The organism is Pseudothermotoga elfii DSM 9442 = NBRC 107921 (genome assembly GCF_000504085.1).
Classification (GTDB): domain Bacteria; phylum Thermotogota; class Thermotogae; order Thermotogales; family DSM-5069; genus Pseudothermotoga_B; species Pseudothermotoga_B elfii.
The window spans coordinates 115344-346029 of sequence record NC_022792.1 but is presented as its reverse complement, the minus strand read 5'-3'; the positions used below and the strand labels follow the sequence as shown (position 1 = coordinate 346029).

Genomic DNA, 230686 nt, shown 5'->3' with positions numbered 1-230686 from the left:
ATCCACAAATTTTACAGCTAACGCATCCTTCCTGCATAATTAGTGAATTTTTCGATAAGCACGATGGACAATAGGTATTTCCATCTATATCTACGTAATATCCCTGTTTCCACTCAAGTCCATTCGCAATTACAAATTTCTCAACTTCTTCGGGAGTTTTGGCTGTTCCATCTATTCTCATAACTTCTGTTTCCACATTGTTTTTCTCTGTCCATAACTCTGCAAAGTCATCTATAGCTTTCTTTATCTCAATTCCAACGTTTCGCACATAATCTCCTTTCACTTTCACCAACTGTTCAATGATTTCATCCACCGATACACCAGCTCTGAGTGCAGTTGAAGAAAGTCTTCCTATGGCCTCAGCGGTTTCAGTGCCGTTGGAGAGGAATATCTCTATTGCTTCTCCTGTATCATCAAAAGAAACAGTTATATACGTTGTCCCTGAAGAGCTCTTATACTTTCTTGTCACGCTTCTCAAAGTTTCTTTTCTCGGTTTGGCTCTCAACCTGTGCTTTTCGTCAAGTACGAAAAATTGAATTTTTGGTGCATCTTTTGTTTTAAGAGATTTCGTCGATGTTAAAACCTGAGTCTGTAAAGAACCATCCCTGTAAATTGTTAATCCACGTATTTTATGTTTCAAAGCTTCAATATAAACTTCCACTACATCGTCAACAGTAGCGCTATTGGGTAAATTTATGGTCTTGGATATGTTGTTGTCCACGTAACATTGAAACGCTTCCTGCATCAATAAATGGTCGATGGGTTTTATATCATGCGATACTACAAATACTCTTTTGATCTCCTCATCGATTTCCAAATGTTTAAGTGTTCCATCTTCCACAAGTTTGTCTTTGATTGAATTGATAAGGTCTTCAGGAAGTTTTTGCTTAAGAACTTCATTGACATAAAACAGTGGCTCCCGCTCATCGCTATTTTGTTTGTTCACATATCTAACGTATGCGAGCAGAAAATTAGGTTCAAGCCCAGAAGAAGTGTCAGCAATATTTGATATTGACCCGGTAGGAGCAATTGCAAGGACGGCTACATTTCTTTTGAATTTTGGAGCAACATTTCTGAAGTGTTCAAAAATCTCTTCATCATAATCACTTTCATCCATCGAAAAGGGAACAAAATCATCTTCTGTATGATACCTGCTCTGTTCAAACAGGGGGAAATTTCCTTTCTCTTCCCCAAGTTTTGATGATTCTTCATGAGAATGTAATGCCATGAATGCCATTATATTTTTCGCAAGTCTTCTGGCTTCTTCAGAATCATAGGGAATATCCATTTTGTAAAGTAAATCGGCAAAGCCCATGATTCCAAGTCCCAATCTTCTGGACTCCTTGACGGCTTTGGAGATTTTATCGATTGGAAAAACATTTACATCTATAACATTGTCAAGGAACCTGACAGCAATCCTTGTAGCTTTTTCTAATGCATCCCAGTCAACACCATTCTGTGTATACAGTTTTGCCAGATCGATTGAACCAAGATTACAGGCCTCATACGCACCAAGCCCTATTTCTCCACATGGATTTGTGGAAATTATCTCTTTATGTGGATATAATGCATAATATCTGTTCATTTCACCAAGAAACACCATTCCTGGGTCGCCAGTTTCCCATGCGCTTTGAGCCATTTTCTGTATTATTTCACGTACTTTTATTTCTTTTTCCCCATGCCATTTTGAATGATTCAATCTGATTGTTCCATCTCTTTCATAAATTCTCAGAAGTTCCTCCCTTCTCATTGGGATTCCAACAGATATGTTGAAGAACCTCAGAACCTTTTCTCCGTCGTTGCCTTTTTTTGCAGATATGAAGTCCATTATATCTGGATGATCGATATTCAAAATACCCATCAACGCCCCTCTTCTTCTGTAACCCTGCTCAACCACAGAGACAGCTGAATTAAAAACATGCATAAAGCTGATGGGACCAGAGGCTTTTCCGTGAGTTCCCGCCACAAAGCTTCCATTTGGCCTTAAGGAGCTGAAATTGCTTCCAATACCTCCTCCGGCTTTTGTTATCAACGCATATTCTTTCACCGCGGTGAAAATTCCATCAATACTATCTTCAACAGGCACAACAAAACATGCGGATAACATATGAAGATGATTTCTCATTTGTATTATTTTTGAATAATCATCGAGCTCCATCTGCTCCAGAGGTTTATACAAAAGCTCATAATCAACTCCCATACCTGAATTAAACAATGTAGGGCTATTTGGAATGAAAATTCGGCTCGCTAAAAGATCGAAAAACTCTTTCTCCAGCAATTTAATGTAGTCAAGCTTTTCACTTTTTGAAAGGTTTTCCAGGGCGGGATTATTAATCAATTCAGCACTTGCCACAACTCTTGCCACACGATGGGCAACATCGTGCCAGCTTTTTTCGATAAATTCACCCGCTGGCGTTTTGATAAAGTACCTTTCTGTCAATATTCTAACTGCATTCTGCGATGGCTGAATCTTTTTATATTTTTCAATCAGGTCTGAGTACATAAAAACTTTACCCCCTTTCGGGGGTAATTATACTACAAGTTGTATATCAATTCAATACAACACTATATATTGTGTGAAAGTGAAATAACAGAATGGACTAATGTCTTGAAGAAAATAGTGATGTCCACATATTCAACCGGTATATCTGTATTCAATGTCACAGGGGCAAAACATATTATACCCTTGATACCGGAATTTTTCAATCTATCTGCTATGAGCTGGGCTGCTTCGGCTGGCGTGGCAATAACGGCAAGCTCTGATCCTGTTTTTTCAATGAAATTTTCCATTTCATCAACGCTCATAACTATCAGGTCGGAATTTATACGCTTGCCTATCTTTTTTCGATCAACATCGAAAATCCCTGTTATCTTAAAATTATGTTTTTCGATTTGTTTAAACCTCGCTATAGCCTTGCCTATGTTGCCGGCACCCACTATTATCACATTCCATCGTTTGTGTATTCCAAGAATTTTCCTGATTTCATCCAAAAGAACCCTTGTTTTGTAGCCAAAACCACGTCGCCCAAAATTACCAAAATATGATAAATCTTTTCTCACCTGTGTATCTTTTATGTGCAGCATCTCTGCCAGCTGTCTGGAGGATATGTTATCTATACCTTTGTCAACAAGCCTTTCAAGACATCTGTAATAAATTGCCAGCCTTTTCACAGTTGGTTTTGGAATCTTCATCCTATACACCCCCTTAGTTCATATTTTCACAAATAAATTGTATCATTAATCCTGAATCTTAAGAATTACCTTCAATGCCCCACTTGCTTTTTCAAAAGCTTTCTGATAATCGTCAAAATCAAATACATCTTCTATCAGATCAACTACCCTTAAGCCATTTTGAAGAGCGAAAATTGCCTTTGGAAAAGGTCCACATCGTGACCCTACTATGGTTACTTCATTAACAGTTGCTGTGCTCATATCTATGCTTATTTTTCCAGCGACCGTTGTTTTCAAAACAATCGTTCCTTCTGGTTTGACTGCATACAGGGCTTGCTGCAATCCACTTTGTTTTCCTGTTGCATCTATTACAACATCAAAGTGGCGGTCATATTTTTCAATATTGTCTGCAAATTCAACATCAGTCCATTTTTTTGCAAGAGATAATTTTTCTTCGTGCTTGCCAAAAAGTACATGCGCTATATTTGAAAAATTCAAAGCCTTCGATATTACTAAACCAAGCTTCCCATCGCCAAAAACGGCAATTTTCTCATGGCCAGTAAAATTGATTTGTTCGGTTATTCTGAACGCAGCAGCCAGAGGTTCAACAAAAACGGCTTCTTCATCCGCTATCTCGTGTGGCAGGACATGAAGGTTTTCTACAGGAATCAGGGCATACTGCGCAAAAACCCCATTATAACCGTTTATACCCAGCACTCTCATATTTCTGCAGTGCCGCCAGAGTCCTTCCAGGCATAAATCACATTTTTTACACGGTATGTTTATTTCACCAACCACACGTTTTCCAATGAGTGCAGATGGACCTTTTTCTACGATACCCACAAACTCATGACCAAGTATACCCGAAAAATTCATATAACCTTTTAATATTTCAAGATCAGTATTGCAAATTCCCGCCATCAAAATTTTGACAAGTGCAAACCCCTTGTGCATTCGTGGCTTGTCAATCTGAATTAATCGAAGATTTCCATCATAAAATAAAGCTTTCACGCTTTTTCACCAAGATTTTTCATCTTGCTGAAAGCCCCTTTTACAGTTCGTGCCATTTTTTCCGCCTCCTTGACAGCGCGATTGAGTGCCACGCTTATTTTTTCATTATTCAACAAATTTGCCATCAGAACCACATCAAAAACATCTCCACAGCCCGTCCTATAAACATAATCCCTGCCATCTCCAGAAATCTTGATAGAGCCAAAAACTGCCCCTTTTGGCCCAAGTTTGACCACATCACAATTAATTCTGCTGCATTCTTTCTCATTACCAATAACCAAAATGTCCCTTGCTGCTTGCTTAAGGTCAAAATCAAAATTGGCAAGCGGGCCAACATCCACAAAAATCTTTTTCTCTCTGCAAAGTTCAATAATCTTTCTCGCACACGATGATGGAATTTCCCCATTCAAAAACACACAGTCGCAATCATTTAATAGCTCCTGGATCACCGGAACATCTAATTCATTGACTCCCCTGTTGACGGCAATAGGGACATCATTATAAGCAATGTGCAATCCTGTCTTTCCGTGAATTTTTCTTATGTTGTTTTTAAACCCAAGCGCCCTGAGTTCTTCGAGAATCAAATCCGCTCTGTAATCAGAGCCAACGTTTGAAAAAAACTCAATGTCAAAGCCTAATCTCCAGAGGCCAAAAGCTATATTCAATCCAGATCCGCCACACATTTCAATTACCTCTGCTTTATGCACCTGCTGGCCGTATATATACACATCCCAAAATGTTCCACCAAAAACTGCTATTTTCATATCATCACCATGAAAAGTATAATAGATAAAGCGGGGTGAAATCATGAAAATACGTTTTGGAAATATGGTGGATAATCTTGTTGGAATAAAAGAAATAGAGGTATGCGGCAGATCACTCGATGAAATCTTCAAAAACCTCTCAAGCTCTCTCAAAAAGAATGTGAATCTTCTCATAGATGAAAAACGAGAGAGTGTCTATCTCGTTGTCGAAAATGACGGAAAATTTCTGAAAAACTGGGTTATTGCACTTCATAATGGGATAAACCTGCTGGACATTGACCGAGATGCATTGCAAGATGGAGAACTCGTTATTTTCGTTCCAGTAAGCGGTGGTTGAGATGTTTCAACGGCACTCTGAATTATTGAAAGACTGCATGCAAAAGCTTTTTAAATCTACTATTTTTGTCGCCGGCGCTGGTGGCCTTGGCTGTACAGTTTTATCTTTAATAGTTAGAATTGGCGTGAAAAATATCTATTTGATAGATCATGGAATAGTGGATGAGCCGGATTTAAATCGGCAGATCCTCTACGATAGAAACGATCTGGGGAAAAGCAAAGTCAAAGTAGCGGGAGAAAAGCTTAAAATGATAAATCCCGAATGTAATCTGATTACAATTGATAAAACTTTGGATGAAAAATTCATATTACCAGCTGTTGATATTGTTATAGATTGCCTCGAAGGATTTAAAAGCAAATTGATCCTGGATGATCTGTGCCAGAGAAAATCTATTCCACTTGTTCATGCTGGTGTTGGCAAATTCTCCGGGCAAGTGACGACATTGATGTATAATGGTGGACCGACGCTGAAAGAACTTTATCGAGGAGCTGTTGAGGAGGATAAGGAAAGACAGATTTTCCCGCCCACCGTAGTTTTAACAGCAGCTCTTCAAGTAAGTGAAATGACAAAGATTATTTGCAATAAAGGAGATATACTAAACGGGAAGATTTTGCAAATTAATCTGTTGCAAAATCACTTTGATTTTCTGAATCTCTTTTAAAAGGTGGGGTAATCTTATGAAAAAACTTCTGGTAACAATCTATTTTCTTATAATGGCTGTTCTGTATGTATTTGTTTATGGCAGCATTGTTTTGTTTGCCGGATTCTTGATAAAAATCTTCGCTGGCGAAAAAGTTTCAAGAAGGTTTGTCAATGGCCAGATAAAATTATTTGGAAAAAATTCCTTCAGATGGATGTTTTCATCTGTTATTGTACATGGTGAAGAAAATATTCAGCCCAATTGCCTTGTTGTTGCAAATCACCAAAGCTTGATGGATATTCCATTGATACTTGGATACGTTGGTCCAATGCCAATGGTTGCAAAAAAAGAACTTGCCAGAGTTCCTGGCGTGAACTGGTTCGTGAAATATATGGGTGGTTATTTTCTGGACAGAAGCAATCCTGCTGAAGGTGCGCATATTCTCAAAGAATTGATCAAAACTCTGTCCTCTGGAAAGTCGTTGCTGATCTTTCCTGAAGGAACCCGGTCTGTTGACGGATCTGTTGGAAAGTTTAAAACGGCAATATTTAAAATTGCGAAAAAGGTACATGTGAAGATACTACCGATTTCGATTTGGGGTACAATATTTCTTGTACCCAGGCGTAGCCTCTTCCTGAACCCTGGCAGGGTGGCAATGCTCATTCACCCACCAGTTAATCCTGAGGATTTCCCTAATGAGGAAGAACTCGCCAGAACAATAGAAGAGACTGTGCGTGCTGGGGTAGAGAAATTGAAACAGGAGGTGATATGACATGCGAAGAGCCTGGATTAAAGCTCTTGTGCTTGACAAAGCTCATAATTCACCAGTCGTGATTCTTGGAATTGAAGGAACAAACAAGGTGGTGCCAATCTGGATTGGTGCATGTGAAGCAAACGCCCTGGCAATAAATCTCGAAGGATTAGAATTTCCAAGGCCATTGACGCATGACTTGATAGTAAATATACTGGATGCACTTGATGCCCGGCTTGAAAAAGCGATAATACACTCAGTAAAAGATAATGTTTACCACGCAACACTTGTTATAAGAGATCTCACATTTGTTGAGACAGAAGATGAGGAAGGATCTGACGAGCACGCATTAATTGAGATAGATGCGAGGCCTTCTGATTCAATCGTACTTGCCGTTAAAAAAGGCGTGCCAATATATGTGAGCAACGAAATAGTTGAGGAGCATGCCATAGATTTGCAAATACCCGAAGACAGCTCTGATGAAGAATTCAAGAAATTTGTCGAAAGTCTGGATATAGACAAGTTCAGAGAAATGCTCAAGGATGAGCCAGATGAAGAGGGAGAAGAAGATGAATAATGAAGGTTTTGTGAAAAAATTGAATGAAAAGATGACCCGATTGATAAATAAATCAACCATGGTTGAACAGGCTATGGCATACAGCTTGCTGTCAGCTGGAAAGCGAATAAGACCTGTTCTGATAAAACTTATCTGTGAAGATATGGGTGTACAAGAAGATCTAATATGGAACCCCGCTATGGCAGTTGAACTGTTTCATACAGCCTCTTTGATTCACGATGATCTCCCCCAGATAGATGATTCACCTCTCAGGCGAGGCAGGCCATCCTGCCATGTTGTTTTTGGAAATGATATGGCTATACTTGCCGGTGATGGACTCATGTTAATGGCCTTCTGTGTGCTCAACCAAACGCCCGCTGATCCTGTTTCCAAATCGATGCTCTTCGATTTGTTTTCAAAATCAACTTACGATGTTTTGATTGGAGAAGCCATGGATGTTGAATTTACAGGAAAAGAAAAGAATATAAACGACGTTATAGAAATGTACCGGAAAAAAACTGGAGCTCTTTTTTCTTTTTGTTTTGCCATCGGCGCAATCTTAATGAAAAAACTTGAATATCTTGAAAAATTGATAAATGCGGGATCTACGTTTGGGGTATGGTTCCAGATTGTCGATGATTTGAAAGACGTCTCTGGCAAGGACGAAAATGTTGGCAAAACAACTGGAAGGGACAAAGCACTTGGAAAACCCACTGTTGTGAATATCATGGGAATTCAAGAAGCTAAGAATTTTGCCGATAATCTTTATGAGTCAGTTATTGTACAGCTTAAATCTTTGTCTCTTAATAAAGTTGTGGATTTCCTGTGTGCTTTGAGAGAGTGAGGTTGAGTGAAAAAAATTCTGGAAGTTTTAAAAAATCTCCTCAAGAGGAAGCTGTTGTTTATTGTTCTCTCAGGATCGCTGGCAACCATTGTAATTATTTTCCTTGTGCTGAGTCTCATCAACAATGAGTCAGTTATTCATCCAGATAAACAAAAAGATATTACTGCACAGGCATTGACTATTTCCATACCAGAAGGTGCTTTTAATAAGATGAAAGTTCTTCAAATTCGAAAAATATCACCTGAAAATTTGCCCGGTAAACTTTCTTCTTCTTTTGTATCAGATGTTTACGATGTTTCGCCAGGTGACGGTATAGATGAATTTGCAATGAAACCTTTGACGATAAAATACCGAATCCCCAAGAACCTCTATCTCGGTGAAGAATACGCGAATTTGAAAGTGGCGTATGTACCAGATATTGAAGAACCGGTTTATAGAACTCTTGGAGGGGCTTACATAGATATTGACAACAATGGACCATACATCGAAGTTGAAGCTTTCCATGCCTCTAAAATAGGAATAATTGCAAGCGTTCCAGAAAAGCAAAAAACAGGGCTCCAGTTGATAAAAGAAAATTCAAAAAGTCTTGAACCAATCCTGCTTTTGATTCCGGATATCGACAGAGGTTTTCTTGGCTTCATACCAAATTCAGCACGTGCCAATGTGAATATATGGAGTGAGATATTTCCAAACAGAACAGTGATGTATTACGAATATCCTATAGTAAACACGAAATCCAAATCATATATGGATAGCTACAGACAATTTTCCAGGGTCAAAGGCACAAATAGTTTCATACTTTATGAAGCGGAAAAACTTGCCACAGAGCTTCAAAGATTGAAAAACCTTGAATTCGATATCGTTGCTCATGGCATAGGCGGAATTATAGCGCGATTGGCTGTAGAAAAGCATCCGGAAATTAAAAATGTAAGAAAAATCGTTCTGATCAGTACACCAAACAAAGGGACAAATATTGTGAATCCAATCTATTTTGGAACACTGCTTTTTGGAAAACCATCAGAGGTGATTGCGTCTAATTTTTCAATGGACAGGACAATAGTCGATTCCATAAAGTCTCACCTGCTATTTTATCTTGAATCCTTGGGGCCTTTATACAGAGAAATATCTGTCTCATCCACATTGCTCAGCTCACTCTCAGAGACAAGAAAAGATATTGCATATCTTTGTGTCGTGGGAAATTCCCCTCCTATGTCAATCGATGTGAAAAGTACTCCTTTCGAAAGTTTTTATCCAGAGCTTGTCAAAGGCAGTGCAGATGGAGTTGTAACAAAAAGTAGTGCCCTGATAGATGGTGTAGAATCCCTCGTGGTTGAAGGCTCTTTTTTCGATTGTTATATATCAATTCAGTTTCAAGAAAAGTTGAGAGCTTTTCTTGCTTATGAACCTGCAAAAGTACCCGAATACAAAACAGAAACATATCCAGAAAAGATTCCCAACATACAGGGCAGAGAAATTGTGTCAGTAAAAAACGTCGATATAAGTACACCGGATACTTTCTCGATCGCCCCTGTTATGAAAAAAACGAAAAATATGCCCTTTGATGGTGTGATAGATATCCTGAAGGTTGGTTCACAGGTAATATACCTTCGCAGGGATGGAATTTATTCGACAAATGGAAAATTGTATGAAGGTAATGTTATATTCCCGCATGCGACTAACAGTAAAATGAGTTTCTATGCCAACGGTAACGTCATGTCTTACGACGGTAAAACCTTTTCAAAATTAGCTACATTGCAATTACCAGCAAATTGCATTGATCTGATATCGACAGATTTTGGGATCTTCAGTCTGGTAAAAAATGAAAAGTTGATTCTGTACAGATGGGAAGAGAAATGGGCAAAGATGTTAGAGCTTGATGGGGAGTATGGAAAATTCCTGAACAATCAAAATGTTATACTGCTTACGAATAACAACATCTATGAACTCTCATCTAATGGATTGAAAATGCTGTTGAGTTCATCAGAAATTAATAATCAGAAAATAAGTACTGATTTCACTACATTTTTGAGTATAGAAAACAATGCTTTCGTGGGTTTGAGAAGTTATGCTCTGATGGTTTATGACATGGTAAACAGGAAATACGCTCTTGTCGCTCAGGGATGGATAGATCCCGAATTTCTATGTCAAAGTGGGGAATATCTTTTAATTTGTGGCCGATCATCGATAATGTTTCTGAACCCTAAAACAATGACACTCAGAAAAGAAATTCAAAAATTCGATGGAAACATTACGAGAGCACTGACATTGGGAAAGGAGGTCTATGTGCTTGTTGATGGGAGGGTAGAAGTTTATGAATTACCTTAAACAACTACTAATTGTTGCTTTCTTCCTTAGTGGAACTATATTTGCTATGAACGAATATTACGTATCAGCTATGAATGCGTATGCTTCTGGAAATTACAAGCAGGCCCTTGAGTGGTTCGAAACAGCTATCCAGAAAGAGCCATCACTCGAGTCTTATGACCCTTTCATGAAATTAAAAATGGGGATTTGCGCTTTTGCAACGGGAGATTTTCAAAGGGCAAGAACTTACTTGAGATCTTACCAGGGAAACGCCACTGCCGAAAAAATCTTGCAACTGATAGATCAGGAGAATGAGCCAACCGAGGAATGGATGGTGTGGATCAGATCAAAAATTCCGGAAACAACCTCTTTGGCAACACCCGCGGAATTTACCAGGAGTAGCACATCGGTCTTTTTGCTTGTGGGAATATTCGTACTTAGCTTTTCTGCAACGTTTCTTGTTATGCACCTGTTAAAGCACCGCTTCAAAATCATCAAAGAGAAGAAAGAGCACTCTTCGGAGAAATCTCTTGAAGAGGTTATTGAAAGTAATATAAATGAGATAGAAAAACTCGTTCAGGAAATAAATCCTGCTGAAGAAGAAAGATATGAACAGTCAGATGAGGAGCTGAAAAAAATAGAAGCTCAACTCGATTCTATAGTTCAGGAAATCCTTGCCAAAGAAAAGCCAAAAGCCCCCGAACGACAACCTATCAGCGATGAAAATCCTTTCGAAATCCTGAAAAAGCTTGAAGAGAAAAATAACTACGATGAAGAAGATGCAAAGGTACTTTCAGATTTGATGCAAAAAATAGTCAGTAACCAGGAAAAATCACAAGACGAGAAGGAGCTGTAAATTTACTGTCAACGATGTAATATATCCCTTCTCTTCCAGCAATTGTGCCTATGTAACCAAAATTAAGGTTATTAAGTAGTGTTCCGCAGGTGAATACATCCGAAACTCTGACATCGAAGCCTGTTACATCGATACTTTCATAAATCCGAACCCTGTTTCCCGCAAAAAGCTCCCCATCGATTTCAGTGTCAGTTGATGTTAAAGTCACCTGAATGGTCATGTTAGGAGAAAAAATCGACTCCACCCAGCTTATTCCGGCATTCGAACTTTTTACAACTCCAACCAGGCGTTTTGAATCTGGGTCAACGGCAACATCACCCTCTTCAGCATCCGCTGCTGCCAGGATATAATAACCTCGCACTCCAAGCACGGGTGTATACTCAGCAAACAGATGAGAACTGATTTCAACACGCTGAGATGACTCTTTTTTAAGAGAGAGCTCAACTCCTTCAATAACCCGAATTGAAAAAACCCTGCTCTTTTTAAATCCAACAGTTAATAAATTGCTGAACGAGTAAACTGCAGCACTTATGTTTCCTGAAAGGAGGATGTCTATAGCGAAAATCAGTGAAAAAATAAACATTAAGGCAATAAGTCTACTAATCTGCCTTGAGTGCATTTAATCCACCTGCTGAAGTTTTTTGAGTATCTCTATTTTTTCCAAAACCTTTCCTGCGCCTCTCGCAACACAGGTCAGAGGATCTTCAGCTCTAACGACCTTTATACCTGTCTCTTCCTCGATCAATTTGTCGATACCTCTGATCAAAGATCCCCCTCCTGTTGCAACAATTCCACGCTCGACAATATCTGTTGCAAGCTCTGGAGGTGTTTTTTCAAGGGTAGATTTTATACTTTCAACAATAGTTGCCACAGGTATCATCAATGCGTCACGAACCTCTGCTCCTCTGAGAACGATTCTCCTTGGCAAACCTGTTGAAAGATCTATCCCGGTAACAACAGTTTCAAGAGAATCATGTTCTTGGCATGGAAAAACATTACCTATATCTATTTTGATCTTCTCGGCAGTTCTCTCCCCTATTGCTATCCGGTACGTCTCGCGAACATACTGAACAATAATTTCGTCCATTTCATCTCCAGCAATCCTGATTGAATCCCATACAACTATACTTCCAAGGGATATAACAGCAACTTCTGTGGTTCCTCCACCTATATCAACGATCATATTCCCGTTAGGTTCTTCAACATCCAGATCAATTCCTATCGCGCTTGCCATGGGTTCTTCTATTAAAAAAACTCTGGCAGCACCGGCTTCAAGCCCAGCTTCGAGTATAGCTCTTCTTTCAACATCGGTAATGCCAATAGGTACACCTATTACCACTCTCGGCTTAAAAAGCGTTATCGAAGATTTTGCTTTTCCAATAAAATATTTGAGCATAGAGAGAGCTACATCATAATCTGCAATAACTCCATCTCTCAAAGGTCTAAGTGCAATTATAGAAGCGGGTGTCTTACCGAGCATCAATTTCGCTTCCATGCCTACTTTTAAAACCTCTCCAGTATCAGCATTTATTGCAACAACAGAAGGTTCATTCAGAACTATACCTTTTCCTTTAACGTACACAAGGGTATTCGCAGTACCAAGATCTATCCCCAGATCTCTTCTCACATTCACGGTATCATCCTCCATTAAATACAATTCATACTTGATTCTATCATGGTGGTTTCACCATTGACAAAATTTTCTAACAAATTCACGCGTAAATCGTCAAAACAAGCTGTAACATCTGTACAATATAAAACGCAGAAAAGGTGGTGAACGATGAAAACAAAAATCTTTCTTGGAGTGATTCTCAGTCTGGGCGCAAGTGGCCTCATATCTTTTCTGGTATCAGGCAATCAAATCATCTCAGCCTTAGAGAAGATGAACCTCTGGTATTTCCTGCTTGCATGTTTTATATATCTTCTTTTCTTAGTACTTGATTCCCTGAGAACTAAACTTCTCCTCTCACATGCAAAAATAAATATCAGCTACCTGAAATGTTTTCAAAATACATTACTTGGACTTTACACAAGTGCTGTAACACCTTTCTCGGCTGGCGGTCAACCGTTTCAAATTTATCATCTGAATAAAAATGGTGTTCCTGTCGAGGCAGCTTCAATGACGATAGGGGTGAAATTTATCTCTTCTTTCACGTTGATGGTATTCAGTACATTTTTTCTCCTGCTGATCAGAGGAAAGTCATTATTGACAACCGCAGGATCAACTTTACTGGTCTATTCCGGACTGGTTTTAACATCAAGTATATACCTATTCTTTCTTTTGCTCATCTTTTCAAAACCATTTGCGCAGAAAATTATCATGTCCAGATTTTTCACCAGAATTGTCTCCATCCTTACAAAAAAAGACCCAAAAGCCGTCTGGAAAAAAGCTTTCGACTCACTGAGCAATTATTTTGAATTGCTCAGAGGTTTATGGATTTCCTCTAAGTTGATTGTTTTGATCACTGTGATAATAACGTTTTTTAACATAATCATCACTGCAAGTTTACCTTATATTATATCAATAAGCTTTGGGCTCTCAGAAATCGATTATCTACAATTTGTTTGTGCATTTCTTACAATGAGTATGGTTGTCTATTTTGTACCAACCCCTGGCTCCTCGGGAGGTATAGAAGGCGCATTTTATTTAATGTTCAAAAATCTTTCATCCAGTGAATTCAGTGTGGCTACAATGCTTATCTGGAGATTGATAACATATTACGCGATACTCATTATTGGTTCCCTATCGCTCTCAAAGATGATATTCTCATCTAAACAAACAAAGCAATTATAAAAGAAAGAACATACATCAAGCCACAAATAAGCATGGCTTTCCAGCCTCTTCTATTGTGGCCTTTCATCTTCTCTTTCTCGTCATTTTTCATGGCCCTCAGCCCAAGCTCAAAGCTCAGAATCGCAAAGATCAAAACCATTGAACCTGCTATAAAAAACGTATTCGATATCAGTTCCAAGTTCTCACCCTTTCAGAAGGCGTTTCTTATATTTTGAAACCCCTCACCAAAAATATAACGGGCTTCACCAACAATTATAAATGAACCTTTATCGGTTTTCCGTATGAAAGATATGAGCTCCCCAAGCTCCCTTCTTCTCAACACAACGAGAAGTATCTTTCTCCTTTTTCCTGTATAAACTCCTTGACCATCTATAAAAGTTGCTCCTCTTTTAAGATCGTTTACAACAAAATCGGCAATGATGTCATTTTTGTCCGATATGACAACAACCTGCGTGGAAGTTTCTATGCCCTTCATTACGAAATCTATCATCAAGCCGTTGATAACTATGGCAAGTATTGCATACATTCCTGTTCTCAGATCAAAGGTAAAACCCGCAAGAATTCCAACAGCGAAATCTATAAACAACAGCGTTGTCCCCATAGATGCCCCATAATAACGATTGAATATTCTTGCAATAATATCAGTTCCACCCGTCGATGCGTTTTGAGTAAAGGTTATGGCCATACCAATAGCAGTTAACAGATCTCCGAAGAAAACAGCGAGCATCATATCCCCAGCCAAATATTTTGGTAATTTTATAAATCTATCAAGTATATCTACAAGAAATGTCATCAAAAAAGTACAATAAACAGTCTTCAAACTAAAATCAAAGCCGATTGTGATTAAAGCAATAAGAAAAAGCAGCGCATTAACAATATACATCCAAACACCAACAGGTAATTTTATAAATGCATTTAAGATCATCGCAATACCGCTGGCTCCTCCTGCAGCAATATTATTCGGTATCAGAAAAACAACCAGCCCAACAGCCGTTATGAAGACTCCTACCGAGGAAAGAATATATTCTCTTATAAGTAAAGGCTTGTTCACCCAATCACCTCCCGGACAGATTCCTGCGAAATTGTATCATAACTTCTTCAATCTTCTATGTACATAAGTGCAACCAGAATGATAAGAAGAGAAAAAACATTCAAATAGGTATTTTTCTGGCACTAATTTTTCATAACTGGTTATACTTGTCAATAACTGCGAAAATTGGTACTTGATAACTTCCGAAGAGTGGTGTATGCTATAATTAGCACTCAAACAGTTCGAGTGATAATATTCAAAAAAATGAAAGGAGGTTTCGTTTATGAAAGTAACGCCACTTGGCGAAAGACTATTGATCAAACCTTTGAAAGAAGAGAAGAAGACAGAAGGAGGAATAGTTCTTCCAGATTCTGCGAAAGAGAAACCCATGAAAGCAGAGGTAGTTGCCGTGGGTGAGAAAGTCGAGAATATCGATGTCAAGGTTGGAGACAGGGTTATTTTCTCCAAATATGCTGGTACGGAAATTAAGATTGATGATGTGGATTATATCATCATTGATGCGAACGATATATTGGCTAAGATTGAAGAGTGAAAGGAGGAGTGAGTAATGCCGAAACTATTGAGATTCGATGAAGAAGCACGCAGATCGCTCGAAAAAGGTGTAAACAAAGTTGCTGATGCAGTGAGAATCACACTTGGACCAAAAGGAAGAAATGTCGTTATAGAAAAAAGCTGGGGTTCACCAACTATTACCAATGACGGTGTTTCTATTGCCAAAGAAATCGAGTTAGAAGACAAATTTGAAAACCTTGGAGCTCAGCTTGTAAAAGAAGTAGCCTCCAAAACAAACGATGTTGCGGGTGACGGAACGACAACAGCCACCGTTCTTGCACAATCAATGATCAGAGAGGGACTCAAAAACGTAGCAGCAGGATCCAATCCAATACTTTTAAAGCGTGGTATTGACAAGGCTACCGAAAAAGCCGCAAAGTATATAAAAGACAAGGCAAAGAAACTTTCTGGTAGAGAAGATATCGCTCATGTTGCTGCTATAAGCGCAAACAGCTCTGAAATAGGGGATCTCATTGCAGAAGCTATGGACAAAGTTGGGGAAGACGGCGTCATCACAGTTGAGGACTCAAAGACCTTGGAGACCTACGTTGAATTCACGGAAGGTATGCAATTTGACAGAGGATATATTTCTCCATACTTTGTAACAGATGCAGAGAAAATGGAAGTTGAACTGAAAGAACCCTTCATTCTCATCACAGATAAAAAACTGAGTGCTGTCAAACCTTTAATACCCGTCCTTGAAAAAGTTGCCCAGACTGGCAAACCAATCCTTGTTATTGCAGAGGATGTCGAAGGAGAGGCATTAACAACACTCGTTCTCAATAAATTGAAAGGTACACTCTCTGCTTGTGCGGTAAAAGCTCCTGGTTTTGGTGACAGAAGAAAAGCTATGCTTCAAGACATCGCGATTCTCACAGGTGGAACAGTGATAAGCGACGAACTCGGTATAAATCTCGAAGATGTTGCCATCGAAGATCTTGGAAGGGCTGACATCGTGAGAGTCAAAAAAGACGACACAATTATAATAGGCGGAAAAGGAAATCCTGAAGAGATTAAAAAGAGAATAGCTCAGATAAAATCACAGATCGAACAGACTACATCTGAATACGAGAAAGAAACCCTGCAAGAAAGAATGGCAAAGCTTGCCGGTGGAGTTGCAGTTATAAAAGTCGGCGCTGCAACTGAAACAGAGCTCAAAGAGAAGAAACACAGAATAGAAGATGCTCTGAGTGCAACAAGAGCAGCTGTCGAGGAAGGCATTGTACCTGGCGGAGGAGTAACATTGATCAGAAGCAGAAAAGCCGTGGAAGATGTCCTGAAAGAACTTGATGGAGATGAAAAAGTCGGTGCAATGATTGTTTACAAAGCGCTCGAGGCTCCTATCAGACAGATTGCTGAAAATGCCGGTTATGATGGAGCAGTTATTATAGAAAAAATCCTTGCATCGAAAGAAGAATCATATGGATTCGATGCTTTGAAAGGTGAATATACTGACATGTTCAAAGCTGGAATCATCGATCCAGCAAAAGTCACAAGAAGCGCTCTGCAAAATGCCGCCTCTATTGCTGGAATGCTTCTGACAACAGAAGTGCTTGTTGTTGAAAAACCAGAAGAAAAGAAAGAAACACCTCCCGCAATGCCACCTGAATATTAATCCGGCAAAATCAATTAAGGAGGGCGAATGCCCTCCTTTTTTCTTTTAGAAAAGGAGCATTCCCTGGATTTTACCGTAGAATTTGAAAGTTAGTCTCGTATAAGTTCTATATCTGGCTCTTTGACAAGAAAATATTAGTACTTTGTTTACATATTCACTCTACAAAAGCTTTTCATTTAATTGTTAGTTTTATACATTTCGTATAATATATAACGGAAGGCGCCAACCAAGATCTTGGTGAAAGGTCCACACGTACATTGGGATAGGTCTAATCTCTCAGAACTTGTACACCTTAGTTTATTATCTATTGTTTGGTCGCTCGAAGCTTTCGATATCCCCATCTACAACGTAGAAAAGTTGATTGGGTTGAACAGTCTCTACATTGAGTAGTTCAAGATATTTCTGATGATCTCTTTGTCTGAGCTTTGCCAAAAGATGCTGAAACTCGTATTTCAACTGTCCTTTGGTGACTTTGAGTTTGATGGATGTATCTACCTGTGAAAGATCGATCTTGGAGATATCGAAGTTGTAGTTTCTCTTTTGTGCTTGCTGAAATACGTGATACAGATATGTGTTTATGGATTTCAGTGGAGATGGATGGTTTTTGAATCTTTCAAGTTGAGGATGGCTTCTATATCCTTTAGTTTTAAAAGATAAAACAGCCTTTGCAAGGAGTGCTTCTCTCCAGACACCAAGCAGTCCTTTTCTATCCAGGTAACTAAGGTCTATCGACCACAACCTCATCTGATCACCAAGATAATTATTACCACAATGAGTTTCTAAAAAATCCATTCAATAGTTTTCATATTTTCCCGCAGCTATCGGCTGCGGTTTTGTTTTACGCTGTATTTCACTGATGGTTTTGTGTGTAAACAAGAAATTCGACATAGTTTGTTGTATAATTAAATATGGTGCCACGATAGGCGGGGGGCTGGCGGTCCCCTGTACCCGAAACCCGCCATAGCGGGGCCGAAATCCTGCTTGAGGCTACTTAAGTCGGGAAACAGGCTGAACTGAACGTGATGAAGGCTGGGTCCTGTGCAACGATGTACCATGAACCTGGTCAGGTCCGGAAGGAAGCAGCCATAAGTGGTTCACATCGTGTGCCGCAGGGGAGCCTGGCTGGAGCGGGAGGTGCAGTCATGCCCCGGTTCGGGTAAGTCGACAGCAGGTTCGTGGCACCTTTTTGTTTATTAAAATTTTTTGACTCGTACGATCAAAATTATTGACAGTTTAAAATATTAACTATATAATCCATAATGGGTGGTGCAGAATGGACCTCGACAGTGAAAAAATCATGAAATCGGTTTTCGACCTGGTACTCGCCTTCTCAAAAATGCTCAATTTCAACAGCGAAGTTGAAAATCTCCGGGCAATTGAATTATACGTGCTACTGTATGTTGCTCAGAAAGGACCACAAAAAATGAGCGAACTTGCGGAAGTTTTTTCAATGACAAAAAGCAACATTACTTTTTTGGTAGATAATCTCGAAAAAAACGGTTTTGTAGAAAGGGAAAGGTCAAATGAGGATAGACGGGTTATATACATAAGATTAACTGATCGCGGGCGCGATATTTACAGACAAATACTCGACGATTTTGCAAAGCTGATTGATAAAGTTGCATCGCAAATACCAGAACAGGACCTTTTGATAATTTCTGACGGTTTCGAGAGGCTTTCAAGGCTGTTCAGAACGGGGGGAGAAAGATGATACTGGTGACAGGTTCAACGGGTCATCTGGGGAATGTTCTGGTTAGATTTCTTGTCGCCAGAGGATACAGTGTGAAAGCAATGGTTGCACCATTTGAAGATACAAAGCCGATAGAAAATTTACCACTACAGATAGTGCAAGGCGATATAAGAGATCACGATTTTGTGGTAAATTCATCAAAAGATGTCGAAGCTGTATTTCACCTGGCTGCAACAATATCTATACTTGGCAAAAAGAAAACGGTTTACGATGTGAATGTAAATGGTACAAAAAACGTAATCTCAGCTTGCATAAAAAACAAAATTGGCAAACTGGTATATGTCAGCTCTATACATGCTTTTTCAGATCAAAAGCCAGGCTCTTTAATTGATGAGTCTATCCCAATAGACCCCAAAAAAGTTAAAGGCGATTATGCAAAATCAAAAGCAATGGCAACACTGGAAGTTCTCAAAGCAAGTAAAGAAGCAATTGACGCTGTTGTAATATGTCCAACAGGTATCATTGGTCCCTACGACTGGCGAATCAGCGAAATGGGGAAGTTGTTGATTCTCTATTCAAAAGGTTTGTTAAAGGTTGGAGTTGATGGATCTTTTGATTTTGTGGATGTTCGAGACGTTGCAAATGTATTAATATCCGCATATGAAAAAAACGAATGGGGAGAAATATTCATCGCAAGTGGTCACCACACAACTGTTCGAGCATTGATACAAATGCTTGAAAAAATCAGAAAAAAACGATCAGTGAATGTATTTCTTTCAAAATATATAGCCTATCCAATCTCTCTTTTAACTGCCTTATATTATTTTGCAGCGAAAAAAAGACCCCTTTTAACGCCTTACAGCGTTTATACACTGAGCAGAAATTACATCTACTCAAACAAAAAAGCCTCAGAGAAACTTGGCTACAATCCGAGAAATTTACAGGAATCCCTTAAAGATGCCATCCAGTGGTTTGAAGACAACGGTTACCTCAAACCAGCCAACGGGAATTTACGAAAAAATACCAGAATGCACCTGTCCTTGGACAAATGATGAACGACAGAGTTTCTTTAGAAACTCTCAAAATTTATTGTTAATCTGCATAATATTTACAGAGGTTTCCAAGATAACCACAACTTTTGGATAAAGAACAAAAAAAGAAAATCATGAAGAAAACACTATAAAAAAAGTGAGGCTCCACAGAGCCGAACCAATGGGAAAAACCTCTGCAAGGATATTGGAGAACAATCCCCATATTTGTGTGAGTCATGCCTCTGTGAGGCAGGAAGTCACCTAATTTATTAGGTGGATCACTTAAGGTGGATCGGATCACTTAAGGAAACTTCCAGACAACATTCCTATTGATGAACTATCCGCTTGATTCTTTCGATAAGCTCAGCTTCGTAGTCCTGTTCAATTTTCTCGTATTCTTTTTCAAAAAGCGGCGACGATATGAGAAAATCAGCACTCGATCTTGTAATTGCCACCGGTATATTGTAAACTGTGGCAATCCTCAGCAGTGCTTTTATATCAACGTCATGCGCTAAAGGCTCAAGCGGATCCCAGAAGAAGATAAGCATATCTATTTGGCCCTCTGCTATCTTTGCCCCTATTTGCTGGTCACCACCCAATGGCCCGCTTTTGAACCTGTTTACCTTTAATCCTGTTTTTTCCTCTATTAAGGAACCTGTTGTGCCTGTCGCATAAAGTTCATGCTTGGACAAAGTACCTCTGTTGAACTGGACCCATTCTATGAGATCTTTTTTTCTCCGATCATGCGCAACCAGGCATATTCTCTTCTTTTTGCCAAGCCTTATCCGTTTTTCCATAAGCATACCCCCTATTTAAATTCATGCTTCATATTATCATTTGAAAATGATTATACTGTGACACATTGCCGAATAATGCATAACTTTATTTTTCATTATAGAATAGCGAAATGGTACAATTCATTTGTGAAGATTTTTAGGAGGTGATTGCATTGTATGATGCGGTTGTCATAGGAGCTGGTCCTGGTGGATATGTAGCTGCTATAAAGCTTGCGCAGCGTGGAAAGAAAGTAGCCGTGGTCGAAAAGTCATTTGTTGGTGGCACATGTACAAACTGGGGCTGTATTCCGACCAAGGCATTGTTGAGCAGTGTCCACCTTTACAGCGAAATAACAGAAAAAGGAAAGCAACTCGGCATCAACGTTGAAAAAATATCGTACGACTTTTCAGCAATGAAAGCTCATATGAATAAAACCGTCATGATGTCGCGTAAAGGTATAGAGTACCTGTTCAAAAAATACGGCGTAGAACTGATAAATGATACTGCCACAGTCGAGTCAACCAGTGTTGTCAAAACGTCAGATAAAAAACTTGAGACTCATAATATAATTCTTGCAACAGGATCTGTCCCAACTCTTATTCCCCCTTTCGATCAGATTCCAGGTATCTGGACAAGTGATGATGTATTTAAAATGGAAAAACTGCCGGAGAGCATCCTTATAGTGGGAGGAGGGGTCATTGGTATAGAGTTTGCCACATTTTTCTCCACACTCAAGATACCCGTAACTGTGGTGGAATTGATGGATCATATTCTGCCAGGTGAAGATAAAGATGTTGCAGAAACAATTTCAAAATCATTGAAGAAAAAAGGTGTCGAGATTTACGAATCATCCAGAATCACTTCCGTAGAACCTGATTCTGACGCGTTCAAATGTATTATTGAAACCAAGCAAGGAACTGTAGAAAAAATTGTCCAGAAAGTGCTTGTTTCTGTTGGAAGAAAGCCAAATATTCCCAAAGATATTGAAAAAATTGGTGTGAATATTCAAAGAGGAATCAAAACAAACAATAAAATGCAGACTAGTGTACCGAACATCTATGCAATTGGTGATGTCCGGGGCCAAATAATGCTTGCTCATGTTGCTATGTATGAAGCCGTTGTAGCAGCAAAGAATATTTGTGGTGAAGATGTGCATATGGAATACTCGGCTGTCCCAAGCGTGATATTTTCCAATCCCGAGGTAGCAGTTGTGGGAATACGTGAAAAAGAAATTGATCCTTCAAAAATCAAGGTCTTCTCTTTCCCTGTTAGTGCAAACGGAAGAGCAAGAACTATTCTTGAAAGAGATGGATTTGTTAAAGTAATCGCCGATAAAAATTCGCTGAAAGTTCTTGGCATGGCAATAGTAGGTCCATCTTCAACCGACATGATCATGGAAGGCGTTGTGGCTGTCAAATTTGGATTGAAGGCAAATGAACTGGAAGAATTGATTCATCCACATCCAACTTTGACCGAAACAGTTCTCGGTGCACTGGAAGGTATTGTAGAGATGCCCATACATCTCTAAGCTTTCTTTGCCCCTGGAGGTGATGTGCTTTGAGAAGAATAAAAACCCACCCTATCCTTGATGTGGAGCAACCAAGAACAGTCAAGTTTTTCTTTGAAGACAGAGAAATCGAAGCTTATGAAGGAGAAACAATAGCTTCCGCTCTTGTAGCGAACGGAATTGATATCTTCGGATCTACAGAACATGGAAAACCAAGAGGTTTTTACTGTGCCATAGGAAAATGTTCTTCGTGCCTGGTCGTTGTCGATGGTGTATCGAATGTTCGAAGCTGCATCACTCTGGTAAAAAATGGAATGCATGTTGAGCGACAAGCAGGTAGAGGTGAATTAAAATGGTAAAAACCGATTTCTTGATTATAGGAGGAGGCCCTGCAGGCTTAAGTGCTGCCATCGAAGCTGGAAAAAGAGGAGTTAAAACATTAATAATCGATGAGGGAGTTCATCTCGGCGGGCAACTTCTAAAGCAAACACATAAATTCTTTGGTCACGAAGGATTCTATGCCTCTGTCAGAGGGTTTGAAATAGCGAAAAAATTAACCTCCCAGCTTAATGAAAATGTCTCCATTATGGAACAAACAACAATAACAGGGATCTATGAGGATATAATTACTGCTTATAACAGGCTTGAGGATTCTGTTTTTGAGATAAAGGCGGATTTTATACTTATTGCAGTGGGAGCCTCGGAGCGGTTTATACCATTTGAAAACAATCATCTCCCGGGTGTGTACGGCGCAGGAGCAGTGCAGACTTTGATGAATCAATTTAAGGTTCTTCCCGGAAAAAGAGTTTTGATGGTTGGGTCAGGAAATATAGGATTGATCGTTTCTTATCAGCTCCTTCAAGCTGGGGCTAAGGTAAAAGCTATAGTTGAAATATCAAACAGAGTAGGAGGCTATGATGTCCATGCAAGAAAAATAAAGAGATTGGGAGTTCCTATTTTGCTGAATCACACAATAAAGAAAGCCATAGGAGAAGATAGGGTTGAAGGAGCTGTAATTGTTCAGGTAGATAGCAATATGAATCCCCTCGAGGGAACAGAAAGAGAATTTGCTGTAGATGTTATCTGCATTGCCACGGGACTTATTCCATCTATTGAACTTGCTGCAATGGCCCACGTGAAACTGGAGTACATTCCACAGCTTGGCGGTTATGTACCTTACAGAGACAATGAAATGCGAACAAATGTGAAAAATATCTTCGTGGCTGGCGACCTGGCTGGTATAGAAGAAGCAACAACCGCGATGATCGAGGGGAAAATCGCTGGTCTTGCTGTCTCCAGGGAATTAACCGGTGTGGATGTTCAATCTGAAATCGAGAAAATGCAGAGAGAACTTGTTGAATTCAGGTCAGGTCCATTTTCTGAGAAAGTTCGGAATGGCTTGGAGAGGTTTTTCACACAAAAAACCATGAACTATTCAACAAAAATGCAGGAAAATGAAGGACCGATCGGTAAGATAAGGCCCATCATAGAATGTTTTGAAAATATACCATGTAATCCATGTCAAACATCCTGTCCAACTGGTGCGATAACAGTGGCTGAGAACATAAACAGTTTGCCCATCATAGATTACTCAAAATGTATAGGCTGTGGCATATGTGCTATGAAATGCCCGGGCCTTGCTATTTTCATGATACAGGAAAATTACCTTCCTGAAAGAGATCTGGTGGCTATTCCGTATGAATTTCTACCAATTCCAGAAAAAGGTCAAAAGGTCGTAGCATTAGATCAAGAAGGGCATGAGGTGTGCGAAGCAACTGTAGAGAAAGTAACAAAATCCCCTAACAAGACTCATCTGGTTTATATAAGTGTCCCAGAAGGCCTTTCAAAAACCGTCAGGGCTTTTCGCTTGCCGGAGCAATCTGAGTCTGTTGTCTGCAGATGCGAGGAAATCTCTGTTGACCAGATAGAAAAGGCTATAGAAGAAGGTTACACAGACTATGAGGAGCTCAGAAGATATCTGAGACTCGGTATGGGCCCATGCGGTGGAAGAACCTGTAGGGCAATTGCTATAGCAATTTTGGCAAAGAAAACAGGGAGAAAAATAGATCAAATTAGTCTAAATACTTTCAGGCCTCCCATAATGCCTGTGAAATTTGAAGCAATTGTCAGAGGAGAGATGAAACATGAAAAATGAATACAGAGTGGTAGTTATTGGCGGCGGAATAATTGGTTGCTCTGTGGCTTATCACCTTGCAAAATTTGGCGAAACAGATGTGGCTGTTTTTGAAAAAGACTTCATCAGTTCTGGTTCTACTGGCCGATGTGCAGGAGGTATCAGACAGCAGTGGAGTTCTCCACATAATGTAATACTTGCCATGAGAAGTGTCTCTCTTTTTGAAAAGCTTTCTGGAGAAACAGCAACAGATATAGAATACAAACAGGGAGGTTATCTCGTTCTATCTTACAGTGAGGACGAAGCCCGGGAATTTGAGAAAAATGTCCGTATGCAAAGAGAACTTGGCCTGGACGTGGAGATTTTGACCCCTAAGCAAATAAAAGAAAGATATCCTTACTTGAATACCGAAGGTGTAAAACTGGCAACATTTTGTCAGAAAGATGGCCATGCAAACCCACATCTTGCGAATTTCGCATATGCGAGAGCTGCCAGAAAAATGGGCGTTCATTTATTCACTCATACAAAAGTTGTTGGTATAGAATTTCACAGAAGCAGTTTCATAATTCATACAAACAGAGGAACTGTTAAAACACGGTTCGTTGTCAACGCAGCAGGTTCATATTCAAGAGATGTTGGAAAAATGGTAAATATAGATCTTCCAACAGAAAGTTATAGACATCAAATAATGGTAACGGAGGCTGTCAGGAATTTCTTAGATCCAATGGTAATAAGTTTTTCAGGAAATTTTTACATCAGACAATCAAAACACGGCCAGTTCATCATGGGTCAGGGGGACGCAGACGAAAAACCTGGTATAAATTACGATGTTACTTTTAAATTTGAGAAAGATATGGTGAAAAAAATGATGAATGTCTTTCCGCCGTTTGGAAATCTAAGAATAATCCGCCACTGGTCAGGGCACTATAATATGTCGCCTGATGCACAGCCTATAATAGGACAATCTTCAGCTGTCCCGGGCTTCTATTATGCTGTTGGTTTCAGTGGACATGGATTCATGCTTGCTCCTGCTGTTGGAGAAGCAATAGCGCAAATGATGCTTCATGGCAAATCAATCCATGTTGATATAAGCGAACTTGACGTTGACAGATTTAAAAAAGGCGTTCTCAGAGAGAAAAATGTTGTGTAGGAGGTTAGAAGTTGACCAGGAAAATTGTTTACATTCTACTATGGCTATCAATGAGTGTTGCTATTTTATATTTCACACATCTCACTGGCTTTGAGACTCTCGATAGAGTCATTTTACCTGTATACTTTACTGTCATTCTGGCCACATTAATTCACGGGGTCTTTGTCGGGATAATTGTTGGCACTTTGAGTCCTGTTCTCAGTTTTTTTGCAACACGCATTCCATCAGAATCTTTCATTTTTATAAGAGCTATCGAGCTGGTGATACTTGCTATTTTCTGTTTCGTATGGATGAAAAAGGTAAAAAATTTGAGATCAGTGATAATGCTCACATTTTTTTCTACGAGAATTGTGTTGTTCTTAGTTGAATTTACACAGTTTTCCCTGTATACAATATTTAAAGATACTCTTTATGGACTAATTGGTTTGGGATTGCAATTGTTTTTTATCCCAACGATTTATAGAATTCTGGTAAAATCAATTGAGATCGAAAATTAAAAGGGAGGTATTCAAGTGAACATAATCTACAGTGCAGCACCAGGGGCAACAGGCAGTGCACCAAGTGCAACGACAACCGCGACAGGTTCTGGGTGGAGTTTCATAATTCTGCTTGCCATGCTTTTCGCCATGTTTTATTTCTTGATAATTCTTCCACAGCGAAGGCGTGAAAAACAGTTCAAAGAAATGGTTTCAAATATGAAGCGCGGTGATACGGTTATCACAGTTGGTGGAATCGTTGGAAAGGTTATCGACATTAAAAAAGATACTATTAAGATTAAAACATCGATGACAACAGAGCTTGAAGTAACTAAAAGGGCTATAGCAACTGTTTTGAAAGAGAAAGAAGAATCAAAAGAACAGCAGGAGGAGAAAGATAAAGAGTAGAACCAAGGAGGGGACTTAGTAATGAGAACAGATAGAATAAGGCTTGTTATTGTGATTGTAGCAATTTTTGGGGCCTTTCTTGCTTTACTCTGGCCCAGCGAGGAACAGACATACAGAGGATTGGCAGCTATATTTCAACGCATACCACTGGGACTTGATATAAAGGGTGGCGCCCGATTAGAGTATCGCGTTGATATTGATGAGAATGTCGAAAATCCAAGTGAAGTTATTGACGATGTCTGGACTGTTTTGCGAAACCGACTCGACGCCGCAGGTTATACTGAAGCAACGGTAAGAAAGACTTTCAGGGAAAATAATTCTTTCATAGTTGTTGAAATTCCTGCTGCAACAGATACTACCAGAGCTGAAAAATTACTCGGCTCTACAGGGTTAATGTACTTTGGCCAGGTGATAGACGAAAGCCAGATTGATCCCCAAAACGATCCGAGGCTGAAAGACCTGGCAAAACTTAAGAAAGCCGAGTGGCTTCCATCAAGAGATGGTAAAATCTGGTACCTTGTCCGCACAGAAGTAATGCTTGTAAAAGATCTGAAACTTGTTTCACCTCAGATTGTTTCTGCAAGCCCCGTACCAGAGACACGCGTGGGAAGGTTCGGTTACAAAGTTACTTTTGAACTATCGAGCAAAGATTCAGAAATCTTCAAAAAGATCACCCAGCAACTGGTTGTTCCAGAATCAGCTATAGGAAGTAGCTCCTCAAAAGAAAAACGACTTGCTATAGTTCTTGATGACGTGGTTCAATTTGCCGGTTATGTAATTTCCGTTATACCGGATGGAAAAGCAGAGATCACCGGCAATTTCTCATTAGAAGAAGCCAAGCAACTTGCTGCCATATTAAGAAGCGGTGCCTTGCCAGCAAGATTGGAAAAGATATCAGCAGGGTGGGTTGCTCCATTGCTTGGTTCAGATATAGTTAAAACTTCCCTATGGGCAGGAATAATTGGTTTATTTGTTGTCCTGATATATATGATATTCACTTACGGAGTTCAGGGAATCATCGCCGATATAGCACTCGTTTACAACACCTTTTTGTTGCTTGGTGTACTTGCTGCTACCCACTCTATTCTTACATTACCGGGTATTGCAGGTATTATATTTACTATTGGAACAACAGTAGATGGAAATATCATAATCGCGGAAAGAGTCCGCGAAGAACTTAAATCTGGAAAATCTGTAAAAGCGGCAATATCGTCGGCTTTTGGAAGATGTTTCATTACGCTGTTTGATGCCAATTTAACAACTATAATAGCCGGACTGGCCCTGTATTATTTTGGGACAGGCACAGTTAAAGGTTTTGCCATTACACTGATCATAGGTGTACTTGGAAGTTTCTTTGTGAATATTGTTCTTTCAAGACTTCTCACCGACGCTTTGAGCTCTTTCATACGCAAACCAGCTGTGGAAGAAAGGGGAGCTCAGTCATGAAAAAGATGGACTTTGTTGGAAAAAGAAAGTTCTTCATAACTATCTCAACTATTCTGATCGTAGCAAGCGTGATCTCGATGCTGGCAAAGGGATTCAATTTTGGCGTTGAATTCACTGGTGGTTCAGAAATCATATTGCGCGTCGAATCAAACAGTTTTTCAGAATCAGATGTGAGAACAATCTTGCAAAACATTTCTTCAGATTTTGAAGCAGCACGTGTAACAAGAGTCAGATCCGTGGGAGATCCAGAAGGTATAACAAAGTTTTCTATCACTCTATCCAAAACTTTCGAAACAGAAGAAAAAGCAAAGGTTCAAAACAGCATAGAACAGCAAATTTCAACAGTTGGTGTTAAAGGTCAGGTTATTTCTTTCAACGAAACCGGTGGTTCTGCAGCAGAAGAAATAAGGAGACTGACCTGGAGGTCTATTTTGATAACCCTTGCAGCTGTTCTTGTGTACATAACATTGAGATTTAACTTTGTCTTTGGAATAGGTGCAACAATCGCATTGATTCACGATGTCCTGATAACTCTCGGGATTTTCTCGTTCACCGGCTACGAACTGAATGTGCCAGCAGTTGCAGCTTTTCTCACGTTGATTGGTTATTCTCTAAACGATACTATAGTTGTCTATGACAGAATAAGAGAAAACATGAAAAAATTCAAGGGGAAAGAAATTTCCTCTCTGGTCAACGAGAGCATAAACCAGGTTTTCAGAAGAACCTTAAATACATCTCTCACAACATTTTTCGTGGTTTTCATATTGTTTCTTTTTGCTGGAAATGCCATTAAACCTTTTGCCTTCGGCATGACAATTGGTGTGGTAGTTGGTACATATTCTTCCATATACATAGCAAGCCCACTGGTCATCAAATGGGTCAAAAGTAGATAACAAAAAAGCCCCCTTCAATGGGGGCTTTTGCTTACATATTGATTCCAGAAATTCTTTACATATATAAGTGTGGGAAGTGCCACAAATATTCCGCCAAAACCTATCACGTCTCCAAATAGAAGGATTGCAATTAATATAAAAAACCAGTGTATTTTCAACGCATTACTTTGTATCTTAGGTGCCAAAAACCACATTTCTAACTGGTTAGCAGACAGGAGAATTAAAACACCTATTATCAATCCTTTTAACCCATGGGAAGCAAAGCCAAGCATTAAAAGGGGTATTGCAGATATTATGACCCCGAGATAAGGTATAAAATCAGTAATAAAGGCAAGAACACCAAGAAAAATAGCGCTTGGTATTTTGAAAATAAGTGACATCACACCAACGAAGAAACCAACGAAAGCAGCTACTAAAACCTGTCCTGCCACAAATCTTTCAAACTCTCTATAGGTTGTCTTTGCAAAATAGATACCTTTTTCTGGATTTTCGGGAAATAACTTGTCCAATTTTTTTGAGACAACTTTTTTCAAATTCCCCACAATAAGTGTTGTAATAACAACGATAACCAGGGCTGTTATAAGCGAAGGAACATATCCCAACAATTTATTCACAATGGTAAGTGCGATATCGGAGAAACTCTTTCCAAGATTCGTTAAAAAACTCAGGATCCAGTCAGGAATACTGACATCCTCGAAAGTTATTTGTATTTTCTCAATCTCTGAGAAAACCTTTTTGGCTTCGTTTATAATCACGGGGAAAAAATTCCCAATCGAATACGCTATCACACCAAGTACAGTCACATTCGCCAGAATTCTTGAGATTTTTCCGTGCAGGAATCTGGCAAAAAATCTCGCTACGAAATCAACTATTATTGATAAATACACACCAAGCATCAGAGCAGTCATAATAAATGGAGATAATTTTGTAAGAAGTAAAAACAGTATCAGATAAAAAAGTACCAAGATTCCATCCTTCAAAATTTTCACTCCTGACTAAAACTGAATTTGGCCAAGATCGCCAACTATCAAACGCATTGCTTTTGGTATCTTTCCATTCTGGAATACTCTAACTCCTTTACCAAGAATCGAAGAATCTATTCTTCCTGACAAGTTTGTTACGACGCTCTGATCCATCAAAATAGAATTTTCTATCTCGCAGCTTTCCAAAGTTACATTGTCACCAATGGCTGTGTAAGGACCAACATAGCTGTTAATTATCTTGCAATTTTCCCCTATCACAACAGGCCCACGAATAACAGATCCAACTACGATTGTTTTTTGTTTGATACTAACCCTACCTTGAATAACGCTATTTTCGTCGACTTTACCTTTACAACATTCTTCTTTTATATTATCAAGAATCTTTCTGTTGGCTTCAAGCAAATCCTCGGGCTTCCCAGTATCTTTCCACCATCCTTTTATGATATGTGCTTTAACAGAGTGTCCGTTCTGAATTAGGTAACCTATAGCATCTGTTATTTCAAGCTCTCCACGCCAAGATGGTTTGATATTTTCTATTGCTCTGAATACAGCTGGACGAAACATATAAACCCCAACAATTGCAAGATTGCTCGGTGGATTTTGTGGCTTTTCAACGACATATTTGACCTTATTTCCTTCAAGCACTGCTACTCCATAAGCACGGGGATCTGAAACTCGAGCAAGCAAAACAACGGCATCCGATTTCGATGTGTTAAATTCCTCTACAACAGATTTTATGTCTTCAAAAACTAAGTTGTCACCCAGGACCATCAAGAAAGGGTCTTCATCTATGAAATTTCTTGCCTGATAAACAGCATGAGCAATTCCTTTCGGTTGATCTTGAACTATGTATTCTATATTCAATTCAAGATCTTTTCCATCTTTCAATACTTCTTCGAACAGCATTTTATTCTCGGGGCTGACGACTATAGCTATTTCTCTTATGCCTGCATTTTTCATAAAATCCAGCGTGTAATATACTACGGGCCTGTTTGCAACTGGAATCAAATGTTTTGCAGTGGTATAAGTCAGAGGTCTCAACCGTGTTCCTTTACCCGCGCAAAGAACCAAACCCTTCACAATCCCACCTCCTCAATCATTTATATTTAGGACTATAGAGAGATCGAATCCAACGAACGGATTATCCCCGTAGAAACCGGCACTGAACCCTGTCTCGGCTTTTTCAACTCCCGGCAAAAGATTTTTGAATTGATATGCAATCCTCATTCTCAATGAAAACTCCGATTGCACATCTCCAGTAAGCCAGTAAGTGCCATAAGGAACGCTGCTCCATTTACCATGCCATGGTATATCTGGAGTTCTGTCGCCATATATCAATCCTTCGTATTCTGCACTGTAAGACCAGCTATCGCTTTCATATTCAAATTTTATAGTGCACGCAATATTGTTTTCTCCATGTTTGTAGCCGATCATATTTTTTTCTACGGGAAATTGCGAATCTTCAAAGTAAGTATATTCATAAGGATCATCAGTTGTCCTTTGAAAAGTAAATGCAGTGGCTCCGGCAACTTCAAATGTTAGCTTCACCGGACCACTTTTGCCAGTAAATCCAGCCAGAAAAGCTATTTTATCTGGATTCTGGTATGGTGAATCTGGCGCGAGAAATCTGTTCATATTTATATCATCGATTAGAATTTCACTATAAAATGAGTAATTTTCCCTGTAATACTTTATCCAGGCTCCCACCATAGAATTATCGTTTAATTCATAACTTGAGTATCCCCAGGGGGCGCTTAAATGCCAAAACTCTTGTATCCCCGGCACCGGTATTGGAACAAAAAAATAATATGGATCGAAAAATCTATCGAGATACAGGATAGAGTCTTCGTAAGCTATTTCAAATCCGTCAAAGGGTGTATACACGAGAGCCCTGTAATTAAAAGCCTTTACTGGTTTTATGTCTGTTTTTAAAACTCTTATCCCACCCCACAATGTTTCTACTCTGAATTTTCCAATCTCCGCAACGCTGTGAATTGAAGGATAAGAGAATCCATTTTCTGAAACAAACAGCTGGTATACCTGCCCTGGTCCGGCATGATTTTCTTTCACCCCCACTTCAAATGTGAAAACATTATTAGACCAGCTGAAAAAACCTTCATCCCAGTACCAATAATTATTCATAAGAACATCCGCGTACGGCGGTATCACAATATTGTCTCTTCTGAAACCACCACTCGCTGTAAAATACGTTCCCATAAAGGGAATCATAACAGAGTATTTGGTTGAATCTGTCGGCTGGTCAAAATCATACTCAAACCATCCATCAAATTTGAAAGTAAAACTCAAACAAAGACATGCCAATGACAAAAATAGGAAAACAAATTTCTCCCTCAAATACTTCTCCTCCCGCACGATAAATATACACCAAGATTTTATCAGCTTGTTTCATAAAACATACTGAATCACCAAAACAAAAGGGCCCGAAGGCCCTTTATGCTATATTCCCCTATAAATCACTGCATACCTACCAATAAACCTATCAATCCCACAATTGCACCTGCTGCACCGGCAATAACACCTATCATGGCCATGTTATAAACTTCATCGTACTTTTTGGAAAACTGAACAGTTGAAGCTTCTATATCGCCCTGCCACGGCTTGCTATCCACAGTTTTCTTGAGAGAAGCAATGTTCTGCTCGTTCTGTGATACTTTCTGATTCAGAGAAACCACCTGACCAGCCACGGTACCAACATTTCCTTCAAGAACCGAAACCTTTTTAGCAGCCTGTGATGCATCAGCAACGTCCTTCTTCAATTTTTCCACGTCAGTTACAAGAGAGGCAAGTTGTCCTTCAACAAGAGAAAGTCTTGCATCAAGTTGATTTGCAGTTGTTGAAATAGCTTTCTTTAATGAATCAACATCTGTTGCAAGTTTTGTCTCAAGTGACGCTACTCTTGCCTCAAGATCTGTGAAGCTCTTTCTCAAAGTTGACAGAATCTGCAAATTGTTCTCTGCGGCGTCAACGCGTTTTGAAAGAGAAGTAAGGTCGGCTTTGATTGAATCATCAGAGCTCGCAAGCGCTTCAACCTTGCCAGATAGAGAGTTCACTTTACCTTCAATGGAAGCTACATTGGCGTTGATAGAATTAATTGAATCCTTCAGCTGGGCCATTACCTGAGATGAGATCTGGGATTGCAAATCAGAGATGGTTTTTTCGACAGATGAAACCTTGGCGGAAAGCTGATTATACATGGTCATCATCTTGTTCTCTGAAGCGGCAATCATTGTTGGCATATCCTTCTTGACCTGCGCAATTTCAACCACCGTTGTCTTCAAATTCGAAATCTCTGCCAGTACTGTTTGAAGGCTCTGGTCACTCGCCGATATTTGTTCACTGTTTTTCTGTACTTTTGTCAGAGTAGTACTTACAAGATCCTCGATGACAGAAATTCTTTTAATTGCATTTTGAAGATCTGCCGGCGAGACTGCTTTTTCAACCTGCTGTGTCAAATAATCCAGAAGTTTCTTGAGGGCCACGGCAACCTGATAGCGTGTCATAGGGTTATTCCCCTGATATGTGCCATCTGGCATTCCAGAAACGATCCCCAATTTGGAAAGCTCTGTTACAGCCTCATAAGCCCAGTGATTTACTGGAACATCTGAAAATGTCGTTGCATAGAGAAATACTGATAAAAGTAGCAGAATCGCTAAGAAAACTTTTTTCATGAAAATCCACCTCCGTTTGACGTTTTCTTGTACTATCTTACCACAGTCACCATTTCTTAGACGTCCGATGGAACTATAGTGTTTTACCAAAAATCATGATATAATTTAGACAATTATAGTCTAATTTTGGGGGATTAAAGATGGGAATATCTGTCACTCAGGTTGATTTCATAACAGCTCTTACACATGGAATAATTTCTTTCTTCAGTCCGTGCGTGCTACCACTGATTCCCGCCTTTATAGCCCTGATACTTTCTGAAAAAGGTGTTAAAGCATTTGCAAGGATTGCTGGCTTTTTGTTAGGTTTATCTGCAACTTTTTCCCTCTTGGGAGCTTTATCGGGGTTGATTGGGTTTCTAACAAATCGAGAAATTACAAGATATATAGCCGGCAGTCTAATAATTTTGATGGCGATATTTTTTCTGATGCAAATTCAACTTGTGAAAATTAAATCGTTTAATTTTTACCGCTTCAAATCTGGTGGTTTTCTATCAGGTATTATCATAGGCATCGGAATAGGATTGGTGTGGATACCGTGTGCAAGTCCGGTGCTTGCCTCAATGTTAATCATAGCTTCGGCACAGGGAACAATGCTTAAAGGTTCTTTTTTACTGTTTATATACTCCTTAGGAATATCGATACCTTTTTTGACAATTGGTAGTGTGATCTCGAGGGTTTTCTCAAAAATCAGTTTTTCAACACCAAAATGGGAAAGATTTTTTAGATATCTTGCTTCTGCAATACTCGTTACAATCGGCCTTTTGATAGTCACGGGCAAAGCATTTATATAACAAAGAGGTGAGAGTATGCACATAAAAAAGGTTCTGGCAGTAATTTTCTTATTTTTAAGCGCAGTCGTTTTTGCAGACATTTTGATTTCTAATCTGGAGGTTGCTATCAATCTGGCAAAAATTGAACACAAAAAATTAGCTATTATCTTCACAACATCATCATGCCCTTATTGTGCCAAATTGAAAAACGAGACACTTACCGATGAAACTGTCAGAAGATTGATCTCAGCAAATTACGTGTTTGCCGAAGCAATGTTTGATTACAGCAGGAAGACCACTGCTTTTGGCAAAGAAATGACTTATTCAGAGCTGTTCACAAAATTTCAGGTTAACAGCGTGCCAATGATCTGGTTTTTTACTCAGCAAGCAACGCCAATAGCATATTTACCTGGTTATGTCGATGCGCAAATCTTTGCCAAGATACTCAGATATGTTTATCAGGATATAAAAGAGGATTTTCAACAATATATTGCAAAAAACGATGATTTTGCTGGCAATCCAATGATATTGGCTGTTAGTCCTGATGAAGCTGAGTATGTTCTGAAAAATGATCAAAACTCCATCTATATCGAAGATTTTCCAGGCGAAATAGATCTGTATAAGATCTACATTACTCCAGATAAAAATCTGGCTGAGAAGCTTGTTCAAAATGGCGTTTTTAGAGTTCTTCTGGTAAAATAAGCCGCAATTCACTGCGGCTTATTTTCCTGCCTTTTTTTCCCTCGAGAAAAATTGAAATACAATCCCGCAACAAATAAAACAGCTGTAATAACTATAAACACCGCGAGTGCGGCAGGTTTAGAGAACAGCTCTGATACTTTTTGCTTATCCTGTGTTGCAAAAAGATAGCTCCAACCAACAATTTCAACTGAAAGTGCGGCTGAGCCAGCCAGTAAACTCAAAACCGCCACTACCGAAGAACTTCTATTTGTAGCCAACAAGCCACCAATTACACCACATCCGGCTGAAACAGCTAAGAGAATCATAAACCAGTTTTCCTGAACAAATTGATTCATATTTGCAAGCAATTCGAACCTTTTCACAACAAAATCGACAACATAATACACCATCCCCATAGTTGCCAGAAAACCAACTAAGAAAATAAATACTCTGAAAAGAACATACAAAACTATGGCACAAAGTACCGAAATGACAAAAAATGCGATATACTGATTTACCTCACTGGTACTTATCCACTGTCTAAACGCCTCAAACCTGTCAACAAGTACCGGAAAAAGCACAAATCCACCCAGCAAAAAACCAAAAAGGCTTACAGAGACCTTTTCCACATGTTTCGCCGCAAAGATTAAAAAGGCCGAGATTGGAATCACAATATACCATGTTTCGAGCATCAACAAAATGTAATCACTTGAATGAGCAAACAACTGTTCAAAATTTGGCATACAAAACCACCCGGGTAATATAATATCATTTGTGCGTGTATTCAATACAAAATCCAGGAGGTCTTATGATGAATCTGTCAAAAAATGTTTCTGCAATGCCTGTTTCGAAAACTCTCGAGATCAACGCGATAGCAAGCAACCTTAAGAAAAATGGGGTTGACGTGGTAAACCTGACAGCAGGTGAGCCAGATTTTCCTACACCCGAACCTATTGTAGAAGCTGCCATAGAAGCTATGAAAAAAAATCTAACCAAATATACCGATTCATCCGGTATTCCTGAACTCCGTGAAAAAATAGCATACCACATCTCAAAAAAATACTGCTTAAATTGCTCTGCCGATCAAATTGTTGTGAGCAATGGAGGAAAACAGGCCATTTTCAACACCCTCGCCGCGGTTCTGTCTGAAGGTGACGAGGTAATAATAATTGATCCATGCTGGGTAAGCTACGAACCAATGGTTTTGCTGCTTTCAGCCAAGGCTATCCATGTGAAAGCAAAAATTGAGGATGGCTTTTCTCCAAAAATCGACGAAATAGAGAAAGCCATAAGTTCAAAGACAAAGGCTATCATTATAAACACACCAAATAACCCCACGGGGGCTGTATATAGTGAAGAAACCCTGTCAAAAATATACGAGCTCGCAAAAAGACATGATCTGTTGATCATAAGCGACGAAGTTTACGAAACCCTGACTTATGATCAGGAGCATATTTCAATGCTAAAAATATCAAAAGGTGATAGAACGGTCCTCATAAACGGCTTTTCAAAATCTCACTCAATGACTGGATGGAGGATAGGTTATTTGATGGCCCCGGTGCAAATTGCAAAAGCTGCCGGGAAAGTTCAGGCTCATATTACCTCTAATATAAACACCATAACACAATACGCAGCCTTAAAGGCCTTCGATGTGGACGTTTCGTACATGCGAAAACGATTCAAAGAAAGAAGAGAGCTTGTGTGCAGCTTACTTTCAGAGATTGGTGTAAAATACTTCGAGCCAAAAGGAGCTTTTTATGTCATGATCGATGTTTCGGAATTTGGTAAAAACGATATAGATTTCTGTAAGGAGCTTCTGAATGACTATCATGTTGCGCTTGTTCCAGGATCTGCTTTCAATGCACCCGGTTTTGCAAGGCTTTCTTTTGCAACCTCAGAGGAAACTTTGAAAAAAGGCATAGAAAGGATCAAGAAATTCGCAGGAAGGTGAAAAAAATGATAAAACAATTCTTAAGGAAGTACTGGTACAGATATGCACTCGGGATACTTGTGCTCATTTTTGTCGACCTTTTTCAGCTTTTCATTCCAAGAATAGTTGGTCAGGTTGTTGATCATTTGAAAACCCAGCCCAATCTCGATTATGTTTCAACAATGGTTGCCTGGATAGTGGGTATCGCAATCGGAATGGCCATTTTGAGATTTCTATGGAGGTTCTTCATCATAGGCACATCCAGAAGGTTTGAATATATGACGAGAAACTTTTTATTTGAAAAATTGTTATCTCTCTCCACAGGATATTTTGATCAAAATCGGAGTGGAGATTTGATGGCGAAACTTACCAACGATTTACAGGCAGTGCGAATGGCACTTGCACAAGGCGTTGTTCTATCTGTAGACGCCTCATTTATGGCTGTGATGACTATTCTTTTTATGGGGAGAGTTGTGAGCTGGCGTCTGACTTCACTGGCTTCAATCCCCTTACCGGCACTCGCGCTGATAGCTTTGTTTTTTGGAAAATTGATACATAAAAGATTTATGAACGTTCAAAGGCAATACTCCTCATTAAGCGAGTGGACTGAAGAAACAATTTCTGGGGTGAGAATAGTAAAGAGTTTCGCAGCAAACGACAAAATCCACTACCTGTTTAACAAAAGATCATTTCAAAATTACGAAGCAGCGATGTCCCTTGCAAAAGTTGCATCTCTTTTCTTTCCGCTGATGATGTTGTTTGCTTCAATATCGCATGTTCTGGCACTTGGATTTGGCGGTCCAATGGTTATAAAAGGAGATGTAACCCTCGGCGAATTCATAGCGTTTAATTCCTACCTTGGTATGTTAACATGGCCTATGATGGCTCTTGGATGGGTATTAAATGTTATTCAGCGGGGAAGAGCTTCTTACAAAAGACTCATGGAAATAGTACAGGAAAAACCACAGGTGGAAGAACCAGAAGCCCCTGTTGAGATAAAAGAAATCAATACCGTGGAGTATAAAAATCTAACCTATAGATATCCCGGGACTGACAGATGGGTCCTCAAGAATGTGAGTTTTTCCTTCTCCAGAGGAGATATGATCGGTATAGTAGGCACAGTCGGAAGCGGTAAATCCACTATAGTGAAGCTCCTCGCCAAGCTTTACCCGGTTGAGCGTGGAAAGATATTCATAAACAGAGTTGATATAAACGATATATCTTCAGTTAATATAAGACAGTTAATAGCCTTTGTACCCCAGGAATCTTTTCTTTTTTCCGACAGTGTACTTAAAAACATTGCTTTTGCGCAAAAAGATATTGATTTCAAAAAAGCAGTCCATTATGCAGAATTGGCATCTGTTCATGACGAAATAGAGTCTTTCGATCATGGATACGATACAGTTGTTGGCGAGAGAGGAGTCACTTTATCTGGAGGGCAAAAGCAGAGAGTTACTATAGCCAGAGCACTCTATATGGAGAAAGATCTAATAGTTTTTGATGACTGCCTATCAGCAGTTGATCCCGAAACAGAGGAAAAAATTATAACGGCATTGAGGGAAAATTATCGAGAAAAGACGATGATTGTTATTACCCACAGACTGAAAGTACTTAAAGATGCAGACCTTATAATAGTGCTTGATGACGGAAAACTCATCGAAAAAGGAAGGCACGAAGAGCTCATGGCATTAAACGGCATGTATGCAAGAATGTTCAGAAAACAGATGATCGAGGAGGAACTCGAAAGTGAATAAATTCATTCTGATTTTTATCCTATTCTGTTCAGTGTTATTTGCAAAGGTAAATTATTATTTTGAAAACTCGCAGTTAATTATTAAGGGGCTGGAGATGTATGATCAGATAAAGGTAACTGTAAATGAGACGTCGTTCACAGTCAATTCAGGAGAAATCAAAATACCATGGCAAAAATATTTGAATATCCCCATTGAAATTTCACCTCTATCAGACACCACTAAAAAGATAGTGCTCAACATAGATGCCAGTAAAGATTTACCTCCAAAGATCGATTTTATTATATCTGGATACTACGTTACAGCCGATAGACTTTCTTTCCCCATAAAAATCTCTGATGACTGGGACGAACTCGATAAGTTGACCATGAGATTTTTCTTAGATGGCAATCAAACAGAGCTTGTCAAAGTTAAGGATGGTTTTCTTGAGATAGATAACTTTTTCATTCACTCTGGCGAACATGCTCTGAGGATAGTCTGCAAAGACAGCAATTCAAATGTTACCGACAAGACTTACAGATTTTTTGTTGTTCCCCACCTGCCTTCTCCACCAGCGGTGAATGGAAATAATATCATATCTTCTCGAACACATAGGGCGTACTGGATAGAAAACGGTGAGCTGTATTTCGAAGATTCTAAATCAAATTCTCTCAAAAAGGACATGGCATTTATATGCGATGTGGATGGTGCCGGTAATGAAAGTTTTCCATCTTTACTCTATCAGACAAAAATTAACAATCAGATATCTCCAGGAAATATAATCACTTTAAATAGCGGAATACTCGCTAACGGCGAATATACTGTGTTCGGAAAAATAGTGATTCCTTCAGGCGAAACAGTTTTAATAAGATCAGGTGGTGTACTCAGAATTCCTGCAGGCTGTGAGATTGCCATCAAAGGTAACCTAATTGCAGAATCAGGTTCGAAGATCCTCGGACAGGGAAAACTGATAATAACAGATGAAGGTAAATTGATACTCAACAATTCAAAAATAGAAGTTCAAATAGTTATTTCGGGTGCGAGCATGTTCTGGGGATCAAATCTTGATCTTTCCAGGTCTTATCTGGAAGTTAATCGATCGCTGGCTATATCACTGAAAAATGTTAAAGCAAAGCAAATAACTTTCACGAATGTCAGAAAACTTTGGATAAACTCATGCGAAATATCCCAACTTACCTTGAAACATATATCTTCTTTCCTGATCAACGATTCTAAAATAAATCGTATTAACGTTAGTGATTTCTCAAAAGGAAAGATTTACTCAACATCTTTCTACTCTGAGGACACCGCACTTTCTTTGGAAAATTTCTCTTTTGTTCAAATGATAGACAGCTGGTTATCAGCGAAAAAATGCGTTCAGATCCAGGACTATTCTGTAATGCGTGTCAGGAGCACTCAATTCAATGCGGACACTGGAGTTGTTCTGTCAGGATATTCCATATTCGACAGCTTTGCCTGTATGATATCTGCCTCAATTGCTATTCAATTGAGAGATTCCAGAGCAACACTTTTGAAAACAGAGTTGCTTGGAGAGGTAGTTAAAATTGGAAAATCTGAATTTCGAAAATAGATTTGATCCAGATATTTTAAACTCTATCTTTACGCCCAATAGCAGTGATTTTTATAGAATCACACATGCAACAACTCTTTTAGCCTGGTATTCAAAACCAAAAAAAGATCAGCGAAAGGTTATAGAACTTGGCTGTGCCACCGGTGTTGTGTGCGCCTACATAGCCTCAAAGTACAATCGTTATGTGGTAGGCATAGATAAAGACCATGATTTGATTCATCTTGCTCAGCGAACTGTTCAGATGAACAATCTATACGGAAAAGTCGATTTAGTTAATATTTCCTGCAAAGATGTTTCAAAGTTCTTTGCTGCAGAATCTTTTGACATGGTTATATCCAATCCTCCTCACCACATAACAGGTGTACCGAGCCCTAACGAGAAGAGGAGGCAAACAAGAACAACTGATTTTGAAACTGTGAGGGAATTTGTAGAGGCAGCAGCATATCTTTTAAAAAACAGGGGTGAATTTGTGTTCGTGCTGTCACCCACTCACCTGATTTTCTGGATAAATGAGTTTTTGAGAAAAAAAATGCAACCCAAAAAAATTTTGCCTGTCTATGGATCTTCCAGAAGAGATGCTGTACTCATATTGATGCGTGGAACAAAAAACGGGGGTATCGGATTTTCACTCGAACCCCCGATTATTCTCAAAAGAGTTTAAGTTCTTTGATCCCACTTTCAACAATTTGTTTCGTATCTCTTGCTATCACCAATTCTTCGTTTGTTGGAACAATCAGAATTGCGACTCTGGAATCTGGCGCGCTGACAATCCTTTCAACGCCTTTCACGTTATTGAGATTTCTGTCAATCTTGACTCCAAGAAACCCAAGATAATCACATACTTTTTCTCTAACGTATGGGGAATTCTCACCAACACCTGCTGTAAAAACTATCGCATCGACACCATTCATTGCGGCCGTATAAGCACCTATATATTTTGCAATTCTGTATATATATATTTCAAGTGCAAGTTGCGCCATTTCGTTTCCTGATTCTGCAGCATCTTCAATATCTCTCATATCGGAACTCAGTTTGCTTAAACCAAGTACGCCACTTTTTTTGTTCAAAATATTGTAAACTTCCTCCACGGGTATACTTAGATTTTGCTGCATATAAATAACTATCGCCGGATCTATGTCGCCTGATCTGGTCCCCATAACAAGGCCCTCAAGAGGAGTAAAGCCCATAGACGTGTCTATCGATTTACCATGTCTTATAGCGGCAATCGAAGCACCGTTACCCAGATGGCATGTTATAACTTTAAAGTCATAATAATCCCGCCCGAGTATTTCTGCCGCCCTTTTTGAGACGTATCTGTGGCTTGTGCCGTGAAAACCATATCTCCTGATCCTGTATTTTTCATAAAATTCATATGGCAAAGGATAGAGGAAGGCTTTTCTGGGCATTGATTGATGAAAAGCTGTATCGAAAACGCCAACATTTGGAACCTGAGGCAACAATTTTTGAACAGCCTTTATACCCATTATATTTGGAGGATTATGCAAAGGTGCAAGGTGAATATTCTCTTCCAGCACCTTCATAACTTCCTCATCAATTAAAATCGAACTTGCAAATCTCTCTGCACCATGCACTACCCGATGACCAACAGCAGAGATTTCCGATAGATCGCGGATAACACCTATCTCTCGATCAAGTAACGTTTCCAGAATAAGTTTCAAAGCTTCTTCATGATCTTTCATGGGTTTTTCAATCACATGTTTATCTTCGTTGACTTTGTGAACAAGCCTGCTTCCCTCGATACCAACTCTCTCAGCCAGACCTTTGCACAAAACTTTTTCACCTTTCATGTCAATAAACTGATACTTCACAGATGAACTGCCACAATTGACCACAAGTATTTTCACAAGCATTCCCTCCTCAAACTCTATTGTAATGACCCGACTGGGTCTTACTTATCATACCCCGCAGTTCATATTCAGTAAGTTTTGATAATACTTCCGATAAATCCATTTTCAATCTTTCAGCCACCTCCTCGGCAAGCAAAGGACCGCTGTCAAATAAAGATATAAAATTATCTGAAAGCTCTTCTTTCTTAAATTCAACCCCATAATATTCAAAAATTTGATCGACGTGGGTCAATGGTGTTGCACCCATCTTTATCAACCAGTTGCAACCTTCGCTTGTCTTTCTGTTTATGTCACCGGGAACAGAAAAAACATCTCTTCCTATTTCTGCTGCTATTTTTGCAGTAATTAAAGCACCACTGTTGAGCGGTGCTTCCACAACTACTGTGGCTCTGCATAACCCGGCTATTATTCTATTTCTTGCCGGAAAATTTTGCTTCGCCGCTTTAGTACCCAGCGGATACTCGCTTACCAGACATCCATTTTTTAAAATAGCTTCATATATATCTTTATTTGAAACAGGATAACATACATCCACACCTGTACCCAGAACTGCTACAGTTTTCCCGCCGACATTAAGGGCCGTTGAATGTGCCGAGCTGTCTATACCAAAAGCCATTCCACTCACTGTAACGAATCCTGCCCTGCTTAAATCAGTAACCATTTTTTTCGTGACATCGATTCCATAACCTGTCGCTTTCCTTGTGCCAACAACTGCCACAGTTCTGCTATCTTCCAAAAATTGGATATTTCCCAAGCAAAATAATACAGCAGGTGGAGAATGAGTCCATTTCAAAAGCTCCGGATAATCTTCACTCCAGAAATCTACCAATTTAACATTGAAGTTTTCTATCTTTTTTAACTGTTGTTGAATAAACCCTTCGTCATAGTGCGCTTTGAACCTTTCGTTGCCCTGAAAAAAATCTGATTTCAAGATTTCTGACACAGAATTATAAGTTTCTTTGATTTTCTGTATCTCCTCTATCGAAAATTTTCCAAAATATGAAAGTGCAAAAATTTCAATTGGGTGCATTTTTCTCCATTATCTCCCTGATTTTTTCTGAAACCCCGGATGGCCTTCCAGGTATACACATATCAAAAGTGGCTTTACCAGCCACAACAGCTTTCGCGTATGCTTCGCATCCAGCATAGCCACAGGCGCCACAATTGGCTCCTGGCAAAATTTGTTTTATCATCTCCACCCTCGGATCCTCTTTGACCTCAAATTTTTTTGCCGAGTAGGCAAGAAAGGTTCCAAATGCCAATCCAAGGACAGCCATAAGTAATGTTGAATAAACAATAACCATCTTAACCACCTCACATTTTTATCAGGCCCTGAAATCCCATAAATGCCATAGAGATTATGGACGCCAATATCAAAGCTATTGGTAGACCTTCAAACGATTTTGGTAAGTCATACAGATCAAGTCTTTCTCTTATACCGGCGAAAATCACTAAGGCAAGTAAAAATCCAAGCCCAGCCCCGAGCGCATGAAACACAGATTCCAAAAGTGTGTAGTTTGTCTGGGCGTTCAAAATTGCAACACCAAGGATAATACAGTTCGTTGTGATCAAAGGTAGATAAATACCTAAAGCTTCATAAAGAGAGGGGCTATTTTTCTTGAGAAAAAACTCAACAAACTGGACAAATGTCGCTATCACCAGAATGAAGGTCACTGTCTGAAGAAACTGCAATTGCAATGCTATAAGCAGTTTGTTGATAATCCACGTTATAACCGAAGACATAACAAGTACAAATGTAGCAGCAAACCCCATTCCAACAGCTGTGTCCATTTTTTTTGAAACACCAAGAAATGGACAGATACCGAGAAATCTTATAAAAACGTAGTTGTTAACCAAAAGTGCGGAAAACAATATTAGAAAAATTCTCATTTCTTTTCACCTCTCTGTTTCTTTTTTAAACCAATGAAAGCAAAAAGAGCTGCAAGTAATCCAAGAGTCATATAAGCCCCAGGCGGAAGTATCATCACGAAAACGTTGAAAGCCTTCCCCCAGATATTAATTCCGAAAATCGTGCCATTCCCGAAAAGTTCTCGGATACTGCCAAGTAAAACTAAGGAACCTGTGAATCCCAAGCCAACTCCAAGTCCATCAAGAAAGGATGTCCAGACACCGTTTTTGGAAGCAAACGCCTCAGCTCGTCCCATTATTATACAGTTGACTACTATAAGAGGAATAAATAGTCCCAGAGTTTTCCACAGATCATAGGTAAAGGCATGCATCACAAGATCTATCATAGTAACAAAAGTCGCTATCACGGTTATGAAAATTGGTATTCTCAGGTTTTTTGGAACATTTTTCCTTATCAGGGATATAACAATATTAGACATAGTTAAAACACTTGTTGCTGCTATTCCCATCCCCAGACCATTCATCGCGCTTGTCGTAACTGCAAGAGTCGGGCACATTCCAAGTACCTGAACGTATGTGGGATTTTCTTTAAAAAATCCTTTTGTGAATTCTTTAATTGCACTCATTGTTTCACCCCCGATTTCAAATAGGAGAGCATTGCATTGATGGCGTTTGCAACTGCTCTTGGAGTAATTGTGGCTCCTGTCATTACATCACTCACTTTTGCGATGCCTTTCTGCCTGGCTTCTTCAACCGAAAGTCCCGTCATATTCGCATCTTTATCTACGCGAACTGAATTTTCAAGCGCTGAAGGTTCCATTGGATAAAATCGCTTCTGTATTTCTTCCTCTCCTATCCTTGCTCCCAATCCCGGGGTTTCCTGGGAAAAGTCTGTCACCCGTATTGAAAAAAGCATTAATCCCTCCTGTTTCTCAACAAAGCTTGCTACAATTGTTACTGACCCGCCATAACCTATAGCAGAACCGCTCAGAACATAAACAGTGCCTAATTCTGATTCAAATTTATAAACCGGCGAATAGACTTTCCCATTTGAGTCCTCATAGATCACATTAGAAACTGGTCCAGACCTTGAGATTTGCCTTTTAACCTCTTCTATTGGTACTATATATTGACCATTCTCATCTTTCAACACTTTTTCTATCGCGTTTATTTTCTGCTGAAGTTCTGTAAGAGATATCCTGTCTTTTGTCAATGTGTAAACTAAACCGAGCGCCAGACCAGCTACTGCACAATAAATAAGCAGAACCACTCCCATTTTCAAATACTCTTTCATGATTTCACCTCGCCAAAAACTCTTGGTTTGAAAGCTCTGTCTATTAGAGGGGTTACTGCATTCATAAGCAATATTGCAAGAGAAACGCCCTCAGGATAACCGGCAAAATACCTTATCACCATAGTAGTGATACCACAGCCCAAGCCGAATATTGCCTGACCTCTTAAAGTCATAGGGCTTGTTACCATATCGGTGGCCATGAAAAGGGCACCAAGAAAAAGTCCTCCGGTGAGAATATGAAACAGAGGAGAGCCAAATTTTTCTGGATTCACGAAATACATCACACTTGCAAAAAGAAAAACAGTTCCTATATAAGAAGCTGGTATAACAGGATTCACTCTACCACGATACCATAAATAGAGAAACCCTATTATTAAAAGTAACGTACTCGTTTCTCCGATACAGCCTCCAATGTTTCCCAAAAACAAATCTGTATAACTAAAAGCGCTAATTGCCTTTGAGAAACCCTGCTGTTTTAAGATTCCAAGCGGTGTAGCTGAACTTATTGCATCCCACGGTGTTGTTGAAAAAAATTGTACCGGGTTGATCCACCTCGTCATCAGGGTTGGAAAAGAAATCAAAAGAAATACCCTTCCAACCAGTGCCGGATTGAAAATGTTCTGTCCTATTCCACCAAAAGCCTGTTTTGCAACAGATATTGCTACAAGTATTCCAATCAAAAGCAACCACCATGGAGCCGTCGGAGGTAAATTCATCGCCAAGAGAAGCCCTGTAACAGCTGCACTTAAGTCCGGCATAAAGTCTTTCTGCTTTCTCAAAACTCTGACTATAAACCATTCAACAAGCTCAGCGACAACTGCCCCAATAGCACAAAGAAACAGAGCATACCAGCCGAAAAAAATAGCCGCTCCGATAACAGCTGGCAAAAGCGCTATCAGGACGTCTATCATAATTTTTCTGACAGAATCGTTACTTCTTATATGAGGTGCATCTTTGACAAGCAATTTCATTTCCTACCACCTCTCAAAGCCTGATAAACTTTCTTGGCAAGTTTTATTGCACGAACATGATCTATCTTTGAAGGACAAATATATGCACATGCTCCACATTCAATGCAACTCATCAACCCTTCAGAAACAGCTTCATCATATTTCCTCTTATTTGAAAGAAGATACAGCAAATAAGGTTGTAATCCCATCGGGCAAGCAACAACACATTTAGTACATCTGATACAGTTTTTCTGCACAGGCTGCTTTTCTTTTAAAAGCACTGTTATTCCACTTGTACCTTTTAATATCGGAATATCAAGCCTGTTAATGGCTATGCCAGTCATGGGGCCACCAAGAATAACTCGCTCTGCTTCCTCTTTTAAACCACCGGCAAGCTCAATCAGCTGGTTTACTGTTGTACCTATCCTGGCAATTACATTCGCTGGTTTGTTAATACCTTCTCCACTAACCGTTAATCCTCTTTCTACGAGAGGTTTTCTATCAACAACCGCATGTTTTATAGCAATGACGGTTTGAACATTCTGAACAACCACCCCAACATCCATTGGTAAACCACCGACAGGTACCTTTCTTCCAGTTATTGCGTATATGAGCTGTTTTTCTGCTCCTTGAGGGTATTTAGTTTTCAAAAGCTTCACTTCTATTTCCTCAGAACCAACAATGCTTTTCAAATGTTTATATGCGTCCAGCTTGTTTGATTCAACCCCCACGAAGGATTTTTGAACTTGTAATATTTTCATAACAATTCTTATCCCCTCAATGAAATCTTCTGCCTTCTCCAGCATCAATCTATGGTCAATGGTCAGATACGGTTCACATTCAGCTGCGTTGATTATAAGCGTATCTATTTTCTTATCTTTCGGGGGATTCAGCTTCACGTGAGTTGGAAACATTGCGCCACCAAGTCCAACTATGCCCGCTTTTTTAACAACTTCTAAAAGTTCTTCTCTTGACAATTTTTCCCAATCTTTGTGATCCAAATATTCCCAGTCATCCTCTGAAGTTCTCTCTATGACGACTGCTTCCATTGGTTTACCCTGTAACGGGTGGTAAACTTTATCTATTTTCTTTACAATGCCTGTAACAGGTGAATGCACATAACCAGAAATGAATCCAGCTGGTTCGCCTATTACCTGTCCGGTTCTGACATGTTGGTTTTCTTCCACAACACATTTTGCCGGTGCACCAGCATGATTTGCCAAAAACACATATGCAATCTTTGGTGGATCGAGCCGAATAATCTGTGATTCTCTTGCAAGCTCTTTTTTCTCCGGTGGATGAATACCTCCTCTAAAAGTTAATAATTTCACCACTTCACCTCCCGCGACAAATCCATGCTCAGAAGTAGTTTCTCTGAGTGTACGTTATAGAGTGATTTACCAGGACGGTCGTTATAATAAGGCCTCGAGCAACCCGGACAACCACTTGTTAGAAAAGCTTTTATTGCATCGTCTGGAATACATCTGAAACGAATTATTCCCTGATCCAGAAACACGAGCTCTTTTCTACCGGTAAATATAAGATAACGAGCAATTTGTATTCTCCTGTATCTTTCAATCGGCGGACGCTCAAGATCCTGCAATGGTGTACCATTCAGTGGTGTAAAAGCAAACAGACCAACCTCAACACCAAGCTCATAAAAGTGAATCATAATTTTGAGAAGATCAGAATCATTCTCACCCAACCCAACAATGATGTGTGTTGATATTTTTTTCGGAAACAACTTTGCGGATCTTTCAATGAGACTCAACGTGAATTTGAAGTTTCCACCTCGTATTTTTGAAAATAGCTTTTCATTAACAACATCAACAGCTATGCCAATTCTGTCAACCCCAAGGTTGAAATAATCCTCTATTTCTTTGATATTTTCAGCTCGAACCGATATTGATACCTTTTTCCCTAAAGGAACTATATCTTTCAAAAGCAACCTGAGATCATCCTGATAACCTTTGTAAGAAACTGTTTGAATACATATTCTTTCAAAGTCACTGTGCGAAATTTTTTCAATAAGAACATCTTTATCAATCAAGGGCCATGTGACACGACTCAAAAATCTTTGAGGGGAGATAGAGGAAATGGCATGACTACAATACAAGCAGTTGAATCTACATTTACCATCGAGCATCAGGTATGCAGTTTTCAAATCAGGTGGAAACATGCTTTTGCTGATATTCAACTTAGACAACGTGCCGACCGATGCCCTCAATATCAACCATCATCATCTCCGATCTGATAAACGTAGATCTTTGTAGATGATTCTAAGATTATCTTATCACTCAGAACATTTATCTGAAAACCATTGGAAGTTTCTGGAATCTCACTGTTTGTTACAATTCTCACAAATATATTCATGGCTGTCCGATTCGCTAAATCCATTTCGAAAGCCCTTTTTATTAAAAAACGTTGATGAGAAATAGTGGAAAAAGCAATCACCATGACAATCGCTATTAAAAGCAGGCCTATCACCATATCAAGGACTAAAAACCCGTATCTCATAATGTGAAAAAGTACGAAACAATCAAGATTATTCCCAAGACCATCAAGGTCATCAGAAAGGCTATTAGGAAATCACTTCCGTGAGATTTCATATCAGATCTAATTCCAGCTAATTTTACACTTTGATTCTGGTTCTGCTGCTCTGGCTTCTCTGATACCATCTGAGAAAGTTTGTCGTTCCATTCTTGTTGTGATTTTGTGATCTTTTCTTCAAATCTCTGGACTTCAGACATTATCTTTATAGACTTAGGTATTAAACCCCTTCCGAGCAAACCTTCACCCATATCAACTTTTATCAGGTAATATTCCTCTTTTTTACCTCTTATGAGTTCTTTGCCAACAAGTATACCGGGCAGCGGGATTACATTTCCTTGCTGCGAAAAATGCTTGGGGTAAAGTAATTTGAGCTTTTCCAGATTCTCTGAATTTCTTACATTGAGGATTACGAAAAAAATAGGATCTCCAACATCAAATTCCGCAAGAACTTTACCTCTTATAGGGTCAACCAGTGGAAAAATCTCAGCAAGATCTGCTATATCTGGCCTCTTCAGTACATCAACCAAACCCTCGCTATCGAAATCCTGCCACAATTGCATAAAATTCTCTGCGGATATTTCTTGGTAGCTGACCTGTTTGAATTCAACTGTAATCTCTATCTTTGGGGCCCATTCTTTGAGAATCTCCGAAACGATATACTGCACGAGATCTACATCGCTGTCTTTAACAGCAGCACTCAGCTCTGCCCCAAAGAGCTGCCCACCTTTTCGAGAGATATATCCTTTAATGTAACTCAAAAATTCGTTCGAAAGATCTACACTTTCTGGAATCTGCGATGATAACTTTGACTTGAGATCGTTAAACCCTTTTATAAAAGCAGCATAATCATCTGAGAGATCTAACCTCAGAAAATTTGAATACCTGCTTGGAACAATTAGCAGATCATATTCGGGAGGCTCATTAACTTTCCCGAAGAAAAAACCTATCCCTTCTTCTGCCGTGATACGGCTTTTCAATCGATACTTAACAAAGTAAAAATCCAAACTCCTTCACTCCTTATGAAGTATATAATCCCCCGATTCTACTTTCTGAGTTTTGAAATCACCTTTTTCTACCCCGACGCCAACGACACAATTTTTACCGATTACTGAACCTGATGGTATAACCGAATACATCCCAATAACAGTGATTTGCCCGGTATAAACATCGCTATCTAACTTGTTTTTTGCATCATCACCCTCACCAATAATTACTCTATTTTCCACAATAACTCGTTCAGCTATTACAGCGTCTGTGATAACGCAATTTTCTCCTATCTTTGTTGATGTCATGACAACACTGTTCTTTACCACTGCATTTTCACCAATGTAAACTCCCTGAAAGATCACACTGTTTTCGACAAAACCGTATATCTCGCATCCTTCACTGATTATAGAATTAACTATTTTCGACGTTGGGGCACAGTACGCAGGTGGCATTTCTTCTGTTTGTGTAAAGAATCGCCAATGTCGATCGTAGAGATTCAAAGGAGGAATAGGCCTTGTGAGCTCCAGGTTACTTTCCCAATAAGATCTAACTGTTCCGACATCTCTCCAGTAACCATTGAATTTGAAAGCGTATATCTGGCATCCTTCATTTATCATCAAAGGGATAATATCATGGCCAAAATCGTGCGTACTTTCATTGTTTTGCTCGTCTCTAATAAGATACTCTTTCAAAAACTTCCAATTGAAAACATATATGCCAAGAGATGCAAGATTCGATCTTGCCCTTTGCGGTTTTTCTTCAAAATCTACTATTCTTGAATCAAGATCTGTCATCATGATGCCAAATCTATTCGTTTCCTCAGGAGGTACCTCTATGCAAGCAATAGTACCTTCAGCACCTTTCAATATATGAAAATCTATTATATCGTTGTAATCCATCGCATACACATGATCACCAGAAAGGATGAGCACAAAATCGGGATCAGCAGAATCAACATATTCTATATTTTGATAAACCGCGTTGGCAGTTCCTCTGTACCAGCCTGCTACACCACCAAGATAAGGGGGAAGTATTGTCACTCCACCTTTTTTCCTATCCAGATCCCATGGACGACCAATATTTATATGATTGTTGAGCAGATGCGGCCTATACTGAGTCAAAACTCCCACATGGTATATTCCAGAATTCACGCAGTTGCTAAGAGTGAAATCAATAAGTCTGTATTTTCCACCAAAAGGTACAGCGGGCTTGGCTATTTTCTCAGTCAGAACCCCTAATCTTTTCCCATGGCCGCCAGCCAAAATGAGAGCGAGAACTTTCCTCATTTTAACCACCTCATCATAGAACTGCCCTTTTTTCCATAACTGCTATGGAATCTCTCCCAATCAGTTTTGCTTCCTGTCTAATCAAAACTTCTTTGTCGAGAATCACATTTCTGACAATTGCGCCTTCTTCCACAACCGCATCTTGCATTAAGACAGAATTTTCAACAACCGCACCTGCTTTCACAACAACGCCTCTGAACAGTATTGAGTTTTCTACATATCCATTGACAATGCATCCATCAGAAACTATTGAGTTTTTCACAACCGCATTTCCACCTATTTTAGGTGGGGGAAAATCTTTCAGTTTTGTATAGACTTTCCCATGTTTGTAAAACAGCTCTTCACGGATCTCTCTTTTCAAACAATCCATATTCACACGGAAATACTCGGCAACTCCCTTTTTGATATTTCTCCAGTATCCTCTGAAAACATAGCCATGTACTTTGAGCCTGTCTATCTGAGAAATGACGATATTCAAAAGGTCATTTTCTCCTCTATTTACGTAATTGTATAGCAACTCCATCAAAAGATATTTGTTCATAAAATATATTCCTAAGAAAGCGGTATTATTTTTGGGATTTTCTGGCTTTTCCTCAATTTCCATTACCCTGTTTCCCGAAAGTTTCACTATTCCATATTGAGTAAGATCGTACGTTTCGTCAAGTTCTTTAACAAGCAATGTTATATCGGCACCTGTAGAAAAATGAAAGTTGAATATATCACCAAAATCTGCTTTGTATATGTGATCACCGGAACCTATAAGAACGTAATCTTCTTCACCACGCCTGAGTATCGTCATGTTTTGAAAAATAGCGTCTGCCGTTCCTTTATACCAGTAATAACCTTCTTGGCTTACGTATGGTTGGAGAAGAAACAATCCACCATTTTTTCTATCCAGATCCCACTCTTTCCCTGAGCCAAGGTGGTCCATCAAGCTTCTCGGGTTGTACTGAGTAAGCACTCCAACCTTTTTTATACCAGCATTGACCATATTGCTGAGAGTGAAATCGATAGCACGATATTTACCAAATATAGGCAGCGCTGCACTTGCTCTCTTTGACACAAGAGAGCCGAGCATTTTACTCTGTCCTCCTGCAAGAATCAATCCAAGGACTCTCATAATATCTCCCCCAAGCTTATTTTATCATTCTGGTGCATCGAAATCGACATTGGTATACAATGTTATAGGAGGTAATTTTCATGTGGTACCCGGGGCACATGGCAAAAGCTTCAAAAACAATACACCGTATCATAAAAGATATAGACCTTGTCGTAGAATTGCTTGATTCACGAGCTCCCCTCGCCACGCAGGCTTACGACAGGAAATTCCTTATGGGGAAAAAGAAGGTCATGATTCTCGGCAAATCAGACATAGCTGATCCTAAACAAACCATGAAGTGGAAGATTTTTTTTGAGAGTAAAAATGAAAAGGTATTAATTTTCAACAAAAATACCACCAAAAACTACCTCATAGACTTCATTGCAAACCACGCGGATAAAAACTCGTTGATCATGATAGTTGGTGCACCAAATGTCGGCAAATCAACTTTACTGAACAAGCTTAAAGGAACGCGCTCAGCAAAAGTTGGGGCTGCACCTGGCATCACGAGGGGTTTGCAGTGGTTTTCGGCAGGAGGTTCACTCAGAATACTTGATACGCCCGGGTTGCTATTACCAAAGCTCTGGAGTTCAGATTTAGCTGCGAAGCTTCTTTTAACCGGATGTTTGATTCCTGAAAATGTTCCCCCAAAGGTTCTGGAAAGGGCTTTTGAAATATATGCCAGACGTGCAAAGCTTGAAGAAAACAGTCTGCAGGATTTTCTGGAAAGGCACGCACAAAAAATGGGAATGATTCTGAAAGGCGGCATACCTGACAGAGAAAGGGCTCTTGTAGATTTCTTTATCAAATTATCTCAAGGAAAACTTGGAAGATTTACCTTCGAAACTGTAGAGGAGGCGAGTGCTTATCAAGGCAATAGTTTATCTTCCACTGAAACCTGATAAAGCCAAACGATTGAACCTACCAGTGAAACTTCCAGTACTTGCAGAAGATCTGCCAGAGATTCTCGATGAGAATCACATACCCGTGAATATAATCATAAGGGGCTTAGAAGCTCAGTATGAGATTTCGAAAGATCAGTATTACAAATCATATTTGATTTACTTCTATTATGAAAAAGTTAAAGAGGCCCTGAATGAAAACAACCTGACAGAAGCTGAAGAGTGGCTTGGAAAGGTTGAACAGCTCGAGAGAGATTACAGATACGATTTTTTCAAAGGTGTGATTTTATCGAGAAGCGGGGATTACGATCAGGCTGAAATTTTTCTGAGGTCAAGTACATCAAAAAACAATTATTTTGCACTCGGCCATTACGAACTTGGGAATCTTTTGAGGTCAAAAAAAGAGTTCGAAGATGCCATACTGGAATACAAAAAGGCTTTTGAATCGGACAAAAATTTTCTTTTACCGCTATTAAGAATAGGGGATTGTTATATGGAGATGGGGGAGGTAAGACAGGCATGCGATTTTTACCAGACGGCAATTCAAATCGATCCAAACTTCGCACAAGCATATGCACGCTTAGGGGTAGCTTACAACATTTTGCAAAAATATGACCATGCGGAGAACAGTTTGAGAAAAGCTGTACAAATAGATAAAACAGACTATTTGAGTTTATTCAATTTATCTTTCACTCTGTCTCGCCTTGGAAAACATTTCGAAGCTATGCATATTCTAAAAGATCTTGTAGAAAAAAAGCCTCAGGATGCCACTATAATGAATGAATATGCTCTGATTTTGAGAAAACTCGGTTTCTATGAACAGGCAAAAGATTTTATAGACAGGGCTTTTGAGATCAACAACAATGATCCTTCTTTAAATTACAACAGAGTGCTGTTGACACTTTTTGTTGACAAAGAGGAAGCTATTCGCTTATCTGAAAAACTTTCATCACCGTATTATGAGAAAATGGAAGATTTAATCACTTTTTTAAGGCAATGGCGTCCTGTTGATGTGCCAGATTTTATATCGGATAAAGTCAAGAAATTCAAACCGTGCATGGAAAAAGGCGAGATAAACGTGCAAAAACTGGTAGATCTTTTAGAGAACGAAGATCGTATTAACATGGTGAAAAATGGAATACTACCTGCTACAGACACAGAGATAGACACCGTACAATGGCTGGACATCGTGATGTTTATAATACTTGCATCAAATGATGATCCGATAAAAATGGAAAAAAATGTTACAAAAGTGGCTGTTTCGCTTTATGGAAGCGGAATAATGCTTGCAGTGGCAATAACATTGATGAGAATCTTCCTGCACATCAGTGCACACGGAAACTTTGATCTTCAGAGCTTTGTGAACGATGTAGTAACAGATATACAGGAGTACCATTGGCAATTTGCAAAGAGAATTTCTGAGCTCGAAAATGAAAGTTTTTCACTTGAGGAGTTGCATTTGAACGGAATCAAAAAAGGAAGCGATTTTCTCATCGAACTTCTGAAAATTCTTTCTATAGATATAACTGAAGAAGATTTATACTTAATCGAAGATAATCTTATGAAAGAAATCTATCTAATCTTTCAATCTATACGGAGGTGAGATGATGAATTACGACAGGCAACAGCTTTTAAGCGAGATAGTTCAGCCTGCGCAAACTAAAATCGTTTTACTTGTTATGGATGGAATCGGTGATATTCCAAAAAATGGAGAGACACCACTTCAAAAAGCAAACACTCCAAACTTTGACAAACTTGCTAAAGATTCAGACCTCGGTCAGACTATACCAGTCCTTCATGGAATAACACCTGGCAGCGGTCCCGGACATCTTGCCTTATTTGGTTACGATCCTGTTAAATATCAAATAGGTCGAGGAATACTCGAAGCTCTTGGTTCAAATGTAGACGTTGAAGAAAAAGATATCGTTGCGAGGGCAAATTTTGCTACTGTAAAAAATGGTATTATTGTAGATCGAAGAGCAGGAAGACCTTCAACAGAGGAAAGCGGAAAAGTTGTTCAAAAACTCTCAAGTCTTATCAAAGAAATTGATGGCGTCAAGATAACTTTTTACCCTGGCAAGGAGCATCGTTTTGTAGTTAAACTAACTGCTGAGGGCCTTGATGACAAAATAACCGATGCCGATCCACAAAAAGAAGGCAAACCAATTCTGCTCACCCAACCTCTCACAGCAGAAGCAAAAAAGACATCGGAAATTGTAAACAAGCTCATGAATCAAATAGCAGATGTGCTCAAAGACGAAGAAAGGATGAACTTCGCCCTTATAAGGGGGTTTTCAAAATACCCAAAATTACCGCAATTTCCTGAGGTTTACAAACTTAAAGCTGCTGCAATAGCAACATACCCCATGTACAGAGGCATCGCAAAGCTTGTCGGGATGGATGTAATTGAAACGGGGTCAACTATACAAGAAGAAATGCAAACACTGAAAAGTGTCTGGGGTAGTTACGATTTCTTCTACTTCCACGTGAAAAAAACAGATTCCTATGGTGAAGACGGAGATTTCGATTCTAAGGTGCATGTTATAGAAGAGGTTGATTCGGTTCTACCCGAAATCATTTCTTTAAATCCGGATGTTCTTGCCATAACAGGAGATCACTCAACACCAGCTGCTCTCAAATCACACAGCTGGCATCCTGTACCGTTCATGTTGTGGTCAAAATATACAAGAAAGGGTTTAAGCAAGGCTTTCGATGAATACGAATGTGCAAAAGGAACTCTCGGCACATTCTACGCAGTAGATGCGATGAGTATCATTCTTGCTCATGCTCTTAGACTTGAAAAATATGGTGCATGAATTATTTCTGGCTGATATCTTTTCTTGGTATTTCAACCGGGGTTTTGCTATCCCCGGCTCTTTTAATTTCTTTCTCAATGGTTGGTATCGCCATTTTTTTATTGTGGAAACATCTTTCTGTTAGGATCTACCTCCTGTGTGTCGTTCTTGGTTTGATCATCAGCCTTCCTGGCAATGTTCCACAAAGATCGGAAATAGTCGGGTTCTGTACCTTAAAAAAATCCAGCTATACTGTTGTGAGCAATGTCAGATTTTTTGAGAATGGGAAATGGAATTATCTGCACCATGATGTAAAAGTGAAATCTGATCAGATAAATCCCGGGGAAGAGGTATATATCTATGGAAAAATCAGCAAATCCTTTTCTTATCCTCTATATACAGTTGTACCAGATTTTTCCTGCGGTGTCAGACAAACAGCAAGAGGGTTTTTAAAAGTTATGAGCATCTTGCAAAAATTCAAAGAGGAAAACGAAATTTTCATCATAGATGTTCTCGGACCATTTGCAAAAACAGTCAATGGACTGCTTTTCAGTGATGGCGAATTTGATCAGGCAGAATATAGTGATCTAAAAAACAGTGGGCTTGCCCATATATTTGCTGTATCTGGTCTTCATGTGGGGATTGTGTATGCGCTTGTGGAAATTATAGTGAGTTTTTTTACATACAAACTCTTTTTCAGGAGGTTCATCGGAGCTTTTATAGCTCTGATGTTTGCACTGAGCACTGGTCCAACACCCTCGGCATTCAGAGCAGCAGCAATGCTTTGCATCTGGAGTTTTTTTAAGATTGCTGACTATCCAGTTGAACCATTAAATGTACTTGGAATGGCTGGAACATTCAATATTTTACTGGAACCCTATTGCATATTATCAACATCATTTTTGATGAGCTATATGGCAACAGCGTCTATCCTAATCTGCCAGGAAAAGATTCGCTCATACCACATTGTTGTAAAAACTCTCTTCACACCTTTTTCGGCATTTTTTGGTGTTGCACCCTTTTTAAATATCTTCTCCTCGCTAAATGTTCTCTCGCCTTTTTTAAGTATCTTTGCTACTTATCTGGTTATCCCCATAATATGGGCAGCTTTCATATCAATTTTTTTCAGAACAATTCACATGGAAACCTTAGCCCAAATTCTATTGAAGGGTGCAACACCTTTTGTATATCTTGTTCAGCGTTTAATTCATCTTTCCTCTCTTGTACCAAATTTTTCTCTCGGTCTTACAGGTTATATTCTGTTTTCTCTGCTGATACTTTTCCTATTCTGGCATTTCGGACACAAACCATAGAATTTTATATCGTAATCGTTTATGACATAACCTGTCTTTGATTCTACATTTTTCACAAGGTCTTTCACTATTTTTTCATCAACCTCTATTACTTCTCCACAAGCTTTGCACACTATGTGTTGATGCAGGGTTTCTGCATCTGGTGCAGCAAGTTCGTACCTGTAAATACCCTCACCAAATTCCAATCTTCTGAGAAAACCGAGTTTTGAAAGGAGTTCCACCGTTCTATAAACAGTTGCCTTGCTTATCCTGTACCTCTTTTCCACGAGTTTTCTGTAAACATCCTCAGCACCAAGATGTCTTTCTCCAGATTCAGCAAAAACTTTCAAAACGATTTCTCTCTGGGCGGTCATTCTATACTTTTTGGAACGAAGTTCTTTTCTTAAAGACTCGTAAAGCATCATTTATCCTCCTCTCAAACATTCATAACCGGTTTTATATCTATTTTCCAGCCTGTTAATTTTGCAGCTAATCTGGCATTCTGTCCACCTTTGCCAATGGCCAGAGATAACTGTGTAGGTGGGACCAAAACTCTCACAGCTTTTCTTTCAAAATCAAGTATCTCGACACTCGTCACTGAGGCAGGCGCGAGCGCATTCACAATAAGCTGTCTCGGGTCGTCTGTCCATCTGAAGATATCCACTTTCTCACCTTTGAGCTCTCTCAATATTGCACTTATTCGGCTTCCTCCTTCTCCTATACACGCTCCAACTGGATCTACCTGTGGATTTGTCGATACAACAGCAACCTTGGTCCTGACCCCGGGCTCTCTCACTATCGCTTTGATCTGCACTATATCGTTTTCAATTTCTGGTATCTCTAATTTCAGCAACCCTGCTACAAACTCTGGAACTGCCCGACTGACCATTATCTTCGGCCCTTTCTTATCTTTTACAACACTCTGAACATAAACCTTTATGAGTTCGCCAGCGCTGATGCTTTCTCCTGAAATCCATTCTCTCTTAGGTAACCTTGTTTCTATTTTACCAACCCTTATATCAGCCCAGTCAGATGTAACTCTTATGACTTCAACGGTGATAACACTACCTGCAAGAGTTGAATAATGCTCATACTGCCTTTCTTTCTCGAGTTCTCTGATTCTCTGTATAAGAACCTGTTTGGCGGTTTGAGCGGCTATTCTGCCAAAATTCTTAACACTGATTTTCTTGAAAATTTTCTTTCCTGATTCTGCGAGCGGATCTGCTTTTCTCGCTTCTTCGACACTCATTTGAGTCAAAGGATCCTCAACTTCTTCTACGACGTCGAAAACCTGAAAAAGCTGTATATCTCCTGTCATACGATCTATTTTCACATCAACGTTCTTTGCTGTCCCAAAATTTTTTTTGTAAGCACTGACAAGCGCCTTTTCAAGAATTTCTATTATTTCATCCTTAGATATTCCCTTTTCTTCTTCAAGTTGATCAAGAGCATCCAGAAGCCCAAGATTCATATACCCACCTCCTCTAAAAGTCGATTTCAAGTTTTCCTTTCTTGATCTGATCAAACGAAAAAGTGATTATCTCTCCATTTTTCAATTCAATGGAGACAGTGTTTTCTGTAGTTTCCTTGATATTCCCTACCAGTACTTTTCCATCTTTAAGCCATATTTTTGCTAATCTGCCAACAAAACGGTTGTAGTCCTTTATTTCTCTAAGAGGCCTATCAAGTCCAGGAGAGGAAACTTCAAGAATATAGCTGCTGTCTATCAAATCAGCTTCATCGAGGTAGTTTCCTATTTGACTGGAAACAATCTCACACTGGCGAATGCTTACATAATTTTCCGGGTCATCTATGACAACACGAAGTACCAATTTTCTTCGTTCCCGCCTGAGAGTTATATCAAACAACTCAAGTCCCAATTGACTCAATATATCAATTACCACTGGTCTTAATTTATCTATTATTTTCTTCACTAAAATCACCTCTACTGAAAAACCGGGACGTCTGTCCCGGTACTTTGGCGGAGAGGGTGGGATTTGAACCCACGGGTGGGTTTTGCCCACCACACGCTCTCCAGGCGTGCGCCTTAGACCGCTCGGCCACCTCTCCAAATTGTTTACTACGCAAAATAATTTATACCATAAACAACAAATATTAGCAAGTGCTGATTGGTTTGCTAATGTAGGTATGAAATGCACAGAAACCTTTAACGCAACATATGTTACATTTTGGTTTATTTTTCAAGCAAATATCTTTTGCATGTTTCACAATCAAGGCGTGGTACTCTTTGTACAGACCAGTATCTTTCGGCAGATCATGGAAAATCGCCTGTATCTTATCATAACTATCTTCTTCATTCAGAATTCCGAGTCTTTCAAAAACCCTCTTGGTGTAATTATCCACAACAAAAACAGGTTTATCAAAGGCATAAAGTAATATTGAGTCAGCTGTTTCCTTCCCTATGCCGTTAACATTCAAAAGAATTTCTCTTGTGATATTTCTACTTAAAGAATGAAAATCAAAATTATATTCCGACAATAAGGACAACAGATTCTTAAGTCTAACGGTTTTCAAATTGTAAAATCCCGCCGATTTTATCAGTTGAGAGAGCTGATCATTACGTAACCTGAACAGTATCACCGGATCAAGGGCCCCAGCTTTTCTTATATTATGTATAGCTTTCTCGACGTTGTTCCAGGATGTATTTTGTGTCAGAACAGCTCCGACAATCACTTCAAACCAGCTTTCCGCAGGCCACCAGCCTTGTGGTCCGTAACTTCCATAAAGAATTTTGTAGATTTTCAATAGAAATTTTCGTACATCCACTAACAGATACCTCCTGTGAAAAAATAATATCAAAATTCGTTTTTCGAACAGATTTGATAGGATATATCCTGGAGGTGTTCTTATGAGAACAAATAAGGATAAGCTTGTCATGATCTCTGTGCAGGGTACAATTGTCAGGCCAGAACATTCCGGTAGACACAGCGTCTCACATGATGGAAAACCATTTATGCTACCTGGAACAGGTGGAATAACCTACAACGTAAAAGTTGGGGATTGTGCCTTTGGCTGGGAAGCAGATCATGTTGAGCCCGGTGTCTCTACAATCTTAGATCAAGACAAGAGGGATTCAGGGCCCAACAGAGGCTACAATTTTTACGCATGTATTGGAAACGAAGCAAGAGTTGTAAGTGGGGATGCAAAGGGGGCAAAAGGTGTTGTTACAGGTCATCACGGCGGAGCTGAACATGTTTTGATAGATTTTCCTGATGAAGTACTTGAAAAGCTCACACTCGATGACAAGATATTAATCAAAAGTTTTGGACAGGGGTTAAAATTTTTAGACTATCCCGATGTCTACGTATACAACATTGACCCAAACCTGCTTGAAAAACTTTCAATAGAGGAGAAAGATGGCAAACTTTATATGCCGGTCGTGGCAGTTGTGCCTTCCTTTTTGATGGGTTCCGGAATTGGTTCAACGAGCATGGGTACAGGCGACTACGATATAATGACTGCCGATAAAAAAACTTTGAAAAAATATGGGTTAGACAAACTCAGATTTGGTGATATTGTTTACATTCAGGACCATGACAACACATTCGGAAGATGTTATAGAAAAGGAGCGGCAACCATAGGTGTTGTTATTCACAGTGATTGTAAATACGCTGGACATGGCCCGGGTGTAACTACCATAATGAGCTGTGCAATGCCAAAGATAAAACCAGTTATAGATCCAGATGCAAATATTGCCAAGATACTCAAGATAGGAAGATATAGGGAGTAAAGCCCGCAAATCCTGCGGGCTTTAAAATTTGTAGTTCATGTTCAAGTAAATTGGGGTGCTCAAAGTTCGTACGTAAACATTTCTGGTAGATATGTACAGATCGTGGAATCTCACACCGAGCCCAGCGCCAACTGAAAACTGTTCACTCAAGGGAAACTGGACGTCAAATCTTCCTGAATAAATCCTTCCTTCAAGATTACTTGTGCCAGAAAGACCAAGCGCAGATAAGCTACCGGTTGGTCCCATAAAAACAAACATTATTTCACCCGTAATTTTTCCAATTACATCCAGAAAACCAAAAGAAAAACTTGGTGCCAGGCCTACGAAAAAGAGGTTTGCATCTGTTGTACCTAAGTCACTGGCAACAGACATACTTAGCAAGCCAAGAACCGCTCCCATTCGCAAGCCTTCGTCCAAACCATATTCGATATTCAATTGGCCACCATAATCAGTTATTGCACGCACTTGTTTTTTACCATCTGCATAAACGTCGTTATAAATTGAAAAGCCAAGTGAAGGGTTTACCGAAAAAAATACCCCGGCTATTGCTCCTGTTGCCAGCAAAAATAGGCAGATTGTCAATATCTTTTTCATAAAATTCCCCCTGAACAAAATACTACCACAATTCACATCATTCTTTTTTTCTGTACCTGATTACTTTGACAAGTTCATACAGCGGTATTATCATTATAGCTGCGATCAAAGACACCACAAGCTGTTTCCCAGTCAAGTTAGTGGTCCCAAATACATTCTGGAGAATTGGTAAATATATCACACCCAATAGCAAAGCGAATGATCCTGCTATTGCTATTAATAAACGAGGATTGTTCTTAATGCCAACCTTAAACAGAGAGAGTTTTATGGATTTAGAGTTCAGAGAATGCAGTAATTGACCTGTACACAGGGTAAAGAACACCATTGTTCGAAGCAACTCAATCTGGTCATGTTCCAAAAGCGCCCAGCTGTACACAAACAGAGTCAAAACCGAAAGAATCGTTCCTCCAATAAACACATTCGTCATAATTTCTTTGCTCATTATTCCTTCCTTTGGATCTCTCGGAGAACGTTTCATCACATCTGGCTCAGCGGGTTCTACACCAAGTGCCAGAGCCGGAAGACCGTCTGTTACAAGATTCATCCAAAGAATCTGAACGGGTATTAATGGTAAAGGCAATCTCAACAAAATTGACACAAATATAGTGACAACCTCACTGATGTTGCACGAAAGAAGATAATAAACCACTTTCCTTATATTATCGAAAATCTTCCTTCCTTCTTCAACTGCAGCAACAATGCTTGCAAAATTATCATCTGTAAGGACCATCTCCGATGCATCTTTTGAAACATCTGTTCCTGTTATACCCATAGCAACACCGATATCTGCTTTTTTCAACGCGGGTGCGTCATTGACACCGTCACCTGTCATTGCAACAACTTTTCCTTTTTTCTTAAGAGCTTCGACAATTTTCAATTTATCTGTTGGAGAGACTCTCGCATAAACCTTAACTTTATCCACGACTTTCACAAGATCTTCTACATCCATTTCAATCAGCTCGTGTCCTGTTAAAACCATGTCATCTTCAGACAAAATGCCTATTTCTCTTGCTATCGTCTGAGCGGTAATTTTATGATCACCCGTTATCATGATCACGTTTATACCAGCTGTTCTACATCTTTCAAGAGCATCTTTTACTTCGGGCCTCGGAGGATCTATCATACCCATTAAGCCAAGAAAAACCAGATCTTTTTCAAGTTCCGAATAGTCATCGCCAATCTCTCTAAAGGCAATCGCGAGCACCCTTAAGCCATCCTGGGCCATTTTCATATTTGCCTGTTCAATTTCGTTTTTATCATTTTCAGATAATACTTTTATTTCGCCGTCAGGCGCCATGTATTTTGAGCAATTCTTTATAACAACATCCGGGGCCCCTTTGGTAAAAGAAAGCCTCTTTTTTTCAAATTCATGAACAGTGGTCATCATCTTTCTATCAGAATCAAAAGGAATTTCGTGTATTCTTGGTATCCGCTTCTCAAGTTCATTTTTGTCAAAACCGTAATCCATAGCTGCAAGAGCAAGGGCTATTTCGGTGGGATCTCCAGATGTCACTCTGTTGCCATTTTTGACAGTTATAAATGAATCGTTGCACAAAATTGCTCCCATGAATAATTTTTCTATGTGCTCAGATTTTTGTGATTTTATTTGTTCCTGATCGAGAATAATAGATGGATGAAGATAATACTTTACCACATTCATTTCATTCTTAGTCAGAGTACCGGTTTTATCAGAACATATGACATTCACCGAACCAAGTGCTTCGACAGCTTGCAACTTTCTTATAACCGCATGCCTTTTCACCATGTTGTACATACCCAGGGCTAAAACTATAGTAACGACAGCTGGCAATCCTTCCGGAACAGCTGCAACAGCTAAACTGACAGCTGTCAAAAACATTTCAAGAGCAGGTTCGCCCTCAAAAATTCCAACCAAAAATACAACAGCGCATATCGCAAGTATGATCATCCCTATCTGTTTACCAAGCTTCTCAAGATTTTGTTGCAATGGCGTTTGTGTTTCTTCCATTTCCGAAAGTAACTTCGCTATTTTCCCCAGCTCTGTATTCTCACCTGTTGAGGTTATGACAGCTTTGGCACGACCTCTGCTTACTATTGTTCCTGAATAAACCATATTTGTTCTATCGCCCAGAGGAAGATTTTCCTGATCAATCAGATCTGTGGTTTTCTCCACAGGCTGTGACTCTCCAGTCAAAGCAGCTTCACTAACCGAGAAATTAACAGTCTCAATCAATCTGCCATCAGCGGGGACGTAATTACCAGCTTCAAGGATCACAATATCTCCGGGGACGATCTCCCGCGACGGAACGGTTTGTACGATTCCATCTCTGAGAACCCTCGCCATTGGAGCAGCCATCTTTTTGAGTAACTGTAAAGATTTCTCGGCCTTTGATTCTTGAATCGTACTCAAAGTAGCATTTAAAACAACTATGATCATTATCAAAATTGCATCAACGGATTCCCCAACAAGTATCGAAACACCAGCAGCAACAAGAAGTATGATAATCAAAAAATCCGTAAACTGGGAAAAAAACATTCGCCAGATAGTCTTTTTCTTTTTTTCTGCAAGCTCATTAGGTCCATATTTTTCCAAACGTTTTTTTGCTTCTTCACTTGACAAACCCTTATCAGGATCTGTTCCTAAATGGCTGCACACATCCTCAACACTTTGTTTGTAAAAATCTTTCACCATATTTCACCCCTCGTCTGTAAAAAATTATTTGTATTCTCCATCAATAAAATAATGCCAGTTTTCTTATTTATTTACATCTTTTACAGCTATAACTTCAATTTCTATCTGAGATCCTTTTGGCAAAGCTGAGACTTCAACAAAGGATCTTGCTGGCCGATGCTCATTAAAATACTCTCCATAGACTTCGTTGATCTCACTGAAACTCTTCAGATCAACCACGAAAACAGTGACTTTCACGATATTCTTCAGAGTACAACCTGCAGCCATCAATACGGCTTCTATGTTATCCAGAACCCTTCTTAGCTGTTTTTTGATATCGCCATTCACCAGTTCCCCCGTGGCAGGATCGATCGGAATTTGCCCGGAGACAAAAATAAAATTGCCCGCCTCAATTGCCTGAGAATAGGGACCTATTGCCTTTGGTGCACCACTTGTCTGAATTATTTTCATCTTCATACCTCCTCAGAATTTCAGGAACTCTCATTAAGATTCTCTCATATCCACCCGTACACTGCAAAATCTTTAGAAAACCTGCGATTTGATTGCATTCATTTAAATATAACCCCGCCAAAAATAGATTCGATTCGCACTGCAAACTTCAAAATATGAGATAATAAATAAAGGGTGATACTGTTGAGAAAGGAATTATACAAATTTAAATATGAGTCTTTATGCAGGAAATTGAAACCAATTCTGGAAAAAAAGGCATTTGAGGTCTATATAGCAGACAACACAAGCGATGTCAGAAAGCTTGTAGAACGAATTGTACCAGAAGGAGCCGTCATAAGCAGCGGTGGATCTATAACACTCAATGAATGTGGTGTAATTGATCTTCTCAAAAGTAACCGATACAAATTTTTGGACCGTTATAATTCCCCGGATAGGAGGAAAACAGAACTTGAAGCGTTCGACAGCGATTTTTATTTTTGCAGTGCGAATGCGGTAACAATGGACGGAGAATTGGTGTTCATGGATGGCTTCGGAAACAGGGTGGCAGCAGTTACATTTGGCCCCAGAAATGTAATACTGATCGTGAGCGCAAATAAGATTGTAAAAGATTTGCAAGAAGCGAAAGAAAGAATCAGATATATTGCTCCGATGAATGCAAAAAGATTATCTCTTTCCACACCATGTGCTGTGTCTGGAATTTGCCATGATTGTGATTCACCTCAGAGAATATGCAGGCATCTGCATGTAATATTTGATTCACGCAATTTACCGGGTAGAATAAAAATTATACTGGTTCTTGAAGAACTTGGATTGTGAGGGATAAAAGATGGACAAAAAATGGTTCGGAATATACGAAAGGCTTGTGAACACAGATACAGGGTTCGATATAGATCTTTCTCAGAAACTTTTGCGAACTGATTTCGTGGCTGAAGAGTTAGCAAAGCTTGGCTTTAAGTTAATCAGAGAGAGCGCAGCTCATGTTGGAATTCTTGGAAAGCCACCGTACATAACACTAATAGGCCATCTCGATACTGTTTTCAAAGAAGGCGAATCATCCAAAAGACCGTTCAATGTTAGGAATGATATCGTCTATGGTCCTGGAGTTGCAGATATGAAGGGTGGAATAGTCACTTTACTCGCTACTGTTGAAAAAGCTGTAAGCAGTGGCTTTAAAGACATATGCGTTATCATGAATGTGGATGAAGAACTCGGTTCAAAAACAAGCAGAGAGACTTTTTATAAATATGCCAAGGAAAGTATCTGCTGTTTATCCTTTGAACCCGGTGGTTCTAACGGCGAAGTTGTAATAAGTAGAAAAGGCATAGCATCAATGAATTTAACCGTGAGAGGGATCAAAGGGCATGCCTCAAGGCTTGAAGAAGGTGCCAACGCAATAGTTGAAGCAAGTAAAAAACTGGTTGAAATATATTCTCTCAATGAAAAATTCTCAGATCTAACTGCAAATCCAACAATTGTAAACGGCGGGGAAAAGTCAAATATAACACCTGATCTCTGCATGGTGTACTTCGATGTAAGGTTCTCAGATCAGAAAGATCTTGAAAAATTCAAAGAAAAAGTATTTCAAATATGCTCTTTCAGCTCAATAAAAGGAACAAACTGTGACCTGTCCCTGCAGGAAAGGCGTCCTGCCATGAAACCGCACCCGGAAATCTTGAAAGCCCTCGAAGAAATTTCGAAAGAACTGCGCAAAGAAATAAAGGTTCAGCACTCAAATGGTGGCGCTGACAGTGCGTTTTTCTATCAATTTGATGTTCCTTCAATTGACGGGCTCGGTATAAGCGGTGGAAGATTTCATTCGGAGGATGAATACGCCATCCTGAGCAGCTTTGAACCAAAAATAGAACTTTCCATGGCATTGATAAAGCATTTTTCCAACAGGAGGTGAGAAATGTGAACTTTGTCGATACAACTCTTAGAGACGGTCATCAGTCGCTTATTGCAACAAGAATGTCGACCGAAGATATGCTTCCTGCTCTTGATGCTATAGATAAGGTTGGTTTTTACTCCATGGAAGTCTGGGGAGGAGCTACTTTTGACGTTGCAGTGAGGTTTTTAAATGAAGATCCATGGGAAAGATTGAGAAAAATCAGAGAAAAAATCAAAAATACAAAGCTTCAGATGCTTCTCCGCGGGCAAAACCTGGTTGGTTATCGCCATTACGCAGATGACACAGTCAGGCTTTTTGTCAGAAAAGCTGTTGAAAATGGCTTAGACATAATAAGAATATTCGATGCATTGAACGACGAAAGAAATTTGCTGATTGCCATCGATGAAGCAAAGAAATCAAACGCTCATGTACAGGGAGCAATATCCTATACGATCAGCCCTGTTCACACAATTGAATACTACTTAGAATATGCTCGAAAATTGATAGAACTCGGCGTTGACTCTATATGCATAAAAGATATGGCAGGCTTGCTTACGCCAAAAGATGCATACAACCTTGTCAGTGCTCTGAAAAAACAGTTTTCAATCCCGATAAATGTCCATTCCCACTGTACATGTGGGCTTGCACCGGCAACTTATCAGGCTGCCATGGATGCAGGGGCAGATATAATAGATACCGCTCTATCACCATTTGCGCTTGGTACATCACAACCTCCATTCGAGCCTATCTATTATGCTCTGAGTAAAAATGGAGATTTACCAGCTTTAGATTGGGATACGCTCGATTTTCTCATAGACCATTTCACCAGAGTAAGACAAAAATACGCTGCTTTTGATGTAAAAATGACAACAATTGATCCAAAAATTCTCTACGCGCAGGTACCCGGGGGCATGTATTCAAATATGGTAAAACAACTCCAGGAGCAAAAAATGGCCCACAGAATGAAAGAGGTTTTAGAAGAAATACCGCGTGTTCAAAAAGACCTTGGTTATCCTCCGTTAGTGACACCAACCAGCCAGATAGTTGGCGTTCAGGCTGTGCTGAATGTCATGACAGGTGAAAGATACTCTAAAGTAACAAAAGAAGTCAAAGAATATGTAAAAGGTTTCTATGGACGTCCACCGGCTCCTATTGACCCAGAACTGGTGAAGAAAATACTCGGCGATGAGAAGACAATAGATACCCGCCCGGGAGAACTGATCCAGCCAGAAACCGAAAAAGCTAAAAACGATCTGGGGCTACTTGCAAAAAGCGATGAGGACGTCCTGATATACGTGATTCTCGGAGAGATTGGCAAGAAATATCTCCAGAAACGTTATATAAATCAACTCAAAGTTGACTTTGATCTGTTGAAAGATTTTGAGGCCCCTGTTTATCCTGTATGATCGTTGGCATTGGGATTGATGTAGTCAAAATCGATAGAGTAGAATTGTCTTTAAGCAAAAGAATCCTCGGACCATCGGAGCAGCTGGAATTCGAATCAATTAAGGATAAGAAAACATATCTAGCTGCAAGATTCGCTGCGAAAGAAGCTTTCTTCAAAGCAATCGGAACAGGTGTGAAAAATTACTCTTTCACAGACATAGAGATTATCCACAACCATGCCGGGAAACCTCTTTTACTTTTTCACAGAGATTTTTATTTCAATTTTGCTCATATAAGCATCACACATGATTTCGTAGCTGCAGCACAGATAATACTGGAAAAGCGCCCCGGGAACGTTTATATTGGAGTGGGTTCAAATCTCGAAGATAGGTTGAAAAATATTCAAGAAGCCTGCAATTTGATGGAATCGCGCAAAATAAAAATAATAAAAAAATCCTCCATTTATGAGACAGATCCTTATGGAGTGAAAGATCAACCAGATTTCTATAATTGTGTTTTAGAAGTAGACACGGATTTTTCTGTTGAAGAATTGTTGAACATGCTTCTGAAAATAGAGCAAGAAATGGGTAGAAAGCGTGAGAAAAAATGGGGCCCAAGAATTATCGATTTGGATATCCTTATGTATGGAAATACAGTATACAAATTGCCGGATTTATCAGTTCCTCATTACGATTTGATCAACAGACAATTTGTGATAGTTCCATTGCTGGAAATTAAGGCAATAGATCATCCAATCTACGGAGAATTGAAAAATTTCGTGGGGGAAAGGAGAGACTGGAGATTAGTGACAAAGAACTGGTGAAAGAGATTTTTGAGATAGAAAAACAAATAGATAGCCTTATTGAACAACGCGAATATGAAAAAATATTGAATCTTCTCTTTCAGAGAGAAAAACTTATAAAAAATTTATCATCAATTGACAAAAAAATAGCTCAAATACTTGTAGAAGCAGATAAAGTTAGAATTGATAAAATAAAATCCCATATGGCCCAAATTCAACAAAATGCATTGCAAACAAAAAACGCTGAATCTGCAATCAAGCTTTACAGATATATCTCAGATTCAAAAGGTACAAGACTCGATGAAAAAATGTGAAAAACAAAAGGGCGCGTCGGCGCCCTTAAATATCATGGGTAAATACCTCTCAGTTTGACAGCCTGAGCTACTCTTTCTATAGCCACTACATAAGCAGCCGTTCTGAAATCAACATTGTATTTTTTCTTTGTTTCTGCAACATCAGCAAATGCGGCTCTCATCATTTTCGTTAACTTTGCCCTGACGTCATCTAAATCCCAGAAGAATGACTGAAGATCCTGTACCCACTCAAAGTAAGAAACAGTAACACCGCCAGCATTAGCGAGAATGTCTGGTATAACCATAATTCCCTTAGAAACCAGTATTCTATCTGCTGCAGGCGTTACCGGTCCATTTGCACCCTCAACGATAAGTTTTGCTTTTATTCTATCAGCGTTTTCCTCGGTAATCGCATTTTCCAGAGCAGCCGGCACAAGTATGTCTACATCAAGCTCGAGAAGCTCTTCATGTGTTATCTTCTGGCCTTTTGGATAACCATTTATCAATCCTTTATTGTTGTCTCTGTAAGCAATGAGATCGTTTATGTCAAATCCATCCGGATTGTAATAAGCTGCCGATACATCACTTACAGCGACAATTTTGGCCTTATAATCGTCATGAAGGATCTTCGCCGAGAAAGAACCAACATTTCCGAAACCCTGAACCGCAACTGTAGCTTTGCTGATATCTTTATCAAGCAATTTACATGCCTCTGAAGCAACAACTGCCACGCCACGGCCTGTGGCCTCGTTTCTTCCTATAGATCCGCCTATCTCGACCGGTTTTCCTGTCACGACACCGAGAGCTGGATACCCTGTGTGCATGGTGTAGGTATCAACATACCATGCCATAACCTGCGCATTTGTGTTCACATCTGGAGCCGGGATATCTCTTTTTTCACCTATAAAGTTAGCTATTTCGTAGAAAAACCTTCTGGAAAGCCTTTCCAACTCATGCTTTGAAAGTTTGGCTGGGTCCACTTTGACTCCGCCTTTTCCTCCGCCGTATGGAAGGTTCAAAAGCGAGCATTTCCACGTCATCCAGAAGGCCAGGGTCTGTACCTCGTCGATTGTAACATCAGGATGATATCTTATACCTCCTTTTGCCGGGCCTCTGGCTGTGTTATGCTGGCAGCGATACCCTGTAAACATCTCAACTCTTCCATCATCCATCACGACTGGAAATTCAACTATAAGTGTACGCTGAGGTCTCTCTAAGAATTTCCTGATATTGGGATCAAGCTGCATAACATCTGCCGCATGTCCAAAGACCTCAAGCGCTTGCTGATATAGAGACTTAGCCATCGAAAATCCTCCCTTCACGTAGGTTCACCAATAACCTTCCATCGGGTCGTTAGTGAATTGCTTCACAGCCATATTGTATCATCGGTCTACATGCCATAAAACCCTGGCAAAAGGCGACTATGAGAATTAGAATAGCAAATAACCACAGAAAAGCACCCTTTACTCTTTTATACTCACGAAATCATGAGTATGCATCTGTATGAATAATTCAATGAGAGCAAAAAATAACCCCGCCTCTAAGGCGGGGAAGATCAAACTGGCGTATCAACCAAGTACAAGTTCTACGATTCTGTCTATATCCTCGTCTGAAAGAGCACTTTTTAAAACAGTCCCTATTTTTTTTATTCGAACAAGTATCTCGTCAACCTGAGCTTCATTAGCTTTCAAACCTCTTTTATCCAAATATTGCTTGACAAAAGCGCGACCGCTCTTTTTTCCTCCAACGTACTTAAGCCAGCGACCAAAGTTCTCAGGATTGTAAGGATACATAGCATATTTTATTTCTGTTGCTCTATTAATTTTTTCGTTTGCATCAATCACAATACCTGATTCGCTGTCAAAAATCCGATCACCAACTATCGGTTTATTTGGAGCAACGTGCATTTTGGATACTTCCTGTATCATTTTTGAGACTCTGTAAAGTTCCTGACAATCCACATTAGTTTTTATTCCAAGTATCATTTCAATACCTGCTATTACTTCCTCCGTCGAGGCATTTCCCGTACGTTCACCAAGACAATTAAAAGATGTCTCAACAGCTTCTGCGCCAGATGCAATAGCCATGAGCGCTGTAGCTGTAGCCAGCCCATAATCGTTGTGTACATGGATGGATAACGGAATAGAGGGAAACCATTCTTTCATCTTTCTCACCAGGAAATTCACTGTGAATGGATGTGCCTGGCCAAATGTGTCGGATATACCTATTTGATCAACTTCTACATTTTTTAAAAGTTCTGTGTAAACTGTTTTGATCCATTCAAGATTGTTGATTCTAAAAGTATCCCATCCACAGAATTCGACGAATAATCCCAATTCCTTGGCCAGTTTTGCGCCTTTGATTATTCTGTCAATGAATTCTTTTGAATCAAGTCCCAAGACATATTTCACAAAATATGGATTAATGCTTGTTTCGTAGAACAAACCATCTGCACCACATTCAGCAGCAAGCTTTACATCTTCATCCATGATTCTTGCAAGGGCTATTTTTTTTGCTTTGAGGTTCATCTTTGACAGTCTTTTAAAAACTCTTTGATCTTCACCAGATACAGCTGGAAACCCAACTTCTATCATTGGAACACCAATCTTATCAAGTTCTTGGGCTATGAACACCTTTTCATCTTCAGTGAACACAACACCCGCCATTTGCTCTCCATCTCTCAGCGTGACATCATGAATTATGACCTGCTCGGGCAGATTCATTTTTGAGCGAACTTCCTCGATAAAGTTCAGTGGTGACACCCAGCTGTCGTTTAAAATAAACGGCTCGCATCCTTCTAATTTTTCAAACGGCACTTTCACCATCTCCTTTTTCAAATCTTTGAACTGCTTCCAAGCCTTTTTGTGTTATTTTAATAATTCTTCTCCATATACCACCTTCACTCAAGTAACCACGCCTTATAAGCGAATTAATAACCGTTGATAAGGCCATTGAATTCAACCCTGTTGTTTTTGAAAGTTCGTCCGCTAACACTTGCGAACCACTTTTTACATGTTTGAGAATATTTAATCCCACTATGTCCAGATCACCATAAATCTCTTCTGATTTAATTCTTGTTGGCAGATTTTGGGCAAAATCAGTTAAAATAAATGTGTAAAAGCCAGAACCTCTATTGGAAGCTCTTTTGACTGCTCCTGCTTTTTCCAACGAAAGAACTAATTCACTGCTCTTTGAAGAATCTATGTCCAGTAAATCTGTTATTTCTGCCATCGTGTTGTATCCTCTGCGGATTATATCGAGCACTTCTATTTCTTTATCACTGAGTTGTGTTCTTTTTTTGACCGTGAAGTCGTATTTTGATTTTCCAAATAAATTGGCAATAAGAGCTGCTACTACCGAAACAATGAGCCCAGGTATAACCATGTGACCAAATTTGCTGGTTAATGGATAAATTTTTGTTAAATCAAGTAATGTCCATACAGACATGAATATCAACCCAGTCAATCCTCCAACAAACGCTCCTGTTGTAGAAAATTTCTTACTATAAAGACCCAAAATTACTATAACTGCTGTTGGAGCGAGCCAGGCTGTTGCAAAAGCAAATAAGTACACAGGGCCGCCCGGAAAGAAACAAAGTAACAAAGCAGCAATGCCAAATAATGTGTTAACAATCATAGAAGGCTTTACAAGATCCTCAGGTTTCGCATTTGGTTTTACAAATCTCTGATAAATGTCTCTTACTATAACAGAACTTCCAGCCATGTAATAAGTTGTTGAAGTTGAAACAGAGGCAGCTAATGTTGTTAAAAGAAAATAAGCAGCCAGCACAGATGGAGTATCCCGTAAGAATATTCCAAATGCGGCCGCTGGTGCAGCAGATCCCTGTGGTGCAAACATTTCTGGATGAGCTGCCCCAACGTAAGCTCCAAGTAATGGATACATAAAACCATTTGCTGAAAAAAGTATTAAAGCCGCCAGCAGATAAGAAAACTTCGCTACTCTTTCGCTTCGAACAGAGCTAACTCTGATCCAGTAACTATTAGATCCCCACACCAACGCCATTCCATATAAGAAAAACGCAACAAAAACGCTTGGATAGAAAGTCGAAAACCAGGGAAAACTTTTTCCTGCTATTCCTGAAGTCCATACATTTCCGCCAGGCCAATTATGTGTCAGGAAGGATAATCCTCCATATCTCACAAGAAGAAATATTACCAGAACCGGTATTGCAAATGTACAGAGGACTCCTTGAATAAAATCTGTCAAAGTAACAGCCCACATGCCACCAAGAACTGTGAAAAACAAGAAAATAAGGAAAGTTATTAGAATAGTTACTGGTATGGACCAACCAGTAAATCCTGTGATTATAGTGGCCATAGAAAGAACATTGTTGGCAGTAATCCCGAGCATTGCTACAACAGTAACAAGAGTTATTATAAACCTAACTCTTCTGTCATATCTTATCTCTAACCATTCTGGTAAAGTGTGTGCACCTGTTCTTCTTGCAACTGGTGCTATCAAAAGAGCATAGGAAATAATACCTGTTAAAGAATAAGCAACCCCAAGCATGAAAATACTTTTAGTGAGCCCACCCATTATAGTGAAGGCAGGAGCCAGAGTTAAAGTTGTTCCAGCATAACCTATCGCGGCAACCCCTAAAGTATTTACGAGCAAATTTATTTGTCTTCCTGCAACAAGATAATCTGTGCTCCTTCCAATCCACTTTCTCGTTACCCATCCAACAAAAACCATTATAAAACCAAAAATAGCGAAAAAAGTCGTAAATATGCCCACCGTACCCATGATTAGCCCCCCTCTAAATTAAATATTCTCGATTATCGCAACAGCACGTACCCAACCTGCACTTGCTTTATGTATTTTTATTGGAAAAACAGATACTTTAAAACCGTATGGTCTTGGTATTTTATCTAAATTTGCCAGTTTCTCAATGTGACAGTACTCTTTTTCAATACCAGCAAAATGGGCCGGCCATATAAAGGAGCCATCTTTTTTTTGAGAATAATCTTTGGACATTTCAGAGAATGGTCTGTCCCATGTATAAGCATCAATTCCCATCACCTTAACACCTTTACCTATTAACCATAGCGTCGCCTCTCTGCTCATACCTGGTTGAAGGAAATACTCCTTTGTCCCCATTCTTTTATCAGCACCTGTCATTATTAGTACAATATCAAGGGGTTTGATTTCATAGTTGATCTTTTCAAGCGATAGATTTAAATCTTCAATTGTAATATACTCACCCGGATTTTTATGGCGCATATCGAGAACTACTCCATTTGAAAAACACCATTCAAGAGGAATCTCATCTACTGTTTTTGCTATTTTTCCTTCAGAAATTGGATGAAAATGCCACGGTGCATCCAAGTGAGTACCAGTGTGAGTCATCGCCTCGATAAACTCATACGACCACCCCAATCCTTGAGAATAAACAAGATCTTTTGGAATAACACCAAACTTTTCTCTCATTTCTTGGGCACCTGTGCGGTGATCAAGATATGTTATCTTTGCTGGCCAGGGTTCAGATTCAGAGTTAGGAAATATTGTCTCACTTAAATCAATTAATTGATACGGCATTTTACCACCCCCTCTTTATCGATTATCGATAATACATAAAAAAACACAAAAAACCTAAGCAAAAAATGATCAGAAAAATACTCTTAAGAGAGAAAAATTGGGAAAAACTCCTCTATAGCTGCTCTTTTCTCATTTTTTCTTTCGATTTCTCTTGCATATATTTATAATTTTCTTTCAAGACTTTTTGGCTAAACCGAATATATTCTTGAATCATCGTAGAAACCTTTTTTGAATCTCTAATCCAGATAGCCTTTATTATTTCACCAAAATATTGCGAGGATACTTTTAAATTATCATCAAACTCTAAACTTAAATATCTATATCTTTTTACCTGATCTTCTATCGAACGCAAAAGTGTGACAAGTTTTCTTGAACCGCAACCAGCCAGAATAACATCGGTAAATGCAAAATTAGCCTCAAAAGCCCTGTCTAAATCATTTTCTATATAGGCATTTCTGAATTCCGAAACCCATTTTTCCGCATCTTTAATCAATTCTTTATCCGCTCTCTCAGTAAACCAGGCAAACGCAAGAGACCAAAGTTTTTCTTTTATGGTCCATATATCTACAAGCTCATCCAAGGTCAAATTTGTAACAACATAGCCTTTGTGTGGCGACTCGCTCACAAGATCCGATTTTTCCAAAATCTTTAATGCTTCTCTCACAGAAGTTTGACTGACGCCAAAACGTTTTGCTATTTCTATGATTTTAAGTCTTTCTCCAGGAAGATAAATACCCTTTATGATATCATCTTTCAACTGTTGAGCTATACTTTCAGAAAGTTTAGGAGGTCTCTGATAAACTGCCATAATTAACAACCTCTTTTCTACTTTTTCGATTGCTCAATTACCACGCATCTTAAACCATTTGGGAAAATCATATTTGTCAGAATTTTATAGCCTATAGAAGAAAGCTCTTTCTTCATTTGAGCTGTTGTCCTGAGTATTCTGAACGCTGGATAGTACCAGATTGTATCGTCCCCCTCACATAGATTTGGCACATGATAAAACACCACAGCCCTTTTTGCCCCCCGAAGTAATTTTTTCAATTCAACCGTTTTTTCAACACCTTCCAGTATTACTGCATTTTCAGAATTGTCACTCAATTCTATGCCAAGATCCATAAAAATATACTCGAAATTTTTCATGTCTTCAGCTCTTCTAACACTTTTCCAGTCGAGGTTTAATAAAACCTCATGCAATTCAAATGCCCCAACTCGTAAAGGTAGCTCCTTGTAAAACTCTTTTTCGAAACTCTCATATGCCTTTATTGATTCGTCAACTGGATAGGGCCTTGAATAAATCAAGCCATTTTTAGCTTTCATCCATGCTCGAACCGGATGGATTACACCAAAAGTAGTAAATCTTTCGGAAATATTTCCAGCCCACAATATCTCATCGTTTTTGCCAAACCAGTCCAGTGTAATGCTTGGATACAATCCAGTATATAAGAAGCGTCCTGAATTTATGTCAGCAAGCTTTTCATTCTCTTCAACCGCTTTTATGTGGTACATAAGAGATTTTTCCAAATCCACTTTCGAATATATTTTTGCGAGTCTATAATAATACATGGGAAATCTGGACGGATTTTTAATTCTTTTTAAAAGTTTTATTGCTTTATCTTCATTTTTAGTATAAACGGCAGAAACATATAATGCTACGTCTTTGTCTGAAAGTAAATGCAATTTGCTTGTATTGTCGCCAGCATATTTTTGAAAATCTATCAAAAATTCTTTTTGCTTTACGTAGAAATTATACAGTTCTTCATAAACACCGTTTATATCTGGATCAAGTTTCGTTTTGAGATCTTCAACAATGGGCTTGACAAATTTTGACAATTCCGGAACAAGCTGTACAACATTTCTGTATAATCTGATTGCCTCCAGAAACTTAGCTTCTTTTAAAAACTGATCTGCCAGAAGTGCTTTTGCAACACCTTGAACGACGTAATCTTCATTATCCACAAAATTTTCAACAAATTTTTTCTTCTCTTCATCGCTCTCAAGCATTGAATAAACAAACAGTAAACCACCGACACCATTATCATCAACCAGTTTTTTCAGGTTTCCGCTGCTCAAAAATTCGAGTAATAAATCCCGTCCTTCACTCAATCTTTTCAGCAAAGCATAGCTAAATGGAGTAATTTCTTTGGCGTAAACATTTTCTATTTTTACAGGTAATTTGAACTCAACAATTTTTTCATAAATTGGCTGCATATTGATTTTAAGTTGTTTTTTCCTGATAAATTCTACCAAATTGGTCAAACCGCTTAGACATTCTCTGATGCCTTTCTCAGATATTTTTTCAACAAGGAACTGCAACATTTTTTCTGGGATGTCTTCATTTTTCGCAAATCTATCTCTGGCAATTTCATTGAATTTCTCGTAATTTTCAGTTGCAACATAGGCTATCATAGCAGTGGCATCAGCCACCGGGATATCCTTAAAAGACATAATTGTCCAGCCAAATTTCTCTATATTTTCAGACGCGTACTCAACAGCTTTTTTAAATCGCTCATAATATTCAATCACCTTTTCCCATTTTTGTTCCTTAGCGTAGATATTAACGAGCGAGAAGTAAGGGTCAGGATAATCTGGGACAACTTTTATCGCAGTTTGAGCAAGCTGAACGGCAAGGTCATTTAGGCCAGCGTTTGCTAAATCAATCGAAAAAACGTACAAAAATTCCAGGCCAATTGCTGGTATTGAAGTAAGTTTCTTCATCAGTTGAAATGTTTGCCAGCCTGTTTCTGCTATCTGATATGGTTTTCCACCAGTTTTTTCTATCTTATAAAGCTGTATCAAATAATAAAGCTTTTCCTGGTCATTTTTGCATTGCTGAAGATATTTTTTTATCAAATTTGCTGTACGCTCATATTTTTGCTTTCTCAGTCTTCTTGTCCATATGTAACCATAGTGATATATCAAAAAATTTGCATTTACAACTTTTGGTTTATAAATTGCTTGATTGTGCACAATATTTTCGTAATGTACAGTGCCATTTCTGAACAATCTCGGGGTTGAAGCAATTTCAGTTCGCTTGAAATCCCAATCGAGGTAACTCAAAGTTGGAAGATAAACTGTGTTAACATCTTCTGGAAGATTTTTAAGAAAATCTCTTATTTGTTTTCTGAAATCCTCTGAAATCTCTTCATCTGCATCCAAAATTAAAACCCATTCACATGTAACATATTTCAAGGAATTATTTCTTGCCTCCGAAAAATCGTCCTTCCATGGATGAAAATACAGTTTATCGGTGTATTTTCGTACTATGTCTGGTGTATTATCAACAGAGCCTGTATCAACTACAACTATTTCATCGGCAATATCTTTCACACTGTCCAGAGCTCTACGAATATTGCTCTCTTCATCCTTTACAATCATGGCAACAGACAGCAGGCAACTCAAGCCAAGCACCTCCAAATTTGCCTTCATGAACAAATTGTACCATTTTATCTGCAATAAAAAAGGCGGGCAAAAGCCCGCCTTTGTTTGGTAAAGAAATTATCTCATCAACTGCAATACAGTTTGTGGTTGAGTATTTGCTTGAGCCAACATTGCCATACTTGACTGAATCAGTATCTGCTGTTTGGTGAATTGCATCATTTCTTTTGCCATATCTGCATCTCTGATACGGGATTCTGCTGCTGTCAGGTTTTCTGCTGCTACTCCAAGGTTGCTTATTGTGTGCTCCAGCCTGTTCTGCACAGCACCAAGCTGGGCTCTTGCACTGCTAACTTTGTGTATAGCAGCGTCTATGACCATAACAGTCCTCTCGGCATTATCCTGATCTGTAACATCCAGCGACGTACTTGTCAAACCAAGCGCAGCTGCTCTCATATCATCGATGCCAGAAACCATGTTATGGCCCTCATTCGCTCCTATCTGGAAGACTAACTGGCTTGCCGTCGTAACCGCAGCTTCTACTCTGGCCACAGCACTGTCCACAACTTCGCCTACAGGCAGTGCTCCACCAAAGTCAGCAAGAGAGATAACATTTGTATCCCACGTAAATGTGATATTACCAATAGCTGCGCCGCCTGCGGTAATGTTCGCTATTACAGAATTGCTTCCACCAGCTGTGAAAAGTGTTATCTTGACATCAAGTGCGCTTGTTTCAGTGCCGTTGAGCTGTCCAACTTCAACCACATAAGTGCCCTCAACTGCCGCCGAGCTCACTGAACCAAGTTGCAGATTGATATTTCCAGCTGTGACTACCTTTGCATCCGGGCTTGCTCTGAAACTTTCTATTTTTCCATCCAGAAGTTTCATTGTGTTGAATTCGGTTGTTCTTGCAATTCTGTCGATCTCCTCGCGAAGTTGATCCAACTCTGCTTGAACCTGATTTCTGTCTACGTCAGTGTTCGTATCTGATGCTGCCTGTACTGCAAGTTCTCTCATTCTTTGCAGTATTGAATGAACTTCTGTTAAAGCACCTTCTGCGGTCTGGATCAGGGATATGGCATCCTGTGCATTTTTTACTGCCATATTTAAACCTGATATCTGCCCTCTCATTTTTTCACTGATTGCCAGACCCGCTGCATCGTCTCCAGCTCTGTTGATTCTCAAACCAGATGAGAGTTTTTCAAGAGTTTTGCTCATTGAGTATTGTGTTTGGTCCATACTTCTCCAGGCATTCAATGCACTGATATTGTGATTAATTCTCATTAAACCACACCTCCTTGTTTTCTGTACTGCCTTCCTGGCAGTTACCTTTACCCACGGGCGCCTATGGGATTTCATTATCTATATCGACAAAATTTTAGAAGGCTTTAGAGAAAAAACGCGATTAGAATTATTCAAACCTTATAATCCATATGATACGAGAAATCTTTCTATACTTCTATTCAATGGTTCTATTTCGATTCCAAGCCGGGTCAAAAAATTTTCCAGTTTACGACTCTTTACAATAAATTTTACCGGTGATTCTTCCTGTCCAGAGAACACCCATTTCAAGTCATATTTGTTTTCAATGCTCTTTACTATATCAATAACCCTGACTTCTTCTTTTGAAGTGAGATTTATCACTTCGAGCTTTTTTTCACCGAGAGCTTTTCTGATCTCTAATGCGCTTTTAATTAGTATTTCAGCAACTTTTTCTACTGGTACCGGATTTATATATGACTCACCTTTACCTGTTATTTTCAGCGGTGCTCCTGTCTTAATGCATTCTATTATGTTGTCAAACAGTCTTTTTCTTTTCTCGTTTTTTCCAAATGCATTTGTTAATCTGTAAATGATCAATTTTTTTCCTGTTTTTCCTGCTATAAGCCTTACCATATATTCTGAATAAAGCTTGCTCAATCCATAGTAATCCAGTGGTTCAACCGATGTTTCTTCATCAACCTTTCCTTCGTGCCCATAATACACCGCCGCACTTGATAGAAAAACTATATCTGCTCTTAATTCTGCTTTCTCAAGTTTTTCAAGGTAGCTCAAATCCATTTTGAGAGCCTCGGTAAAATTGTGCCGCGGCAGATTATGATTGGAGTTCCCCGCTGCTATCACTAAGGTATCTGTTTCCTTTAATAACTCGCTACCTATGTACTCTTCAAAATGTATATTTCCTTTTTCTTTGTCTTCAAAATACACTCCGGTATGATTTATTTTCAGGTATTCTGCCCATTTTTTTACACGATGACCTATAAAGCCGTCGCTACCAATTATTGTTACCACTTACAACACTCCTGTGCCATTCGATAGTTCTTTTTATACCTTCTTTCAGAGGTACTTTCTGCTCAAAACCTAAATTTAATAGCTTTTTGTTTGAAAACCTTTTTCTTGTTACTAGAAATTTTTCCGGCGGTTCGACTATTTTCATCAATTCTCTTGGCGCTTTCGTGTATTTTAAAACTATTTCTCCAACTTCTTCCATTGTTTTATACTCCTGTGTTCCGATATTATAAGCCTCGTACACATTATCTTTAAACTCATGTTTTTCCAAAACAAGCATAACTCCATCAATGAAATCATCTATGTAGCACCAGGCTCTTTCAGAACCTCTATGCACGTAAAATTCTTTCCCCGTTAGTGCGTTATATATAAACTGGTCAATCGCCGATTTATATTTACTTGAAATAACTCCAGGACCATATACCATAAAAGGTCTTATACCGACAGCCTTTAAGTTGTAGTTTGTCACATAGTGGTTCACAAGAGCCTCCCCAAAGTACTTGCTAATTGCATAAACATTACTAAGCATAAATGGAGAAAGATGGTTTACACTTTCTTCTGTTACTTCTTGAATATCAAGTAACCTTCCATAAATTTCTGAAGTGGAGAAATACACCAGGTTTGATCCCATTTCCATGCAAATATGAATTACATTCAAGGTCCCAATATCATTAACTCGAATCATCTTATGTGGATGTTCTTCGCCAACAAGTCTTCCCACTTCACCAGCCATGTGGACAACGTAATCAAATTTATCAAAAGTCTTTGCAGTTCTCCAGAGATCAAGAAATTCAGTCACATCGGCACGAACGTAATCATCATAATCTCTAACTTGTAAATCGAGCGCAATAACCTCATGTCCCTTAGCCTGAAGTTTGACTTTTAACATCCTACCGATGAAACCCAAGCCACCCGTTAGCAATATTTTCATAATTTTTCCTCCTTCATTGTGTAATTGCATAAAAAAACTTTGAATGCTTCAGAACTAAAAAGAAAATCTACTAATTTATTATAGTGTTCTATCAAATTCTTGATTGATGATCTCTCAAAATCAGGTATTTGTATCGATTCTCTATATAAATCCAAAAAAAACAAAGGGAATCTGATGCTAAGTGAATACATTATTCTTTCATTGCCAGCTCCGAAAATCTTGTCCTTTATAAGTGTTCTTAAATGATCTATCCTGAAGAACCTGCTTCGAGTTAGGGACGAACCAACTTTCATTAGAATACTTCGAGAAGAAGTCTGTCCAGAATGCGTTCTGTTAAATACCGTACTTTCGCTCAATCCAATCTTAGCGCCACAGAGAATCAATTTTGAAAAAAGGTCATAATCTCCATCAACATTCCAGAGCATTTTATCGAAACCGCCAGCTCGATCGTAGAGTTCTTTTTTCATAACAACCGAAGAGCCATTTAAATTATTACTGAGAGTTATGCGAATGAAAAGTTCTGTACTATTATCTGGTAATATCGTTTCGTATCTTTTCGCATTCCCTGGAGAACTTCCAAATAAACTGTATTTCGAAAACACAACGTCGAAGGAATTTTCAAGTAAATTCACATCTTTTTCCAGCTTCCTGTCATCTATGTAATAATCATCAGCACTAACCCAGGCTACATACTCCCCATTCGCGTGTTCGAAACCTTTCTCCAAACTATAAGCTGCACCTGCATTTTTTTCGTTTTTTAAGACTTTGATAGACATGTCTTTATATTGTTTGCAAAGTTTTGCTATAGATTGTTGTGTGTCGTCTTTAGAATCATCATCAACAATAACCCATTGCAGATCTCGAAAGATAGATTGCTTTGACAGACTATTTGCAAGAGCTTCAAGAAATTCAGCAGCGTTGTATGCCGGTGTCACAACGCTCACTAATGGCTTTCTTATGGTTGTATCTACAACCACTTTGGTAGAATTATCGAGGTTATCACGATTTTTTTGGTTGTAAGAGTCGATTGTTTCGTAGCATTTTGAAACAAAACTTTCCGAAAAAACGCCTTTAAGGTTGCAATAATTTGCAGTGAACTTAGATGATCCATACAGCATTTGTTCATTATTGACCTTTGATTGTGTACACCGCAGCAAATTAAGAACTTCTACAATGTTCTTGATCTGTTTCTCAATGGAAAACTTATTCTCTACGAAACTTCTGTATTTTTCTGACGAATACTCATTCTCTAACATTGCCGGTATCTCATCAATAAAACTATAGACCAATTCAGCTGGCCATTGTTCTTTTGAACCACTGTAGTTGTGTATTATCGGTTTTATTCCTCTTGCCATGGCTTCGGCGATGTTGTAACCGAAGCTCTCGTGAATGCTCGTTGACAGAAGATAATTTTTATTTTCAAGAAATGCATTAATATCCTTGACAAAGCCGTAGAGCTTGACATTTCTTTCAAGATCTGCATCTTCAATAAAATGCCTGAAGTAATTTGCATAACGCAGCTCCTGAAATTCTCCAGCAATGTGAAGAACGTACCTTCTATCTATTTTCTTAAGCATGCCTGCTACCTGAAGCCACGCCGCGGGATCTTTTTTATGGCTTATATGGGCAACAACTGCTATGTCAAATCCGGGAGTGCGATTTTTGAAAACAAATTTGTTCAGATCTATTCCGTTGGGAATTATTCTGATCATATTACTTATTTTTCTGTATGTGTCATTGTGGTAGATTTCAAGAATTTCTCTCATATGTTCGGCGACCAAGATCAGAATATCAACATTTTGCCAGTTCATTTTTTCTGGATAAGTAGATAAAGCTTCATAACTGTGGAGTCTACATATGACTCTTTTTCCCGTTTTGTTCATTCTGCCTGTTATCTGTACTGCCATTTCATTTGCCCACTCCAGCCAGATAATATCTGCCCAGTTGTAAGCTTCAACAATTTGTTTACTATCAGTTGTCACAACAAGCTTTACTTTGTAAATATTTGATAAGATCTCTGCAATGTCTTTTATAAAATTATCTATATTGGGAAGACAAAAGATAGCGAGTTTCTCGTTTTTAAAGTGCTGCTCTTTGATAGAGTCATATTTTTCTTTAAGCTCTTTGATGCTTGACATTTCATAAGCCTTTTTATAATAATGTAATGCCATGGCCGGGTTATCCTGTTTTAACTGTGTATCACCGAGCATGTCATAAATTTCCCATGTTTTTTTGGGTATTCTTGTTAAATATCGCCAGGATTCAAAATAATTCTGTTTTTCAAAAAGTGCTTTTGAATAATTGAAAAGCACATCTGAATGTGCTGGATTTATTCTCAACGCTTTTTCAAAAAAATTTATGGCATCGTCATTTTTTTCTTCATAGAAAGATATAACTCCAAGCGTGTTATTTTTATCAATTTCATCAGGAATGTTTTGAGCTAATTCTTTTGCTTTTGAAAAGTCCTTTGACTGAATCAATCGAGATATCTTTTCAAATATTTCCATCTTTAACACTCCCAAAATTGCTGCTACTTCACTTTTCATTTTAAAGTTCTACACTCAACTGAAAGATTCCCATAAAACTAATCTATCTAATCAAAAGGATGGCGAAGATTTTCTGCGCCTATTATTCTTCTGGATCCAATATAATTAACGTCAAGTTTATAAGAATAATCTTCATCTTTCTCAGCAAAACTATTGATTGTAACTCCATTACTCCCAGAATGAATAAACCTACAGTTACCGATATAAATACCAACGTGTGATGGACCGGGTTTGTATGTCTGAAAGAAAACAAGATCTCCAGGCATCATGTCTTCTTTACTGTTTATCTCTAAACCCTGCTCAAATTGCATATCTGCATCTCTTCTGAGAAAATATCCACCCATTCTGAAGCAAAACTGTGTAAATCCAGAACAATCGAAACCATAAGAAGTAGTGCCTCCCCAGAGGTAAGCAAGTCCTGTATGCTGTCTGGCTATATTTATAATGTACTCGGCATCCCTAAAAACTGAAAACACCTCTTTTCTACTTGAATGAAGAGTAACATCACTTTTTCTCACTTTCAATTGCTCCTTATCTGGCGAAAGTAACCATACGTAATTTTCACTAACCTTTAAATATGGTAATACCGTGCCTTGCACTATTTTTTCTACCATAGACGAATCCTCAACAGCTGCAAATTTTGAAATGACTACGGCAAAATTATTTACCAGATATGAGTTAATCGACGGTTCATCATATATCACGAAACCTGAACTATCAAGCCACCCAATGTAATTATCTTCCATCTGCACAAGATACCAATCATTTACACATTTAAACAATTTCAGTAAATCACCCATGCGCGCCTGGGTCACTATATCGTTCGTTTCTGGGGTTTTTACAAGATTTACAACAGATTTTCTAACAATTCCATACATATTCAAAAATTTCTTCTCAGGCAAAAGCTCTATCTGATCCAAAACATTCATTTTTGAATTCTCCAGTATTTTTTGAATCAAAAGATTTTTTACTCTCTGCTCCCCCACAAAACCTTTTAAAAGGACTGTGGATCCTTCTATCGAAGGCAGGACAGAAAATATCTGTTCCCTCTCATCAATTTTATTTTCTCTCTTAAACGACTCTATGAGCTCCTTCACAACCATCTGACAACTCTCCTTTGGGTTCAATCTTTTTGAAAAATCAAAAAAACACTATAAACTAAGTATATATTCTGAGAGGAGGAAAATCCATGAAGATATTTATATCAGCTGATATGGAAGGCATATCTGGTGTTGTTAATTTATCACATGTTGAACCCGGTCACAGAGAATACGAAAGATTCAGAAAACTTATGACAAAGGAAATCAACACCGTTGTGGAAGCTGCAATTGAATCTGGTGCCACAGAAATTGTTGTAAATGATTCACACAACAATATGGACAATATACTGATTGAAGAACTTCACCCCGGGGCCATTTTGATTAGCGGGAGTCCAAAGCCTTTTAGCATGATGCAGGGTATTGACGAAACATTCGATGGGGTTTTTCTTATAGGCTACCATGCGAAAGCCGGCACCGAAGCTATAATGGATCATACCTACACAGGCAAGGTTTTTTACACAAAAGTGAACGGAAAAACATTGAGTGAATCTGGTCTAAACGGAAGATTCGCCGGATGCTTTAATGTGCCCGTTGTTCTCATCACTGGCGATCAAAACACAATAAAATGTGCAAAAGAAGAATTAAATGATTTTGTTGGCGTAGTTGTGAAAGAAGCATGTGGCAGATATTCAGCAAAAATTTACCCCTTCGAAGTGAGTAAAGAACGAATAAAAAAAGGCGTGAAAGAAGCACTTGAAAATATAAAGAAATTCAAACCAACTGTAGAGAAAGAACCGGTTGAATTAGAAATTTGCTTTATAAAATCAATTTTTGCCGAGATGTCCCTGCTTATACCTGGAGTTGAGAGAAAAGATGCAAGGACTGTAATATACAGAGCTTCGACATATATGCAGGCTTATAAGGTCTTCAGGGCCTGTATAACATTGGCTTCGTCGGTTGAATAATCCGTGAAAATTCCAGTTTTTCTCATTTTAGCCGATATTATTGTCGAGGTGAAGAAATGAAAATTGAAAGCTCGTATGTAAACATGAAAAGTTATCACTCACATGTGAAATTTTACGAAAGAACCGGGAGGTACAGAACAATAAATAATATTAAGGCTGCAAAAGCAGACACAAATCTGTTTGAAATAAGATTGAGTGATGAAGATAAACTAAAACTAAGACTCATAAAATTTTTACTGGAGAAATTTACAGGAAAAAAGATCAGAATCTTTGTACTTGAATTTGAAGAAAGACCGCAAAATTCTGGAACTAAGGAACCAGACCTGCCAGTTGACTCAAATGTTATATACGATATCAGAGAAAAATACATTGAGGAAGAAAAACTGCATTTTGCTGCAAAAGGTACTGTTTTTTCAAACGACGGCAGAAAATTAGAATTTGAAATTTCTCTGAAGATGAGCCGATCGCTTGAAATTACAAGGCAAATCAATCTCTCCATGCATGAAAATTTACAGGATCCTCTTTTGCTGAATTTCTCAAATGTGCCAGTCGAATTCTCCGATAAAAAAGTGAAATTAGACCTCGATCTGGATAATGTGACCGATGAAATTCACCTTCCAGAAAACGGGGCTTTCCTGGCACTCGATCTGAATCAGAATGGCGTCATCGAAAACGGCTTAGAATTATTCGGACCCAGGACAGGAAATGGCTTTTTAGAGCTTGCCAGATACGACGAGGATGGAAATAACTGGATTGACGAATCGGACAGCGTTTTTGCAAAATTGAAAGTCTGGTTTGCTGACCAGAATGGGAAATCAAAGCTCATGACATTGAAAGAAACCAACATAGGGGCAATTTATCTGGAATTTGTGAAAACACCTTTCGATATTCATGATGGAGTTATAACAAATACAGGCATTTATCTAACAGAAGATGGACAAGTAAAAAGTATACACCAGATAAATTTAAAAGTATAATAAAACCGTTTACTGTAGTATCATCTGATTTTGGAAAGGGGTGGTATGATGAAATTGAAAACAATTACCACACTCTGGTTGATCGTGGCGTCGATTTTGTTGCTATCATCCTGCGCTTTCAACTTGTTTGGAGATCTGGAATTTCAATCACTTCTATCGAGTGGAACAGATGAACAAAAACTGGAAAATGCGAAAAACGCTCTCAGTTCTAAAGATTATACGAAAGCTATTGCTCTATCAGGTTCAGTTCTAAACAATATTCTTGGACTTAATCTCACAAACGAGCAATTGACTTCTCTTCTTGATTCAACAAGTACTCTGTACGAATTTGCTCAGAGCCTGTACGAGAAAAAAGATGAGCTCAATGAAACAGCGGTTGAAGCTTTGAAAGTTCTCCTGGAAGCATCTGCCAGCAAATCTGAAAAAAGTGTAAACGAGGTGATTGACGATCTGAGCGAAGTTGCTGAGGAACTTGGCTTTAACATTGGAGATTATCTTCCAAAAAGCATGAAAAGTTCAGAAAACCTCTGGGAGATCCTGGAATCTGAAGCCGGCACAATAGTCTCATCTGTCGCCAGTTTTATGGATAACGCCGAACTTTTAAAATTTCTTACCTCTGGCTATTACGCCCTGATATCTACAACAGATGATGCAAGCATGATTTATGCAGCTTTCTGCGCATGGTATGATATATGTTATATGTTAAACCTGGTTTTAGACATCGACAATGACGGAGTTATAACCGACGAAGATCTCGTAAAGAATACCATCACCAGCCCTGCTTCCTTCACAGAATATGCAAGCAATACCCAAAGTGGGTTGTATCATGATGAAAACTCCTGTGATGAATTCGTATGGGCATACGATATATTAACAGATATTCTGACAACACTGGATATCGATATTGATTTGCCAGACGCACCAGCTACTCAGGATCTGTATGACGCACATTATCTACCAGATCTTTTTGAATTGTTGAGTGGTGATGCAGAATGAAAAAATTCATGATCCTGATCTTGTGCTTGTTGTTTGTCACTGCGTTTTCCTATCAGTGGGAAGTTTCCCCCGGATTTTTCAAACCTGTTGAAAATCTTGGTATGGGGGGAACATATGTCACGACAAGCCAGGGATTAGGAGCTTTGATATTAAACCCGGCTCTGTATACGCCTGGTTTTGAAATTATTTCACCAATAGGTGTTTCAAACAATGTGATGTCAATTTCCAAACTTTTCCCATACATCTCAAACCCATCTTCTATAACAGAGTTAGCCAGTGATACAGAGTTTCTCGTCTCAATGCAGGGCGTGCACAGCTACGATTGGAATATTGCTGCAGGATACGGGTCGAAATTAGGAAATATCTCACTTGGAGGTATGGGCGCTTTTCAGACAAGTGCTTTTTGGAATCTGTCTCTCATGAGAGTTGAGGATGTTGAATTAGGTGCCTGGGCGAGTTATTTTGGCGTTTTTGGGGGCTCGTTCAAAATTTCAAATTTGAAAATTGGAGCTTCGGTCGGTGGAGGAATGGCAGGATTTCTCGTGCCTGCTACCGGGACAGATTATCCAGCATCTGTTAATTTACTTGACGAAAATTCATTTGAAAATATTGTCCCAGATGACGTGAACAAAATCTTCTCGAACATAAATAATTTGTTCTTTACAGCTTCCGCTGGAGTAATATATGACATTAGTAATTTCAGATTCGGTGCCAGTCTTTTTTATAATTCAAACGATGTACTGATTAATTCTTCAAGGTATATCCTATCAATTGGTGCATCTTACAACTGGCAATTTTTAACTGTTGCGGCAGAGCTTGAGGATCTTCTCAATCAGGAAAAATCTATATACAGAAAATTGAATTTAGGATTGAGCACAGATTTTGGTATTGTAAAACTTTTTGGTGGGTTGCACGCCGGATGGCTTACTGGTGGTGTAAAGCTTGATATACCATTTGTTAAAATAGGGTTCACGGCATATGTGTATGAATATTCCAAACACGCAGGTATTATGGGAGAGCAAAGGTACATTCTGAGCTTCGATACAAAATTTTGAAAAGGGGACAAATGTCCCCTTTTTTATTCAAATCTTTCTAAGAGAGCTTTATAAGCTCTGTAAGTTTCAAATAAATCAGCTTTTGAAACAAGCTCGAATGGTGAATGCATTCCAAGCAAAGCCGGTCCCATATCCAAAACGCAAACTCCACGTTCGGCTAAAAATTTGGCAACAGTTCCTCCGCCCCCTCTATCAACTTTTCCCATTGTTGCCACTTGCCAAACAACATTTTCCTCGTTTAAGATTTTCCTCACTTTTCCGACAATTTCTGCATGAGCCTCGCTGGAACCTGACTTTCCTCTGCTACCCGTGTACCTGACAATTCCTATGCCATGGCCAACTCTCGCGGCATTTGTTGGATCGTGCACTTCCTTGAACATTGGATCTACCGCCGGGCAAACATCAGCCGATACAACAAAACTTTTTGCAAATAATTCATCTATTCCAAGAGAAGTATCTGTACACCCCTGAATCTTGAGAAGTCTCTTCAGGAACATGGCATAAAAATTGGCCTTTGCTCCAGCGTTACCTTCACTTCCTATCTCTTCTCTGTCAAACAGAATAACACCACACGATCTTACAGGATTTTCTACTTCTATCAAAGCTCTCAAAGCTGTATAGGCACATATTCTATCATCGTGGCCGTAAGCGCCCAGAAAACTTTCGTCAAATCCGACACTTCTCGTCTTTAACGCCGGTACGAGTTCAAATTCACCACTTACAAAATCTTCTTCAGTTAAATCATATCGTTCATTCAAAAGTTTTAACACGTAAGTTTTAACAGCTTCTTTCTCCTGGCCAGCAAGAGGAATACTGCCAAAGACAACAGTAAGTTTTTCTGCATCAAATTTTTCTTCGATAGAACTATCTTTTTTATCCAGATGCGGAAGCAGGTCAGGTATGACAAAAACGGGATCGTCTTTACACTGACCTATGTGTATTTCTACAACCTCCCCTGTATCCTTAACAATGTAGCCATGAAGTTCCAGAGGTAAACCAAACCATTGATACTTCTTCACACCTCCGTAGTAATGAGTCTTTCCAAGAGCTATTTTTTCTTCTTCAAAGATTGGCTGTGGTTTTAAATCAAGCCTTGGAGCATCTATATGCGCTGCAATTAAGTTAACGCCCTCTTCAAGCCTTCCTGCAATATTCAGTGCTATCAAAGACTTTGCTCTGTTGACTGCATATACTTTGTTTGAATTTCCATCGAATTTTTCTATTGGTACATACCCTGCTTCTTCGAGCATCAAAACTGCCTGCGAGATAGTCATTCGTTCTGTTCTTGAAAAATCAATGAACTTAGCATAATCTTTGCTGAATAGCTCGATCTCATCCCGATTGCGAACATGCCATACGTTTTTTGGTGAAAACCTCAAAGCCACAACAACACCTCCTTCGATGTCTATGAATGCGCCTTAGCGCTTTATCTCACCACTGTCAAGTAACTCGATGAATTTTCTGGCTATATCCGGATCAAATTGAGAACCAGAGCAATTTTCAATCTCGATTTTCGCTTCTTTAACACTCAATGCTTTTTTGTATGGTCTATCTGTTGTCATTGCATCAAAACTATCCACAACACACAATATTCTTGATTCTAATGGGATTTCTTCTTTTGTCAGACCATCGGGATACCCCTCTCCGTCGTAGCGTTCATGGTGATGCCGTACTATTTTTGCAAGATCCCCAAGCCCCGCAGCCACCAGCAACTCATAACTTTTCACCGGGTGGATTTTCACACGTTCATATTCTTCCGGGGTAAGAAAGCCGTCTTTATTCAGAATCTGCTGAGGGACAAAGATTTTTCCGACATCATGTACAAGACCTGCCCAATAAAGCTTTCTCACAATCTCCTTACCAAGACTAAGATTTTCAGCCAGTTTTGCCGCATAATTTGCAACATTTTCAGAATGACCTTTCGTGTAAAAATCATAGTACTCCAAGGCTTTGGTCATAACTGTTAACAACCTTCTATGAAAGATTCCCTGCTCTCTGACATAACTGCGCAAAGATAAAAATGTGGCTATCAAAGACGACAGTTTTTCTGTATTAACTTCGCTGGCAATTTTCCCTGAATCATAAAAAAGAACACCGTAGACTTCTGAAGAAGTCTTAATAACATGAATAGAACAGTTTTCCACTATATCTTTTCCACACATCCTCCTCGCCACATTCAGAATACTTTCATGAACTGATTCACTTTGAAAATCGATCAATTCACTTATCCTTTCAATCACGAAATCATCACTGTCTTTGCACAGTAAAATAAGAGTTTTACCAAACTCGCTCGATTTGAGGGCAACTCCAACATGCCGCAAATTATCTGCATAGTTTTTGAATGTTTTTAACAGTGTGAAAAGAAAATCTTTCTCCTGTATTGATTCATAAGTCATCTTTGATGAAATGTCCAAGAGTTCGAGAAAAGCATTTTGAAATTTTAAAACCTGTTCAGATTTCTCCTGCAAGATTTTGTTGGTTTGCTGCAATTCTTCGTTGAGAGATTCTAATTCTTGAAATGAGGCTCTCAACTCCTGATTCAAAGCATCGAGTTCTTCATTTGCTGAAAGTAGTTCTTCATTTCTTTTTTGCAATTCCTCTGTTCGCTTCCGAATTTGCTTAGAGAGGTATCGATTCACAACAATTAGAACACCGAAAACTCCTATGATACAGGCTATTGCTATGAATATTACATACCATGCCCAGTCAGGGAGTAGGCGAGTTGTCCTGACAAACGGCGATATTATATTTTCAAGATCGCTGTCACTTATCTTTGCCAGACCGCTGTTTATGAGTTCTGCAATCTGTGGTTTTGATTTTGGAAAAGCAAAGTAGATCTGCTGGATTGAAATGGGTTCAAGAGAAGTGAAAAGATGGAATATATCGTATTTAATTAAATAATATTGCGCCGTTAGATTTTCCATCAGAAAAACATCTATCTGGTTCTCTCTAATTGCATACATTAACTCTTCCATGTTTTTGAAATACTTGAAAGAGACTGAAGAAACTTTTCGCCTGAGCAATTGCTCATTTGCATCTTTTTCAACAACTCCCACTACATACCGCGATAGATCTGAAAAGTTCTTTATATTCAAATTTTTTCTGAAATAGACCCTGCTTTCAACATTGAAGATCGGATCGGAAAAAAGAAACAGTTGTTCTCTCTGGGGGGTTTTAAAAATAAAATTGATCATATCTGCTTCTGATCGCTCTAATTTTTCAAGAGCTTGCGAGAATGGCAAAAGTTTTATTTCAAACTTCACATCTATTTTTTTCTCAAGCAAATGTAATATATCAACGGAAATTCCAACTATATTTCCTTTTTCATCTTTAAAGATGAAAGGAGGATAAAAGTCCCCGCTGACAAATATCAGTGTCTGAGTTGCAAAAACTGTTACAAATATAAAGATTAATAAAACAGTAAAACATCTAATTTTCACAAAAACTCTCTCCATGTTAATCAATCCAATGTCAATATTATCACAATAGCTTGATATAATTTCTCAAAGACTGGAGGTGTAAGTGTGAAATTTTCCCAACTGTATGCACCAACTCTAAAAGAAGCCCCTGCCGACGCAGAGGTAATAAGCCACGCACTCCTCTATCGAGCTGGATTTATAAGAAAGATTGCTGCGGGAGTTTATTCGTATCTTCCGTTGGCAAAGAGAACTCTTTCAAAAATCGAGGCAATCGTCAGAAAAGAAATGAATGAGATAGGAGCCCAAGAAGTTTCAATGCCAGTGATTCAGCCGGCAGAACTCTGGAAAACCACAGGACGCTGGGATGATTATGGACCAGAGATGATGAAACTCAAAGACAGGCATGAGAGAGATTTCACACTTGGTCCAACTCATGAAGAGGTATTCACACACATGGTTAAAGATGAACTTCGTTCTTATAAACAACTACCTCTTTTTCTTTATCAAATAGGTCCGAAATACAGAGATGAAATAAGACCAAGATTTGGTCTTCTAAGGGCAAGAGAGTTTATCATGAAAGACGGCTACAGCTTTCATGATAGCGATCAATCACTGAATGAAACTTATGAGGCCTGCAAGAATGCTTATAGAAAGATAACAGAAAAAATAGGTTTGAAATACATCATAATAGAAGCAGCCTCGGGAGCAATTGGTGGCAATGAATCACACGAATTTGTTAGTTTCGCCCCAGTAGGTGAAACAAATCTTTTGAAGTGCGAAAAATGTGGATATTCATCGAATGATGAGCAGGCTCCTTACAGAGGTAAATACCACCGCGATGAGGAGATAGAAAAACCTGTTGAGCTGATTCATACACCGAATGTTCGTTCTGTGGAACAGGTAGCTGAGTTTTTGAATGTTTCAAAAAACAAAATAGTTAAATCTTTACTATTTATCGGGAGAAATGGTTTCGTCATGGCATTGATTCAGGGAGATAGAGAACTCAATATCGAAAAATTGAAGGTTCATGTGAACGATCAATCTTTAAGACTTGCCGAACCAGACGAAGTCTTGCAAGCCTTCAGGGTGCCTATTGGTTTTATAGGACCTGTCGGCATTGAAAAGGTCCATGTAGTTGCTGATTGTGGAATCAAATATATGAAAAATGTGGTCGTGGGAGGCATGAAAAAAGACTATCATTATATAAATGCAAATGTTGGAAGGGATTTTTCACCAGATTCCTACACAGACCTCAGAGTAGTCCAGCCAAACGATCCATGCCCAGTTTGCGGTGAACAGCTGACAGGTTCGAAAGGAATAGAAATTGCTCAGATATTCAAACTGGGAACAAAATACTCAAAAGCCATGAATGCCCTTTACATGGATGATAAAGGAGAAGTAAAACCCTTCATTATGGGTTGCTATGGCTGGGGTATCTCAAGAACTATGGCAGCTATTGTAGAACAATTGCACGATGAAGATGGTATCCTCTGGCCAAGATCTGTTGCTCCTTTTGAATTGATAATAACTGTCGTATCAGCTCAGGATCAGGATCAGAGGATTTTCGCACAAAAGTTGTACAATTCTCTGTTAAGTTCAGAAATAGATGTATTGCTTGATGACAGAGACATCTCGCCAGGAATGAAGTTCAAAGATGCCGATTTGATAGGTTTTCCTTTAAGAATAACTGTAGGAAAAAGCCTTAAAGAAGGTATGGTGGAACTAAAATCACGAAACAGCTCCAAAAGTATCAAAGTAAGCGCAGAGTTAAGTAAAATTAATTCGGTTCTTTTCAAGATGCTTGAAGAATACAATCCGCACGAAAGGGTGTAAAAATGGGATTTTTCGAACGACTTAAAACAGGACTTTCCAGAGCAAGAAAAGCGCTGTTTGAAGGACTTTCACAAATTCTTAAAGGTAGCAAAATAAGCGATGAAATTCTCGAAGAGCTTGAAGAAAGATTGCTGATGGCAGATGTCGGTTATCCAACAACAGAATACATAATAGAGCAATTGAAACAGAGCAAAACCAATGATGCACTCGAAACTTTAAAAGAAATAATGATTGATCTGCTTTCTTTCGATAGCAAGCTTAATTCACCAGATCAACCTCCCTTTGTGATAACAGTTGTTGGAGTTAATGGAACAGGTAAAACCACAACTGTAGCAAAACTCGCTGCGTATTTTCAATCAACTGGGAAAACAGTTGTATTGGGTGCAGCAGATACCTTCAGGGCAGCAGCAATAGAACAATTAAGAGAATGGGGAGAAAGAACTGGCTCTACGGTTATTTATCATTCCGAAGGAGCTGATTCTGCCGCAGTTGCTTTTGATGCTGTAAGCCATGCGAAGGCTCGAGAAAAAGATGTGGTGATAATCGATACAGCAGGAAGGTTGCATACGAAAAAGAACCTTATGGAAGAACTGAAAAAAGTTCACAGAGTTATCGGTAAAGTTGTCCCGGGAGCACCTCACGAGGTTTTGCTGGTCATAGATGCTACCACTGGGCAAAACGGATTGGTTCAAGCAAAGGTTTTCAAGGAAATGGTAGATGTAACTGGGATCGTTATAACAAAGCTTGATGGCACAGCAAAAGGCGGTATATCTTTAGCAATCAAAAAAGAATTAAATTTACCTATCAAATTCATAGGAATAGGGGAAGGTGCCGAAGATCTTAAGCCATTCGACGCAAAAGAGTTTGTAGAAGCTTTAATTTATTGATCACCAGGATCTTGTGTCTTTAATTTTTTCCCACAACTCACGAGCCAGCTCAGGAGAAAACTGATTCAGTGCGCTTAATATATCGAGCACCATTTCGTCGCTCATGGTTTTAATCATTTCCATGAGCGTTTCTTCTGAAAGCTTCCCTTCGCTTAACCACTGTATAATACGCTCAGCATCTATTGTCGGCACGGCGCGGGTATTCTTGATTTTATCCGATGTCTGTGTCTTCCATCCCGGAAAAACTCCTCTGTATGGATAGGAGGACATAATTTTTGCCCACAATGGAGCTGCACGGGTTCCACCTGTTATATTCTCACCATCTACAACAACAGATAGGATTATATGACTATCTCCTCCTATGAACCACGCATTTCTGTCCGATGTACCCGTCTTTCCAGCCACAGGGACTTTTTGTCTTGCGTAAACACCTGTTCCAATATTCACAACCTGCTTCATTATATCTAAAAGTAAGCCACTAGCCACAATTGGGTCATTTTCGCGCGGTTTCACAACATTAAGTACATGAGGTAAAGCTCTGTAAACTATCCTGCCAAACGGATCTTCTATAGCTTTAACGACGTATGGCTTAAGCACGGCACCACCATTGAATATAGCGGCATAGCACTTCAAAAGTTCTTCTGGCGCACTTTCTATCGTGCCGAGAGAAACAGTTATATCATTGGGATAATAACCGTTAAGCATCAGCTCTTTTTTTAAAAACTCGATTACCTTGTCTTTCCCCAGTTGCATAAACAAATTTACCGATGGCACATTTCTGGATTCTATAAGGGCATCAGCAAGTGTTACGCTTCCTTTGTATTTTTTGTCGAAATTTTCTGGAGTCCAGTCGCCAATCTTTATAGGCAGGTCACTCAATTTGCTTTCTGGGCCCCATCCTTCCAGGAGAGCAAGATAGTAATACAAGGGTTTTACAGAAGAACCTATTAATCTTCTTCCTTCAGGATATGTGACACCAACGCCTTTATAAGCAAGGATGGCTCCTGTAGATGGATTTATAGCCTCCAGCGATACGTTTTTTTCATCTATATCATTAATCAGGCGTGAGAGCAAAGGGTCCAGAGTTGTATAAATTTTGTATCCTTGTCTGAGTTCGCTTAATCCAAAACCAATGCTGTTCAGTTCCCTGACGATTCTCCAAAAAATTTCCTCATCAAAATTCTGCTCACTGATCTTTGGAAAATCCATTTTATCTATTTTCGTAGCGAGCATTTCGTACTGGTCATTTCTCAGGTAATTTTCATTTACCATCGCCTTAAGCACTGTCCTAGCTTTCTTTTTTGATAAATCAGGGTTATCTTTCGGGTTGAAATTTTCCGGCGATCTGACAGTTCCTATTAATATAGCGCCTTCTTCAAGTGAGAGCTCGGAAAGATCTTTATCAAAATAATATTTTGAAGCGCTCGCAAATCCATATAAGCCGTTACCCATATAGACAGAATTTAAATACATCTGCAATATTTCATCCTTTGTTCTCACTCTTTCTATCCAGAGTGCTATGAACATCTCCTTAATTTTTCTTGTCCAGGATCTCTCGGGTGAGAGATAAAGTGTCCTTGCAAGCTGCTGAGTAATTGTACTTCCACCTTCACTTATGGACATTTGCGATATATTCCTTACAGTCGCTCTTGCTATACCTGCAAGATCAATTCCTATATGCCTGGTGAAGTTTTTATCTTCTGAAGATAAGAGAGCATTAATTATCGATGGCGGGACCTGTGACAGATCTTTCCAAAAACAACGCGAGAGCATCACCGGAGAGCCATCATTGTAAAGAATAATCAATCCAGTTGGGAGATGAGATTCCGGGCTATCAAGATTTTTTATAGTGGAAAAATATATGAACCACAACAAGCCAAGAGATACAAACAAACCTGTAAAAAACGAAATTTTTCTCACAAATTGCACCTCTCTAACTCAAGCAGCATTTTCTTCCATTCTAACCCCCCACTAAAACCACCAATCGAGCCTTTAGCTACTACCCTATGGCACGGAAAATAAACAGGTAATGGATTAGCTTTGAGTGCCTGACCAATTGCCCTTGGAGATGTGTTAAGTTTTCTGGCAAGTTCTCCATAAGAGACTGTCTTACCATAAGGTATCTTTCTCAACTCGTTCCAGACTTTTTTTTGAAATTCCGTTCCAGAAAATCTCACCGGAAAATCCAGCGTCTTTCTTTTGCCTTCAAAATACTGTTCCAACTGCTTAAGTATCTCGCTTGACACTTTTCCTTCGCATTTCTTAGCAAACTCTATCCTGGTTACCGCGCCTCTCTCTACATAGACTGACACAAAGCCTATTTTCGTTGAAACAAAACCGCAATCCATATTAACTGCCCCCATTGATAAAATAATTTAAAATAGCTTAGAGGTGATAATCTTGCGCAAAAGATTTCGCCAGCTTGGCTTGAGTTTTGGAACTCTGAATCCTGCAACAAAAAATCTTATCACAGATGTCCCAAAAGTCAAAGTTGGGCACGTTACGCTTTTTAGCGACAAACCAACAATTGTAAGAACAGGTGTTACCGCAATAATCCCATCAGAAGATGTTTTTCAAAGTCCGGTCACGGCGGCATATTCGACCTTGAATGGATTTGGCAAATCCATAGGTCTTCTCCAGATCGAGGAACTTGGGCAAATAGAGACTCCAATTGTTTTAACCAATACATTAAGTGTCGGATACGCTTTTCAGGGAATTGTACAGTATATGGGCTCTCGATTTAAATTCAGGACTCTTAATCCTGTTGTCGGTGAGTGCAATGACGGATTTCTGAACGACATACTTTATCCCTCGGTTAATCAAAAACATGTTATAGAAGCTATTGAGTCCGCCTCTGAAAACTTTGAACTTGGTTCAGTAGGTGCCGGGACTGGCATGATATGTTTTGGATTCAAAGGCGGCATAGGAAGTTCATCACGAATTCTGAAAAAAGACCGTATCTTGGGTGTGCTTGTTCTTGCTAATTTCGGCGCCTTTGATGATTTACATATTCTCGGTACCAAAGCTGCTGATCACATTAAAACAGGAATCTTAAAAAGGCAAACCAATGGATCAATTATAATTATAGTTGCAACAAACGTAGCACTTGACTCAAGACAGTTGAAACGTCTATCGAGGCACTCTTTTCTGGCATTGGGAATGCTTGGTGCACCGGGATATCATTCAAGTGGCGATATTTGTATAGCTTTTTCAACAGAAAAAGGATACTCAGAAGAATCCATAGATTTTTTTGACCTGCTATTTCGAGCAGTTGTAGAATGCACATATGAGGCAATCTGTGATGCACTTTTTTGTGCTGAGACAACCGACGGTTTTCTTGGAAAAGCGCAGGCTATGCCCACAAATTGGATAAGGAGGCTGCAAAGTTGAAAGATGTAAATTTGATAAGGAACATCTGCATTATTGCTCACATTGACCATGGTAAAACCACTCTCGTCGATAGAATTCTCGAATTGACAAAAAGTGTTGATCCAAGGCAAATGCACGAACAATTTCTCGATCAAATGGACATCGAAAGAGAGAGGGGAATAACGATAAAAGCTCAGCCGGTGAAAATTTTGTACCAATACAAAGAAAAAGAATACGAGATAAATATTATTGATACACCAGGACATGTTGATTTTTCCTATGAGGTTAGCCGCAGCATGGCTGCATGTGAAGGAGCAATCTTACTCGTTGATGCTTCTCAAGGAGTCGAGGCTCAAACAGTTGCGCACACATATCTCGCTATAGAAAATGATCTGGATCTTGTGGCAGCAGTAAACAAAATAGATCTTCCAAATGCAAACGTAGATGAAACTTGTAATGAAATAATCGATCTGATTGGAATAGATTCTTCCGATATCCTCAAGGTCAGCGCAAAAACAGGTCAAGGGGTTGAAAATATACTCAACGCTATAATAGAAAAAGTCAAACCTCCAAAAGGAGATGTTAAAAAACCTCTCAAAGCTCTGATTTTTGACGCAAAATACGATAAATACAGAGGGGTAATAGTGTATGTAAGAATCTTCGATGGGTCTGTCAAAAAAGGTGATGAAATACTTGTAATGTCAACTGGGGATAAATATGAGGTGATAGAAACAGGTATATTCACACCTCTTATGAAACCGACTGAAGAACTTGGTCCTGGAGAGGTCGGTTATATAATAGCCGGTATAAAAGAAGTTGGGCATGCTAAAGTCGGTGATACCATAACAAACGCTGCTTTTCCATCAGATAGTCCTCTGCCAGGATATAAAGAAATCAAACCGATGGTTTACGCAAGTATGTTTTCAGGATTACCGGAGTATTATGAGGAATTAAAGAAGTCTCTTGAAAAACTTAAACTCAACGACTGGGCACTGTTTTTCGAACCGACGCACTCACCAGCACTTGGATTTGGGTTCCGCTGCGGATTTCTCGGACTCTTACATATGGATATAGTGCGCGAAAGACTTGAACGCGAATACGAAATTGCCGTTATTCTGACCGCACCAAATGTTGAATACAAAATCTTGCTGAGCAATGGCAACGAAATGTTTGTGAATGATCCAGCAAAATTTCCCGATGAAGATGAGATACAGAAAATCTATGAACCTTTTGTAAAGCTCTCCATCATAACACCTTCCGATTACGTTGGAGACATTTTTACAAACCTCCAGAACGAAAGAAGGGCCAATCTCCTTCACACTGAAAATGCCGGTAAAAACAGGGTGATAATGTATTTTAAGGTTCCACTTGCGGAGATAATAACGGATTTCTTCGACAGGCTGAAAGCTATAAGTCACGGATATGCTTCAATGGACTACGAATTTTTAGGATATGAAGAATCAGATGTTGTGAAGATATCTATACTTATAAACAAAGAACCTGTAGATGCCCTATCTACTATAGTTCACAAAAGCAAGGCATACATTGTCGCAAAAAAACTGGTCGACAAACTTTCAGAGCTTATTCCACGTCATCAATTCGAAATTCCTATTCAGGCTAAAGCTTACGGAAGGATAATTGCGCGAGCAGACATAAAAGCACTCAGAAAAGATGTGCTTGCGAAATGCTATGGCGGAGATGTGACACGAAAAATGAAATTACTCGAGAAACAAAAAGAAGGAAAGAAAAAATTAAGAGAAATAGGGCAAGTAAGTATCCCTCAAGAAGCGTTCTTAGCCGTTCTAAGAATCGATGAAGAAAAACATTGACGAACAACTTTGGAATTTTTTGTTCAACTCTTAAACCACAGGTAACCACATTAACTTTTTGATTAGTCTATAATGTTTTTTGCCTGCCAAAGAGATTTGAGGTGTAGAAGTTGATAATTTTTGGTGTAGATCCTGGGTTTGGTATTTTGGGCTATGGGGTTCTTTCAGTCAGTGGAAATTCTTTTCAACATGTTAGCCATGGAACTATACAAACTGAAAAGCAGCAGAATATAGCATTGAGATTGAAAGTTTTGTACGAGGAACTTAGCAATGTGATTGACAATTTCAAGCCATCGGAAATTGCAATGGAAAAATTGTTCTTTTCAAGAAACATAACCACAGCTATATCTGTTGGAGAAGCAAGGGGAATAGTTTTACTTTTAGCTGCGCAAAGGAACATACCAGTGTTTGAGTATACACCTCACGAAATCAAAAAAGCGGTTACTGGTAGTGGAAAAGCATCTAAGAAAGATGTTCAGCAGATGATTAAAATCCTGCTGAATTTAAAAGAGTTACCAAAACCAGATGACGCAGCCGATGGACTGGCAATTGCATGGTGTCACTGTGCAGTTAGAAATATTACACGGAGGTTTTCTTAATGAAAGCTGTCTCGGTTGAACATGTGCAGATAAACCTTAAAGATTTTCTAAGTAAACTCGGCATAGATTTTAAAGAAGATTGCAAAATAGAGAGTGTTTTTTTTGACAGCGTGTCAAATGAACTTTTGATAAAAACAGACAGATGTGTAAAAAATACGAACGAGCTAAGAAAATTACTGGAAAGCTTTTTTGAGGTTCCTGTCAGTTTTTACCCTGTGGAAGCGTTTAAAGAAATATCCATAGATGTAGATGCACTGAGAAGGGAACTCAACGGGAGTTTTCCATATGTTCAATCTGCCGCTGTTGAAGGAGAAAAGGTTGTGCTTAAGGTATCTGGTGAATTTGGTCGAGACAGAATAAAAAGCAAAATGAACCAGGTAAAGGATTTAATAAGCAAACAACTCGGAAAAGATTTGGAAATTCATGTTCAGGTTGTTGAATCCCAGGCAATAGTTGAAAAACATGATCTGATCGTTGAAGAGGTTCAAGATCAGAAAAAGAAATCCAGGAATAGAAAAAGATATCAAAAAAGTGATTATCTTACTCCCTCTAATCTGCCCAGTAATTCTGATGACGTAAAAGTAGCAGGAGAAATATACAAAATGGACCTGAGGGATGGAAGAAAAAGATTTCTCTTAGTCCATATAACTGATAAAAAAGATTCTCTTACCTGCCTTGCTTTTAACAGCATTATTAATGACATTCTCTCTTCTCTTCAGAAGGGAGATTGGGCGGTTTTCGAAGGCCTTTTAAAATACGACGAATCTGGTGAACCCACACTGCATGTTAAAAACTTTAAAAAAATAGAGCCAAATAACAGGAATGATCTTGCAGAAAAAAAGAGAGTAGAGCTCCATGCACACAGCAAATTCAGTGACTTAGATAGTGTGCTTGATATCGATGAGTATGTAAACAGGGCATCTTCTTGGGGCTGGAAGAGCATTGCGTTGACAGACCACGGGGTGGTACAGGGAATACCGTACTTTTATGAAGCCTGCCGAAAAAAAGATATAAAACCTATTTTTGGCGTTGAAGCTTACGTGGTTAACGATTCTGAACCTGTAGTTATTGGAATGGACAAAGATATAGAGATCGACCAGGAAAGATATGTAATTGTCGATATAGAGACAACAGGTCTTCATCCAATGTTCTCAGAAATAATCGAAATAGGTGCCGTTGCCATAGAAAACGGGCAGATAACAGATGAATTCCATAGTTTTGTGAAGCCTTCTGAAAAATTAAATGCATTTACAGTCCAATTTACAAAAATAACCGATCAAATGCTTGCTAACCAGCCATCTATTGAAGAAGTTCTTCCAAAGTTCATGGAATTCTGCAAAGACACAACCTTAGTAGCACATAACGCCAATTTTGATTATCGATTTCTCAGATACTGGATAGAAAAAAGTTTAAAGTTGAATTGGGAGCCGGCAGTAATAGACACACTGGCTCTAGCAAAAAAACTGGTCAGGCTTTCAAGCTACAATCTGGAAAAGCTGGCAAGTCATTTCAAATTAGGATCATTCTCACACCACAGAGCTTCGGAAGACGCAAAGGTGACAGCAAAAATATTTCTTGAGTTGCTAAAACTCTTAAAAGAAAGGAAAATAACCACATTTAAAGAGATAGAATCTCTTCAAAAAGAATCCACATTGAGACAATCGAAACCATTTCACACAACCATAATTGTTCAGACCAAAGAAGGCTTAAAAAATCTGTACAAGCTAATCTCCAATGCACATGTTAAATATTTCTACAGTGTTCCACGAATACCAAAGAGCGAATTGCAAGCCCTTCGTGCAGGACTACTAATAGGAAGTGCCTGCGTTGGTGGTGAATTAATTCAGGAGATGCTGACCGGGGCAAACGAAAGTGAAATAGAAGAAAAGATGGCATTTTACGATTTTGTTGAAGTCATGCCGCTTGACCTTCTTCCTGTAACAAATGACCTTGGTCTAACCAGAGAACGTTTGAAAGAACTTTATATTAAACTTTATGAAATCGCACGAAAGATTAATGTTCCTGTTGTAATGACAGGTGATGTTCATTTTCTCGATCCAGAAGACGAAAAGATTCGGAAAGTCCTTCAGGCTCCACAGCAAGAAAATATATCAGAGCAGCCGGCAGCATATCTGAGAACAACTGACGAAATGCTCAAAGCAGCTCTGGAGATATTTGAAGATACTAACAAGGCATACAAAGTAGTTGTGGAATTTCCCAATCAAATAGCTGAAAGTGTCGAGAAAATAGTACCGCTTGAGAAAAAATTACATACCCCCAGAATAGAAGGTGCCGAAGATCAGGTCCGGACGATAGCCATGCAAAGAGCTGAGCAACTCTATGGAACTCCATTGCCTGAGCTTGTCGAGAGAAGGCTAAACAGAGAACTTGATGCAATCATAAACCATGGATATGCAGTACTGTACTTGATAGCCAAAAAAATGGTTGATAAATCTTTGAATGATGGCTATGTCGTCGGCTCAAGGGGATCTGTTGGCTCTTCATTTATTGCATATCTAATGGGTATCACCGAAGTTAATCCGCTTCCACCACATTATTTCTGTTCCAAATGCCGTTATGTTGAATTTATAGAAAGCAACGAATATGGTTCTGGTTATGATTTGCCAGTAAAAATTTGCCCAAGCTGTGGTGAACCATTGAACAGAAACGGCCAGGATATACCTTTTGAAACCTTCATGGGTTTCGAAGGCGATAAAGTACCTGATATTGATTTGAACTTCTCGGGAGATTATCAGGACGAGGCACATAGATTTATCGAAACCTTATTCGGTAAACAACATGTTTACCGTGCTGGAACCATAAATACCATAGCCTCGAGGACAGCTTTTGGTTTTGTCCGAGCTTATGAAGAAAAAAGTGGAAGAAAAGTGAGAAAATCGGAGGCGGAAAGACTTGCAAACGCAATAACCGGGGTAAAAAGAACAACTGGTCAGCACCCGGGAGGATTGATGATTATTCCAAAAGAATACGAGGTATACGACTTTACCCCTATACAGCATCCTGCAAACACTAAGGAAGCAATGGTCCTGACAACCCATTTTGATTACGAATCAATACACGACGATTTGGTGAAAATAGACGCACTTGGACATGATGATCCCACATTCATAAAAATTCTCAAAGACATGACAAATATTGATCCGATGAAGATACCGATGGATGACGAAAAAACTTTGAAACTCTTCTCGAGTGTTGAACCTTTGGGCATCAAACCAGAAGAACTGGGCACAGATGTTGGAACACTGGGTATACCAGAATTTGGTACCCAATTTGTTCGCGGAATGCTTTCAGAAACCCGGCCAAAAAGTTTTGCAGAACTCGTGAGAATCTCTGGCCTTTCCCACGGAACAGATGTCTGGTTAAACAATGCTCAGGAATGGATCAGACAAAAACACGCAACGCTTTCCGATGTCATAGCCTGCCGCGACGATATAATGAACTATCTGATCAAAAAAGGCATGAATGCTTCAAAAGCTTTCAAAATAATGGAAAACGTTAGAAAAGGCAAAGGACTTTCCCGGGAAGATGAAGAAGAACTAAAAAAATTGAAGATCCCTGAATGGTATATAGAGTCCTGTAAGAGGATTAAATATCTTTTTCCAAAAGCACATGCAACGGCTTATGTAAGTATGGCATTCAGAATAGCGTATTTTAAAGTTCATCATCCGCTCGCTTTTTATGCAGCTTATTTCACCTTGAAGGGTGACGAATTTGATTTGGAAGCAGCTATGCATGGACCTGAGATAGTCAAAAAGAAACTCGAAGAACTATCCGGGATAAACGACAAAGATGTGCGAGAAAGGGCAAAAGAAACCACTCTGGAAGTTATGCTTGAAATGTTTTTGAGAGGGTTTTCGTTCTTACCTGTTAACGTAAATAAATCTCATGCTCGATTATTCTTAATAGAAGAAAACAAACTCAGAATACCTTTCAACAAACTTCCAAACCTTGGAGATAATGTTGCTGAATCTATCATTGCCGCAAGAAGAGAAAAACCATTCACCTCTCTTGAAGATATCGTTCGAAGGACCAAAATGAATAAATCTCATATCGAAAGCTTCAAGAAACTGGTCGAACTCGAAGGCCTTCCTGAAAAAGAGCAGATAAGTTTGTTCTAAACGTTTGTGTAAAATAGATACAGGAGGTAGTAATAGTATGATTCTCGCTTTTATTTCAGATGTTCACGCCAATTTAGAAGCGTTTGATTCAGTCATGAGAGATATTGAGAGCAGAGATGTAGATCAAATATATTGTCTGGGCGATATAGTTGGCTATGGTCCTGATCCAGAAGAAGTTACCAGACGAATTATGAAGATCCCATCTATAGCTGGAAACTACGATGATGCAGTGGGATACTCAAAGTCAAGTTGTGGCTGTTCCTACAAACCCGGTAGAGAAACAGAAGTGGGAGATATATCTTTAAACTGGACCATAGAGAACACTTCACAAGAAATAAAAAATTATCTCAAATCTCTCAAGCACAGAATGGAGTTAGAATTTGACGGTGTAAAATTTTTACTTGTTCATGGAAGCCCCCTGGACGAACTTCTTGAATATGTCACTCCAGACACAGAGCCTGAAAGATTGAGAAAAATCATTGAAAATGTCGAAGCAGACGTAATAATTAGCGGTCATACTCATCTTCCTATGGCAAAGTTTTTCAAAGGAAAATTGATATTGAACGCCGGTAGCGTAGGGAGGCCAAAAGACGGTAACCCGAAAGCATGCTACCTGCTAATCTATATTCATGAAGGCGTGCTATCTTATGAATTCATAAGAGTGAGTTACGATGTGAAAAAAACCTGCGAAAAGATAGCTATGAAAAAATTACCAGCTGAGTTATCGGTTGTACTCACACTTGGAAAAAGCTATGATATGGGTAAACCATTGAGCGAAACCAGTTTCATACTGCCATGAACAAAGTTGCTGAAATTTTCAGAGAGTATGGAATTAAAATCGATGACAGCAAAACCGAGAAACTTGATTCTTACATTGACTTGCTCATCAGTGCCCCTATTAATCTTACATCTTTAAGAGACAAGGAATATGCGATACACAAACATATTGTGGATATCGTTTTTCCTGTAAAAATGCTGACCGGAAAATTACTGGACGTAGGCACTGGCGGTGGAATCCCCGGATTAATCCTCGCTATTCTCTTTCCGATCAACGCAACTTTGGTAGAATCTGTCAGGAAGAAAGTCATGTGGCTTGAAAAAATTTTGAATATGCTCAATATCGGCAATGTAAATCTGCTTTGCTCAAGAGCAGAAAAATTACCTGTGGATAAAAAAGAATCTTTTGACATCGTAACAGCACGAGCCGTTTCGGAGCTCAGAATTTTATTAGAGCTGTGCGCTCCTTTTTGTAAAGTGGGTGGACGTCTGTTTTTTTACAAAGGGCCAAACTGGAAGCAAGAGTACGATGCGGCGCATAATGCTATGAAGACACTGAATGTCGAAACGATCGAAATTGTAAGTTATACTCTCAAAACGGGAGAAAAAAGGGTTTTACTTCAATTTCAAAAAGTGGGCAGAACGCCTGATAATTATCCAAGAGAGACAAAAAAAATACTCAAAAATCCTTTGTGAGGCGATACAATGCTTGTTTTAAAAACATGGAATTTATCGGGAGAACTGAATATGGCTCTGGATGCAATACTTGCAGAAATCCCTGAAGAACCCATCTTGAGAATTTACACCTGGTCAGAACCAACACTTTCACTTGGAAGACATCAAAAAAGAATCAATCTGAACATTGACTATATGAAAAAAAACCAGATAAACTGCGTGTTAAGACCAACTGGTGGCAGGGCTGTATTGCACTGGGATGAACTAACTTATGCTGTTATTCTTCCTGCAAACCATATTTATGCCAAATCAGGAGTACTCGAAACCTATCTTAAGATTAGCCAATGTATATCAAAAGCCCTTAAATCGATTGGTTATAACGCAGAAATTCAGCCAGCAAGAAAAATCAAAAATAACAGCCAGGCATGTTTTGATGCTCCCTCATCTTATGAACTATGCATTAACGGGAAAAAAGTAGTTGGAAGTGCGCAAATGAGGACAAATAAAAGTATCCTTCAACATGGATCAATTGTTCTTAAAAAGCATGTAGTTGAATATGCAAGGTGTCTGAATCTTGATGAAGAACAACTGGAAGGAAAAATGGCTGGGCTTTTCGACTTTCATGGAATATCCATTTTCGAATTATCTGAAGCGTTACAGATAGAATTTGAAAAAATTTTTGGATACTGCAGGCCATTCCCGTTGAACAGTGAATTATTCGAAAAGGCCTTCGAGAGAAAGGGTGACTATGTTTGGAAGGTAAGCTGACAATTGTTGGTACTCCAATTGGAAACATGATGGACATAACTATAAGGGCATTGCGGGCACTCAGAGAATGCGATGTGGTAATCGCAGAAGATACAAGAAGAACAAAAAAACTTTTGAAGTTTTTCAACATTGATGGAAAGCAATTAATCTCTTATGGCCTTCATAACCAGTTGAAGAGTGTACCTTTTATTCTCAATCTTCTGAAAGAAGGGAAAAAACTTTGTCTTGTCACAGATTCCGGTATGCCATGCGTGGCAGATCCAGGAGGTTTTCTTGTTGATGCCTGCTGGAGAAGTGGTATAGAACTGGATGTTACACCAGGACCGAGTGCATTGACAAGTGCACTGGCACTGTGTGGTTTTGATTCATCCAGAGTTTTTTTCACAGGCTTTCTGCCACGTGGCAAGAAGAGGAGAAAACTTTTTCGAGACATCAAAGGCAAGAAGATGCTCTTCGTATTCTTTGAATCTGCTACAAGAATAAGTGAAACCCTCAGTGATGCTATGGATATTTTCGGAAATTGCGATATCTTCATTGGAAGGGAAATGACAAAGGTTTTTCAACAGTTGTTTCGAGGAAAGATCAGTGATGCTGTAGAATCTTTCAAACAGACGAAAGGAGAATTAACGGTGGTTTTGTATCTGAAAAAGGGGGGAGAAAATTGAAAAAGGAAATCGAAAAAGTTCTCAGGGACATTTGTTTTATGGTAAAGGTCGAAGGGCGACTGGTTTTGAAAGATTATCCAATTACTGCTGCTCAATTTGATTTGCTTCAAAGGCTCTATTTCAGAGGACCTATGAAGATGACTGAACTGAGTACTATGCTGGGCATAGCCAAAAGCACTCTCAGCGGTATAGTTCGAAGGCTTGAGAATGTGGGGTATCTTTCAAGAACCCGCGGAAAAGATAAACGTGTTTTCATGATCTCAGCAACAGCCGAAGGAAAAAAAGTTGTTGAAAGCGTGATAGAAAAAAGAGTCGAATTTGTTGGAAAAGTCTTGCAAGAGCTTGGTAAAGAAGATTCTAACCAGCTTTTGCAATTATTGCAAAAATTCAAAGAGGCGATAGAAAAGTGCAGAAGTTCATAGCAATTTGCTATCTTTTACTGGCCGTATTATCATGCGCATTTACTGTGAATGTGGTTACTAACCCTGGAAATGTTGAAATAAGACAGGGGAATATTATAATTGCAGAGACAGATAGATCAGGTATGGCATCATTTGAAATATCACTGCCAGCAACAATTACTTTTTCAAAACCAGGTTATCTTTCAAAACAGATTTTTATAAGTGACCAGCCCGGCACATATCACATAATACTCACACCTGTCACCGTATTAAAAATAGATTCAAAACCAATTGGAGCTGATATATTTCTGAATGGTAAATTTATAGGAACAACCCCGAAGGAAACAGAAATTATACCCGGAAGGTATATCTTGCAAATAGAGAAAGATGGTTTCTGCAGGCTCACAGAGAAAATCGAGATAGACTCACTGGAAAAAAAAGAATTGTTTTATGAATTAAAAAAGATTCCTGATGTCAAAATACTTTCAAAACCACCATCTCACGTGTGGATAGATGGTAAATTTGCAGGGAAAACCCCTGTTGAATTGAATATCGAAAAAGGCAATCACATGTTAGTTCTGAAAGCTGAGAATTTCTTCGACCTTCAAGCAGAAATTTTCGTAGAAAACGAACAAGAGCAAACTTTTAATTTTTCGTTGACCCCATCTGCCCGGTTGAGAATAACAGCTGTACCACAACACGCTTTGGTAAAAATCAACGAAGATCAGAAAAACCAGCCAGCAGAATTCTATACGGATTTATCTCAAAAATTAATCACTGTCAGCGCAGATGGGTACAAAACTCAACAGATCGTCTTTCAACCCGATCAGGGAGAAAATAATCTTCACGTAATACTCGAGCCAGATATCAAAGAACTCACCATAGATGCCCCTGCAGATGCCGTTATTTTTGTCGATGGCAAATCAGTTTCGAGGGGTTCTGTAAAGCTCAAACTCTCGGGGGATATCCACTGGGTTGAAGCACAACTCGGAGAGAAAAAGTGGGCCGGGATTGTCGATCTCACTAAAAACCAATCGCTTAAAATAAATTTCGACTACGCAACTCTCATTTTACTGGGTAAATACAGCATTGCTGTCGAAGGGGTTACTTACATTCCTCCAGCGATAACTTATTTGCCTGCTGGATTTCACACAATTGAAATTAATTCAGATCCGCCAAAGCAGCAAACAAAGGAATTTAAATCTGGTTCACTGGACATAATCAGCCTGGATAGCAGGACTTATCTGAATATTTTTAGTGAGCTGGTAGTTCCTTGTTATATTGATTCAAAGTTCATTGGCCTCAGTCCTGTGTTATTCTATTCATTAGAACCCGGTGTATATTCAATTAAAACTGGAGAGAAAGAGGAAAAAATAGAAGTGCCTGCTGGACAGTTGCTCGGCTTTCGATGAACGGAGGTGTCTAATATGCGAAAATTACTCTTTTTTGCTCCATTAATTGTGGCTATTGCAATATTCGGTGCAGAGGTGAAGATCAAAGATGTTTCACCAGTTCTCGATATTTATGAACCCGTTTCTTTCATGATCGAGAACAAAATAATGGATCTGGATGAAAATGGAAATTTCAGGGGTGGCCTTCTTGTAACGAGATTTGATATTGCACAGTATCTTTACAATATTTTAAGCAAATTCCAGCTGAGAGATATTTCTGACAAGCTCGGAAATCTTGAAAAGAACCAGCAGAATCTTTCCACAAAAATCATGGGAATTGAGGCTGCATATAAAACCTATGAACAACGACTCAAAGATTTTGAGATGAGTGTAGCCAGCCTCCAAAGTCAAACAGATAAGTTATCTCAGCAAATATATGCGCAGTTGCATAAAGAAATTGAGGAAATTTTAAACCAGCATCAAAACCAGATTTCCCGCCTTGAACCGGTTCTTTCAAGGGTAGAAGCTCTTGAAAAACTCGCATCATCGCTGCAAAAAAGCATAGAAAGTACAGACAGTAATTTAAATCTTTTAAGTTCGAAGATTGCCGAACTTCAGGCAAATCAAACAGAGTTTTCAAGATCATTTTCAAACAGTGAGAATCTTTTAAACTCTCTTCTTAAAAATGTAAATGAGAACTCCCAATCTATCCAAAAGCTTTCGGAACAATTCAATGTTCAGATGAATGCTCAGGGGAAACTGTACGATCAAAAAATAACTGAACTTGCAGCAAGATTGGATGCCCTTTCAAAAGGCTTGCAAAACGATCTTTCAATTCAGAAGAAACAACTGACAGATTTTCAACAAAATTTGGAATTGTACAATAGTAGAGTAACACAATTACAGCAGGATATGAAGACTATCGAATCCTTAGCAAGCAAAGACGAACTTTCACACGTTCAAGATTCAATCACCAGTTTGAATCAAAAAATAGAAGAAATAGATGTAAATCTAACCCAATTAGAGCAGAAAATGGAAGATACACAAGTTGGCATGCTCCAAAAAAAGATAGGCGAACTTGAGACAAAACAAAAAAATCTTGAAAGCAGTGTTCTTACTGCTTATCTGATAGGAGCGGCAGGTGTAGCAATTGGCTTGATAGCCGTTCTGTTTCAATGGAGTGGTCAGTAAAATGACCAGTTTAAGAAAATTATTAACATTAGCAATTTGTGTGAGCTTTTGGGGTCTCAGCTTTGCTAAAACAGTGCACATTTTCTCGGAATTTGTCAAACCAGAAAAAGAACAAGCCTACTACGAAGGGAATGTCAAAGTTGAAATAGAAGAAGATAATCTCAATCTGTATTGCGATTCGATGAAAGTATCAAAGTATCAGAATGAATGGAGGATAGTTGAAGCCAACAATGCAGAAGTGTTTTTCGACGATGGTACCGCCACCTCTACCAGATTGAGGTACGATATTAAGCTCAAAACTGGCACAATGTCTGGAGATGTAGAAGCAGAAATATTTGATAAAGAAAGTACAGATACAATTTTGATAAACTGTGATTCTATGGAAATAGATCTTGAAAACGACATTTTTCAGGGAAACTCCACAGATCAGGTTCAGATATACAAAGGTAAAATAGAAGCGAGCGCTAAAAGTTTTTTCTATGACAGAAAAAGCGGAAAAATAAAACTTGAAGGAGATGTCACTTTGATAGATCACGACAAAAACATGAAAATGTGGGCAACCAGTGTTGAAATAACCACAATTGATGATAAAATGACTGCAACAAATGCAAGAGTAGAACTGATTGTGGAGGAGTGATGAACTATGATAGACATCAGATTAATTCGTGAGAAACCGGATTTTGTGAAAAAAGCACTTGAGAAGCGAAATTACGAGAAAAAAATGGTTGATGATCTACTCTCTCTTGATGCACAATTTAGAGAACTCACAAATCAGATTAACCAGCTCCGCGCACAAAGAAATTCCATCTCAAAGATGGTTGCCCAGGCAAAGTCATCCGGGAAAACAGAGGAGATAGAAAATCTAACTGAAGAAGGAAAAAAGATAGGTAGGCAAATAGACTCTATAGAAGATCAATTAAAAGAAATAAAAGTTCAGATGGAAAAATTGATGCTTCTTGTCCCCAATATCCCAGACGATTCAGTACCCGAGGGAAAAGATGAAACTTCAAACAGAGAAATTCGAAAGTGGGGAGATCCGAAAAAATTTGATTATAATCCTCAGGCTCACTGGGACCTCGGTCCGTCTCTGGGTCTTATGGATTTCGATCGCGCGGCAAAACTAAGTGGTTCCAGATTTACTGTTATGTATGGGATGTTTGCAAAACTTGAAAGGGCTCTGACAAATTTTATGCTGGACATGCATACAAAAGAGCACGGCTATACAGAAGTCTGGCTCCCCCACATAGTAAAACGAGAAACCATGACCATTACAGGGCAATTACCAAAATTCGAAGAAGAGGCTTACAGAATAGAGGCAGATGATCTATTTTTAATACCAACTGCCGAAGTTCCTCTCGTGGCACTCAGGTCTAATGAAATTCTTGAAGAAAAAGATCTTCCATTGCTTTATACGGCTTATACACCGTGCTATAGAAGAGAAGCGGGAAGTTATGGAAAAGATGTACGTGGAATGATCCGTCAACATCAATTTGACAAAGTTGAGCTGGTCTGGATAACCACACCGGAAAGATCGTTCGAAGATCTCGAAACGCTTGTTTCCCACGCAGAAGAAGTTCTCAGAAGGCTTGAATTGCCTTACAGAGTTATTCAATTGTGCAGCGGGGATCTTGGATTTGGTGCGGCCAAAACTTATGATCTTGAAGTCTGGTTACCATCGTATAATTCGTACAAAGAGATATCTTCCTGCAGCAACGATACAGATTTTCAGGCTCGAAGAGGCAACATAAGATACCGGAGAAAAGACGGAAAAATTTCTTTTGTCCACACATTAAATGGTTCTGGCGTTGCAGTGGGCAGAACCTTAGTAGCAATAATAGAAAATTATCAAAGGGCCGACGGCAGGATAGATGTACCAAAAGCACTGCAACCGTACCTTGGCTGTGAGGTGCTGGGATAATTGCCACACATTTTTTACGGCAAACAAACTGGAGATTTCGTAATTCTTGATGAGCACGAGTCACGCCACCTCAGAGTCATCAGGGTAAGCGTGGGGCAAAAATTGTTCGTAACAGATGGAAAAGGCAATCTTTACAACTGCGAACTTATTGAGCTTGGCAAACTCGAATCAAAAGCCGTCGTAAGAAATGTCGAACAAACCGAGATAAATAAACTTTCAAAGATCACACTTTGCATTGCAAGCCAGAACTGGGAAAGACTTCGTTTTCTGTTAGAAAAAGCTGTCGAACTTGGCGTTGATGAACTGATAATTTATAAAACAAAAAGGAGCAAGCTTTACATTGACAAAGAGGAAAAAATACGCCTTATCATTAGAGATGCTGCCAAACAGAGCGTAAGATACCTCTTTCCAGAGTTGAGAATTTTTAGAGACATGAGCTTTCTACAAAATGAATCTATGAAAACAGTAGTACTTCACCAATCCGGTCGTGCTGCAAAAATAGACGATTTCAAAGGCTCTCTAAGAATTGTTGTAGGACCTGAAGGCGATTTTGAATCAGAAGAAATCAATCAGCTCAGTCAGGTGGGCACCTTTTTGAACTTGGGAAAAAAAATCCTGAGATTTGAAACGGCGGCAATTCTGGCAGCCGGATTGTCAAGTTTTCTAAACGGAAAGATATAAAGAAAGGAGGCTGTCAAATGAAAAAAGGCGAAAAATTCTTATCTTTTGTCAAATTTGAAAAAGAAATCGAAAGCGCTTATCGCGAAAAGTTGTCCGCCACAAAAAGACCTGAAGAGACAGCTGATGTTTTTATTGAATTCGCGATTAATTTTCTGAGCAAAATCAAACCAGAAATCACAAGGAATCACATTGACCAGATTTATTTTGACCCAGATTCTGAAAATGGTTATAAACTTTCTCCAAATCTTGAAAAAATACTTGGCAATGAAATTCTAAACAATAGCGACCTGCCAGCGATTTTAAAAAGGTTGGCCCTGAGCGCTGTACATAGAAGAAAGGCCCTGGTGTCTAATAATGAGAGAACGAATATGTTCAGAATGCAGGAAAAACCTGATCAACATTAAAGCAAAAAAGGGCGGAGAATCCCGCCCTTTTTATTCCCACTCAATTGTTGCAGGCGGTTTGGAACTTATGTCATAAACAACCCTTCCGATTCCTTTCACCCTGTTCAAAATTCTTCTTGAAGCTAAATCGAGAATCTCGTGGGGTAATCTGGACCAATCTGCTGTCATGCCTTCAACACTGTCAACTGATCTCAAAGCAAGTACATAATCATAGGCCCTCTTGTCACCACGCACTCCCACAGACCTTACAGGTAAAATAACCGAGAAAGCCTGCCAGGTTTTTTCGTACCAGCCTGTTTCTTTTAGTACCTGAATAAAGACATCATCCGCCTCTTTCAAAATCTCCAATTTTTCTTCGGTTATCTCTCCAACTATTCTCACACCAAGTCCAGGACCAGGAAAAGGTTGACGATGTATTATTGATCTTGGGATGCCGAGCATTTCACCAACAATTCTTACTTCGTCTTTAAAAAGATTTTTCAGTGGCTCAACTATTTCAAGATCCATGCGCTGCGGTAACCCTCCAACATTGTGATGACTCTTTATAGCAGCTGTCTTTTTTCCAGATTTTGCGCTCTCTATAACATCTGAATAAATTGTCCCCTGCACTAAGTGCGTTGCTCCGTATCTTTTTGCCTCTTTCTCGAAAACCCTTATAAATTGTTCTCCAATTATTTTTCGCTTTTTCTCAGGATCTACAATACCTCTCAATTTTTCTAAAAACACTTTTCTCGCATCTATTTTTAAAAGATTCAAACCAAGTACTTGTCTGAAAATTCTCGGTACTTCCTCTTCTTCATTTTTTCTCAGCAAACCGTGATCAACAAAAACATTAAGCAGATTTTCGCCAATTGCCCTGTGTACAAGAACGCAGGCCACAGAAGAATCTACCCCACCAGATAGAGCTGCTACGACTTTTTTTCCCGATAAATGTTCTCTTAGCTCGTTGATTTTCTGCTTGATAAAATCTTCCAGACTCCAATTTGGAACAAGCTTACAAACCCTGGAAAGAAAATTTTCAATTATCTCTCTACCATAAGATGTATGGCGAACTTCAGGGTGAAATTGCAAAAGCCAGAATTTTTTTTCATCTGTCGCGGCTGCTATTATTCCATCTTTCGATTTGGCTATAGTTTTGAAAGTCTTCGGCAATTTTTTAACGTGATCGCCATGGCTCATCCAGACTGTGAGATGTTTCTCTATTCCTGAGAAGATATCGTCATCTTTTATTATTTCCAACTCTGTTCTTCCATACTCTGCTGTTTTTCCCTGCTCAACTGCACCTCCAAGGGCATGTACGACAAGTTGCATACCATAACAAATTCCAAGAACTTTGCCATTGTACCTTTCAAACCATTCCGGCAAACCCGGTGAATTTTCTTCATAAACACTTTCTGGGCCACCTGAAAAAATAACAGCACCAACTTCATCGGTATCAAGAGGTTCATCGTATTGAACAACCTGACTATAATAGCCAAGTTCTCTTATCACTCTTGCTATGAGCTGCGTGTATTGAGAACCATAATCAACGATTACTACTTTCATTTTCTCACTTCTTTCAAATTCAAAATTTGTCTTGCTTCTTGGCAACTTGCGATATCTCTCCCTATCTCTCTGGCTATCTTCACTACTTTTTTTACAAGCTCAGCATTAGATTTTGCCAACTCTCCTTTTTTTACATATATATTGTCCTCAAGCCCAACTCTGACGTGCCCCCCCATCGCTATTGCCATAGCCGCCATGGGAAACTCATGTCTACCTATACCGGCAACAGACCATGTCGCATCAGCTGGTAGATTATCAACCATAGCTATGAGATTTCTCCCATTTGCGGCTATTCCTCCTGGAACTCCCATGACAAAATCAAAATGTAAGTGCCCATGTACCAGCCCTTTTTTGACCAGATTCAAAGCATTCGTGATATGCCCCATATCAAAACATTCAAATTCCGGCATTATATTTCTTTTTTTCATCTCCTCGGCAAATCTTTCAATCATTGGAGTGCTGTTCATAAAAACATCGTTCCCAAAATTCACAGTTCCGGTAGTTAATGTAGCCATATCTGGATCTGACTCAAGTGATTGCAGTCGCTCTTCAGCAGTCATCCATACAGCTCCACCAGTTGAAACTTGAACAATCATACCACGGCATTTCTCTCTTATCATCGTTACAACTTTTTTGAATATCTCCGCATTTTGGGTGGGGTTCCCGTTTTCATCTCTAACGTGCAGGTGAACTATCGATGCTCCTTCGAGGAATGCCTCGTAACTTTGCTGGACTATTTCTTCAGGTGTAACCGGTATGTAGGGGGTATGTTGCTTCGTAACTTCTGCCCCACAAACTGCAACAGTTATAATCAGTTTATCCATCTTTTTTCACCACCCTCTGTCTTTCTTTTGGCACAACACAGGTTCCACTTGCCTTTGCAACCAGTATCGGTGGATTTAGAACATCACATGCTGATTCGTGTCCCGGTATCCTTGAGTTGGTTATTATCTTATAAACCTCGAATCTCATCTTTCTTGAAGTGTTTCCTGCGCTTACTATCTCACCGTGTACTTCCAGAAAATCGCCAGCGTAAACAGGATTCAAAAATTCCACCGAATCATACGCTCTGAAAAGCCCTTCGTCACCATCGAATCTTATCAAAAGTTCAGTAGCAACATCACCTATGAGCTGAAGAATTCTCGCGCCATCAACAAGCCCACCTGCATAGTGAGCATCATGTTCACTCATCCTCACCTTCAGAAATGTTTTCATAAACCAGCCTCCTTCTGGAGAAATTGAACAGCCATAAACCGACCAGTACCATCGCCCCACCAAATATCGTATACAAATTAGGCAATCTTTTCAAAAAAATTGATTCTGCAATGCTGGTGAGCACTGGAATAAAATAAATAGTATTTGTTGTGTACCGTGAGCCAACTTTTTTGATGCCTTTGTTCCATAAAACATACGCTATGCCAGAACACACTACACCAAGATACATTAGAGAAACAAAAGAAGCGGGATTGAAACTCACCCAGCTATTCTTCTCAACCAGAGAAAAAGGAATGAGTGTAACAACTCCCCAGAATGTTATCGCAGCAACACCTTCTAATGAATCTGAATTCGGCATTTTTTCGACATGATAGGTATAAAGCACCCACACAGAAGCTGCGCCAAAAAGCATGATATCCCCTACAGGATTGATCTTCAGAGCAAATTTTCCATTCAGGATTACTACGGCAACTCCTGAAAAAGCTATGAATGAAGCTATGTACTCCATCATGGTTGCTTTTTTCTTCTGAATAATATGGGAAAACAATATATGCAGAATTGGGGCGCTTGAGACTATTAGAGAAGCATTCGTTGGAAAAGTGTGGACAAGCCCTGCATTTTCAAAATAAAAATACATTGTTATACCCCAGAATCCCGCAAAAAAACCATGCAAATTAAGAATTTTCGGAAATTTTCTGTTGACAAAAATTAAGAAAACCAGTGCTATCAAAAACCTTATCAAGGCAGCGGTAGCTGGCGGAATATAAGAAACCACTACCTTTGTGGCTACAAAAGACATTCCCCAGAAAAAAACAACCAACCAGATAAATATTTTGTACAAATTCACACCTCCGCTCAACTTCAATTTTTGCATAAAAATTTACTTATTGAAGTTATAATATTTATGAAAAGTTTTTTCTGCCGAACCGTAAAATATAAAGACTCGGGGGGATTCAATGGACAGAAAACCTCAAAAAAGGATTGTCCAAATCGAAAATGTTGAAGAACTTCTCAGTTTGCTGGAAAAAGATTACGGTCAAAATTGGCATGAAAAGGTATCTTTTCGAATAAGCAAGGCTGATCCAGCCAACATGGAAGTAATAATTGAACCTGTTCACGAATCACACAGAGAATCTATTCTGAAAGAACTCTCAAATGTAGTAGAGATTATAGAGCCGGCATTATCAGATTTAAGTGATCTGGAAGAAAAGTATCCAGATCCACATATTCAGGTTGAAATATCTGAGGATAAAATGATAGCAAGTATCTTCATAGTACCGGGTTTGAAGAGAGTTTTGCCAACATTCGATGAACTCAAGGAAGCATTGAAGAAATCCGGGGTTATTTACGGCATAAATGAAGATGCATTGCGAAAAATCATTGATGAAAGCAAAGTGTTTGCTCACATTCCGGTTGCATCTGGCAAAAAACCCATTTACGGAAGTGATGCCAGTATTGAGTTTCTGTTTCCCGAATCTGGAATGATCTTTGAAAAAATTGGAGAAAAAGATTCTGTTGATATGGCTGCACTTTACAAAATTTTCACATGTCATGAAGGTGATGTACTGGCAGTAAAGGTTCCCATCAGGGAAAGCTATGACGGAATAGCAGTAACTGGTGAAATAATTAAGGTGGAAAAAGCAAAAGATTTGAATTTACAAAACTTTGTTGGCGAAAACACGAAACTATCTGAAGATGGGACAAAGATTATAGCAACGTGTGATGGACAACCTTATGTACAGAATTCGAAGGTATGTGTGAGGAATGTACTGTTGATCGACAAAGATTTGGGATACGACACAGGAAACATAGATTTCAACGCTACAGTGATAATTCGCGGCAATGCAGAGGGACCTTTTAAGATTAAGGCGGATGGAGATATTTCAATAATGGGAGTGCTTGGAGAAATTCAGGTTACCTGCGGAGGTTCACTCAAAGTTCAAGGAGGCATATTTGGAAGAGGTAAGGGAATTATAAAAGTTAGTAAAGACTTAACAGCAAAGTTTATAAACGAATCGCAGATTTTTTGCGAAGGTAATATATTTGTTGAATATTATATAATGAACTCTGTAATAATTTGTCGTGGTGACATTACCGTAAAAGGAAGAGGCGTTATAGCTGGCGGGGCAGTGAAAACTTCCGGGAATGTGGAAGCAGCAGAGCTTGGCAGTGAAAGTGGAGTTCGAACTGAGATTGCCGCAGGGATTGATTATGAAAACGAAAAAGAAATAGCGCAACTTGAAAGAAATTTACTCGAAGCAATGCGATCTATTATGCTTTTGTCTGAAATTGAAAGCTCAGCCAGGGCGAAAACAACAGAAACAAAAGAAATTCCAAAAAAAGAAGAGTTGATGAAAATCCTTCAAAAAACTGCCGAGAAAAAGAAGCGGATTGAATTGGAAGTAAGAAAAATCCATGAAACACTGAAAATTTTAAAGCACAATTTGCAGGTCAAGTATTCAGATACATCCAGAATCAGAGTTAGAAAAATCTGTTATCCCAATGTCAGAATTGCTATCGCCGGCAGAAAAAAATTGATATCCGACAAAATAGGTCCCTGTGATTTCTTCTTGAATAAAAATACAGGCGAGATAAGCTTTCTTTGACTCGTTCGTAACAAAAGTTACTGTCCTTATTTCTAAATTTCAGTAAGCTGTTAAGTGAAAAAACTGTCAAGGAGGTGTCAAACATGGATATGTTTTGCTACATGTGCTCTCAGGCTCTGAACAATGAGGGATGTGTTAGGGCAGGTGTATGCGGAAAATCTCCTCTTGTAACAAGACTCCAAGACAATCTTGTATACATTCTTGATGGTATATCTGCGTACTACTACCACGCAAGAGAACTTGGCTATAAAGATGAAGAGATTGCTTCGTTTTTATCGAAAGGACTGTATTCTACTCTTACAAATGTGAATTTTGACCCCGAAAGTTATGTTCAACTTGCTCTTGAAGCAGGTATGATGAATTTAAGAGTCATGAAATTGCTAAAGAAAGCTCATATTGAAACATATGGTGAACCAGTACCAGCAGAGGTTGAAACTGGTACAAAGAAAGGACATGCAATAATTGTTACAGGACACAATTTGAAAGCTCTTGAAGAACTGTTGAAGCAGGTAGAAGGAACAAATGTTTATGTTTATACACACTCAGAAATGCTACCAGCCCATGGATACCCAGTTTTGAGGAAATACCGGAACCTTGCTGGAAATCTTGGTGCAGCATGGTACGACCAAAAAATGCTGTTTGATGAAATCCCCGCAGCCATACTTGGTACCTCAAATTGTGTCCTATTGCCAAAAGAGAGCTACAGAAATCGAATGTTTACAACATCCATAGCAAGATTACCGGGAGTGACCCACATAGATGGATATGATTATTCACCAGTTATAGAAAAAGCCCTGTCTCTGCCGGAACTTGAAGAAAAACCTTCTACATATAAACTGACTACAGGATATTCTACAGGTGTCGTTGCCAGTATCGCTGACAAAATAAAAGCCTTAGTTGAGTCTGGTAAGATAAGACACTTTTTTGTGATAGGAGGCTGTGACACCCCAACACAAAAAGGAAATTATTACAGGGAATTTGCCAAAAAACTGCCTGAAGACACTGTAATAATAACACTTGCATGTGGAAAATATAGAATAAATGATATTAATTTTGGGACCATAGATGGTGTTCCAAGGCTTCTGGACGTTGGTCAATGCAATGATACGATCGTTGCTATAGAAATAGCAGAAGCGCTCTCAAAGCTTTTTGACAAACCCATTAATGACTTACCGCTTACTCTTGTGTTAACATGGATGGAGCAGAAAGCAGTTGCCATACTTTGGACATTACTTGCCCTGGGCATAAAAGGAATCTATATAGGCCCAGTGCTCCCAGCATGGGTAAATCAGGATATACTAAATGTGCTTCAATCCAATTATGATCTGAGACTAATAAGCGACCCCGAAAATGATATTAAAGCAATATTGAAGGCATAATTTATTTTAATTTTATTTAAGGCGACCTTGAGGTCGCCTTTTTATTGCTTGACAAAATTGATTATATTCATTATAATGATTATAGTTAATAGGAGGTATACGGAGATGATTCAAAAGATAGATCCATATTCAACAGAACCCTTATACTATCAGCTTAAAGAAATTCTTAGAAAAAACATATTATCTGAAACCTGGAAATCTGGTGAAAAGATTCCAACAGAAAAGCAACTTTCTAAAATGTTTGGTGTCAGCACTGCTGTTGTGAGACAGGCTGTTTCTTTACTTGTGGAAGAAGGGTTTCTCATAAAAAGGCAGGGTAAAGGCACATTTGTAGTAGATGCCAGGATACGTCAGGGACCAAGAAAACTCACCAGCTTTACAGAAGAAATGATATCCATGGGATTCAATCCAACCTCTGTTATTTTAGAAAAAGGTATAAGAGAAGCAGATGAGAAAATCTCTGAAGCCTTGAAACTTGAAACGGGTTCAAAAGTTATTATGGTCAGACGTTTAAGACTTGCTAATGGTGATCCATTCGGGATACAAACATTTTACACGCCTGAGTACATCGCCCCGGATTTTCTGGAGAATGATTTAACACAATCTTTATACAAATTGCTCGAACTCAAGTACGGAATCAAAATTTCCTCTGCTCAGGAAAAATATTATGCAACCATACTTGATAAATACGAGTGCAAACTACTCAAAGCGAAGTGGCCATTTGCCGGTTTCATAGTCGAAAGAGTTGCATACGACACAAATAATACTCCCATTGAATATACAGAATCAATAATAAGAAGTGATAGATATTCGGTACAGGTACAGTTGAGGAAGTGAAAACTGTGTACAGCTTTGCCTGCGATATCGGAGGTACAAATTTACGAATAGCTATCGTTGATTCAGACGGCAAAATATATCTCAAAAGAAAATTTTCCACACCAAAAAAGCAGGATAAACTGTTCGAAAACATTTCACAGGAATTTGAAAAAATGAACGAAAAATTTGAAATATCACATTGTATTTTTTCAATAGCTGGAGCTGTTTTCGAAGACGGGAGTGTTTTAATACCAAACGTGTTCCCACAGAGGATTAAACTTAAAGAGACAATACGTTCTTTTATTCCAAATGTACAGATTTACATAATAGATGACCGTACCGCAGGCCTAATTGGAGAAATATGCAGTGGATGTGCCAGAGGATTCAAAGAAGTGGCATATCTGATAATTGGTACAGGAGTTGGTCTTGGTATTTTCTCACAGGGGCAGATCATTTTTGGGAATCAGGGAATAGCAGGATCAGCAGGATGGATTCATATAAAAGATCCTTTGACAGAAGAATACAGAGATATTGAGTCATTAATATCAGGACCAGCTATAGCAAAGATGTTTTCCAGAATATGTGGAAAAGAGATAGAATCCAGTGAATCTGTCTTAAGATTGTATCTACAGAAAAACACGTGTGCAACTGAGGTAGTTAAAAATGTCTCATTCGCAATGGGATATCTTCTTTCAACAATTACAAATATTCTAAACCCGGAGATAATAGTTCTCTCAGGAAGTGTTGGTTTGAACTGGAAAGTTTTTGAAGAAGAAGCTGTTAAAACATTGAAAAAATTCACCAGCCCATTCATTACTCCTCCCATTATAAAAGTTTCCTCCTTAGGCGAAGATGCGCAACTCGTAGGTTGCTCAAAATATACCTCTTTGAGAAAGGAGTGATAGAATTTGTCGGCATTCGAGGCTTATATTGAAAAAGTGACGGACATTCTTAAAAGAATAAAAAAAGAACAGAATACCAACATTTTAAAAGCCGCGAATATTATGGCAGAATGCATTGAAAAAAATGGTATGGTACATCTGTTTGGAAGTGGGCACTCAATTCTACCCGTTCTGGACGCATTTCCAAGATATGGAAGTTTTATAGGTTTTAATCCACTGATAGATCCCAGATTAATGTGGTTTAGCCCTACTGGTCCAGCAAGTGCTCCTGGTTTATTACTTGTTGAAAGAAAGGAAGGATATGTGGAAAACGGTTTTTTAAGATACCAACCAATTGCCAAAGACGATGTACTAATTATTTACTCTCACGGAGGAATCAATGCAGCTCCTGTTGAAGCAGCGTTGTACGGAAAAAAAGTTGGGGCAAAAGTAATTGCAATTGTTTCTGTAAGTAATCAAGTTGCTGCTATAGCTTCTCACAGTTCTGGAAAAAAACTTTCTGATATAGCGGATCTCATCATTGATAACTGCACTCCGCCAGAAGATGCACTTATAGAACTTTCAGGAAAAAAAGAGCGTATTGCTGCTTCTTCAACTGTAGCAGTCGTTGCTATCACAATGAGCCTTATAGCAGAAACTGGAGCTATTCTTCATGATCACGGAAAAGATTTGAAGATATTTGTATCTCCAAATGTTGAGGGATTCGATGTTGATTATAACGTGAAAATTTTCGATTTTCATCAAAAAACAATAAACAGGCACTACTGGAAAATTCAAGAGAGGTGAGGAATTTGAAAGATTTCTTCCCAGTATCTGTCTGGTACGGGCCAAACAAATCCAGGGCTCCCATGACTGCAAAAGTTAAAGGATTATCAGAGATAAAATCAGAGATTTCTCGAATCAAAAAGATCGGATTTAATACTATCAGATTCTGGTATGATTGGGCTACTGCTGAACCGGAGCCTGATGTATGGGATTTTTCATCAATAGAAGAATTACTTAACATAACTGATGAGCTGAAAATCAAGGCTATACTTCAAATTTACACAGACTCAGCACCAAACTGGGTGGAAAGAGATTATCCAGATTCACTCTTTATTGACAGATCCGGTCTGACTATACATTCTCAATCTGCTCCTGGATACTGTTCAGACCATCCGCAGGTAAGAAAACATATTACAAGCTTTCTGCAGAATCTTGCAAAAGTAGTATCAAGGCACGATTCATTTTTAGCATGGGACATATGGTCTGAACCACATATTGTTCAATGGTCATGGATAGACTACATCAAAGATCCTTGGTTTTGTTACTGCGAATATTCAAAAAATAGATTTATCGAATGGCTCAAAACTAAGTATGAAACTGTTCAAAAACTGAACGAAATCTGGTATAGAAAACATGGAAGCTGGGAAGAAATCACCATACCTCGATATGTCTCTTTATCAAGTTTTAGGGATCTTCTTGATTGGATTCAATTCAACATCGAAAAGATATCCGAAGATCTCTTCTGGAAAACCTCAGCGATAAAAAAAAATAGATCCATCACATCCTGTATCAAGTCATGCAGCGATCTCAAGTGTTTATGGAATACCTGGTATCGGATATGGTTCATCAGACGACTGGAAACTATCTGAAAAAGTAGATATATGGGGAACTTCTTTCTATCCGAAGCACACAGGCGCATGGATGCCGTTAAAACCGCACCACATGGGTGTTGCACTTGATGCAAGCAGATCTTCCTGCGAAAGTAAAAATAAACCTTTTTGGATAGGAGAGCTCCAATCTGGTCACGGTGTTACAGGATTGAGATTCAGCGTTCCAGTTGATGAATTCGATGTTGAAAGATGGTCATGGCTCGCTATCTCCCATGATGCTAAGGGTTTAAATTACTATGCCTGGCTTCCTATGAGCTGTGGCTATGAAGTATCGGGATTCGGCCTGGCAAATTATGATGGTTCAATCAACAACAAGGTAATCAGGGCTGGAAAAGTCTCCGAAATAATTTCTAAGAACATGAATTTATTCTTAAAAGCAAAAGCTTTGCAAGCTAAGGTAGGGATACTTTATAACATTGAAACCCACAAAACTCTCGCTTGTTTAAGGGCTGAAAGTGCGGAGATCATACGTGAAGACATTTTTGGCATGTACAAGGCCATGATGCAAATGGGTGTTAATGTGGATTTTCTGCATATATCGGACTTATTGAGAGAAGATCTTAAGCAGTACCATCTCATTATGATTCCATTTTCCATCGTTATAGATCAGAAAAGTGCTGATGCGATAGAGAAATATGTGAGGAGCGGGGGAGTAGTTTTGGCAGATGGACGTCTTGGATGGATGAAAGAAGACGGAACTTTGCAAGAAAAAATCCCAGGATCCGGTCTGGAAAAAGTTTTTGGTTGTGAGGAACTCTATACAAGGGAAATCCAAGAACAGGCTATCGATTATGAAGATTGCAAACTTTCTGCTTATCGATACTTAACTGTGTACAGAAAAACAACAGGCATTCCAAAAGCATTTTTTAATGGCCAGCCTGTTATTGTAGAAAACAAATATCATTCAGGACTGGCAATAATGGTTGGTATGCTCATTGGTCTTGCCTATGAAAAAACAGAAAATAGGAACAATCTGGAATTCTTAAAACAAATTGCACAGAGAGCAGGCATTAACCCTGATTACTCAACTTCAATTACTTCTGGTCAAGAAGATTATCTTGAAGTGAGAATATCGCGTTCTGAGGAAAAAACAATAGTATTTCTATTTAATCATGGGGACGAAGCAATTGAATTTGATCTTCTGATTCCTTCAAATAATCTACCCGCTCTGGTAAACAATGTGAAATGTATCAACGCTGATCAAAAATTCGAATATCAAGCATGCAGCAAAGCGTTATCAATCAAAAATATCTTCATACAGGGTAATCACACTGTTGTTTTGTTGATCGAGTGAAAAACCTTAGATAGGAGGGGTGAGGAATGAAAAAGTCTTTGTTAATTGTTTTGATTTCGATTTTTGTGATAATCACAAGCGGTTTTGCAAAAACAAAAATCATTCTTGCAGTTCACTGGTCTGATTACCAAGTTGAAGGGATCAAAGATGAAAATGGAAACATCATGGTAAAAGGATTAAGACAGTATGTGGAAGAATATCAGAAATTGAATCCTGATACCGAAATTGAGATTCAATCAGTACCATTCGATGAGTATCTGAAACGCATTCTTATAAGCCATACTTCTGGGGTAATCTCTGATGTCTACATTTTGTATTCTCTCTGGGGTGTTCAGTTATCAGATTCCATGATACTGGATCAAGTTCCAAAAGATATCGTTGAAAAAGTAAAATCAGACTTTGTGAGACCTGCAATCGATGGAGCTACGATTGATGGCAAAATATGGGGTGTTCCTATCGAAGTCGATAATTATGCACTTGTCTTTAACAAAAAATTGTTGAAAGAAGCTGGATTCACCAATCCCCCTGAAACCTGGGATGAATTAGTGGAAATGGCTCCAAAGCTCACGAAGAGAAACCCAGACGGTACGATTTCGCAATATGGATTTGCATTCCTTTCTGGTTGGGATTCAGCAGTGGTTCATCCTTATTTAGCATTGCTTTACAGTAACAACGGTAAATTGTTTGAAGATGATTTCAGCAGGTGCCTGCTTGATTCAAAGGAGGCAATAGAAACCCTCGAAGCAGAATTAAAACTCTTTAAAAATGGCGGAACAGACCCGGCGGCGAGTGTATGGAACTTTCCAGCGGGTAAAGTAGCCATGATGATTATGGCAACCTGGTACGAAACATCTCTAAAACTTGGATTTAAAGATCAGTATGAAGAAATTGTTGGAGTCGCCCCTATTCCATACTTGAAAAAACCAGCAACAGCTGGTTACACATGGTTCATAGCAGTTGATAACGCTTCAAAAAACAAAAAACAGGCATGGGATTTTGTTCGATGGCTAACCTTGGATAAATCTGGTGGATACACCAGAATGGGTGAACTTATGGCTAAGAATATAGGATCTATACCCCCCAACAAGGCAGATATTAATTTCTTTCAATCAGAATTGAATGATCTATATACTTCTATTTTTGTTAAAGAACTCGAGCACACTCATCAAGAACCCAATGTCGCTCAGGGCCAAGAAATCAAAACTATATTAATGAGGGAAATAATTGAAGCATGGAATGGTAGAAAAACAGCAGAAAAAGCTTTGAAAGATGCAAAACTCGAGATCGACAAGATTCTCTCTGAATTTTATTGATGAGAGGGGTAATCGGTTTTGAAAGGACGAAAAATTGCTAAACAGCATTCTGGGGTGGGGTATTTTTTCCTCGCCCCAATAATGATTTTCTATTCAATGTTTTTCGTATATCCAGTCCTTTTTTCGCTTTTAGCTTCAACAAGAAGATGGAATATGCTGGTTCCGCTTTCTAATGCAAGAAAGATAGGATTTTCTCATTATTCGTACTTACTGAATGATGAGATGTTTGTTTCTGTTTTTAGAAACACTCTTATTTATGCACTACTTACAGTTTCAGCCACAATAATCATAGCTCTGATATTAGCTGTACTGATCAATGGTGCCAGGTTTTCTGTACTCTGGAGATTTATTTATTTTACGCCAGTTGTGACACCTCAGGTTGCCATAGGCACTATATGGGGCTATCTTTACAGACCAAACAACGGACTGTTGAACTCTATACTGGGTCTTTTTGGGATGAAACCTGTTTACTGGCTTACTGACCCGGATATTGCTCTTTTCTCAATAATCATCGCAGCCATATGGTCGGGTATAGGTGGTTCAATGTTGATCATCACGGCTGGCCTCAGAAACATTCCAAAAGATTATTACGATGCAGCCAAAATTGACGGCGCTGGTCCTTTCAAACAGTTTTTCCACATAACAGTTCCTCTGCTTTCTCCCACTTTGCTTTTTCTCACTGCAACAGGATTTATAGGGGCATGGCAAGTATTTGATCTTCCATTTACTATGGGGAGAAACGCACCAGCAAAAAGTGTTATGACTGTTTCCTGGTATGTTTACGAAACAGCTTTTCAATCATTGAGAATGGGCAGGGCGTCAGCCGGAGCATTCTTATTATTCTGTGTTATTTTCTCTTTTACACTGGTTATTCTGTGGATCTTCAAACGTGGAGGAATCAAAGGATATGAGTAAAAAAAAGAAGATAACCTGCATTTTGTTGGAAATCGTAAGATATGCCATAATAATATTTGGGGCTTTCTGGATGATCTTACCATTTTTTTGGATGTTTTCCGCTTCACTAATGACACCTCAGGAACTCTTGTCTGATGTCCCCAAATGGCTTCCCGAAAAACCTCAATGGGGTAACTATGTCGAAGTGCTCAGGAGAATACCTTTATTTAATTACTACAAAAATAGCTTCCTTGTGTCGGGGTCAGTAACTCTCATAACTATTATCACAAGTTCACTATCAGGGTATGCTTTTTCAAAGCTGAAGTTCGCTGGCAGAAAGATTCTGTTTGGTTTTGTGCTCTCAACCATGATGTTTCCCGTCTTCATATTTTTGATACCTGTTTATTATCTCATGAGATTGTTTGGATGGCTGGATAATTACTTATCATTAATAATACCTTTTGCTGTTAGCGGTTATGGTATTTTTCTCATGAGGCAATTTATAATGACCATTCCCGATGAATTACTTGACTCGTCCAGGCTCGATGGTGCATCTGAGTTCAGAATTTACATTTCTATCATCCTGCCACTTTTGAAACCAGCTATCGCAACCCTGGCAATACTCACTTTTATAGGTCAGTGGAATTCCTTTTTGTGGCCACTTATAGTAACTTCAACAGCTCAAAAACTTATGACTTTACCCGTTGGTATCTCAAGATTGTCACTTGCTTTTTCAACAACTGAAACACAGCACTTAATTTTAACTGCCCTCGTTTATCAAGTAGTTCCTATGGTGATAATTTTCCTGTACCTCCAGCGTTATTATGTAAGAGGTTTTGTTTTAAGTGGATTTGCAAATGTTTAGTCATGCAAGAAAAAGTATATAATGTTTCTGGGTGATGCTAGTGAAATTGAAAGAACTTTTCAGGCAGAGGGTTGAGCTTCTCAGAAATTTCATTAAAGAAAATGATTTTGATGGTCTTATTTTAAGCAGATGCGATAATTTTTCCTGGTTTACTTTTGGAGCACGAAACCACATAACTTTGAACAGTGAAACAGGTGATGCTCATGTGCTTTTGACTGAAGAAAATATTTATATACTTACTAATAACATAGAAAAAGAAAGACTCCGAAAAGAAGAATTTCACGATGATCTGCTGCCGGAAGTTGAGTTTGCCGAATATATCTGGTCCAAAGATATGACAGATGTTTTGAAACCATTCGTATCTGGAAAAAAGTTTGCCTCGGATACAGGACGATTTGAAACAATCTGTGTGAAAGACATGCTGGATCAATATCGGTATGTGCTTACTGAATTTGAGCTGAACACCTACAGAACTCTTGGAAAACTTTGCGATGAATCGGTTAACCATGTTATGGCAAAAATTAACCCCGAGATGAGAGAAATTGAAGTCCAGGGAATGGTGGCCAGTGCCCTTATCGAAAAAGGAATAGAGCCTATTTTTGTCATGGTCAGTGGAGAAGAGAGCGCAAAATTGTACAGGCACAATTTATCCAGAAATGTTAAACTTGGCGACAAAGTTTTCGTGAGTATCTGCGCTCGGAAACGAGGCCTGGTGATTTCGTTAACAAGATCCGTCCTGTTTAAAAAAGATACAAACGTGATCGAACAACACAAGCAAAATTGTTACGTGGACGCTGTTGCTATAACAAATTCAAAACCTGGAGTTAAATTAAATCAGGTCTTGGATAAAATCAGGAAAGCTTATGCTGAAATTGGAAGACCATATGAATGGATGTTGCATCATCAAGGAGGAATAACCGGTTACAATGCCCGAGAAATAATAGCCAAGGAATGGACAGATTATACACTTTGTTTTGGAAATGCAGTTGCATGGAATCCAACAATCACCGGAACCAAATCTGAAGATACAGTTTTAATAACAGAAAAAGGCTTAGAGATAATAAGTTATCCGCAAACAAGCAATTGGCCCTTTATCGAATTTGAAATAGATGGGCAGATCATAAGAAGGCCTGATATTCTGTTAGCGAATGTGTAATTCATTTTGGTTCTTTTTTCCTGTTCAACAAATCTTTCACTTCCTGCGGGCTGAGAGGCACTATCTTTGTACCACATTTTTCGCATGTTAATTTATCATCACTTAATTCTGTTGCAGAATAATAAATTTGCCCGCAGTTCGGACACCTGTAATAGAAGGCATACACCCCCAATCGAATATATCACAATTTTTCTAAGATAGATAACTTATATCCAATTAAAATCGGAATTACAAGCATTGTAATAAAGATCATAATCTTTAAAACAGGAAGGATCTTATTCGAAAGTTCCTTTTACAAGGATTTGTTCTTTTGACATCAACAATTTTCCCATACAAAGAACGCTATCTAAGTTCAGATCACTGTTGAACAACAATATATCTGCATCTTTTCCTGGAGCTATTACACCTTTTGATGAAAGTTTAAGGATTTTTGCGGGATTTTGTGTAATAGCTTTGAGAATTTTTTCAAAAGGAACACCATTTTTCACGGCAGATTTGAATTGCTCCATAACAGATGAAACTTTCCCGATCCCAAGCCCAATGAATTGCCCTTTTTCATTAAATTTTGGTAAGCTGCCCTGCCCATCTGAACTCATTGTAACCTGATTCTCAAAACCGTTCTCTATATAAATTTTAACGGCTTTCCACGCTTGAAGATCTTCTTCAAGCAGATCCCCCACACTTGTTGTGAAATCAACGAACCCACCAATTTTGGCATAATTTAATCCTTCTTCAAAGAGCTTTTTGTTTCTGTTTATATGCGTTGGTAAGAATTGCGTAACTGGTATCTCTGTGGTTTCAACAACTTCATACAATATATCAAGCATCGATTTGCCATCACCAACATGTATGTTCACAATGCCTGCTTTGTTTGAAAGAATTCCTCCCACTCGCGCATCTGCGACAATTCTCTTCAATTCATCTACAGATGGCTGACTCGACCTGTGATCGGATACTGCTATCTCACCAGCACCTATAACTTTATCTATCAATATAAAATCTTCTATAAGATTTCCTGTGAAAGTGATTAGCGGAACTCTATAGGAACCAGAATATATATAAGTATTGATACCTTCTTCTTCCAAGCTTTTCGCTTTTGCATATAGATCTTTCAAATTTCTTGTTACACCATCTGTACCGAGACAACCAACGACAGTGGTTATACCTGCTTTTACAAGATCCGAAAACACAATCCCTGGTGTTCTGGTCTTAAATCCTCCTTCGCCTCCACCACCAGCAATGTGCACATGTGAATCTATAAAGCCTGGAACTGCTATCAAACCAGAACCGTCTATCTTTTCAACTGGCAAAGAATCTACATTTATGAAATCTTCAATCACCACAATCTTGCTGCCAGCGATGAGTATATCTTTTTTACCGAGAAAATTTGGTGAGAATACTTCCACATTTTTAACGAGCTTTATCATAAATCACACCGTTATGTTCATTTGAGATTTGCTGAACAACTCACCGGCTATCCTTACCAATTTCACATCCAGGCCATTTTTCTGGTAAAACATAAAACTCAACAACTGAACCATTTGATCTTTGTCAAGAATTTGAGTCTGGGTCTGTGAATGTTTCTGTGGTACATACGCAGATTCATAAGATACGCCCGTTGAATCAACAGGTCCTATACGCATAAATTTTCACCTCATTTATATTATCGACAAAAATCAACAATTTTTCAACTTTTAAGTGCTTTTTCAAAAGCAAACCGGGTTTTATAATGAATAAAGGACCTTTTAAAATTCTTCAGATGTCACTTAAAAGTCAAGGAGAGAATCCATTATGAAAGTGTTTTTGAGATATCTCAAACCTTACTGGCTTTCAACTGTGTTAGCACCTCTTTTCATGGTTATAGAAGTAATATGTGATCTTGCACAACCAACCCTTCTGGCCCGTATTGTCGATGAAGGCATAGCTCGGGGAAATTTACAACTTGTCTGGAAAACAGGAATTTTCATGCTTCTTGTTGCTTTAATTGGTGCCGTTGGTGGTATCGGTTGCACTATCTTTGCCAGCCATGCCAGTCAAAATTTTGGCGCCGATCTCAGACGAAATCTTTTCAAAAAAGTTCTGAGCTTTTCCATCACTAATGTGAATAAATTCCATACTTCCTCGCTGATCACGCGGCTCACAAATGATGTTACACAACTTCAAAATCTGGTCATGATGCTATTGAGAATAGTTGTCAGGGGACCTCTTCTCTTCATTGGTGGTATTTTGATGGCAATTTCTATAAATGCACATCTTTCTTCGATATTTATTTTTTTGATTCCTCCGATAATTTTTCTTTTCTTATGGCTCACGAAAAAGGGTGACCTGCTGTTTCGAAAAATCCAGGACAGCGTAGATAGAGTGAACGCCGTGGTAAGGGAAAATCTTCTGGGCGTCAGAGTAGTTAGAGCTTTTAGAAGGGAAGAATATGAAAAGGAAAATTTTCACAAAAACAATGAATTGCTGAAAAATTCTATGATTAAAGCTTTCTCTCTTATAGTTTTTGCTCTTCCTGTTTTCATCTTCATAGTAAATGCAGGAACAATTGGAGTTCTCTGGTTTGGAGGAGTTCTGGTTAAGAAAAACCAGATGGAAGTTGGCAACATCATAGCTTATACAAACTATCTGATGCAGATCATGTTTTCTCTCATGATGATAGGAAATATTCTCAATTTTGTTGTGAGAGCAGGCGCTTCTGCCAAAAGAGTGTTAGGAGTACTGGATGAACAACCGGCAATTCATGAACTTCAAAATGCCTTATATGTTCCTGAAATAAAAGGAAGAGTAGATTTCGAAGACGTTGAATTCAGATACTCTGGAGACACCAGCCCCGTTCTCAAAAACGTGAACTTTTCTGTAAAATCGGGAGAAGTTATAGCAATCTTGGGAGAGACAGGATCTGGTAAAACCACACTCATGAACCTTATACCGAGGTTGATTGATGTCACCTCTGGCGATGTTAAGATTGATGATTCCGACGTGAGAGTATTAAAATTGCAGAATCTCAGAAAATACATAGCCGCAGTTCCTCAGGAAACGAATCTGTTCTCAGGAACTGTGAAAGAAAATTTAAAATGGGGAAAGGAAGACGCAACAGACGAAGAAGTAATCAAAGCAGCTAAAATAGCTCAGATACATGATTTTATCATCAATTTGCCGCAGGGGTACGATTCATATGTTGAAAGAGGTGGAAGGAATTTCTCCGGAGGTCAAAAGCAGAGGCTTTCCATAGCCCGCGCGCTGGTGAGAAAGCCGAAAATACTAATACTGGACGATTGCACAAGCTCTGTTGATCCCATAACTGAGAGAAAAATCCTGGAAGGATTGAGAGAATATACAAAAGGGTGTACAACATTCATCATAACTCAGAAAATTTCGACGGCACTGCTTGCAGATAGAATACTAACCCTTCAGGAAGGAAAAATGGTTGGTTTTGGTACTCACGAGGATTTACTTAGAAATTGCAGAGCGTATCGAGAAATATATGAATCTCAACTTGGAAATGGAATGATTAACGATGCCTGAAATAGTGAGAAGACCACCACATGAAATACCGGTGAATAAGCCTGATTTAAAAAACCCGAGAGGTACTTTAAAGCGATTTCTAAATTATTTGAAACCTCATACAATCCTATTAATAGTGGTATTTCTTTTTGTAGTTTTATCCTCATTGATGAATGTCGTAACTCCTTATCTTATAGGAAAAATTATTGACGAGGTATTTATTCCAATGGCTTTCGAAAAACTTTTCAGGTACTTGCTAATTCTGGGCAGCTTTTATGCCATTATTTCTTTATCTTTCTGGATTCAGGGTAAGATCATGCTTAAGCTTTCGCAGGAAATTGTCTTTGATTTGAGAAAAGAGTTGTTTGAAAAACTCCAAAGAATTCCAACAGGTTTCTTCGATAAGACATCTCATGGAGATGTCATCAGCAGAATTGTAAATGATACAGACAATATAAACAACGTGCTTGCAAACAGCATCACTCAAACTTTTTCAGGAATCATCACACTTGCCGGAGCTGCATTTATGATGCTTAAGGTTAATATACTGCTTTCTCTGGTCACTTTTTCTGTGATTCCCCTGACTCTTCTGGCAACCCGGATTATATCTCAGAGAACACGAAGGTATTTTTATGAGAATCAGCGTGTGCTTGGAGAGCTCAATGGCATAATAGAAGAGGATATATCAGGTCTTTCTGTGATAAAAATATTCACGCGCGAGGAAAAAGAGTTAGAGAAATTCAATAAATCAAACGAAAATTTGAGAGAAATAGGGGTAAAAGCACAGATTTTTTCAGGAATACTTGGCCCTATTATGAACATGATAAACAACCTGGGGTTCGCGATGGTCAGTGGCTTTGGTGGATGGTTTGCCCTGAAAGGTATAGTTACAGTTGGGACAATTGCCACATTTATAGGCTATTCACGCCAATTTACCAGACCATTGAACGAACTCTCAAATCAGTTCAATATGATACAAATGGCTCTTGCAAGTGCGGAAAGAATATTCGAAATCATGGATGTTGAGGAAGAAAACGATGATGAAAAGTCTGTAATTATTAGCGAAGCAAAGGGTGAAATAGAGTTTAGAAACGTATGGTTTTCTTACGATAAAGAAGTTCCCATCCTCAAAAACATCAGCTTTCACATAAAACCAGGACAAAAAGTAGCGCTGGTTGGTCCAACTGGTTCCGGAAAAACCACTATAGTAAATCTGCTGATGAGATTCTACGATGTAGACGCGGGCCAGATACTCATAGATGGTGTAGATATCAGGAAAATAAAAAGAGTGTCTCTCAGGTCTATCATTGGTATAGTATTGCAGGACACTATACTTTTTTCCAAAACTGTCAAAGAAAACATAGGATACGGAAACCCAGATTCAACCGATAATGAAATAGAAAAAGCTGCAAAATTGACACATGCTGATCACTTTATAAAACATCTTCCACACGGGTACAACACTATTCTCACAGATAACGGAGAAGATTTAAGTCAGGGCCAGAGACAGCTCCTTTCCATCACCAGGGCCTTTCTGGCAAATCCAAAGATACTCATATTGGACGAAGCCACAAGCAATATAGATACAAAAACAGAAAAAAGTATACAGACTGCTATGTGGAAACTCATGGAAGGAAGAACAAGTATCATTATAGCCCACAGGCTAAACACTGTTAAAAATGCAGATCTAATAATTGTCATGAAAGGCGGTGAAATTGTGGAAATAGGCAAACATGAAGAACTCTTACAAAGCAAAGGATTTTACCACGAACTTTTCACAAATCAGTACGGAATTCTTCTGGAGGAAAATGAATCCTAAAAACCTGGTGAACTACCCCCACCTATAGAGGTGCTGGTTTCGTGGTCAAGGCAATTTCCTTCATTGTATTTCCTCAGCTCCTTCCTTATAATGCTGACTATGCCACAGGGGAAGGAATTGCCAGGCGACATTCATCATCCACTTATAAAAGTGGGCAACTTCTGTCATAAATTAGGTGAAACAAATACATAAAATTGTGATAAACTTAAAATATGATTGAAAGCTGTGGGGGGTTTAATGAGACTGGAAATTGTCTTCAAGACAGCTAACAGTTTCATACCTATCAATTATCAATATATGTTGTGCTCTTTTGTATATAAGAGACTTAAATATACAGATGAGAATTTTGCTTCTTTTCTCCATGAAGAAGGATTCAATGGCTTCAGAATGTTCACTTTTTCGCAACTCTTCTTTGAAAACTCTCATGTTAAAAATGGCTCCATAATAATCTCTGAAGGAAAAGGAAAATGGTACATCTCATCACTCAGTGAAGATTTCATCAGAAACTTTTTTTCTTCAATTATCGAAAACCCTTTTATCGAACTCGAAGGAGTATTATTCAATATTTTACAAGTCAGAGTGCTTGACGAACCAAAAATAACAGACCAGATGAAATTCATCCTGATTTCCCCTCTGGTTGTCAGCATACCTGTGGAAAATCAAGGAAAACTTTCTCACAAATACCTGACCCCGGAAGATGATTTCTTTCAGAACGCCATTAATGTCAACTTGATTAAAAAGTACTCCGCTTTCTTTGGAAAAGAAATCAGCTCTAAAGTTTATATACAACCTGATTGGAATTACATTCAAAGAAAAGGTAGAATAACTAAATTAATACAGATTAAAAATACCTTTGTGCGCGGTACAGTTTTTCCATTTTTAATCACAGGTGATCCTGGTCTCATTAAAGTTGGTTACGAAGCTGGCTTTGGTGAAAAGAATAGCCTTGGTTTTGGTATGGTTAAAGTCTGCAAAAATGACAACAATTTAAATCTTTAACGAAGGAATGTCGAAAATGATTACAGGGACCGTATTACTCAGTTTTACCGTATGCGAAAGAGAAGCATGGCTCATAGCCCATCAAATAGAACCTGAACAATCAAATCCTTTTATAGAGATTGGAAGATTGATACACGCAGAAAGTTATAGAAAAAATCAAATCAGGGAAATAGCACTTCCTGGCATAAAGATTGATATGATCTACAGCCAGGGGCAGGTAACTGTTGTCGGTGAAATAAAAAAATCCTCCAAATTTTTGAAGGGAGCGCGGCTACAACTTTTGTATTATCTAAGTGAGCTCAAAAAGCGTGGGGTTCACGCTGCCGGAAAAATAATGATTCCGAAAGAAAAAAAGCAAATAGATATCAATTTAGACGATCAGGGGATAAAAGATCTGAACCAGGCTATAGAAAATGTAGAAAAATTGGTTTCTCTCCCAAAGATACCACAAAAGATCAGAAATGCATTCTGCACAAAATGTGGCTACGAACAATTTTGTTGGTCCTGAGGTGATATTCGTGGCTGAACCAGTGTATATATTTTCAGATGGCACTCTCAAGCGTAAAGAAAATACCATCATGCTTGAAACTCAGTCAGGTAAAAAGCATATACCTGTCGAGAACGTATCAGAAATAAAAATTTTTGGAGAAGTGGACATTAACAAAAGATTACTCGAGTTTCTAACGCAGAAAAATATCATCGTTCATTTTTTTAACCGCTATGGTTATTATGTTGGAACCTATTATCCAAGAGAATTCCTGAACAGTGGAATGATCATACTCCGACAAGCTGAATTTTATTTAAATTCAGTTAAAAGGCTGGAGCTGGCAAGATTGTTTGTAGAAGGAAGTTTAAAAAATATCATCAACACAATAAAGAAATACAACGAAAATGGCCGATTCTCAAATACTATAAATGCGATTGAGTCACATATTAAAAATTTAAAACAATGCAGCTCTGTTGAACAATTAATGGCTTTAGAAGGGAATGCACGTGAGATTTACTATCATTGTTTTGACAATTTCGTCAAATCGGGTGATTTTCATTTTGAAGATCGTAGCAAAAGACCCCCTCAGAATGAATTAAACGCTCTTGTAAGTTTCGGCAACAGCCTTCTTTACACAACGACACTCTCAGAGATTTATAAAACCCATCTTGATCCCAGGATAGGTTTCCTTCACACAACAAACGACAGAAGATTCACTTTGAACCTTGATATTTCAGAAATCTTTAAACCTATTATCGTTGACAGATTGATTTTTACACTGATAAATAGAAAGCAGATCAAAAAATCTGATTTTCACGAAATAACAGGCGGAATATCACTAAAAGAAAATGCACGAAGAACATTTGTTCAATCCTTTGAAGAAAAGCTTAAAGATACCATTTACCATTCAGGTTTGAAAAGAAAAGTATCTTTTAGAACATTGATCAGAACGGAAGCATATAAAATTGAAAAACACATTCTGGAAGACGAACCTTACAGTCCTTATCTTGGGTGATTTACTGTGTATCTCATAGTCACATATGATGTGGGAGAAAAACGAGTGGCGAGAGTTCTGAAAGTCTGCAGGAAATATTTAAACTGGGTTCAAAACTCAGTTTTAGAAGGCGAGATAACAATCGCAAAGTTTGAAAAACTTAAATTGGAGCTTGAAAGAAGCATTGACAAATCAGAAGATTCCGTAAGAATCTATATCCTAAAAAATAAATCTTTTTTTGATCTAAAAACGCTCGGAAATGAAAAAGGAACAGTAGATATCATTTATTAGGGGGGGTATTTGTGCTCACAAAGATTATCAAGATAGGTAAACTTTATCAGCAGGAAGAGCTTTTCGAAAATTTCGCCAAGACTTTCAAGTCAAACTTGCTTGTAACGCTTTACTTTGATCTTGGGCCACCTGTTCAGTACATTTCTTCACATATCATCGAGCCTCCTGAAAATTTGCAAAAACTTCTTTACTACGACCAAAAAGGCAATGTATCAGGAAAATCACCAACTGTCAGCATAACTTTTAAAAATGAAGATGGCTCTGAAAAAATCCGAAAAGGTGTTGAAAAAGCTATACTCAAACTCAAATCATTTTTCAAGCACCCGATGTTGAAAGATTTTGAAAATTGCATAAATGACGAATTTGAAAGTATCGTGCTTGATGTAGAAAAACTTCTGACTGATCAAAAAAACCTTAAAGGCGTTTATTTAACTGTCAAACTTCTCAGGCACGATAGTGAACTTTTTCCTTCTGAACATGGTGAATTTGTAAAAGCCTTTATCGACAACATTCTGAAAAAATCGGTCGAAGATGGCGAAGAGGGTATATGCACATTTTGTGGAAGAAAGAAGATTGTTTCAGCAACGGTAAATGAAGTTTTCAAATTTGCCACATTTGACAAGCCCGGTTTCTGCCCAAGTTTGAAAAAAGATGATTCAATAAAAGTACTACCGATATGCGATGAGTGCAAATCTCAGCTTCAAAATGGTGCAAACAAGGTTATTCAGGAATTGTCATTCAACTTTCTGAAAAACCAAAACCCTCTCTGGGTGATTCCATCGATTATTGAAGAAAATAGCGAAGAGATCCTCAAGAATGTAATCCAGAGAATAGCAGATACATCTAAAAAATTGAAAGATTTTGCAAACTCCGAACGTGAAATAGAGCTCGTTTTATCCGAAGAAAAATCGACCGTGCATTATGACTTTCTTTTCATGGAATTAAACCAAAATCAACAGAGAATAGAACTTCATTTGACAGAAATCTCTCCAACAAGATTGAAAAAAATCGTTCAATCTATTGATGACTCAAAACGAAGAATTAAGATCGATGACCTTCCAGAACCTTCTCTTGGAATGTTGTGGAAACTTTACGAAAAACCATCGGGTAGTGATAAGTCGAGAAAAGATTATCTTGCACTTGTGAAAAGTATTTTTCAGGAAGAGCCATACAGCTATTCCAGGCTTTTGTGGTATTTCATGAGGAAAATAAGAAAATCTGCTATAACCGAAGGTGCATGGTGGAGAAAATTGACATACGTCAGCTTTGCCGCTATCCTGCATCTGAACCAAATAAATGTGTTGAATTTGCGAAGGGGGGAATACATCGTGAGCAGTAGTGAAATTGATCAGTTTTTCAACAGTTATCCGGAGTTTTTCAATCTACCATGGAAAAAGGCTGTGTTCTTGACAGGCGTTCTGGCAGGTAAAGTGTTATCTGTCCAGTATGCTAAAAGGCAAGCAACGCCATTTTTTAAAAAATTCAAAGGATTGAAGATGAATATGCAAGATGTCATGGGACTTCTGGCCGATATTAGAAACAAACTTCAGCAATATGATGCTTACGGGAAAAAAAGTGATGAGCTACTAAAAACAGCGGCGGAATATTATCTGCAATCTTCAAAATCTAATACAACTATTGATGAGCTAAATTTCATCTTTACACTTGGTCTGGCGTATGCAGGAAAAGAACCTTTCAAAAAATACGAGGAGGTTGAAGAATATGAACAGCAGATCTGAAATACTGTTTTTATATGATGTCAAATGGGCAAACCCAAATGGAGATCCACTCGACGAGAACAAGCCAAGGATAGACGAGGAAACGGAAAAGTGCATAGTAAGTGACGTCCGGCTAAAAAGAACAATCAGAGATGAATTGCAAGAAAATGGAGAAATCATATGGGTATCGGGTGAATCAGTTAATCCAGATAAAAGGCGCGGAGAACTTGGTATAAAGGATAAAACAGACGCACTGAAGTGCATCGATGTCAGGCTTTTTGGGGCAGTTATACCCATATCAAAACAGGCCGACACATCTTTCACAGGCCCTGTTCAATTCAGACCCGGCACATCATTACACGCAGTAAAAGTCGTTTTTCAGCAGGGTACAGCTGCTTTTACAAGCGGAGAGCAGGCCCAGCAGAGAAGTTTCAGAGAAGAATACCTGATTCCGTACGCCCTCATATGCTTTTATGGGATAGCGAATGAAAACGCCGCGAAAATAACAAAATTAACTGAAGAAGATATTAAAAAGCTTCTCAACGCAATGTGGAATGGAACTAAAAATCTTATAACCCGCTCAAAAATGGAACACAACCCAAGATTACTGCTAAGAGTTGTTTATAAAGAAGGTATCAATTATCACATAGGCGAACTTGATTCCTACATAAAGTTGTTGAGTGATATCGAAGAAAAGAGTATAAGAGATACTGCTCAAATCAAACTTGATATATCAGAATTACTCACAAAACTAAGTCAAAATAAAGAAAAAATAGACCACATTGAATACAAAGAAGATGGAAGGTTGAAACTGGTGAAAAACGGCGAAGATATAATCTTGAAAAACGAGCTTGACAATCTTGGATTAAGGGCAGTGGCACTACAATGAAGGTAATTGTTTTCGATGTAAAGGGTAAATATGCGCTTTTCAGGAGAAATTACACAACAAGTAGTTCAACATCCTATAACTTTCCTCCAAGGACATCTATATGCGGTTTGCTTGGAGCTATCATGGGTATACAAAATGAGGCTACTCAATTCAGTAAACACTTGAGAATTTTCGATAATGCTCACATAGCCCTTAGAGTACTCGTTCCTATCAGAAAAACAACGATGGGTGTTAATTATGCTGAAACAAAATCAGGCAAAAATCAGAGAACACAGATTATACTTGAATTGATCAAAGAACCTGTTTATAGAATCTACGTTTCTGAATTTTCACAATTCGACCAATTGAGAAACCATCTCGAAAATAACACATGTGTTTTCACTCCATATCTTGGTCAGGCTCAATTTATAGCAAAAATCAGCCACGTTGGCGTTTTCGAGGCAAAATCAGTTTTTCCTCCAGTGGTGGTGCATTCGGTTCTAAAAATTACCGATGGAATTCGTATTCAGCCGCAAGAAAATTCTATTTTACTTAGAGAACAAATGGTCCTTAACATGGACGATGAAAGGCACCCTGTTGCTTTCGCATCATACTGGGTCGAAAAGAATGCCAGGCCTCTGGAGGTTATCAAGCATCCAAACATTTTCAGAATAGAGGAGCTTGATGAAAACATATGCTGGATGGATTAAAGTCACACCCGGAAAGATTGTTGCTGGACCATATTAATGGAGTTAAAAAAAGAGCTCTGGAAAAAGCAAATTCAATCAAATGGAACAATTTTGGTATAACTGAGAAAGATGCTATAAAACTAATCGAGATATGTGCTCTTTGCCACGACTTTGCCAAAGCATCTTCAGGATTCCAAAAATATATAACATCTTCGAAAAAAGGGGTGCATGTAAGTCATGCCCCCCTTTCTTCAATCATTACCTACCACATAGCAAAAAATACAGGATTTGAACCGAAGTATGCATCATTTGCATATTTTGTCGTAAGATGTCATCATGAATCAATGAAAGATTTTCAGGCTTTTGGAGAAAATCTCGAGGCTCTTGAAAAACAGATGAGTTCTATTCCAAAAGAGTTCATTGACTGGGTTGAATCAAAATTGAATACTCAGGTAACTCCAAAAATTAGTGAAATTTACGGTAAATTAGAAAAAGACGTAGCAAAGCTCAATTTTTTCCGACCTTTTTCACTGAAAGATTATCTTTTTGTACATACGCTGCTTTCCATCCTGGTTTCTTCAGATCATGAAGATGCTGCATTGCATGATACTCCCTTAATTTTAAAAACTCGATTGACGCTTGAAAACTTGAGAAAATACATGCACGCAATACCAGAAGATAATCCACTTTATTCTCTGAGAAAGGAATTTCACATTGATCTGGACAACTCGCTCAAATATTTAGATGATTCAAAAATATACTCAATCACAGCTCCTACTGGTCTTGGAAAAACTCTGGCTAACCTGAAAGTAGCTTTATCTTTATCAGATGAATCTCTAATTGTCTATGCTTTACCATTCATAAACATAATAGACCAGACTGTGGAAACTTTTCAGAAAATAATGCAAGATACAGAATTTGATGCAAGTACAATACTACCTTATCATCATCTGGCTAATCCAAAATACGAAGAAGACATATACGGCGAAAAAGCTATTCAGAAGGTTCTGATAGAAAGCTGGCATTCTCAGATAGTAGTCACAACCTTTGTAGGTTTATTCGAATCACTTCTAACAAGTAAAAGAGTGCCGTTTTTCTATAAACTTCTCAACGCGACGATAATACTTGACGAAGTTCAATCGATTCCTCACAAATACTGGAATCCTCTGGCTGATATTCTAAGTTGCCTCAGCGAATTTGGCACCAAAATAATATTCTCTACCGCTACCCAACCTATGATCATAACAAAAACCAGAGAGCTCATAAATAAAAATTACAATTCAAAGCTCAACAGAACCAGAATTCATTATTGTGGAGAAATAGATTACCCATCTTTCATGAAACAAGTGGAAGAAGAAGCAAACAAGTGTTTGGAAAAAAATCAAAGGTTACTTGTTGTTGTGAACACAATAAGACAATCTAAAGAGCTTTTTAATCATCTGAGATCAACCATTGATATAAGCAAATTAGTTTATCTATCTTCAAACGTTATTCCCAAGCAAAGATTAGAAAGAGTCAGCGGACTTAAGAAATTGAAAAATCAAGGAATAATATGCATAAGTACTCAAGTAATAGAAGCCGGTGTGGATCTTTCTTTCAATAAAATTATAAGAGATGAAGGCCCGATAGACAGCGTTATTCAAGTAGCAGGAAGATGCAACAGGAACTTCGAAACTCCTATTTCATCCGCACACATTTATCGTGCCATTGACAAAGAAAGAAATAGAAGTTTTGCTTCATATGTGTACGATCATTTTCTACTTGATATGACAAGGGAATTGCTCTCATCAAAAAAAGAATTCGAGGAAAAAGAATTCCCAGAGATCGTCTCAAGATACTTCAATATGGTTAAAGAAAGGGGAAATACTGATCGTGAAAATCTAACAGAACAACTTCGGCTATTAAAATTTGAAGAAATATCCTCAAAATTCAAATTGATAGAAAAAAGATATGATACAGTCCCGGTGTTTATAGAATATGATGAATCTGCGCAATTTTTGAGAAAAAAATTAAATGAGACCCTGAACAGCAAAATGGAAAAATTTGAAAAACTGGCACAGATTTCAGAATTAATAAGACAGATGTCTCTCTATACGATAGATGTACCGTTGAAAAGCGAAGATTTAAGAGGAGCTCTGTTGATGGAAAATGGTTTTTTGCTCGTTACAAAAGATAACCTCAATTATTGGTATGACGAATACACTGGTTTTCAAAGGAGTCAGGAACTGATGATTTTTTGATTAAACTTAACACTTATTAATTCATCATTTTGCAAAAGTGAAGAAACAAATACATGAAAAACCTGGCATAATAGATGAGAATTACTCAAGAAAAGTGATTGATAGATTTATAAATTAAATAATTCTAAACTTGTGAATTATTATATAGAATAGCAATTTGTGGATTGAATAATTTTTATTAAGATTGTATTCAATAACCTTGTGACATTTCACTTGAATTTCTAAGATTTGTTAACAAACACCCCCAAAATCGCCTTTTTTTCTAAAACCTCCAATAGGTAATTTTTCCCCGTACATTTTTTACTATGTGCCTTTATAAATTTTCCTGCTTTTAATGCTTGCCTTTATACATTCCCGTATGCCATATAGTATAATATTTATTGACAAATCTGTTTCTGGGGATTATTATTTATTCAGTATCTTATGGGTTTCAATCGAACCTTAGAGGGATGGAAACAACAGAGTTAGTTCCTTTGTTTCTGGATCAATTTCAGTTTCAATCGAACCTTAGAGGGATGGAAACCACCTCTCGGTACTTGCCAATAACACATGTCCCTTTGTTTCAATCGAACCTTAGAGGGATGGAAACAATCATATCCCTTTGTTGGACTTGTGTATATTATTTGGTTTCAATCGAACCTTAGAGGGATGGAAACAAAGTACATATGGAATAAACACAGATGATTTTAACCCGGTTTCAATCGAACCTTAGAGGGATGGAAACTATGCTTTTATAACTTGTATTCTGTCTTCGTATTTAGGTTTCAATCGAACCTTAGAGGGATGGAAACTTAGCTCTTTATTTCGTGCATTTAACACTTTACCTTGTTTCAATCGAACCTTAGAGGGATGGAAACGCAGAAGAATTAGGTAAAGAAATGTCGCCAGCACAGTTTCAATCGAACCTTAGAGGGATGGAAACTATTTTGAAAGAAATCTATAACCGCGGCAGCATCTAGTTTCAATCGAACCTTAGAGGGATGGAAACATGGGAGGGCGTGTTGGAAAAATTTGCAACAGAAGTAGTTTCAATCGAACCTTAGAGGGATGGAAACTCGCCAGCTGAAACAATATTAGTCCTGTTTAAGAAAGGTTTCAATCGAACCTTAGAGGGATGGAAACAAAACCACTCATAATCTTCATCAGAGGGGGTAAATTGTTTCAATCGAACCTTAGAGGGATGGAAACTATGTTTTTCTTCTGGCGGCTCGGCTTGCTCTTCTTGTTTCAATCGAACCTTAGAGGGATGGAAACAAGCAAGGCGCACTAAATGGCTTGTCTATCGGATACGTTTCAATCGAACCTTAGAGGGATGGAAACTCGTCATTTTTCTACCCCCTTCAAATATCGCCCAAAGTTTCAATCGAACCTTAGAGGGATGGAAACAGCTCTTTCAACACGTCGCGCACTGTAAAGCTCCATGTTTCAATCGAACCTTAGAGGGATGGAAACATGATTGGAACTTCAGGCGTCGCAATGTTGATCAAGTTTCAATCGAACCTTAGAGGGATGGAAACTTCAATATGTGCATTCTTGAGCACTTCTAAACCCTGGTTTCAATCGAACCTTAGAGGGATGGAAACAACTATATCCGAAATACGAGAAAAGGCCGTGGAATTCGTTTCAATCGAACCTTAGAGGGATGGAAACTCTGGTTGAGCATATTTACAAAACTTGGTATAGCCAGGTTTCAATCGAACCTTAGAGGGATGGAAACAGCGATACATGACATAGGTAGGCGGCTAGGCTTGGAGTTTCAATCGAACCTTAGAGGGATGGAAACTCAGAGCAGGATTTTGAAGTACTGCAAAATGTAACTTGTTTCAATCGAACCTTAGAGGGATGGAAACAGGTAAGTTGTTCTTACTAAATCAAAACAGTGCTAAGTTTCAATCGAACCTTAGAGGGATGGAAACTATTTTTTAAAATCCCGGAATCTCTGGATAATGGTAGTTTCAATCGAACCTTAGAGGGATGGAAACTAATAGGGGTACCTTTAGCAGTAAGGATGCTCAAAAGGTTTCAATCGAACCTTAGAGGGATGGAAACCCCCTTTTTTTGTGCGAGCCTATGTTCACAATTTCTGTTTCAATCGAACCTTAGAGGGATGGAAACACTGCAGAATTTCAGGATCATCCGTTATCGTGAATTGTTTCAATCGAACCTTAGAGGGATGGAAACATGTTTAAATCGAATTTCATGTTTTCACCTTCAAATGTTTCAATCGAACCTTAGAGGGATGGAAACAATAAATTAATCTTGGAGTAACTTTTGAGGTGGTGTGTTTCAATCGAACCTTAGAGGGATGGAAACAGCGCTGGTTGGGATATCTGCATCAAGCCACGTGCATGTTTCAATCGAACCTTAGAGGGATGGAAACCGACGTCAATGATCCTTCCATTTGCGGTGATCTTTCGTTTCAATCGAACCTTAGAGGGATGGAAACTCGGATTCTGATCCCGACCGGATCGTGATACCCGAGTTTCAATCGAACCTTAGAGGGATGGAAACTTATATTCCAGCTATCAACAACGATCCAATAGATGTAGTTTCAATCGAACCTTAGAGGGATGGAAACCCTCTTTTCTAACTTTCTTTTATAATACTCAACTTCGTTTCAATCGAACCTTAGAGGGATGGAAACATCAAACATTGTTGAAACATTAAACCAATCTGTTTGGGTTTCAATCGAACCTTAGAGGGATGGAAACTACCCAAAACAGAAACTATCATCTCACGAATACCAGTTTCAATCGAACCTTAGAGGGATGGAAACGCGCCTGAGTAGATACCGTATAACGTCAGCATTGCCTGGTTTCAATCGAACCTTAGAGGGATGGAAACAATTCTTCCAGATACTCGGTGGTTTTGAGAGTATCGGTTTCAATCGAACCTTAGAGGGATGGAAACTGGGTCATACTCATATACCGCCGTCATGCTTGTTTGTGGTTTCAATCGAACCTTAGAGGGATGGAAACATGTAATTTTCTTCGCCAATTTTTCCTATAACTATAGTTTCAATCGAACCTTAGAGGGATGGAAACACTTTTCAAAGACCGAAGGGCAGGTGCTTATGCCTGCGTTTCAATCGAACCTTAGAGGGATGGAAACTCTCTTTTTCTTGCAATAGCTTCATATACTGCGTTAAGTTTCAATCGAACCTTAGAGGGATGGAAACAATTGCTTGAACTATGAATAATGTTTTTGGAACAGAGTTTCAATCGAACCTTAGAGGGATGGAAACTGGCTTCGGCTATGGCTTTTAGTGCCGCTTGCTTTCGTTTCAATCGAACCTTAGAGGGATGGAAACCTTCATGAAGGTGATAAAATGAATAGTGTGAATACGTTTCAATCGAACCTTAGAGGGATGGAAACCTTCATGAAGGTGATAAAATGAATAGTGTGAATACGTTTCAATCGAACCTTAGAGGGATGGAAACGTCCTATTTAAGAAAGTGTGGAGAAAGAAAAAGCGAGTTTCAATCGAACCTTAGAGGGATGGAAACTGGTTCATAAAAAGTTTACCTAGAAACTTCGATAGTGTTTCAATCGAACCTTAGAGGGATGGAAACTATAAGTTGTATCCGAAATATGTTTCTGCGTATGCAAGTTTCAATCGAACCTTAGAGGGATGGAAACGAGTCAATATTCCCTCTACTATCGCAAGTCTTTCCTGTTTCAATCGAACCTTAGAGGGATGGAAACAGGTTAGTACATCAATCAATAATCAGCACAAAACTTGTTTCAATCGAACCTTAGAGGGATGGAAACTGAGGAATGAAAACTATCCCCGCTACCGATTTTTTAGTTTCAATCGAACCTTAGAGGGATGGAAACTATAATGTGGTTCCCTGCAATGGTAACATGTTGCTTTGTTTCAATCGAACCTTAGAGGGATGGAAACACTGGAATAGTTTTTGCATACCCACTCGTAGACTCTGTTTCAATCGAACCTTAGAGGGATGGAAACTCACCTCCTTTTTATTCATTGAGAATGAAATTACTAGTTTCAATCGAACCTTAGAGGGATGGAAACTATATTTCTTTCATATTAACCTCCTTTAGTTTTATTGTTTCAATCGAACCTTAGAGGGATGGAAACTATTCATACCTCCTTTGTTACTCGAATAGGTATAGAGTTTCAATCGAACCTTAGAGGGATGGAAACTATTCATACCTCCTTTGTTACTCGAATAGGTATAGAGTTTCAATCGAACCTTAGAGGGATGGAAACATCTCAATTCGTTCATTACACCTCCTCTTCCAAATGGGTTTCAATCGAACCTTAGAGGGATGGAAACTTGTCCTTGGTGCTGTCGTTGTTGTTTTGCTCATAGTTTCAATCGAACCTTAGAGGGATGGAAACCCTCTTTTCTAACTTTCTTTTATAATACTCAACTTCGTTTCAATCGAACCTTAGAGGGATGGAAACATCAAACATTGTTGAAACATTAAACCAATCTGTTTGGGTTTCAATCGAACCTTAGAGGGATGGAAACAAAAGCAGGAAGCTTTGGCTTGCATTAGCCTTAATTGTTTCAATCGAACCTTAGAGGGATGGAAACTACGTGTGCCTTTATCTGGCGCAACTGAATTTTGCAGTTTCAATCGAACCTTAGAGGGATGGAAACTAAATATTGTGTAGGATTATTATTTTCATCGTGTTCAGTTTCAATCGAACCTTAGAGGGATGGAAACAAAGCATACTGGACAACAAATGTAAGAGACGATATAGTTTCAATCGAACCTTAGAGGGATGGAAACAGTACCGCGTCGCAAAACCAAGCGACAAGGGGAAATGTTTCAATCGAACCTTAGAGGGATGGAAACAATCTCCAAGTAAGATAAGTTTCGCATTTGGAAAAGGTTTCAATCGAACCTTAGAGGGATGGAAACTGTGGTTGGGATTTCTTTTAAAACTTTTGCCTAGATTGTTTCAATCGAACCTTAGAGGGATGGAAACATACTTCTTCGCTACCAACTTAAAAGTACCTCTTTGGTTTCAATCGAACCTTAGAGGGATGGAAACTTAGAAATGCTTAAGCTAACACCAGCTGAGCTAAATGGTTTCAATCGAACCTTAGAGGGATGGAAACTTCAAAACACTTTTGAGTGTAAGCAATTTGTTGGGAGTTTCAATCGAACCTTAGAGGGATGGAAACTAAATTGGTACCTCAACTAACGCTCCCTTCTCAACTTGTTTCAATCGAACCTTAGAGGGATGGAAACATCTGTTCATATACATTACCGACAGAATCTTTTATGGGTTTCAATCGAACCTTAGAGGGATGGAAACCAGAAAACGTGCAGACAATTACATTGAAGGCAACCTGTTTCAATCGAACCTTAGAGGGATGGAAACATTTCTGCGATTTGCTCTTGTGAGAGAGCAACCGTCGTTTCAATCGAACCTTAGAGGGATGGAAACAAGAGAAGGTTTTTGGAGAGATCAAGCGGCAAATACGTTTCAATCGAACCTTAGAGGGATGGAAACACTTCTTCTGCATTTTCTGCTGTTTCTTTTATCTTCTTGTTTCAATCGAACCTTAGAGGGATGGAAACACGCGCAGATCGTCAAAACAGAAAAAGGCAACTACGGTTTCAATCGAACCTTAGAGGGATGGAAACGCTTACTTCCGTAGTTTCCAATTTGTGATGCTTGAAGTTTCAATCGAACCTTAGAGGGATGGAAACGCGAATTTTCTAAGCTTCTTTCTGAGTCGTACCAAGTTTCAATCGAACCTTAGAGGGATGGAAACATGATTTTGTTGTGAGGTCACTTAGTAGTACAATGGTGTTTCAATCGAACCTTAGAGGGATGGAAACCTTGGAATCATAATAGGCGTACCTTTGGCAGTAAGGGTTTCAATCGAACCTTAGAGGGATGGAAACACAGACAAAGAGCCAGCAGCAATCCGATCGGCAGAGGTTTCAATCGAACCTTAGAGGGATGGAAACCCGCGCGCACCCTGTATTGCTGCAGCTGCTGCAAAAAGTTTCAATCGAACCTTAGAGGGATGGAAACTGAGGAGAATGATAAAGCTTATCAGAGATTGCATAGGTTTCAATCGAACCTTAGAGGGATGGAAACTGTGAATATCTTGTGAATAAGTATGGGTTTTCTTATGGTTTCAATCGAACCTTAGAGGGATGGAAACAAGTGTTAGTATTCCAATTCAACTCTTCGGCACTACGTTTCAATCGAACCTTAGAGGGATGGAAACTTTGGTTCGCTTTCTGGTACTGGCAAGTGGTATGGTGTTTCAATCGAACCTTAGAGGGATGGAAACTGCCCCAAATAGAAAACATTATAGCAATAATGCTAAGTTTCAATCGAACCTTAGAGGGATGGAAACGAGGTATTCATAACAGAGGTTATAGTATTAATAATAGTTTCAATCGAACCTTAGAGGGATGGAAACTAGTACGGATACCAGAAAAAACACTGATGATAGCGCGAGTTTCAATCGAACCTTAGAGGGATGGAAACAGCATCGGTATCGATGCCGAGAAAGTGCCTTTTGAAGTTTCAATCGAACCTTAGAGGGATGGAAACCTATCTTTAAGTAAGTCCGCAGCCTGTTTGGAGTGGAGTTTCAATCGAACCTTAGAGGGATGGAAACAACATATTTAGATAATATTCCAATAAAACTAAAGGTGTTTCAATCGAACCTTAGAGGGATGGAAACTGGTACGGCAAGTTCAATAATTCCTTCTTTGTGCGGGTTTCAATCGAACCTTAGAGGGATGGAAACATGGTCAAATGATCAAGATATCGACTCCATATGGCAAGTTTCAATCGAACCTTAGAGGGATGGAAACAACTGCGCTTGAAACTTTGAGCCAAGTCCAGGCTCAGTTTCAATCGAACCTTAGAGGGATGGAAACAGATTTGAAAAAGTTGAGGGATGGTATTGTGTTCATTGTTTCAATCGAACCTTAGAGGGATGGAAACACCAGCAACAGTATCCTCCCAAATCTGAGAGGCGTCGGTTTCAATCGAACCTTAGAGGGATGGAAACTTGCCCAGTCAGAGTATGGAGTTCCTTTTGACCAGAGTTTCAATCGAACCTTAGAGGGATGGAAACTTGTATATACTGGTTGTAGTTCCATAGAGTGTATTAGGTTTCAATCGAACCTTAGAGGGATGGAAACAGGAGCAAATCTCCTTCAAATCCCTGTACTGCACCCGGTTTCAATCGAACCTTAGAGGGATGGAAACAGCCGTGCCGATGCTTCAGATATACTACCAATTACAATGTTTCAATCGAACCTTAGAGGGATGGAAACATTGTTGCATCAAGCTTCTGACTCTCTGTAATTTGAGTCGTTTCAATCGAACCTTAGAGGGATGGAAACATTGTATATGCAATATTTTTAATCCGTGTGATTAATGGTTTCAATCGAACCTTAGAGGGATGGAAACTGAGCATAAATTTCTGTATGAGAAACAGTATTTCTGGTTTCAATCGAACCTTAGAGGGATGGAAACTCGAATAAATAATATTTATGACTTTGAGAGTGTAACGTTTCAATCGAACCTTAGAGGGATGGAAACCAAATTTGATCCATCATTTCTTCAATCTCTTCAACAAGTTTCAATCGAACCTTAGAGGGATGGAAACCATAATGGAACTGAATATAATGTGTTTGCTAAATACGTTTCAATCGAACCTTAGAGGGATGGAAACTTTAACCAGGACATTAAATCATCCCAAAATCCTTGCGTTTCAATCGAACCTTAGAGGGATGGAAACACTCTCTCGCTTCTTGAAAGGAGGAATACCGATGCAGTTTCAATCGAACCTTAGAGGGATGGAAACCTCGGCCTTTGTAACCTTGTACCCTCTTTTTTCAAGGTTTCAATCGAACCTTAGAGGGATGGAAACATAACCGCGATTGAAGTTTCTTACCTTGCAGACGAAAGTTTCAATCGAACCTTAGAGGGATGGAAACTGAAAAACCGATGTGAAAACCGTGAGTTTCTTCTTGTTTCAATCGAACCTTAGAGGGATGGAAACAACCTCCTGACGAAACAATAGCCGAGAGAACTATTTGTTTCAATCGAACCTTAGAGGGATGGAAACTGCGAAGAAAGACATATTCCCTATTCAAACGATATTGTTTCAATCGAACCTTAGAGGGATGGAAACACGAGTTTTTGAAGTTTGTAAGATATAGCGTAAGCTTGTTTCAATCGAACCTTAGAGGGATGGAAACATGGGAAGATCTATTGTGTTCCTCACAACGCAACACAGTTTCAATCGAACCTTAGAGGGATGGAAACATGGGAAGGCGTGTTGGAAAAATTTGCAACAGAAGTGTTTCAATCGAACCTTAGAGGGATGGAAACAGCACTATTTTAACGGCAAACATAACGCTGAATGGTGGTTTCAATCGAACCTTAGAGGGATGGAAACGATGATAACGTAAAAACAGGAAACTCACTGCAGGATGTTTCAATCGAACCTTAGAGGGATGGAAACATTTCTTTTCTTGGCCTTCCTCTCTTCGCCATCTTCGTCGCGTTTCAATCGAACCTTAGAGGGATGGAAACGCAAATCCTGAAGATCTTCCCGCTGCTTATACGCATGTTTCAATCGAACCTTAGAGGGATGGAAACTTTTCAAAGTCGGGATTTGTCAACTCACAACCACAAGTTTCAATCGAACCTTAGAGGGATGGAAACTTGAAATACCTGCTGTTCAGCAAATCGAGCGCCATTAGTTTCAATCGAACCTTAGAGGGATGGAAACAAGATTTAAACAACATCTTAAATGAAGCATGCGAAGGTTTCAATCGAACCTTAGAGGGATGGAAACCACCGTCTGTGAGCGTAACTCGAAATGGTGGAGTTGGAGTTTCAATCGAACCTTAGAGGGATGGAAACTTTGGATATTTGGAAAGAATCCCTATTGGAAAGGGAGTTTCAATCGAACCTTAGAGGGATGGAAACTGAGTTATAACCATGATTTATACCCCCATGTGTTTTCGTTTCAATCGAACCTTAGAGGGATGGAAACTTTGGATATTTGGAAAGAATCCCTATTGGAAAGGGAGTTTCAATCGAACCTTAGAGGGATGGAAACTGAGTTATAACCATGATTTATACCCCCATGTGTTTTCGTTTCAATCGAACCTTAGAGGGATGGAAACAGGACGTTTTTCGCGGCATCTAGATTTCCAGCGGTGTTTCAATCGAACCTTAGAGGGATGGAAACTTAGCCACACTTCAACCATTTTTGCCCATCGAAACTCCCCATTTTCCCTGAATATTCCTCTTCGATGTTTATTATTTCTACACATTTAGTAAAAAAGCTTGACAAGATAATTTTGCCATGATAGAATTTTGGCTAAATATACCAAAAGGGGGTGAATTTATTGAGAAAAACCGTTTCCTGGTGCATTTTACTTCTTTTTACGTCCTTTTTCGCGGCAAATCTTGGTGGAACGTTGAGATTCCTCATCGGGGTTGACATCACAACTTTGCTTGGTCCAAATATTCCAGATTCAGTAAGTAACATAGTTGCCAGTCACATTTTTGAAGGGTTAATAGACGTAGATGAGAATCTCAAAATTATTCCATCTCTTGCCGAAAGATGGGAAATTCAAGAAAACGGGACCGCCTACGTGTTTTTCCTTAGAAAAGGTGTAAAATTCCACGATGGTGAAATTTTCAACGCTTATGCCGTCAAGAAACATTTTGATTACGTCCTTGGTTCTTCTCTGAGAAATGTTGGTATGTTCAAAGGTATCATTAAAGAAGTGCAGGTAGTTGACGATTACACCGTAAAAATCATCCTGTTCAGACCATATCCGCCGATATTGTATCGATTAGCTACATCTTCTGCCGCATGGATAATTTCTCCCAAAGCCATCGACGAATTTGGATCAGATCCAGCATTATTTGGTAAAAATCCAATTGGCACAGGACCTTTTATGTTTAAAAGCTGGAAAGCTGGGGAAAAAGTAGAACTCGTTAAGAATCCCAATTACTGGCGCGAAGGATTACCATATCTTGATAGTCTTGTTTTCTCTATCGTTTCTGAGGACATTTCGCGAGTTACGCAGGTTAGAGCAGGTGATGCTGATGTTATGTATAATCCACCTCCAGCTCTGGTTCCTGCACTCGAAAAAGATCCTAAACTTAATGTAATAACGATACCCACGGTAAGAGTAATTTACATAGGGTTGAACAGTTTAGTTCCACCTCTGAACGATGTTAGAGTCAGACAGGCATTAAATTACGCTGTGGATAAAGAAAAACTGTGCAGTATCATAATGAGAGGAATGGCGCGTCCATCAGATTCTCCTCTGTCGAGTATCACCTATGGTTATACTTCAACTGGCGGTTATCCATATAACCCTCAAAAAGCCAGACAACTTCTGAAAGAAGCAGGATACGAGAATCTAAAACTGGAATTAATCACACCCAAAGGAAGGTATTTGAACGACTACGAAACCGCCGTGGCTATACAGGGGATGTTGAGTGAAGTGGGGATAGACTTAGATGTAAAACCTATGGAATGGGGGACCTATGTAGCAAAGATACTTTCAAACAAGCCTGAAGATTGGGATTATCAAATGTTCCTGCTTGGCTGGGCACCAGGAACTGCCGAAGGTCACTGGGTACTGTTTCCACTCTTTCACTCTGTTAACCAAATGGGAAATCCTGAAGGTACAGCAAGGTATAATAATTTCTTCTACAGAAACCCGGAAGTTGATGATCTCATCGATAAAATAGGCAAAGAACTTAATGAAGAGAAATTAATGGAATATTATGCCGAAGCGCAAAAAATAATCCTTCAGGATGCACCGTGGTTATTTCTTTACGAAATGAAAATTGCGACAGTATCAAGAAAAGAAATCAGAGGTCTCAAAATTTATCCTACAGAACGTTTTAATATGACTTATGCGTGGATTGAAAAATAGTTTTCAAGGGGTGTGATGTTATCACACCCCATTTACCTGCGGGGTGTCTCAAATGATTAAATTTGTTAGTCGTAGATTGCTTTTACTTATACCGGTGATCATTGGAGTTTCATTGATATCATTTTCCATAATGCACATGATTCCTGGTGATCCTGCACGCATAATAGCTGGTGAAGGAGCAACGAAAGAAGATATAGAGGTAATACGTACAAAATATGGTTTGGATAAGCCATTGATCGAACAGTACATCAGATTTATGAGGGGAGTTTTGATAAATGACCTTAGGTCAATTAAGACTGAAAAACCTATCTTTGGAGAAATTTTGCCGCGATTTTCAAATACTGTTCAACTTGCAGCTGTGAGTATTGTTATTTCATCTTTAGCAGGTATCTTTCTTGGAATAATCTCTGCTGTAAAACGTAATACCTGGGTAGATAATTTTGCAATGATCTTCTCACTAACAGGTGTTTCAATGCCTATTTTCTGGCTCGGTATTCTCTTGATAATAATTTTTTCGGTCGTGCTTAAATGGCTTCCTTCTGGAGGAAAAGGAGGTATACAGCACATTATTTTGCCTGCTATAACTCTCGGCTTAGCAACATCTGCAGTAATAGCTCGAATGACACGTGCGAGTATGCTTGAAGTTCTCAATCAAGATTATGTGAGAACCGCCAGAGCTTTTGGGCTGCCTGAGAGAAAAATCGTATACAAATACACTCTCAAAAATGCTCTTGTACCGGTTATCACAGTCATAGGATTGCAATTTGGTTATCTTCTTGGCGGGGCTGTTCTTACAGAGAGTGTGTTCGGCTGGCCTGGACTTGGCAAATATATCGTGGATTCAATTTTCAGCAGAGATTATATTGCTGTTCAGGTCGGAATAATGATTATAGCAGTTTCTTTTGTTCTGGTTAACCTGATTGTTGACATTCTTTATGTATTTGTAGATCCAAGATTGAGGCGGGGGTAAGTATGCCAAAAAAAAGTTCATTAGTCATGTTCAAAAGAATAAGTAAAAACAAAGGAGCTCTTTTTGGAATGTTTATAGTAATATTGATGATAACTGTTTCGATAATTGCACCATTAATAGCTCCTTACGATCCTTATAAACAGGATTTACTTTCAAGTCTCCAGAGACCTTCTTTAAAGCATGTTTTCGGTACAGATATTTTTGGAAGAGATGTATTGAGTAGAGTTATTTACGGTGCAAGAACTTCTATTTCAATATCTTTTTTTGCAGTTTTGATTGCTATTTTCATAGGAACAACTGCTGGAACATTTGCAGGTTATTTTGGAGGAGCGATTGATGAGGTATTGATGAGATTTCTGGATATATTGATGGCATTTCCGGATATACTGCTCGCAATAGCGATTGTTGCAGCATTAGGACCAGGAAAATCTAATCTTATTATGGCTATCGCTATTTATTCTTTTCCACAGTTTGCAAGGGTCATGAGGGCATCAGTTTTGAGCGTTAAAAATAGCGAATATGTTGAAGCAGCAAAAGCTATTGGCGAATCTAATATTTCAATAATGATAAGATACGTGGTTCCAAATGCAATAACACCAATAATAATTCAAGCAACACTCAGAATGGCAACAGCTGTGCTGACAATATCTGGATTAAGTTTTCTTGGATTGGGTGTTAAACCCCCTGAAGCCGAGTGGGGAACTGACCTTGCGATGGCGAGAGTCTACATAGAGATAGCCCCTCATCTTGGTATATTCCCTGGTCTGGCGCTTTTTCTGACAGTTATGGGTTTTAATCTTTTTGGTGATGGGCTCAATGACGCTCTTAACCCTCGTTTAAAGGACAGGTGAGTAGTAAAATGAATGAATTACTTAAGATAGAAAACCTTAAACTTTACTTCAACACTGAAGAAGGTGTTGTAAAGGCTATAGAAGATGTTAATTTAACTATCAATACAGGGGAAATTGTTGGAATAGTAGGTGAAACTGGGAGCGGAAAATCTGTTACAGCGATGAGTATATTGAAATTGATACCATCGCCTCCTGCCAGGTATCTTAACGGAGAAATCTGGTTCGATGGACAAAAAATTGACAATCTTTCAGAAGAAGCTATGAGCAATATAAGAGGCAAAAAAATAGCCATGATTTTTCAGGAGCCAATGACTTCATTGAATCCAACTTTCACAATTGGAGAACAAATTTGCGATGTAATAATGGCTCATATGCAAATTCGTAAAGAAGAGGCTTTCAAAAAGGCAATCGAAACCTTTAAACTGGTTAAAATGCAGGACCCTGAATCTTTAATGATCAAATACCCACACCAACTTTCTGGAGGAATGAGGCAAAGAGTAATGATCGCGATGGCACTGGTGTGTAATCCAAAACTGCTAATTGCAGATGAGGCAACTACTGCTTTGGATGTTACTATTCAAGCGCAAATTCTTGGGCTGCTCAAGAAGATGAACAAAGAGCTTGGATTAAGCATTTTAATCATCACACACAGCCTGGGTATTGTTGCACAAATTTGCGATAGAGTGGTAGTCATGTATTCAGGATATACAGTAGAGTCCGGCAATGTGTACGAAATATTCAACAGACCTTTACACCCCTACACCAGAGGGCTTTTAAATGCTATTCCATCTGTCGAAAACAAGCTGGAAACACTTAAAGCAATTGAAGGTACAGTTCCTGATTTAATAGATCCACCAGTGGGCTGTCGTTTTCATCCGCGATGTGGGAGAGTTATAAAAGGTCTGTGTGATGAACATGTACCAGAATTAACGGGTTTTGACCACAAAGTTGCTTGCTTCAATCCATATGATGGTGGTGATGAAAATTGGAGATCCTGAAAGTAGAAAAATTAGTCAAAACTTTTTCGGTGAAAAAAGGGTTTTTTGGTAAGTATTTTCAAATTAAACCCCTTGATGAAGTTTCTTTTTCTCTTAGAGAAGGCGAAACACTCGGGGTAGTTGGTGAATCAGGATGTGGTAAAACGACGCTCGGAAGAACTGTTATAAAGCTTCAAAAACCAGATGGTGGTAAAATTTTTTTTGATGGCAACGATGTAACAGATATACCCGAAAAAGATTTCCAGAAATACAGGAGAAATATTCAAATAGTCTTTCAAGATCCATTTTCGTCGCTTAACCCAAGAATGACTGTTTATGAAACACTTGCCCGTCCGATCAGAATTCATAAAACAGTTCCAAAAAGCGAGGAGAAAAAAACAATAGTTCGCACACTTGAAAGTGTGGGGTTAAAAAAAGAGCACATGAACAGGTTCCCACACGAATTTTCCGGTGGTCAAAGGCAGCGAATAGCAATTGCACGTGCGATAATCACCAGACCAAAATTTATTGTACTCGATGAACCCACGTCCGCACTCGATGTCTCTGTGCAGGCACAGATCATCAATCTTCTGAAAAAACTGAAAAAAGATTTAAAATTGACATATATGTTTATATCTCACGATCTTTCGGTTATTAAATTTTTAAGTGATAGAGTAGCTGTAATGTATCTTGGTCAAATAGTTGAAATGGGTAAGACTGATCTGGTAATCAATAACATGCTCCATCCATACACAGAATTACTTTTCAATTCGGTACCAATACCGGATCCTGCAAAAAAAATGAATTTCGAATTAGATGCGAGTGAGGTCCCCTCCTTGATTAATTCACCTGCTGGATGCCCTTTTTTTGATCGGTGCCACCTGAGGTTAAAAGAGTGCAATCGTCTCAGACCGAAATTAGAAGAAGTAGAGAAAGATCACCTCGTTGCATGTTTTTTATACCATAAAACCGCCCACAGGTAAGATAGCCTCCAAAAGTATTCGTATTTTGTATTTTTAACGCAAATTAATAGATAATCAAAGTCGTGTTGTACAATAATTACGAGGAGCGTGAATATCGTGAAACTTGGAGATAGGATTCCAAAAGAAATTTTTAACGAACTCAAGCCGAGTAAGGAACCTGATTTTCCATACCTCGAGGACTTAGGCAGCAAAGTAAATGAAAATGTCCAAGTCATAGCTAAGGTAACAAGCAGAAAACTTCAAGAGGCCCGGGATCAGAAAAAGTTTCTCCTCATGACTTTATCAGATAAAACAGGTAGTATCAGGGCAATAGACTGGTATAACGCGGATGAGAATTTCTTGAAAATAAACGATGGAGATGTAGTGGTTGCCAGGGGAAGGATAGTCTATTTTGAAGATCATATACAGCTGAATCTCGAGAAATCTGCTGACTCTATAAAAAATTTGAATGATTCAGAATACGATTTTCGCAGATTTTTGGAAGTAACATCGCGTGATATAGATAAAATGTATGAGAAATTGATAGTCTTTGTCAAAGAAATCTCGGATTCTGATTTGAAAAAGTTGCTGGAAAAGATTTTCATTGAGGATACAGAGTTTGTCAAATTGTTTGTTCAATGCCCAGCAGGGGTGAGTGTACATCATGCATACATCGGAGGATTGCTTGAACACACTGTAGATGTTGTGAGCTCGTGCAAGAAAATCTGGCAAGTGTATGATTCTATGCTAAACAAAGATCTTCTGCTCGCTGGCGCGATGATTCACGATATTGGAAAAGTCAGAGAATACAGAGTAACTCAGAAAGGCTTTGAAGTCACAACTGAAGGCGAGTTGAAAGGACACATAGTACTTGGAGTCGAGGCAATCAGAGAAGTCGCTTATAAAATTGGTCTAACCGGAAGTAAATTACTTCACCTTGAACATATAATTCTTTCTCATCATGGTGAAATTGAATGGGGGTCGCCTGTGGTTCCAAAAACAGCTGAGGCTTTTGTTATTCATTCCCTCGAAAATATGGATGCAAAGCTTGCAAGATTCAGATATTTGCAGGAAAAGGGTAAGAAAAATGGGAACGAGAAAATCTGGACAGATTATGATAGGCACCTTCAAAGACGCCTTTGGCTGGGAGGGCAAGAAAATGAAGATTAAATTTGGTACCTCTGGCTGGAGAGCTATTATGGGTGATCAGTTTACATTTTCCAACGTGAAAATTGTAACACAAGCTATTGCTGAATATTTGAAGAAAAATGGCGGCAGGAAAGTGATCGTGGCACGTGACACCCGTTTTATGACCGAAAACTATGCACAGCTTGTTGCTGAAGTTCTTGCGGCAAATGGTATAAAGGTTTTGATGCCCGAAAATCCAACTCCAACACCAGTTGTTTCTTACGCCATAAGACATTATAAGCTTGATGGCGGGATAAACATCACTGCATCGCATAATCCACCGGAGTATTGTGGAATAAAATTCAATCCATCAGATGGTTCTCCTGCTCCAACAGAAGTAACAAGTGAGATAGAAAAACTCATTGAGAAAATAGATGAACGGAAAATACCTCTAATGAATCTTCGTGAAGCAAGCTCAAAAGATCTTTTTGAGATTATCGACCCAAAACCGGATTATTTTAAAGCGCTATCAGAATTAATCGATATCGAACGTATTAAATCTGCTGGTTTGAGAGTTATTGCAGATCTATTGTACGGATCTTCCATCGGATACTTAGATGACTTGTGTCAGACGATTTGTTCAGATTTGGATGTTGTCCATAATTACAGAAATCCATATTTCGGTGGTGGAAGACCTGAGCCGGATGAAACAAGGTTGTCAGAATTTTCCAGCAGGATAAAAAATCTCAACTGGGATGTTTTGATATCTACCGATGGCGACGCAGATAGATTCGGCATACTTGACAATAATGGCGAATTCGTGAAACCCAATGAGATTATCGCGCTTCTTGCCTATCATTTATACAAGAATAAAGGTAAAATTGGTCCAGTGGCAAGAACAATAGCCACTTCTCATGCCGTTGACGCTGTGGCTCATACATTCAAACAAAAAGTTCTCGAAACACCTGTTGGATTCAAATTTCTCGCAACTGTACTTATGTCCGAGAATGCAGTAATAGCCGGAGAAGAAAGTGGTGGTTTATCCATAGCGAATCATGTTCCCGAGAAAGATGGTATACTCGCATGTTTACTGGTTCTTGAAATGATTGCCTATGAAAAAAAGAGTCTTTCTGAAATAAGAAAACAATTTGAAAAAGAATATGGAAAATTTAACAATACAAGAATAGATATAGATTTCCAGAGTGATGAGGAAAAAAAGCAGTTTCTGGATAAATTTAAGAATATTGAAGATTACCTGGTCAATCTGAAGATAGTTGACGAAGATTCTGTCGATGGAATGAGATATTTTTTTGACAAAGATGGTAGCTGGCTGCTCGTAAGACCTTCTGGAACAGAACCGATAGTTCGTATCTATTTAGAATCAAGAGATTTGCAAACACTACAAACGATGTTGAGTGCAGTCAGAAAAATCAGCAGATATGCCGAGTAATTCTGAAAGGAGGAAAAAATGGCTAATAAAATAATAATTGTTGAATCACCTGCAAAAGCAAAGACAATAAAAGAAATATTGAAAGGAGAGTATGACGTACTTTCCTCAAAAGGTCATGTGCGCGACTTACCAGAAAAAGAGTTTGGTGTGAATATCGAAAAAGATTTCGAACCAACATTCAAGATAATATATGGAAAAGAAAAAATTGTTCAGGAGTTGAAGAAAAAAGCGAAAAACAAACAAGTTTTGCTGGGTTCTGATATGGATAGAGAAGGAGAGGCCATAGCGTGGCATCTGGCAGACATCCTTGGTGTTGCTAACGAGAAAAATAGAATCATTTTCAACGAAATAACTCCTCAGGCTATAAAAAATGCTGTCAAAGAGCCACGAAATATAGATATGAACAAAGTACATGCACAACTGGCAAGACGTATTCTTGACAGAATAGTAGGTTATAAAATAAGCCCGCTGTTGTGGAAAATGCTTAAGACAAGTTCAAGTGCTGGGAGGGTACAATCAGCAGCTCTAAAAATAGTATGTGAAAGAGAAATCCAGAGACATAAATTTCAGCCAAAGAAGTTCTGGAAAGTGCAGGGTTATATCGGATCTCTGAAGTTTTACCTGACACATATAGATGGAAAAAAAATTGACATGCAACAGATAGACGAAAAGCTGGCAAAAGAAATAGAAAAAAATGTTAAGGTTTTAAAAGTCATTCAGGTCAAAACCAGAAAAATACAGAAAAAAGCCCCTTCACCATTCATTACAAGTACCTTGCAGCAAGAAGCAGCCAATAAACTCGGTTTTTCAGTGAAAAAAACTATGCAGATCGCCCAGCAACTCTACGAAGGTATAGATACGCCAAAAGGCCACAGGGCATTTATAACCTATATGAGAACAGATTCAACAAGGGTTTCTGAAATAGCAAAACAAAAAGCAATAGAGTTTATCACAGATAAATTTGGCAAAAATTATTTAGGGAAGAAAGTGAGAACAGAAAAAGCAAAACAAAATGTTCAGGATGCTCACGAAGCAATCAGACCTGTCAATATTGACCTGACGCCAGATCAAGTGGAAGGTGATCTTGGCAAAGATCAATACAGGCTCTACAAATTAATCTGGGAGAGGTTCATGGCCTCACAGATGGCAGACGCTATTTATGAAGAAACAACAATCCAGTTTCAATCAGATAGATATACTTTTGAATCAAAAATCGAGCGCAGAATATTCGATGGCTTTGAGATAATTCTGAAAAAAGACAAAGAGCAAGAGATAACTATTCCTTCGGGGGAAATCCGTATAAGTAAATGGCAAATAGAAGAAGATGAGACGAAACCCCCCGCTCGATATACAGAAGCATCTATGGTACGTGCTCTGGAAATCAGAGGAATCGGTCGGCCCAGTACATACGCCACAATAATATCAACGCTCCTTGAAAGAAAATATGTCATTAAATCATCAAACCAGCTCATCCCAACAGTAATGGGTTTTGTAGTTAACCACTATCTGGAAAAAAAATTCCCTGAAATAGTAGACCTTCAATTCACAGCAAAAATGGAAGAGGCCCTCGACAAAATTGAACAGGGTCAGAAAGATTACAAAGAACTCTTAAGAGATTTCTACAACGACTTTTCGAAATATCTCGATGAAGCTCAACAAAAATGGCTTTCAATAGACATGAACACAAATTTGGAATGTGACTGCAAAAGCAAGTACAAACTTAAAGTCGGGAGATATGGTCTGTACCTTCTGTGCGAGAATTGCTCAAAAACAACGTCATTGGCTCTCGAAACGCCTGCTGTGTTTTATGAAAACACAATGTATTTTACCCATCAGGAAAAGGAATCTATCGAAACAGTGTGCCCGGTATGTGGAGGAAAGCTTGAACAAATGAGTGGCAGATATGGCAATTATATTAAATGCCAGAATTGCGGAAAGACATATACAGGCTTTGCAAGAGGAAAATGCCCTAAATGCTCAGCAGTTGTTGAAAAGAAGATTAGCAAGAACAAAAGAATCTTCTTCAAATGTACCAGTGATAATTGTGATTTCATAAGCTGGCTGGAACCATCGAATGAAACATGCCCAGAGTGTTCTCAGAGACTATATTACAAAAAATACAGATCAAAAGAAGTTCTTTACTGTCAAAACTGCAAGAAAACTTTTCAACTAAAAACAAAAAAGTAGAATAAAAATGCACTTTGTATTGAATTAATGTGATTATCCCGATCAACCGGAATATTGGCTTTTTCTTTTTGACTTTCTTTGTGAAGTAAAAAATAATAATCTTAAATACAATTTTACGAAGAGTACTATGAAAGTCATAAATTTATAAGCTTTAGATACGATTTTCTTAATATTAAGGTTACGTCAGTTTTAGATAAAAACATGCATAATATGTTTGAAAAATCTTATACTGTATATTTTTAAGTTAGATTAATGGGGAAAAAACAGCAAATGAAATATAAAACACTTTTATTGAGCAGTAATCCAGAGAAATACGTTTCTTTTCAAATATCAGACCAGACACCATTCGAAATCACAATGGATTTTGAGGTTGCATGGAGACTTATCAACAGAAATTTGCACAGTTATGCAAATATCGTTCTTGATGCAAAAAGTTTTCCCGCAGAAGTAATCAAAGACTTTGTATCCAGTCTTCGCAAAGAGATTGCCTGTGTGTATCCTATAGTAACAATCATTGCGCCAAATTCTGCTGAAAAAGAATTCATGAGCTGTGGTGCAGATAAAGTTGTTGAGAATTTTTCCCGCTTTGACCTCTCTCTACCAGTTTCAATGTGTGATCTGGAAAAACTTTCTCCTATGGCCTTCATAGAATTTCTTATACAAACAATTAAACTAAAAGACAAGATGCTGTTTGATCACTTGATCAATGTAAAAACGTATACAACAGTGCTTGCAAAGCTCTGCCTGGAAAGAGGTTTAATTACCGATAAAGAACTCGAATTTCTATCGATTGCTTCGTTTTTTCACGATATAGGAAAATTGTTCATCCCAGATGCCGTGATTCGCAAACCAGGTAAGCTAACAAACGAAGAATTTGACATAATCAAAATGCACACTTTACACGGAGCTTCTCTGTTTGAGAAAATTCTTCGCTACGAACCCAAAAATCAGCTTGTATATACATCATTTTTCGTGGCAAAATATCATCATGAAAAATTTGATGGTAGTGGATATCCATGTAAACTCAAAGGAGAAGAGATTCCACTTTCTGCAAGAATAGTTGCTATAGCAGACGTTTTTGACGCCTTAACTACAGACAGATATTACCGCTCAGCATACTCACCTTCAGAAGCGATAGATATAATGAAAAGTTGTGCTAACCATTTCGATCCAGAGATATTCAATATTTTTTTAAACAATATAGATTATTTCATCAGATGAAAAATCACTCTATAACCACTCTACCATTTTTTGAAAAAACCCGTTTTACAAACCCTGATTGAGCTATTGTCTCATAATCATGACCTGCATGTGCCGGGTAAATACCAAAGAAAATTAGTGGTTCATCAAAAATATTGACAGCCCGGTGAGCCCAGAATGGGGGTATATAAACAACCCTGTTTTCAGAAATTTCAGCCACTTCAAAATCTCCTGATTTTGTCTGGCAAAGGATCAACCCTTTTCCTTTTATTCCCAGGTAAACCTCTGCAGTATTTTCAACAGTATGATAATGCCCTTTTGTCATAAAGAATTCTTCATTTACTTTTCCAGGATAAAGTATTGTGACCAAAAATATGAGATGCCCTTGTTGTTCCGGAACAGGAGATTCAAAAACCTCATTCTCTAAAAACTTTCCAGTCAATATTCCCTGCATTAAAGGACTGTAAGGGAAGAAAGCAAGGCCATTTCTCTCACAAAATGGTAATATTTCCTTTTCTGATCTGTATTCAAGAGGAATACTGTGATAACTCGTGGCATTTCTTTCAAACATATTATATAATCCTTGCATACTACTTATATAAGGTAACACTTTGCTTGCTATATCCCTGGAAAAATTCGATAATCCTATGTACCTGATTTTGCCTTCTTTTTGCAACTTGGTTAAAGCATCTAAGGTTTCCTCAATAGGTGTATTGGGATCGGGCCAGTGAAGCTGATAGAGATCAACATAATCCGTTTTCAATCTTTTCAAACTTTGATCTATTTCTTGAAAAACACTTTCTGGTTTAAGGCATCTCTTTATTCGCTTATGCTCATCCCAAACCAAACCACATTTCGTGGCAATCAATATCTTGTCCCTGGGGAATCCTTCAATTGCCCTACCGAGAATCTCTTCAGCATGTCCAAACCCATAAACAGGGGCTACATCAAAAAAATTAATACCTGCTTTCAGGGCCTTGTGGACAACTTTGATGGAATCTTCGTCATTCGAACCTTGCCATACATTTGATCCAGAGAGTTCCCAGCAACCAAGGCCTATTACTGAAATCTGTTCAGGAAATCTACTGGTCGATCTATATTTCATAAACCCTCCTCCTTTTCCCCATGATATGTAACTCCACCAACCAAAATTACGCTGGAATAAGAAGTTTGTTCTCCTGTTCTTACAACTCCCTTAGACTCTCTCACTCTATCCTTAAACTTCTCATGTGGTATGTACTCAATTTGAACATTTTTTGGAAAGATACTCAAGAGTTTCTGATGATACTTTGGAGAGATCATTTTTATCTCTTCAGCAATCAAAACTTTCTCTATCTCAAGCTCTTCGAGCAGTGGTATGATTATTTCTACAATCTTCGGTTTTCCAGCTATTAAACTGAGATCGACGCAAAACACATCTTCACTAATGGGAAAACCCGAATCAACAATAGATAAAATATCACCGTGCCCCATTGAAGCTATAAGATAGGATAATTCCCGGTTTAAGATTCCATTTTTCTTCACATCAATCCCTCCTGAAAAATCAATCTATTTTTGCAAGTAGGTCGAAACTTTCTAATAACGAGTAGTACGATTTTTGGAAAACTTCATACATCTTCTCATATCTTTTGAAGTACATGGATCTCGGTTCAACTAAGCAAAGGTCTTTTACAAAATTCTTGGCATCATTTATCGTAATAATCTTTGTACCAATTCCTCCGATAATAGCTGCCCCGATGGAAGTTGCTTCTTCTGGAAACTTTGCCACAGCAATGGGCTTTTGAAAAACATCAGCTATTATTTGCCTCCAGTTTCTACCCTTAGCACCGCCTCCTATTAAACGAATCTTTTTGAAGTTATATCCACCAGATTTTTCAAATACATCGAGTATCATTTTTAAATTAAAACTAACTCCCTCGAGAACTGCTCTCAACATATCATTTTTATTGTGCGTTACTGAAAGACCAATAAAGGCACCTTTTGCATTGACATTCCAGTGTGGACTTCTTTCTCCCACAAGATATGGCAAAAAAATCAGTCCTTTTGCACCGGGATTTGTAGAATCAACTAAATCATCCATTATGCTGTATACATTCAGATTTAATTCCTTCGCCAGCTTTTCCTCAAATTGACACAGTGCGTTTTTCGCCCACTGATATGATCCCCCTCCTGACTGCATTGTTCCTGTTGGGCAATAAAAATCCGGAATAGGGTAACAGAAATTAAAAGTTCTCGCTTTAGAATCAAAAAACGGTTCTGATGTACAGGTACTTATCCAGCTTGATGATCCCAGATAGACATATGCTTCGCATGAATCGAAAACACCAGCCCCAATTGTTGCTGCAGAACCATCACCAGCCCCTCTTACAACCAGTGTTTTTTCAGACAATCCGAGTTCTGACGCGACAGATGGTATTACTGTTCCAACAATAGATGTAGAGGCTGAGACTTCGGGGAGTTTTCCTATGTCAATATTCAAAATTTCTGCAAGTTCAGCTGACCACTGTTTCTTCCTTATATCAAAAATTAATGATAGGGATGCATCTGAAAAATCAGTGCCAGCAATACCTGTCAGTTTGTAAATGATGAAATCTTTGGCAAACAAAAACTTAAAGGCGTTACTGTAAACATCAGGTTCGTTATCTTTTATCCATGAAATCTTTGGGCCCGCATAAGTTGGAGTTATCCTTGACCCGGTTATCGAATAAACCTTCTCGTCTCCCAGCTTTTTCAGACGGTCGGCCTGTGTAATGCTCCTCTGGTCTGCCCAGATTATTGCAGGTCTCAACGGATTTCCATTTCTGTCAATTGGGACAATTCCCATCATCTGCCCGCTAAAACTAATAACTTTCACGTCATCTGAATTTATTTTTGAAAGTTTGAACAATTTTTGAGTTGAAATCTTAACAGATTCATACCAATCATTTGGATCTTGCTCTACCCAGTTAATATTGAAATAATTCGTTTCATACGGATGAAAAACACTTGCTAAAAGCTTACCATCGTTTTTGAAAAGAGTTGCTTTGTTTCCTGTAGTCCCCAAATCATATGAAATTATGTAACTCATAGGTCTTGTCCCTCCTCATTAGAGAAAACTGATCTGTACATCAGTTCAATCTCTTTTTGCGAGGGCATGGAAGGAGATGTTCCATATCTTGTTGTAGATAGAGCAGCGCCAGTAATGGCGAAATTCACACATTCTCTCAGAGAATAGTTTCTCGAAAGATACGATGCAAAAATACCTACAAAAGCATCTCCTGCCCCTGTAGTGTCAACAGTATTAACTCTAATGGCTGGAATAATCTCATGAGAGATTTTTGAACAGAATACGCCTTTTTCGCCAAGAGTTATAATAACAGTATCAACAAATTTTTCGAGCTTTGCAGCAATTTTCGATACTTTATTACAATTTGAGAAACTTTCAGCAAGCAAACACGCTTCTATTTCATTCGGAATTAATATATCCACATATTTCAGTATCTCATAGTCAAATTCTCGAACAGGCGCCGGATTAAGCACAGTAACAGCTCCAGATCTTTTAGCAAGTTCAATAGCTCTGTAAGTTGCCTGCAAATTAGATTCAAATTGAGCTACGAAAACATCACATTTTTCAAATATTTCAGAATTTTTTTCCACATCTTCCAACGTTATATCAACACAGGCATTCGGTACAACTGATATTGCATTGTTTCCGTTGGTTTCATTTACAATTATCAGTGCAACACCTGTTCCATAAGTTTTTGATTTTAATAAATATTTCTTACAAAGATCGTATTTTTCAAAAGCCTGCTCAGCTAAAATGGAAAACAAATCCTGGCCTATTTTGGTAATGAACAGAACATCTGCTCCAGATCGTTTTGCAGCAACAGCTTGATTAAAACCTTTCCCACCTGGTCCCATTTTAAAAGATTCTGAAAAAACAGTTTCTCCAGGATTTGGAATATGAGACGAAAAAACTGCCAGATCTACAACAAAACTTCCCAAAACACTCACGCGATTCACGTTCACTTCTTCCTTTCTGAGATAGAAATCTTCTTGAGGTCTTCTGAAAACTTTCTAACATCAACCAAAACATATTCTGGAACTTTCACAAATTCTTTGAAAAGATCTACAGGTATAGTTATATGGCTTACTCCGGTTTTTACAGCCGATAAAATCTGATTCGCATTTTTCAAACTCGCCACGATTACTCTGGTATCTGAATGGTTTTTTGAGATTATTTCCATAAACTCGCAGATCCTTTTTTCTGGGTCTATTCCTTTTTTACTTGCTCTGTCGTAATAAAATGCCACGAAATCAACATTTAGAGTTAACGCCGTTATCAATTGAGATAATTCATAAACAGCTGTTGCACACACTCTGAATCCTTTTTTCTTCAACAAAACACTCAGTTCGTAATTTTCTTCCACCCACGGCAATTTGATCACAAATTTTTTTGTATCCAGACACTCAACAATATCCTCATAAGATTTCTCTACATGTAAAAAAATTTCAGGTACTTTTATCTGCGAAAAGAAACCAATCAACTCAAATAAACTTCTCTTCGCACATTCGCTGAAAATTATCGTGGGGTTGGTGGTGATACCTATTTCAAACTTTTCTGCCAGATCTATTGATTGTTTATCGCATCCATCTATGTATATCTTCACATCCTCACCCCCTTCTGGCCTTGACGTACTGATCAAAGAAAACAGCTGCGATTATGATCAATCCTATTGCCATTTGCATAACAAAAGGATCTATACCAAGAAGATTTCCTCCGTTCCTCAAAGTTTGAATCAGTAAAGCCCCTATAACAGTTCCAAGCGCTGTGCCGGTACCTCCACTCAAACTCGCCCCTCCTATCACAACTGATGCAATCGCGTCCAGCTCATAGCCCTGGCCAGCAGTTGGAACTCCTGCTGCCAACCTTGAAGCCAGCATAATTCCTGCTATGCCACTCAGAAGGCCTGATACTGCGTATGCACCGTAGTAGTTTAATCTAAGGCTTATACCAGACAATCTTGCGGCTTCTTTGTTGCTTCCAAGAGCGTAGAGGTTTCTTCCAAATTTTGTGTATTTCAAAACGATCGTGACAATCACAGCCATAACAACCCAGAGCCAGACAAGTTTTGGAATGTCGAGGATGTTTTCAGAAGAGAAATTAACAAAACTGTAGGGTATACCTGTTATCATTCGACCAGATGAAATATACATAACAAGACCCCTAACAAAAGTCATCATTCCAAGAGTGGCTATAAATGGAGGAACTTTCAAATCATGAACAGCAAAACCATCCCCGACACCTACAAAAATTGAGACCAGTAGGGCTATAACAACTGCCTGAAAAGTGGAAAATTGAAATTGTAGCCTGGAAGAGGTCAGCATGGCGAAAATCATTCCAGAAAGTCCCACAACCGAGCCTACAGATAAATCTATTCCACCTGTAATTATGACAAAAAGCATTGCGAGGGCTACAACACCATTTATAGAAGTTTGTCGAAGTAAGTTAGTTATATTTCCAAAAGACAAAAAAGTGCCTTTGGTAGCAAATGCTAAGAAAACTGCCAAAACCAGAAATATAATTATAAGGTTTCTCTCAGCAAAACTTGTTCCCCGAATGACCATTTTCGATTTTTGTTTCACGAAGCACCCTCCTTTTTTCTCACATTACTCATAGCCAGAGTTAAAAGGCGTTCTTCAGAAAAATTGCTTCGTTCTAACACCCCAGCTACCGCACCATTCGAAATAACTATTATCCGATCACATATTCCAATAAGCTCAGGTAAATACGAAGATATAAAAATAACACTTTTCCCTTGATTAACGATTTCTCCTATGAGCCTGTAAATCTCTGCTTTTGCACCAACATCTATACCATTCGTTGGCTCATCAAGTATCAGTACCTGTGCAAAACGACTAAGCCATCTTGCCAGAATGACCTTCTGCTGATTGCCACCACTTAATTGATAAACAGATTGGGTGATGCTTGAAGCTTTTATTGAAAGTTTGTTTATAAGTTCTTTCGAAATTCTTTTTGCTTTTTTCTGATTTACAAATACAAAAAATTTCGATAAAATGTCCTGGTAATTAACAATATTTACATTGAACTCAACACTCTGTGGTGGAAACACTCCTTGATTTCTTCTATCTTCTGGTAGATAACCTATACCAAGTTTTATCGCGTCTTTAGCGTTATTTATTGCTACTTTTTTCCCTTTCACAAATACCGAGCCAGCATCAATTTTATCCGCACCAAAGATTGCCCTTGCTATCTCTGTTCTACCAGCCCCCGCTAATCCGTAAAGACCAAGAATTTCACCTGAATGAAGACTAAAAGACACCCCTTTGAATTTTTTGCCAGTTAGCCCTTCAACTTTCAAGATTTCTTCTCCTATCTCCACCTTTTCTTTGTAGTACATCTCTTCTATTTTCCGTCCCACCATGAGTGGTATAAGGCTGTTTACATTACCTATCTCCTCTGTTTTATATGTGCCCACTACTTTTCCATCCTTAAGCACAGTCACTGTGTCACAGATTTCAAAAACTTCTTCCAGATTATGAGATATGTATATAACCCCTATATTTTTCTTCTTCAGTTTTCTAATCAGATCAAACAAAAGTCTTTTTTCATTATCAGTCAACACCGCTGTTGGTTCATCAAATATAACCAGCTTTGGATTGAAAAGCATAACTTTTGCAATAGCTATCATTTCTTTATTAGCAAGACTCAGAGATCTTGTACTTATATCAACATCCACCGCTAAATCTATTTCATTCAAAAATTTTCTTGATTCACTTCTCATTTTTCTCCAATTTACAAAGCCGAAAAAACCTGGTTGGGATCCGAGGAAAAAATTCTCAGCCACACTGATGTCTGGAGCTATCATAACATCCTGATACACTGCATAGATACCCAGCTTTCTGGACAGAACAGGATCATTCCTTTTTATCTCTTTGCCAAGAAAATATAACTTACCAGAATCCTTACTGTAGGCTCCTGTTATTATTTTTATCAATGTTGATTTTCCAGCACCATTTTCTCCAACAAGTCCTCGCACTTCTCCACTATTCAGAGAAAAAGTGATACCGTCCAGGGCTTTTACACCCGGAAAAGACTTGCTCACATTATCAACTCTTAAAAGTTCGCGCATCGATCACTTCCTCCTATGCCTTTCAACAAATTCATCTATAATTTCAATAGCCGCACTACTTCCAAAAAGACTAACTCCCATATCGAGAAAACGCTTTACTTGATCGAGAGTCTTGATGCCTCCAGAAACTTTTATCTTTTTTCCTCCAAGATATTTTTTCATTAACTGGACATCTTTATATGTCGTGGGGGCAGGCCCAAACCCCGTCCCTGTTTTTACGTAATCTATGCTCGATTCATTTGAAATTAGCTGACATAGCCTGACTATCTCATTATCTGATAATCTGCTTGTTTCTATTATGATTTTGCAGATCTTGTCGTGTTTTTTGATTTCCTGAGAGAGAATTCTCAGTTCTTCCTGGACATATTCCCAATTATTGGACCTGACAGCTGAGATATTCACAACCACATCAAAATCAGTTATTTTTTCACTGAACGAAAGGTAAAATTTGATTTCATCGAGCTTTCGTTCTATGGAGCTGTACCCAAAAGGAAAGTCTATTCCAACAACAATACCTATATCTGTAGTTGATACTTTTTTTATAGCGTAGGTCAATGCATACCATGGAATCGCTATAGCGCGAACATCATATTTTATTGATTCATCGACGAAGTTTAGTATTTCATCCCAGGATGTCTCGGGTTTGAGTAAAGTACTATCAAAAAGTTTTGCAAAATCCCTCTCGGAAAACTTTATAAAAATCCCCTCTTTCTGTAAAGTTACGAGGGGGAGATCCCCCTCGCAGTCGTTTCAAGAAAAACAATCAGTATTTCTTTCTTTTGTAGGGATCAAGTACCCATTGTAGGTTGTCCATATTTTCTTTCGTAACAACATAAACACCCGTATCAAAGTAACTTGGAAGCGTTTCTCCATTAATTGCCATGAATGCAAACATGACTCCTTTGTAACCCATTCCATGAGGATCCTGAACTATGAGAGCTTTCAAACTACCGTTTCTCAGAGCTTCCACTTCCTGTGGATCAGAATCGTACGCAACCGCAATCACCTTGTCTTGAAGATTTTGTTCCTCAATCACCCTGGCAACTCCATCCCCTGTGTGATTGTTGTCAGCAAAAATCGCAACCAGCTGATCTCCATAAGCTGTTATAAGGTCTTCTGCTGCAGCTGCCGCTTTGGCGATATCGTTGTCAACATACCTTGTCGGTAATATCTCTAAATCCGGCGCTAATTCTTTCAATCTTGCTGTAAATCCGTCATCTCGATCGATCAGCACCTGAACTCCCGCCATCGAACTTATAAGACCTACCTTGCCTTTAAGAGGCCTTCCCGATTTCTTTAGAAGTTCGACTACTTTCTCGGCTGCCAGACCCCCGCCAACTTTGTTGTTTGTTGCTAAAAAGGAATGATAACCGGTATCGTAAACAAAGTTGTCAATCAGAATGATCTTTATGCCTTGCTGGTAGGCTTTGTTTAAAGCTGGGGCTGTCGCATGAGAACTTGTCGACGATATAACTATTGCATCTGGTTTTGTTCTTATGACATCTTCAAGGATAGCTACTTGTTTGTCAATATCTGCTTCAGATGGCGGGCCGTAAACTGTTACTTTCACCAGACCCTGTAGATCATGTTCGGCATTCTTTGCTCCTACAATGGTATATTGCCAGAAATCAGAGTCTGTCGCCTTGACAACAAAAGCTATTTCGTATGCTCCAAAAACTAATGCAGATAAAGTAAAAACCATTGCCAGAACTAACAAGAACTTTCTCATAAACACACCTCCCCTGGGGTATGGGACTATTTATAATGTTATAACTTTTACCAAAAACAATCAAACGTGGATAAAAAGAATTTTCACTGTTGAAGTGCTATTTTCCATATATACAAAAGAAAATCTTTTTATCACTCATTTTTTCTTCTGCTTTCTCCATTTTTCGTATCATACCTGCTCAGTTGGTATAATAAAATCTAAGGAGGTATATTGTTGCTTCGAATACCAGAAATGGAGTTTATAGAGTATTTTAATGCCCCCATCGAAAAAACCTGGACGACTTTTGTAAATCATTGCGGATGGGATCCATGGTTTACCGATGGTATGAAAATTGATCTTTATGAAGGAGGACAAATATATTTTCGCTGGAAGAGACTGACGCAAGGGCAGATTGTCGAAGATAAGGGAATCGTTATATCAATCATTCCTCATAAAATTATGGAATTCTGGTGGTATGAATATGACGATGGTTATAGATCAAGGGTAAAGATGACTTTTCAATCAGATGCAGCGAGGGGAACATGGGTGAAAATTGAGGACAGGGTTTTTGTTAGCAACGTCAACGAACTTGATATAGCTTTCGGATGTGCGTTTGGTTGGGGACAGATGCTTTGCCTTGCAAAGGCATATATAGAAAAAGGTGTAATCTTAATATAGGAGGGGATAATATGTTTAATATTTTTTTGCCAACAAAGATCATTTTTGGTCAGGGATCTGTCGAGCATCTCCCAGACTCAATCAAAAATCTCGGAAATAAGGCAATGATAGTTACAGGAAAAAAAAGCACGAAGCAAAGCGGTTTACTTGATAGAATTGTATCCTTATTGAAAAAAACAGATGTTGAGTCTGTTATTTACGACAAAATCCAGCCAAATCCAGTAAGTAATGATGTTGACGAAGCTGCTGAGATTGCAAAAAAAGAAAATGTCAAGTTTGTAATAGGCCTGGGTGGCGGAAGTGCTATTGATTCAGCAAAAGCTATTGCATTAACAGCTGCGATGGGTGGAAAATTTTGGGATTATGTCGAAGTAGGTGGTGGCAAAAAGCCGGACAAAGCATTACCTGTAATTGCAATACCAACAACTCATGGAACAGGAACTGAGGCTGACCCATTCGCAGTTATCACAAATCCAGAAACCAACGAAAAAGTAGGTATTGGCTATAGCGTTATATTTCCAAAAATCTCCATTGTGGATCCCGAAATTATGATAACACTTCCGAAAAATCAGACAGCGTACACTTCCCTGGACGCCTTTTATCATTCCCTTGAAGCATTTCTAAATATTGACGCCAATCCTTATTCAGATATCCTGGCCATTGATTCAATGAAAAGAATTGTGGCAAACCTGCCCATTGCTTATAGAAATGGTGCAGATATCTATGCAAGAACAAATCTTGCATGGGCAAGCACCGAAGCGGGAATCACCGAAACGCTTACAGGTGTAATCGCAAATCATGCAATAGAGCATGGGTTAAGTGGCTTTCATCCAGAACTTCCTCATGGTTTAGGACTATGTATAACGGGCCCTTATTTACTTGAGTATATCTTTGACGAAATTCGCGAAAGGCTTGCCATACTCGCTCATGAAGTTTTCAATATTGATGAATACAATACGACAACTGCTGCCAGAATTTTCATAGATATGCTCTTCGAATTCCAAGAGCTTTTCAGCCTGAATCAGAAACTTTCATCTCTTGGTTTCAAAGAAAAAGAGCTCGAAAATATAGCAAAAGTAGCTTACAGGGCAATGAAAGGTGTTGTGGTGAAAACTCCAAAGAAATTACAGGAAAACGATCTTCTTCAGATAATAAAAAAGGCATTTTGATCAATTTTAACACTTTTGCAACGTCCAGAGGCTAAGATATACAACTGTAAAGGCATAGAAGTGGCACAGGAGGTGATAAGATGCCGTTTTACAGATATGTATGTGAAAACTGCAATTCTCAAAAAACGGTATTTCACTCAATTAACGAAGACCCGGAGATTTTTTGCGAATGTGGAAAACAAATGAAACGTGCTATTTCGAGGGTAGGTATAATTTTCAAGGGAAGTGGTTTTTACAGTACAGATAGCAGAAAAAACGGAGTCCAATCATCTGAATCGAGTTCTGAATCAAAGAAAAAATCCGAGGAAAAAGTGGCTTAAAACGGGGCTTTAAGCCCCTATTTTTCACGAGGAGGGACTAATTTTGATCACGAAGAAAATAGATCATGTTGGTATCGCTGTGAGAGATGCTTCCAAAAGACTATCAGTTTATAGAGATTTTTTCAACCTTCAAAATATTCATGTGGAAGAAATTGCTGAAAGAGGTATAAGAGTTTACATGATACAAGTTGGAGAAAGTAAAATAGAACTACTGGAGCCGATGAATGAAAATTCTGAGATCAGCAAATTTCTTGACAGTAAAGGAGAGGGAATTCATCACATTGCTTTCAATGTTCTGGGAATAGATCAGGCTGCTGAACTTGCAAAAAGCAATGGGCTACAACCATTATCTGACAAACCTAAAGCTGGTGCGGAAGGTACGAAAGTTTTGTTCCTCCACCCAAAAACTACAGGTGGAGTTCTTATAGAGCTTGTTGAAGGTAATCACTGAGGAGGCGTGAAAATGGAAGAATTCATAAATAAACTTCATCAACTCGACCAACACATTGAAAAAGGCGGGGGAGATGACAGGATAGCGAAACAGCATGCCCAGGGGAAGCTCACCGCTCGCGAGAGAATTAGTTTGTTGCTCGATGCCGGTTCATTTGTTGAAATTGACAAATTTGTCAGGCACAGGTCAACATTGCTTGGCATGGATAAAGAAGACCTTCCGGCTGATGGAGTTGTAACGGGTATAGGAAGAATCGATGGTAGATCTGTAGCTATATTTTCACAGGATTTCACGGTAATGGGTGGCTCCTTGGGAGAGATGCATGCAAAGAAAATTATGAAGATTATGGATCTTGCAATGGAACTTGGAATACCGCTGATAGGTATCAATGACTCAGGTGGTGCAAGAATTCAGGAAGGCGTCGATTCATTGTACGGTTACGGTGGAATATTTTACAGAAATACAATTGCATCTGGATTGATACCACAGATAACACTGATAGCCGGACCTTGTGCAGGTGGAGCGGTTTATTCGCCAGCAATAACTGATTTCGTAGTGATGATTGACAAAACATCAAGGATGTTTATAACAGGTCCGAATGTTATAAAAGCTGTAACTGGAGAAGAAATAAGTCAGGAAGATCTTGGTGGTGGATATGTTCACAATGCTAAAAGCGGGAATGCCCACTTCCTTGCCTCCGATGAACAGGATGCTGTAAATATCGTCAGAAAGCTTCTTTCGTATATACCTCAAAATAACCTTGAAGAACCAGAGTGCATACCTGGAAATTATGAAACTACCATAAGTGAAGAGATACTCTCTACTGTACCTGTAGAATCAAATAAAGGCTACGACGTGCGCAACGTCATAAACCTTGTAGTAGATCAGGGGAGTTTTTTTGAAGTTCACAAACACTACGCCAAAAATATCGTGGTTGGCTTTGCAAGAATCTTTGGAAAAAGTGTAGGATTAATTGCAAACCAGCCATCAGTCCTGGCGGGTGCTTTAGATATAGATTCATCAGACAAAGCCGCAAGATTCATAAGATTTCTCGACGCTTTCAATATACCAATCGTTACATTTGTTGACACACCAGGATATTTACCTGGTGTCCAGCAGGAGCATGGAGGAATAATAAGGCATGGGGCAAAATTGCTTTATGCTTACAGTGAAGCAACTGTGCCAAAAATAACTGTAATACTCAGAAAAGCTTATGGAGGGGCTTACATTGCTATGGGAAGTAAGCATCTTGAAGCGGATTTTGTTGCAGCCTGGCCAACAGCTGAAATAGCTGTAATGGGCCCAGAGGGTGCTGCAAATATTATATTCAGAAAAGATATAGAAAGTGCACCAAACCCTGAAGAAAAAAGAAAAGAACTCGTTCAAATGTATAAAGAGACATTTGCAAATCCGTACGTTGCTGCTTCAAGAGGATATATTGATGCCGTTATTGATCCACGGCAGACCAGAGATTGGCTTATTAAAGTGATAGATATATGTCAAACGAAAGTCCGTTCCTTGCCAAAGAAGAAGCATGGTAATATCCCCTTGTGAGGTGATCAGATGTCTCTCGCTACTTATGTTTTAGTCGGTATAACGGCAGTTTTCTCTATATTTGTTGTGCTTTATACCATCTTTCGTCTGATGGAATTTTTATCGAGAGACTCAAAAACAAAACAAAAAAAATCAGAAACAGCTGATGAGAAGAAAACAGTTGAAAAACACGATGATACACACATTGCAATCATATCGGCAGTGATAAATGAAATTTTTGGAGAACCTGTCAAGATCAAATCAATTCATCTGTCAAAAAATTATTCATTCGATGACAGAACTGTGCAATGGAGAAGATATGGTTGGAAAGGAGCGAGAAGATGGCGCGCAAGTTCAGGGTGGTAGTTAACGGTAAAGAGTATATAGTTGAAGTTGAGGAGATAGGCTTATCAGGCGTGCAGCAACCAATTATTCGACAATCGACAATTCCAGTAGAAAAATCCGCTGAAAAAACCGTAATTGAACATAGTAAACCTGAACGGATAGAACCTCAGCCTGCTCAGCCATCTGCAACAGTCAGTGGTGTCGAGATTAAATCACCAATGTCTGGACTGATACTTAAAGTTCATGTAAGTGAAGGGCAAAAGGTGACCAGAGGGCAAAAGCTTATAGTCCTTGAAGCCATGAAAATGGAAAACGATATTTTATCTGATCACGATGGTACGGTAACAAAAGTACTCGTCAAAGAAGGGGACAATGTGGAAACTGGGCAGATCCTTTTGCAGATAGATTAAAGGAGGGACAAATATGGAACTTAAGGTAGTCAGTTTTTTACTTGGAGAAGAAAAATTTGCCTTGGATATAATGAGCGTTGATAGCATTGTCGAAATGGGGAAGATCGTAAAAATTCCTGAATCTGCTGATTATGTGGAGGGGATTATGAATCTCCGTGGCAATGTGATCCCAATCATAAATTTGAAGAAGAAATTCAAGATGAAAATTACAGACAGAGCTCCATCTTCAAAAATCGTAGTCATCAATCTGGACGACAGGAAGATTGGTTTACTTGTTGATCAGGTGCACGAAGTACTTACCATAACAGATAAACAGATTGAACAACCCCCTGCAGATCTTGGTAAAACAAAAACAAATATTGTCTTGGGTATAGCAAAATTTGAAGAAGACCTGTTGATCATACTCAATGGCAAGGAGCTCTTGACGAGCGAGGAACAGATTCAGCTTGAAGGGTTGACGAAACTGGCCTGAATCTAACAAACCATATATCCGGTTCAAAATTTCCTTCATAAACGCTGAACGCAACAACCTTACCATCCGGTGAAAAAACTGGATAAAAAGCGTCGTGCGGTATATCCTGCGTAATGCACCATTTTTCTTGAGTAAACAGATCTTTTACCCATATTGTATAGTAACCGGTTATGTTGCATGAATAAGCAAGATATCTACCATCTGGAGATATTGCAGGATCGTGTTCATTAAAAACTGTGTTTTCCACAACAGTAACAGTTCCATCCGAGGTTAACGCATATATCCCAAAATCAGATTCTTTCAACCCTACAAAATAAATGGTATCTTTATAAACTGTCGGAGAAAAAACCATTTCAAAGGGATAAGGTATTTCTATCTGTTTTCTTTTTTTGGCAATTGTGCTCAGCAAAAGCCGGTTCCCATATTCGCTATCCTGAACATAGAGAACTGTCCCATCATCATACCAGCAGGGATTATAAGCAGGATTGTTTCCAGCTGAAATCAACACAATATTTTTTGAATAATTTTCTAATGGCATAACATATATGTTCCAGAATCCATGGAGAGACCCTTGAAACAGTAAACGTTTTCCATCAGGTGAAAATCTTGGAAAATATTCGCTGCTTCCAGCTACAGGCAGGACCGTAATCTTGCCTGCTTGCAAATCAAGCAAGGCTATGTTTCGATTACCCGATAGCCTGTCTGTTATAAACGCAAAATATTTTCCATCCGGGCTGAAGCTACCATATTCATCAACGGATGGGTGATATGTAATACGAAGGTATTTTTCAAATTGATCGTTTTTAAGAAGCCAGAGAGAAACTTTTTCAAGAGGATAATGTGCACACTCTCTAACAAAATCTGAATATGGTCGCTGATCCTTAGGTGAGTAAGAGCACGAATAAGCAAGTTGTGTTTGATCATACCAGGAAGCATTGTATTTATTTTGAGTAGCATCATAAGTTGCGATAAAAGTTAGTTCGTAAACTGTGTCAATTTGCGTTGAATCTCCTGTTGCCAGAAGATTCGACCCATCAAGCGTTATTTCCAAATATGTCTTTTCCGGCAAAAGAGAAGAAATTACCTTTGACACATCTTCAACGAGAATTTTGGTATCTGCTGAAGATTTAAACTCAATTTTGAGTTGAACACCTGATAAACCACATACAAAAAAGCAAAAGAGTAAAAAAGCTATGATAAATCGTCTCATAATTTATATTTTATACCAGATCTGCTTATCCATTTATCCCAAAATCATTTTTATATATTTATGATAAAATCTCAAAAAGTTCTATAATTAGAAAATGTGAGATTTTCTCAAGATATCTTAAAGGATTTATTTATTGGGACGATTAATAATATAGATGAAAATATTTGGGGGTGGCGCAATGAGAATTAATCCTGTAAACGATGTTAACACTCATAATGTCCCACAGCAAAAAACTGCCCAAGCTGAAATTCATATCAAAAATAGGGAAAATTACGATAAAACAAATATAGAAACTGTCCTTGACGGCATAGAGAAATCTCTCGAGAAAATAAGAAGCTTTCTAAAAGCAGAAGCACAGTTTACAACAGATAGAGATTTGAATATGATAATAATCAAGATCAAAAATACTGAAACCGGTGAGATAATCAGGCAAATTCCACCAGAAGTAGCTGTGAAAATAGCAAAAAATCTTCAAGAATTAATAGGAATTCTTTTTGATGAAAGGGCGTGATGTAATTGGATCTGTCATCAATAGCAAGCACTATAAATTATAATTATCAAAGTTCGTCAAGTAGAATTCAGTTTGGAGGATTATTTTCAGGTCTGGATACTTCCTCTATTATTGATGCATTGCTTGCAACCGATATTGAAGCAGCTGAGCGATTAAATACCAAATATAAGCAGCTTGATTTGAAACAAAAAGCATACCAGCAACTCGATGATAAACTCGAGCAGTTTATGAATTTTCTAAGCAATTTTAAACTTCAATCGAATCTTTTATCAAAAAATGTGGAAACCAGTTCTACAATTCTTTCAGCCTCAGCAAATGCCAGTACTGCTAATGGAACTTATTATGTCAAGGTTCTTTCCTTAGCCACACGAAGCTCTCTCACTGGCGGTGGGACTATAGGTCCCGATAATATAAGTTCTTCTGCAACTTTTTCGAGCCTTATGTACAGATACACCCCGGCTGATTCTACGCTTAAGGTGCAGAAAGGATCAAGCACTTATGATTTATCAATAAGCACGACTGATACAATAGATGACATCATAGCTAAGTTTGAAACAATTTTTGGATCAGGAAATGTGATTTTCTCCGATGGAAAATTAAATATAACAAGCGATGAAGCTTTCGCAATCAGGCAGACCCAGGGAACATTTATGCAAGTTTTCAATCTTGTTGATGCCCCTGTAGAGTTGAACGGGTCAACTTATTCAATGCAGAGTACAGCACATATAGGTGCCATTTCGGCTAACAAAAAACTGGGTGATATAGCATCTTATCGTGGTTTGTCATTGAATGACGGTCAAATTTCAATAAATGACGTGAGCATATCTTTCACAACCACTACAACTCTTTCTGAACTCATAAGCGCTATAAATAACAGCGATGCTGGAGTTACTGCAAGATACGATGAAAATAGTGACAAATTAATTTTGACCTCAGATTCAACTGGCGCAAACACTATATCTATAGATGACGGAGGTAGTGGACTTTCCCAATTGCTGCGTTTGGATACATCCACTTTCAATGTCGGTAGTTCCGCACATGTTCAGATAAGTACTGACAATGTCAACTGGACAGACCTATATTCGTCTTCCAATAGCTTTAAATACAACGGCCTAACTATTGATGTTCAGAACACATCAGAATCCACTCAAACAATCACTGTTGAAAACAATGTTGATGCTACAGTGGAGCAAATAAAGGAATTTGTCAATCAATGGAATGATATAATGAGCTATTTGTATGAAAAGCTGAATGAAACCGAAGTTACAGACAAAGATGAAGAAGAAATGACAGAAGAGGAAAAAATGCAAGGAATTTTGAATAATGACTCTTTCTTGCGCACTGTTTTTAATAAATTAAGAAACTACATTACCACGAGTATGCCTGGAGAAATCAAGTATCTGTGGGAAATTGGAATCAGTACCGGTTCATACGGTTATGAGAATATGGTCGTGGGAAAATTGGAAATAGATGAAGATAAGCTAAGATCGAAAATAGAAGAGAATCCAGAAGCAATCTGGGAATTTTTCGGTCAGAATGAAGAAAATACCGAAGGCTTTGCTCAGCAAATTCAGCAATATGTCAAGGAATTGACAAAATACGGAGGGCAAATTGACCAGGTTGCTGGTCTGAACGGAAGTATAAACAGAGAAAAACGCGTACTGGCTCAACAACTTGCAGACTGGATTGAGAGAATCCAGAAAAAGGAAGAGGACCTGTGGAGCAAATTCGCGACCATGGAACAAATTATAGCTCAAATGCAAGCTCAAAGTTCATATCTTTCACAGATATCTTCGAGTAGCTCAAGCAGTTAAGATGTCTTTTTCGTGAAAACAACGCTGAAATCTCCAGGATTGCTGCCTTCAAAACTGAAGCGAATTTTCTCAACAATAGTTGAAGATAAGGATTTCTTTATTTTTTCAGTGTAGCCAGATAGTCTTTGATGAAGAATCACCTTTACTGAAGAATATTCTGATATATTCTCTATCTTAGAGAGTTCGTTTATAACTCTTCTTACTACTATATGCGGTGAGACAACCCTGCCTGTACCTTTGCAAATTGGACAACCGGAAAAGAGCAACTGATCTATCGAAGGCGATCTCCTTTTTCTGGTCATTTCAAGAAGCCCAAGTTTTGTAAATCCAATTAACTCGATATGTGCAGAATCATTTCTTATAGCCTGTTGTAGTTCCTTAGTCAATCTATCATAATAAGTTTTCGATGGCATATCGATAAAATCGACTATAACTATACCACCTATATTTCTCAGGCGCAGCTGGCGCGCTATTTCGTAAGCCGCCTCAACATTTGTTTTGTAAGCAAGATCTGCATGATTTTTTTCACTGACAAAGCTCGCTGAATTCACATCAAAAACTGTCATTGCTTCAGTTGTGTCAAGAGCTATGTATCCTCCACTGGGTAAATGGATTATCCTTTCCTGAAGTTGCCCAATTTGACTGTATATGCAAAGCTTATCAAATAAATCTCCCTCAAAAAAATAGATCATCGGTTTTTTAGCAAGTCTTTTGCTGACTTCTTTTACCTTTTCGTAAATTTCTCGAGTATTCACATGCACCTCATCTATATCTTTGTTTAATCTCTCGCGGAGAATATAATCAACAGTTGTCGGCTCACGTCTGAGGAGCTTTATTTTTCTCGCCCTTTTAAAGCTTTGAAGGACTTTCCGCCATTCTGATTTGAGTTGATTAAACTCTTCTGCAACATATTCTTCTGGTACGAATTCCGCGGCAGTTCTTATCACAACACCATCATTCTTTGCGAGTGACCTTGAAAGTTCCTGAAGTCTCACACGCTCTTTTGGTTCCTGAACTTTTTTAGAAACCCCTCTCACTTTTGAGAGGGGAAAATATACCAAGAATCTTCCGGCTAAGGATATTTTTCCTGTCAATTGAGGACCTTTAGTGCCTATTGCGTCATGTTTCACCTGCACCAAAATCTTTATACCCTCTTTCACGGGACTCTTGGTCACTTCGGATATATACTGCTTTGTAATATCTGTCAGCTTTAAAAAACCATTGCGATTTCCGCCTATATTTACGAAAGCCGCATTTAAACCTGGAATAATTTTTTCAATTCGACCGACATATATGTTTCCAGAAAGCGACTCATCCTCTTCACTAAAGATCTCCTGGAGAACACCATCAGAGAGTATGGCGACATTAACCTTTTCCTCCTGAATATTTATCACAAGTTGATTAGCCATGTTTTTCACCACATCTCAGTCTACAAATTCAAACAATCCTATTTTTCCATCCTTTCGTATATACAACAAATTTATCTCGTTTGTTTCTGAATTTCTAAACACAAAAAACTGCCTTTCCATAGTTTTAAATTGAAGAATGGCCTCCTCGAGTGGCATAACAGATAAAGGTACTCTTTTTGCTTCATAAACTTCTGATCCCTCTTCCTCGAATTCATATGTATCACTGATGCTGGGAATCTTTTCGACAGGCATTCTGTGCCTTTCACGAACAGTTGATTTGATCTTTTTAACCCTTTTTTCAAGCGCATCAGATAATCTATCAATAGCAGTGTAAAGGTCCGGATCTTTTTCCTGGACCACAATGATATTGCCTTTGAAGTTTATGTTTGCCTTCAAAACATAATTAATTGCATCCTTCTCTGCTCTTATTTCGGCGGAAACGATATCATTTTCTTTTAAAACACGATCTACTTTTTGAAATCTCTTCTCCAAATACTCTTCTATCGCTGGTGAAGAGTCAAAACCTTTGGTTGAAAAAATGTAATTCACACGCTCACCTCCTCAAGTAATTGCTTCCTTGATTTTACATAGCTCTCAACGGAAGATATGTACTGCTCTTGATGGAAGGTAAGATATCCAAAAAGTGTTATCAAAGAATAAATAATCACATTAGCATCTACTTCAAAGTTAAAAATTTTCGTCTTGGAGAACTCAGCTATCTTTGGCATTTTTGAGAAAAATATCAGTTCATCGTTTTCGTACTCCTTCATTGAGTTAAAGAAAAAATGATATGCCAGGCTTAACCCAACCAGAGTTACCAGAAACCCAAAAGGTACAAACAGACTTATGACCAACCCAGCAGTCGTAACAGCCGTTCCAAGATTTATCAGAGTTTCATCTGATCTAATCGCAATACTTGCATATTCAGGTATCTTCTCGATAAGTTCTCTGCGAAGTTCTTTTATTACAAAACTCCACCTGATCACAACAAAAAGCAGTGATAAACCAGAGAAAATCGACATTCCCTGCGTTAATCCGAGAAAACGATTGGCAGAAAGGGCTAAAAGATAATCAGCAGAAACAACTATTATTGAAGCAATCAATCCCAAAATATTGGAAATGAAAAAAATCAGCATAGAATAAGAATAAAAATCAGATGACGGCAAAGTTTTCCTATTAAAAAATGGCAATACAAATTTTTCCACAATCATCCCCCCTTCAAAAGTGCTGCCATAATTGATATGATCGCAAGAACAACGCAGAGCAAAACAACAAGCAGCATTTCTTTTGAGATCTCAGAAAAAGTTTTTCGAAAAATCAAAATAGAAACCACCAGCAATCCTATGCCACCTATCGCAAGAAAATATGGCATATTCTACTTTCCTGCCCTCACATCTGCTTCAATTTTCGTGTTTCTATAAAGTTGATCCTGATACTCCAGAAGCTTTTTCGCCCTTTCCTGAGCATTTTTGAAAACATGTGGGTCCAGATCTTCCACAGGAACAACAATGCTTGAAACAACTGTTACTTTTTGACCGTTGCAGTGAATATATCCACCATACGTAGCAAAGGTTTTTTCTTCACTTTCCGTAACGACTCTCACGTAGTCAATTGCAAGTTGAGCAACAATAGGTGCTCTTTTTGGAAGTATCCCCATCGATCCATCAACTGTTCTGAAACTCATGAATTTTGCTTTTCCAATCCAGCAAACCGTTGAAGGAGAGAGTATCTCAACCTCTATCATGCAGCACTTCCTTTCAATCTTTCTGCTTTTTGAACAGCTTCATCAATTGTTCCAACCATAAAGAACGCCTGCTCAGGTAAGGAATCGTGCTTTCCTTCGAGTATCTCCTTAAAGCCTTTCACTGTTTCTGATATGGGTACATATTTTCCATTTGCGCCTGTGAATCTCTCAGCCACAAAGAACGGCTGGCTTAAAAAACGTTGAATTTTTCTTGCTCTCTGAACAATCAATTTATCCTCCTCTGTCAATTCTTCCATACCAAGAATAGCTATTATATCTTGGAGATCCTTATACCTCTGAAGAACCTCCTGAACACCCCTTGCAACCTGATAATGCTCCCAGCCTATAACTGCTGGATCAAGTATTTTCGAAGTTGAATCAAGAGGATCAACAGCAGGATATATACCAAGCTCAGCAATCTTTCTTGATAAAACCACCGATGCATCAAGGTGGGAAAAAGTCGTCGCAGGTGCTGGGTCTGTTATGTCATCTGCGGGAACATATATTGCCTGCACCGATGTTATGGACCCTTTCTGGGTCGAAGTGATTCTTTCCTGCAATTCTCCCATATCCGTTGCCAATGTTGGCTGATAACCCACTGCCGATGGCATCCTTCCAAGCAAAGCAGACACTTCACTACCAGCCTGTACGAATCTAAAGATATTGTCTATAAATAAAAGCACATCTCTGCCTTCCACATCGCGAAAGTACTCAGCTATAGTCAGAGCAGTCAGACCTACTCTGAATCGGGCTCCTGGTGGCTCATTCATCTGCCCAAATACCAGAACAGTATTCTCAAGTACGCCTGCTTCCTGCATTTCAAGCCACAGATCATTTCCTTCCCTTGTTCGTTCTCCAACACCTGCAAAAACAGAAAAACCCTTCTGCTCAATTGCAATGTTTCTTATAAGCTCCATAACTAATACAGTTTTTCCAACGCCTGCACCACCAAAAAAACCTATCTTACCACCCTTAGGAAAGGGGGCAAGCAGATCAATCACTTTGATGCCTGTCTCAAGTACCTCAATTTCTGTTTTCTGCTCAGTAATCTTCGGTGCCGGTCGATGAATAGGCCAGTAATCCTCTGCCTGTATATCTCCTTTTTCATCAATAGGTTTTCCAACAACGTTTAGAATTCTTCCAAGAACACCTTTTCCAACGGGCGCAACAATTGGTTTACCTGTGTCCACTACCTCAAGTCCACGAGTTAAACCATCAGTTGAATCAAGAGCAACAGCTCTGACAGTATTATCTCCTATAAGTTGTTCAACCTCCAGGATCAGTTTTTCCCCATTTTGAGGATTGGTAACTTCTAAAGCATTGTATATGTCTGGAAGTTCCTTTTCATCAAATTTGACATCAACAACAGGTCCTATGATTCTGACTATGTATCCTTTTCCAGCCAAAGAAATCGCCTCCTTACTCTTCCTTCAGTGCTTCAGCGCCTGTCACAATTTCTATAAGTTCCTGTGTTATTGACGCTTGTCTGGCTTTATTATATTCCAGAGTGAGAGTTCTTATCATCTCTCTGGCGTTTTCCGTAGCATTTCTCATGGCATTTTGCCTTGCGTACATCTCGCTGACTTTTGTTTCATAAAGAAGTGAAAATATCTTTGTGGCTACATAAAAATTGGCGAAGTTTGCGGCAAGCTCTTCTGAAAATGGTTCATATTCATATCTCTCAATATTTTTTCCTCCAGCTATCGGAGTAAGTTGAACACAAGTAGGTCTTTGAACAAGTCTATTAACAAATTTCCCATATATAATATGTACATTTCCTGATATCTTCAGTAAATCCTCCATCAAAGCAGCTGCAACATTAAATGCTGGTGTTTCATATATTCTCTGATAAGATTTTGCGAGCTTTTTGTTTGAAGAAAAATGCGCCGTTGCTTTGCTGCCAACGGTAATCAGTATTTCAAAATCTTTAAGTCTGCGTTCAGTTTCTCTTATGATTTCTGCATTGAATGATCCACATAGACCCATATCTGAACTTACAACAACAAGAACAGGCTTTCCGCTTCCAATAACAAACGGATGATCACACGAGGAAAAATCTATTCGATCTTTCAGAACTTCAACAGAACTGGCAAAAGTTTTTGCTTTTCTGAAACCTTCTTCTAACTTTCTGACACGTGCTCTGGCAACCATTTCCATTGCACGCGTTATTTTCATCAGCGCTGACGTTGATTGAATGCGAGCCTTTACCGATCTTAATTTTCCTCTGCTCATTATTCATGCCATCCTTCCAGAAACTCCTGAATAGATTTTTTCAACTCATCTTCCACTTCTTGAGTTAATTCTTTCTTTTCCGATATCAATTTGAGCAGGGAAGATTTAGACGTTCTCATATAATCAAGAAATTCCTTTTCAAATTTTCTCACAGATTCAACCGGAAGCTCATCTAAATATCCTCTAACGCCCGCATAAAGAACCACAACTTGTTCTTCAACTGGTAGTGGGCTGTACTGGTCCTGTTTGAGTAACTCCTGCAAATGTTGCCCGCGGACAATCTGGGCTCTCGTAGCAGGATCCAATTCAGATGCAAACTGCGCAAATGTTTCAAGCTCTCTAAATTGCGCAAGATCTATTCTCAACATTCCGGCAACTTGTTTCATAGCTCTTATTTGGGCTGAACCTCCCACCCTTGACACAGACAATCCAACATTTATAGCCGGTCTGAATCCAGAATAGAAAAGTCCGGGTTCGAGGTATATTTGACCATCCGTTATAGATATAACATTGGTGGGAATATAGGCAGAAACATCGTTTGCCTGAGTTTCTACTATTGGAAGCGCTGTTAAAGAGCCTCCACCCATTTTGTCATCGAGCCTTGCAGCTCTTTCAAGAAGTCTTGAATGCAGATAAAATATATCTCCCGGGTAAGCTTCTCTTCCCGGTGGTCTTCTGAGAAGCAAAGATAGCTGTCTATAAGCCGCTGCATGCTTTGATAAATCATCGTAAACTACAAGAGCATCTTTTGAATTGTACATAAAATATTCTCCCATAGCACAGCCAGCATAAGGAGCAATGTATTGAATTGGTGCAGGATCTGAAGCAGATGCAACAACTACTGTAGTATATTCCATAGCACCAAATTCTCTGAGCTTATCAACTATTCTGGCAACTGCGGCTGTCTTCTGTCCTATCGCTACATATATGCAATAGACCCCTTTTCCTTTTTGATTTATGATGGTATCTATGGCAATAGCTGTTTTTCCTGTTTGCCTATCACCAATTATCAACTCTCGCTGTCCACGACCTATTGGGATCATGGCATCTATAGCCTTAATCCCAGTTTGCAGAGGGGTGTTCACAGGACGTCTATATATAACACCGGGCGCCTTGATTTCGATCTTGCGCGTATGTTTAGCCTCTACTGGGCCAAGACCATCAAGTGGCTCTCCAAGGGGATTCACAACTCTACCTAAGAGTTCCTCGCCAACTGGTACCTCAATAATCTTTTTAAGCCTTTTAACAATATGACCTTCTTTTATTTGAGAATAAGGTCCTAATAAAATAACACCAACATTATCCTCCTCAAGATTAAAAGCAAGTCCCTTCACGCCGGTCTCAACGAATTCAACAAGTTCATCAGCCATAACACTATTTAATCCGTAAACCCTTGCTATTCCATCTCCAATCTGGACAACTCTTCCTGTTTCCTGAAGGTCTATCTCTTCTTTAAACTCCTTTATTCTATCCTCGAGCACCTTTGTTATTTCTCCAGGGCTAATTCTCAACTACATCACCTCTCTTTGAAGAACATGGCGGGTTACATTTCTAATCCTTCCAGCCACAGAAGCATCAAAGGTTTTTCCTTCACATTCTATAACTACACCAGCTATCAGGGATTCATCAATTCTGGTTTCAAAAACAGGATTTCTTTTTGTATACTTCCTGACAAAGTCAGTGATAACTTTAAGTTCTTCTTCAGAAAGCTCATAAGCAGTTGTAAGGAAGACAGGTACTTTCATTTCAGATTCAATTTTCATGTTCTTATAGTATTGCAAAATGGCAGGTAACACTGATTGCCTTCTTTTCTCAAAAACTATTTTCAAAAAATTCCAGAAAGGCTTGTCAAAATGAGCCCCTATTTGATTAATAAACTTGGTAATTCTATCAACATGTTCTGCTGCGCCAATTGTTGGATCATCAAAAAATTGCTTTGCTTTCTGATAAAGTTGAACAACTACAGCAAGTATATCCCCGTATTCTTCTGTTTTTTCCAATTCAACTGCAACATTTAACAGAGCTCTGGCGTACTTGGCTGCAATCTGCGAATATCTCATTTTTCTTTCTCCTTATTGAGAATATTAATCAAATATTCCCTTTTTGCCTTTTCGTCAAGTACTCCTTGCAGGATCTTAAGTGCTAATGTTACTGCTATCTCTCCGGCTCTCTTTTCAATTTCCTGTAAAGCTTGTTTTTTCTCACGTTCAATTTCATTTCGAGCTGAATTCAAAACTTTCTCGGCTTCCTCACGGGCTTTGACCTTAGCTTGGTTTATGATCTCTTCGCTTTTCTGCCTTGCTTCTGAAATGATTCCATCTGCAGATTTTCTTGCGCTTTCAAGAGCATCATGAGCCTGCTTTTTCATCTCTTGAGCTTCTTTGAGCTCTTTTTCTGCACTGGCAAGATCAGATTGTATTTTTTCCCGTCTTTTATCGGCTATTTGCAGAAAAGGCTTGTACAGAAATTTGTAAAGAACAAACAGTAAAATTAGAAAATTCAGTAATTGAATAATACCCGTGAGGTTGAGCTCAACAAATCCCATTTCAAGTCCTCCTCAGAGCACAAAGAGTATGAGAATAGATATCAGCAAGGAATACAAACCGGTTGTCTCACAGACTGCCTGAGAAAGCAACATTCTTGTAGTCAAAACGCCTATCAATTCTGGTTGGCGCGCCATTGCTTGCATAGCTCCATCGCCAACATGTCCTTCACCAATACCCGGGCCTATAGCTCCCGCACCCATACATATTCCTGCTCCTATAAATTTTCCCATCTGAATCAATGCTTCCGCAAGACTTGGAGAAACATTCTCCACAAGAATCCCTCCTTCTTAGGATAAGGCAGATGATATATAAGCAATCGCAAGCACTGTAAAAACAAGAGCCTGTATAACACCTACAAACAGTCCAAAAAATCCCCACAGAATAACGGGCAAAAACAGATATTTTGCCATGTAAGCTAAAAGATATGTAAGCAAAGCTCCCCCAGCGATATTTCCAAAGAGCCTCAGAGAGTGTGATATTGGTTTTGATAGTTCTCCTATAACGTTCATTGGAAACATAAAAGGAATTGGCTCAAACCATGACTTTGCCCACGATTTAATTCCCTTGGATTTTATCGCAAATACTTGACTGATGATAAATACAAAAACAGCTAAAAAAGCATTAGTGTTTATATCCGCAGTTGGAGAAAACCACGTGTCGGAAAAAAGGTGAATTTTTTCGACAGTTCCTTGAGCGTTTGCCTCTATAGATATGCCAGGGATGGCACCACCAAGTATATTGGAAAAAACTATGAATATAAATAATGTACAGGCTATATAAAAAGTTGGCCTCACAAAACGTTGATCTGGAACAGCATCCTCAACCATGTTATACACAAACTCCAAAAGTGATTCCACGAGCGACTGCTTTCTATCCGGAACAACCTGTGGTTTTCTGAGCCTCAAGGCAATCAGGATTATGGCAGCCATGATGCCCCATGTCATAAATATTGTCAAAGGGTTGATTCTTGAAAAAATGCCTTTCCCGAATGGAAGATCCACAACCCAGCGATTGGCAACATTTTTAAATGCTTCCCCCATGTTTTGTTTAGAAAGGTAAATTGCATTCAAAACTCCTACGACTATGTAGACTACGAGAAAAATTGCCAGTAAAACCTTCGCCCTTTTATCTAAACTGATCTTCACTCAGTCACCTCCAGGACAAAAAAGCAGCAATTTTTTCGTTCATCAAACCAAAAAAAGCTCCAAAAAGAGCTGGTAAAGAAAAAATTGACCCAAAAACCATAACAGCACCACTAAAAGTATACCGCGACAAATATCCTGTTAAGGACATCTTCCTTCTTTTCTTAACACATTTTTTAACATCGTACCACAGAGAAACTATATTGACACAGGCACCGATTGTGCCAGCAAGTACTCCCATGGCACCTCTGTATCCAAATAACATGAAAAAAACGACAATCTCAACGGATCCCAGAATCATCACGTTTGTTATCATCTTCTTTATCGTGCTTGTCATATTTATCGGCTTCCTTCAACAAATATTTGAAACCATTATACAAACCCGATGCTATTCCAAGTAAAACAAAAACTATTAAGAAAACACCATTCTTAAAAGTCCATTTGTCAATGTAATAGCCTATCAATGTTCCAACGATGATGTTGGAAATAACTGTCACGCCAAAATTTAAAACCACACTGTACTTGTTCAAGTCTTTCCGCACTTGACGGATCCCTTCACAGAAAGGATTGTCTCTACATCGTCGTCAGACGCGACACTGACGGGCAATTGAAGTGTTAGTCCTTCAACGGATATCTTTAATTCACGTCCTGTGACAACAGTGGGCGGACTAATAACTATTTTGCAACCAATTTTTTCTAAGTTCATAGCCAAAGCTCCAGCAATCATGTTTCCAAGCTCTCCAATAGCACTCATTGCAAGCTCGTCCAGGTTTTCGTACGGCATGTTCATCATTTTTGAAACAATCTTCAAAGCTGTGTCCGGGTTAAAAGAATATATCAAATTTCCTTCAACTCCACCAACAAAGCCTATGAGTGTTATCAAATCGAATTTAGGTTTTATTTCTTTCAGTACGCCTGGTTTACCCACCGTCGGTTTTTCACCAATCAGCACTTCCAGAGTATTAACAATTGCTGCAATAAGTGCATTTATAACTCTTGCGTCCAAGCTAAAACCTCCTTTTTATTCCCAGCTATCTGAGATTTTCAAATCCACCTTTAAAGGCACAGATAACCTGACAACGTTTTCCATGGAATCTCTAACCAGATTCTTAACAATCTCAACTTCTTCATCAGGCACCTCAAAAACAAGCTCATCATGAACTTGAAGTATCATCTTAGATTGCAATCTCATTTGTTTTATTTTATCATACAGATTTATCATGGCGAGTTTCATTATATCTGCTGCCGTCCCCTGAATAGGAGTATTAATAGCTATTCTTTCTCCCTCTTGTCTTACAGAAGCATTTTTTGACCTTAATTGAGGTACCTCTCTTCTTCTGCCAAACATTGTTCTGACATAGCCATGGGTTTTTGCATACGAGACAATCTTGGCAAAATATTCCTTAACAGACGGGTACAACGAAAAATACTCCCCTATGAATTTTTGAGCTTGATCGTAGCTCAAACCTGTTCTTTGTGAAAGTCCATAAGGCGATACACCATATATAACAGAAAAATTAACCATCTTTCCAATTGAACGCATCTGTGGAGTCACCTGGTTTTCAGGTACCTGGAAGATTCGGGATGAAGTAAAGTTATGTATATCTTCATCTTTTTTGAATGCTTCAATCAAATTCTGATCATTGCTCAAATGTGCAAGAACCCTGAGTTCTATTTGAGAATAATCAGCACTCAAAATCTTCCAACTATCTCTCTGAGGTACCACAGCTTTCCTTATCTCCCTGCTCTCTTCTTGCTTACTTGGCAAATTTTGCAGATTTGGATCACTGCTACTTAACCTTCCGGTTGCCGTACCAGTTTGATGAAATGAAGAATGGATTCTTCCTGTTTCTGGATGCACAAGTTTTGGTAAAACATCCAGGTACGTAGATTTAATCTTCTGATATTTTCTGTACTCGAGAATTAATCGAACTATAGGATGTTCTTCCGAAAGCTCCTCCAAAACATCAGCACGAGTCGAGGGTTCGCCAGTCGATGTCTTTTTCGTTGGCTGTATTTTTAATTTATCGAATAGTATGTGAGCAACCTGCTTAGGGGAATTCAAATTAAAAGCCTCTCCAGCATGATTGTATATCTGCTGTGAAAGTTCATTCATCCTGGCAGCATACTTCGAAGAAAGATCTTTCAAATAATCAATATTCATGTAGACACCTTCAAGCTCCATGTGAACAAGAACAGGTATCAAAGGCATTTCTATCTTTTCAAGCACTTCAAGCAAATCTGCCTCGTGTAGTTTTATATTCAAAATCTCGTACAGCCTGCGTGTTATATCAGCATCCTCTGCCGAGTACTTAGTTGCATCTTCTACTGAAACATCTGCAAATGTCACCGCACCAAACAATGGGGAAGTATCCTTAAATAACTCCTCGAAACTGATCATTTTGTAATTCAAAAATTTCATTGCAAGCTCATCCAAATTGAATCTTTTTTCATCTGGATTAAGCAGATACGCAGCTATCATTGTATCAAAAGATGGTCTAACAGGTTCAATACCATGCATTTTAAGAACACTGTAATCGTATTTGAGATTCTGACCTATTATTTTTGCACTTTGGTCCTCTAATATACTTTTTAAATTGTTGAGCGCCGACTTCTTATCAACATTTGGTCCGTTTTTGTGAGCCAAGGGTACATAATAGCTTTCTTTGCTGGGTAATGAAATCGAAAAGCCTATTATCTCGGCATCTATTGGAGAAAGAGAATCTGTCTCAAGATCCAAAACAAAATACTGGCTTTTCTTTATCTTCTCAAAAAGTTCATTGAGAGAATTATTATCCTTTACAGCTATATAAGGAGTCTTCTGATCCTGCTGAGTATAAAGACCAAGTTCTTTCATAATACTTGAAAATTCCATCTCTCTAAGAAATTCAACTAACTCCTTTTCTTTATAGCCGGCGTATTTCAAATCATCCCATGTAAGTCTCAAATCAAGATCGGTCATAAGTGTTACAAGTTGCTTGCTTTTGAACGCGTCATCTTTGCCCCGAGAAAGCAATTTACCTATTCTGCTGTTTTCGTCAATTTTCCCATATATTTCATCAAGATTCCCAAATTTTTCAATGAGCTCAGCAGCGGTTTTCATGCCAATTCCTTTAACACCCGGGACATTATCAACACTATCCCCCATCAGCGCGAGAAGGTCTACTATTTTGGATGGTTCTACCCGGTACTTTTCTATTATTTTTTTCTTATCGTAAAATTCAAGGTCAGTTATGCCTTTCGATGGGCGCCAAACTTTGATCTTATCGTTTACTAACTGGAACATGTCTTTGTCACCAGATATAATAAAAATGTCTTCAAATTCTTTTTCTCCCATTCGGGCAAGTGTGGCTATAACGTCATCTGCCTCACATCCTTCATATTCTAAAACTTTTATGCCAAGGGCCTGCACACCCCTTTTGATATATGGAAGTTGCTGTATCATCGCATCTGGTGTTTGGGGACGATGTGCTTTGTACTCCTCCAGTAACTCATGCCTGTAAGTGCGTGTCTTTGTGTCCATTGCAAAAGCAGTATAATCACCAATTTTAACGTAATCTTTCAGAAATCTTATAAGCATTCTCAATACGCCATAAGTAGCATTTGTAGGAATGCCAGAAGTAGTAGATAATGATTGATCAAGGGCATAATAAGCCCTGTAGGCGAGTCCTGTACCATCAAAGAGAAATAGTTTTGCCATCTTTTTCATACTCCCTGAGCTCTTCAAGAATCTCAACAGCTTTTCTGAGATGTGGTATAACTATAGAACCTCCAACTATCAGAGCAACATTAAATAATTCAAAATATTCCTCATCTGTTGTTCCAAGTTGAAAAAGCCTGATCATATGATATGTAATACAATCATTGCATCTGAGAACCATCGAGGCAACAAGCCCTAACATTTCCTTTGTCTTGGTGTCAAGTGCTCCCTGTTCGTAAACCTGTGAATCAAGATTCATGAATCTTTTCGTATGAAGATTTCCTTTTTTATTTATCAAATCATTGAGCTTTTGCCTATAGGAGATGAAATCTTTTAACATAACCTATCACCTCACAGCTTTAAAGGTTCATCATGAGTAAAAACAATCCAATCGCAGTTTTTTGATGCCTGTCTTACAAAATGAGCTGCTTCATCATTTCTATACCCTTTTGCAATTTCATAATAATCAACCTTTGTATAGCATATGTCACCAGGCATAAATATTTTACCCATATTTTCGCTCTCTATTACTAACGACACATGATCAGACGAATGGAATGGTGAATAGAAAATTTCAACAAATCCAAAAAGCTTTTCCCCTCCCGAGAGCATATTCACATGATTCCAGCCGGAAACCACCATACTGTAAAGCTGTCCGGTGATGGGACCAAAAGAAGAATAATCACGTGCTCTGTATTTTTGATGAACATGAACCATAGCATTTCTAAAAAATATAGAATTAAAGATATGGTCCATATGAACATGAGTCAAAATTATATCTGTTATGTCCTCTGGTAAAATATTCCTCGCTTTTAAACTCTGCTCGAGTGATTGCCACGTTACAAAGCTTCCTGGGTCAATAAGCATTTTTTTATTTTCATCATAAAGTAAACACACGGTTGAATATGGTGCCATGACATACGGAGCACTTCGCAAGGTGCCCCCTACCACAAGAATATCAACTCTCACCAGTACTCACCTCACTAAAAAAGACAGAAATCCTGCTAAAAGACAATAATAAGAAAACAATTTCAGTTTGCCTGTCAAAACACTTTTCTTGAGAATAAAAAGAGCAATTATGCCAACAACAAAAGCTGTAAGAGCCAGGTGAATTTGGCTCATCCTCATCTCTGAGATTTTCATCAGTCCTGCGCCTGCCGTAACAGGTAAAGCTAATAAAAAAGAATAAGAGAGGGAATCTTCTCTTTTGAAACCAAGCAGCAGAGCACCTGCTATAGTTGAACCGCTTCTGGATATACCTGGTAAAATAGCCAGAGCCTGAAATAAACCTATGAAAAGAGCGTCGATAAAAGACATCTGTTCCAAAGTTTTCTCGCCATTTTTTGAAGAACTCAGCATCAAAAGTAGGCTCGTCGTGCAAAAAAATATTGGAAGTAGCTCAATATTACTAAAAGTTTGCTCGATTTTATTCTCGAAGGTTATGCCAATTAAAGCTGCTGGTAATGTTGATATGAATAAATTGAAAATTATTTTTATATTTTTCAAGGCTCTTATTATTGAATAAATAGCAAAGATAAACACTGCTGCAAGTGTTCCAAGATGAAGCATCGCTGCGAAAGCTATATTGATATCTGTTTTCAACAGATTGGCAAATAAAACAATATGACCCGAGCTTGATACAGGTAGAAATTCTGTCAGCCCTTGGATAATAGCAAGAAAGAAATCTTTCAGAATCCTTCCTCCCTTGTTATTCTGTCATATTCGATTCCAAAAATCTTCAATGTCTTTGCCAGCTCCTCAGGCTCGCACGTATCGACTTTTATCGAAACTCTTCTGAAACCATCTTCTTTAATTGTATTTACAGACAGAACATTCATTTTGTTTTGAGCGAGCACGTCGAATATCTCTTTAAGCTGTCCCGGCTTATCCTCGAGTTTCATAAGAACTCTCGTTCCAGGTTCATCCATTGCGGTTATGGCGACAAAAGCTTCTAATATCTCCGACAAGGTAATTATTCCCTTAACATTTAACTCCTGATCAACAACTGCAAGGCACGCTTCATGCGACTCTCTAAAAGTCAGTGCTGCTTCTTCGATATAACTGTCTTCATAAGCATAGAAATCAGGAAAAACAACATGATCAAATACACTGCTGTCAAGTTCCGAATCAGCCAGGTTGCTCTTATAAACAAAACCTTGAAATTTTCCAGCTTCATCTGTTGTAACACAGTAATCCACTTTGTACTTTCTCATCACCGATAAGGCTTCTTGGACCGTAGAATTAATTCTGATAGATGGGAAATCCTGATTCATCCAGTACTTTACAAACATAACCTTACCTCCCTTGTTTTTGTCAATCGTGTTCTTTTAACCAGTTTGACGCAATTTGTTTTGTCTCTTCTCCCTGGGCTATCCATTGTGGATGAGGTTCCATAAGGATTATTTTCTCATAAAGTTGTTTTGCCTTTTGAAAGTATTTTTCCCTATCCTCCGATTTTCTTGCTATTTCAGACCATTGTTCATACAGCACAGCGAGTTCGTAATAAGAATTGACATATGCAGGTTCAACTTCAATCGCCTTAAGAAAGTACTGTTCAGATTTTCTGAAATCTCTAAATGGCCAGGGTGTATCCCTGTAGCGCATACCCATAGCTACAAGAGCTGTGTAGTTATTCGGATCAAGTTCGATTGCTTTTAAAATATATTTATCAAAATCACCAAGCATAAACAAACTCTGTATGATTCCCTTGTACTGGGCTAAGCGCCCTATTGCTGCTCCTGTAACATAGTTTGCGTATGAACTTTCTGGAAGCAATTCGACCGATTTTTTACCGACCTCTACTGCCCTTTCATATATTTTTTCTCTTTCTTCTTGAGAGATTTTAGCCCAGTTTGCATACTCCGTCAGCGCTTCGCAGAGTATGGCAAGTGTTTTTCCATCTTGTGGCATTTCTTCCAGTTCCTGGATGAGTTGCCACATTTCTTTCTCCATTCTGTGAGACCTGTATTCGATTAATCTGCTTTCTACGTTGATTGCGGCTGGAAAGACCGTTATAGATAGCAGCAGAGTTACTATGGTCGCTACCACTGTTTTCATTTTTCAACACCCCCAATTCTTCTTTACTAAACTATCATACCTTATCTTAGTAGTATATATAGTATATAGGTGGTAAGTTTTGTAACATAAGTTGCGTAATTCCCATAAATTGTGAAAAAGATCTGCTTGGGGGGGTGGTAGATAAAGTGGTAGATAAATGGTAGATAAATGGTAGATAACTTCTGAAAGGCTCTCTAAGAGCCGTTTTTATGGTGGTAGAAAACTCATAAGTATGATCAACAGCTGATAAAAAGCTTTCCGGACTGAAATGGTATAAATTTGACATCTGCCTGTTTTTTTCTATTTAATAGCATTTTCAGGTTATCTACCATCTATTTTTATAGGATTAATGAGCAATTTGGAAGTTATCTACCACTTATACTACATTTTGTATTGAGTTATCTACCACCCAATATATGGGTAGTTATTTTTGTTAGATACTCGAGCTTTATGTGGTAAAATCTAATGAAACTGATGTTTTGGCTTGTCCGGAGAGGTGGTGGAACGAGTGGCAAAGGTGATTGTTGTCACTTCGGGAAAAGGTGGTGTTGGTAAAACTACCATAACGGCGAACCTTGGTTGCACACTTGCAAAACTCGGTGAAAAGGTTTGCTTGATAGATGCAGATATAGGTTTGAAAAATCTTGATGTTGTCCTTGGGCTCGAAAATAGAGTGGTTTATACGCTTGTTGATGTAGTCAACGGAAAAATCAATGCTCAGGAGGCACTGGTTCGGCATAAACAGATGAGGAATTTGTATCTTCTCGCAGCTTCCCAGGTGGCAACCAAAGAAATGGTTTCTCCTGAAGATATGAAGGCAATTGCCAAAACTTTGTATCCGGTTTTTGATTACATACTTATTGATTCCCCAGCAGGTATAGAGAGAGGGTTCAGAAATGCTGTTGCTCCTGCGGAAATCGCCCTGATTGTAACAACTCCAGAGTTACCAGCTATTTCTGATGCAGACAGGGTTGTGGGGCTTTTAGAAAATTTCGGTTTTAGTGATAAATCTATGAAGGTCATACTTAACAGATTCAAGATCAAAATGGTGAAAGCAGGTGAAATGCTTACTCAACAGGATGTTGAATCAACGCTCGCTCTGGAGATTCTGGGAGTTGTTCCTGATTCCGAGGAAGTCATAATAGCCACAAACAAGGGGCTACCGGTTGTTTTGAATGGAGACATGACTGTTTCGAAGGTTTTCGAAAATATAGCAAGGCGTTTGAAAGGTGAAAGCGTCCCTGTAGATAACGACATTTCTCAAATGTCAGAGAAGGGATTTATGACATTTTTCAGGAACCTTTTTAACAGGAAAAGGGGATGATGATCCGTGTGGTTCTTCGGACTCTTCAAAAAGAAAAAACGAGAGAAAAGTAGAGAAACTGCTTACAAAAGGCTTGAGACAATACTTGAAAGAAGGCGGCCAGTTGCTGTTACGGAGGTTATTCCAAAGCAGGAATTTGAAGAAAATTCCGAAAAAATTAAGGAGAGAATTGTCGATTGGGTTAGCGATACATTCAAAGTTGATCGTGAAAGAGTGAAAGTGGAGTTCGAAGAGCACAACGGGTACATAGTTATCATAACAAATGTTCTCTTTGAATAGTGAGGTGACATCATGAAGAGTTTCACGGTTAAATCAACCCAGCGAGAACAATTTTTAGATATAACGCATGAAGTTCAGAGAATAGTAGACGAATCAAATACTAAGGAAGGTTTATGTGTCGCGTTTGTTCCCCATACCACTGCTGGAATCACAATAAATGAAGGAGCAGACCTTTCTGTGAGGTCTGATATTCTCAGCAAGCTTTCAAGATTAGTTCCATCTAATGAAAACTATTCTCATCTTGAAGGTAATGCAGATGCTCATATTAAATCAGCTATAATTGGTTCTTCTGTCGCCATACCAATCAGCGAAGGAAGATTGACCCTGGGAACCTGGCAGAAGGTTTTTCTGTGTGAATTCGATGGCCCCAGGGTAAGGTCAGTGATTGTTCAAGTAATAGGAAAATAGTTACAGAAGGTCCTGTAAGAAATAAACCTTAGGTGAAGGAATCCCATTGAAATTTGTCCCATATTCAACAGTATAAGCACCGGCATTAATGAAATAAACAATGTCGTCAAGTGTTATGTTGTATGAAAGCAATGCGTCGTCATAGATTTTATCCACACTATCACATGTTGGACCAGCAAGGACGAACGGAATTTTTTGTTCTGATTCTTTTCCATCAACTTCTATTTCGTATCTGAAGTTTTCAATAGTCTCCATCAGCCCATGAAATACTCCCGCGTCTATATAAACCCATTCTTCGCTACCTCTCTGGCATCTTAACAGGACTTTGCTGACCAGAATTCCAGAGTTTCCAACCATTGACCTTCCTGGTTCAGCAAATATCTGGAGATTTCTCACTCCATACAAATGTTCGCTTATTGATTGAAGTACAATTTCTCCTATCTCTTCAACAGTTGGGATTGGTTTGACATGCTTGATTGGTATTCCACCACCTATGTCGAGTACTCTCAAATGAATGCCAAAATTTCTTTCTGCCCAGTAGAATATCTTTGCAACTCTTTCAATAGCATTAGACCAGCTGTGTGGATCGTAATTTTGAGAACCAACGTGAAAACTCACACCAACCGGCGTCAGCCTCAATTTCTGAGCATATGCAATGAGATCTACAGCGACTAATAGATCCACTCCAAATTTTCTCGATAAAGGCCAGTCGCTGTGTGTGTTTTCAACAGCCACCCTGATAACTACTTGTGAACCCGGTGCGTTCTCAGCGATTTTATCGAGTTCCATTGTCGAGTCAGCAGCAAAAAGATATACTCCAAGGTCATAAGCTTCTGCGATATCTTTCTCACGTTTTATCGGATTGGCAAATATCATCCTGTCTGCCGTGACACCGAGGTTCATAAGTTTTTTGATCTCTCCTATTGATGCTACATCAAAATTACTCCCAAGATCTCTTAATCTTTCGAGTATTCTTGGATGACTGTTTGCTTTAATTGCATAGAATATTTTACAATCTGGTATAGCCGCCGCAAGTTTTCTGTAGTTTTCTTCAATTATGTCGAGGTCAATTATCAGAAAGGGTGTTTCAAAAGTCCTTGCAGCTTTTTTAACAATATCTGTTACTTCCATTTCTTTTCACTCCTCGCTCCTTATTTTTTGAGATATCTTATCACATATATTTTTCAAGAAAAGTTCGTCGTCTTTGTCGAATGCATTCGATATGTGGCTGTCTATATCCAGTTCTCCATATATTATGCCGTCAATTATTATTGGAACAACAATTTCGGATTTCACTTTGGGGCTGCAAGAAAGATAATTTGTTTCTTTTGACACATCCTGCACTATGAAGGTTGTCTTTTTTTCTGCAGCCTGGCCGCATATACCTTTTCCGAAGGGTATTTTCACGTGTTCTGTTGGTTCGCCCACGAAAGGCCCAAGCACAAGTGTATTTTTTTCATCAAAATCTGTTAGGTAAAAACCTACCCAGTTGTAATAAGAAATGTTTTCATAAAGGAGATTACATATCTCTTCCATTGATTCATGAATATTATTTTGGGAAATTATTTCTTCTATCTGGTTAGCCAATTCTTCAAACAGCTGTTTTTTTGAAGTATAACTACCCATCGTTTCACCCCTTCTGAAGGATTTCACGGATTGAAATGCTACCTCAGCTATTTGATCAACAATGTTTTTTTTCCACAGAGATAGTATATCTATAAGTATTACCTTTTCTTTATTTCCATTGACAACAGTCCAGTCTTTTAAACCAAGCAAACCTGTTAAAAAGATAGTAAAGTCCTCTCTGTGGAGCTCCAGAATTTTGTGTTTTTTTGATACTAATTTTGAGGAAAACAGTTTCTGATCTCGTGAGACGCTTTGCCAATACTGCATTAATTTGTCAAGCAACGGTCTGCTCATGCTTTGTAAAAGTTGTCTAATATCATCTTCTGTGAGTCCCATTGATGTTTCGTAATTTTCGATCAATGGACTATACTTTGCCCGATATTCTTTCCAGTAAGAATACCAGTCATTTTTGTCAAATCTGAGTATTTTGAAAAAATCGTCTGCGATGTTTTGAACTATGTTTCTCATAGCTTTACTCCCAATTCAGGCTTCAAATAGATCGCTGAGCTTGATAGAGCTCAGAGTATCTTCGACACTTTTCTTGAGGTTGTCCCATATCTTGAGTCTTATGGTGCAGCTTGTTGGATCGCTACAACAGTTTTCATCCATGGTGCATTTAATCAATTTATCAGGATCGTCAACAGCTCTAACAATTTCCAGAGCTGTGATCTGATCAGCACTTTTTGTCAGGCGATATCCACCTTTCCTGCCCCGTGTTGATTCTATAATTCCGGCTTCTTTCAGACTTACCATTATCTTTTCTGCAAATTCTTTCGGTACATTAACATCTGTTAAAATAAGGGAAAGCGAAACAGGTTCATTAGCCTGGCAATTTGCGATTTGTAGCAATATTTTGAAAGCATACTCACTTTTGATAGTTATACCCAATTTTATCTACCTCCAGTTCATCTGAATTGGAACAACGTAGACATCAACGTAGGATCGCATATTTACAAGCGCTTGCTTTATATTGCTGGTGTATATATCTATTTTATTTCCTTTAATAGCAGCGCCGGTATCCTCAACTTTAAAGAAACCATAATTTGGCCCACCACAAAATTGCGGTATGTATACCACACTTCCAAGTGGAATAACAGATGGATCTGCCGCTATTGTCCACCATTCTTTTGGTACAGTACCGGCTGCTGTTATCCGAAAGGTGGGATGTTCTGGCAACTTTCCATCCTCCCATTCAGAGTAATAGGTCGCTTCAAATTTTCCTGCATATTTCAAAAGAATTCTCAGAGGATCTCTTGGTTCTCCATCTATCCATATTTCGAAATGAAAAATGTTTTCCACAGTACCAACATTGTTTCCCCCTGAAATCCATTGACCTTGAACAACTTCGATTGCTTTCAAATTGCCGTAAACAGCAAGTATGCCGTTTCCGTGATCGATTCTGATGTGATATCCATTGTTGTCCTGCAAAATATTCACTACTCTTCCTGGTAGCATGGATCGCACTTTTCTTGGAGTATTTATCCTGATATCAATACCTGTTCTTGCCCCAGAGCCGGTGGGCTCGGAAAAAGCGCCTGCTATATCTTGCGGATTAAGTGGGCTATCTAAGGGATATTTAAAAAGTGAATTTGTGTCTTCAACAGGTATTTGAATCCTCTGCCCGACTAACAAACGATTTGCATCTTCTATACCGTTTAACTCTGCCAGCTGCTTTATTTTATCAAGTTTTAAACCATAGGCCTGTGCGATACTGGAGAGGGTATCACCTGATTTCACTACATATGTTACGTATCCCTGATCTAACCTGAGAAACCTGTCTCTGTCGTATTCCCTCACAATACCTCTGAGTGTTTCTATCTCAGTAGCTAACTGTCTTGTAAGGGCGGTTGTATTGGCTATGTACTGCTGAAGATCGGAAGGCATAATTTCACCGGATTTTATTTGTAGTTTTGATAATTTTTCTTCTAATTCTTTTTTCAAAGCACTTTCTGTATTTTTGATCTCTGTTTTCAGCTGATTGATCTGCGTTTCAAGGCCGAAAAGATCTATATTTTGTTGTATTTGTGGATTTTCGATCGCCAGATTTTCTATAGTTGTTTCTATAGATTTTATTCTGGATGACAATTCCATAACTTCAGCGATCTGGTTTGAAATAGAATGAACAGAATTCTCAAGGCCACTCAGTTTCGCAGCAATTTGTTCAGCATTGACCTGATTCAAAAGTTGCTCTGTTTGCTGAACAAATTTTTCATAATTTATTTGCTGCTGCTTCTGAGCAGCTTCGATGTCACCAAGTTTGTATATAAGTTCTCTTATATCTGAGACATTCAATGCCACAGAGAGCTGGTTATATCTCATTTCAAGAGATGTCAACCGGGCCATGATCTCGTTTATTTCATCTGGTGAAACAGCTGGCAGATTTTTTTGCTCGTCAAGCAATTTTTTGGTTGATGATACTTCATTGTTTATTTTACTTACTTCCTGCTGCAATTTTTCAATATTTTTCTGGTTGTTGTAGGTACTTTTTTCAATTTGAGCTATGCGATACTCAAGTTCATCCAGCCTTCTGTTGATTTGCTCAAGAAGGTCCTGATCGTAAGGAGTGCAGGAAATCACGATGATTACCAATGGTAGTAGCAATAAAAGTTTTTTCATAGTCCTCGCTTCCCTGCAGCAGCCTGCTGCCATTCTTTACGGGCTAATTTTACATATATCGAATTTGTGTTTCCAAATTTTTGAATTAGGCTCGAAAACCATCGGACAGCCTCTTTTTTGTTTCCCAGCCTCAAGTTGATTTCTCCGAGATAAAAGATTACCATAATTTCCTTTTCGGGTGCCAGTTCATCGTTTTTGTAACTCTCTAGGAAGCATTTCATTGCCTGCTCTAACGCATTATCTTCATCTTTCGAATGCATATCTCTGTGAATCCAGGATAGTTTTAGATAAGCTTCGGCTGCTTTGAGACGTTTTTCTGTTAAAGTGTAAACCGCTGCAGCTATTGCAAAGATCATTGCACCATCTTTTAGTGATCTGTTTTCAGAGAGATCTATCGAGAGGCTGTTTTTAATTCGATCACAGAGTTCTTGAATGCGGTTTTTTTCAGTTACAGGTTTTTCAAAATCATCTTCAAATGCTGTGTAATAACAATGTGTGCAGGTTATTGGCTGAAACAACAATGCATTGATGCCTTCGTAAGCTGGTTTTAAATCAGTGTCGCGTTCTTTTACTTTGATTGCTTCACTGAATAGGCGAACAGCTTGAAATTGTTTTCCACAAACAGGACAGGTACAGTTTTTTTGCCAGAAAATCTGCAAAACAACACCTCCAAAGATGGACTGGGAGAATTATACCACTGTTAGGTAAAATCTCTTTTTGAATCTTTTTTCCAGGACGATTAATATTCATGATGGTTAAATAATTTTGGAGGTGTTATGGATGGATTTCTATATAGGGGATAAAGAAGAAGTTTTGATAGAAACGAGAGATCTCATGTATTTTTCCGAAACGAGGTTGATTAATATACCGAGAAAGATCGTTATGAATTTTTTTCAGGAAGACAGACCTGTCGGTTTTGTTTCTTTTGATGTGCGCTGGATAAATAGAAACGCCTACATTACTTATTATGTGATATCTGAAGCAAGAGGGATTGGCTTGGGAAAAAAGATGCTTTTGATGGCCATGGATTTTGCATTCAACGAGCTCAATTTAAATCGACTGACAGCTGAAGTATATGAATACAACAAACCCTCTATAAAACTTCTCGAAAGTACCGGCTTTGAGCTTGAAGGCGTTATAAAAAATGGAAAATTTTACAACGGAAAATATCACAATATACGTATTTATGGTTATTTACGCAGATAAAATTTATAAAAGATATTGAAAATACTACAAATGCCTTCCGTATTTCATTAATATTTCTGTGCATAAATAAGATGGAAAACTACGTTTTGGAGGTGAAAACATGCGGAAACTGACCGTTTTGATCATGGTTCTGGTAACGGTTATGAGTTTTGCTTATGTGAAAAACGTTATTCTTTTGATTGGCGACGGTATGGGTATCAATCACGTTTATTTAACCCAATTGCTCGAAGGCCAACCATTGGCTATGACGAAAACACCCTGCATCGGGTTGATCACAACTTACTCGGCAAATTCTTGGGTGACTGATTCAGCGGCAGCCGGGACTGCCTTAGCAACAGGTTTCAAGACAAACAATAGAATGATAGGGCTTTTACCCAGTGGCGAAAATGTTCCAACCTTAGCAGAAGTTCTCAAAAAATATGGAGTGAAAATAGGATTAGTAGTTACCTGCAGAATCACCCATGCAACACCAGCCTCCTTTTACGGGCATGTTGAGGACAGAGATATGGAGAATGAACTGGCAGAACAACTTGCAGATAGTGATTTTGATGTTATTTTTGGCGGAGGTTACAGACACTTCTTTCCAGAATCCGTAAAAGGAAGCAAAAGAACTGATGATAAAGATTTAATTGCATTAATGAAGGGACAGGGGTATGTTTATGTGAGCAAAAAGTCAGAACTCGAAACTGTTGATGAAGGGAAAGTTATAGGACTTTTTGCTCCGAGCCACCTGTCTCCGGCATCAAACAGACCAGAAGAGCAACCCATGTTATACGAAATGGTCAATAAGGCATTGCAGTTGCTTTCCCGGGATGGTGAACCATTTTTCCTTATGGTAGAAGGTTCACAGATTGACTGGGAGGCACATGACAATGACGTGTATGGAGTTTGGAAAGAGACTGTGGAATTTGACAAGGCGGTAAAAGTAGCTCTTGAATTTGCAGAAAAAAATCCTGACACATTGGTTGTAATTACTGCTGATCACGAAACTGGCGGGCTTTCGATATCATCTGGAAATCAAATGATCGAGATCAATAAACTCAGGCAGTACAAGATGAACACAGAAACTTTTTTAAGCAGATTTTCAATCGACAAAAAAGAGGAGTTTATCAATGCAGCCAGGAACTATTACGGTATAGATATCTCTGATGAAGAATACAGGTTCTTACTTAGCAAAAAGAATAGTTTGAATTCATCTGAATTTGTTAAAGAATTTGGAAGATTTTTGAGTGGAAAATCTCTTGTAGGATGGACTACCTTTGACCATACTGGTATGCCAGTACCAGTTTTTTCATTTGGACCAGGAGCTGAAAACTTCACGGGATGGTTCGATAATACTGAAATCCCAAGAATCATCGCAAGATTAATGGGATATCCTTTGACTTATCCAATATATAAAGAACCGGTTACTGTGAACAACTAAGGGGCGGGACAATCCGCCTCTTTATTTGAACAAGTTTTTCTTCATCTGATTTCTTACTTTCAGTGATTTCTCAACATGAATGCGTTCGTGGGTAAAAGGGTCGATTCCCGAATAGTACATAGCCGTGCTTATAGTTCCAGGCGAAGGTGTGAAAATTTGAATTTGCTGAGGATGGTATCCAAGTTTTTCATTGATGAAATTTTTCAGATAGTTGTTTTCACGAAGCGTTTCTCCAGGATGTGCCACTATAAAATACCCTATCACATAACGATTTTTCCCCTGATGTCTGGCATGTTTTTCAAATTTTCTTTTAAATTCCAGAAATAGTTCCACGGGAGGTTTTCTCATCAGTTTCAGAACATACGGGTGTGCATGCTCTGGTGCGAGTTTCAGTTGCCCGGGAGTATAATTCACGAGTTCTTTTATGAAATATTCTCCTTCCGGATCGCTCAATGCCAGATCGTGCCGAATGCCCGAGGAAACAAAAACATGTCTTACACCTTTGATCTGACGTAATTTTTCCAGCAGATCTATGTATTTTGCATGATTCATTTGAGTACTGGAACATATTTCTGGATGCAGGCAGAATTTTCTGCATGTGCCTTTTGAATCTCTTACATTGCACGAAGTACCGTACATGTTAGCTGTTGGTCCACCGACATCTGTGATAATACCTTTAAAATCAGGGTGTCTTGTGATTTTACGGGCTTCTTCGATTATTGATTCATCGCTTCTGGATACAACATGTGCTGTCTGATGACAACTCAGTGCGCAAAATGAACACCGACCAAAACAACCCCTGACAGATGTTATAGAAAATTGAACAGTTTCTATTGCTGGCACATGTCCCATAGATTCATAATATGGATGAGTCTTTCTTTCAAAGTCCATCAGATAAAGATTATCTAATTCTGTTTGGTCAAGAGGTTTCTCTGGGGGATTTTGCACAATATAGCGGTTGTCCTGTTTTTGATAGAGAACAACATTTTTTAGATGATCTGTGCTTGAAAGTTGTAATTTCACAGCTTCCGCATATTTGATTTTATCTTCAGAAATTTCTTCAAAACTTGGAAGTTCGATTCCGCTTTCTGGCTTTCTTGATGTCCACCAGACAACACCGGGCAATTGTTTGCATCTGTCTAAATCAGCATATTTTTCAAGAATTTGAGATATTCTGAGGATGGTTTTTTCCGCCATGCCATAGACAAGTAGGTCTGCTTTTGAGTCGATCAAAACCGATTTTCTCACCCTGTTAACCCACCAGTCGTAATGGGCAAAACGCCTTAAGCTGGCTTCAAGTCCACCGAGAATCACTGGAACATTCGGAAAAAATCTTTTGGCCAGATTTGAGTAAACTATTGTGGCTCGATCTGGTCTTTTGCCTGATGTACCACCGGGGGTGTAATCATCTATTTTTCTTTTTTTCATCGAAGCAGTGTAATTTGCAACCATTGAATCAACGTTACCGGCGGTGATGCCAAAAAAAAGCTTTGGTCTACCAAGGCGTTTGATATCTTTGTCGCTGTTCCAATCAGGTTGGGCTATGATACCAACTTTGTATCCCTTTGAAAAAAGATAATGTCCTATTAAGGCGACTCCAAAAGATGGATGATCTACGTAAGCATCCCCGGTAATAAGTATTATGTCTAATTGTTTCCAACCGAGTTTTTTGATTTCTTCACTGGTTGTTGGCAAGAACATTGTATCACCCTTCACGAAAATTATTGGAGTAAATATTATTTGCCAATGAAAATAACAGTGCTTTTTGGAGAGGCTGTGTATATGTATCCCACCTGCTCTGGTTTGTCGAGAAAATCTTCAGGTGATTCTTTAGAAGTGTCAACTACGAGGTACCATGTTTTTCCGTGGATAAAAGGCAGAATAAATCTTAGAGGTTCGCGCCACTGGTTGAGTATTACATAAATATCATCATCCGATCCGTCGAGATAAGTCTCCCCGTTTATCATAAACGCAATTGAATGGGAGTAATACGAAAAATCTGGCTCATAAGGTCTTATTCCGTGCCATGTGAGATCAGGAATGCCTCTACTGGTTGGAGCGCCACTGAAAAAATGAGGCCTTCTCAAAGATGGGTGAATTTTCCTGAATTGGATCATTTTTTTGAAAAAACGGAAGATATCGTAATGTTTTTCCTTTAAGGTCCAATCCAACCATGTTGTCTCGTCATCGTGGCAGTATGCATTGTTGTTTCCTCTCTGAGTTCGATAAAGTTCATCTCCCATGAGAATCATGGGAGTGCCGTGAGATACCATCAAAATGGCTATGAAATTTTTTACCTGTTGTTTCCTTATTCTGTTTATCTGCGGATTATTTGTTTCACCTTCAGCTCCATTGTTGCAACTGAAATTTTCATCTGTACCATCCCGGTTATTTTCACCGTTAGCCTCGTTGTGCTTGTGACGATAACTTACCAGATCTCTCATTGTAAAACCATCGTGGCATGTTATGAAATTTATGCTTGCATGGGGCGATTTTGAACCATAAAGGTCCTGGCTTCCAGATATTCTCATGACAAGATCTTGAATTGTTCCTTCATCTCCTCGAACAAATTTACGAACAGTATCCCTATATTTACCGTTCCATTCAGCCCATCCTGGTGGAAACTGACCCAGAAAATAACCTCCGGCTGCATCCCAACCTTCTGCTATTAGTTTGAGATCATGTAATATCGCGTCTTCAGAGATATCTTTGAGCAGGGACAGGTCTCCAATCCACCGGCCATCAGGTGTTCTTCCTAAGATCGATGCCAGGTCAAATCGAAAGCCATCTACGTGCATTTCTGTCGCCCAATAACGCAAACTATCTATAATCATCTCTTTGACGACTGGATGATTACAGTTTAGCGTGTTCCCACAGCCAGAATAATTCAGATAGAGGCGTTTGTTAGATGGATTTAGCATGTAATAAATTTCATTATCTATTCCACGAAAAGAGAGAGTTGGACCAAGCTCATTTCCTTCGCCTGTGTGATTGTACACAACATCAAGTATTACTTCAAAACCATGATTGTGAAGTTCTTTGATAAAATCTTTGAAGAAAAAGACCTGTTCCCCAAGTTTCATACCTGCCGAATAATTTCCGGTTACTGCAAAAAAACCAAGAGGGTTGTATCCCCACATATCTTTCAATTTTTTTCCGTTTAACGGGTTAATATTTGTGTTTGCATTAGCACAAAATTCAAATATTGGCATTAGCTCTATCGTTGTGACTCCTAATTCTTTAAGGTGGTCGAGTTTTTCAACTATTCCCAGAAATGTACCCGGATGTTTCACTTTTGAAGTGGGGCTTATGGTGAAAAATCTTACATGCATTTCATAGATAATGGTATCTTTCCACGGAATCTTTGGTCTTCTATCGTTGTTCCAATTGTATTTTGAATCATCAATTACTATGGATTTTGTAGGACTTTGAGCAGAATCTATTGTTGAAAAGGAAAGGTCTTTTAAAGAAGAGTTCCTATCATAGCCATAGACGCTATCTTCATCCCATTCATAAGATCCGGAAATTGCTTTTGCGTAAGGATCTGTCAGAAGTTTATTAACGTTAAATCTTTTACCACTTAAAGGATCATATTCACCGTCTACTCTCCAGCCGTAATATTGCCCGTGGCCTACGTTATAAACATATATATGCCATATATCTCCTGTTCGGTTTTGATTCGGATCAAGCACAAATCTATGAGAAGGTGTCTCATCATAATAATTCTGGTAAAGTTCAAGTATAACTTTCCTTCCATTTCTTGAAAAAAGCGCAAAATTGGTTCCTGCATCATCGCAGGTTGCTCCGGGCCTCGGATATCCCCTTTTTGTTTTTAATATCGTTTTGGAGTCTGGATTAGTGTATTGAAAATATTCCATTTATATCCCCTTAAAAAGTATAAATGAAAAAACCCCAGCTGTGCTGGGGTTATCATTACATTTTGAATTTTTTCACCTGTTCTACCAGACTTTCTGCAATTGAACTGAGTTCTTCGCTCAAGCTGCTCACATTCTGGCTGACCTCAGCTTGTTGTTTTACTGCTTGCGTCATTTCTTCTATTTGATGAGCTATGTTTGTTATCGATCTTGTCGCTGTATCCATAGCTCCACTCATTTCTTCCGCTGCTGCACTCTGCTCCTGTGCACTTGCTGCAAGGCTTTCTATCATTGTGCTTATACCTTCTACTTCTCTTAATATATTCATTAACCTTTCTCTAACCACCTCAGATTGTTCACTTGCCTTGTCTACTACTTTTACTGTTTCGCTCGTTACTGTGCTTGCTTGCTGTGCGCCTTGCTGTATTTGTGTTAGCATTTGACCAATTTTGTCTGTTGCGCTTTTGCTTTCTTCTGCAAGTTTTCTTATTTCATCTGCTACCACCGCAAAGCCTTTCCCTGCTTCCCCTGCTCTGGCGGCTTCTATTGCTGCGTTCAATGCTAACAGATTGGTTTGTTCTGCTATTGAATTTATTGTCTCCACTATTTCTCCTATGTTCTTTGCTTTGTTTGATAATTCCATCACCGAGCTTTCTGTTACGTTTGCTTTTTCCTTGGTTTGGTTTATTATTTCTACTATCGCCTGTACCGCTTTTTCCCCTTCTTTCGCTGCGCTGTCCACTTGAGCTGCTCTTTCTGTCAGGTTCTGTGCAGATCTTGATACGTTCTGCGCACTGGCTGCTACTTCCTGTACACCACTTGTTACTTCCTGTATCGATGCAGAAGCATTCTGTGCACTTCTGTTTATTTCTTCCATCTGTGAAGAGAGCTCTTCGCTTGTTGCACTCACTTCTTGAGCCGTTGCTGCAAGGTTTTCTGCAGATGAATGTATCTGGTTTGATCCTTCCTGTATCGCTTTCATTGATTCTTTTAATGATTCTGCCATTTGCTCAAGTGCCTGAGCCATTTGGGCTACTTCGTCTCTCCCTTTCGCCTCAAATTTGATTGTTAAATCGCCTTTGCCAAATTTTACTGAATTTTCTGCAAGTTTCTTTATTGGTTTAGATATCGATGTGCTTACAAAGATTATCAAAACGGCTACGATTGCTATAAGTATCGCAAAAATTGCTATGACTATGGTCAGCAGTCTATTTACTTCAGAGAGTACCTGATTTTCAGGTACACTTACGGCAAAAGCCCACCCGGAAGCAATTTCAATTGGAGAATAAAAAGCATAATCAACTGAACCATCTGGACGGGTGAATTTGGCAATTCCGTTTTTGCCAGCAAGCATTTGCTTTGCTATTTCTTCAACGCCTTTATAGCCTTCTTTTGAAGCTTGTGTAATATTGAGCTTCATTACAGCTTCTTTATTAGGATGGGCGAGAACTAAGCCGGTAGAATCTACCACCCAGCCATAACCAGCTTCGCCTATTTTTATACTGGATGCAATGTTGCTTATCGTATCAAGTAGTACTGTTGCACCGAATAGACCTATTGTTTTGTTGTTTTCATCTTTAACTGCTGCTGCTATGACAAAGACATTTTTACCTGTTGCTCTTGAAACAAGCGCATTACTCACTGCAAAATTCTTTCCCTGTTTCATTACCTGTATAAAATAATCTCTATCTGAAATTTGTGCCGTACTACCCAGCGTTGTAGGAGCATTACCGTCAGGGTAAGCTATAAGAAACATCTCTATTTCTGGTCTACTTTTGAGCTTTAAATTCAGATCTGCCATTAAATCCTTCCAATCACCTGTTTTCAAGGCATTTACTACTACATTTCTTTCGGCAAAAGCTTGCAATTCCTTCACAAGTCCATTTATCCATTCATTTACCACCAGCGATGATTTTTTTGCAATCTCGAAAGATGATTGTTCAACCGAGGTCACGATTGATGATTTAATTTGAAGATATGCAACTGCAGCTATAACAATTGTTAGAACAACTACTGGCAATAAAATTAGTGCCAACATTTTTCCTCTAATAGTTTTCATAAGAGCTTCCTCCTTCTTTTTATGAAAATACAATTTTTTAACTAAATAAGATTTTATATATAATTTTTTTTACATTTATCATAATCAAAATCATTCTATCACTCTGTTACATCTGAGTCAATATTTATGAAAGGTATCGATGTAAATAAAAAGAAAAGAAAACAATAAGATAGATTAAACAGATAGCAATGCTAACAGTTTTACTATTCGCTGTTTAGAATATTAAAAACCTGTTGTTTAATATAAGCTCTCGTTAAAATTCACTGAGGTGGGCTTGAAGATTTTCTATTTTTTCCCGAGTTTTTTGCATTTCTTCCATAACTGTCAACAAATCTTGTTCAAGTTTTTCCTTTTCTTTTATCAGGGATGTTATCTCATTGTAGTCGTTTGTCAGAGAAAGTTTATTGTCTATTTGCTCTATGTTTCCGCAGAGATCTTCTTCCTTCTTTGAAAGGTTCTCCAGTATTTCCTGCAGGTTTTTTAGCTGGTTTCTCAATTTCTTTTTTTCTTCAAATGGGCGATTTTTTGTTTTGAAAATTGTTGGTTTTTTCTCAAAGAGGATAACAGGACTATCTACTTCAACGATTTCACCGTTAATTATGGAAAAAAAGCGATTGCAGACATTACTCACAAGCTCAAGATCATGTGATACCAGCAGCACGCTTCCCTCGTATTCTTTAAGAGCTTTTTCGAGGGCCTCAACTGTTTGCAAATCCATATGATTTGTTGGTTCATCAAGAATTAAAAGATTTGGTTTTCTCAAAAGAATCTTTGCGATAGCAAGAATTTGCCTTTCCCCACCACTCAATTGAGAAATCTGTTTAAATACATTTTCTCCCTTGAAGCCGAATCTTCCAGCATATGATCTGATGACATAATCCGGATGATCTGGCATTTCTTCAAAGATCTCGTCGAAAACAGTGTTCTCAGGATCAAGCTGTGATATGAACTGGTCAACGAAGACCATTTTTACATTGTGACCGATTTTTATAGTACCATTATGGCGTAAATGGCCAGTAATTATCTTCAACAGCGTTGTTTTTCCAGATCCGTTTGGACCAATTATGGCTATTTTATCTTTTTGATAAACAGTAAAATTGATTTTTTTCAAAAGGGAATTCCAGGAAACATCAATAACTTCAAGCACTACGTGACCGGTGTTATCCGGGATCGGTATTTTTATGTTTTTTTCCTCTTCCTGCAAATAGAGATTTGGCATATTTTCAAGTTCTTCATACATTTTATTCAGAAGTTTCTCCCTGCTTTTAGCCTGCTTGAAAAATTTTTCTCTGTTCCATCTTCTGTACTGATCTATGATGTGTTTTAGTCTGTCGATTTCTTTTTGAATATTTTCAATTCGCCGCTCCTGAGTTTTAAGTATTGTTTCTCGTTCCTTTCTATATCTATCAAAATCCATATCGAAGATCCAGATCTGGCCATTGTTAATTTCCCAGAATTTTTCGCAAACATTTCTTAAAAAATTTCTGTCGTGTGCAACAACTATATAACCTCCCGGGAATTTTCTCAACAAATTTTTGAGGAACTCTATTGCCTGTACATCGAGAAAATTTGTTGGCTCATCGAGTAATAGAAAATTTGGTTCCTCTAAGAACAGTTTTCCGAGCTGAAGTTTGGTCTTTTCGCCACCGCTGAAAGTCGAGATATCTCTGTGCCAGTCTTTTTCTTCAAAACCGAAACCTTTCAAGATACTTCTCACATCTCTTAATTTCCTGGGTGTATCGGCTGTTGATGCGTAATATTCAAAAGGTGTTCGAGCATTGAATGATCTAAGTTGATCCATATAGAGAATCTTGCCGGAAACGCTTATCTGTCCAGTATAATCTAAAAAAATACCCGCTATTGCTTTTAAAAGGGTACTTTTCCCACTGCCGTTTTTTCCCATCAGTCCTATGCGATCTTTCTTTGATATATTGACTGTGAACTCTGTAAATAAAGTTTTCTCCGGAAAACTGATACTTACATTACTGAGGGTTGCTACATGCGACATTGAGACACCTTCTTACGATTTGCTTCATTGACATTTTAACATGGATTGTATCAGGCAAATACTTGGACGATTTCACATGTTGTGATAACATAAATGAAGATAATCGGTTAATAAAAGCGGGGATGAATATGTTTTCGTTAGTATTGGTATGTTTGCCACAGCAAGAATATTTTTGTTTTTTAAATCTGAATATTTATAGAAGGTCAGCAATAGCTGACCTTTTTTATTTTTCAGGGAGGTGTTAAAATGAGGAGTTTTCGTGGAAGAACTCTCGCGTTGATCAGGGATTTTACTATCGATGAGCAGTTATTTCTCTATCAGAAAACAAAAGAACTGAAACAGAAATGGCTTAATAGGGAGGATATGAGTGAATTTCAGATCAAAGGAGATGTGAATATTTACATCGTTTTTGTCGAACCGAGTACGAGAACAAAAGAGTCATTTATAAATGCAGCGAAATTTCATAAAAACGCAAGAGTTAACATCTTCGATGCTGAGCATTCATCCTTCAACAAGAATGAGAGCTATGTCGATACATTCAATATGCTAACAGGTTATGGAATTTATTCGATTTTTGTTGTCAGAACAAGGCTTGAAGGTGTTCCACGACTTCTGGAAAGAAAAGTGGGTGAGTTTGCACAAAGGCATGGTATAGAGAGACCTGCTTTCATAAATGGTGGTGATGGGAAACATGAACATCCAACGCAGGAACTGTTAGATGAATTCACTTTTCTTGAACAAAATAACTTTGATAATTCGCATATCAGGATTGCTCTAATAGGAGATTTATTGCACGGCAGAACAGTTCATTCAAAAGTGGATGGTTTGAAGATTTTCAAAAATGTTGAGGTCGATCTGATTGCTCCGCAGCAGATTCAAATGCCACAGCATTATATCGAAAAAATGAAATCAAACGGTTTTGAGGTGAGAAAATTTTCATCGATAGACGAGTATCTCTCAAATAAAGATGTCGCAAAAATATGGTATTTTACAAGATTACAGCTTGAGAGAATGGGAGAGGATATTCTTGAAAAAGAGCATATCTTGAGAAAAGCTGTAACTTTCAGAAAAGATATGCTCGACAAAGTGAAAGAGGGGACAAAATTCTACCATCCTTTGCCCAGGCCCAAGATTGATCCAGAAATCCCCACCTTTCTGGATGAGCTACCTCTCAATGGTTGGGAAATTCAAGCAAGGAATGGTTTCTGGGTGAGAGTTGTTTTGTTGTCGCTGCTTGGTGGGGCTGTCGAAATGGAACGCGACCAGTCAATAACATTCCAGAAAGAAGAAGATGAGTATGAATTCATAATACCTACCCAAATAGTTCATGGGACAAAAGGTGTTGCAAAAGAAGGAAAACGTGGAATCAAACCCATCGAAAATGGAACTGTTATAGACCATATATCAAAAGGAAAGAGCACCGAGGAAATTTTCAATACAATAGTGAAGATCAGGAAAATTCTAAAGCTTCATGATTGTGATAGTGCCGATGGTATTTTTAAATCTGCCGATGGAAGTTATAAAGGTTACATAAGTTTACCAGACAGATATCTGAGCAAAAAAGAGATCAAAAAACTTGCCGCAATTGCACCGAATACAACTGTTAATATCATAAAAGGCGCTTCTGTAAAGGAAAAATATAGAATAAAATTACCTCCTAAGATATACAATTTTGATGAAATTAGATGTAAAAATGAAAACTGTATAACTCATCCGAAGAATGGCGAAAATGTTGGTGCTTCATTTATAAGAATTGATGACAGGTTAGTCTGTGAGTACTGTGAAACACCACATGAATACAGTGAAATATGGGTAATTTGATAACAGGAGTGGTGATTATGAGTTTAACAGATTTCAAATGGGCTTTGATCACAGGTGCTTCATCAGGAATTGGTAAAGAATTCGCTGTTCAGCTTTCAAAAAAAGGGCTCAATATAATTGCAATTGGGAGAAATGAAGAAAGATTGATACAAACTGTCGAAACTGTGAAAAAATCTTCGAATGTAGAAATCATCAGCTATACGGCTGACCTTTCACAGCAAGAGAATGTTAAATCTCTGGTTGTGGATCTTTCAAAATATCAGGTTGATCTTCTGATTAATAACGCTGGTTTTGGCCTTTATGGAGAGTTTACTAAACTTGAACTAAGCGAAATTGAAAAGATGATTGAGGTTAATATCAAGGCTCTGACCAGCCTTAGCCATATTTTTTCTAAGGAAATGATTGCAAGAAAATTTGGTGGAATTATAAATATTGCTTCAGTTGCCGGGCACATACCATTACCTTATTTCAGTGCTTATGCTGCAACAAAGGCTTATGTATATAATTTCTCACTTGGATTGTGGGCTGAATTAAGAAAGTACAATGTTCATGTCTTGTGTGTTTCCCCAGGACCAACAGAGACAAGATTTTTTGAAAGAGCTTTTAAGAATCAAAGTTTGCAAAAATTTGGTTCTCGCATGCAACCAGATGAAGTTGTCGCTGGTACGCTTAAAGCTTTTGAGAAAGGCTCAGTTGTATACACCCCTGGTATGAAAAATAAATTTATCACCTTTATTGGTAAAAAACTTTTGCCGGATAGATTCATCGCCATGGTTGCCGGTGGTTGAATTCAGATCATTTTTTGTAAAAAATTGAGAAAATTGAGCAAAGCTATTTTTTCTATGTCTTTTTCATCAAAACCACTCTTTTTAAGGCATTCGATCAGGGTTGGTACTTTTGTAACGTCTTCCAGCCCTGTTGTTTGTTTTTGATTTTGAATAATATTGTCTGTTGTAAGGTAATCAAAGAAATCAAAACCAAGGCAGATGTGGTCAACACCGATCAAATTGGTAACATAGATTATATGTTTGATTACTTTTTCTAAGCTTGGATTTTCACGATCCACAATTTGTGGAAGTGCGCTGATACCTATCAAACCACCTGATTCTGCTATTGCGTTGATTTGATCGTCTTTTAAATTTCGTGGAACAGGGCACAGAGAATATGCGTTCGAATGAGTCGCAATAAAAGGTTTCTGAGCGATTTTTACAACATCCCAGAAACTTTTTTCACTCAAATGAGATACATCAAGAACAATTTTTATATTTTCAATGATTTTGACTGCTTGTCTGCCAAGATCGCTTAAGCCTTTCGAGTCATCATTACAGCCACAACCTGCTGCAAGTGTATTTGCTTCATTCCATGTGAGGCTGATTACCCTGAACCCCAGATCGTACAGTGTCGCTATGAAATCTATATTGTTTCCAATACCAATAAGCCCTTCTATACTTGAGATAACAAAAATTTTTTCACTTTTTATAGCTTTGTTGATTTGCAACCCGTTTTCTGCAAAAATCAATTCGTTGTTCTCTGTTTCTCTCATATATTTTGATCTGATAGCAATCATTTGCATAAATTTCTCCATTGGATTTTCACTTTTTGGGTTTGTCCATACTGCGGCATTTACTCCGCATATATTTCCTGCTTTCAATCTTGGAATATGATATGACAACAGGATATTTTCTTTGTGATGATTTTTCAAAAAGGCATCGTACCAGATATCTGAATGGCCATCGAATACTTTCACCTGTCTCACCTTCTTTGATGTTGTTAGTAATATTATGCACTATTTGAATCTTCATATGTTACCAATTTGAATTGTTGAAAGTTGTATAATTTCTGATTAGGGGTGGTGTAAAGTGAGAAAGTTCTTAATTTTTGTTTTGAGTACGGTTTTTATTCTCTCGTTTGCAGCAAAGATTGAAATAGTTTTCTGGACGCATGAAGATCCCAACAGAACTCCTCTTGAGGAAAAGTATATTCAACAATTTGAACAAATGTATCCAGATGTGAAAATTACACGTGTGACTTATCCATCAGCAAAGATCCGGGAAGTTGTTCTAACAGCTTTCGCAGCTCGAAAAGGGCCTGATATATTCAATATGGAGATCCAGGATGCCTTTCCTTACATTGTCAATGGCAGAGTTGCACCAATTAATTTGAAAGCAATAGGCCTTGAAAATTACGATGAACTCAAGAATATGTACATTGAGGGAACCTTCGATGCTGTCACCTATGAAAATAAGATTTATGGTCTACCACTCGAGTTGACAAATTGGTGTGTGTTTATCAACAAAAAATATTTCAAAGAAGTTGGTTTAGATCCTGAAAAAGATTATCCAAAGACCTGGGAGGAAATGGTTCAGGTTAGTGAAAAAATTGTCATTAAAGAAGGGCAAATAATCAAAAGAAGAGGTTTCGATTTTCGTTATCCTTATTACTTGACTTTCTTTCTGCCAATGGTTGAGCAACTCGGCGGTTTTCTGTTCAGTGACGATGGAAAAGAAGCGATTATCAATGATGAAGCGTGGTTGAGGGCTTTGAATTTTATGAAACAATGGGGACCAAATGGAAAGAATCTGGGTTCTCCTACTTACACACCTGCCAGAAAGGAATTCAACAAAGATAACAATACCGTTGCCATGTGTCTATCAGGTTTATATCAAATTGATAGAATCAGGGCTGAAAACCCCGAGTTTTATAACTCGAATGAATGGATGGTAGTTCCGTTCCCTGTTTTCGAAAACGCTGTTAGAGAAGTGAGATGCAACTATTATGGTCATTATTACATGGTTAATGCGGAAAGTTCCAGAGAAAAACAGGAGTGGGCCTGGAAATTTGTAAATTTCATGCTGAGCCATCCACAAGATTATTTACTTAATGTCGGATTAATTCAACCAAGGAGAGATTTGATTGAATCAGATGTGTTTAAAAATTACCCCTATGCGAAGGTTTTCCTTGAAGATATGGAAAAATCCCATATAGTTCCACTTCATCCGAAAGGACCACAATTTGAACAGCTTATCAGAGAAGCTGTTGAATCTGTCATGCTTACAAATACAACTGCCGAAGATGCTCTTAAAACTCTCAAGCGAAAAGCAAATGAACTTTTAAAAGAAGATTGATTTAAGGTGGGCTCACTGCCCACCTTTTCACTGAGGTGAGAGTTTTGGAACGAAAAAAGGCTACTTGGGGTTTCATTTTCACTGTCCCGGCAATAATTTTTTTTGCAATCTTTAATTTTTATCCAATGATTAACGCATTCTGGATGAGTTTTTTCAGGAAAGAATTGTTATCGTTAAAGCCCCCGAAATTTGTCGGCCTTGGAAATTATTTGTATTTGTTTACATCGGAATCTTTTTGGAACTCTGTGAAAGCAACGGCTATATTTGCTTTTGGAACATTTGTGCCCATGCTTACTTTCAGCTTATTTCTTGCGGCGTTAATAATGACAAGAAAGAGATTTCAGAAATTTTTGCAAATGGCTTATTATTCACCGGCAGTATTATCTTCTGTGGTTGCTGCTACGATATGGCTTTTGATATTCGATCCAAGGGGGTTATCGAATCAATTTTTAAACTTTGTTTTTTCTACTGATGGCGTGGATTATCGATGGCTTGCGAACGAAAACATGCTCAGGCTGGCTACAATTATTGTTTATTTTTGGAAATATGTAGGCTATTTCACCGTGATATTTGTTGCGGGGATGGCAAGTATCCCAAAATCAATTCATGAGGCTGCTACGATTGATGGAGCAAGTAAATGGCAGGATTTTTTCTATATCACTTTTCCGCTTTTGAAACCTACAACGTTGCTTGTATCTGTGATGTCGTTGATTCAGTGTTTGAGGACATTCAGCACACAGTATTTGTTTGTTCAGGGCGGAGCGCCAATCAAGCCTATTGATGTTATCACACTTAACATTTATAACACGGCTATAAGAGATCACAGAATAGGAAGGGCAAGTGCAATGAGTGTGATTTTATTTCTCATAATTATGTTTTTTACTTACCTGCAATTTAAGATTTCAAAATCAGAAGATGTTTCTTACTGAGGTGTGGTTATATGAGCAGAATAGCATCGGCCATAATCGATATTTTTATATGGATTTTTTTAATAGGTTTTGCAATCTTCATATTGATTCCGCTGGTTTTTATGTTTACTGCGTCGTTCATGCCCTCGAGAGATATAATGCAGGTACCATATCCATGGTTCAGCAAAGAATTTCAGTGGCAAAATTACTGGCAGGCTATAAGAGGCAACGATGGAAAATATTTGTATCTGAGAAGTATATGGAATTCATTTTTGGTTTCTTCTCTCACAACAGTGGGAACAGTTTTTCTTTGTTCACTTACTGGTTTCGGGCTTGCAAAATACAGGTTTAGGGGAAGAACGATAATCTTTTTTGTGATTTTGAGTACAATGATGATACCATTTGAGGCCATAATGATCCCTCTTTATCTGATTGTCACAGAAATGAGGATGCAGGATAGCTATGCTGGACTTATAGTACCACTTTTGATGAATGCCTTTGGTGTTTTCATGATGCGCCAGTATTTGCTCACATTTCCTGATGAACTTCTTGATGCTGCAAGAATAGATGGTGCAAGTGAATTTGGCATCTACTGGAGAATCGTATTGCCGAATAGTTTACCTGCGATTGCCACGCTCGCAATACTGACTTTCAGGTCACAGTGGGATAATTTGTTATGGCCCTTGTTGATTGTTCAAAGCCCGGAAAAGAAGACAATACCACTTTTCATAACTCAGTTTGCTGCTGAAAAATACACAAATGAAGGTGCTATGATGGCTGCTGCAGTAATAGCAAGCATACCCATGTTGATTCTCTTTTTTACACTCACGAAGTACTTCCTCGTTGGAGCTCAGCTTTTTGCTGCAAGAAAAGATTGAATTTTATTGATGATATCAACGGTGAGGCAAAATGCCTCACGATTGATTAAAATGTTTTTGTACCACTTGCAAGTGTTCGATTCCAGTCAAAGAATTGATAACTGAAAGAAGGAATGTTACCACAAAGGTTTTTCAACCATCCTGCCATTGCTACGCCGCCTTCAGCTTTTATACCACCAGTTATACTGTAACTAACTTGATTTGCGTTTCCAACTGATGCATTCGTCTCTCCTTTTATCCATGGCGTCAATTTTACGTAAGGACCAGCCACATAATAAACATATGCTGCTAAGGTGAAAGGTAGCCTTCCTTCTGCACTCGCATTGGCTTTCGCACTCGCTGTAAAACTGACACCAGAATAATGAATGTTGTAAGAGAGAGGTGCACTCCAACCATTCTGGTATTTCATAGAAAGAGAAGTATTCAAGCCAAAAGTTGCTGCTGCGGTGAAACCTATAGATGCACTTATTGATGCCTCTGCTTCAGCATCGAGCTTTGCTTGCATGTAGAGTATTACCGGTACGCACGAGACGTAGAAAGTAACTGTTTTGCCCTTTGAGAACAAATTCTTGGACCATTCCTTAGATACCGATCCACCCGATTGAACAGTGATTGATGGTGTCAGTGAGGGTGAAAAAGTAATCGTGCTTTCAAATCTTTTGAACTTGTAACTCCAGCTAAACCAGCCAGTTCTCACCCATTGATGTTCCCACAATAAAGATGCAGAAAATGAAAGAGTAACAGTGATTTTCGGAGTGACGTTTATAACTCCGTAAGTGAAAGTATAAGAAAGTAATTCACCTGAGGAGACTGAGAAGGACCATGAACCGGAGAAATCGTTTTTAATTTTATGATCGACTGGTTGAGAGAGTTTTTCTTCCATCTTTTCATTGGTGAAAAGCAATTGAAATGCCGTGTAATCTCTCAAGTTGTTGAGAGTTTCTATGTTGTTTTTCTCATCAAGTAAATTTTTTGGAGTAGATGCACTAGTTCTTATTTCTTCCTCTATTATGACTCCTTTTTCTATCTTCTCTATGTGAGCTTTGTAAGTTGTCCCGCCACCCATATCGACAAACCATTTTTCATCAAATTTTTTCGCATAAATAGGTTTTAAATCTTCGATTTTTGAATTTTCAGGTAGTATTATTGTGGTTAGTCTTTTTGTAACGAGGTAATTTTTCTCAGATTGAAGAAATGCCGATTCGAAAATTTTTCCATCAATCTGTTCTTCAAAGTACTTTGGTAACAACTTTTCGTCAGAAAAATTCTTGCGAGAAAGAATTAGTACATTTCCATCTTTTCTCACGATACCTGGGATTTTCATTTTGACGGTTAAGGTAAAGCCTTTTGAATTTTCTTCAAATTTGACATCGCTTGAACTAAATTTCGGAGTTGTTCCATAAATAAAGTAATATTCCTTGGATACCTCATACAGGTAATTGGCAAATATCTCCCTTGATTTTTTCATGTTTTCAAAATATTCTATGAATATCTTGGCCAGATCCGAAGAAGGTATGTATTCAGTTCTCACTACTTCTGCTGTTCCATCTCTAAGGATGGTTATTTTTTCCTCTATGTTTCTTGAAAACTGAGTGGCAAAGATTAGAAGAGATGACAACAGCAACATAAAAAGGACCAAAATTTTCCTACTCATTCCCATCCCCCCCAATAAACTATATTATACACTTTATTAAGAATAAAAAAATAGATATCAAAAAACGTCAAACTTTGACTCAATCAGAGCTATATAATATTTAATTACATATACATGTAGTTTTAGATAACGCATCTATTTATTGAAATTTAATTGTAATATAAAAGTGGACAAGTTGTTGCTGACTCGATATTGATTTTTCTTCTGTTCTGATTTACCATTCAAAGGGGTGTTTGGCGTGTTTGAGAATCTTCAAGAAAGACTATCCAAGATATTCAGGTCCCTCACTGGTCAGGGAAGGCTAACTGAGAAAAATATAAATGAAGCTGTGAGACAGGTCAAATTGTCTTTACTCGAAGCTGACGTGAATTTCAAAGTGGTGAAAGAGTTCATAGATTCAGTTAAAGCAAAAGCACTTGGCGAAGAGGTGCTGAAAAGTTTTACGCCTGACCAGCAATTTGTGAAGATAGTTCGAGATGAACTGATTAATATAATGGGAAAATCCGCGGCTACATTGAATTTGAGGCACCATCCTTCTGTAATAATGCTTGTTGGGTTACAAGGTAGTGGTAAAACAACTACAGCAGCGAAGCTTGCGAACTATCTCAGAAAATCAGGCAGAACAGTTTTGTTAGTTGCGGCTGATACTTACAGGCCAGCTGCAATAGATCAGCTTGAAAAGCTTGGAAAATCAATTCAAATTCCTGTGCTAACTGGCGACAGAAAAAATCCATTGATAATAGTTCAACAAGCGCTTGAATACAGCAAAAACTCCCAGTACAACACCCTTATTTTTGATACAGCTGGTAGGCTTCATATTGACGAAGAGATGATGGAGGAATTGCAACAAATAAAGCAATTAAGCAATCCGGATGAGATATTAATGGTTGTTGACGCAATGATTGGCCAAGATGCTGTTAATTCTGCTCTTGAGTTTGATAAAAGACTCAATGTAACAGGTTTTATAGTTACAAAGATGGATGGCGATGCCCGTGGTGGTGTAATACTGTCTATCACGCACATCACGGGAAAGCCTGTTAAATTCATAGGGGTTGGCGAAAAAATCGACGCTTTCGAGCAATTTCATCCTGATCGGGTTGCCGCAAGGATACTTGGAATGGGGGATGTTCTGTCGCTTATAGAGAAAGCAGAGAAAGAGCTTGACAAAGAGAAAATGGAGAAAGTTGGCAAAAAAATATTGCAAGCAGAGTTCACACTGGAAGATTTTCAGGAACAGTTGAAGGAAATGAAAAAACTTGGCCCTTTGTCTTCATTAATCGAAATGCTTCCAGGTGCACCAAAAATAGATGTAGAAACAAGTGAGCAGCAGTTGAAAAAAGTCGAAGCGATCATAAATTCTATGACAATTGAAGAGAGGAGAAATCCAAGGGTACTCAATGCGAGCAGAAGGCAAAGAATTGCAAAAGGTAGTGGAACATCAGTTCAAGATGTAAACAAATTACTCAAATCTTATGAGGAAATGAAAGAACTTATGAAAAGACTAAAACATGGGAAGCTAAAGCTTCCGTTCAAAATATGACAGGAGGTGTCAAGGTGGTAAGAATAAGACTTACAAGAATGGGAAAAAGGCACATGCCGTTTTACAGGATTGTTGTAGTTGATTCAAGAAAAAGACGAGATGGAGCATACATCGAATCACTTGGATATTACAACCCACTTCGAAAACCGGCTGAAATCAAAGTAAATGTAGAAAGAGCTGTTGAATGGATTTTGAAAGGAGCCCAACCAAGTGAAACAGCGGCAAATATTTTAAGCAAAGCGGGAGTTCTTGCAAAAGTTCATGAGATGAAATATGGTAAAAGGGAGAAGAGTGATGAAGGAGTTAGTTGAGTACATACTGAAGGGGATAGTTAAACATCCTCAGGATGTTGTTGTTGTGGAATTCAATGATGATGGAAACAGGGTTTTGGAAATAGTAGTGAATGAGGAAGATGTTGGCCAGGTGATAGGAAAAGATGGAAGGACGATCAAATCTTTGAAAGTTCTACTCGCGGCTCTTTTAGAAGATGAGAACTTTACCCTGAGGGTGATCAGGTGAGCGATTATGTAGTCATTGGTAAAATTACGAAAACGCATGGTTTATTTGGAAGTGTAAAAGTTTTACCCTTGACGAATGCTCTTGAAGTTTTTCAAAAGCTTGAAAATGTTTTCATAAAGAATGACGCTCAAAGCAATACCCACAGGCTTCAGATTGAAGAAATCAGGAAGGCTGGGAAAGGATTTTTGATAAAGTTTTCGGGTATAGATGATGAAGAACGAGCGAGAAAAATAGTTGGCTTGAGCCTGGCGGTAAGGGTTACTGATTTGCCAAAGCCAAAATCACCCAATGAATATTATTACTATGAACTTTTGAATGTTGAGGTTCTGGACCAGAGTGGCAATTTCATTGGCAGAGTGGAAGATATTATTCAAACCGGATCTAATGAAGTAGCTGTCGTGAAAAATGGCTCTTTTGAAATGCTGATTCCAGTAATACATGACTACATAATCAAGTTTGAAAAAAGGAAAAGACTGGTTGTGAAAGTACCGGAGTGGATTTAATGAGAATAATTATATCGAGTATATTTCCAGAATTTGTCAGAGTTATCAAAGAATACGGAGTGATAGCGCAGGCTTTGAGGCAACAGATGTTGCAAATCGAAGTTTTGAATCTAAGGGATTTTACTCATGATAAGCATAGAACGGTGGACGATTATCCTTATGGTGGCGGCCCTGGTATGGTTATGAAACCAGAACCTTTCTTCGAGGTTTATCGACATTGCCTGGATAAATATAGCAATCTGTACACAATAATGACATCGCCACAAGGGGTCCAATTTAACAACAGAATCGCAAGGCATCTTTCTGAAAAAGAAAATCTTTTGATTTTCTGTGGGAGATATGAAGGTGTCGACGAACGTGTCATGAAAATAGTTGATATGGAAATCTCTATAGGAGATTACGTTTTGAGTGGAGGAGAACTTGCAGCAATGGTCATCTGCGATGCTGTAAGCAGATTTGTTCCAGGAGTGATAGATGAAGAGTCGGCAAAAAGAGATTCATTTTACAATGAACTGCTGGATTATCCACATTATACACGTCCTGCCGAGTTTGATGGAATGAAAGTTCCTGATGTGTTGTTAAGTGGTAATCATGAAAAAGTTGAACTTTTCAGAATAGCAGAAAGTCTTAAGAGAACCGCATTCCGTCGGCCAGATCTCTTCGTGAAAAGAGATTTCTCTGAAGATGAAAAAAAAGCTTTGATCTGGCTCATAAAGGAGCTGGCTAAGGATGCTGAATGATGTTCGAATTGCTTTGATACATTATCCTGTTCTTGGCAAAGATGGTAAAATTATTTCAAGTGCTGTGACAAATCTCGATGTTCATGATATAGCAAGAACAGCGAGAACTTATAATTTGAGAAAATATTATATAGTAACAAATTTAAGAGCTCAGCAGGAAGTTGTGAAGACTGTTCTTGAATACTGGATTGACAGTTACGGGCGTGAAAGAAATTTCAGCAGAACGCAGGCGCTGGAGCTTGTTGATATCAAATCTTACCTTGAGGAAGTGATCGAAGAAATTGAAAACGAAACGAATAAAAAGCCTGTGATGTTTTTTACCTCGGCAAAAAAGCGGCCAAACACCTTAACGTACGCTCAAGCTCGAGAATTTATTAAAAAAACTGATCGCCCGGTTTTAATTCTTTTTGGTACGAGCTGGGGTTTACCAAATGAAGTGTTGCAAATTTGCGATTATGCACTGGAGCCAATAAGAGCAGATTCTGACTATAATCATCTGTCAGTGAGAGCTGCAGCGGCTATAATTATCGACAGACTTATAGGAGAAAAGGAGGGATAATAATGAGCATGGACAACCTTGTGAGGCTGGTAGAGAAAGATCAGTACAAACAATTGCCGGATTTCAGACCCGGCGATACAGTTAAGGTCCACGTGAAGATCGTCGAAGGTGGAAAAGAAAGGATCCAGATTTTTGAAGGGATAGTTATAAAGATAAGAGGTTCTGGTCTGGGAAAAACTTTTACAGTCAGGAAAATAGCAAGTGGTGGTATTGGTGTAGAGAGGACCTTTCCATATCACTCGCCAGTAGTTCAGAAAATCGAAATTGTGAAAAAAGCAGTTACCAGGCGCGCAAAGCTTTATTATATAAGAGATATTAGAGGAAAGATAAGGCTCAAGGAGCGAAAAGAATAAAAATGTCAAAACGAAGTATAAAAAAAGAGGCAATAGAGTGGGGAAAAGCCCTGCTCTATGCCATTGTTGCAGCCACAATAATAAGACTGTTTGTTTTTGAGACGATGCTTGTTCCAACTGGCTCAATGATTCCAACTATAAATGTAGGAGATAGATTGTTCATAGAAAAGGTCACTTACACGGCAAGAGAACCTGAAATTGGTGATATAGTTGTGTTCTGGTCGCCTTTTATTGATGAGCGAGCACAAACCATGCTTCGTTGGTTTGATAAATTTATGGACTTGTTCGCTCCTGCACGATTTAAAGGACATGTAAAATATGTAAAGCGGCTTGTTGGAAAACCCGGAGATGTTTTGCAGATAAAGCTTTCGGAAGATGGGAACTATCATCTGTTCATCAATGGTGAGATTCCCGATGTTTTGAAAGATGTGGTATATTCTCCCGAGGGTATTTTCTCGAATCCAGAACTTCTGAATCTGTTCATAAAAGCAAGTCGTTTAAGAGATAACTCGAACGAGTACAAGGTGTTTTTACAGAATATAGCTCGTCAGGATGCGTATACGGCAAACCTCGTTTTTTCAGTAGTGGGTGGAATGTATCCAGTCCCTCTTGGTATACCTTTTGCAGAAACATATGACAAATTGTACGAAAACATAGACCTTTCAAAATACATTCGTAAAACTATTGATGGAGTAGAAGTTGAGATACCACAAGGATTTTACTTTTTCATGGGTGATAACACAAAGGACAGTTTTGACAGCAGATATTTTGGGTTTGTTCCAAAAGACCATGTAATAGGAAGACCCATATTGCGCATATGGCCACTGAAAGAATTTGGACCAGTACAGGGGAGATGACTCAGCTCCCCTTTTATTTTAATTTTTAGGAGGTATGAGTATGAAAAATCTTCATGTTGTTGATCATCCTTTGATTAAACACAAATTAACCATAATGAGAAACAAAAACACGGGCCCCAAGGAATTTCGTGAGCTCTTAAGAGAGATAACATTTTTGCTTGCTTATGAAGCAACAAGAAATATCGAAACTGTTGAGATAGAAATTGAAACACCTTTGGAAAAGATTATTGGCTTTGCAATAGAAGATAAGAAAGTTGTTGTTGTTCCTATATTGCGTGCGGGGCTTGGTATGGTTGACAGTATACTCGAATTGCTCCCAAATGCTTCAGTAGGGCATGTGGGTGTTTACAGAGACCCTGAAACTTTAAAACCGGTTCAGTATTACTGCAAACTTCCGCCAATAGATAATTCAAGTACTGTTTTTGTTCTTGATCCGATGCTTGCAACAGGTTTCTCAGGAGTACATGCGGTGAAAATATTAAAAGACAGAGGAGCGAAAAACATAGTTTTTGTCTCGCTTATTGCTGCACCTGAAGGTGTTCAACAATTCAATATCCACTGCCCAGATGTGCCAATCTATACTGCGTGCTTAGATAGACAGTTGAATGAACATGGCTACATTTTGCCTGGCCTTGGTGATGCGGGCGATAGATTGTACAGAACTAAATGAGCGGCTAAGGCCGCTCTGATTACCATTCATAATCTTCATCATCGTCTTCTTCAAAGTCATCTAAATCAACGAGCTCTTCGATATCTTCGTCGTGCTCAAGGTCTTCCTCAAAATCCAGATACTGACTATCGATCATCTCTTTAAACTCTTCAACACTTTCTTCACCAAATTCATCTTCTGCTATCAGAGATTCTTCTATTACATAAGGAGTGCCGTGTTTTTTGTCATAGCTGATGGCTACCAGTCTTACTACTCCTTCATCTGTGAATTTGAAGATTTCATAATCTCCATATGGCTCAACATATTCACTGTTGTCAATTAACTCTTGAACAAAATCATCGCCGAAAATCTTCTCGAGTTCACTCAAATGACCATTCTTTAGAAGATGTTTAAGCTGATTTCTTTCTTCTTCATTCACCACATATTTTTCCATCCAGGTTTGCATAATCTTTCCTCCTTTGGGCTATCGATCTCTGGAATAGACAGGGTAAAAATTTGTCTGGTTCAAGGGATTTTTCCAACCGCCGCAAGATAGATTGCAAACTGTTTTTCGCCGTCGACATGCAAAAGTTTATCGAGTTTTTCTTGATCGTATGCAGCTATAGCGCAGCAACCACAGTTTATTGATTCACAGGCTAAGTACAGATTCTGACATACATGTCCTGCATCGAGCAGTATGGCTTTATATGATAAGTCAGCATATCTCCAGGTAGTTCTGTATGATACACAGCTCCAGACGAAAACAGCAGCACTCTGAGCAACGAAATTCTGTCCAAGACAGGCGTCGTTCAAAAGTTCTCTGAAATCTCCCTCATCGATAAGCAGAAGCTTATGCTGAGAAGCAATATACCTGTATAAACCTACGTTCAAGTTCAAAACGTTGAAGATGAAAATGTAGGTTTCAAATGGATGTCTTGCCCCTGCGGACGGCACTGTGCGAAATGTGATCCCATTTGTTATTTTTCGAATACCTTGGGTTAACCAGAGCAAGTAGGAAAGTTCGTCTATGCTCAAAGGATCTTTAGAATATTTTCTTTTGCTGCTTCTTTTTTCAACAACTTCCCTAAACGAGATGTTTCCAAACTTTAAGTTTTCAGGTTTTTCTAATTCGAGTATAACCATGTTATTATCAAATGGTTCTTCAAATGAAGGTTGTGGCTTTCCGAGTTTTTGATCAGTTAAGAGATCATTTACCTTGCCCCACTGAGATTTGAGTAAATCTTTCGACATTCCAAGCACCTCTCTTTCAGCGTTTCTATCGGCCAAAGGTAAGTCGCTATGTATTATAATTTTTTTAAATCTCGATTTCAAGATTTTTCCTGTTGCAGGCAGGTGGGATGTTGAAAAATAGATTGTATATTCTAATACTAATGCTGGTCATGGTTTTTCTTTTTGGCACATATGGTTATCACTTCACTGAAAACTGGTCGCTGTTTGATTCATTGTTTTTCACACTGGTGACGGTTTCCACTGTTGGTTATTCCATGCCAGAAAATATAACTGAAGCCGGTAAGGTAGTTTCTGCAATTTTGATAGGTGCCGGGATAACAGTTGTACTGTATGGTTTCACAAGTATCACTTCTTTGATAGTAGAGGGTCACATGAAGGAGTATTTCAAGATCAGGAGGATGAGAAAAATGCTTGATTCTCTAAGAGATCATTTTATTATAATCGGTGCAGATAAAACAGGTCGGCATACTGCCGCAGAATTGAAAAAAGCTAAAAAGATGTTTGTTGTTGTGGAAGATTCAGAGGAATCTATTCACAGACTGAGGGAATTTTTGAACATGGAATTTCCGTTTGTTCTGGGAGATGCTGCAGAAGAAGAAGTATTAATAAAGGCAGGAATCAAAAGAGCACGTTCTTTAATAATAACATTGACGAATGATGCTAAGAATATACTTGTTGTTCTCACGGCGAAATCTTTAAACCCAGATCTTGAAATTGTTTCACAGGCATCTGATGCAAAGACGATGACAAAATTGATATATGCAGGTGCCCACAAGGTAATCACGACCACAGAACTTGCCGGTGTAAGATTGGCTCAATTGGCTATAAATCCTCAGCAAGTGCGTTTTCTGGATATACTCTCCCTTGGCGAGGAAGCTTTCCGAATTGAAGAGATAGTGATTTCTCAGGACAGCCCTGTGAGTTATAAAACACTTGGAGAGATAAATTTATCCAGGATTACCGGCACAATTGTTATTGCCATCAAGAGAGAAGACGAAACGATCTTTAACCCCACGGGTACTACTCAGATCCTTCCAGGCGACCGACTGATGGTCATAGGAAAAAATGAGCATTTTGAAAAATTCCACAGAATCATAGAGAAATCGTAGTTTTGGATAAAAAGCCCCGTGAAACGGGGCTTTTTCTAAAGGGATCTATTACAGAATTAAAGTATAGATTTTAAAAGGATGATAATTCATCGGGAACGAGACCTGTTGCCTTTTTTCTTCCAGAATATCGCTCAGAGAGATATTTCCTTTATGCCATGGCATCTCGAGCGAGAGTTTGCCGGATGTACCGAATATTTCGACTAATCTCAGAACTATATTTCCCTGTGTGTTTTTTCTAAAACAGGTGACTTTGAAATTATTCGGCGTTATCTTCAAAATCGTATGAGGTATTTCCAGTTCTCCTTTTATTACAGTAAGTGGTTTATTCAAATCTTCAGATTCTTCCACAATTGCTTTGATTT

218 protein-coding genes, 1 tRNA gene, 1 other RNA gene and 1 CRISPR repeat array (2 of these 221 only partly in view) are annotated in these 230686 nt (G+C 38.6%); of the genes, 118 read left to right on the top strand and 102 right to left on the bottom strand.

The genetic code is table 11. The features are described 5' to 3' along the window. From TEL01S_RS01625 to TEL01S_RS01610, 4 genes are all read right to left on the bottom strand, one after another. Nucleotides 1–2503: the 5' portion of an adenosylcobalamin-dependent ribonucleoside-diphosphate reductase gene (locus TEL01S_RS01625; protein ID WP_012002382.1), read on the bottom strand. It extends 17 nt beyond the left edge of the window; 2503 of the gene's 2520 nt are visible here — the first part of the coding sequence; it begins with the start codon at nt 2501–2503; its stop codon lies beyond the left edge, outside the window. A gap of 62 nt (nt 2504–2565) precedes the next feature. Beyond that, the gene (locus tag TEL01S_RS01620; RefSeq protein WP_012002381.1) at nt 2566–3192 is read right to left on the bottom strand and encodes a redox-sensing transcriptional repressor Rex; all 627 of its coding nucleotides are present in this window, start codon (nt 3190–3192) and stop codon (nt 2566–2568) included. A 45-nt stretch (nt 3193–3237) separates the two neighbouring features. Next, a complete protein-coding gene (locus tag TEL01S_RS01615) occupies nt 3238–4182 on the bottom strand; it encodes an MDR/zinc-dependent alcohol dehydrogenase-like family protein (RefSeq protein WP_012002380.1) in 945 nt (314 codons plus the stop codon). Further along, on the bottom strand, nt 4179–4946 hold the full coding sequence (locus tag TEL01S_RS01610; RefSeq protein WP_012002379.1) for a carbohydrate kinase family protein: 768 nt from the start codon (nt 4944–4946) through the stop codon (nt 4179–4181). The genes TEL01S_RS01615 and TEL01S_RS01610 overlap by 4 nt, the downstream gene beginning before the upstream one ends. 43 nt (nt 4947–4989) lie before the next feature. Here TEL01S_RS01610 and TEL01S_RS01605 point away from each other — a divergent pair, with 43 nt between their 5' ends. The 7 genes from TEL01S_RS01605 to TEL01S_RS01575 are packed head-to-tail and all read left to right on the top strand — an operon-like array spanning nt 4990 to nt 11234. Then, nucleotides 4990–5283, top strand: coding sequence for a hypothetical protein (locus TEL01S_RS01605; protein ID WP_028843462.1), 294 nt, complete (start codon nt 4990–4992; stop codon nt 5281–5283). 1 nt (nt 5284) lies between these two features. After that, a complete protein-coding gene (locus TEL01S_RS01600) occupies nt 5285–5944 on the top strand; it encodes a HesA/MoeB/ThiF family protein (protein WP_051366140.1) in 660 nt (219 codons plus the stop codon). 16 nt (nt 5945–5960) lie between these two features. Then, nucleotides 5961–6695: a lysophospholipid acyltransferase family protein gene (locus TEL01S_RS01595; RefSeq protein ID WP_028843464.1), complete on the top strand. Its 735-nt coding sequence runs from the start codon at nt 5961–5963 to the stop codon at nt 6693–6695. A gap of 1 nt (nt 6696) precedes the next feature. After that, complete coding sequence (locus tag TEL01S_RS01590; protein ID WP_012002375.1) at nt 6697–7251, top strand: bifunctional nuclease family protein; 555 nt, start codon at nt 6697–6699, stop codon at nt 7249–7251. Next, the gene (locus TEL01S_RS01585; protein ID WP_028843465.1) at nt 7226–8074 is read left to right on the top strand and encodes a polyprenyl synthetase family protein; all 849 of its coding nucleotides are present in this window, start codon (nt 7226–7228) and stop codon (nt 8072–8074) included. Before TEL01S_RS01590 ends, TEL01S_RS01585 begins: the two co-directional genes overlap by 26 nt. A gap of 6 nt (nt 8075–8080) precedes the next feature. After that, entirely contained in the window at nt 8081–10399 is a 2319-nt protein-coding gene (locus tag TEL01S_RS01580; RefSeq protein WP_028843466.1) for an esterase/lipase family protein, read from the top strand. Continuing rightward, a complete protein-coding gene (locus TEL01S_RS01575; RefSeq protein WP_028843467.1) occupies nt 10386–11234 on the top strand; it encodes a tetratricopeptide repeat protein in 849 nt (282 codons plus the stop codon). The genes TEL01S_RS01580 and TEL01S_RS01575 overlap by 14 nt, the downstream gene beginning before the upstream one ends. Here TEL01S_RS01575 and TEL01S_RS01570 read toward each other — a convergent pair. Continuing rightward, entirely contained in the window at nt 11194–11853 is a 660-nt protein-coding gene (locus tag TEL01S_RS01570) for a hypothetical protein (protein ID WP_028843468.1), read from the bottom strand. The genes TEL01S_RS01575 and TEL01S_RS01570 overlap by 41 nt on opposite strands. Beyond that, nucleotides 11854–12882, bottom strand: a complete 1029-nt coding sequence (gene mreB, locus TEL01S_RS01565; RefSeq protein WP_038051240.1) for a rod shape-determining protein — start codon at nt 12880–12882, stop codon at nt 11854–11856. A gap of 132 nt (nt 12883–13014) precedes the next feature. Between mreB and TEL01S_RS01560 the strand changes: the two genes are divergently transcribed. Further along, nucleotides 13015–14028: a lysylphosphatidylglycerol synthase transmembrane domain-containing protein gene (locus TEL01S_RS01560; RefSeq protein WP_028843470.1), complete on the top strand. Its 1014-nt coding sequence runs from the start codon at nt 13015–13017 to the stop codon at nt 14026–14028. Here TEL01S_RS01560 and TEL01S_RS01555 read toward each other — a convergent pair. After that, nucleotides 14006–14206, bottom strand: a complete 201-nt coding sequence (locus TEL01S_RS01555) for a hypothetical protein (protein WP_041426412.1) — start codon at nt 14204–14206, stop codon at nt 14006–14008. The two genes, TEL01S_RS01560 and TEL01S_RS01555, sit on opposite strands and share 23 nt — an antisense overlap. Before the next feature lie 12 nt (nt 14207–14218). Then, nucleotides 14219–15079 carry a YitT family protein gene (locus TEL01S_RS01550; RefSeq protein ID WP_028843471.1) on the bottom strand — a complete coding sequence of 287 codons (861 nt, stop codon included), beginning with the start codon at nt 15077–15079 and terminating at the stop codon, nt 14219–14221. Nucleotides 15080–15341: 262 nt separating this feature from the next. On the opposite strand from TEL01S_RS01550, the gene groES reads away from it, so the two are divergent. Continuing rightward, nucleotides 15342–15611: a co-chaperone GroES gene (gene groES, locus TEL01S_RS01545; protein ID WP_012002367.1), complete on the top strand. Its 270-nt coding sequence runs from the start codon at nt 15342–15344 to the stop codon at nt 15609–15611. 15 nt (nt 15612–15626) lie between these two features. Next, nucleotides 15627–17246, top strand: coding sequence for a chaperonin GroEL (gene groL, locus TEL01S_RS01540; RefSeq protein WP_028843472.1), 1620 nt, complete (start codon nt 15627–15629; stop codon nt 17244–17246). A gap of 300 nt (nt 17247–17546) precedes the next feature. Here groL and TEL01S_RS01535 read toward each other — a convergent pair whose 3' ends face one another. Next, nucleotides 17547–17990: a pyrimidine dimer DNA glycosylase/endonuclease V gene (locus TEL01S_RS01535; RefSeq protein ID WP_028843473.1), complete on the bottom strand. Its 444-nt coding sequence runs from the start codon at nt 17988–17990 to the stop codon at nt 17547–17549. A gap of 170 nt (nt 17991–18160) precedes the next feature. Between TEL01S_RS01535 and ffs the strand changes: the two genes are divergently transcribed. The 3 genes from ffs (at nt 18161) to TEL01S_RS01525 (ending at nt 19988) form a co-directional block, all read left to right on the top strand. Beyond that, nucleotides 18161–18425: signal recognition particle sRNA large type (ffs, locus tag TEL01S_RS10815), an RNA gene on the top strand. Nucleotides 18426–18519: 94 nt separating this feature from the next. Then, nucleotides 18520–18957, top strand: coding sequence for a MarR family winged helix-turn-helix transcriptional regulator (locus tag TEL01S_RS01530; protein WP_012002364.1), 438 nt, complete (start codon nt 18520–18522; stop codon nt 18955–18957). Beyond that, nucleotides 18954–19988 carry an NAD-dependent epimerase/dehydratase family protein gene (locus TEL01S_RS01525; RefSeq protein ID WP_028843474.1) on the top strand — a complete coding sequence of 345 codons (1035 nt, stop codon included), beginning with the start codon at nt 18954–18956 and terminating at the stop codon, nt 19986–19988. The genes TEL01S_RS01530 and TEL01S_RS01525 overlap by 4 nt, the downstream gene beginning before the upstream one ends. 305 nt (nt 19989–20293) lie before the next feature. On the opposite strand, the gene TEL01S_RS01520 is transcribed toward TEL01S_RS01525, so the two are convergent. Beyond that, complete coding sequence (locus TEL01S_RS01520; RefSeq protein ID WP_012002362.1) at nt 20294–20764, bottom strand: methylglyoxal synthase; 471 nt, start codon at nt 20762–20764, stop codon at nt 20294–20296. 152 nt (nt 20765–20916) lie between these two features. On the opposite strand from TEL01S_RS01520, the gene lpdA reads away from it, so the two are divergent. From lpdA to secF, 8 genes are read left to right on the top strand one after another with little or no spacing between them, the layout of a single operon-like run. Beyond that, complete coding sequence (gene lpdA, locus TEL01S_RS01515; protein ID WP_028843476.1) at nt 20917–22272, top strand: dihydrolipoyl dehydrogenase; 1356 nt, start codon at nt 20917–20919, stop codon at nt 22270–22272. 29 nt (nt 22273–22301) lie between these two features. Next, entirely contained in the window at nt 22302–22610 is a 309-nt protein-coding gene (locus TEL01S_RS01510) for a (2Fe-2S)-binding protein (protein ID WP_028843477.1), read from the top strand. Continuing rightward, nucleotides 22604–24406, top strand: a complete 1803-nt coding sequence (locus tag TEL01S_RS01505) for an FAD-dependent oxidoreductase (protein WP_028843478.1) — start codon at nt 22604–22606, stop codon at nt 24404–24406. Before TEL01S_RS01510 ends, TEL01S_RS01505 begins: the two co-directional genes overlap by 7 nt. Beyond that, a complete protein-coding gene (locus tag TEL01S_RS01500; RefSeq protein ID WP_028843479.1) occupies nt 24396–25535 on the top strand; it encodes an NAD(P)/FAD-dependent oxidoreductase in 1140 nt (379 codons plus the stop codon). Before TEL01S_RS01505 ends, TEL01S_RS01500 begins: the two co-directional genes overlap by 11 nt. Before the next feature lie 11 nt (nt 25536–25546). After that, nucleotides 25547–26032: a hypothetical protein gene (locus TEL01S_RS01495; protein WP_028843480.1), complete on the top strand. Its 486-nt coding sequence runs from the start codon at nt 25547–25549 to the stop codon at nt 26030–26032. A gap of 15 nt (nt 26033–26047) precedes the next feature. Further along, nucleotides 26048–26419: a preprotein translocase subunit YajC gene (gene yajC, locus TEL01S_RS01490; RefSeq protein ID WP_012002358.1), complete on the top strand. Its 372-nt coding sequence runs from the start codon at nt 26048–26050 to the stop codon at nt 26417–26419. A 21-nt stretch (nt 26420–26440) separates the two neighbouring features. Further along, entirely contained in the window at nt 26441–27865 is a 1425-nt protein-coding gene (gene secD / locus TEL01S_RS01485) for a protein translocase subunit SecD (RefSeq protein WP_012002357.1), read from the top strand. Further along, nucleotides 27862–28758 carry a protein translocase subunit SecF gene (secF, locus tag TEL01S_RS01480; RefSeq protein ID WP_028843481.1) on the top strand — a complete coding sequence of 299 codons (897 nt, stop codon included), beginning with the start codon at nt 27862–27864 and terminating at the stop codon, nt 28756–28758. The genes secD and secF overlap by 4 nt, the downstream gene beginning before the upstream one ends. A 14-nt stretch (nt 28759–28772) precedes the next feature. On the opposite strand, the gene TEL01S_RS01475 is transcribed toward secF, so the two are convergent. The 4 genes from TEL01S_RS01475 to TEL01S_RS01460 form a co-directional block, all read right to left on the bottom strand. Then, nucleotides 28773–29747, bottom strand: a complete 975-nt coding sequence (locus TEL01S_RS01475) for an AI-2E family transporter (protein WP_144313061.1) — start codon at nt 29745–29747, stop codon at nt 28773–28775. 6 nt (nt 29748–29753) lie between these two features. Continuing rightward, the gene (locus TEL01S_RS01470; protein ID WP_028843482.1) at nt 29754–30821 is read right to left on the bottom strand and encodes a glucose-1-phosphate thymidylyltransferase; all 1068 of its coding nucleotides are present in this window, start codon (nt 30819–30821) and stop codon (nt 29754–29756) included. Between the two features lie 12 nt (nt 30822–30833). Then, the gene (locus TEL01S_RS01465) at nt 30834–32096 is read right to left on the bottom strand and encodes a hypothetical protein (protein ID WP_028843483.1); all 1263 of its coding nucleotides are present in this window, start codon (nt 32094–32096) and stop codon (nt 30834–30836) included. A gap of 119 nt (nt 32097–32215) precedes the next feature. Continuing rightward, nucleotides 32216–33430, bottom strand: coding sequence for an S-layer homology domain-containing protein (locus tag TEL01S_RS01460; protein WP_028843484.1), 1215 nt, complete (start codon nt 33428–33430; stop codon nt 32216–32218). A gap of 140 nt (nt 33431–33570) precedes the next feature. Between TEL01S_RS01460 and TEL01S_RS01455 the strand changes: the two genes are divergently transcribed. Further along, nucleotides 33571–34221, top strand: coding sequence for a cytochrome c biogenesis CcdA family protein (locus TEL01S_RS01455; RefSeq protein ID WP_012002351.1), 651 nt, complete (start codon nt 33571–33573; stop codon nt 34219–34221). 15 nt (nt 34222–34236) lie between these two features. Continuing rightward, the gene (locus TEL01S_RS01450; protein WP_012002350.1) at nt 34237–34902 is read left to right on the top strand and encodes a thioredoxin family protein; all 666 of its coding nucleotides are present in this window, start codon (nt 34237–34239) and stop codon (nt 34900–34902) included. An 8-nt stretch (nt 34903–34910) separates the two neighbouring features. Here TEL01S_RS01450 and TEL01S_RS01445 read toward each other — a convergent pair whose 3' ends face one another. Further along, a complete protein-coding gene (locus TEL01S_RS01445; protein ID WP_028843485.1) occupies nt 34911–35624 on the bottom strand; it encodes a hypothetical protein in 714 nt (237 codons plus the stop codon). A gap of 68 nt (nt 35625–35692) precedes the next feature. Here TEL01S_RS01445 and aspC point away from each other — a divergent pair, with 68 nt between their 5' ends. From aspC to TEL01S_RS01425, 4 genes are read left to right on the top strand one after another with little or no spacing between them, the layout of a single operon-like run. Beyond that, nucleotides 35693–36832, top strand: a complete 1140-nt coding sequence (aspC, locus tag TEL01S_RS01440) for an aspartate aminotransferase (protein ID WP_028843486.1) — start codon at nt 35693–35695, stop codon at nt 36830–36832. 5 nt (nt 36833–36837) lie between these two features. Beyond that, nucleotides 36838–38565, top strand: coding sequence for an ABC transporter ATP-binding protein (locus TEL01S_RS01435; RefSeq protein ID WP_028843487.1), 1728 nt, complete (start codon nt 36838–36840; stop codon nt 38563–38565). Beyond that, nucleotides 38558–40132: a hypothetical protein gene (locus TEL01S_RS01430; RefSeq protein WP_028843488.1), complete on the top strand. Its 1575-nt coding sequence runs from the start codon at nt 38558–38560 to the stop codon at nt 40130–40132. The genes TEL01S_RS01435 and TEL01S_RS01430 overlap by 8 nt, the downstream gene beginning before the upstream one ends. After that, nucleotides 40107–40793 (top strand): tRNA1(Val) (adenine(37)-N6)-methyltransferase, encoded by a 687-nt coding sequence (locus tag TEL01S_RS01425; protein WP_028843489.1) that lies wholly within the window; start codon nt 40107–40109, stop codon nt 40791–40793. Before TEL01S_RS01430 ends, TEL01S_RS01425 begins: the two co-directional genes overlap by 26 nt. Here TEL01S_RS01425 and ackA read toward each other — a convergent pair. From ackA to glgD, 13 genes are read right to left on the bottom strand one after another with little or no spacing between them, the layout of a single operon-like run. Further along, complete coding sequence (gene ackA, locus TEL01S_RS01420) at nt 40780–41997, bottom strand: acetate kinase (protein ID WP_028843490.1); 1218 nt, start codon at nt 41995–41997, stop codon at nt 40780–40782. The genes TEL01S_RS01425 and ackA overlap by 14 nt on opposite strands. Before the next feature lie 13 nt (nt 41998–42010). Next, nucleotides 42011–43030, bottom strand: coding sequence for a DNA-processing protein DprA (dprA, locus tag TEL01S_RS01415; RefSeq protein WP_028843491.1), 1020 nt, complete (start codon nt 43028–43030; stop codon nt 42011–42013). Then, nucleotides 43017–43304: an RnfABCDGE type electron transport complex subunit B gene (locus TEL01S_RS01410; protein ID WP_012002342.1), complete on the bottom strand. Its 288-nt coding sequence runs from the start codon at nt 43302–43304 to the stop codon at nt 43017–43019. The genes dprA and TEL01S_RS01410 overlap by 14 nt, the downstream gene beginning before the upstream one ends. 10 nt (nt 43305–43314) lie before the next feature. Then, the gene (rsxA, locus tag TEL01S_RS01405) at nt 43315–43890 is read right to left on the bottom strand and encodes an electron transport complex subunit RsxA (RefSeq protein WP_012002341.1); all 576 of its coding nucleotides are present in this window, start codon (nt 43888–43890) and stop codon (nt 43315–43317) included. Continuing rightward, complete coding sequence (gene rsxE / locus TEL01S_RS01400; RefSeq protein ID WP_012002340.1) at nt 43887–44495, bottom strand: electron transport complex subunit RsxE; 609 nt, start codon at nt 44493–44495, stop codon at nt 43887–43889. The genes rsxA and rsxE overlap by 4 nt, the downstream gene beginning before the upstream one ends. Next, the gene (locus tag TEL01S_RS01395; RefSeq protein WP_012002339.1) at nt 44492–45163 is read right to left on the bottom strand and encodes an RnfABCDGE type electron transport complex subunit G; all 672 of its coding nucleotides are present in this window, start codon (nt 45161–45163) and stop codon (nt 44492–44494) included. The genes rsxE and TEL01S_RS01395 overlap by 4 nt, the downstream gene beginning before the upstream one ends. Continuing rightward, on the bottom strand, nt 45160–46134 hold the full coding sequence (locus TEL01S_RS01390; protein ID WP_012002338.1) for an RnfABCDGE type electron transport complex subunit D: 975 nt from the start codon (nt 46132–46134) through the stop codon (nt 45160–45162). The genes TEL01S_RS01395 and TEL01S_RS01390 overlap by 4 nt, the downstream gene beginning before the upstream one ends. After that, nucleotides 46131–47444, bottom strand: coding sequence for an electron transport complex subunit RsxC (gene rsxC, locus TEL01S_RS01385; RefSeq protein WP_012002337.1), 1314 nt, complete (start codon nt 47442–47444; stop codon nt 46131–46133). The genes TEL01S_RS01390 and rsxC overlap by 4 nt, the downstream gene beginning before the upstream one ends. After that, on the bottom strand, nt 47441–48319 hold the full coding sequence (locus TEL01S_RS01380; protein WP_309297887.1) for a radical SAM protein: 879 nt from the start codon (nt 48317–48319) through the stop codon (nt 47441–47443). Before TEL01S_RS01380 ends, rsxC begins: the two co-directional genes overlap by 4 nt. A 23-nt stretch (nt 48320–48342) precedes the next feature. Next, nucleotides 48343–48603: a hypothetical protein gene (locus tag TEL01S_RS01375; RefSeq protein ID WP_144313060.1), complete on the bottom strand. Its 261-nt coding sequence runs from the start codon at nt 48601–48603 to the stop codon at nt 48343–48345. Between the two features lie 23 nt (nt 48604–48626). Beyond that, the gene (locus TEL01S_RS01370) at nt 48627–49670 is read right to left on the bottom strand and encodes a DUF4899 domain-containing protein (protein WP_012002334.1); all 1044 of its coding nucleotides are present in this window, start codon (nt 49668–49670) and stop codon (nt 48627–48629) included. A gap of 6 nt (nt 49671–49676) precedes the next feature. Further along, on the bottom strand, nt 49677–50939 hold the full coding sequence (locus tag TEL01S_RS01365; protein ID WP_012002333.1) for a glucose-1-phosphate adenylyltransferase: 1263 nt from the start codon (nt 50937–50939) through the stop codon (nt 49677–49679). 13 nt (nt 50940–50952) lie between these two features. Then, nucleotides 50953–52059: a glucose-1-phosphate adenylyltransferase subunit GlgD gene (gene glgD / locus TEL01S_RS01360; protein ID WP_028843492.1), complete on the bottom strand. Its 1107-nt coding sequence runs from the start codon at nt 52057–52059 to the stop codon at nt 50953–50955. Between the two features lie 80 nt (nt 52060–52139). Between glgD and TEL01S_RS01355 the strand changes: the two genes are divergently transcribed. Genes TEL01S_RS01355 through TEL01S_RS01340 form a run of 4 tightly spaced genes read left to right on the top strand, consistent with a single transcriptional unit; the run spans nt 52140 to nt 57048 of the window. Next, complete coding sequence (locus tag TEL01S_RS01355; RefSeq protein WP_012002331.1) at nt 52140–52940, top strand: GTPase; 801 nt, start codon at nt 52140–52142, stop codon at nt 52938–52940. Then, a complete protein-coding gene (locus tag TEL01S_RS01350) occupies nt 52900–54543 on the top strand; it encodes a tetratricopeptide repeat protein (RefSeq protein ID WP_028843493.1) in 1644 nt (547 codons plus the stop codon). The genes TEL01S_RS01355 and TEL01S_RS01350 overlap by 41 nt, the downstream gene beginning before the upstream one ends. Before the next feature lie 4 nt (nt 54544–54547). Next, nucleotides 54548–55756: a 2,3-bisphosphoglycerate-independent phosphoglycerate mutase gene (locus TEL01S_RS01345; RefSeq protein WP_028843494.1), complete on the top strand. Its 1209-nt coding sequence runs from the start codon at nt 54548–54550 to the stop codon at nt 55754–55756. After that, nucleotides 55753–57048: a ComEC/Rec2 family competence protein gene (locus TEL01S_RS01340; RefSeq protein ID WP_012002328.1), complete on the top strand. Its 1296-nt coding sequence runs from the start codon at nt 55753–55755 to the stop codon at nt 57046–57048. The genes TEL01S_RS01345 and TEL01S_RS01340 overlap by 4 nt, the downstream gene beginning before the upstream one ends. Here TEL01S_RS01340 and TEL01S_RS01335 read toward each other — a convergent pair. The 5 genes from TEL01S_RS01335 to TEL01S_RS01315 form a co-directional block, all read right to left on the bottom strand. Continuing rightward, nucleotides 56988–57452 carry a Fur family transcriptional regulator gene (locus TEL01S_RS01335; RefSeq protein WP_012002327.1) on the bottom strand — a complete coding sequence of 155 codons (465 nt, stop codon included), beginning with the start codon at nt 57450–57452 and terminating at the stop codon, nt 56988–56990. The two genes, TEL01S_RS01340 and TEL01S_RS01335, sit on opposite strands and share 61 nt — an antisense overlap. Nucleotides 57453–57463: 11 nt before the next feature. Further along, nucleotides 57464–58498, bottom strand: a complete 1035-nt coding sequence (nusA, locus tag TEL01S_RS01330) for a transcription termination factor NusA (RefSeq protein WP_012002326.1) — start codon at nt 58496–58498, stop codon at nt 57464–57466. 13 nt (nt 58499–58511) lie between these two features. After that, nucleotides 58512–58961 carry a ribosome maturation factor RimP gene (gene rimP / locus TEL01S_RS01325; protein ID WP_051366136.1) on the bottom strand — a complete coding sequence of 150 codons (450 nt, stop codon included), beginning with the start codon at nt 58959–58961 and terminating at the stop codon, nt 58512–58514. Nucleotides 58962–59006: 45 nt separating this feature from the next. Further along, a tRNA-Ser gene (locus TEL01S_RS01320) sits at nt 59007–59097 on the bottom strand. Nucleotides 59098–59142: 45 nt separating this feature from the next. Continuing rightward, nucleotides 59143–59814: an endonuclease III domain-containing protein gene (locus tag TEL01S_RS01315; protein ID WP_028843497.1), complete on the bottom strand. Its 672-nt coding sequence runs from the start codon at nt 59812–59814 to the stop codon at nt 59143–59145. 82 nt (nt 59815–59896) lie between these two features. Here TEL01S_RS01315 and TEL01S_RS01310 point away from each other — a divergent pair, with 82 nt between their 5' ends. Next, nucleotides 59897–60778 carry a DUF4438 domain-containing protein gene (locus tag TEL01S_RS01310; RefSeq protein ID WP_012002323.1) on the top strand — a complete coding sequence of 294 codons (882 nt, stop codon included), beginning with the start codon at nt 59897–59899 and terminating at the stop codon, nt 60776–60778. A 21-nt stretch (nt 60779–60799) separates the two neighbouring features. Here the strand turns inward: TEL01S_RS01310 and TEL01S_RS01305 are convergent, their stop codons facing one another. From TEL01S_RS01305 to TEL01S_RS01295, 3 genes are all read right to left on the bottom strand, one after another. Beyond that, nucleotides 60800–61372 (bottom strand): hypothetical protein, encoded by a 573-nt coding sequence (locus TEL01S_RS01305; RefSeq protein WP_012002322.1) that lies wholly within the window; start codon nt 61370–61372, stop codon nt 60800–60802. Between the two features lie 37 nt (nt 61373–61409). Continuing rightward, nucleotides 61410–64043 carry a calcium-transporting P-type ATPase, PMR1-type gene (locus TEL01S_RS01300; protein ID WP_232504367.1) on the bottom strand — a complete coding sequence of 878 codons (2634 nt, stop codon included), beginning with the start codon at nt 64041–64043 and terminating at the stop codon, nt 61410–61412. Nucleotides 64044–64106: 63 nt separating this feature from the next. Next, nucleotides 64107–64493 carry a RidA family protein gene (locus tag TEL01S_RS01295; RefSeq protein WP_012002320.1) on the bottom strand — a complete coding sequence of 129 codons (387 nt, stop codon included), beginning with the start codon at nt 64491–64493 and terminating at the stop codon, nt 64107–64109. A gap of 183 nt (nt 64494–64676) precedes the next feature. Between TEL01S_RS01295 and TEL01S_RS01290 the strand changes: the two genes are divergently transcribed. Genes TEL01S_RS01290 through TEL01S_RS01270 form a run of 5 tightly spaced genes read left to right on the top strand, consistent with a single transcriptional unit; the run spans nt 64677 to nt 68883 of the window. Continuing rightward, the gene (locus tag TEL01S_RS01290; protein WP_012002319.1) at nt 64677–65309 is read left to right on the top strand and encodes a lactate utilization protein; all 633 of its coding nucleotides are present in this window, start codon (nt 64677–64679) and stop codon (nt 65307–65309) included. A 10-nt stretch (nt 65310–65319) separates the two neighbouring features. Then, nucleotides 65320–66399: a M20 family metallopeptidase gene (locus tag TEL01S_RS01285; protein WP_012002318.1), complete on the top strand. Its 1080-nt coding sequence runs from the start codon at nt 65320–65322 to the stop codon at nt 66397–66399. A gap of 5 nt (nt 66400–66404) precedes the next feature. After that, a complete protein-coding gene (locus tag TEL01S_RS01280) occupies nt 66405–67787 on the top strand; it encodes a pyruvate carboxylase subunit B (protein WP_028843500.1) in 1383 nt (460 codons plus the stop codon). Beyond that, complete coding sequence (folK, locus tag TEL01S_RS01275; RefSeq protein WP_028843501.1) at nt 67784–68590, top strand: 2-amino-4-hydroxy-6-hydroxymethyldihydropteridine diphosphokinase; 807 nt, start codon at nt 67784–67786, stop codon at nt 68588–68590. The genes TEL01S_RS01280 and folK overlap by 4 nt, the downstream gene beginning before the upstream one ends. Further along, nucleotides 68587–68883, top strand: a complete 297-nt coding sequence (locus TEL01S_RS01270; RefSeq protein WP_028843502.1) for a hypothetical protein — start codon at nt 68587–68589, stop codon at nt 68881–68883. Before folK ends, TEL01S_RS01270 begins: the two co-directional genes overlap by 4 nt. Before the next feature lie 32 nt (nt 68884–68915). On the opposite strand, the gene TEL01S_RS01265 is transcribed toward TEL01S_RS01270, so the two are convergent. The 11 genes from TEL01S_RS01265 to TEL01S_RS01215 form a co-directional block, all read right to left on the bottom strand. Then, complete coding sequence (locus TEL01S_RS01265; RefSeq protein ID WP_012002314.1) at nt 68916–70166, bottom strand: Glu/Leu/Phe/Val family dehydrogenase; 1251 nt, start codon at nt 70164–70166, stop codon at nt 68916–68918. Nucleotides 70167–70430: 264 nt separating this feature from the next. After that, nucleotides 70431–71678, bottom strand: a complete 1248-nt coding sequence (locus tag TEL01S_RS01260; protein ID WP_028843503.1) for a LeuA family protein — start codon at nt 71676–71678, stop codon at nt 70431–70433. Further along, on the bottom strand, nt 71668–73626 hold the full coding sequence (locus TEL01S_RS01255; RefSeq protein ID WP_012002312.1) for a sodium:solute symporter family transporter: 1959 nt from the start codon (nt 73624–73626) through the stop codon (nt 71668–71670). The genes TEL01S_RS01260 and TEL01S_RS01255 overlap by 11 nt, the downstream gene beginning before the upstream one ends. Before the next feature lie 18 nt (nt 73627–73644). Next, on the bottom strand, nt 73645–74418 hold the full coding sequence (locus tag TEL01S_RS01250) for a cyclase family protein (RefSeq protein WP_012002311.1): 774 nt from the start codon (nt 74416–74418) through the stop codon (nt 73645–73647). Between the two features lie 112 nt (nt 74419–74530). Continuing rightward, nucleotides 74531–75226: a GntR family transcriptional regulator gene (locus TEL01S_RS01245; protein ID WP_028843504.1), complete on the bottom strand. Its 696-nt coding sequence runs from the start codon at nt 75224–75226 to the stop codon at nt 74531–74533. A 17-nt stretch (nt 75227–75243) separates the two neighbouring features. After that, on the bottom strand, nt 75244–77832 hold the full coding sequence (locus TEL01S_RS01240; RefSeq protein WP_232504378.1) for a tetratricopeptide repeat-containing glycosyltransferase family 2 protein: 2589 nt from the start codon (nt 77830–77832) through the stop codon (nt 75244–75246). Between the two features lie 87 nt (nt 77833–77919). After that, a complete protein-coding gene (locus tag TEL01S_RS01235; RefSeq protein ID WP_028843506.1) occupies nt 77920–79083 on the bottom strand; it encodes a flagellin in 1164 nt (387 codons plus the stop codon). Between the two features lie 138 nt (nt 79084–79221). Then, nucleotides 79222–80091, bottom strand: coding sequence for an NAD-dependent epimerase/dehydratase family protein (locus TEL01S_RS01230; RefSeq protein ID WP_028843507.1), 870 nt, complete (start codon nt 80089–80091; stop codon nt 79222–79224). After that, on the bottom strand, nt 80072–81019 hold the full coding sequence (locus TEL01S_RS01225; protein WP_028843508.1) for an NAD-dependent epimerase/dehydratase family protein: 948 nt from the start codon (nt 81017–81019) through the stop codon (nt 80072–80074). The genes TEL01S_RS01230 and TEL01S_RS01225 overlap by 20 nt, the downstream gene beginning before the upstream one ends. Next, nucleotides 81016–83526 carry a glycosyltransferase gene (locus TEL01S_RS11010; RefSeq protein ID WP_070104237.1) on the bottom strand — a complete coding sequence of 837 codons (2511 nt, stop codon included), beginning with the start codon at nt 83524–83526 and terminating at the stop codon, nt 81016–81018. Before TEL01S_RS11010 ends, TEL01S_RS01225 begins: the two co-directional genes overlap by 4 nt. 86 nt (nt 83527–83612) lie before the next feature. Next, nucleotides 83613–84668, bottom strand: coding sequence for a C40 family peptidase (locus tag TEL01S_RS01215; protein ID WP_012002304.1), 1056 nt, complete (start codon nt 84666–84668; stop codon nt 83613–83615). Nucleotides 84669–84754: 86 nt separating this feature from the next. Here TEL01S_RS01215 and TEL01S_RS01210 point away from each other — a divergent pair, with 86 nt between their 5' ends. The 4 genes from TEL01S_RS01210 to TEL01S_RS01195 are packed head-to-tail and all read left to right on the top strand — an operon-like array spanning nt 84755 to nt 88598. Then, nucleotides 84755–85570, top strand: a complete 816-nt coding sequence (locus TEL01S_RS01210) for a M55 family metallopeptidase (protein WP_012002303.1) — start codon at nt 84755–84757, stop codon at nt 85568–85570. Between the two features lie 56 nt (nt 85571–85626). After that, nucleotides 85627–86547 carry a hypothetical protein gene (locus tag TEL01S_RS01205; RefSeq protein ID WP_012002302.1) on the top strand — a complete coding sequence of 307 codons (921 nt, stop codon included), beginning with the start codon at nt 85627–85629 and terminating at the stop codon, nt 86545–86547. A 45-nt stretch (nt 86548–86592) separates the two neighbouring features. Further along, nucleotides 86593–87543 carry an outer membrane protein assembly factor BamD gene (locus TEL01S_RS01200; RefSeq protein WP_148202126.1) on the top strand — a complete coding sequence of 317 codons (951 nt, stop codon included), beginning with the start codon at nt 86593–86595 and terminating at the stop codon, nt 87541–87543. Continuing rightward, the gene (locus TEL01S_RS01195; protein ID WP_028843509.1) at nt 87540–88598 is read left to right on the top strand and encodes a hypothetical protein; all 1059 of its coding nucleotides are present in this window, start codon (nt 87540–87542) and stop codon (nt 88596–88598) included. Before TEL01S_RS01200 ends, TEL01S_RS01195 begins: the two co-directional genes overlap by 4 nt. Before the next feature lie 23 nt (nt 88599–88621). Here the strand turns inward: TEL01S_RS01195 and TEL01S_RS01190 are convergent, their stop codons facing one another. After that, nucleotides 88622–89977 carry an aminopeptidase gene (locus TEL01S_RS01190; protein ID WP_028843510.1) on the bottom strand — a complete coding sequence of 452 codons (1356 nt, stop codon included), beginning with the start codon at nt 89975–89977 and terminating at the stop codon, nt 88622–88624. A gap of 39 nt (nt 89978–90016) precedes the next feature. Further along, nucleotides 90017–92038: an HD domain-containing phosphohydrolase gene (locus TEL01S_RS10805; RefSeq protein ID WP_070104236.1), complete on the bottom strand. Its 2022-nt coding sequence runs from the start codon at nt 92036–92038 to the stop codon at nt 90017–90019. 84 nt (nt 92039–92122) lie between these two features. On the opposite strand from TEL01S_RS10805, the gene TEL01S_RS01180 reads away from it, so the two are divergent. Beyond that, nucleotides 92123–93850 carry a proline--tRNA ligase gene (locus TEL01S_RS01180; RefSeq protein WP_012002297.1) on the top strand — a complete coding sequence of 576 codons (1728 nt, stop codon included), beginning with the start codon at nt 92123–92125 and terminating at the stop codon, nt 93848–93850. A gap of 2 nt (nt 93851–93852) precedes the next feature. Then, nucleotides 93853–94737 (top strand): signal recognition particle-docking protein FtsY, encoded by an 885-nt coding sequence (ftsY, locus tag TEL01S_RS01175; protein WP_028843511.1) that lies wholly within the window; start codon nt 93853–93855, stop codon nt 94735–94737. Here the strand turns inward: ftsY and TEL01S_RS01170 are convergent, their stop codons facing one another. Both TEL01S_RS01170 and TEL01S_RS01165 read right to left on the bottom strand, forming a co-directional pair. Beyond that, nucleotides 94738–96657: a transglycosylase domain-containing protein gene (locus TEL01S_RS01170; RefSeq protein WP_028843512.1), complete on the bottom strand. Its 1920-nt coding sequence runs from the start codon at nt 96655–96657 to the stop codon at nt 94738–94740. It abuts the gene before it with no gap. After that, a complete protein-coding gene (locus TEL01S_RS01165; RefSeq protein WP_012002294.1) occupies nt 96654–97085 on the bottom strand; it encodes a methylated-DNA--[protein]-cysteine S-methyltransferase in 432 nt (143 codons plus the stop codon). The genes TEL01S_RS01170 and TEL01S_RS01165 overlap by 4 nt, the downstream gene beginning before the upstream one ends. Nucleotides 97086–97137: 52 nt before the next feature. Between TEL01S_RS01165 and TEL01S_RS01160 the strand changes: the two genes are divergently transcribed. The 15 genes from TEL01S_RS01160 to TEL01S_RS01090 all read left to right on the top strand — a co-directional run bounded on the left by TEL01S_RS01160 (nt 97138) and on the right by TEL01S_RS01090 (nt 113544). Next, the gene (locus TEL01S_RS01160) at nt 97138–98127 is read left to right on the top strand and encodes a P1 family peptidase (RefSeq protein WP_028843513.1); all 990 of its coding nucleotides are present in this window, start codon (nt 97138–97140) and stop codon (nt 98125–98127) included. Continuing rightward, nucleotides 98124–99935, top strand: coding sequence for a translation elongation factor 4 (gene lepA / locus TEL01S_RS01155; RefSeq protein WP_012002292.1), 1812 nt, complete (start codon nt 98124–98126; stop codon nt 99933–99935). Before TEL01S_RS01160 ends, lepA begins: the two co-directional genes overlap by 4 nt. A 110-nt stretch (nt 99936–100045) precedes the next feature. Next, on the top strand, nt 100046–100534 hold the full coding sequence (ruvC, locus tag TEL01S_RS01150; RefSeq protein WP_012002291.1) for a crossover junction endodeoxyribonuclease RuvC: 489 nt from the start codon (nt 100046–100048) through the stop codon (nt 100532–100534). Continuing rightward, the gene (locus tag TEL01S_RS01145) at nt 100534–104673 is read left to right on the top strand and encodes a PolC-type DNA polymerase III (RefSeq protein WP_028843514.1); all 4140 of its coding nucleotides are present in this window, start codon (nt 100534–100536) and stop codon (nt 104671–104673) included. Before ruvC ends, TEL01S_RS01145 begins: the two co-directional genes overlap by 1 nt. A gap of 37 nt (nt 104674–104710) precedes the next feature. Then, nucleotides 104711–105472, top strand: coding sequence for a metallophosphoesterase family protein (locus TEL01S_RS01140; protein WP_012002289.1), 762 nt, complete (start codon nt 104711–104713; stop codon nt 105470–105472). Continuing rightward, on the top strand, nt 105469–106146 hold the full coding sequence (gene rsmG, locus TEL01S_RS01135; RefSeq protein WP_028843515.1) for a 16S rRNA (guanine(527)-N(7))-methyltransferase RsmG: 678 nt from the start codon (nt 105469–105471) through the stop codon (nt 106144–106146). Before TEL01S_RS01140 ends, rsmG begins: the two co-directional genes overlap by 4 nt. Before the next feature lie 9 nt (nt 106147–106155). Continuing rightward, a complete protein-coding gene (locus tag TEL01S_RS01130; RefSeq protein ID WP_012002287.1) occupies nt 106156–106893 on the top strand; it encodes a lipoate--protein ligase family protein in 738 nt (245 codons plus the stop codon). Between the two features lie 26 nt (nt 106894–106919). Beyond that, nucleotides 106920–107558 (top strand): 16S rRNA (cytidine(1402)-2'-O)-methyltransferase, encoded by a 639-nt coding sequence (gene rsmI / locus TEL01S_RS01125; protein ID WP_049753385.1) that lies wholly within the window; start codon nt 106920–106922, stop codon nt 107556–107558. Next, the gene (locus tag TEL01S_RS01120) at nt 107555–107980 is read left to right on the top strand and encodes a MarR family winged helix-turn-helix transcriptional regulator (protein ID WP_028843516.1); all 426 of its coding nucleotides are present in this window, start codon (nt 107555–107557) and stop codon (nt 107978–107980) included. Before rsmI ends, TEL01S_RS01120 begins: the two co-directional genes overlap by 4 nt. Then, nucleotides 107965–109371 carry a PEGA domain-containing protein gene (locus tag TEL01S_RS01115; protein ID WP_028843517.1) on the top strand — a complete coding sequence of 469 codons (1407 nt, stop codon included), beginning with the start codon at nt 107965–107967 and terminating at the stop codon, nt 109369–109371. Before TEL01S_RS01120 ends, TEL01S_RS01115 begins: the two co-directional genes overlap by 16 nt. Before the next feature lie 15 nt (nt 109372–109386). Continuing rightward, nucleotides 109387–110541 carry an S-layer homology domain-containing protein gene (locus TEL01S_RS01110; protein WP_028843518.1) on the top strand — a complete coding sequence of 385 codons (1155 nt, stop codon included), beginning with the start codon at nt 109387–109389 and terminating at the stop codon, nt 110539–110541. Between the two features lies 1 nt (nt 110542). After that, nucleotides 110543–111178, top strand: coding sequence for an LPS export ABC transporter periplasmic protein LptC (lptC, locus tag TEL01S_RS01105; RefSeq protein WP_028843519.1), 636 nt, complete (start codon nt 110543–110545; stop codon nt 111176–111178). Nucleotides 111179–111184: 6 nt separating this feature from the next. Then, entirely contained in the window at nt 111185–112459 is a 1275-nt protein-coding gene (gene serS / locus TEL01S_RS01100; protein WP_012002281.1) for a serine--tRNA ligase, read from the top strand. Further along, the gene (locus TEL01S_RS01095) at nt 112460–113140 is read left to right on the top strand and encodes a 16S rRNA (uracil(1498)-N(3))-methyltransferase (protein ID WP_012002280.1); all 681 of its coding nucleotides are present in this window, start codon (nt 112460–112462) and stop codon (nt 113138–113140) included. Nucleotides 113141–113157: 17 nt separating this feature from the next. Continuing rightward, on the top strand, nt 113158–113544 hold the full coding sequence (locus TEL01S_RS01090; RefSeq protein ID WP_012002279.1) for a hypothetical protein: 387 nt from the start codon (nt 113158–113160) through the stop codon (nt 113542–113544). A 30-nt stretch (nt 113545–113574) separates the two neighbouring features. On the opposite strand, the gene guaA is transcribed toward TEL01S_RS01090, so the two are convergent. From guaA to TEL01S_RS01070, 4 genes are read right to left on the bottom strand one after another with little or no spacing between them, the layout of a single operon-like run. Continuing rightward, nucleotides 113575–115089 (bottom strand): glutamine-hydrolyzing GMP synthase, encoded by a 1515-nt coding sequence (gene guaA, locus TEL01S_RS01085; protein WP_028843520.1) that lies wholly within the window; start codon nt 115087–115089, stop codon nt 113575–113577. Beyond that, the gene (gene kce / locus TEL01S_RS01080) at nt 115086–115913 is read right to left on the bottom strand and encodes a 3-keto-5-aminohexanoate cleavage enzyme (protein ID WP_028843521.1); all 828 of its coding nucleotides are present in this window, start codon (nt 115911–115913) and stop codon (nt 115086–115088) included. Before kce ends, guaA begins: the two co-directional genes overlap by 4 nt. Further along, on the bottom strand, nt 115906–116304 hold the full coding sequence (kal, locus tag TEL01S_RS01075) for a 3-aminobutyryl-CoA ammonia lyase (protein WP_012002276.1): 399 nt from the start codon (nt 116302–116304) through the stop codon (nt 115906–115908). The genes kce and kal overlap by 8 nt, the downstream gene beginning before the upstream one ends. Next, the gene (locus TEL01S_RS01070) at nt 116273–117151 is read right to left on the bottom strand and encodes a DMT family transporter (RefSeq protein ID WP_228369025.1); all 879 of its coding nucleotides are present in this window, start codon (nt 117149–117151) and stop codon (nt 116273–116275) included. Before TEL01S_RS01070 ends, kal begins: the two co-directional genes overlap by 32 nt. A 109-nt stretch (nt 117152–117260) precedes the next feature. Between TEL01S_RS01070 and TEL01S_RS01065 the strand changes: the two genes are divergently transcribed. The 11 genes from TEL01S_RS01065 to TEL01S_RS01015 all read left to right on the top strand — a co-directional run bounded on the left by TEL01S_RS01065 (nt 117261) and on the right by TEL01S_RS01015 (nt 129184). Next, on the top strand, nt 117261–118910 hold the full coding sequence (locus TEL01S_RS01065) for a DUF342 domain-containing protein (RefSeq protein ID WP_028843522.1): 1650 nt from the start codon (nt 117261–117263) through the stop codon (nt 118908–118910). A gap of 83 nt (nt 118911–118993) precedes the next feature. Then, nucleotides 118994–120289, top strand: a complete 1296-nt coding sequence (gene hcp, locus TEL01S_RS01060; protein WP_012002273.1) for a hydroxylamine reductase — start codon at nt 118994–118996, stop codon at nt 120287–120289. A gap of 105 nt (nt 120290–120394) precedes the next feature. Continuing rightward, entirely contained in the window at nt 120395–121126 is a 732-nt protein-coding gene (locus tag TEL01S_RS01055; protein WP_012002272.1) for a GntR family transcriptional regulator, read from the top strand. A 5-nt stretch (nt 121127–121131) separates the two neighbouring features. Further along, on the top strand, nt 121132–122007 hold the full coding sequence (locus TEL01S_RS01050; RefSeq protein WP_012002271.1) for an ROK family protein: 876 nt from the start codon (nt 121132–121134) through the stop codon (nt 122005–122007). 6 nt (nt 122008–122013) lie between these two features. Beyond that, nucleotides 122014–122793: a sugar isomerase domain-containing protein gene (locus tag TEL01S_RS01045; protein ID WP_012002270.1), complete on the top strand. Its 780-nt coding sequence runs from the start codon at nt 122014–122016 to the stop codon at nt 122791–122793. A gap of 5 nt (nt 122794–122798) precedes the next feature. After that, nucleotides 122799–123641: a beta-galactosidase gene (locus TEL01S_RS01040; protein ID WP_028843524.1), complete on the top strand. Its 843-nt coding sequence runs from the start codon at nt 122799–122801 to the stop codon at nt 123639–123641. Next, nucleotides 123541–124956, top strand: a complete 1416-nt coding sequence (locus TEL01S_RS01035; RefSeq protein ID WP_322786174.1) for a beta-galactosidase trimerization domain-containing protein — start codon at nt 123541–123543, stop codon at nt 124954–124956. Before TEL01S_RS01040 ends, TEL01S_RS01035 begins: the two co-directional genes overlap by 101 nt. A gap of 26 nt (nt 124957–124982) precedes the next feature. Further along, a complete protein-coding gene (locus tag TEL01S_RS01030; protein WP_012002268.1) occupies nt 124983–126269 on the top strand; it encodes an ABC transporter substrate-binding protein in 1287 nt (428 codons plus the stop codon). Between the two features lie 18 nt (nt 126270–126287). Next, nucleotides 126288–127184: a carbohydrate ABC transporter permease gene (locus TEL01S_RS01025; RefSeq protein ID WP_012002267.1), complete on the top strand. Its 897-nt coding sequence runs from the start codon at nt 126288–126290 to the stop codon at nt 127182–127184. Beyond that, entirely contained in the window at nt 127177–128028 is an 852-nt protein-coding gene (locus tag TEL01S_RS01020) for a carbohydrate ABC transporter permease (protein WP_012002266.1), read from the top strand. Before TEL01S_RS01025 ends, TEL01S_RS01020 begins: the two co-directional genes overlap by 8 nt. A 40-nt stretch (nt 128029–128068) precedes the next feature. Continuing rightward, on the top strand, nt 128069–129184 hold the full coding sequence (locus TEL01S_RS01015) for a M24 family metallopeptidase (protein ID WP_012002265.1): 1116 nt from the start codon (nt 128069–128071) through the stop codon (nt 129182–129184). A gap of 275 nt (nt 129185–129459) precedes the next feature. Here TEL01S_RS01015 and iadA read toward each other — a convergent pair whose 3' ends face one another. Together iadA and TEL01S_RS01005 are read right to left on the bottom strand one after the other, a co-directional pair. Further along, nucleotides 129460–130611 (bottom strand): beta-aspartyl-peptidase, encoded by a 1152-nt coding sequence (iadA, locus tag TEL01S_RS01010; RefSeq protein ID WP_012002264.1) that lies wholly within the window; start codon nt 130609–130611, stop codon nt 129460–129462. A 3-nt stretch (nt 130612–130614) separates the two neighbouring features. Further along, nucleotides 130615–130827 carry a hypothetical protein gene (locus tag TEL01S_RS01005; protein WP_028843527.1) on the bottom strand — a complete coding sequence of 71 codons (213 nt, stop codon included), beginning with the start codon at nt 130825–130827 and terminating at the stop codon, nt 130615–130617. Nucleotides 130828–130975: 148 nt separating this feature from the next. Between TEL01S_RS01005 and TEL01S_RS01000 the strand changes: the two genes are divergently transcribed. From TEL01S_RS01000 to TEL01S_RS10650, 19 genes are all read left to right on the top strand, one after another. After that, on the top strand, nt 130976–132709 hold the full coding sequence (locus TEL01S_RS01000; protein WP_012002263.1) for an ABC transporter ATP-binding protein: 1734 nt from the start codon (nt 130976–130978) through the stop codon (nt 132707–132709). Next, complete coding sequence (locus TEL01S_RS00995; protein ID WP_028843528.1) at nt 132702–134507, top strand: ABC transporter ATP-binding protein; 1806 nt, start codon at nt 132702–132704, stop codon at nt 134505–134507. The genes TEL01S_RS01000 and TEL01S_RS00995 overlap by 8 nt, the downstream gene beginning before the upstream one ends. A 237-nt stretch (nt 134508–134744) precedes the next feature. Beyond that, nucleotides 134745–135506, top strand: a complete 762-nt coding sequence (gene cas6, locus TEL01S_RS00990) for a CRISPR-associated endoribonuclease Cas6 (RefSeq protein ID WP_028843529.1) — start codon at nt 134745–134747, stop codon at nt 135504–135506. A gap of 7 nt (nt 135507–135513) precedes the next feature. Beyond that, a complete protein-coding gene (gene cas4 / locus TEL01S_RS00985; protein WP_232504366.1) occupies nt 135514–136014 on the top strand; it encodes a CRISPR-associated protein Cas4 in 501 nt (166 codons plus the stop codon). Between the two features lie 10 nt (nt 136015–136024). After that, nucleotides 136025–137008, top strand: a complete 984-nt coding sequence (gene cas1b / locus TEL01S_RS00980) for a type I-B CRISPR-associated endonuclease Cas1b (RefSeq protein ID WP_028843531.1) — start codon at nt 136025–136027, stop codon at nt 137006–137008. 6 nt (nt 137009–137014) lie between these two features. After that, complete coding sequence (gene cas2, locus TEL01S_RS00975; protein WP_012002258.1) at nt 137015–137278, top strand: CRISPR-associated endonuclease Cas2; 264 nt, start codon at nt 137015–137017, stop codon at nt 137276–137278. 11 nt (nt 137279–137289) lie between these two features. After that, nucleotides 137290–139017 carry a TIGR02556 family CRISPR-associated protein gene (locus TEL01S_RS00970; RefSeq protein ID WP_028843532.1) on the top strand — a complete coding sequence of 576 codons (1728 nt, stop codon included), beginning with the start codon at nt 137290–137292 and terminating at the stop codon, nt 139015–139017. Further along, entirely contained in the window at nt 139001–139885 is an 885-nt protein-coding gene (gene cas7b / locus TEL01S_RS00965) for a type I-B CRISPR-associated protein Cas7/Csh2 (protein WP_012002256.1), read from the top strand. The genes TEL01S_RS00970 and cas7b overlap by 17 nt, the downstream gene beginning before the upstream one ends. Further along, complete coding sequence (cas5b, locus tag TEL01S_RS00960) at nt 139882–140574, top strand: type I-B CRISPR-associated protein Cas5b (protein WP_012002255.1); 693 nt, start codon at nt 139882–139884, stop codon at nt 140572–140574. The genes cas7b and cas5b overlap by 4 nt, the downstream gene beginning before the upstream one ends. Then, a complete protein-coding gene (locus TEL01S_RS00955) occupies nt 140559–142793 on the top strand; it encodes a CRISPR-associated helicase/endonuclease Cas3 (protein WP_028843534.1) in 2235 nt (744 codons plus the stop codon). The genes cas5b and TEL01S_RS00955 overlap by 16 nt, the downstream gene beginning before the upstream one ends. A gap of 427 nt (nt 142794–143220) precedes the next feature. Beyond that, nucleotides 143221–152014: a CRISPR direct-repeat array (repeat unit 30 nt; unit sequence GTTTCAATCGAACCTTAGAGGGATGGAAAC). Between the two features lie 160 nt (nt 152015–152174). Further along, on the top strand, nt 152175–153725 hold the full coding sequence (locus TEL01S_RS00950; RefSeq protein WP_012002253.1) for a glutathione ABC transporter substrate-binding protein: 1551 nt from the start codon (nt 152175–152177) through the stop codon (nt 153723–153725). A gap of 52 nt (nt 153726–153777) precedes the next feature. Further along, on the top strand, nt 153778–154695 hold the full coding sequence (locus TEL01S_RS00945) for an ABC transporter permease (RefSeq protein ID WP_012002252.1): 918 nt from the start codon (nt 153778–153780) through the stop codon (nt 154693–154695). A 2-nt stretch (nt 154696–154697) separates the two neighbouring features. Then, nucleotides 154698–155546 (top strand): ABC transporter permease, encoded by an 849-nt coding sequence (locus tag TEL01S_RS00940; protein ID WP_038051407.1) that lies wholly within the window; start codon nt 154698–154700, stop codon nt 155544–155546. Nucleotides 155547–155554: 8 nt separating this feature from the next. Next, on the top strand, nt 155555–156544 hold the full coding sequence (locus TEL01S_RS00935; protein WP_012002250.1) for an ABC transporter ATP-binding protein: 990 nt from the start codon (nt 155555–155557) through the stop codon (nt 156542–156544). Further along, on the top strand, nt 156532–157506 hold the full coding sequence (locus tag TEL01S_RS00930) for an ABC transporter ATP-binding protein (protein WP_028843536.1): 975 nt from the start codon (nt 156532–156534) through the stop codon (nt 157504–157506). Before TEL01S_RS00935 ends, TEL01S_RS00930 begins: the two co-directional genes overlap by 13 nt. Before the next feature lie 96 nt (nt 157507–157602). Next, nucleotides 157603–158655 (top strand): 3'-5' exoribonuclease YhaM family protein, encoded by a 1053-nt coding sequence (locus TEL01S_RS00925; RefSeq protein WP_012002248.1) that lies wholly within the window; start codon nt 157603–157605, stop codon nt 158653–158655. Continuing rightward, a complete protein-coding gene (locus tag TEL01S_RS00920) occupies nt 158645–160063 on the top strand; it encodes a phosphoglucomutase/phosphomannomutase family protein (RefSeq protein ID WP_012002247.1) in 1419 nt (472 codons plus the stop codon). The genes TEL01S_RS00925 and TEL01S_RS00920 overlap by 11 nt, the downstream gene beginning before the upstream one ends. 18 nt (nt 160064–160081) lie before the next feature. Further along, a complete protein-coding gene (topA, locus tag TEL01S_RS00915) occupies nt 160082–162250 on the top strand; it encodes a type I DNA topoisomerase (RefSeq protein ID WP_028843537.1) in 2169 nt (722 codons plus the stop codon). A 270-nt stretch (nt 162251–162520) separates the two neighbouring features. After that, nucleotides 162521–163471, top strand: a complete 951-nt coding sequence (locus tag TEL01S_RS10650; protein WP_161632320.1) for an HD-GYP domain-containing protein — start codon at nt 162521–162523, stop codon at nt 163469–163471. A 4-nt stretch (nt 163472–163475) separates the two neighbouring features. Here TEL01S_RS10650 and TEL01S_RS11135 read toward each other — a convergent pair whose 3' ends face one another. The 9 genes from TEL01S_RS11135 to TEL01S_RS00865 all read right to left on the bottom strand — a co-directional run bounded on the left by TEL01S_RS11135 (nt 163476) and on the right by TEL01S_RS00865 (nt 172312). After that, complete coding sequence (locus tag TEL01S_RS11135) at nt 163476–164555, bottom strand: aldo/keto reductase (RefSeq protein WP_051366132.1); 1080 nt, start codon at nt 164553–164555, stop codon at nt 163476–163478. Then, a complete protein-coding gene (rbsD, locus tag TEL01S_RS00900; protein WP_012002240.1) occupies nt 164552–164974 on the bottom strand; it encodes a D-ribose pyranase in 423 nt (140 codons plus the stop codon). Before rbsD ends, TEL01S_RS11135 begins: the two co-directional genes overlap by 4 nt. A 19-nt stretch (nt 164975–164993) precedes the next feature. Further along, nucleotides 164994–166517 (bottom strand): xylulokinase, encoded by a 1524-nt coding sequence (gene xylB, locus TEL01S_RS00895; protein WP_012002239.1) that lies wholly within the window; start codon nt 166515–166517, stop codon nt 164994–164996. After that, the gene (locus tag TEL01S_RS00890) at nt 166514–167452 is read right to left on the bottom strand and encodes a ribokinase (RefSeq protein ID WP_038051411.1); all 939 of its coding nucleotides are present in this window, start codon (nt 167450–167452) and stop codon (nt 166514–166516) included. The genes xylB and TEL01S_RS00890 overlap by 4 nt, the downstream gene beginning before the upstream one ends. 2 nt (nt 167453–167454) lie before the next feature. Beyond that, a complete protein-coding gene (locus TEL01S_RS00885) occupies nt 167455–168099 on the bottom strand; it encodes a transaldolase family protein (protein ID WP_028843538.1) in 645 nt (214 codons plus the stop codon). Nucleotides 168100–168103: 4 nt separating this feature from the next. Then, nucleotides 168104–169075: an ABC transporter permease gene (locus TEL01S_RS00880; RefSeq protein ID WP_174375652.1), complete on the bottom strand. Its 972-nt coding sequence runs from the start codon at nt 169073–169075 to the stop codon at nt 168104–168106. Beyond that, a complete protein-coding gene (locus TEL01S_RS00875; RefSeq protein ID WP_012002235.1) occupies nt 169072–170583 on the bottom strand; it encodes a sugar ABC transporter ATP-binding protein in 1512 nt (503 codons plus the stop codon). Before TEL01S_RS00875 ends, TEL01S_RS00880 begins: the two co-directional genes overlap by 4 nt. Nucleotides 170584–170586: 3 nt before the next feature. Further along, entirely contained in the window at nt 170587–171279 is a 693-nt protein-coding gene (gene deoC, locus TEL01S_RS00870) for a deoxyribose-phosphate aldolase (protein WP_228369066.1), read from the bottom strand. Nucleotides 171280–171346: 67 nt separating this feature from the next. Further along, nucleotides 171347–172312, bottom strand: a complete 966-nt coding sequence (locus TEL01S_RS00865) for an ABC transporter substrate-binding protein (protein ID WP_012002233.1) — start codon at nt 172310–172312, stop codon at nt 171347–171349. Between the two features lie 213 nt (nt 172313–172525). Between TEL01S_RS00865 and TEL01S_RS00860 the strand changes: the two genes are divergently transcribed. The 8 genes from TEL01S_RS00860 (at nt 172526) to TEL01S_RS00825 (ending at nt 177669) form a co-directional block, all read left to right on the top strand. Next, entirely contained in the window at nt 172526–172969 is a 444-nt protein-coding gene (locus tag TEL01S_RS00860; RefSeq protein ID WP_012002232.1) for an SRPBCC family protein, read from the top strand. Between the two features lie 11 nt (nt 172970–172980). Continuing rightward, on the top strand, nt 172981–174138 hold the full coding sequence (locus TEL01S_RS00855; RefSeq protein ID WP_012002231.1) for an iron-containing alcohol dehydrogenase: 1158 nt from the start codon (nt 172981–172983) through the stop codon (nt 174136–174138). A gap of 80 nt (nt 174139–174218) precedes the next feature. After that, on the top strand, nt 174219–174458 hold the full coding sequence (locus TEL01S_RS00850) for an FmdB family zinc ribbon protein (RefSeq protein ID WP_012002230.1): 240 nt from the start codon (nt 174219–174221) through the stop codon (nt 174456–174458). 43 nt (nt 174459–174501) lie between these two features. Beyond that, nucleotides 174502–174909, top strand: coding sequence for a methylmalonyl-CoA epimerase (gene mce, locus TEL01S_RS00845; protein WP_012002229.1), 408 nt, complete (start codon nt 174502–174504; stop codon nt 174907–174909). A 12-nt stretch (nt 174910–174921) separates the two neighbouring features. After that, nucleotides 174922–176463, top strand: coding sequence for an acyl-CoA carboxylase subunit beta (locus tag TEL01S_RS00840; protein ID WP_012002228.1), 1542 nt, complete (start codon nt 174922–174924; stop codon nt 176461–176463). 9 nt (nt 176464–176472) lie between these two features. After that, nucleotides 176473–176808, top strand: coding sequence for an OadG family protein (locus TEL01S_RS00835; RefSeq protein WP_012002227.1), 336 nt, complete (start codon nt 176473–176475; stop codon nt 176806–176808). Further along, nucleotides 176784–177197, top strand: coding sequence for a biotin/lipoyl-containing protein (locus TEL01S_RS00830; RefSeq protein ID WP_012002226.1), 414 nt, complete (start codon nt 176784–176786; stop codon nt 177195–177197). Before TEL01S_RS00835 ends, TEL01S_RS00830 begins: the two co-directional genes overlap by 25 nt. Nucleotides 177198–177210: 13 nt before the next feature. After that, nucleotides 177211–177669, top strand: coding sequence for a chemotaxis protein CheW (locus tag TEL01S_RS00825; protein ID WP_012002225.1), 459 nt, complete (start codon nt 177211–177213; stop codon nt 177667–177669). Here the strand turns inward: TEL01S_RS00825 and TEL01S_RS00820 are convergent. Further along, the gene (locus tag TEL01S_RS00820) at nt 177602–178879 is read right to left on the bottom strand and encodes a TolB family protein (RefSeq protein WP_012002224.1); all 1278 of its coding nucleotides are present in this window, start codon (nt 178877–178879) and stop codon (nt 177602–177604) included. The two genes, TEL01S_RS00825 and TEL01S_RS00820, sit on opposite strands and share 68 nt — an antisense overlap. Before the next feature lie 178 nt (nt 178880–179057). Here TEL01S_RS00820 and TEL01S_RS00815 point away from each other — a divergent pair, with 178 nt between their 5' ends. Next, the gene (locus TEL01S_RS00815) at nt 179058–179390 is read left to right on the top strand and encodes a flagellar protein FlaG (protein ID WP_028843541.1); all 333 of its coding nucleotides are present in this window, start codon (nt 179058–179060) and stop codon (nt 179388–179390) included. A 5-nt stretch (nt 179391–179395) separates the two neighbouring features. After that, nucleotides 179396–181204 carry a flagellar filament capping protein FliD gene (gene fliD, locus TEL01S_RS00810; RefSeq protein WP_012002222.1) on the top strand — a complete coding sequence of 603 codons (1809 nt, stop codon included), beginning with the start codon at nt 179396–179398 and terminating at the stop codon, nt 181202–181204. On the opposite strand, the gene TEL01S_RS00805 is transcribed toward fliD, so the two are convergent. From TEL01S_RS00805 to TEL01S_RS00710, 21 genes are read right to left on the bottom strand one after another with little or no spacing between them, the layout of a single operon-like run. Then, entirely contained in the window at nt 181201–182613 is a 1413-nt protein-coding gene (locus tag TEL01S_RS00805; RefSeq protein ID WP_012002221.1) for an Rne/Rng family ribonuclease, read from the bottom strand. The two genes, fliD and TEL01S_RS00805, sit on opposite strands and share 4 nt — an antisense overlap. Before the next feature lie 15 nt (nt 182614–182628). Then, nucleotides 182629–183162, bottom strand: a complete 534-nt coding sequence (hpf, locus tag TEL01S_RS00800; protein WP_012002220.1) for a ribosome hibernation-promoting factor, HPF/YfiA family — start codon at nt 183160–183162, stop codon at nt 182629–182631. After that, on the bottom strand, nt 183159–183818 hold the full coding sequence (locus tag TEL01S_RS00795) for a hypothetical protein (RefSeq protein WP_028843542.1): 660 nt from the start codon (nt 183816–183818) through the stop codon (nt 183159–183161). The genes hpf and TEL01S_RS00795 overlap by 4 nt, the downstream gene beginning before the upstream one ends. A gap of 2 nt (nt 183819–183820) precedes the next feature. Next, nucleotides 183821–183985 (bottom strand): hypothetical protein, encoded by a 165-nt coding sequence (locus TEL01S_RS11005; protein ID WP_154654497.1) that lies wholly within the window; start codon nt 183983–183985, stop codon nt 183821–183823. Nucleotides 183986–183988: 3 nt separating this feature from the next. Then, nucleotides 183989–184357 carry an ATP synthase F1 subunit epsilon gene (locus tag TEL01S_RS00790; protein ID WP_028843543.1) on the bottom strand — a complete coding sequence of 123 codons (369 nt, stop codon included), beginning with the start codon at nt 184355–184357 and terminating at the stop codon, nt 183989–183991. Continuing rightward, a complete protein-coding gene (atpD, locus tag TEL01S_RS00785) occupies nt 184354–185769 on the bottom strand; it encodes a F0F1 ATP synthase subunit beta (protein WP_028843544.1) in 1416 nt (471 codons plus the stop codon). The genes TEL01S_RS00790 and atpD overlap by 4 nt, the downstream gene beginning before the upstream one ends. A 7-nt stretch (nt 185770–185776) precedes the next feature. Further along, nucleotides 185777–186589 carry an ATP synthase F1 subunit gamma gene (atpG, locus tag TEL01S_RS00780; RefSeq protein WP_012002216.1) on the bottom strand — a complete coding sequence of 271 codons (813 nt, stop codon included), beginning with the start codon at nt 186587–186589 and terminating at the stop codon, nt 185777–185779. Further along, the gene (atpA, locus tag TEL01S_RS00775; RefSeq protein ID WP_012002215.1) at nt 186589–188100 is read right to left on the bottom strand and encodes a F0F1 ATP synthase subunit alpha; all 1512 of its coding nucleotides are present in this window, start codon (nt 188098–188100) and stop codon (nt 186589–186591) included. Before atpA ends, atpG begins: the two co-directional genes overlap by 1 nt. After that, a complete protein-coding gene (locus TEL01S_RS00770) occupies nt 188101–188649 on the bottom strand; it encodes a F0F1 ATP synthase subunit delta (protein WP_012002214.1) in 549 nt (182 codons plus the stop codon). Next, a complete protein-coding gene (gene atpF, locus TEL01S_RS00765; protein ID WP_012002213.1) occupies nt 188646–189134 on the bottom strand; it encodes a F0F1 ATP synthase subunit B in 489 nt (162 codons plus the stop codon). The genes TEL01S_RS00770 and atpF overlap by 4 nt, the downstream gene beginning before the upstream one ends. 12 nt (nt 189135–189146) lie before the next feature. Beyond that, on the bottom strand, nt 189147–189407 hold the full coding sequence (locus TEL01S_RS00760; RefSeq protein WP_012002212.1) for a F0F1 ATP synthase subunit C: 261 nt from the start codon (nt 189405–189407) through the stop codon (nt 189147–189149). 15 nt (nt 189408–189422) lie between these two features. Further along, complete coding sequence (atpB, locus tag TEL01S_RS00755; RefSeq protein WP_012002211.1) at nt 189423–190280, bottom strand: F0F1 ATP synthase subunit A; 858 nt, start codon at nt 190278–190280, stop codon at nt 189423–189425. 4 nt (nt 190281–190284) lie between these two features. Continuing rightward, nucleotides 190285–190614: an ATP synthase subunit I gene (locus tag TEL01S_RS00750; RefSeq protein WP_012002210.1), complete on the bottom strand. Its 330-nt coding sequence runs from the start codon at nt 190612–190614 to the stop codon at nt 190285–190287. Further along, nucleotides 190559–190819 carry an AtpZ/AtpI family protein gene (locus TEL01S_RS00745; RefSeq protein ID WP_012002209.1) on the bottom strand — a complete coding sequence of 87 codons (261 nt, stop codon included), beginning with the start codon at nt 190817–190819 and terminating at the stop codon, nt 190559–190561. The genes TEL01S_RS00750 and TEL01S_RS00745 overlap by 56 nt, the downstream gene beginning before the upstream one ends. Beyond that, nucleotides 190804–191283 carry a chemotaxis protein CheX gene (locus TEL01S_RS00740; RefSeq protein ID WP_012002208.1) on the bottom strand — a complete coding sequence of 160 codons (480 nt, stop codon included), beginning with the start codon at nt 191281–191283 and terminating at the stop codon, nt 190804–190806. Before TEL01S_RS00740 ends, TEL01S_RS00745 begins: the two co-directional genes overlap by 16 nt. A gap of 15 nt (nt 191284–191298) precedes the next feature. Beyond that, nucleotides 191299–193977, bottom strand: coding sequence for a DNA polymerase I (gene polA, locus TEL01S_RS00735; protein ID WP_028843545.1), 2679 nt, complete (start codon nt 193975–193977; stop codon nt 191299–191301). Further along, nucleotides 193955–194317 carry a carboxymuconolactone decarboxylase family protein gene (locus TEL01S_RS00730; protein ID WP_012002206.1) on the bottom strand — a complete coding sequence of 121 codons (363 nt, stop codon included), beginning with the start codon at nt 194315–194317 and terminating at the stop codon, nt 193955–193957. The genes polA and TEL01S_RS00730 overlap by 23 nt, the downstream gene beginning before the upstream one ends. Before the next feature lie 11 nt (nt 194318–194328). Further along, nucleotides 194329–194946: an MBL fold metallo-hydrolase gene (locus tag TEL01S_RS00725; protein WP_012002205.1), complete on the bottom strand. Its 618-nt coding sequence runs from the start codon at nt 194944–194946 to the stop codon at nt 194329–194331. Nucleotides 194947–194952: 6 nt separating this feature from the next. Then, nucleotides 194953–195648 (bottom strand): undecaprenyl-diphosphate phosphatase, encoded by a 696-nt coding sequence (locus TEL01S_RS00720; protein WP_266105302.1) that lies wholly within the window; start codon nt 195646–195648, stop codon nt 194953–194955. Between the two features lie 17 nt (nt 195649–195665). Continuing rightward, nucleotides 195666–196268: a CBS domain-containing protein gene (locus TEL01S_RS00715; protein WP_012002203.1), complete on the bottom strand. Its 603-nt coding sequence runs from the start codon at nt 196266–196268 to the stop codon at nt 195666–195668. A gap of 22 nt (nt 196269–196290) precedes the next feature. Continuing rightward, the gene (locus TEL01S_RS00710; RefSeq protein WP_012002202.1) at nt 196291–197034 is read right to left on the bottom strand and encodes a tetratricopeptide repeat protein; all 744 of its coding nucleotides are present in this window, start codon (nt 197032–197034) and stop codon (nt 196291–196293) included. Between the two features lie 508 nt (nt 197035–197542). Here TEL01S_RS00710 and minD point away from each other — a divergent pair. The 3 genes from minD to TEL01S_RS00695 are packed head-to-tail and all read left to right on the top strand — an operon-like array spanning nt 197543 to nt 199045. Next, entirely contained in the window at nt 197543–198358 is an 816-nt protein-coding gene (gene minD / locus TEL01S_RS00705; RefSeq protein ID WP_012002201.1) for a septum site-determining protein MinD, read from the top strand. A gap of 6 nt (nt 198359–198364) precedes the next feature. Continuing rightward, nucleotides 198365–198637 (top strand): hypothetical protein, encoded by a 273-nt coding sequence (locus tag TEL01S_RS00700; RefSeq protein WP_012002200.1) that lies wholly within the window; start codon nt 198365–198367, stop codon nt 198635–198637. Nucleotides 198638–198649: 12 nt separating this feature from the next. Then, the gene (locus TEL01S_RS00695) at nt 198650–199045 is read left to right on the top strand and encodes a secondary thiamine-phosphate synthase enzyme YjbQ (RefSeq protein ID WP_144313059.1); all 396 of its coding nucleotides are present in this window, start codon (nt 198650–198652) and stop codon (nt 199043–199045) included. Here the strand turns inward: TEL01S_RS00695 and TEL01S_RS00690 are convergent, their stop codons facing one another. Genes TEL01S_RS00690 through TEL01S_RS00670 form a run of 5 tightly spaced genes read right to left on the bottom strand, consistent with a single transcriptional unit; the run spans nt 199046 to nt 203946 of the window. Next, nucleotides 199046–200176 carry a type III PLP-dependent enzyme gene (locus TEL01S_RS00690; protein WP_012002198.1) on the bottom strand — a complete coding sequence of 377 codons (1131 nt, stop codon included), beginning with the start codon at nt 200174–200176 and terminating at the stop codon, nt 199046–199048. It abuts the gene before it with no gap. Between the two features lie 6 nt (nt 200177–200182). Further along, nucleotides 200183–201139 carry a GAF domain-containing protein gene (locus TEL01S_RS00685; RefSeq protein ID WP_028843548.1) on the bottom strand — a complete coding sequence of 319 codons (957 nt, stop codon included), beginning with the start codon at nt 201137–201139 and terminating at the stop codon, nt 200183–200185. Between the two features lie 15 nt (nt 201140–201154). Then, nucleotides 201155–201559, bottom strand: a complete 405-nt coding sequence (locus tag TEL01S_RS00680; RefSeq protein ID WP_012002196.1) for an RrF2 family transcriptional regulator — start codon at nt 201557–201559, stop codon at nt 201155–201157. 6 nt (nt 201560–201565) lie between these two features. Beyond that, nucleotides 201566–203287, bottom strand: coding sequence for a 3D domain-containing protein (locus TEL01S_RS00675; protein WP_028843549.1), 1722 nt, complete (start codon nt 203285–203287; stop codon nt 201566–201568). Further along, a complete protein-coding gene (locus TEL01S_RS00670; RefSeq protein ID WP_028843550.1) occupies nt 203284–203946 on the bottom strand; it encodes a DUF2225 domain-containing protein in 663 nt (220 codons plus the stop codon). The genes TEL01S_RS00675 and TEL01S_RS00670 overlap by 4 nt, the downstream gene beginning before the upstream one ends. Before the next feature lie 121 nt (nt 203947–204067). Between TEL01S_RS00670 and TEL01S_RS00665 the strand changes: the two genes are divergently transcribed. Continuing rightward, complete coding sequence (locus TEL01S_RS00665; protein WP_012002193.1) at nt 204068–204493, top strand: GNAT family N-acetyltransferase; 426 nt, start codon at nt 204068–204070, stop codon at nt 204491–204493. A gap of 100 nt (nt 204494–204593) precedes the next feature. Beyond that, a complete protein-coding gene (locus TEL01S_RS00660) occupies nt 204594–205916 on the top strand; it encodes an alkaline phosphatase (RefSeq protein ID WP_012002192.1) in 1323 nt (440 codons plus the stop codon). A 21-nt stretch (nt 205917–205937) separates the two neighbouring features. On the opposite strand, the gene TEL01S_RS00655 is transcribed toward TEL01S_RS00660, so the two are convergent. The 4 genes from TEL01S_RS00655 to abc-f form a co-directional block, all read right to left on the bottom strand. Then, a complete protein-coding gene (locus tag TEL01S_RS00655; RefSeq protein ID WP_028843551.1) occupies nt 205938–207617 on the bottom strand; it encodes a YgiQ family radical SAM protein in 1680 nt (559 codons plus the stop codon). A gap of 35 nt (nt 207618–207652) precedes the next feature. Next, on the bottom strand, nt 207653–209794 hold the full coding sequence (gene glgX, locus TEL01S_RS00650; protein ID WP_012002190.1) for a glycogen debranching protein GlgX: 2142 nt from the start codon (nt 209792–209794) through the stop codon (nt 207653–207655). 55 nt (nt 209795–209849) lie between these two features. Beyond that, the gene (locus tag TEL01S_RS00645; protein ID WP_028843552.1) at nt 209850–211850 is read right to left on the bottom strand and encodes a methyl-accepting chemotaxis protein; all 2001 of its coding nucleotides are present in this window, start codon (nt 211848–211850) and stop codon (nt 209850–209852) included. 253 nt (nt 211851–212103) lie between these two features. Further along, nucleotides 212104–213858, bottom strand: a complete 1755-nt coding sequence (gene abc-f / locus TEL01S_RS00640; protein WP_028843553.1) for a ribosomal protection-like ABC-F family protein — start codon at nt 213856–213858, stop codon at nt 212104–212106. 246 nt (nt 213859–214104) lie between these two features. On the opposite strand from abc-f, the gene TEL01S_RS00635 reads away from it, so the two are divergent. Both TEL01S_RS00635 and TEL01S_RS00630 read left to right on the top strand, forming a co-directional pair. Continuing rightward, a complete protein-coding gene (locus tag TEL01S_RS00635) occupies nt 214105–215679 on the top strand; it encodes a bifunctional aspartate carbamoyltransferase catalytic subunit/aspartate carbamoyltransferase regulatory subunit (protein ID WP_028843554.1) in 1575 nt (524 codons plus the stop codon). A 17-nt stretch (nt 215680–215696) separates the two neighbouring features. Further along, the gene (locus tag TEL01S_RS00630) at nt 215697–216467 is read left to right on the top strand and encodes an SDR family NAD(P)-dependent oxidoreductase (RefSeq protein ID WP_028843555.1); all 771 of its coding nucleotides are present in this window, start codon (nt 215697–215699) and stop codon (nt 216465–216467) included. A gap of 2 nt (nt 216468–216469) precedes the next feature. On the opposite strand, the gene TEL01S_RS00625 is transcribed toward TEL01S_RS00630, so the two are convergent. Next, nucleotides 216470–217426, bottom strand: coding sequence for a dipeptidase (locus tag TEL01S_RS00625; RefSeq protein WP_028843556.1), 957 nt, complete (start codon nt 217424–217426; stop codon nt 216470–216472). 112 nt (nt 217427–217538) lie between these two features. Between TEL01S_RS00625 and TEL01S_RS00620 the strand changes: the two genes are divergently transcribed. The 3 genes from TEL01S_RS00620 to TEL01S_RS00610 are packed head-to-tail and all read left to right on the top strand — an operon-like array spanning nt 217539 to nt 220590. Then, a complete protein-coding gene (locus TEL01S_RS00620; RefSeq protein ID WP_028843557.1) occupies nt 217539–218804 on the top strand; it encodes an ABC transporter substrate-binding protein in 1266 nt (421 codons plus the stop codon). Between the two features lie 44 nt (nt 218805–218848). Beyond that, a complete protein-coding gene (locus TEL01S_RS00615; RefSeq protein ID WP_012002183.1) occupies nt 218849–219733 on the top strand; it encodes a carbohydrate ABC transporter permease in 885 nt (294 codons plus the stop codon). Nucleotides 219734–219744: 11 nt separating this feature from the next. Next, nucleotides 219745–220590 (top strand): carbohydrate ABC transporter permease, encoded by an 846-nt coding sequence (locus TEL01S_RS00610; protein WP_012002182.1) that lies wholly within the window; start codon nt 219745–219747, stop codon nt 220588–220590. Between the two features lie 46 nt (nt 220591–220636). Here the strand turns inward: TEL01S_RS00610 and TEL01S_RS00605 are convergent, their stop codons facing one another. Further along, nucleotides 220637–222244, bottom strand: a complete 1608-nt coding sequence (locus TEL01S_RS00605) for a hypothetical protein (RefSeq protein WP_012002181.1) — start codon at nt 222242–222244, stop codon at nt 220637–220639. 238 nt (nt 222245–222482) lie between these two features. Between TEL01S_RS00605 and ffh the strand changes: the two genes are divergently transcribed. From ffh to upp, 9 genes are read left to right on the top strand one after another with little or no spacing between them, the layout of a single operon-like run. Further along, nucleotides 222483–223784, top strand: a complete 1302-nt coding sequence (ffh, locus tag TEL01S_RS00600) for a signal recognition particle protein (protein ID WP_012002180.1) — start codon at nt 222483–222485, stop codon at nt 223782–223784. A gap of 14 nt (nt 223785–223798) precedes the next feature. Then, on the top strand, nt 223799–224095 hold the full coding sequence (gene rpsP, locus TEL01S_RS00595) for a 30S ribosomal protein S16 (protein ID WP_012002179.1): 297 nt from the start codon (nt 223799–223801) through the stop codon (nt 224093–224095). After that, nucleotides 224079–224303, top strand: coding sequence for a KH domain-containing protein (locus TEL01S_RS00590; RefSeq protein ID WP_012002178.1), 225 nt, complete (start codon nt 224079–224081; stop codon nt 224301–224303). Before rpsP ends, TEL01S_RS00590 begins: the two co-directional genes overlap by 17 nt. Continuing rightward, nucleotides 224300–224806: a ribosome maturation factor RimM gene (gene rimM, locus TEL01S_RS00585; protein WP_012002177.1), complete on the top strand. Its 507-nt coding sequence runs from the start codon at nt 224300–224302 to the stop codon at nt 224804–224806. Before TEL01S_RS00590 ends, rimM begins: the two co-directional genes overlap by 4 nt. Continuing rightward, nucleotides 224806–225546, top strand: a complete 741-nt coding sequence (gene trmD / locus TEL01S_RS00580; protein WP_012002176.1) for a tRNA (guanosine(37)-N1)-methyltransferase TrmD — start codon at nt 224806–224808, stop codon at nt 225544–225546. Before rimM ends, trmD begins: the two co-directional genes overlap by 1 nt. Next, complete coding sequence (locus tag TEL01S_RS00575; protein ID WP_012002175.1) at nt 225536–226105, top strand: RNA methyltransferase; 570 nt, start codon at nt 225536–225538, stop codon at nt 226103–226105. The genes trmD and TEL01S_RS00575 overlap by 11 nt, the downstream gene beginning before the upstream one ends. Before the next feature lie 8 nt (nt 226106–226113). Next, a complete protein-coding gene (gene rplS, locus TEL01S_RS00570) occupies nt 226114–226458 on the top strand; it encodes a 50S ribosomal protein L19 (protein ID WP_028843558.1) in 345 nt (114 codons plus the stop codon). Between the two features lie 2 nt (nt 226459–226460). After that, nucleotides 226461–227315, top strand: a complete 855-nt coding sequence (gene lepB, locus TEL01S_RS00565; protein WP_012002173.1) for a signal peptidase I — start codon at nt 226461–226463, stop codon at nt 227313–227315. 40 nt (nt 227316–227355) lie between these two features. Continuing rightward, a complete protein-coding gene (gene upp / locus TEL01S_RS00560) occupies nt 227356–227985 on the top strand; it encodes a uracil phosphoribosyltransferase (RefSeq protein WP_012002172.1) in 630 nt (209 codons plus the stop codon). 19 nt (nt 227986–228004) lie between these two features. Here upp and TEL01S_RS00555 read toward each other — a convergent pair whose 3' ends face one another. Together TEL01S_RS00555 and TEL01S_RS00550 are read right to left on the bottom strand one after the other, a co-directional pair. Next, complete coding sequence (locus tag TEL01S_RS00555) at nt 228005–228430, bottom strand: hypothetical protein (RefSeq protein WP_012002171.1); 426 nt, start codon at nt 228428–228430, stop codon at nt 228005–228007. Nucleotides 228431–228489: 59 nt separating this feature from the next. Further along, on the bottom strand, nt 228490–229215 hold the full coding sequence (locus TEL01S_RS00550; protein WP_028843560.1) for a SagB/ThcOx family dehydrogenase: 726 nt from the start codon (nt 229213–229215) through the stop codon (nt 228490–228492). A gap of 107 nt (nt 229216–229322) precedes the next feature. On the opposite strand from TEL01S_RS00550, the gene TEL01S_RS00545 reads away from it, so the two are divergent. Beyond that, nucleotides 229323–230324 carry a potassium channel family protein gene (locus tag TEL01S_RS00545; RefSeq protein ID WP_144313058.1) on the top strand — a complete coding sequence of 334 codons (1002 nt, stop codon included), beginning with the start codon at nt 229323–229325 and terminating at the stop codon, nt 230322–230324. Nucleotides 230325–230372: 48 nt separating this feature from the next. Here the strand turns inward: TEL01S_RS00545 and TEL01S_RS00540 are convergent, their stop codons facing one another. Next, on the bottom strand, nt 230373–230686 hold the 3' portion of the coding sequence (locus tag TEL01S_RS00540; protein WP_028843561.1) for an alpha-mannosidase. The gene runs 2749 nt beyond the window's last position; the window shows 314 of its 3063 coding nt (coding positions 2750–3063); the start codon falls outside the window, past its right edge; it ends in the stop codon at nt 230373–230375.

Coding starts and splice junctions, on each gene's coding strand:
- TEL01S_RS01620 (WP_012002381.1), bottom strand. CDS start 3,192: ATGAAGATTCCAAAACCAACTGTGAAAAGGCTGGCAATTTATTACAGA.
- TEL01S_RS01610 (WP_012002379.1), bottom strand. CDS start 4,946: ATGAAAATAGCAGTTTTTGGTGGAACATTTTGGGATGTGTATATATAC.
- TEL01S_RS01605 (WP_028843462.1), top strand. CDS start 4,990: ATGAAAATACGTTTTGGAAATATGGTGGATAATCTTGTTGGAATAAAA.
- TEL01S_RS01600 (WP_051366140.1), top strand. CDS start 5,285: ATGTTTCAACGGCACTCTGAATTATTGAAAGACTGCATGCAAAAGCTT.
- TEL01S_RS01595 (WP_028843464.1), top strand. CDS start 5,961: ATGAAAAAACTTCTGGTAACAATCTATTTTCTTATAATGGCTGTTCTG.
- TEL01S_RS01590 (WP_012002375.1), top strand. CDS start 6,697: ATGCGAAGAGCCTGGATTAAAGCTCTTGTGCTTGACAAAGCTCATAAT.
- TEL01S_RS01585 (WP_028843465.1), top strand. CDS start 7,226: ATGAAGAGGGAGAAGAAGATGAATAATGAAGGTTTTGTGAAAAAATTG.
- TEL01S_RS01575 (WP_028843467.1), top strand. CDS start 10,386: ATGAATTACCTTAAACAACTACTAATTGTTGCTTTCTTCCTTAGTGGA.
- TEL01S_RS01570 (WP_028843468.1), bottom strand. CDS start 11,853: ATGCACTCAAGGCAGATTAGTAGACTTATTGCCTTAATGTTTATTTTT.
- mreB (WP_038051240.1), bottom strand. CDS start 12,882: ATGGAGGATGATACCGTGAATGTGAGAAGAGATCTGGGGATAGATCTT.
- TEL01S_RS01560 (WP_028843470.1), top strand. CDS start 13,015: ATGAAAACAAAAATCTTTCTTGGAGTGATTCTCAGTCTGGGCGCAAGT.
- groES (WP_012002367.1), top strand. CDS start 15,342: ATGAAAGTAACGCCACTTGGCGAAAGACTATTGATCAAACCTTTGAAA.
- groL (WP_028843472.1), top strand. CDS start 15,627: ATGCCGAAACTATTGAGATTCGATGAAGAAGCACGCAGATCGCTCGAA.
- TEL01S_RS01535 (WP_028843473.1), bottom strand. CDS start 17,990: ATGAGGTTGTGGTCGATAGACCTTAGTTACCTGGATAGAAAAGGACTG.
- TEL01S_RS01530 (WP_012002364.1), top strand. CDS start 18,520: ATGGACCTCGACAGTGAAAAAATCATGAAATCGGTTTTCGACCTGGTA.
- TEL01S_RS01525 (WP_028843474.1), top strand. CDS start 18,954: ATGATACTGGTGACAGGTTCAACGGGTCATCTGGGGAATGTTCTGGTT.
- TEL01S_RS01520 (WP_012002362.1), bottom strand. CDS start 20,764: ATGGAAAAACGGATAAGGCTTGGCAAAAAGAAGAGAATATGCCTGGTT.
- TEL01S_RS01505 (WP_028843478.1), top strand. CDS start 22,604: ATGGTAAAAACCGATTTCTTGATTATAGGAGGAGGCCCTGCAGGCTTA.
- TEL01S_RS01500 (WP_028843479.1), top strand. CDS start 24,396: ATGAAAAATGAATACAGAGTGGTAGTTATTGGCGGCGGAATAATTGGT.
- secD (WP_012002357.1), top strand. CDS start 26,441: ATGAGAACAGATAGAATAAGGCTTGTTATTGTGATTGTAGCAATTTTT.
- secF (WP_028843481.1), top strand. CDS start 27,862: ATGAAAAAGATGGACTTTGTTGGAAAAAGAAAGTTCTTCATAACTATC.
- TEL01S_RS01460 (WP_028843484.1), bottom strand. CDS start 33,430: ATGAAAAAAGTTTTCTTAGCGATTCTGCTACTTTTATCAGTATTTCTC.
- TEL01S_RS01455 (WP_012002351.1), top strand. CDS start 33,571: ATGGGAATATCTGTCACTCAGGTTGATTTCATAACAGCTCTTACACAT.
- TEL01S_RS01450 (WP_012002350.1), top strand. CDS start 34,237: ATGCACATAAAAAAGGTTCTGGCAGTAATTTTCTTATTTTTAAGCGCA.
- TEL01S_RS01445 (WP_028843485.1), bottom strand. CDS start 35,624: ATGCCAAATTTTGAACAGTTGTTTGCTCATTCAAGTGATTACATTTTG.
- aspC (WP_028843486.1), top strand. CDS start 35,693: ATGAATCTGTCAAAAAATGTTTCTGCAATGCCTGTTTCGAAAACTCTC.
- TEL01S_RS01435 (WP_028843487.1), top strand. CDS start 36,838: ATGATAAAACAATTCTTAAGGAAGTACTGGTACAGATATGCACTCGGG.
- dprA (WP_028843491.1), bottom strand. CDS start 43,030: ATGCACCCAATTGAAATTTTTGCACTTTCATATTTTGGAAAATTTTCG.
- TEL01S_RS01410 (WP_012002342.1), bottom strand. CDS start 43,304: ATGGTTATTGTTTATTCAACATTACTTATGGCTGTCCTTGGATTGGCA.
- rsxA (WP_012002341.1), bottom strand. CDS start 43,890: ATGAGAATTTTTCTAATATTGTTTTCCGCACTTTTGGTTAACAACTAC.
- rsxE (WP_012002340.1), bottom strand. CDS start 44,495: ATGAGTGCAATTAAAGAATTCACAAAAGGATTTTTTAAAGAAAATCCC.
- TEL01S_RS01395 (WP_012002339.1), bottom strand. CDS start 45,163: ATGAAAGAGTATTTGAAAATGGGAGTGGTTCTGCTTATTTATTGTGCA.
- TEL01S_RS01390 (WP_012002338.1), bottom strand. CDS start 46,134: ATGAAATTGCTTGTCAAAGATGCACCTCATATAAGAAGTAACGATTCT.
- TEL01S_RS01375 (WP_144313060.1), bottom strand. CDS start 48,603: ATGGTGATAGGCCTGCTTTTAATAGCGATTGTCATGGTGATTGCTTTT.
- TEL01S_RS01365 (WP_012002333.1), bottom strand. CDS start 50,939: ATGAGGAAAGTTCTCGCTCTCATTTTGGCTGGCGGCCATGGGAAAAGA.
- glgD (WP_028843492.1), bottom strand. CDS start 52,059: ATGAGAGTCCTTGGATTGATTCTTGCAGGAGGACAGAGTAAAATGCTC.
- TEL01S_RS01355 (WP_012002331.1), top strand. CDS start 52,140: ATGTGGTACCCGGGGCACATGGCAAAAGCTTCAAAAACAATACACCGT.
- TEL01S_RS01345 (WP_028843494.1), top strand. CDS start 54,548: ATGAATTACGACAGGCAACAGCTTTTAAGCGAGATAGTTCAGCCTGCG.
- TEL01S_RS01340 (WP_012002328.1), top strand. CDS start 55,753: ATGAATTATTTCTGGCTGATATCTTTTCTTGGTATTTCAACCGGGGTT.
- TEL01S_RS01335 (WP_012002327.1), bottom strand. CDS start 57,452: ATGATGCTTTACGAGTCTTTAAGAAAAGAACTTCGTTCCAAAAAGTAT.
- nusA (WP_012002326.1), bottom strand. CDS start 58,498: ATGAATCTTGGGCTTCTGGATGCTCTTGATCAACTTGAAGAAGAAAAG.
- TEL01S_RS01310 (WP_012002323.1), top strand. CDS start 59,897: ATGAGAACAAATAAGGATAAGCTTGTCATGATCTCTGTGCAGGGTACA.
- TEL01S_RS01305 (WP_012002322.1), bottom strand. CDS start 61,372: ATGAAAAAGATATTGACAATCTGCCTATTTTTGCTGGCAACAGGAGCA.
- TEL01S_RS01300 (WP_232504367.1), bottom strand. CDS start 64,043: ATGGTGAAAGATTTTTACAAACAAAGTGTTGAGGATGTGTGCAGCCAT.
- TEL01S_RS01295 (WP_012002320.1), bottom strand. CDS start 64,493: ATGAAAATAATTCAGACAAGTGGTGCACCAAAGGCAATAGGTCCCTAT.
- TEL01S_RS01285 (WP_012002318.1), top strand. CDS start 65,320: ATGGACAAAAAATGGTTCGGAATATACGAAAGGCTTGTGAACACAGAT.
- folK (WP_028843501.1), top strand. CDS start 67,784: ATGATCGTTGGCATTGGGATTGATGTAGTCAAAATCGATAGAGTAGAA.
- TEL01S_RS01265 (WP_012002314.1), bottom strand. CDS start 70,166: ATGGCTAAGTCTCTATATCAGCAAGCGCTTGAGGTCTTTGGACATGCG.
- TEL01S_RS01255 (WP_012002312.1), bottom strand. CDS start 73,626: ATGGGTACGGTGGGCATATTTACGACTTTTTTCGCTATTTTTGGTTTT.
- TEL01S_RS01250 (WP_012002311.1), bottom strand. CDS start 74,418: ATGCCGTATCAATTAATTGATTTAAGTGAGACAATATTTCCTAACTCT.
- TEL01S_RS01245 (WP_028843504.1), bottom strand. CDS start 75,226: ATGGCAGTTTATCAGAGACCTCCTAAACTTTCTGAAAGTATAGCTCAA.
- TEL01S_RS01235 (WP_028843506.1), bottom strand. CDS start 79,083: ATGAGAATTAATCACAATATCAGTGCATTGAATGCCTGGAGAAGTATG.
- TEL01S_RS01225 (WP_028843508.1), bottom strand. CDS start 81,019: ATGAAAATATTGCTAACGGGTGGCTTGGGTTTCATCGGTAGGATGTTA.
- TEL01S_RS11010 (WP_070104237.1), bottom strand. CDS start 83,526: ATGGAAATATTTGAAAAGATATCTCGATTGATTCAGTCAAAGGACTTT.
- TEL01S_RS01215 (WP_012002304.1), bottom strand. CDS start 84,668: ATGGTTGTGAAGGAGCTCATAGAGTCGTTTAAGAGAGAAAATAAAATT.
- TEL01S_RS01210 (WP_012002303.1), top strand. CDS start 84,755: ATGAAGATATTTATATCAGCTGATATGGAAGGCATATCTGGTGTTGTT.
- TEL01S_RS01205 (WP_012002302.1), top strand. CDS start 85,627: ATGAAAATTGAAAGCTCGTATGTAAACATGAAAAGTTATCACTCACAT.
- TEL01S_RS01200 (WP_148202126.1), top strand. CDS start 86,593: ATGATGAAATTGAAAACAATTACCACACTCTGGTTGATCGTGGCGTCG.
- TEL01S_RS01195 (WP_028843509.1), top strand. CDS start 87,540: ATGAAAAAATTCATGATCCTGATCTTGTGCTTGTTGTTTGTCACTGCG.
- ftsY (WP_028843511.1), top strand. CDS start 93,853: ATGGGATTTTTCGAACGACTTAAAACAGGACTTTCCAGAGCAAGAAAA.
- TEL01S_RS01165 (WP_012002294.1), bottom strand. CDS start 97,085: ATGGATTGCGGTTTTGTTTCAACGAAAATAGGCTTTGTGTCAGTCTAT.
- TEL01S_RS01145 (WP_028843514.1), top strand. CDS start 100,534: ATGAAAGCTGTCTCGGTTGAACATGTGCAGATAAACCTTAAAGATTTT.
- TEL01S_RS01140 (WP_012002289.1), top strand. CDS start 104,711: ATGATTCTCGCTTTTATTTCAGATGTTCACGCCAATTTAGAAGCGTTT.
- rsmG (WP_028843515.1), top strand. CDS start 105,469: ATGAACAAAGTTGCTGAAATTTTCAGAGAGTATGGAATTAAAATCGAT.
- TEL01S_RS01130 (WP_012002287.1), top strand. CDS start 106,156: ATGCTTGTTTTAAAAACATGGAATTTATCGGGAGAACTGAATATGGCT.
- rsmI (WP_049753385.1), top strand. CDS start 106,920: ATGATGGACATAACTATAAGGGCATTGCGGGCACTCAGAGAATGCGAT.
- TEL01S_RS01110 (WP_028843518.1), top strand. CDS start 109,387: ATGCGAAAATTACTCTTTTTTGCTCCATTAATTGTGGCTATTGCAATA.
- lptC (WP_028843519.1), top strand. CDS start 110,543: ATGACCAGTTTAAGAAAATTATTAACATTAGCAATTTGTGTGAGCTTT.
- serS (WP_012002281.1), top strand. CDS start 111,185: ATGATAGACATCAGATTAATTCGTGAGAAACCGGATTTTGTGAAAAAA.
- TEL01S_RS01090 (WP_012002279.1), top strand. CDS start 113,158: ATGAAAAAAGGCGAAAAATTCTTATCTTTTGTCAAATTTGAAAAAGAA.
- guaA (WP_028843520.1), bottom strand. CDS start 115,089: ATGAAAGTAGTAATCGTTGATTATGGTTCTCAATACACGCAGCTCATA.
- kce (WP_028843521.1), bottom strand. CDS start 115,913: ATGGATAAACTGATTATAACTGTTGCAGTTTGTGGGGCAGAAGTTACG.
- kal (WP_012002276.1), bottom strand. CDS start 116,304: ATGAAAACATTTCTGAAGGTGAGGATGAGTGAACATGATGCTCACTAT.
- TEL01S_RS01065 (WP_028843522.1), top strand. CDS start 117,261: ATGGACAGAAAACCTCAAAAAAGGATTGTCCAAATCGAAAATGTTGAA.
- hcp (WP_012002273.1), top strand. CDS start 118,994: ATGGATATGTTTTGCTACATGTGCTCTCAGGCTCTGAACAATGAGGGA.
- TEL01S_RS01055 (WP_012002272.1), top strand. CDS start 120,395: ATGATTCAAAAGATAGATCCATATTCAACAGAACCCTTATACTATCAG.
- TEL01S_RS01030 (WP_012002268.1), top strand. CDS start 124,983: ATGAAAAAGTCTTTGTTAATTGTTTTGATTTCGATTTTTGTGATAATC.
- TEL01S_RS01020 (WP_012002266.1), top strand. CDS start 127,177: ATGAGTAAAAAAAAGAAGATAACCTGCATTTTGTTGGAAATCGTAAGA.
- iadA (WP_012002264.1), bottom strand. CDS start 130,611: ATGATAAAGCTCGTTAAAAATGTGGAAGTATTCTCACCAAATTTTCTC.
- TEL01S_RS01005 (WP_028843527.1), bottom strand. CDS start 130,827: ATGCGTATAGGACCTGTTGATTCAACGGGCGTATCTTATGAATCTGCG.
- TEL01S_RS01000 (WP_012002263.1), top strand. CDS start 130,976: ATGAAAGTGTTTTTGAGATATCTCAAACCTTACTGGCTTTCAACTGTG.
- TEL01S_RS00995 (WP_028843528.1), top strand. CDS start 132,702: ATGCCTGAAATAGTGAGAAGACCACCACATGAAATACCGGTGAATAAG.
- cas6 (WP_028843529.1), top strand. CDS start 134,745: ATGAGACTGGAAATTGTCTTCAAGACAGCTAACAGTTTCATACCTATC.
- cas4 (WP_232504366.1), top strand. CDS start 135,514: ATGTCGAAAATGATTACAGGGACCGTATTACTCAGTTTTACCGTATGC.
- cas7b (WP_012002256.1), top strand. CDS start 139,001: ATGAACAGCAGATCTGAAATACTGTTTTTATATGATGTCAAATGGGCA.
- cas5b (WP_012002255.1), top strand. CDS start 139,882: ATGAAGGTAATTGTTTTCGATGTAAAGGGTAAATATGCGCTTTTCAGG.
- TEL01S_RS00955 (WP_028843534.1), top strand. CDS start 140,559: ATGCTGGATGGATTAAAGTCACACCCGGAAAGATTGTTGCTGGACCAT.
- TEL01S_RS00945 (WP_012002252.1), top strand. CDS start 153,778: ATGATTAAATTTGTTAGTCGTAGATTGCTTTTACTTATACCGGTGATC.
- TEL01S_RS00940 (WP_038051407.1), top strand. CDS start 154,698: ATGCCAAAAAAAAGTTCATTAGTCATGTTCAAAAGAATAAGTAAAAAC.
- TEL01S_RS00935 (WP_012002250.1), top strand. CDS start 155,555: ATGAATGAATTACTTAAGATAGAAAACCTTAAACTTTACTTCAACACT.
- TEL01S_RS00920 (WP_012002247.1), top strand. CDS start 158,645: ATGAAGATTAAATTTGGTACCTCTGGCTGGAGAGCTATTATGGGTGAT.
- topA (WP_028843537.1), top strand. CDS start 160,082: ATGGCTAATAAAATAATAATTGTTGAATCACCTGCAAAAGCAAAGACA.
- TEL01S_RS10650 (WP_161632320.1), top strand. CDS start 162,521: ATGAAATATAAAACACTTTTATTGAGCAGTAATCCAGAGAAATACGTT.
- TEL01S_RS11135 (WP_051366132.1), bottom strand. CDS start 164,555: ATGAAATATAGATCGACCAGTAGATTTCCTGAACAGATTTCAGTAATA.
- xylB (WP_012002239.1), bottom strand. CDS start 166,517: ATGAGTTACATAATTTCATATGATTTGGGGACTACAGGAAACAAAGCA.
- TEL01S_RS00875 (WP_012002235.1), bottom strand. CDS start 170,583: ATGCGCGAACTTTTAAGAGTTGATAATGTGAGCAAGTCTTTTCCGGGT.
- TEL01S_RS00865 (WP_012002233.1), bottom strand. CDS start 172,312: ATGAGAAAGTTCTTGTTAGTTCTGGCAATGGTTTTTACTTTATCTGCA.
- TEL01S_RS00855 (WP_012002231.1), top strand. CDS start 172,981: ATGTTTAATATTTTTTTGCCAACAAAGATCATTTTTGGTCAGGGATCT.
- TEL01S_RS00850 (WP_012002230.1), top strand. CDS start 174,219: ATGCCGTTTTACAGATATGTATGTGAAAACTGCAATTCTCAAAAAACG.
- TEL01S_RS00840 (WP_012002228.1), top strand. CDS start 174,922: ATGGAAGAATTCATAAATAAACTTCATCAACTCGACCAACACATTGAA.
- TEL01S_RS00835 (WP_012002227.1), top strand. CDS start 176,473: ATGTCTCTCGCTACTTATGTTTTAGTCGGTATAACGGCAGTTTTCTCT.
- TEL01S_RS00830 (WP_012002226.1), top strand. CDS start 176,784: ATGGCGCGCAAGTTCAGGGTGGTAGTTAACGGTAAAGAGTATATAGTT.
- TEL01S_RS00825 (WP_012002225.1), top strand. CDS start 177,211: ATGGAACTTAAGGTAGTCAGTTTTTTACTTGGAGAAGAAAAATTTGCC.
- TEL01S_RS00820 (WP_012002224.1), bottom strand. CDS start 178,879: ATGAGACGATTTATCATAGCTTTTTTACTCTTTTGCTTTTTTGTATGT.
- TEL01S_RS00815 (WP_028843541.1), top strand. CDS start 179,058: ATGAGAATTAATCCTGTAAACGATGTTAACACTCATAATGTCCCACAG.
- TEL01S_RS00805 (WP_012002221.1), bottom strand. CDS start 182,613: ATGGCTAATCAACTTGTGATAAATATTCAGGAGGAAAAGGTTAATGTC.
- TEL01S_RS11005 (WP_154654497.1), bottom strand. CDS start 183,985: ATGCCATATTTTCTTGCGATAGGTGGCATAGGATTGCTGGTGGTTTCT.
- TEL01S_RS00790 (WP_028843543.1), bottom strand. CDS start 184,357: ATGATAGAGGTTGAGATACTCTCTCCTTCAACGGTTTGCTGGATTGGA.
- atpG (WP_012002216.1), bottom strand. CDS start 186,589: ATGAGCAGAGGAAAATTAAGATCGGTAAAGGCTCGCATTCAATCAACG.
- TEL01S_RS00770 (WP_012002214.1), bottom strand. CDS start 188,649: ATGAGATATTCGCAGATTGCAGCCAAGTACGCCAGAGCTCTGTTAAAT.
- atpF (WP_012002213.1), bottom strand. CDS start 189,134: ATGGGATTTGTTGAGCTCAACCTCACGGGTATTATTCAATTACTGAAT.
- TEL01S_RS00750 (WP_012002210.1), bottom strand. CDS start 190,614: ATGACAAGCACGATAAAGAAGATGATAACAAACGTGATGATTCTGGGA.
- polA (WP_028843545.1), bottom strand. CDS start 193,977: ATGGCAAAACTATTTCTCTTTGATGGTACAGGACTCGCCTACAGGGCT.
- TEL01S_RS00730 (WP_012002206.1), bottom strand. CDS start 194,317: ATGTTAAAAGATTTCATCTCCTATAGGCAAAAGCTCAATGATTTGATA.
- TEL01S_RS00715 (WP_012002203.1), bottom strand. CDS start 196,268: ATGTTTGTAAAGTACTGGATGAATCAGGATTTCCCATCTATCAGAATT.
- TEL01S_RS00710 (WP_012002202.1), bottom strand. CDS start 197,034: ATGAAAACAGTGGTAGCGACCATAGTAACTCTGCTGCTATCTATAACG.
- TEL01S_RS00695 (WP_144313059.1), top strand. CDS start 198,650: ATGAAGAGTTTCACGGTTAAATCAACCCAGCGAGAACAATTTTTAGAT.
- TEL01S_RS00690 (WP_012002198.1), bottom strand. CDS start 200,176: ATGGAAGTAACAGATATTGTTAAAAAAGCTGCAAGGACTTTTGAAACA.
- TEL01S_RS00685 (WP_028843548.1), bottom strand. CDS start 201,139: ATGAGAAACATAGTTCAAAACATCGCAGACGATTTTTTCAAAATACTC.
- TEL01S_RS00675 (WP_028843549.1), bottom strand. CDS start 203,287: ATGAAAAAACTTTTATTGCTACTACCATTGGTAATCATCGTGATTTCC.
- TEL01S_RS00665 (WP_012002193.1), top strand. CDS start 204,068: ATGGATTTCTATATAGGGGATAAAGAAGAAGTTTTGATAGAAACGAGA.
- TEL01S_RS00660 (WP_012002192.1), top strand. CDS start 204,594: ATGCGGAAACTGACCGTTTTGATCATGGTTCTGGTAACGGTTATGAGT.
- TEL01S_RS00655 (WP_028843551.1), bottom strand. CDS start 207,617: ATGTTCTTGCCAACAACCAGTGAAGAAATCAAAAAACTCGGTTGGAAA.
- glgX (WP_012002190.1), bottom strand. CDS start 209,794: ATGGAATATTTTCAATACACTAATCCAGACTCCAAAACGATATTAAAA.
- TEL01S_RS00645 (WP_028843552.1), bottom strand. CDS start 211,850: ATGAAAACTATTAGAGGAAAAATGTTGGCACTAATTTTATTGCCAGTA.
- abc-f (WP_028843553.1), bottom strand. CDS start 213,858: ATGTCGCATGTAGCAACCCTCAGTAATGTAAGTATCAGTTTTCCGGAG.
- TEL01S_RS00635 (WP_028843554.1), top strand. CDS start 214,105: ATGAGGAGTTTTCGTGGAAGAACTCTCGCGTTGATCAGGGATTTTACT.
- TEL01S_RS00630 (WP_028843555.1), top strand. CDS start 215,697: ATGAGTTTAACAGATTTCAAATGGGCTTTGATCACAGGTGCTTCATCA.
- TEL01S_RS00610 (WP_012002182.1), top strand. CDS start 219,745: ATGAGCAGAATAGCATCGGCCATAATCGATATTTTTATATGGATTTTT.
- TEL01S_RS00605 (WP_012002181.1), bottom strand. CDS start 222,244: ATGAGTAGGAAAATTTTGGTCCTTTTTATGTTGCTGTTGTCATCTCTT.
- TEL01S_RS00590 (WP_012002178.1), top strand. CDS start 224,079: ATGAAGGAGTTAGTTGAGTACATACTGAAGGGGATAGTTAAACATCCT.
- trmD (WP_012002176.1), top strand. CDS start 224,806: ATGAGAATAATTATATCGAGTATATTTCCAGAATTTGTCAGAGTTATC.
- TEL01S_RS00575 (WP_012002175.1), top strand. CDS start 225,536: ATGCTGAATGATGTTCGAATTGCTTTGATACATTATCCTGTTCTTGGC.
- rplS (WP_028843558.1), top strand. CDS start 226,114: ATGGACAACCTTGTGAGGCTGGTAGAGAAAGATCAGTACAAACAATTG.
- lepB (WP_012002173.1), top strand. CDS start 226,461: ATGTCAAAACGAAGTATAAAAAAAGAGGCAATAGAGTGGGGAAAAGCC.
- upp (WP_012002172.1), top strand. CDS start 227,356: ATGAAAAATCTTCATGTTGTTGATCATCCTTTGATTAAACACAAATTA.
- TEL01S_RS00555 (WP_012002171.1), bottom strand. CDS start 228,430: ATGCAAACCTGGATGGAAAAATATGTGGTGAATGAAGAAGAAAGAAAT.
- TEL01S_RS00550 (WP_028843560.1), bottom strand. CDS start 229,215: ATGTCGAAAGATTTACTCAAATCTCAGTGGGGCAAGGTAAATGATCTC.
- TEL01S_RS00545 (WP_144313058.1), top strand. CDS start 229,323: ATGTTGAAAAATAGATTGTATATTCTAATACTAATGCTGGTCATGGTT.